Below are 230,686 nucleotides of genomic sequence, written 5' to 3' on the forward strand. Positions count from 1 at the left end.
TCTAGGGGGTAGGCTTTTGCTCCATCTATCGCATCGGAATAACAGGTGATGGTAAAGCTGTCGTGGTCTGCTATTTTATGATTGGCGGTTATAATATGAAAATGGGGATTGTAAGTTTTTCTCTGAGGATTAAAATTACATTCCAAAGACTTAATCCCTATCAGTTGAATCGCTTTTCCTCTTTGATACCTCTTCTTATACCTGTTTAAAATCAAAGAAAAAGCCCGATACATACCTTTATTTAGTTTACTTTTGGCTCTTCTCTTTAAGCTTTCCATGTCGCTTACATCAGTACCATTACCCACTAATACAATAGGAGAAACCCGTTTTTTTATACTTGATATATATATTATTCTATCCATCGATCATATGTAAATATGAATAATAGAAAAAATAATTTTTTAGGAAAAAACTCTTCCTTTTTTTTAACAAGTAATAAAAAAATTAAAACAAATGGTTTAATTTTAATGTATTTTAATTTTTTCTAATAAAATTCTAATGATTCATAAATTCAGAATTAAAAAATAATTTTAAGTAAATGGAGATAAAATATAATTTTGTTGACAAATAAATAATATTTTAATAATTTTATAGTTAATAATATAAATTGATTAAAACTTAATAATGTTTATAAAAGTTTTAATCTGTATGGGGTTTGAATCTTACACCATAGATAAATACCTATAGAATGATGTTAAAGTTAAAAAAGCCTATCGGAGAAAGTGTTAATTAAGAATGTAGCTTAAAGTAGACAGATAATTGTATATAATATTAATTATACAATTAAATTTAGTGGAAGCAAATCACATAGAGGTAAGAAGAAATGAGTACCTATTGGCGAAAGAGATTATAATTGCAGGAGTCAATAAAAAATTTAAAGAATTGAAAATGAAAATATATAATTAGGTTTTTATAAATAAAAGATAAGAAACATCAAGTAAGGTTTTTCACTCTTTAAATGTCAAAAATATTAGAAACTTGTAAGGACATGTAATTTCATAAATTAAACGCATAAATACTACTATGCCAATCGCTCTTTATTGCCTTATAAGGAGAGAGCCTTGTTTCTAAGGCTCTTTTTTTTATTTTTGCTACATGAAAGAAAAATTCTTAGAATTTTTCAAGTAAGGGGTATTATACTTAATGTATAGAGGGAAGTAATAAAAAAAGCCTGAAATGTAATCAAAAAAATTGACGGAGAATGTTAGCTTAATTATGCTTTTTGTTATCCTTAAAATCTTTTTTGATTTTTTCAAACAATACTTGGTAGAAATCTCTGCCTTCTTCTGCCATATAACGGTCGTAACTTTCTTTATCTTTTTTAAATTCTTCTAAAGAAAAAATTTGGGTTCCCGAATTATCTCTTTCATAGCGTATTTTAATAAAAAAAATTTACTTATTTCGTCGAAAGCAACTTCTGGAGATAGTTTATCGTTATTCCGGATAATATTATGAAATTTAAAGAGTAGTTTAGAAAATTCATCTTGGATAAATGCTTTGGTTTAATTTAGAAGTTTTTACACTTTTTTGTTATTGATAATTTCTGCCTTAGGAAATATCAATAATTTCTTCTAACTTTTTAGGAATTTTTCCTTTTACTACTTTAAAAATACGGGTTTCTTTGAGATTGGTAGTAAAAAAATCAGCACTAACCCAAGAAGCATAATTATATCCTTAAAAGTAATCTTCTTCTTGTATGGTGATATGCTCTTCTTTACACTCTAGAACAATAACGGAGTTTATATTTTCTAATTTATCTTTTTTTTCATTTTTCCATATAACAATATCAGCCATGACTTGTCCTTGTACTCTTTGAGAGTTATTTACCTCTACTTCTTGTTGCATTTGCGCCAAAGTAAACTTATAATTATTTATTAAACGGCATAAATACTCTTGTCTTACTTTTTTTCCGGTTTATTTACTAAACATTTATTCAATAAAGGAGCAAAAATTTTATTATTTTCAGTTTTTATCTCTAAGCTCATAGGGATTTAAATAAAATACAAATTTATTTTTTCTAAAAGTACTAAATATGTTTTTTAATATTTATCTAAACACAGAATTAAGAGTAAATGATTCATTAATTATTAAAATCCTTACGATAAGTTATCTAAACTTAACATAAGTTTTTTCAATAAAAGGAATATGGGGATTGGCTATTTCCTGTATAATAGTTTCTACTTCTTTAAAAAGATCTATAGCCATGGGGGAGGTGATTAGGGTTTGCTTGTCATAGCTTAAAACTTCTAACCCTCTAAAAGGTTTTTTAAAACTCCAGATGCCTATTTGTACTGAATTCGTTGTTTTTTCATTCAAAATCATATAAGCGTAAAAAACCAATTGTATGAAGAATTTAAAGTTTGTGTTTTCCTGTATTTTGTCTCTCTTATCTGAATTAAAAGCCAAAGAACCAACGGTAGAGGTTTTGTAATCAATAATTCGGTCTTGTCCATTAAAAACATCCCACCGGTCTACAAAACCTTTCAGTTGAATTTTTCCTAAGTTTTCTAAATTAGTTTTGGAACTTATGGATTTTTCAATGTCTTGTAGATAAATAGAATTTCCTTGCTGAATGTCGGTTAAGTCTCTTAAAATAATTTTTTCTAAGGTTTTTTCAGCCAACAACTTTTGCAAGTAGTTTTGTCCACGTTCAAATAAATCTGGGTTTAGCTCTTTTTTTATATATTCTTGCAAATGTACTTTATAGTCAGATAAGCAATTTTTTAAGGCATCTTCTGTTAAATATTGACCCTTTAGGGGAGTGTATAAAGCTTCTAACGTATGATGGATTAAGTTTCCATAATTTAGAGGAGAAATTTCCTCTTCTACTTCTGTATTTTCTTCCAGTTGTACCAATTTTTGTAGATAGAAATTGATAGGGTTATAGTGGTAGCTGGTTAAATGCGTAGGAGAAATGGGTTTTTTTAGCCATTGCTGAATGGTTTTAACTAAAGCAGGGGTTTTATCAATTTTAAACTCGGGTTGTTGTTGTACGCTTCCAGAGTAGGAAACGGTGATTTCTTGTATTTGATGTGGAGATTCAAACTCCAATTGGCTGATAAATCGGCTCTTTTCCCCGGAATAAAGCCCTTCGGTAAAATTGTTGTATAGTAAATAAATTTGTTCGGCATGTTGCAACAACCGATAAAAATGATAGGCATAAATGGCATCATTTTCTAAAAAAGTATGGATGTTATAGTTTTTCTTAACATCAAAAGGAATAAAAGAGTTATCCTTTTTTCCCTCAGGAATTATTCCTTCATTTACCCCTAGCATAATTAGGTTTTTAAACCCTAACAGACGGGTTTCTAAAACTCCCATAATTTGTAAGCCTTGTAAAGGTTCTCCTATAAAATCAATTTTTTCATTGTTTAAAATGTGCTGGTATAAGCTTTGCAATAAACTAAAGGTATCTACCAATGATTGTTCGGAAAGTTGGGTATATAAAAGAGAAAAAATATTTTTAAATTTCAAAAAATTCTCTTTTAATATGCCTTCGTCTTCGTTGTAATTCCAAAATTTTTGATAGCAATAATCGCTCATTATTTTCACCAATTGTAAAGGGTCTTTGTATTCTTTAAAAACAAATAGTAAGTTCCAAGTATTTAATTTTTTATAAAGCAAAGAATCTGAGATGAATACTAAATTATTCTCTTGAATTTCTTTACAGAAATCTGCAATTTCTTGGTTGTATTCTAGCAATGGATGTTGTAGAATAGCCAAAACATCTTTATAATAAAAACCTTGGGTTTTGTTTTTTTCTCTAAATATATGCAAGCCAAAAATCTGTTTAAAAAAAGAGGCTACCAAAGAATTTTTTAATGAATACCCCATGGTGATGTTTACTTTTTGTATCTCTTGCGGTAGGCTTTCAATTACCGAAGGCAGCAGGGTTTCGTCGCATAGTACGAGGGCTGTATGTTCCCATTCATGTTGAGGGATGTTTTCCAGTATATTGTGGGTGTATTTGGCTTGAGCAACTTCTTGGGAAGTACCAATCACTTGTATATTTTTTTTCTTAGAAAATTGATTTTCTTTCCATAAAAATTCCCGATTCGCGTAATAGTTCCAAAGAATGTTTTTACGTAAGAAAAAACCAGCTTCCTGAGTGCTTTGGTTCATATAATACTCATCTGTATCCCAGAATAATAGGGTAGTAGAATGGGATATAAAATATTTTATAAGTTTTTCTTCTTTCGGGGTTAGTGCATTAAATCCGGCAAAAACAAAAATATCTTCAGGCTTGATAGATAGCCTTTCCAGGTTATCAACAACAGTTGAAAGTAACATTCCTGAGGTTCCTAAACCTTGGTTGAATAAACTTTTCTTTAGCTCTTGGTAAAGAATTAAATTGTTTTCCCAAAATTTTAGATTCTTATGGTATAATTTTTCTTCATTTTTAGAATCTAGTTTTTCTGCCCAATTTTCCATTCTTTCAATGGAAGCCAAATGCTCCAATACTCGGATAGGATTTTCAGAAAAAAGTTCTATATCGTTAAAATCTTTTAAAAGAGTGGGAATCCATTTTAAAAAATCATCCAATTTTTCTTCTGGATTTATATAATTTTTCTGGATCTTATAGGCTTCTAACCAAAGGGGTATATTTTCTATTCGGGTTAATTTGGAATACTTTTCTATAAAATCTTCAATAGTATAAAATGTAGGTAGAAAGCCTTGGTAACCATGATCAATTAAAAATTTCTTAAAGAAAATGATCGGTCTTTTACCCGGAAGTACCAAATGGATGCTTGATAAATCTTTGTAGGAATCTAATAATTGTTGAATGATTTTTTCTATAAACGAATTTGCCATACTACTAATTGGAGATTATCCAAAGGTAAACGAATTCGCTATTATTTAAACAATAAATAGTAATAATAGGCTAAAAATTCTCTTAGATATACGTCTAAATGATATTTTTTCAAGGGATTACCGTATGAACTTACGGTTTCAATATTGTTAAAATCGTAATTGTGTTTATTAAACATCAGTTTAATCCTTGCAATGTGGTAGTATTCAGAAACTATCGCAACACTTTTAAATTTATGTTTTTTAATAATTTCTAAGGAATTTTCTACATTTTCTTGAGTGTTCAGCGCTTTATCATCCGTAATAATATCTTTGAGAGGTACCCCATGGTCTGACAAGTATTTACGCATAAGATCTGCTTCGCAAAGTCCTTTATTTGCCATACCTCCGGTAACTATAATTTTTTCAATCTGTTTTTTTCTGTAAAGGTTCAAGCCAATATTTAAACGTTCCAGTAAGGAAGCAGATAGGCTTCCATTCTCTTGATTTTTAGATCCGAAAATAACTCCTACCTCAGCAGGAGAAGTACCATTATTTATGCCTTCTTTTATTATAAAGAAGTTATGAAAAAGGAACCAGATTATAACTAGCAATGCTGGGAAAAGTATATAACGGGTTCCTACTTTAATTAATTTTTTAAAAACTTGGGGAAGAGTTTTTAAATTTGATTTTTCTAAGTGATGATTTAAATTACCAGTAAACTGCATCCTCTAATATCTGAATTGTCAATTCTTCCAAGAACTTCGAAAGAATTATTACTATATGTTTTACCTAAATCTTGTGTAGATATAAATGAACAACTATGTATGTTTGCTAAGTCAATAATATTTATAGCTCCAGTTTTTTCATGGTTTTTATAACAAAAAGGATCTTCAATATCTCGAATTAAAATTCTCATCCAAGAAGGACATTCATAAATATTTTGACCTAAGGAGTAGGCTTGTGAGAGTAATTCTGTCATGCTGTATTCAGAATAAATTTTATGGGTTTGAAAAGAATTCTTCAATTCATTTAGCAATTCCTCTTTTGTAATTTCTTCCTTTCTTCCTTTCATACCTCCCGTTTCTATTACCATAGTATGTTCAAGTTTTTGTGGAAAAGCTTCAACAAAATCTAAAAGAGCATAAGAAACACCAAATAAAATAACTTTTTTATTTTCTTGTTCCGTTTTCTTTATTATTTGGTCAAGCTCACTAAAGTTATGCAGATAGAAATTATTTTCCTTATGGTTAGAGAGTTTCATTAAATAATTTACCATGTAAATCAGTGATGAATTTTCTCTTTCTAAATAGGAGGGAAGAAGTCCTAAAAAAATATATTCAGCAGGATTTCCAAAAAAAGTAGTAAAAGATTTTAATATGCTTTGCTCATAAATTTGTTCATTGACAATGAAATGTTTGGATAAATGGGTAGAGGTAGTTCCACTACTTTGAAAGTAAAACTTATAGTTATAGTTTTTATCTAGAACAGAATGTGTTTTAAAAAATTCTATGGGAAGAAAAGGAATATCTTTGTAGTTAGAAATTTCGTTAGGATTTATAGACAATAAATCCACAAATTTTTTGTAGATAGGTACACTTAAGTATTGGTAGTTAAATACTTTAAGGGATAAATGATTAAATTCATCCTCCGATTTAATATCAAAAATATTTAAGTCTTTAATCATAGTTTTTAAATCCAATACAAAGTAATGAAGAACATTTTGTAGATTATTTTAAACACTTGTTAAATAATTAATAATCTTTTGCCAATACAACCAATAAATCTAATAATAAGGTCGATTTGGCAGTATAATTAAAGTGGCAATAAAATTGATGGTTATGAAGATAAATTTTTTAAAGTGAATTAAGTTATGACAGACCATACTAAAAATAGTTTTGATGAAGAACTAGAGGGAAATGATGCAATGACGAATGAATCTGTTGAAAATCCTGAAAATATGTCAGAAAATTGTAAAGATCAACCTAATTTAGAAGATAAATTAAAAGAGGAAAAAGACAGATATATACGTTTATTTGCCGAATTTGATAATTACAAAAAACGTGTGACCAAAGAAAGACAGGATTTGCTTCGCTATTCAAACAAAGATATTTTAGAATCCTTGTTACCAGTATTGGATGATTTTGATAGGGCTATGGAAGAGTTAGAAAAAGATCCAAATTCTTCGGCAGTTTTAGAAGGGGTTAAGCTTATTTACAATAAATTATATAATAATTTAAAAGATAATGGCTTGCAATTAATTGAGGTTAATCCTGGGGATGATTTTGATTTGGATTTTCATGAAGCAATAACGCAAGTCCCTGCTCCGGATGAAAGTTTGAAAGGAAAAATCATTGATGTAGTACAAAAAGGCTATCAGTTGCATGAAAAGGTTATAAGATATGCTAAAGTAGTAACTGGTAAATAATTATATCCTAAGAGAAGCATTTGTATTATTATAAGAAGTTATGTCTAAAAGAGATTATTACGAAGTTTTAGAAGTTACCAAAACGGTTACAGAAGTTGAGCTTAAGAAAGCATATAGAAAAAAAGCAATAAAATATCATCCAGATAAAAATCCGGGAGATAAGGAAGCAGAAGAAAAATTTAAGGAAGCAGCCGAGGCCTATGAGGTTCTTAGTGATCCGCAAAAAAGAGCCCGTTACGATCAGTTTGGCCATGCGGGAGTGGGAGGAGCTGCAGGTGGCGGTTTCGATGGTGGCGGAATGAACATGGAAGATATTTTCTCTCATTTCGGAGATATTTTTGGTGGAGCCTTCGGAGGTGGAGGTTTTGGTGGTTTTTCATCACGTCCTAAACAAGCTCAAGGTTCCAATTTAAGAATTCGATTGTCTTTAAGTTTAAGCGAGATTGTAAATGGTGTTGAAAAGACGGTTAAAGTTAAAAGACTGAAATTAGCAGAAGGAGCAACTTCTAAAAATTGTCCAACTTGTCAGGGTTCCGGTCAATCTCGTAGGGTGATGAATACGCCTTTTGGTCAAATGCAAACTCAAACAGTTTGTAGTACCTGTGGAGGTACGGGTAAAGTAGCCGATCATATTCCTCCTGGAGCTAACAACCAAGGTTTAATAAAAGTTGAAGAAGAGGTATCTATAAAAATACCGGCGGGCGTTAGAGAAGGAATTCAATTGCAAGTAAGAAATAAAGGAAATGATGCTCCATTTGGAGGAGTTCCCGGAGATTTAATTGTTGTTATTGACGAAATTGAAGACGAGGAATTAAAACGTGAAGGAGATAACCTACACTATGAATTATACGTTTCAGTACCAGAAGCGGTATTGGGTACAAAAAAAGAAATACCAACGGTTACAGGTAAAGTTAAAATATCCGTAGAGCCTGGAACTCAGTCCGGTAAAATTTTAAGATTGAAAGGTAAGGGATTACCACAAATGCAAGGTTATGGTCATGGAGATTTATTTATCCATGTCAATGTTTGGACCCCAAACCCAAGTAAGTTAAACAAAGAACAAAAAGAATTTTTTGAGTCTATGTTAAATAATGAGCAATTCCATCCTAAGCCTACAAAAAATGATAAAACTTTTTTTGAAAAAATAAAAGAAATGTTCTCTTAATAGAGAACATTTCTTTTATAATTCAGATTTATTAAGTATATAAAGAGTAGGAGGGGTTTGAAAAAGAGAATAGTTCATTTCCTCACCAGTTATATAAACATTGTTTTCATGCACTTCAATTCCTTCGGTTTGACTTAGTTCTGCCGTTAAACCCAAAAGTATTTTTTTAGCTTTTCCATTAAAAAAATAACCGTTCTTAAAATCCTTAAATTTCCACAAGTATGCCAAGCCATTCGGTGTATAACCAATAAAAAACAACTCATTTTTATATAGACTGGCTCCTGTTATAACACATTCGGTATTAAAACTTTCCATTTTTTTGGCAATTGCTGTACTACCGTTTTTCTTTGGAATGTTTAAAAGGTAATGTGTGGTTTGATTATTTCCCCATTGTTTAGTGAATAAATGAAGTTTTCCTTGGTCATAAACAAAAGCTTCACAATCAAAATTGGTCTTTTGATAACCCTGGTTCTCAAAATCTTTTTGATCTTCAAAAGTAAAATAAAATTTATTGATGAGAGGAACCTCTAAATTTTTAGAGATAGAATCATAAGGTAGTTTTATAGAATAAATAGTTAAATCCCTTCGATTTCCTAAATTATTTCCAAAGTCTCCAATATAAAGAGTATCATCTTTAAGAGTTATTTCTTCCCAATCCACATTTGTTGCCTCTCGGATTTTTATAGTTTGGAGTATTTTTCCATCATTTATGTCTAATTTATAAATTTCGGCATTTCCTCCACTGTCATTAAATGTATAAAGTGCATTCTTGTAATAAGCAACTCCAGATGTTTCATTTATTTGATTGGGCAACGTAATACGAATGGCTATCTCAGAAAGATCTAATGTATCTGTGGTTATTTGGCTATTCAGGTAAGTGGTACAAAATACTATGAATAAAATTGTTGAGTATAATTTCATGAATAAATTTTTAACTAATATACACTAAAAAAAGATGAGGTAAACTTATCATTTACCTCATACTTAACAACTTTTATTCTAAGAAAGTTAAAACAAACCTTCCACAGAAAAATATCGTTCACCCGTATCATAATTAAAGGTAAGAACGGTAGATCCCTCTGGTAGTTCTTGTATTTTTTTGGCTACAGCTGCAATTGATGCTCCCGTTGATATACCTCCCAGAATACCTTCTGTATTGGCAAGCTTTTTAGCATATTCAAATGCTTCATCTTTAGAAATTTGAATGCTTCCGTCTAATACATCTACATTTAAAGTATCTGGAATAAAACCTGCTCCAATTCCTTGTATGGCATGCGGACCGGGAGATCCTCCTGAAATCACAGGAGAGTCTGTAGGCTCAACAGCAAAAACTTTTGTAGAAGGGAATTTTTCTTTTAATACCTTACCTACTCCTGTAATATGTCCACCGGTACCAACACCTGTAATTAATGCATCAATACCCCCCGGAAAGTCTGCAACAATTTCTTGAGCAGTTTTTGTAGCGTGAATTTCAGGATTGGCTTGATTTTTAAATTGTTGCAATACTATAGAGTTAGGAGTCTCTTTTTGTAACTCATCGGCTTTTTCGATGGCTCCTTTCATTCCTTTTTCTCTAGGAGTTAGAACAAGCTCTGCTCCGTAAGCAACCATTAATCTTCTTCTTTCTACAGACATAGATTCCGGCATAACAATAATAACTTTGTAGCCTTTTACTTTACCTACATAAGACAATCCTACCCCGGTGTTACCAGAAGTGGGTTCAATAATAGTACCTCCAGATTTTAAATGACCTTTTTGTTCTGCATCCTCAATCATGGCTAAGGCTATACGATCTTTAATGCTTCCACCTGGATTTTGCTTTTCTAATTTTATATATACTTCATGGTTGGGAAATAAATTTTTTAGACGGACGTGTGGAGTATTTCCAATCACGTCTAATATGCTATTTACTTTCATATTTATTTATTTTAAGTTTAATTTTATTAGTTTAGATTATTAAATTACATAATTAATAGGCTCTTTAAACTCTTTTATAGTTTTAAGTTTCATTTGTGAAGAGTAGTAAACCAATGTATAGGGTTGAATGCTATTTGTTATCCAAACATTTCCCCCAATGGTAGAATCATGTCCAATAGTAGTTTCTCCTCCTAAGATAGTTGCTCCAGCATAAATCACTACATTGTCTTCAACGGTAGGGTGCCTTTTAGTTTTAGTAAGATTTTTGGTTACATATAATGCTCCTAAGGTAACTCCTTGATAGATTTTTACATTATTACCAATGGACGTAGTTTCTCCAATAACAGTACCAGTGCCATGGTCAAGGAAAAATCTTTCACCAATTTGTGCACCGGGATGAATATCAACACCTACTTTAGAATGTGCGTATTCAGAGAACAAGCGAGGAATAATGGGTACGTTTAATTTATAAAATTCATGGGCGATCCTGTGTATGGTTAAAGCATAAAATCCTGGATAGGTAATGACTACTTCTTCTAAAGATTCTGCCGCGGGATCGTGATCCAAAAAAGCTTGAGCGTCTTTGTATAATAAGTCTTGTATCTCAGGCAATTTTTGAAAAAATTGATCTATAATTTCATCTGCCTTACTTTTAGAATTCAATAACTTAGAAATATTGTCTGATAGTATTTTATAGATGGTAGTTATTTGAATTCTTTTAGTATCCAAATTTTCAGTTTTTTCACATATAGGATACATTTGAGAAAAAAATAAGTCAACAGCAGTTTCCAAATCCTTCTTATTTATGGATAAACAAATAGGATGAGAACTTATTAAATCAATATAATTATCAATTTTTTTATTCATAGTTTGAATTTAGATAATAAAATCTAAATTACTTTATTTTTATTTATTAATATTATTTCCTACTAAACCTATAGGTATTAACAAATATATAAAAATTAGAGTAGATGTATTTATTTAAATTGTTATATTTTTAATAAAAGATTATTTCTATAAAAAAAGGAGACAAGTATAAAATTATTTGTCTCCTTTTATATAATTTTAAAGATATTTAATTTATATATTTTAGTAAGGCTTCTTTAATCAGATCTTCTTCAACACTAACATCAAAAATGGCTTTTCCTATTTTTTCTAATAGAACAAATTTAATTTCCTTATTACTATTTTTTTTATCATTGTACATAAAGGTAAGAATTTCACCTAAATATTCTTTATGTAGTGAAATTTTTGGATAAAAAACGCTTAAAAATTCTTTTATACTTAAATAATCAGATTCTTGAAGTAAACCTTTCTTTACTGAAATATAGCTTTCTACAATCATACCCAAGGCAACTCCTTCACCGTGTAAAATTGGAGTTTCTTTTTCAAGAAAAAAACTTTCAACTGCATGACCTATGGTGTGTCCAAAATTTAGAATTTTTCTAATTCCACTTTCAGAAAAGTCTTCACTAACTACTTTCTTTTTTATTTCTATACTGGTATGAATTAATTCTTCAATTTCTTCAAAGTCGTTGAAAGGAATTACTTTATAAGAACTTACTTTATTCCAGTATTCTTGATCGGCAATTAATCCATGTTTAATAATTTCGGCAAATCCGCTTAACTTTTGTTCGTGAGAAAGTGTAGAGATAAAGGAGGGTTGAATATAGACAAGTTCTGGAAGAACAAATATTCCAACTTGGTTTTTATGGCTGCCTAAATCCACTCCTGTTTTCCCTCCAATAGAAGCATCAACCATTGCCAGTAGAGTTGTAGGTATATTTATGAATTTAATACCTCTTTTATAACAGTGTGCGACGAAGCCCCCCATATCGGTAAGGACTCCTCCTCCTAAGTTTATTATTAAACCTTTACGATCTATTTTTAGATCGGTGAGTGCTTCCCATAAATTCTTGCAGGTATTCAGATTCTTATTGATCTCTCCAGATTCAATCTCAATGATTTCAATTTCAGAATTATCTTCAATTTCAGGGATTACCTTTGGTAAGCAATATTGGTGTGTATTTTCATCCACCAAAAATACAATCTTAGAAGGATGGTATTTCTTTATAAATGAATTGATTTGATTTACTCCTTCCTTTTTATAATATATGGGATTAATTAAGCTCATGGTTAAAATAAATTAGTTGCTTCTTCTATTTCCTAATAAAATCATTACAAAATACATAAGTTGTGCTAAAGAACCTAAAGCAGCTACTAAATAAGTTCTGGCTGCCCATTTTAATGCATCTTTACATTCTTCGTATTCGTTAGATTGTACAATATGATTACCTTCTAGCCATGCAAGGGCTCTATTACTAGCGTCGTATTCTACCGGTAAAGTTACAAAGGCAAAAATAGTGGTAATAGCAAACATTACAATACCAATAGCCAAGACTGTGGTATTATTAGAGAAAGCCATAAGAGCCAATCCAGCCATTAATACCCACTGAACTAGATTTGAACTAATGCTTACAATCGGTACTAGTTTGGAACGTAACTGCAACATAGAGTAGCCTACGGCATGTTGTACCGCATGTCCGCATTCGTGTGCAGCTACAGCAGCAGCAGCGGTTGATCTCTGATTATATACGCCTTCAGATAAATTTACTGTTTTGTTGGCTGGATTGTAATGATCGGTAAGCATACCAGGAGTTGAGATTACTTGAACATCCATAATTCCATGATCGCGAAGCATTTTTTCAGCAATCTCTTTTCCACTCATTCCATTGGAAAGAGTAGTTTTTGAATATTTGGTAAATTTTGACTTTAATCGGTTTTGAACGATCATGCTAATGATAAATATAGCACCGGTAATCATCAAATAAATAGGATCGTATACCATAATATTTTAATTTTTAAATGTTTGTATTATATTTTAATATTCGCATTAACTCATTATCTTTGCTAAAATTATGCCTTATTAAGTTAAATGACAAATAAGCTTAATAATAATCTTTGATAATAATTCATGAGTCAAATTGAAATTAAAAAAGTTACTACAAAAATAGATTTAAAAAAATTCATTCTTTATCCCAATGAATTATATAAGGATAATCCTTATTATGTACCGGCTTTAATTTCTGAAGAAATGGAAGTTTTTAATGAAGATAAAAATCCTGTATTTCAATTTTCAATTTGTGAAAAATATTTGGCTTATAAAAACGATGTAATCGTAGGTAGAATAGCGATTATTATCAATCGTAAAGAGGTTGAAGATTTAGGGATTAAAAAAATAAGATTTGGTTGGTTTGATGCAATTGATGATATTTCTGTAACTAAGGCATTAATAGATAAGGCTTATGAACTAGCTCAAAAAAATAATTTTAAAAGAATTGAAGGTCCAGTAGGTTTTACAAATTTAGATAAAGCAGGATTTTTAAGCAAAGGTTATGACAAATTGGCTACTATGATAGGGATATATAACTTTCCCTATTATCATAAACATTTTGAAAAGCTAGGTTTTAGTAAGGCAAATGAATGGGTGGAATTTTATATTGAAGTGGTAGATCATTTGCCTGATAAAGTGATACGTTTTTCCAAACTTCTAAAAGAAAAATATAATTTAAAAGCTCTTCAATTTAAATCCAAAAAAGAATTGATTGCTTATGGGGATCAGATTTTTAAATTGTTGGATGATACTTATAAGGTTCTGCCTACTTACGTGCCTTTTTCAGAAAAACAAATTCAATACTATAAAAAAAAATATTTGCCTTTTATAAATAAGGATTATGTCATTTGTATTGCTGATGAAAATAATGATTTAGTAGGGTTTGCTATAACTATGCCTTCTTATTCAAAAGCTTTACAAAAAGCGAAAGGTAAACTTTTCCCGTTGGGATGGTATTACCTATTTCAAGCCAGTCGCTCTAATGAATGGGTTAATTTTTATTTAATTGGTATTCATCCAAGTTTTCAAAAAAAAGGGATAACTTCTATTGTATTAAAGGAGTTTTATGAACTGTTTACTTCTAAGGGTATTAAATATTTAGAAACCAATCCTGAATTGGAAGATAATAAAAGTATTCAGCTTCTTTGGAAGGATTTTAATCCTATTAATCATAAAAGAAGAAAAACTTATTTTAAGGAAATATAATTACTAACTGTTTTTAATTTTTAATTTAATTTTATATCCTTTATATTTATTTATAACGGTTTGTCTGTCTTTGTTTCTTTCTCTATTTTTATCTCTTTTTAGATCTCTTCTTAAATCCCTAGATCGATCTCTGCTTTTACCAATGTTATTGCTATAGTTAGTATCGTTGTTATTATCTACATTTATAGTCCGGCTAGTATCTAGGTTTATCGTTCCGTTGGGGTTGTTTACTTTTGTATTTAATTCATTCAAACTTAAACTATCTGTGGTTAAAGACATTTTATCTTTAGAATAAGAGATTTTAGTTTCCGAGTCGTGTAAGTTTCTATTTCCTATTTTATTGTTGAAATGTTCTGAATTTTTATAAATTATATGCTGTGATTTAACCATTGAAATAAAAAATATAAATATATATAAGCTAAAATTTATTTTCATTAGATGTATTAAATATTTTCGATAATTAGTTGAAAAATTTATTGTAAAGGTAAATAATGCATTTTCCAAGAATATAAAAAAAGTCAAAATAATTATTTATTTTGACTTTTTTTATTGGTTTGAATATTTAATTATTCATATTTAATATCATTAACAATGCTTGCATGTAAAAACTCTCTATTCATTCGAGCAATATTTTCTAAAGAAATTCCTTTTGGACATTCAATTTCACATGCTCCAGTATTGGTACAATTCCCAAAGCCTTCTTCATCCATTTTCTTAACCATATTTAAAACTCTTCGGGTTGACTCAATTTTTCCCTGAGGTAACAAGGCAAATTGTGAAACTTTTGCTGAAACAAATAACATGGCAGATCCATTTTTACAAGTGGCAACACAGGCACCACAACCTATACAAGCAGCAGCAGCAAATGCTTTATCTGCTTTTTCTTTTTCAATGGGTATAGCATTGGCATCAATAGTGTTTCCCGAAGTATCCACAGATATAAATCCACCAGCATGTTGAATCCTATCAAAAGCAGTTCTATCAACAATTAGATCTTTGATAACAGGAAATCCTGCAGATCTCCAAGGTTCAATTACAATTGTATCTCCATCGTTAAACATCCTCATGTGCAATTGACAAGTGGTAATACCTCTGTCTGGTCCATGTGCACGACCATTAATATATAGGGAACACATTCCGCAGATTCCTTCGCGGCAATCATGATCAAAGGCTACGGGTTCTTTATCTTGCTCTACCAATTGTTCATTAAGCATATCTAGCATCTCTAAAAATGAACTTTCTGTAGATACTCCTTCTAGTTTATATTCTTCGAAACTACCTTTTTGGTCTTTTTTTGCTTGTCTCCAAACTTTTAATTTCAGATTTAATAATTTTCCTGCCATTTTATATTTTATTTTACAGGTTATTTTTATTTATAATTTCTTGCTGCTATTTTTATGTATTTGTAATTCAAGTCCTCTTTATGAAGAATCTCTTTATTTATATCTTCTCCATTATACTCCCAAGCAGCAACATAGGAATAGTTTTCGTCGTCGCGTAAAGTTTCACCCTCTTCCGTTTGGTATTCAGTTCTAAAATGTCCTCCACAAGATTCATTTCTTTTTAAAGCATCCAGAGCCATTAATTGTCCCAATTCTAAGAAATCTGCAACTCTACCCGCCTTTTCTAATTCCATGTTTATGGTATCTTGAGACCCTGGAACTTTAACATCTTTCCAAAATTCTTTTCTTATTTCTTCAATCTCTTGAATTGCTTCTTTTAATCCTTCTGCATTTCTTGCCATTCCAACTTTATTCCACATCACTTTACCTAGTTTTTTATGAAAATAATCCACTGATTTTGTCCCTGGATTGTTTAAGAAATGGTTTAAGGTATTTTTAACTTCATTTTCAGCTTGCTCAAATTCTGGTAAATCGGTGGAAATAGAACCCGTTCTAATCTCATCTGCCAAATAATCAGCGATAGTGTAAGGAAGTACAAAGTACCCATCAGCCAAACCTTGCATTAATGCAGAGGCTCCTAATCGATTTGCTCCATGATCAGAAAAGTTAGCTTCTCCAGTAACAAAGCAACCTGGGATGCTACTCATTAAATTATAATCTACCCATATTCCTCCCATAGTATAGTGTACTGCTGGGTATATTTTCATTGGAGTTTCATAAGGGTTATCACCAGTAATTTTTTCGTACATGGTGAATAGATTACCATATTTGGCTTCAACCACTTTTTTACCTAATTTTATAATTTCCTCTTGGGAGGGATTATGCATGTCAAGCTCATTGGCTTTTTCTTTTCCATATTTAACAAAAGAAGCAGAAAAATCAAGAAAAACTCCCTCGCCTGTGGCATTATTTTCAATTCCAAATCCTGCATCACATCTTTCTTTTGCTGCTCTTGAAGCTACGTCTCTTGGAACTAAATTTCCAAATGCTGGATATCTTCTTTCAAGATAATAATCACGATCGTCTTCGGCTATTTCGGTAGCTTTTAATTTACCTGCGCGTATAGCTTCTGCATCTTCTTTCTTCTTAGGTACCCAAATACGTCCATCGTTTCTTAAAGATTCTGACATTAGGGTTAATTTAGATTGTTGTTCACCATGCACAGGAATACAGGTAGGATGTATTTGCGTAAAACAAGGATTGGCAAATGCAGCGCCTTTTTTATGTATTTTCCATACGGAGGTTGCATTAGAACCCATGGCATTTGTAGATAAGAAAAATACATTTCCATATCCTCCAGAGGCAATAACTACTGCATGGGCAGAATGCCTTTCAATTTCACCTGTAATTAAGTTTCTAGATATTATGCCTCTAGCTTTTCCATCTACAACAACTAGATCTAGCATTTCATGTCTATTGTACATTTGCAATCTACCTTTTCCGATTTGTCGATTCATGGCAGAATAAGCTCCTAACAGTAGTTGTTGACCTGTTTGTCCTGCTGCATAAAAAGTTCTTTGAACTTGGGTTCCACCAAAGGATCTATTGTCTAGTAATCCACCATATTCTCTGGCAAAAGGAACTCCTTGTGCGACACATTGATCAATAATGGCATTGGATACTTCAGCCAATCGATAAACATTGGCTTCTCTTGCTCGGTAATCTCCTCCTTTTATTGTATCATAGAATAATCTGTAGATGCTATCTCCATCATTTTTATAATTTTTAGCGGCATTAATTCCTCCTTGTGCCGCAATGGAGTGTGCGCGTCTCGGTGAATCTTGATAACAAAATGCTTTAACGTTGTATCCCATCTCTGCGAGAGAAGCAGCAGCAGAGCCACCGGCTAATCCGGTTCCTACAATAATGACATCTATTTTCCCTCTATTGTTAGGTGCGACTAAACGCATATGATCTTTATGGTTTTTCCATTTTTCGTGGATATCTCCTTCGGGTATTTTTGAATCTAGTTTGATACTCATGATTTGGTTGATTCTTAAAATTATTAAATTAATCCGTTGCCTTTAAGACAGAAATATATTGCAATAGAAGCAAATCCAACGGATATAAGTATAAAGTAAATTTTTCCTAATGCTTTTATTAACGGCGTGTAAATCCTATGATTAAATCCTACGGATTGAAATGATGATGCAAAGCCATGGCTAAGATGAGTTCCTAAGAAAATAAATGCGATTACATATATTAGCGTATATCCGTAACTTTTAAATAAGGAAGTAACTAAGAGATAATCGTCAGGCACTTCGGAAAATTTAATAGGTATAAAGTAATTCCATAAGTGTAAAAGTAAAAATACTAAAATTAAAAGTCCTGTGTAAATCATAGTTCTAGAGTTAAAAGGAGTATTAGCAGCGTAATGATTCACGGCATATCTCTCTTTCCCTCTTGCTTTTTGATTTTTATGAGTTAATACAACACCTAAAAGAATGTGATAAATAAAACCTAAGGCTAATACGTATTGCATAACTTGTATTAGCAGATTGGTAGCCATAAAATGCGAGGCTTGGTTAAATATTACTTCTTCTTTAGGTAGTAGCTCTCCGGCACAGTCTGTATTACCAGCAAATAAGGTAAGGTTAATTCCTAAATGTACAAGTAAGAATATCATCAGGAAGAATCCCGTGAGTGCCATCATAAACTTTCTTCCTATAGAGGAAGAGAAAAATCTAGTCATAATACTTTATTGTTTTAAAAGTTCCTATGACAACAAATCTAATTAATATAATAGGTAAGTTTTATGACAAATCTCAGATATATATACTTTAGAATACATCTAAATAAATATTTTGTTGAAATTTTTAATTAAAAATAGAAAATCCATCATTTTAATGATATAAAATGATGGATTTAATAAAAAATTGTTAATCTTATTCTAATTGGAATGTGATGGATTGAGTATAATAGGAGTTTACAGGTTCTCCATTAATCTCTCCGGGGCTCCAAAGGCCACTAGATTTTTTTAACACCCGCATGGCTTCTTCTTCCAAACCATTGCCCAATCTTTTACTAATTATTTTTAAATCGGAAATATTTCCCTTTTTATCAACGACAAACTGAACCATAACAGTTCCTTGGGTTTCATTAAATTCGGCTTTAGAAGGGTATACTAATATTTTTCTAAGAAAGCTACCCCAATCGCCTCCATTAAATTTTGCTTTTTTCTGAGGATTTTTAACAATTGAGTTAGGGTCTCCCTTTACATTATTGGCATTTGAAGTACCATCATTTTTTTCTCCTGATCTATTGGTATCATCAGTTCTTGTTTTTTTTCCCTCTTTATCTTCCTCTCCAATATTTTTTCCTTCCAATTCACTTTGCTTAGGAGTGGTTTGTTCTTCTTTTGAATTGTCAACTTTTGTCTCAAAATATTTTTTTTGTGCAACTTCGTCTTGTTTGGGTGTTTTTTCTACAGTTGAACGCTCCGAACCTTTGTTATTATCTTCAATCGTGTAAATTTTTTCTTCTGGTACTTTTTCAGGAATTTCTTCTGGTACTTTTTCTGGTGTAGGAGGTAAAACCGCAACAATTTCCTCCTTATATTTTACCGGGGGAGGTGTATCATCTTTTAGTTTTAAATAAATAAAAATTGAAGAAATTAAGGTTAAAAAAAATAGAAAACCAATGAAAAAAGCTATGGTTAAATATTTTTTTCCAGACTTTCTAAGCTCATAAGCCCCGTACTCTTTATTTTTATTTTCAAAGATAATATCATCTAAAGATTTCTTCTTATGATTATCGGTCATTCTAATACCTTTAAGGGTTAGTTATTTTGTTTTTGCTTATACACATCAGTTTCTTGCTTCGTTATTTTACCTACAGAAAATCTTTCGCTATTGGTAATTTGCATTTCATCTAATAAATCCACTAAATTTTTATAATTTGAATCGTTGGTAGGCTTAATTATAACTGTAAATTTATCTTGATCAGCATTTTTTTTAGCATCATAAATTACGGTTCGAATTCCATTTTTAGAATAATCTGTTTCAATTAAATTGGATGGATTTAAACTAGCTAATTCTTGTTGATGGTAATATATTTTATTGTCTTTACCAAGAATAATGGTTAGAGAATTTATATTTTTAACTGTGGGTATATTACTAGGATCAATTAATGCTTTGGATGGCATGTTTAATTGTAATATTTTAGGTTTACTAAACGTGGTAGTAAACATAAAGAACGTGATTAATAAAAAACCTAAATCGCACATGGGCGCCATATCTATACGAAAAGCACTTTTTTTGACACGTGTTTTATTTTTATTTTTATTATTGTTGGTATCTACTCCTGCAGACATAATGTATATTTTTTATTCTTAATTTTATTTGCCGGCATTATAAACTGTAATTAATTTAAATTTATTAAGGTTTCTATCTTGCAACCGATCCAATAAATTCTTAATTCTTTCGTACTTTACATTTTGATCTCCTTTAATCTTTAATTCTAAGGAATCATTATTTTGTTCGGCGAGTTTTCTTGCTTCAAAGACCCATTCTACTATTTGGGGCCTTAAACTATCTGAAGGTATTCCAGGTATTCCACCTGATTTTTCTAGTTTTTCTCTTTGTGAATCGTTAAAACTTAAATATTGTTTTAGTTGTTGAATAGGGACACCAAATTCAGAAATCTTTTTAAATTCATTTTGTTCTTTTGCGTTAAATGAAATATTATATTTTTCACCCATAGCATTCAATAAAGGAACCCGATATTTTTCTTCTTCCATAGAGAAATAATATTTACCATTTTCGGGAATTGAAATTTTCATTGTTCCAATATCTTTCATTTTTTTACTTGAGATTGAAGAGGGTGTATCAATATTTAAAATGTCTGGAGGTCTAAACTCAGTGGTTAAAATAAAGAAAGTTAATAACAGCCATGCCAAATCACTCATGGGAGTCATATCTATATGTATTCCTTGTCTTTGGGGTTTTACTCTTGCCATTCTATTTTTTTTATGCGTGAGTTAACATTAATTTTAAATTAAAAAATAGCTAAGAATTAATGTTTGGATTTGAATGACTTTTGAATAATAAATCCTATTTCTTCAATTTTAAATATTAAGTTATCAATTTTAGAGGTAAAATAATTGTATGCAATGATTGCCAATGCAGAGGCACCAATCCCTAATGCAGTATTAATTAAGGCTTCAGCTATTCCATTTGACAACTGTGCAGCGTCTGGTGCGCCTCCACTATTTCCCAACGCAAAGAATGATTTTATCATCCCCATTACTGTACCCATTAAAGCAACAAGAGTTGCTACAGAGGCTATGGTAGATAAAATGTTCATATTTTTTTCTAGTGATGGCATTTCAAGGGTAACTGCTTCTTCAATCGTTTGATTTAAAGCATTCAGTTTTTGTTCTTGACTGAGAGTTTGATCAACACCAAGATTTTTATAGCTAAGTAAACTTTCCTTTACCACGTTTCCTACGGAACCTTTTTGTTGGTCGCAAAGTTCAATGGCATAATTAATTTCATTTTTTTCTAGAGCGGTTTTTATTTCTGTCGTAAATTGAGAAATACTTTTAGTTCCTGCCGCTTTAGATAGAATAAAAAATCTTTCAATTGAAAAAACAATAACCATAAGAGCAAAGGTCATAAGAATAGGCACGATAAATCCTCCTTTATAAATGATTCCCAATACATTACTAGGGGTTCCTTCATTAGCACTTAAGTCATTAATTATATCTGACTTATTTAAGCGAACAAAATTACTGTCATCCCCGAGTATGAAGATATAGGTTAAGACTGAAATAATTAACAACAATAAAATGGTTAGTAGAGGATTTAAACCTGTATTATTTGTTTTTTTTGGTTGATTTAATTGATTATTTTCCATTTGAGTGAAACTTAAATTCTATTTTAGTTTATTTATATTAAAACGATATTTATTTTATTTATTGTATTTATTTAGAAAGATTCTAAAAAACATACAAATATCAAGATTTATGCCTTGGTATGCAACTATATTCTTACAGTATTAGGTACTAATGAGGAATAATCTCCTTTATACCTCATAATTTCTCTTACTATACTTGAGCTTATAAATGATTTTTCCGAAGAAGTAAGAAAGAAAACTGTTTCAATACTTTTTTTAGCTAAAGTTCTATTTGTATGTGTAATTGCCTTTTCAAATTCAAAATCAGCAGGATTTCTCAATCCTCTTATAATGTAAGGTGCATTTTTTTTTATGCAAAAATCTACAGTTAAACAATCAAAATGATCAACTTCTATATTTGAAAAGGTTTTAACAGTTTCAATAATCCATTCCATTCTTTTTTGCAAAGAAAACATGTAGTTTTTGTTAGAGTTGTTACCAATAGCTACTATAATTTTATCGAATAATGGAGCCGCTCTTTCAATGATATCCAAATGTCCTAAGGTTATAGGATCAAACGAACCTGGGAACACAGCAATTTTTTCCATATTTAATTATTTTTTTGAATTTTCAATTGCTTGATTAATTTCATTATCAAGTAATTCTGAAAAATTGTATCCCGCGTAGCGAACTTGTTGTGGAAATATGCTTGCAGGTGAACATCCTGGATTGGTATTTATTTCTAAAAAATAAGGAGTATTATTCATAATTATAAAATCAAGCCTTGAAAACCCATTCATATTTAAACATTTATAGATATGCTTTGCAGCATCACGTATATTTTTTTCTTCAACAGATGTAAGATTAGCAGGAGTGATTTCTTCAGAAGCACCTAGATATTTGGCTTCATAATCAAAAAAATCATTATCAGTTTTAATTTCTGTAGTTCCCACTACTACAATTTTACCTTTATATTTCATAACACCTACACTTACTTCTTTACCATCAAGAAAGCTTTCAATTAAAATAGAATGATCTTCTTTAAAAGCATCTTCAATAGCCTTGGGTAGTTCTTCTATGACTTTAACCTTAGATACACCTAGGCTTGACCCGGATTGATTGGGTTTTACAAAGCAAGGAAGCCCTATATTCGTAATTATGTCATGACTGTTTATTTCATCTCCTTTATTAAGATAAAAAGATTTAGCCATAGCAACACCATATTTACTTAAAACAGCTAAAGTATCTTTTTTATTAAATGTAAGAGCTGAATTGTAAAAGTAACAACCGGTGTATGGGATATTCAATAATTCCCAATACGCTTGAAGTATACCATTCTCACCAGGGGTACCATGTATTGTGTTGACTAAAACATCAAAGTTGATTTTTTTATCGTTTAATATAAAACTAAAATTCTCTTTATTAATAGGGTATTTTAGATCATCTATAACCACATTCCAACCATCATTTAAAATATGAATGTTGAAAACATTTTTATATTTATTTTGATCAATTTGTGAATAAATATATTCACCACTTTTTAAAGATACAACGCTTTCTCCGGAGTATCCTCCCATGACAATTCCTATGGTTAACATATTTTAATAATAATAAATTTTAATTTTTTATTAATTAATAGCGTACTTTTTCCTACAAGTACATTAACAAAAATAACATATTTAATATTACTAAAACTAAATAATCTTTATTATTTATATATTTGCTTTGTAAAAAACATATATGAAATTTTTAAAACTCGTAGCTTCTTGGCAATTTTGGGTTAGCGTAGTTTTAGCTATAGCTTTAGTATTTGGATTGATTAAAGGAACTTTTTTATGGTTAGATAAGTATACCAATCATGAAATACAAATTGAAGTTCCAGATTTAAGCTCTTTAAATTTAGATGAAGCTATTCAAAAGTTACAAAATAGTGAATTAGAGTTTGAACTTGATACCACTAAATACGATCCTAAATTTAAACCTTACCAGATTTTAGATGTTTATCCCTTAGCAGGAACTAATGTAAAAAGAGGTAGGAGAATTTTTATAAGAGCAAATGCAAAAACATGGAAACCTGTGGTTGTACCCAATATAATTGGTAAATATAAATATTTAGCTTTTAATCAGTTAGATTTAGTGGGCTTAAAAGTTATCGATACTTTGTACGAGCCAAGTTTAGCGACAAATACTGTAATAAGATTACTATATAAAGGTAAAGAGGTTCAGCCTGGGGTTAACTTACCAAGATTTTCTCCATTAACTATTGTTTTAGCCAAAGGTTTAGCCAAGAATGTTTCTGTTCCTAATTTTTTAGGTTTAGATGAAGAGACGGCGAAGAGAATGATAACGGAAAAAATGTTTTCAGTAGGTACTATAACCTACGATGATCCTGATAATAAAGAAAATACACGAGTATATTATCAAGTTCCATCACCATCAGCCAATTACGATCAAGGTCAATCAATAGATATCTATCTAAGTTCTAAACCATTGGAGGAATTAAGAACCAAAATTAGAGATTTAGATGCAACATTTAATCCAAATTCTAGTGCTGGTTATTTAGGTGAAACATATGAGGATGAAAAATTTTATAGACCTGATAGTAATGATGACGATATAATCTCATCATCGAATTCAATCAATGCAGGTTCTACAAATATACCTTCCAACACAAACATTGATAAATCATCGCAAATGCAAGGAAATTCTTCCTCTATATCTGACCAAGTAAAAGAAAATCAGAAACAATTAAAACCTACTGCAGATAAGGATCAAAAAAGAAAAGTAAACAGAATAATTGTTGAATAATATTTATGAAGGTAGTTGAGGGAAATTCTCAAATTAACGAGAGTGATGGGGATGAAATGTACGAACATTTTAAGATTGTTGTTGATAAAGGACAAAGCTCCATTCGTATTGATAAATATCTGGTTAATTTAATAGAAAATTCTACAAGAAACAAATTACAACAGGCAGCTATCGCAGGGAATATTTTAGTAAATGGTAAGCCTGTAAAATCTAATTATAAAGTAAAACCCAACGATTCGGTATCTATAGTATTAGCACATCCTCCTAGAGATACAACTATAGTTCCGCAAAACATACCTATAGATATTGTTTTTGAAGATGAGGATTTGTTGGTTGTAAATAAAGCACCAGGTATGGTAGTACATCCTGGTTTTGGCAATTTTGAAGGCACATTGGTCAATGCACTAGCGTATCATTTTCAACAGTTGCCTTTTTTTCAAACGGATTTAGATAAGCGTCCGGGTTTAGTACATAGAATTGACAAAGATACTTCGGGACTTTTGGTTATAGCTAAAAATGAATATTCAATGAATCATTTAGCTAAACAATTCTTTAATAAAACAACCAAAAGGATTTATAATGCTCTTGTTTGGGGGAATATTGAAGAGGAGGAGGGAACTATCGTGGGTCATATTGGGAGGTCACTAAAAGATCGTATGCAAATGACTGTATTTGAAGATGGAGCCTATGGCAAACATGCGGTAACACACTATAAAGTACTGGAAAGATTTAGATACATAACTTTAATAGAATGTAGATTGGAGACAGGAAGAACTCATCAAATTAGAGCTCATATGAAATACAAGGGGCATACTTTATTTAATGATGAGAGATATGGAGGAAATCAAATCCTTAAAGGCACCACCTTCACTAAATATAAGCAATTTGTAGAAAACTGCTTTTCAATTCTTCCAAGACAAGCTTTGCATGCAAAAACCTTAGGTTTTATACATCCTCAAACTAAAAAAGAAATGTTTTTTGAAATAGAATTACCAGAAGATATGCAGCAGGTAATTCAAAAGTGGCGGATTTATATCAATGCAGTTCAGGAAATTGATTAACTATAATTTAAACAAATATTTTTTTCATTAGCAGAAAGAGAATAATGATTTGTCCAATTCTTTAAAAAAACGTACATTTGCAACTTTAAAAATAAAAAATATATGAATCATTACGAAACTGTTTTCATATTAACTCCCGTTCTATCGGATTCTCAGGTAGAGGAAGCAGTTAAATCATTTGAGAAATTACTCAAAGAAAACAATGCAACCATTGTAAATCAAGAAAATTGGGGATTAAAAAAACTCGCTTATTCCATCCAATTAAAAAGAAATGGATTCTATCATTTAATTGAATTCCAAGCGCCAGGAGAAATTGTTAATGCTTTAGAGCTAGCTTTTAAAAGAGATGAAAGAGTATTAAGATTCTTAACCGTTAAACTAGATAAACACGGAGTTGAATGGGCAAGAAAAAGAGAAGAAAAAGTTAAATCTTTAAAAAAATAAGACATGGCAATAGACGATTTAGCAAAACAAGCGGCAGGCGGTAACACAAGTGAAGTAAAATTCCTTAGCCAACTAGATATAGATACAAAAGTTGAAAAAAAATATTGCCGTTTTAAAAAATACGGTATTAAATATGTTGATTATAAAGATCCAGATTTTTTATTGAAATTTGTGAATGAACAAGGGAAAATTCTTCCAAGAAGATTAACCGGAACTTCTTTAAAATTTCAAAGAAAAGTTTCTCAAGCGATTAAAAGGGCGAGACATTTAGCATTATTGCCATATGTAGGAGATCAATTAAAACCATAATCAATTTTATAAAGAAATCATGGAAGTTATTCTTAAACAAGACGTAGAAAATTTAGGATTAGAGTTTGATGTGGTTAATGTTAAGCCAGGTTATGCTCGTAATTTTTTAATACCTAGAGGTTGGGCTCTTTTAGCTACCCCTAAAAACAAAGCTACCTTAGAAGCTACTCTTAAAGAAAGAGAAGCAGAAGAAGCAGCCTTAATAAAATCAGCCAATGATATAGTTAATAAATTAAAATCAGCAACTGTTTCTATTCTAGCAAAAGTTGGGTCAGGAGACCGTTTATTTGGCTCTATAAACAATCAAGATTTAGCAGAAGCTTTAGCAAAAGCAGGTGTGCATATTGAAAAGAAATATATAAAAATTCCTGGGAATACTATTAAAAGACTGGGGAAATATACAGCAAAAATACGCTTACACAGAACTGTAGAGTATGATTATACGTTTGAAGTAGTTTCAGACGGTGTATCTGCTGAATAGGATATATTGAATTAATAATTACTTATATTTAAAATCGATAACTTTATAGTTATCGATTTTTTTTATATATATTTAAACCTGTTTAAATTGAATAAAATGAGAATTTTAGACGCAATTAATGTATTAAGGAATTTAGCCCCTGAAGAATATGCTGAAGATTTTGATAATGTAGGAGTTATTACAGGTGATGTTTCTAATAAAATATCTGGAATATTAATTACTTTAGATTGTTTAGAATCAGTAGTAGATGAGGCAATTGCAAATCAATATAATTTAATAGTTACTTTTCATCCAATTATTTTTTCAGGATTAAAATCAATTACTGGAAAAAATTATGTGGAAAGAGCTGTAATTAAAGCTATTAAAAATAATATAGTTATTTATGCCATACACACCAATTTAGATATTGCTAAAGAAGGAGTTAATTTTGAAATTTGCAACCGTTTGCAAATAAAAAATTCAAAACCTTTAATTGCAAAAAAGAATGTGATTAAAAAATTACAAACTTATGTACCTCTGGAAAGTCTTAATAAAGTTCAGAAAGCATTATTTGATGGTGGAGCTGGAGAAATTGGTAAATATAAAAAATGTAGTTTTAAGTTAGAAGGAAAAGGATCTTTTTTGCCTGGTGAAGGTGCAAATCCTTTTTTAGGAATAAAAAAGGAATTTAATGAAGTTAAGGAAATTATGTTAAGTGTAATTTTTCAAGATTATAAAGAAATAAATGTTTTAAAAGCTCTAAGACAATCGCATCCTTACGAAGAAATCTCTTACGAAATTTATACTTTAGACAATGAAAATCAAGAGATAGGAATGGGGAGAGTGGGAGAATTAGATCAAGAAGTATCCGAAAAAGATTTTTTAAAATTTTTGAAAACTTCGTTACCTACTCTATGTATCAGACATTCAGAATTTAGAAATAAACCAGTAAAAAAGATTGCTGTTCTAGGTGGTTCTGGAAGTTTTGCTATACAAAAGGCGATTCAATCGAGTGCAGATGTATTTATAACTGCTGATTTAAAATATCATGATTTCTTTAAGGCTGAAGGTAAAATAATTTTGACAGATATAGGGCATTATGAAAGTGAACAATTTACTACGAAATTGATATTTAGATATTTAAATGAAAATCTAAATGATTTAAGAATACGTATTTCAAAAGTTAAAACTAATCCTGTGAGATATTTTATGTAATGTATAAGTGAAGTTAAGGAAATATAATTTTAAAATTTTTCCTGTACAAATATTATGCCTAAATTTTGACTTAAATAATAAAAAGTGTAAATTTGAAATGTTATTGAACAAAAAATAAATCTACTAAATAACTTAATTATTAAATGTTAAAACAAGATTTAAAACTAAAGCAACTATTAAAATTATCGCCTCAGCAGATTCAATTAATGAAACTGGTTCAACTGCCTACATTGGCTTTTGAAGAAGCTGTTAAGCAAGAGTTAGAAGAAAATCCAGCACTAGAAGATATTTCTAATGAAGATTATTACGATGCTTCTGAATCTTTAGAAGCTTCCAATGATTACGATGAATCATCAGATAATGAAATTATAGATGCTCCAGATATAAATATAGATGAATATTTGAGTGATGATGAAATTCCAAGCTATAGAACACAATCCAATAACTACAGTGATGAAGAGGATGAAACAGAGATGCCTTACGCTCAATATATTTCATTTCAAGAGCATTTAATTTCACAATTGCATACTTTTCGTTTAAATGAAGAAGAAATTGAGATTACTGATTTTATAGTTGGTAATTTACATGACGATGGTTATTTAAGAAGAGATCTATCCGCGATAGTTGATGATTTAGCCTTTACTCAAGGCATATACACAGATGAAGAGACGGTTGAAAAACTATTAGTAAATTACATTCAAAAATTAGATCCTACTGGAGTTGGAGCCAGAGATTTGCAAGAATGTCTTCTTTTGCAATTAAAAGCTAAAAACCAAACAGAATTTACGGAGCTAGCTTATAAAATAATAGATGAAGCCTTTGATGCATTTACCAAAAAGCATTATAGTAAATTACAGCAAAAATTTTCTATTACGGACGATGAATTAAAAGAAGCTATTAATGAAATAGAGAAGTTAAATCCTAAACCGGGAAAATCTTTTACCAATAATTCAAAAAATACTGAACAAATTATACCTGATTTTACTATTCGAATAGTAGATGGAAAACTTGAATTATTATTAAACGGTAGAAATGCTCCTGAATTAAAAGTATCAAGAGAGTATTCAGAAATGCTTGATACTTATAAAAATACCGAAAAAAAATCTAGAGAGCAAAAAGATGCTGTGATGTTTGTTAAGCAAAAATTAGATTCGGCCAAATGGTTCATTGATGCAGTTAAGCAACGCCAACAAACCTTATATATCACCATGAAATCAATTATGGACTATCAGAAAAATTATTTTCTTTCTGGTGATGAAGAGCAAATTAAGCCTATGATTTTAAAAGATATTTCTGAAATAACTGGATTAGATATTTCAACGATATCAAGAGTTGCCAATAGTAAATATGTAAATACACCATACGGAACTTTACTTATTAAAGATTTATTTTCAGAAAGTTTAACCAATTCAGAGGGGGATGAAGTTTCAACCAGAGAAATTAAAACTATATTACAAGATGTAATTAATAACGAAGATCCAAAAAAACCTTTAACTGACGATAATTTAATGAAAATTTTAAATGAAAAAGGTTATAATATTGCAAGAAGAACCATAGCAAAATATAGAGATCAATTAAATATACCAGTTGCTAGGTTAAGAAAGAAAATTTAATTTTTTTAAATTTAATAAATGAAAGCATATTTAGATTTATTACAACATATTTTAGATAATGGTGTAGAGAAAGATGATCGAACGGGTACAGGAACCATCAGTACATTTGGTTATCAAATGCGTATAGATTTACAAAAAGGCTTCCCTTTATTAACCACAAAGAAATTACATTTGCGCTCAATTATATATGAACTTCTATGGTTTTTAAAAGGAGACACCAATATAAAATATTTATCAGATAATAAAGTTAAAATTTGGGATGAATGGGCAGATGAAAATGGAGATTTAGGTCCTGTATACGGACATCAATGGAGAAGTTGGGGAACCTTGAATGGTAAACCAATTGATCAAATCTCAGAAGTTATTGATCAAATAAAAAATAATCCAGATTCTCGGAGAATGATAGTCTCTGCTTGGAATGTTGCTGATCTTCCGTCGATGGCACTAGCTCCTTGTCATGCACTATTTCAATTTTATGTGTCTAAAGGAAAACTTTCTTTACAGCTGTATCAGCGAAGTGCGGATGTCTTTTTAGGTGTACCCTTTAATATAGCTTCATATGCATTGCTGTTACACATGATGGCACAAGTTTGCAAATTAGATGTAGGGGAATTTATTCATACCTTTGGAGATGTTCACATTTATAAAAACCATATTGAACAAGTTCAATTACAACTAAGTAGACAACCATTTATTTTACCTAAATTACTATTAAATCCTAAGATTAATAATATTTTTGATTTTAAGTTTGAGGATTTTGCAATTGAAAATTATGAGGCTCATCCACATATAAAAGGAGAAGTAGCTATATAGATTAATGTAGTTATATAATCTGATCATAAGGGATATAATCAACCTTTATTCCTGCCTGTTCTAGGAAATCAATGCCAGAAGTATCAGAATAATTGTCAATGTATACCACCCGTATTATGCCTGCTTGATAAATAAGTTTGCTACATTCTTTACAGGGGGACAAGGTAACATATAATGTAGCACCTTGACAGGATTGAGTTGAAGCTGCAACTTTTAATATAGCATTCGCTTCAGCGTGTAATACATACCACTTAGTATATCCATTTTCATCTTCACAACAATTTTCAAAGCCTGTAGGAGTACCATTATATCCGTCTGAAATAATCATGCGATCTTTAACAATAAGCGATCCAACCTGTTTTCTTTTACAATAGGATAATTTTCCCCATTCCAGTGCCATCCGTAGATAGGCTATGTCGTATTTATTTTTCATGAGTTAAATTTAAATAAATATACTTAATTAAATTTTAGATCTTCTAATTATAGAATCATAAATATTTTTGCGATGAGTATTCATAAGAGTATAATAAATAAATTAAAATAATGACTTATATGCGAAAATTTATTATGATTTTTGAGTGTTTTTATGAAAATGTATATAAAATTTTAAACATGCAAAAAATTTTAAAACAAAATAAACTACATTTGAAGAAATCTTAACCATTGATGGTTTAAGATATTCATTTAATTTTATTCAATGGTTACTATTATTGGTATTTGCTTATTTGCAATATTTGGTATTATTCTTTTTATATTTTTAAACAGTAAAAAGTAATATATAAAAAATCACCTTTTGTTTTTAAAAGGTGATTTTTTTAATTAAAATTCTGCATTGTTTGGTGTTCGAGGAAAGGGAATCACGTCCCTAATATTTCCCATACCTGTTACAAACAATACTAAACGTTCTAAACCTAATCCAAAACCTGAGTGAGGTACAGTTCCGTATTTACGGGTATCTAGATACCACCAAAGTTCTTTTTCATCAATATTAAAATCTTCAATTTTATTTTTTAATATATCTAACCTTTCTTCTCTCTGAGATCCTCCTATGATTTCTCCTATACCAGGGAACAATACATCCATTGCTCTAACCGTTTTTCCGTCTTCATTTAATCTCATATAAAAAGCCTTAATTTTTGCAGGATAATCATACAAAATCACAGGAGATTTAAAGTGCTTTTCAACTAAATATCTTTCGTGTTCAGATTGAAGATCAGCCCCCCATTTTTCAATTGGATATTTAAATTTTCCTTTTTGATTGGGTTTAGACTTTTTTAGAATTTCAATAGCCTTAGAATAACTCAGTTTAACAAAACTATTATTTAATACAAAATCTAATTTTTCAAGTAAATTGTGTTCAGTTTTTTCTTCTTTAGGCTTTTGCTTTTGTTCATCCTCAAATCTTTGATTCAAAAAAACTAGATCATCTTTACAGTGATCTATGGCATATTTAATACAATATTTTAAAAAATCCTCGGCCAACCACATAGTTTTATCTAAATCATAAAAGGCAATCTCAGGTTCCACCATCCAGAATTCAGCTAAATGTCTGGTAGTATTAGAATTTTCAGCTCTAAAAGTAGGACCGAAAGTATAGATTTTACCTAATCCCATGGCTGCAGCCTCTCCTTCTAATTGCCCTGAAACAGTTAAGCTCGTTTTTTTTGAGAAAAAATCTTTAGTAAAATCAATATCTCCGTTATCATTTTTTGGTATGTTATTAAGATTAAAATTGGTAACGGTAAACATTTCCCCAGCACCTTCTGCATCTGAGCCAGTGATTATAGGAGTATTAATATAACAAAAATTATTCTCATTGAAATACTTATGGATAGCAAAGCTTAAAGCGTTTCTAACCCTCATGATTGCAGAAAAGGTATTAGTTCTAAATCTTAAATGTGCCTGCTCTCTTAATTTTTCTAGTGAATGTTTTTTAGGTTGTAAAATGGTTTCTTGTACTTCTTCAGGATTTGCATATCCGTAAATTTCAATTTCTTCGGCAATAACCTCTATTTCTTGCCCAGCACCTTTACTCTCTGCTACTACACCGTTTACCTTAATTGAGGTAGCGTTTGTTAGTTGTTTTAACAAATCAGTATTAAAATTATTATAATCAAGAACAATCTGTAAATTTTTTTGTCCAGAACCATCATTTAGAGCTATAAACTGATTGGATCTAAAAGATCTAATCCAGCCCTGTACAGTAACTTTCTCATTTAAACATTGGGTTCCTTTTTTTAATAATTCTTTAATACTGTATAAATTCATTTATGTTTTAATTTTATAAAACAAAGATAATTAAAATTTCATTTTTCAACTGAATATTGTTTTAGGTATAATAATTCAATATAACTGTATGAAATAAAGCTAATCGATTTAGTAACGTAATGACTTTATTAGCATATAAGTGTAATTTTTATATAATTTTTCTTCAAAAACATATTATTCTTTATATTTGCTACTAGAGGAATATTAGTATAATAATAGATTTGAAAAAAATTACAACCAACCAACCTATAAATATAACTTCATATTTTTTATTTGAAGAAAATAAAGTTTCTTACTTAGTAAAATCAGATCAAAATTTTTCTGATAAGAAGATATTTTACTTGGATCATTCTAATTTTATTGATAAAAAATATTTTAATGATAAACTAAAGAAATTTAATTTTTTTCAAGCTTCTTATAATTTTATTGATGTATCAATTGTTAACGATACTTTTACTTTAATACCTCTTGAATATTTTGATGAAGAAACAGCTGAAATATTTCTAAATAACACAGTGATTTTCAATATTAATATGGGGGTTAGATTTAATTTGTTGCCAGAATATGGTTTAGCCATAGTTTTTTATTATCCAGAAGATATTGATAATCTTTTAATTGAAAGTGTTAATAAAATTAGGGTTACACATACAGGGTTTAAATTTTTGTCTAAAATTTTTAATTCTTTTAAAAATGACGAAGGAGTTTATATAAATATATACGATAAATGTTTTGAGGTGGCTGTTATTGAAAAGAAAGGTTTACTTATTTATAACGTATTTTCATATAATTCTTTTAGTGATATATTATATTATTTACAAGTAATCTCTGATACATCAAAAATTAATATTTTTAATAAGACATTATTTTGCTTTGGAGTTAAAAAAGATAGTGAAGAATATATAAATGGTTTTGAAAAGCATTTTATTGATAGTTATAAAGGTTATGAAGATGAATTTGTTAGAGATAACTTTACAATTTTAGATTTATGATAAGAATCATTTCAGGAGAGTTCAAAGGAAAAAGAATTCATGCTCCTAAAAATTTTGATGTCAGACCTACCACGGATTTCGCTAAAGAGGCTCTTTTTAGTATACTTTCAAATCGATATAGCTTTTCAAATATTAATATTTTAGATCTTTTTGCGGGGATTGGATCAATTACACTCGAATTTGCATCTAGAGGATGTCAAAATATTACATCAATTGATAACAATAACAAACATATAAAATTTATTCAGGATACAGTTAATACTCTAAATATAAACGATAGAATTCATCTTATCAAGCATGATGTTATTACATTCTTATCAAAGAAAAGTAATCAATCTTATGATTTAATATTTGCAGACCCTCCATTTAATACCGATACCGAATTATATAATAAGATAATTAATCTAATTTTTCAAAATAAATTCCTTAAATCTCAAGGAGAATTCATCTTAGAGCATGAAAGTCGAAAAGATTTATCGGAATTACCTTTTTTTAGTGATTCTAGAAAATACGGTAATGTTCGGTTTTCCTTTTTTAATAATTCCAAAGTTTTATAAATAAGTATTTAATCTTAATAATAAATATATATACTCATTTTAAAAATTTTCATACTCTCTAACTTTTTAATTGGATATTAATTTGGCTTACATCAAAAATATAAATATTTATTTGTATTTTTTATATTATAATAGCGATTGATAAAAATATTTTTTATCAAATTTATTTAAATAAATATTATAGTATTATTTAAAGTTTGAACTAGTCTAATTAATATTATTAATTAAAGATAAATATAAATTTATTATTTATATAAATATATTTTTGAATTACATAAATATATAAACATCATATATAAATATTTTTTATACTGTAATGTTATAATATAAAAAAAATATTTACATTAGCTTGTTGTTTAATAAATGAATTTATATGGAAAAAATTAATTTATTTTTATTTATCGTTTTTATAAATATTTCAGTTGATGCTCAGGTTGGTATAAATCAAGACTCTCCTACTTCAACTTTAGACATTGTAGTTAATCCTAATAATGAGTACGCCTTAAAGGTGTATAATTCAAAAAAAGATTTAGTTTTTAATATTAATCGTGATGGGAATATTGGATTTGATGTAGAAAACTCTAATGTTCTATTGGGACTAAATCCTGATGATGGAGCCATTGGTATAGGTAATTCATATCTTACAGCTTCAGAGGCAGGCTCAGGAGCAATTAAATATAGTAAAACGGATCAACTTTTATATTATTCAGATGGTTTAACTTGGAGTTCAATATCATCTAAAGTTTTACCATTGTATACAGTTGCGAATATTGAAAATTCAACTGTTGTGTTTCCTACAGATATTAAAACTCAGGTTACGGGTTTTGTAGTACAATATGAAAATAACAATGCTTTTGTCGATGGTGTCTTTACTGCGCCTAGAGATGGAAGTTATATTTTTTCTTACAATCTGGGCTTTAATTTAACATCAGTGCTTGCAGGTTCATATATAGAAATGGAATTGTCAATTTTACCATCGTCTAATGATACGGGAGTACCTAGAATGTTATCTTTAAAATCTAGAAAAACATATTATGTTACTGCTAATAATATGGAACCTTTTGCTGCAATAACCACAACAGCTACTTTAAAAGCAGGTGAAAAAGTTATTCCATATGTTTATCATAATTTAGGGTCAACTATAAGCCTTAATCCAAGTGCGTGTAGCATATCAATCGTTGAAAATTAAAACTATCCAAATGTTTAAAAAATTATTTATCACTCACATTTTTATAATTTCTTCAATTTTAAATGCGCAAATTGGGGTTGGTATAAATACAAATAGTCCTGAAGCAACCTTACATATTAAGATGAAAGAAAATATAAATTATAGTAATGCGATTTCAGTTAGATCATTAGATCAATCTCTGAAATTTAATCTAGATGGTTTAGGATTATTAAAGTTTGGCGAAGAGAATTCACCCGTGCCTGTTGATGTTAGAATAAATTCAAATTCATCTGTAATTAAAGTAGGTAATACGTCATTATCAGCAGAGGAAGCTCAAGCAGGAGCTTTAAGATATAAATTTGAATCTGAAATTTTTGAATGTTCTAATGGTGAACAATGGTTAGTACTTAACTATGATACTCCTCCTGATCATTTAATAGCAGTTAATAATTTTAAGAAAGTACTAATACCTAATAATGTATACACTAAATTAACTGGTTGGGAAGTTAAATACGAATCTAGAGTAGGGGATTTTATTAATGACACCTATACTGTTCCAGTTACAGGAATGTATATATTATCATTTTCTGTTTTTACTAATATGATACAACAACCCTCTAGCTCTTATTTTAAAGGAGAGTGGGTAAAAATAGAGGGAGGCGTTGAAACTCCTATAATTCAAGCTAAAAATAATTTCTTATCTAGTGGAGTTTATATGTTAGGGATTTCTTGCACTGGTACTGTTCGTCTAAATGAAGGAGATAAGATTCAAGCAAGAGTTATTCATAATTCTGGAGATGGTCGTTATTTAAGAGTGGATGTTAACAACAATGCTGTTGCTGAGAGAAATTTTAACTCTCTGTCAATTATAAGAGTTTCAGAATGATTAATTTTAATAAACATATTATGAAAAATAATAGAATTTTTGCAACATTATTAATTTTGCTGTTTAATTTAAACCTTTTTTCACAAATTGCTATTAATAGTAATGACCCTACAGATTTTGAGTCCATACAATCTGCTTCTTTATCTGTATATTCAAAAAATCCTGAATATCCAATTTTAAAAATCTCTGATTTTTTAAATAATAATATTTTTATAATAAATGAAAATGGATATGTAGGGTTAGGAAAAAATGTTACTCCAAAAGTTCGTTTGGATTTAAGAGGTGATTCTGAAGGTACAATTGCCGTTGGAAATAGTAACCTTGATGCTGTTACTGCAGGTGCAGGTGCGATCAGGTATAATCCTTTAACATCCCTTATTGAATATTCAAACGGTTTAACTTGGATAACAATGAAAAAAGCACCGCCTAAAACAAATGTTTTGGCTGTAGCTAGACCAGCAGGATTTACTCTTATTGTTCCTAGTGATCAACCCATCAAAGGCTGGACAATAATTAGAGATATAACAAATAGTTTCAATCCAACTACTGGAGTATTTACTGCACCTGACAATGGTATATATGCTGTTACAGCAAGACTTCTTATAAAAACAATTAATACACCTGCGGATGCTAGTTGTGAATTAAATATTTTTTATACGGATAATGGAGTAGCTCAAGGGGTTAAAAGTGTATATCCTATAATCGCTCCTACTAGCGGTATTGATATACCTGTTTTTAATAAAACATTTTTATATTTAAAAGCAGGTGATAAAGTTCATGTATCCTTTTATTCCTATTTGTTAAATTCTCCTTCAATATCAGAGAATGATCAGCTAAACTATATAAATATTGTGAAAGTGTAATTAAAATTAATAAAAAAGACTTTAGAGCAATCTAAAGTTTTTTTTTAACCATTATGATTATTTTTTTTGGATCCTTCATAAATATCGTAATTGAAAAAACGGCATTCAAGTTTTCCATTGAATAATTTTATTTTTCTTGAAGGTCTCAAGCCTATTTTTTTATAAGCCTCTAAATCTGAAGTTATAAACCAAGCCAAAGTATTTTTATAGCTAGTTTTCAAGGTATTTCCTATACTTTGGTAAAAATTGTCTTGTTCAATATTTAAACGTTCGTTGTAAGGAGGGTTAAAAATCAATAAGGTAGGAAATAATTCTTTTTGAGTAGTAAAAAAATCTTTCTGATAAATTTCAATAAAATCAGTTAAGTCTGCGGATTTTACATTCTTTAAAGCAGTTTCAACAGCCTTTTTGTCAATATCGAAACCAACGATTTTACCATTAAAATCCTTAATTCTATTGAGTCGAGTTTCTTTTATTTTATTAAATAAATTAAGATCAAAATTTTTCCAATTTTCAAAACCAAACCTTTTTCTGTGTAATTGAGGAGGAATGTTTAAAGCGATCATAGCAGCTTCAATCAATAATGTTCCTGATCCACACATTGGGTCTAAAAAATTTCCTTTTCCTTCCCATCCTGCTAAATGCAACATTCCTGCGGCTAACACTTCATTGATAGGTGCTTCAAAGAATGTAGATCTATATCCCCGTTTGAATAATGCATCTCCACTGCTATCAAGGGATATCGTAATATCGTTGTTACTAATATGGAGATGAAATTTAATATCTGGGTGTTTGGCGTCTATATTAGGTCTTTTACCAAATTTGTTTCGAAATCTATCTACTATAGCATCTTTCATTTTCAGCATTATATACTGGGAATGCTTAAATTCTTCAGAATAAACTGTAGAATCAATAGCAAAGGTTTGAGAATTAAAAAAATAATTTTCCCAATTAAATTTACTTATATATTTTTCAAAGATAGTATCATTGTTAGCTTTAAATTTATAAATGGGAACTAAAATTTTTAAAGCACACCTTAAAGAATAATTTGCTTTGTATAGAAAACCAAGATCTCCCTGAAATTCAACAGCTCTATTTTTAATATGTACGTTAGTTGCTCCGAGTTGTCTTAATTCTTGTGCAAGAACTTCTTCTAAACCATAAAATGTTTTTGCTTGCATTACAAAAGAATTAATGTTTAAATCCATGACTTGAAATTTTCTATTCCAACAAAAGTAATAAAAGAATTTATTAGTAGCATCTACATTAATTTATAAAAATTTTGAACATAATATTAAAAGATGTTTTGATATAAATAAATTTTATAAATTCGTTAAATACTTGAAATTTATTTTAGAATGATTAATTTTTTTATAACATATATAATTAAATAATATAATTTTGAGATTTATAAATAATAAAATAGAAAAAAATAATCCAAAAATTTTATCAGCTTGGATATTTTATGATTGGGCAAACTCTGTTTATTCACTAGTGATTACATCCACTATCTTTCCCATTTATTATTCAATATTAACTACTGAAAGAAATACTAAAAATTACAACGAATATAGAAATGTTTGGTATGATACTCCTATTAGATCAATAATTCAAATATTCGGTCAAAAATATGAACCAGATGCTTTATTTAGCTATTCATTTACGATTTCATTTATTATGGTTGTTATTTCTACTTTTTTATTATCATCTTTGGCAGATGTCACTGGTAATAAAAAGAATTTTTTAAAATTTTTTTGTTATTTAGGCGCCTTTTCTTGTATAGGTCTATTCTTTTTTATAGAAAAATCACAAATTTTATACGGTTTATTTTTAAATATTACTGCAAGCGTAGGCTTTTGGGGGAGCATGGTATTCTATAACTCCTATTTGCCAGATATTGCAACGGAAGATAGACAAGATCAAGTTTCAGCAAAGGGATATATGTTAGGATATTTAGGATCCATGTTATTATTGATTTTATGTTTATTTTTAATAGAAGTTGTTGCTCCAGAAGATGAAAAATTATTGTATATAAGAATTTGTTTTGCTTTGACTGGTATGTGGTGGTTAGGATTTGCCCAGTATACATTTAAATTCCTCCCCAAAAACCATAAACAAGAAGGAATAAGAAGAAAAACTGTGATAATTAATAGTTTTAAGACTTTTTATTTATTGTATAGGAGAATTATTAAAAATAAAAATCTATCATTTTTTCTTCTTAGTTTTTATTTTTATTCGGTAGGAGTTCAAACCATATTTTTAATAGCTGCCTTGTTTGGAACCAATGAGATTAATTTGGAAAGTTATAAATTAATAATTTCTATATTGCTTATCCAGCTCATAGCTATATTAGGTGCATACCTTTGTTCACAGTTTTCCAAAGTAATAGGTAATAAAGTTGTTCTAATCATTTGCATAAGTATATGGGTAGTAATATGTTTGGGAGGGTATTTACTTGACAAAACAGATCCTAATATAGAATATTACTATTATATAGCAGCAGCAATGGTTGGATTAGTAATGGGCGGGATACAATCATTATCTAGATCAACTTATAGTAAAATGTTACCGGAAGAAGATAAAGATATTACTGCAACATACTTTAGTTTTTATGATATACTTGAAAAACTTGCCATAATATTAGGGACTTTTATATCGGGCTATTTAATAAATAAAACTGGAAATATGAGTAATTCAATTTTTGCAATGTCTCTCTTCTTTTTTGTAGGATTATTTTTTATGATACTCGTTAAAATTAAAAAGTAAAAATATATTTCAATTTTAAATATATTATTAAGATTTATATTTATCATTGAAAACAGATTTATATATTTAGAAGCCTAAAATATAGTTCATAAATAATTGTAAATTTGGGTAACTTTAAAGAACTTGAAAGATGTTAAAGAAAAATCATAAATATATAAATAGAGAGATTAGTTGGTTGAAATTTAATTCAAGAGTTCTTCAAGAAGCCATGGATAAAAAAAATCCATTGTTGGAAAGACTTCGATTTCTTGGGATTTATTCTAATAATTTAGATGAGTTTTACAAAGTGCGTTATGCATATATAGCACGTATGATACAATTTCAAAGAAAATATAACAATATAATTGAAGATCAAAAAGATGTAGATCTTTTAGATGAAATAAATCAAACGGTAGCCTTTCAACAAAAAAAATACGATTTATTATATGAACAAATTATTAAAGAGTTAGCGAAAGAAAACACTTTGTTGGTAGATAATGATCATCTTCCAGAAAGCTTAATTCCTTATGTACAAGATTTTTTTCAAAATAAACTAAGTCATAATTTAACCGTCTTATATTGGATGGAAGGCGATAAAGTTTTGAATTTAAAGGATAATATTTTTTACTTAATCGTTACAATGAAAAAGAAGAATGGCAATCAACAATATGCTTTGATTGAAGTTCCCACAGACCGTTTTTCTCGCTTTTTAGTTTTACCAGACATCAACGAAAAGCATTATGTTATATTTTTAGAAGATATTATTCGATTTCATTTAAAAGATATATTTCAGTTTTTTAAGTTTGAAACCATAGAAGCCAAGTCCATTAAACTAACCAAAGATGCCGATCTATCTGTAGATAACGACGTACAAATAAGCTATATGGAAAGTGTAGCAGGGGCTTTAAAAGAAAGGCAAAAAGGTTTGCCCGTACGCTTGGTTTATGATAAAACTATTGATAGTAAAACCTTGGTTTTTTTAAAAAAAATGTTGAATTTAGATGAATATGATAGTCTTTCGCCCGGTGGTAAATATCATAATAAAAAAGATTTTATGAAATTCCCAACCTTAGGCAGAAAAGATTTAGAATATAAAAAAATTGCTCCCATCATCCCTAAAATATTAAGAGAAGAAAAAAATTATTTTAAAGCTTTTGCAAAAGAAGATACACTCATTTATACCCCATATTACGATTATTCAGTTTTTCTAAAATTTTTAAGAGGAGCAGCTATAGATCCTAAGGTTACCAAAATTAAAATCACTATATATAGAGTTGCTAACAATTCTCAAATTATAAGCGCATTAATCAATGCCGCAAAAAATGGCAAACAAGTTACTGCTGTTTTAGAATTAAGGGCTCGTTTTGATGAGGAACAAAACATAAAGTGGTCTCAACAATTACAAGATGAAGGGGTTAACGTAATATTTGGTGTTCCAGGACTTAAAGTACATTCCAAAATCGGAATTGTGGAAAGAGAATATCAAAGAGGAGCAGCAACTAGATATGCATTTATTTCAACAGGAAACTTTCATGAAGGAACGGCAAAAATTTATACTGACTTTACCCTATTTACAGTGAATGAGTCCATAGTAAACCAAGTAAATGACGTATTTAATTTTTTCAATGCCAATTATTTAGTGAAAAATTACAAAGATTTAGCAGTAAGTCCTTGGGGGATTAGGAGAAAACTTATATTAGGTATAAAAAGAGAAATTAAAAATAAGAAATCCGGGCTGGTGGCTCAAATCAATTTAAAAGTAAATAGTTTGTGCGACAAAGAAATTATTGACCATTTATATGATGCATCTAAAAATGGAGTGGAAGTAAGAATTTTAGTTCGAGGAATATGCTCTATAATTCCAGGAATTAAAGACCTAAGTGAGAATATAAAAGTGATAAGTGTAGTAGATAAATTTTTGGAACATCCAAGATTGTATTGGTTTAAAAATGCGGGTGAAGATGCCATATTTATATCGTCCGCAGATATAATGTCCAGAAATTTAGATCATAGAGTAGAAGTTGCTTGCCCTATTACTAATCCTAAGAATAAGGAAGAAATTATGAAAATATTTAATTTAGGGTTAGAAGATAACGTAAAAGGTCGTTTAATAAAAGAAGGTTTAGAAGAACCTTATCAAAGAAACAGAAGAAGAAAAAATAGATCTCAAGAAACTATATACCAATTTATAAAAGAATTTAATCAATAAAATTAATTATTACATACCTATGAATATATCTACCTATGCAGCTATTGATATAGGATCAAATGCAGTTCGCTTGCTAATCAACAATATTTATGAAACCACAGATTCAGTAACTTTCAATAAAGCAAGTCTCGTAAGAGTTCCTATACGCTTAGGACAAGATGTATTTACAGATGGTAAGATTTCCGAGCATTCAAAAGAAAGATTAGCACAAGCAATGCAAGCCTATAAACTATTAATGGATATTTACAATGTACAAAAATTTAGAGCCTTTGCAACTTCTGCTATGAGAGAAAGCCAGAATGCAACGGATGTTATTGATTATGTAAAAAATGTAAGTGGCATTGAGATTGAAGTAATTTCAGGAGAAGAAGAAGCAGAGATAATATTTAGTTCAGAATTGAAAAACTATATAGAATCCAATGAATTTTATCTTTTTATAGATGTAGGAGGAGGAAGTACAGAAATCTCATTATTAAATAAAGGCAAAGTAATAAATAGTCAATCATTTCCAATAGGTACTGTTCGTTTACTAGATGGCAAAGTAAACGAAGAGTATTTATTTGAAACAATTAAACCATGGGTTAAAAATATAACCAGAGATTTATCAGTGGAAGCTGTTGGTTCTGGTGGGAACATCAATTATATATTTAAAAATTCAGAAAAAAAAGAAGGTAAAAGTCTTACTGTTAGCTATTTAGTAAACCAATATAAAATTTTGAAGGAGTTGACTTATAACGAAAGAATTGAAAAGTATAATATGAAACCCGATCGCGCAGATGTTATAGTTCCAGCACTATTAATTTATAGTTCTGTAATGAAGTTTGCCAATGCAAAGCAAATTTTTGTACCTAAAATTGGAGCTGCAGATGGCATGATAAATTTAATGTATAAGCGTAGCAAAGAAAAAAAATAATTATTATAGATGGTGGACTATAATTATCAATTCATAGATGACGGAATCTACTTAATTAAATTCATTTATTTCAATCATAACTTACCCAATGACAACACAAAACTGCGATAAAAAATTATTTTTATTGGATGCTTATGCGTTAATTTTTAGAGCCTATTATGCATTTATAAAAAACCCTAGAATTAATTCCAAGGGAATAAACACCTCAGCAATCTTCGGTTTCACTAATACATTATTCGACTTAATGAAGAGAGAAAAGCCTACTCATTTAGCAGTAGTTTTTGATGTGGGAGAAACCTTTAGGCACAAAGAATATTCAGAATATAAAGCCAATAGAGAAGAAACCCCGGAAGCTATACGCATAGCCGTTCCATATATACAGAAAATATTGGAAGCTTTGGAAATTCCTTGCATGTGGAAAGAAGGTTTTGAAGCAGACGACGTAATAGGTACCTTAGCAAAAAAAGCAGAAAAGGAAGGTTATACAACCTATATGATGACTTCAGATAAAGATTATGCACAACTAGTATCAGAAAAAATTTTTGTTTATAAACCGGCCACCCGTGGAAATGATATTGAAATTTGGGATATTGAGAAAGTAAAAGAAAAATTTGAAGTTGAAGAGCCAGCTCAAGTGATTGATTTCTTAGGAATGATGGGGGATAGCGTAGATAATATACCCGGTATTCCTGGGGTGGGAGAAAAAACAGCCAAACAATTCATTAAAGAATACGGAAGTATGGAAAATCTTTTTTCTCATGCATCAGAGCTTAAAGGAAAAATGAAAGAAAAGATTGAGGCAAATCAAGAAATAGGTTTACTCTCTAAAAGGCTAGCTACCATAGAAACCGAAGTACCTATAGAATTTCATTATGAAAATTTTACCGTAGATAAGCCTAATGAAGAAAAAGTTGTAGAACTATTTGAAGAATTAGAGTTTAGAAATATGATTGTAAACTTTAAAAAAACCTACAATCTAATCTCCGAAAAAGAAATTACGGCAGGCACTTCCAATAAAAAAAATTCAGATTCAGCACAAAAATCTCTTTTTGATTCTGTACAAGAAGATAATGCCAATATTGAAGAATCAGATCATTGGAAAACACTTGAAAATACCGAACATTTTTATCAGTTGGTAGATACCCCAACCGCTATTAAATTACTAAAACAAAAACTATTAAAGCAAAAAGTAGTCTGTTTTGATACAGAAACTACTTCAACCAACTCTTTAGAAGCTGAATTGGTAGGAATATCTTTTTCATATGAAAAAGGTAAAGGTTATTACGTTCCACTAGATCCTGACGATAAACAAAAAACTAATGAAATCTTAGATGTTTTACTTAGCTTTTTCAATTCTGAAGAAATTGTAAAAGTTGGACAAAATTTGAAATACGATTGTAAAGTTTTAAGAAGATACAACGTTGAGGTTAAAGGCACTCTTTTTGATACCATGATTGCCCATTACTTAATAAATCCGGATGGCAGGCATGGAATGGATATAATGGCGGAAACCCTCTTACAATATAAACCACTTTCCATTGAAACATTAATAGGCAAAAAAGGAAAAAATCAGAAACTCTTTTCAACTGTACCTCTAGAACAACAAAAAGAATATGCAGTGGAGGATTCAGACATTACCCTGCAACTTAAAGAAAAATTACAACCCCAGTTAGAAAAAGATAATTTAAAAAAACTATTTGAAGAAATTGAAATGCCACTTATGAAAGTTTTGGCAGATATGGAATGGGAGGGAATAAATTTAGATTTGCATGCACTAAAAGAAATGTCTAAGGAATTAGACACCAATCTTTCACACTTAGAAAAAGAAATTTTTACACAAGCTGGGGAAGAGTTCAATATAAATTCCCCTAAACAATTGGGAGATATTATTTTTGACAAACTGAAACTAGGAAACAAACCCAAAAAAACAAAAACCGGACAATATGCAACCGGTGAGGATGTTCTACTAAAACTTGCGCATAAACATAAAATTATAGATCAATTACTGGAATATAGACAATTACAAAAACTTAAAAATACCTATGTTGATGCTTTACCCAATGAGGTAAATCCACAAACAGGAAGAGTACATACCACCTTTGCACAAACGGTAGCCGCAACCGGTCGTTTAGCCTCTAACAATCCCAATTTACAAAATATACCTATACGTACTTCTAGAGGGCAGGAAGTAAGAAAAGCCTTTGTAGCCAAAGATGCTCAACATAAAATTATCTCTGCAGACTACTCTCAAATTGAATTAAGAATCATTGCAGCTATGAGCAAAGACCCAGCAATGATTCAATCCTTCAACGAAGGAGAAGATTTTCACCGTTCTACGGCATCAAAAGTATTTCATGTTCCTATGGGGGAAGTTTCAAGAGAGCAACGTTCTCATGCAAAGACCGTAAACTTTGGTATCATATACGGAGTATCCTCCTTTGGACTAAGTGAGCAAACAGGCTTATCACGTTCCGAATCTAAACAATTGATTGATGCTTATTACGAAGCATATCCATTGCTAAAACAATATATGATGGAACAGGTTGAGATAGCCAGGAAAAATGGATACGTAGAAACCTTACTGGGTAGACGTCGGTATTTACCAGACATACAATCCGCTAATTCAATAGTTCGATCGCATGCAGAACGAAATGCAGTAAATGCTCCCATACAGGGGACTGCCGCTGATATTATTAAAATAGCCATGATACAGATTCATCAACAAATGATTGAGAAAAAAATGCATACGAAACTACTGTTACAAGTCCATGATGAGTTGGTATTTGATTCCCCTGACGAAGAAATTGAGGAAGCTTCTTCTCTAATTAAAAACACTATGGAAGCAGCCATTCAAATTGAAGTACCTTTATTGGTGGAAGTAGGAGTTGGAAAAAATTGGCTGGAAGCCCATTAGCTATTTATACCTATTATAATGGATAACCCAAAAATTTTATAACTTTAAAGTTAGAAATTTTTAAATATTCAAGATAGTGTGTGAAACGGTGAAAAAATTAGCTCATTCAAAGACTGTAAATTTAATGAGCTAGTGGTTGAATATAGTCAAAAAAATATTCCTACATTAGATATTAGGAGATAAAAAAAAGGAGCTTGTAAAAGCTCCTTTTTTATTTACTTGAGGAAAGCAAAATGCCCCGGAATAATGCCTGTGGCATTTACCCATTTCAAATCCCCGCCATTCGTCAAACAAAATACATTACCAGTTACCATATAATTTTTAGCATCTGCAAGATAAATATCTCCATTTTTTTGATTAACAGCTAAGCCGTAAGGAGATTCTATTTGAGATTTAATATTTTCATTAACGAAGCTAGAACCTTTACTTAAGCTATTAATATTTAAACGGCCATAAACATTGCTAGATTTGTTATTATTGTCATATTCCGTTCCTATGTAGTACATAGTATCTCCATAAAAATCAAAATCAGAAACTGGAAGGTTTAATTTTTGGATAACTAAATCTGTGGTAGGATCTAGGACAGAGATTGAAGAAGATATATTACCATAATTTCCCCTTGAAGTAACCCATACTTTTTGGTTTTGATCAACTTTAACCTTATTTAAATTAGGAGCAACTTCAATATTTTTTGTCACTTGAAAAGAATTTAAATCTACTACAGATACAGTGGTTTCGTAATCTCCCGTTGTAGTGTATCCCCCAGAATTAGCTACATACAATTTGTTATGAACAACGGCCAATCCATCTGGTTGTCTACCCACATTAACCTCACTAATTATTTGTAAATTAGTAGTATCAATTTTAAATACAATTCCTAAAGCCTCCCCATTGCCATAAGTAGCAGAAGCGTAAGAAGAAACATAGGCAAAGCCCTTATCAAAAGCAATGTACCGAGCATTAGGTATAGTTATTTTACCTTCAGAAACACCGGTTTTACTATTCATAACCTCCACGCTGTTAGAAGCATTCATGACTGCATACATCTTAGAACCATATATTTTCAAATCATTACCGGTATCACCCAAACCTCCTTTACTTGGATTTATTTTTTGAAAATAATCATTGATTAATTCACCCGTATCATTATTAAAATAGCTGAGCGTAGAATTATTGCTACCAAAGCTTCCCTCATTTAAAATATAAGTAACATTTGAAGATTTTAATGGGGGTGCTTGTATTTGACTGTTAAAGTTATCATCGTTGCTACACGAAGTGATTCCAAGAAGGACTAAAAAGGACAAAAGTAGATGTAGTGCTTTCATGTTTATAATTGTTTAAAATATTTTTATAACTCAGCTCGTAAAGAAATTCGGTAACTTCTTCCCGGCATGGGATAATTCAAAACTATTTCGTATTGTTTATTAAAAAGATTACTAACTTCAATTCCAGCTTTCAAATTCATATTTTTCATAGGAATTAATTTAGTAAAATTAATATCATGGGTGATCCATTCCGGTAAATAATTAGATTTAATATTTTCAGAAGAACTATAACGACTTCCGGTATACACAAGGCTATAACTTAGGTCCCAAGTTTTAAAAGTGGATCCTACTAATAAATTACCACTGTTTTTAGGGATATAAGGAATTTGATTTTTATAGGTTGATTGACCGGTTAAACCGCCTGTGACATCTTGGGCACTTTCGAAAGTATAATTAATATGTGTATACATTTGCATATGCTCCATCAGTTGCCAAGTCGATTGAGTAGAAATTTCTATGCCACGAATCTTTACTTCACCTATATTAAACATAGCCCATCTAAATTGCTGTCCCCTAGGAAAGGCAACTATTTTATCTTTAACCTCATTGTAATAACCATCAACCGTTGCAGAAATATTTGTTAAAATTCCCTCAGAAAATTTGTGTGAGATATGCAGACCAATATCGTATTGTGAAACATATTCTGGTTTAAGGTTTGAAGACCCAATTTCAGTATAACAAAGATCATTAAAAGTAGGCATTCTAAAGATTTGCTTATAAAAAGCATGGAAAGTAAAATTAATATTTTTTAATAACTTATAACTAGCAAAAAAAGAAGGAGTAAATTCATTTCTAGAATTAGCCTCGGTTGATTGATCCGCAACTTGATCTTGTATAAATGATCCTAAAACTGAAGTTTGAAATTTTAAACGATTCCAATTGAAATTTGATGATAAAGCCACCCATTCTGCATTTCTTTTTGGATTTCTGTTTTTATAAAAATTAGTAGTTAAATGGTTGAATTGGTAATCGGTAGCTAAAGCAATATTCCAAAAATCAAACAGCTTATACTGTTGAGCTAAAGAAATATAAAATTCTTGCTGTTTGTATACATTATCAAAATGTTTAGAAACATAATCGCCCAAAACAGTATGATCATAATAATGAGTATAATCGTTGGCATATTTAGCATGGATTAAAACCTTGTACCGAGGATTGATATCTTTCTCAAGAGTTCCTTGTACAAAATAATTTCTATCCCATTGCTTTTCAAATTGGTAACGCTGGTAAGAATTTTTAATTACAGCTCCGGGAATTTGTCTATCCGAATCATAATAATAATTTTTTAAACTCCAAGTACCGTTCTTTATAATACCATTTAAATTCCATTCTGCTCTAAAAGCACTAATATTTCCATTGGTTCGTATAGCTATAGTATCTAAACCATTTTTCCTATATCTAAATTTATATTTTCCGTTAGAATTTAGGTATTCTAAGTTAAGAGAAGAAGATAGGGTAGGAGAAATTTTTTGTTCCCATAATACAGAAGGATTAATCAATGCAAAAGAGCCTGTACGAAATTGAATGCCTATATTGTTTTTTTTATTTTCCAAAAAAATTGGTTTTTTAGATTTTAAATAGATACTACTCGCGGTAGCAAAATCTTTGGCAGATTGCAAAATCTCGCTTTTTTGTCCATTATACAAAGAGATGGATTCCATATTATCTAAAGAGAACTTCCCCAAATCAACAGTTCCGTTTTGTGCATTACCCAATGAAACACCATCATAAAAAACTCCCACATGTTGGCTACCCATCCCTCTAATATTTACAGTTTTTATACCACCTACACCACCGTAATCTTTAAGTTGAACGCCTGAAAATAATCGAACAGCATCTGCCACCGATAAACCATTTACTTTATCTAATTCTTCTTTTGAGATTTGTTGATGAGGAATTACTTCCAATGATTTTTTTTTGCCAAAAGTTACTACATCTTGTAGGGATTCAATTGAAATGCTATCCGAATTTTTTTGTGCTTGAATAAAATAAAAAAATAAGATAAAATATAAAATTAATAATTTTTTTATACTAAAAAATATTTTTTTCATTTTATTAAATAAATTAAGATATCAATATAGATAATTTTTTATTCAAGTTATCTATGGGCTAATAAACTTGTTAATATATAAAGTTGTAATATCTAAGAACTTTTACAAGCATAAAAAATTTATTTACAATTTTAAATTTTATAATTCAGATTTATATAAATTTAAAAAAATCTATTTTTCGCAAATATATTAAACATATTAATAAAATATCCTATAATTATTCAGTGATTAGTTTTAATTTTGCAAAATTAAATTCTAATACTATGGAAGAAAATAAAGAAATTAAAACAGAAGAATCTACGATTTCCAAAAAGGAGATCGATAAAAAAACTAGTTCTAAAGCAATCATAATAAATCGATGGCATTTAATTTTAGGATTATGCTTTCTGGTCATTTTAGGCTTATTAGGTTACATAGTTTTTTCACCTAAGGCTATAGAAGAAGTAAAAATAAACGATGATAAGCAGAACGATAAAGTTTTAGCTGTTGAGCCAGAGAAAGTTAAAGAAGATAGCGTGAAAGTGACTAAGGTTGAAAAGAAATTCGATGAATATGGAGAAGAAATTGATCCGTATACCAAAGCCTATATAATTGCAAATAGTGCTTATTTAAGAACTTCTCCCGATAAATCGAATAATGCAGTTGAAACTTTACATTTTGGTGAAGTTCTTTATGTGAAAGATTTTTATGAAAATAGAAGTGGTCCGTATGTAGAAGTATATAAAACTAAACCCAGAGAAGGAGATAGTTACCCGTCAAGGTACTATATAGCTACGTCAACCTTAGTTGAGGAATATAGTTTTGATGAATTTAAAAAAGCATTTTCTCTTTCACCATTTTCAAAACTAGATTCTAAAACAAAGAAAATTATATTAGATAACGACTATTACGATCAAACCCGATATAAACCAACACAAAACGCAGATCGAGCAACCCAATGTGTAGCATACGGCGATTTTGATAATGATGGATTGCAAGACGTAGCAGTTATACTAGACAATACACAAAGACAATCGTCATATTTATTAGTTATATGTACAAATAAAGTAACTAAAGAACCTTATGTAGCTTATAGCAAAGATTTTAATGGGTATTACAGAATAAATTCATTTAAAAAAGGTGCTAAAATATTTAAAAACTCATCCAATTTAGTACCTTCTCCTATAGATGGGCTTATATTGCAATACGGTAGTTACAACAAAAATGCTTTGTTAATGGATACAAATACTAAAGACTATGATTTGTATCCACAATATTCCTACGGAGATGAAGAAAATTAATTTGTAATAAATTAGACTTTTAAAAAAATCACATAGATTAACTATATTTATGTGATTTTTTTAAGCACAAGAATCTTATAATGATAAATATATATTTATATTAGAATTTAATATAGATAGCTCTTAAGTGTTTTTAAATAATTTGAAAAAAAATTAAAATTCAATAAAAAAATCTTAGATTTGAATTATGGATATTCAACTTCCTGAAAAACTATATTATTCAATAGGAGAAGTGGCAAAAGCTTTTAATGTGAATGCTTCTCTTATACGTTTTTGGGAAAAAGAATTTGATATTTTAACACCCAAAAAAAATAAAAAAGGTGACCGTTTCTTTACTCCGAAAGATGTAGAGAATCTTAAAGTTATTTATCATTTGGTAAAAGAGAAAGGGTATACCTTAGACGGAGCTAAAACAGCTCTTAGAGTACAACCCAATACACCAAAGAAGGTAGAAGTTATATCACGTTTACAAATGATAAGAGCAGAATTAGTAAAACTAAAAGAATTATTAGACGAATAATTAAATTAAATGAATATGAAATTACCAAAGTTTTTAATGGCTGATAACTCAAATTATCCAGAAGATTTATTTGTAGTTCACACCGAATTCCCAAGATTTATATTAAATGTTGAAGAAGAGGATGTAGAATGGTTAGATACAATCGAAGAAAGTGATGAAGACGCAACCAATGAAATAAATTCCTTGATTGAAAAAGCATTTGCTTTTTGCGACGAAGAAATTGAAAAATACGAAGAGGAGGACGAGGAATAAATTTTTTAAAATATATTACTCATGTAATTATAAAGCAATACCTAGATAAGGTGTTGCTTTTTTCATTTAATTTATGTTGAATGCGTTCAAAAATTTTTATATTTATCCAAATTCAATAATATAAATTTTTTTAAAACAAATAAAAATTATGGAATCAATAAACGGAATTAATGCATTAACTTTAGTATTTGTATCCTTATTAGTTTTTGCTATTGCCTATCGATTTTATGGAATTTTTATAGCAAATAAAGTGCTAAGATTAAATTCTAAAAACGTAACCCCCGCAGTAGAATTTGCAGATGGTCATGATTATGTAGCAACCAATAAAAATGTACTTTTTGGGCATCATTTTGCAGCAATTGCAGCTGCGGGTCCTCTGGTAGGACCTGTGCTAGCAGCACAATTCGGTTATTTGCCAGGGACCTTATGGATTTTAATAGGCTGTGTACTTGGAGGAGGAGTACACGATATGGTTGTTCTATTTGCTTCAGTTCGTCATAAAGGACAAAGTTTAGCAACGATAGCGTCTAAAGAAATTGGACCTGTTACTGGAACAATTGCAGGATTTGCCATATTATTCATTTTAATATTAACATTAGCAGGGTTGTCACTAGCCTGTATAAGTGCTATGCACGAAGCATCTTGGTCATTATTTACTGTATTAATAACCATGCCCATCGCAATTGTTATGGGTTTGCTGATGAGGTATAGAAAGAATAGTGTAACCCTAGCCAGCATTTTAGGGGTTTTCCTATTGATCATTGGAATCGTTGGGGGACATAATTTAATGCAAAATGAGACCATCAACCATATATTCCATTGGGATATAAAAACCATTTCCATCGCAATTCCTATTTACGGATTTATTGCTTCCGTGCTACCCGTTTGGTTGTTATTAGTTCCCAGAGATTACTTATCAACGTACTTAAAAATAGGAACCATATTAATGCTTGCAGTAGGAATTATTTTTGTTCATCCAACCATTCAAATGCCTTCACTGACATCTTTTATAAACGGTGGAGGACCTGTAATCGGAGGGCCTGTATTGCCATTTATATTCATTGTCATTGCTTGTGGAGCTATCTCTGGATTTCATGCCATAATAGCAACGGGAACTACACCAAAAATGATTGGTGATGAAAGAGAAATACTTTTTGTAGGCTATGGAGCTATGTTAGTGGAAGGATTTGTAGCTTTAATGGCATTAATTGCCGCATGTACTTTAATGCCCGGAGATTATTTTGCAATTAACACCCCAGTAGATACCTACAATAGCTTTTTACAGGCACATCCTTCTCTACATGCAGTTGATTTACAATATTTTATTGATCATATAGGAATTGATTTGCATGGTAGAACAGGGGGAGCAGTATCTTTAGCTGTAGGGATGGCTCATATTTTTAATAATATACCTTATATGGATCGTTTAATGGCTTATTGGTATAATTTTGCAATTATGTTTGAAGCTGTGTTTATACTTACGGCTATAGATGCAGGTACTAGAGTTGGAAGATTTTTTTTACAAGAAATGTTAGGAAATGTAATCCCTAAGTTTAACGATAAAAATTGGCTACCAGGTATTATTATTAGTAGTACCCTTTTTACCTTTGCTTGGGGCTATTTAGTTTATACAGGAAATGTTAGCAGCATATGGCCTTTATTTGGAATTAGTAATCAATTATTAGCGGCCTGTGGTCTTATAGTATGTACAACAATGTTGATTAGAATGAATAGAAAAAAATATGCTTTATGTGCAGCTATCCCAGGAGTATTTATGGCTGTAATAACTTTTTGGGCGGGTTATATTCAAGTTGTAGATATATATTATCCGAATGAACAATATTTATTAGCCACATTGGCAACCATAGCAATGTTATTGATGTTGGTTGTTTTTATAGGAACATTTAAACGATGGCTAGAATTACTGAATATGAAAACTTTGGTCACAGATAAATATGGAGATTCTGTAAAACAATTGGTTGAAAGATAAAAGTTTATGTTTCCATAAGAACACTTATAAATTTTATAATTGATATATAATAAAAATCATTTGTTTAATTATAAAAAAGATTATTTCTATATAATTAAAACTTAATTTATAATAATTTAGCTTAAAATTATATTATTTTTTAATCTTTAAGGTTTATATGTAATTAAATGATTATAAATGGGTTAATATTTTATAATCATTGAAATTAAAATAAAAAGAAGCATAACAATATTGTTTAATTATGGAAAACCGTAGTTGTAATGTTTAATAGGTTGTTACATTTGTATAACAAATCGAAGAGCTTAGTTAAACTAAAAAACAAGAACGTTAATTTATTATTATATAATTTTTACTGTAAAATAATTGTATAATATTCCTTTTTAAGAAAAATTTGGATATGAATCATATGTTATTTCATATCCAAATTCATTTAGTTAATTGCAATGAATAAATTACTACTATTAGACAGTTGTAAACTAGCTGTATAAATAAATACTTATTTTTTATAAAATTTTCATTTAATTATATCCATAAAATGGATGTAATAAAAGTTTGAATTTCTATAATTTTTAGAGTGCAAAATTGATAATTATTTATTGCAAATAGCACAAAAGGTTTTGGCTGGATATTTTAAATTTTATTATTAAATAATCATACCTTTGATTTTCAAATTATAGACAAATAATATGAAAACTAAATATAATACTATTGATAAAAATTTATTTATAAAAAATAGGCAAAAGTTTGTTCAAAGAATGAGGCCTCAATCCATTGCTATTTTTAATAGTAATGATATTTTTCCAATAGGAGCAGATAGTACATTACCTTTTCAGCAAAATAGAGATTTGTTTTATTTAACGGGAATAGATCAAGAGGAAACTATTTTAGTTTTATGTCCGTATGCACACTTAGAAGAATATAGAGAAATACTTTTTATAAGAGAAACTAATAAACATATAGCAATTTGGGAAGGAGAAAAATATTCTCAGGAACAAGCCAATGATATTTCTGGAATAAAAAGTGTTTTTTGGCTAAAAGATTTAAATAAAATTATAAGTCAATTAATTCCCCAAATGGAGAATATATATATAAATATAAATGAACATTCTCGTGCAGAACGAGTAGTAGAAACTAGAGAAGATAGATTTATAAAAAAATTACAAAAACAATATAGGGGACATAATTATCTAAGAAGTAATCCTATTCTACAACACCTGCGATCAATTAAAGAGCCGGAAGAAATTGATATATTACAACACGCTTGTAACATCACTGAAAAAGGATTTAGAAGGGTTTTACCATTCATTAAACCAGGCGTATTTGAAAATGAAATAGAAGCAGAATATATTCATGAATTTATAAGAAATAAATCCAAAGGTTTTGCCTATTCACCGATCATAGCATCAGGAAATAATAACAATATTCTTCATTACATACAAAACAATAAAGAATGTAAAGATGGGCAATTAATTTTAATGGATGTTGGAGCTGAATATGCCAATTATTCTTCAGATATGACCCGTACGGTTCCTGTAAGCGGAAAATTTTCTCAAAGGCAAAAGCAAATTTATCAAGCAGTTTTAAATATTAAAAAAGAGTCCACTAAACTATTAGTCACAGGGAACAACTGGTTGAATTATAATGAAGAAGTGGGTAAAATTGTTACTCAGGAGTTATTAAATTTGAACTTATTGTCATTAAATGATGTTAAAAACGAAGATCCTAAATGGCCGGCCTATAAAAAATATTTTATGCATGGGAATTCTCATCATTTAGGGCTTGACACCCACGATTATGGGATTTTAACAGAACCTTTTGTTCCTAATATGGTTTTAACGGTAGAGCCTGGTATTTATCTCCCTGAGGAAGGTTTTGGAATAAGATTGGAAGATAATTATGTGATTCAATCCAACGGGGAACCTTACAATCTTATGAGAAATATTCCTATTGATTATGAAGAGATAGAAGATCTTATGAATGCTTGAAATGTAGAAGTTTAGGCAAAGTCTTAAATTAAAAACTTAATAATTTATAAAATGTTTAATTATATTGAAATAGAACGCGTTGAAAAAATATCAAAAGAGGATTTTTACAACAATTTTTACAAAAAACAGAAACCCGTAGTTATTGAAAAAATAACACAAAATTGGGCAGCTTTTACTAAATGGGATTTTGAATATATAAAACAAGTAGCTGGAGATAAAATTGTGCCCTTATACAATAATGATCCTGTTAGCGCTGATAAAAAGGTAAACGAGCCAGATGCTCGGATGAAGATGGCGGATTATATTGATCTTTTACACAAAGGTCCTACAGATTTACGAATATTTCTATTTAATTTATTAAAACAAGTGCCTGAAATGCAAAAGGATTTTGAATTTCCGGATTTAGGTCTTAATCTCTTCAAAAGCATGCCTATGTTATTTTTTGGAGGAGCAGGTTCCAATGTTTTTATGCATTTTGATATTGACTTAGCAAATATTCTTCATTTCCATTTTTCAGGCAAAAAACAATGTATTCTAGTTTCTCCAGAAGATACAAAATTTATGTATAAAGTTCCCTATTCAACCATTTGTAGAGAAGATATTAATTTTGATCAACCCGATTTTGAAAAATTTCCAGCTTTGAAAAGAATTAAACCTTTTAGAGCAGACCTTTCTCATGGAGAAATGCTGTACATGCCAGAAGGTTGGTGGCATTATATGAAATATATAACTCCAGGTTTTTCAATGAGTTTGCGCTCTTTAGCCAAAAGACCATCAAACTTTACCCAAGCAATTTTAAATATATTTGTAAAAAGACATTACGATAATTATATGAGAAAAAAGAAAGGCCAAGAGTGGATAGATTATAAAAATGAATTAGCCATAAAAAATACCCATCGGGAGTTGAGTATGTTTGAATAAATATTTCATTATAAAAAAGTAAAAACCCAAGGTTAACCTTGGGTTTTTACTTTTTTATAATGAAATATAAATGGTTAATTTAGCAAAAATTAACTATAAATATGAAAATTTTTTATAAAGTAATTCTCCTTAGTATTTTATTAGTATCAACTCTATTATTTTCACAAAAAAAATATCCAAGTTTATTATGGGAAATTTCAGGAAATGGACTGAAAGAAAAATCCTACCTATACGGAACTATGCATGTAAGCGAAAAAGTAGCATTTAATTTATCTGATGATTTTTATGAAAAGCTCTTTTCCGTTAAACAGATAGCCTTAGAATCTGATCCGGAATTATGGTTAAATGAAATTTATTCTAAATTAAATACCGATAATTTTTATCAGAAGAATGATTACTCTTACCAAAGTTTATATATAAATAATACTTCCATAGATATTTATAAACAATCGTTGAGAGCCAAAGATATGTTGGCAAATGGTATATTATATAGAAGGTATCCAGAAATGCAGAATTTTCAAGAAAATACCTACATTGATATGTTTATCTATAGAGCCGCTAAGAAGTTAAATAAAAAATTTGTAGGGCTAGAGAACATTCAAGAATCAGAAGACTTAGTACAAAAATCAGAAGTTAGTAATGGATATATAAACAATTCAGACATAAAAAATATAAAAATTAAAAAACTTTTAAAAACTAAATCTTTATACGAATTAATGTTTGATGCTTATAGAAAACAAGATTTAGATTTAATTGATGAAATATCTCTGGCAACTAGCACATTCAATTCTAGAAAGTATTTATTGTATATAAGAAATGAAAACATGGTTAAAACTATGGATAGTTTAATGAAGAAAGGATCTCTTTTTTCAGCGGTTGGAGCGGCACATTTACCAGGTACCTATGGTATAATTGAGAAATTAAGAAACTTAGGATATACAGTTCAACCAATCACTGGTTTATATACGGAAAAAGGAAGATTGAAAAAGGAACAATTGGAACATTTAGTTTACAATCACAAATTAAAAAATTATAAGAGTAAAACAGGGTTAACAATACAATCACCAGAAAAATTTTTTAACTATTCTTCCAGTCAAGATATAGATTACTTGGTTTCCTTAGACATTCCAAACGGCGCGTTTCTATCAATCACAAAATTTAACAATTATAACTTTTTAAAAAATAATTTATCAAAAGTTTCATTAGAATCTATTGATAGTCTACTTTATGAAAATATTCCTGGAAAGATATTAAATAAAAAAAATATAAGCTTAGATGGATTTTCAGGAATTGAACTTATAAGTAAGATAGAACAAGATGAGTATATAAGTATGCAAATTTTTGTAACACCCTTACAAACGTATATAGTTAGTCTATTTGGATCTAAGCCCTACCAAGATAAATATAAAAGCAAAATTTTTAAAAGTTTAAAATTGGACAATTACACAAGCACTTTTTCAAATTTTGAACCTAAATATGGAGGATACACGATTAAAATGCCTGATTATAGAGTAGTTACAGATACTTTGTATGGCCATACGAATGTAATAGGGTATGATAATAACACAAAGTCTTATTATTTTATGAAGTCTCAAGTTTGGGAGAATATTTCATCAGAGAAAGAAATTTATGAACTTGAAAGAATCCCTTATGAAATAGGAAAAAATTTAAATGCAGAAATCATTACTACATCTATAAATAAGGAAAATGAAATTCCATATTCAGAATCTATAATACAATGGAAAAATAGAGAGAAATTATATTTAAAAACAATGATTAATAGCTCCTATTATCATGTTGCTGGAATACAAACAAGCAATGAAGATCAGAAAAAAGATTTTTTTAATTCCTTAATAATTACGGACTTCAAAAGATTAAAAAAAACAGAAAAATTTACAAATAAAACAGCGGGGTATTCAATTATTGTTCCTAGTGAGTCTATAAAAACTAAACCTAAAATTGATATAGAGAAGAGTGTGAATGATTCTGGAGATGAGTTAGATACATCTATTAATATTGATGATCATGAGCAAAATAATACTGAAGAGATGAACGAGGGAGATGTGCAAGAACAAACTTCTTTTATCCTAGATAATGGGCAAACCCTAAGCATATTTAATTATAACTATATACCGACCAGTGATTCTCTTTCTCTAGATCAAGTAATTAAAGAATATGTAGATGATCAATATCCCTCAGACTCTTGCAATCATAGAAAAATAAAATTTCTTGTCCATGGAATTACTGAAAATAAAAACTCTTTTTCAGATTATTTATTGAAAGAAGACACTAAAGCACAAGCCTACCGATTAAGATATTTTTATGAAAATTATAGAATTTACGAAATTAAATACATAGTTAATGCGCATAAAGAGTTTAGAAATCCTTCTATTGAAGATATAATTAATAATATTCAATTCTTACCTTTTGCAGATGATCAGGTAAATGTTGATAATATTGAGAACTTAGATGTAAATAAAGAACCTACTGAGATCACTAGCACCCAACTGGTGGATAATGATGAATTTTTTAAATTTAACGATGAATTTAGTTCCTCAGATGTGAATTCTTATAGTTTAGAACAAGATTCTCTTCTTTGGAAACCCGATATTTTTATAGATAAAAAGATATTAAATCAATTGAAGCTGTTCTCAAATAATTCTAATAAGGTTGAAGAATTTGTTTTAGAACTAAATGAACAATTTTTAAATCAAAAATTATTAGAAAAAGTTATAAAGATTTTAGATTTTCATGAAAATACAAAACCAGAATTTTATCTAAACTTATTTACAAAATTTAAAAACAATGGCAACGCACAATTTATAATATTACAAAAAATTATTGCTTTAGATAAAGATAAACAATTGAATAAGGATATTATAGAATTAATACAACGGAATCAACCCATTCCATTGTCTGAAAGTGCTATTCCTAATCTAATGAATAATTTAGAATTGTACGATCAATCAGAAGATTATATGTTACCTACCTTGTTGTCTTTACTAGGAGTAGAAGAGTATCAAAATACTTTAATTGATTATCTAACAAGATTAAATGACGATCATAAACTAAAAGCTTATCATATAAAAAAGTATAGAGATTTTTTCTATAAAGAAACGGATAAAGAAATAAAGAGGATATTAAGTTACGAATCTGGTAATAGTATGAATAACCCTTATTTAGAAAATAATTATTCTATTATAAAATTAAAAAAATATCTTGAAATACTTTCAATATTCAATGATACAGAATATAAACATCTAATAAAAAGTATTAGAGAAACCAAAAATATTGGCTTAATTGAACTTTTAATTTCTTTAAAAGAACCCATAGATTTAACCAAAGAAGAATATTTATTTGTTAAAAAACAAGCGATTCCATCTAAAAAAATGAATGAATCCTATAAAGAAAAGTTCGGGGAAGATCTTTTTAATCCTGCCAAGGATTTAACGGCAGAATTAGCTAAAAAAGAGCTAATGAAAAATATTTTACAGAATCATACTTATGATTATGAAAAAGTAGATTCATTAGCATTTAAGGAGGAACAGAATTATTCTTACGAAGGAAAGGATTATAAAATTTTCTATTTTACTGTATACAAAAACAATATTGTATCAGAGCTGGATAAAAATATTAATGCTAAGGAAGATGAACAAGATTTTCATGAATACAAGGAGAAGGATGATAACATTCAAGAAGTTAATATAGGAATAATTGCCTTTGATTTGATGACCTCAAATAAAAATAATGATACTTGTTATGAAGAGAATAATCAGGATGGGTTTACCAATGAATCTGATTACGTTTGGAATAGCGAATCAGATTTTATGGCTTTAACACTATTTAATTCTATAGATTTGTATTATAAAGATTTAAATGAATGGGAGAAATTAAAAGATAAATTTATAGATTATTTAAAATCTTTAAGTCATCCAAGATCAACATCCAAATTTTTAGATGAGGTATACACGATTGAATATCCTTATTAAATTAATATTTGTTAGTTTACAATAAAAATTATTACATTTGAAGAAATAAAATAGACATGATAACAATACTATATATAGGTTTTTGGCCTTTTGCAAAATTTGTAGGTTTCGTATTATTTCTTATCATAGCTTCAATGGCATTTTGGTGTCTTACATTTTTATTAAGTATTTTGCCTTATTGGTTAACATTCGGAATTGCTGAGAATTCTGGAAAAATAAATGCTGATGTAAAGCCAGATGATGTTCGAAGAAAAATATTAACTGAACAAGAGGGAGTAGAATTAGTTTATACAAAATAAATTCTTTTACTATAATAAATAAAAAAACCGACAATTTTATTGTCGGTTTTTTTATTAAAATGATTATTATTTTTTAGAAATAATTTCTAAAGTATTGTTAGCAATTTCTAACTCCTCGTTGGTAGGAATTAGTAATATTTTCAATTTAGAATCAGAAGATTGAACTTCTTTGATTTCGTCTGGACTATTATACTCCTTGTTTTTGGAATCATCCATTTGAATACCCAAGTAATCCATATTCTTACAAATCAAAGAACGAAGTTGAAAATCATTTTCACCAATACCTGCGGTAAATACAATGGCATCAGCTCCATTTAATGCAGCCATATAGGCTCCGATATATTTTTTTACTCTATAAGAATATAAATCTAAACACAAGGTAGCCTTCTCATCACCAGCTTTGTATAAATTCTCAATATCACGGGCATCACTATGACCAGTCATACCCAGCATACCAGATTTTTTATTTAATAAATCATCAAGCTCTTCAAATTTAACACCACATTCTCTTACCATGTATATCAATACAGAAGGGTCTATGTCTCCACATCGAGTACCCATAACTAAACCGTTTAAAGGAGTAAATCCCATGGAGGTATCAATACTTTCACCCTTTTCATTTATAGCTGTAATACTAGAGCCATTCCCTAAGTGTATGGTGATTACTTTTGCGTGTTCGTTATTTAAATACTTAGCCGCCTGTTCACGTACGTATTTATGGCTGGTCCCATGTGCTCCATAAGACCGTATTTTATTCTCCGTATAAAATTTTTCTGGAATAGCGTATCTATAAGCTCTCGGAGGCATGGTTTGATGAAAAGCAGTATCAAAAACAGCTACTTGAGGAATATTTGGGAAAAATTGTTGAGCCACCTCAATACCTAGTAAGTTAGCTGGGTTATGCAAAGGAGCCAAAGGATTCATTTCTTCAATTTTCTTTTTAACCTCATCAGTTATAAGTACAGGCGCATTAAAATCTCCCCCTCCTTGTACAATTCTATGACCTACAGCATTAATTTCAGAAAGAGATTTTATAACACCAATTTCTGTATCGGTTAATAAATCTATAATTAACTTCATTCCTCCAGTATGGTCAGGAAATTCTTGATTAATTGTTTTCTTTTCTAGGGAGTTACCGTTTAAATATCTATGTGTAAGTTGTCCTCCTGTTGTACCAATTCTTTCAACTAATCCTTTGGAAACAACAGTCGTAGTTTCCATATTAAGTAATTGATATTTGATGGATGAACTACCTGCATTTATAACTAATATTAGCATTCCTTAATTTTTGAGCCAAAAGTAATATTTTTAAGTAATATATTAAAGGAATATAGTTTAAAATTATATAGAATTAAAACCTAATTCTATAATTTAGATTATTTGAATTAAAATAATTTTTGATGTAAGTTTTGAAAAATAAACCTCTCAAATTAATTTAGAATTTAAATAAAAAAATCTAAAGCAAATAATAAAAAAGCCAGAAGATTCCGGCTTTATATTTAAATATCTTAATATCTATATTCGTCTGTTTTAAAAGGGCCTTCAACAGTTACTCCGATATAATCGGCTTGTTCTTTTGTAAGAATATCCAGTTCTACTCCAATTTTTTCTAAATGTAAACGAGCCACTTTTTCATCCAGATGTTTTGGAAGTGTATAAACCTTATTTTCATATTTTCCAGGATTTTGCCATAGTTCAATCTGTGCAAGTGTTTGGTTGCAGAAAGAATTACTCATAACAAAACTAGGATGTCCAGTAGCACAACCAAGATTAACCAATCTGCCCTCAGCTAATACAATTACATCTTTGCCATTCAAAGTATACTTATCTACTTGTGGTTTTATCACAACTTTTGTGTTTCCATAATTATTATTCAACCATGCCATGTCTATCTCATTATCAAAATGCCCAATGTTACAAACCACGGTTTTATCCTTCATCATCTCAAAGTGTTTCCCTTGGATAATATCACGATTACCAGTACAAGTGATGACAATATCAGCTCTTGAAATGGCATTATCCATTTTTCTTACTTCGTAACCGTCCATAGCTGCTTGTAAGGCGCAAATAGGGTCTATTTCAGTAACTATAACTCTAGCACCTGCACCTCGGAAAGAAGCAGCAGAACCTTTTCCTACATCGCCATATCCAGCAACGACAACAACTTTTCCTGCAATCATTAGATCCGTTGCTCTACGTACAGCATCAACGGCAGATTCTTTACATCCGTATTTGTTATCAAATTTAGATTTTGTTACAGAATCATTAATGTTAATCGCAGGTATAAGTAATGTTCCATTTTTTACCCTCTCGTGTAAACGATGTACCCCCGTTGTAGTTTCTTCAGATAAACCTTTAATACCACTTACTAATTCTGGATATTTATCTAACACCATATTAGTTAAATCACCACCATCATCTAAAATCATGTTTAAAGGCTTTTTATCATCACCAAAAAATAGAGTTTGTTCAATACACCAATTAAACTCATCTTCAGTCATACCTTTCCAAGCATATACTGGAATTCCTTTAGCAGCAATAGCCGCAGCAGCATGGTCTTGAGTGGAGAAAATATTGCAAGAGCTCCAAGTAACCTCTGCACCTAATTCTTTAAGAGTTTCAATTAAAACTGCTGTTTGTATGGTCATATGTAGACATCCAGCAATCCTAGCACCTTTTAAAGGTTGCTCATCTTTGTATTCTTTTCTTAAAGACATTAGCCCTGGCATCTCCGCCTCAGCCAACTGTATTTCTAATCTACCCCAATCTGCAAGAGATATATCTTTAACCTTATACGGTACGTATTCTGTATTCATTTATAATTTTTTTCGTAAAGTTATTAATTAAATTATTTAGCTACAAAATCTAGTATCTAAAATAAAATAGTAGGAATAAAATATAACTTATATTATTACATAGATCTTAATAATAATAGGGTAGGCAAATTTTCCGCTTGTACAAAAATTGAGTAGAGTCAAAAGTGGAAGTAATTGATATATATAATTTTTTGATGAATATTTGAGTAAAATTATTTAATATTAAAAATTTAATAATTATAGGTTCAAAGTGTGATAATAAATAATATAAATTTATACTAAGAGTCAATACTTTTCGAAAAATATTACTTAGGAGATAAAATTAAGACTTTGAAAAGTATTTAAAAATTAATTAGCATTAATTCACTTAGTAAATTGTTATAATAAAGAAATAATAGGTATCTATTCAACTATACTTATCACTTCCAAAATTTCAGGAACATGTTTTTTTATGGTAGATTCAATTCCTAGTTTTAAAGTACTTTGATTGATTGAACAGTCAGAACAAGCACCTGTAAATTTAATGGTAACCACATGGTCTTGAATGTCTATGAGTTCAACATCCCCACCATCAGCAACTAAAAAAGGTCTTACTTCTTCTAAGGCTTTATTTACTTTATCTGTAATTGAATTATTCATATGCTTATTTATTTTAAATTAATAGAATTATTTTGAAGAGCAACCAGCCATTGTTGTTATTCTAACCGCTTCGGTGGGCGGTAAATTTTTATTTCTTGAAACTAAACTCTCAATCATGTTTTTCGCGATTTCAATATAAATATTTGGAATCAACTCGTCTTCTTGTAAGGCGGCAGGTCTTCCATAGTCGGAGGCTTCACGTATAGATTGTATGATAGGAATTTCTCCCAATAATGGTAAATCAAGAGATTCAGCCAATTTTTGAGCTCCTTTTTTCCCGAAAATATAGTATTTGTTCTCAGGCAATTCTTTAGGTACAAAGTAAGCCATATTTTCAATAATACCAAGAACGGGAACATTAATTTCAGGCATTTGAAACATAGCAACCCCCTTTTTAACATCTGCCAAAGCTACATGCTGTGGAGTACTAACAATTACTGAACCTGTTACCGGTACTTCTTGAACAATGGAAAGATGTATATCTCCTGTTCCTGGAGGAAGATCTATTAATAGAAAATCTAGTTCGCCCCAATCAGCATCGTGAATCAATTGGTGAATGGCTTTAGAAGCCATTGCTCCTCTCCATACAACCGCTTGATTTGCACCTGAAAAGAATCCTAGAGATAACAATTGAATACCATAACTTTCAATAGGAACCATCTTATGATCTTTAGAGGTTGGTTTTGCATTTTCAACGTCAAACATGACAGGAATCGAAGGTCCATAGATATCTGCATCTAGCAAGCCCACTTTAAAGCCTAATTTTTTTAAAGATATTGCTAAGTTAGACGCTACAGTAGATTTACCTACACCTCCTTTTCCAGAAGCAATAGCAATAATATTTTTTATTCCTGGGATGTTTTTACCTTTAATCTCTTGCTTTTCAGGAACCTCTACGGATATATTAAGTTTAAGTTTTAAATCTTTGCCAAACTTATCTTCAAAAGCTGCATGCATAGCTACTTCCATTCTTTTCTTTTCATGCATAGCCGGGGAATGGGACAACATATCAATAATGGCAGTATCCCCCATTAATTGAACATTTTTAACTAAATCCTCAACTTCAATTTCCTTTAAAAACTCAATTATATCCTTTTTGCTTATCATGGATGCTAAATTTTAGATTATTTAATAAAAATCTTTTCACAAAAATAGGGATATTATAGCATTAATAAAATTGTTTTTTCAATTTTCCATTAACTAATGTTAGCGTAAAAAAAATTAATGTTTTTTAAATAAGATAATTTATAAACTGTTTATACAAATTAATTCGTTTATTCAAAATAAGATGTTTTTGACTACGACTGAATAAAAATTGAACCACTAATTTTTTAATGAATTTATAATCGTAATATTTCCTAAGTATTTAAAAATTAAAAATTAGTTATATTTAGCCACAGTTAATTCATTAATTATGGGTTTAAGAACAGTAAATGTTACGAGATATATATCTCCTTTGCGGGAAGGTGGATCTTTGCCAGCTTTGGCTGAAGCAGATGATGATTTTAAATATGTGGTAAAATTTAAAGGGGCAGGGCATGGTTCCAAAGCATTAATCGCTGAATTGATAGGAGGAGAGATTGCTAGACTTCTAAGCTTAAAAATACCAGAGTTAGTATTTATTAATTTAGAGGAAGCATTTGGTAGGATGGAGCCAGACGAAGAGATACAAGATTTATTAAGGGCTAGTAAGGGCTTAAATTTAGGGCTTCATTATTTATCTAGTGCAACCACTTTTGATCCTATAGCTTTTAAAGTTGATTCTGCCTTAGCTTCCAAAATTGTTTGGTTGGATGCCTTTTTAACCAACATTGACCGAACGGTTAAAAATACGAACATGTTAGTATGGCATAAGGAATTATGGTTAATCGATCAAGGTGCTTCTTTATATTTTCATCATTCTTGGGTGAATTGGGAAAAATTATCTATTACCCCATTTTCTCAAGTTAAAGACCACGTATTGTTGCCGCTAGCTACACAGTTAGAAGATGCAGATATTTTTGCTAAAAAGTATATTAATGAAGAAAGTTTGAAAAAAATTGTGAATCTAATTCCTGAAGAATGGATAAATCTAGAAGATTTTGATGAAAATATAGATCAAGTAAAAAGCATTTACTTAGAATACCTTTTAAGAAGATTAAATCATACTCAAATATTTATAAAAGAAGCACAAAATGCAAGAAAAACACTTATATGAATATGCAATTATTCGTTTAGTACCTAAAATAGAACGAGAAGAATTTATAAATATTGGTTTAATTTTATTTTCTAAACATGCACGTTATATAAATCTTAAGTATGAAATCAATGAAAGAAAAATTAAGTGTTTATTTAACAATATGGAGGAATTAGACATTGAAAATATTCATTCCATTTTAACTGCTTTTGAAAATATATGCAAAGGAAAAAATAATGGGGGGGAAATCGGTGAATTTGATATTCCAGAACGCTTTAGGTGGTTGACAGCCATGCGTAGCACTATAATTCAAACCTCAAGACCACATCCAGGAATTTCAACAGATCTAAATAAGACATTTTCAGCTTTGTGGGAAGAGTTGGTAATGTAAACTTTTCTTTTATAATAAAATTATTAAAAATTATAGATTAAAACTCTTAATTAATACAGATATAGTACTACAAGAATTTCATAAAAAAATTTAAAGTTTTCAAATATTTTGATTATGGAATGTCTTTTGCTTTGTGTGGAATAAAAATAATATAACATTCAAAAATGAAAAGAATCCTTTTTTTATTCGCATGTTTTTCCTTTATTATTGCTCAGTCACAAAAAATAACTTCTATATCAACAGATTTTAAGTTAGATTCTTTATTATTTCCAGACATGGTTACACCTGCAAAGATTTATACTCAACTAGACAATGGGAATATAAATAACTTAAGTGTTATAACGAATCCAAGTTTAATATGTTCATTATTTAAAGTAGACTGTAAAAATGTAAAGAAAATATATTTAGAGAATTATCAGGATAGAAATTCTGGATCAGAATCAGGGGTTTTAGTAGCAGAGTATAAAGATATAAAATCTCTGGATACAGCTTTAAATAAATTATTAGCAAATAAACAAAAAGGCTATTTAACCAAGGAGAATTATTTAATTCAAGTTTGGAGTAATGATCCTAAGCAAGGAGAAGAAGAAATTATAAAGATGGAGAATTTTTATCAAAACAAAATAATGGCTAAATTATATGTTGCTGAAGAAATTTATCCTACGGAAGTTTTACCTGGTGAGTGATTTGAAATTTTCTTGATCTGAAGCTTATTTTATAATAGATAAATTGGAATTTTAATGAATAAATATATTTAGATTTTTTGACGGTCTAAATAGATTCTAAAAATTCAAAATTCCTTATTTTTTCATCAAGTTCTTTAAAAATTTTGAAGTTGATATAGGTATAGGTATTCATCTCTTCATTCTAGAGCAGCACAGATATTAGTAAAGGTATTAAAAATTATGAAAATTTTTTTAATACAAAGTATGTAGATTACTTAAAATATTATGAAAGGTTATTAAGAAAAAGTCTTTTAAAATCTTTTGCATTGAATAAATATTCTTTATAAAATAAATTTAGTGCAATAAATTGTTTATTTATTGCACTAAATTTTTAGTAGATTATGTTGATTCCATTAAACCACCATATCTATTAAATACTATACTCATCTATGATAGAATTTTTTTAGACTTTAAAAATTTCTATTCTAATTATTTTATTACTTCAAAAATTACTAAAAATAAATTTTTAAAAATTCTAACAAATTTTTTTAATAAAAGTATATTTGTGATGAATATATTTAATTTAAACATTTAAAATGAAATTACTAGCAGTTGGAACAGTAGCCTACGATGCTATAGAAACTCCTTTTGGGAAAACTGATAAAATTCTAGGAGGTGCAGCAACTTACATAGGTTTAGCAGCATCTAAACTAGGGACAGAAGTTAATATAATTTCGGTAGTAGGTGGAGATTTTCAACAAAAATATTTAGATCTATTAGAAAATCATAAAATTGGTATTCAAGGCATAGAAAAAGTAGAAGACGGAAAAACTTTTTTCTGGTCTGGGATTTATCATGAAGATATGAATAGTAGAGATACACTAGTAACAGAATTAAATGTATTAGAAAGTTTTAATCCAGTGATTCCTGAGGACTTAAAAAATTCAGAAGTTTTAATGTTAGGAAATTTGCATCCTGCGGTGCAATTGTCAGTGATTGAGCAAATGAGTGAAAAACCCAAATTAATAGTTTTAGATACTATGGATTTTTGGATGAATTCAACTTTGGATTTATTGCTTAAGGTTATAGCTAAAGTTGATGTAATTACAATTAATGATTCAGAGGCACGCCAACTCTCTGGAGAATTTAGTTTGGTAAAAGCCGCTAAAAAAATTCAACAACTGGGACCTAAATTCGTGGTAATTAAGAAAGGAGAACACGGAGCGCTACTATTTCATAAAGAACAAGTCTTTTTTGCCCCAGCAATGCCATTAGAAGAAATTTTAGATCCTACAGGAGCTGGAGATTCCTTTGCTGGGGGAATGACAGGATATTTAGCTAAGTCTGAAGATTTTGCATTTGAAAATTTAAAAAAAGCAATTATAGTAGGAAGTGCGTTAGCCTCATATACCGTTGAGAAATTTGGTGTTGAAAGGTTAGTGGAATTAACTCAGCAGGAGTTTGAATCAAGACTTGAAAGTTTTAAGACTTTAACCTCTTATGATTATAACATATAGTTGCTTCGATTTAGATTTAAATATTAATACAAATACTTAAGAAGAAAATTAAAAGACTAACTTAGATAAATAAAGTTTTGAATATAATCATATGAAAGGTATACTACTAGTAAACTTAGGTTCTCCCAAATCCACCTCGGTAGAAGATGTGAGAATATATTTACGAGAGTTTTTAATGGATAAAAGGGTAATTGATGTACCTTGGATTATAAGAAAATTAATTGTGGAGCTAGCGATACTCCCGAAACGACCCAAAGAATCCGCTAAAGCATATCAATCCATATGGTGGGACGAAGGTTCACCCCTAGTGGTTATATCTGAAAGAATAACCCAAAAGATAAAAAAATCAATAAATAATCCCGTAGCATTGGCTATGAGATACCAGCAACCCTCCATTGAAAAGGGGTTAAAAGAACTAGAAGAACAAGGAGTTACCGAAACCTTAGTGATACCATTGTACCCACAGTATGCCATGAGTACAACTGAGACAGTAGTTGAAAAAGCTAAGGAAATCCAGAAGAAAAGATTCCCTAAGATGCACTTAAGCTTTCTGCCTCCTTTTTACAAAGATGAAGAATATCTTGATCTATTAACTAAAAATATAAAAACTAAACTACCAAAAAATTTTGATTTATTAATTTTTAGTTATCATGGATTACCTGAAAGGCATATTTTTAAAACAGATATCACTAAAACCTGCCGTTTAGATAATAGCTGTTGCTTTGAAAAAGAATTACCTTCTCATTCCTATTGTTATAGACATCAATGTTATTATGTAACTGAACAAATAAAGAAAAGGTTAGGGCTTGAAGATTCTAAAGTTATGCAGACCTTTCAATCACGTTTAGGGAAAGACCCATGGCTTAAGCCTTATACAGACTATACTTTAAAAAATCTTTCTTCCAAAGGAATAAAAAAAATTGCGATTGTTGCCCCCGCCTTTGTTTCAGATTGTTTAGAAACATTAGAAGAGCTAGCTGTAGAAAATAAAGAATACTTTATTGAAAATGGAGGAATAGAATATAATTATTTAGAATGTTTAAATGAAGACGACAACTGGATTCAGTGGTTAATTAATAAAATTAATAATTATACAAACAACTAAAATAGAATTAATTATAAATGTTTCATTCTATTTTTAATCTAAAATAACCCTAAAGTATATTGAGAGTTTTAGCAAATATTACCATAAAGATAATATCTTTTTTTCCTTTAAAACTTTTATATGGAATATCAAGTATTTTATATTTTATAATATACTATATTTTAAGATATAGGAAAAAAATTGTTAGACATAATATAAATATTGCTTTCCCTAACAAGAATATTAAAGAAAAGCAAATTATTGAAAAGAATTTTTATAAAAATTTTACAGATTTTATTATTGAATTTATAAAAATTTTTTCAATGACTCAGCAAGACTTTAATAAGCACATTAGTATTAAAAATCTTGAAATATTAGAAAAATCTAAGAAGGAAAACAAAGATGTAATTTTATTAGCCGGACATTTGTTTAATTGGGAGTGGTTAATTGGAGTTTCTAAACAATTGCCACAAAATGAAGCTTATGCAGTTTATAAAAAAGTTGCAAATGGATTTTTTGATTTTGAGGTTTTCCAAGCGCGTTCTAAATTTGGAACAATACCCTTATCAGTTAAAGATGCCACTCGTAAAATGATAGGATTGCCTAATGATGGTACCCATGCCTATTTATTTGTAGCTGACCAAAGTCCTTACAAAACTAGAATTCATTATGAGTTAGAATTTTTCAATCGATTAACACCAGTTTTTAACGGTTACGATAAGATTGCAAGAAAAAAGAACTATCATGTTTTTTATCTGGAAATGAATAAAATATATAGAGGTAAATACGAAGTTGTTATTAAAAGTATTCTTCCAGATCAACAAAATTTTAGAGAAAATGAAATAGTTGAAAAGTTTTACCAAAACTTAAACCATAATATTATCAAACACTCAGCCCTTTGGCTTTGGTCTCATAAAAGATGGAAATATACCAGCGGAATCGATTACAAACTTTAGCAATAGTCATATTAAACTTTAATGGAACCCAATGGTTTAAAAAATTCCTTTCAGGAATTGTAAATTTTAGTCAAGGTTACCCCATTTATGTTATAGACAATCATTCAACCGATGATTCCTTAAACTATTTGCAAGTAAACTATCCGGAAATAGGGGTCATAAAAAACCCTAAAAATCTAGGCTATGCCGGAGGCTATAATCATGGATTAAAAGAAGTTAAAGAAGAGATTTATTGTTTATTAAATTCTGATGTTCAAGTTACGCCGAACTGGATTGATCCTATTTTAAAATTATTTCAAGAGGACGGTGAAATTGTAGCTGTGCAACCTAAAATTCTCAGTTACAAAGAAAAAAATAAATTTGAATTTGCAGGAGCAGCCGGAGGTTTTCTTGATAATTTAGGATATCCCTTTTGTAGAGGGCGAGTTTTTTTTAGTACAGAAGAAGACATAAGTCAATACAACAATACTTGTGAAATATTTTGGGCGACAGGCGCATGTTTATTTATAAGAAAGAAAAGTTTTTGGGAACAGAATGGATTTGACGAAGATTTTTTTGCACACATGGAAGAGATAGATCTATGTTGGAGATTAAAAAATTCAGGAAAAAAAATTTTTTATTGTGCAGAATCACAGGTTTATCATGTAGGAGGAGGAACCTTAAATCCATACAATCCAACCAAAACCTTTTTAAATTTTAGGAATAATCATTTAATGCTATTGAAAAATTTACCATCCTATAAGATCTTTCCAATTATTTTTTTTCGATTAATTTTAGATGGGCTGGCAGGAATTAAATTTATTTTTACCGATGGTTGGAAACACTGCTGGGCAGTGATTCGGGCACACTTTGCTTTTTATTATTTAATCCCAAAATTTCTGAAAAAAAGAAATCCAGGAATAAAAAACTATGGACATAAAAAATTTATAGTCTTTCAATATTTTTTTTATAAACGAAAAACATACAAAAAATTAAGATAAAATTTAATGAATACTAAAATTTTTAAATAAACTTAAAACTAATTTTAGTTTTAATACCTTAGCAAACTATTAAAATTTATAATATGGAACTGGCAAGAATACAACAATTGGAGGAGCTTGCAAAGCAATATGGAAATCCTCTTTATATATATGATGGCGATATAATTAAAAGTCAATATAAAAAATTATCAGAAGCATTTAATAATGTAAAAGAGGTTACTTTTAACTATGCATGTAAAGCCAATACTAATTTAAATATTCTTAAACTAATGAAGAAGTTAGGAACTGGCTTAGATGCAGTTTCCTTACAAGAAATACAAATAGGTTTAAAAGCAGGCTTTACTCCCCAAGAAATAATTTTCACCCCCAGCGGTGTAAGTTTTGATGAAGTTAGAAAAGCTGTAGATTTAGGGGTAAATATCCATATTGATAATTTCCCATTTCTGAAATATTTTGCTGAAGAATTTAGGAACTATCCTATAGGGATTAGAATTAATCCGCATATTAAAGCTGGAGGTAATGAGAAGATATCCACCGGACATGTAAATTCAAAATTTGGAATTTCCATTGAACAGATCGATGATCTTTTAGAATTAAAAAATCAAATTCCTTTAAATGTACAAGGTTTACATATTCACACCGGTTCAGACATTGTTGATATAGATATCTTCTTAAAAGGAGCTGAAGTAATTTTTGATGTAGCAGAGAAATTTCCTAATTTGAAGTATTTAGATTTCGGTAGTGGATTTAAAGTACCATACAAGGAAGGAGATAAGCAGACAGATATAGAATTACTAGGAGAAAAGTTAGGCGAGATATTTAATCAATTTATAGAAAAGTATGGAAAAACTTTAAGACTAATTTTTGAACCAGGGAAATTTTTAGTTAGTCAGTCAGGGTACTTTCTTGCAGAAGTAAATGTAGTTAAAGAAACACCTTACAATACCTTTGCTTTTGTAAATAGTGGTTTTAATCACTTAATACGCCCCATGTTCTACAATGCGTATCATCATATAATCAACTTAACTAATCCAAATGCACAAAAGAAAAATTACAACGTAGTGGGATATATATGTGAAACTGATACTTTTGCGTCGGAAAGGGAAATTTCAGAAATTAGAGAGGGTGATTTATTATGTTTTCTAAACGCAGGAGCATATTCATTTTCTATGTCGTCCAATTACAATTCTAGATTAAAACCCGCAGAAATATTAATTATGAATGGTGAACCCCATTTAATTAGAAGAAGAGAGGTTTTAGAAGATATTTTAATGACTACTGAAGAAATAAATTTATAAAAAATTTGAAAAAGTTTGGAAAAATAAAAAACTATTGTATATTTGCAACCGCTTAACATAACTACTGAAATTATAAATTTCAATAGTATTGGAGAGATGGCAGAGTGGTCGATTGCGGCGGTCTTGAAAACCGTTGACTGTAACAGGTCCGGGGGTTCGAATCCCTCTCTCTCCGCATTAAAAACCTTACAATTAAATATTGTAAGGTTTTTTTATTAGATTACTTAATGTTTTTATTAAGTAAGTATAAATTTTTATTGTTTAAATTTTCAATTCATTTAAAATACATTATTTGAAAAAAGTTGTTTATAACTTAATAACTTATTTCAAATTGTAACAGTTGTAAAAATAAAATCTCAAAAAAATATATCACATAATATCCGATAATTTCAAAACGCTTATATTATTAGATATATTTAAAATTTAAAATTATTTAAACTCATATATATAGTATCTTAATGAATCTTTAAGGATGATATGCTTTCTTATATTTTAATTGTAATATTTGACGATTCTGAATTTTAGATAGAGTTAATAGCATGGTTATAGATCCAATGAAGGCACAAAACATATCGGATTGAGTATCCCATATAAATCCTTGTATACCTAAAAAATCTTCAGTTCCTCCGTAGGAAAAAATTGATATACACCATTCTAAAAATTCATAAAAAGCACTAATAGCTAAACATATACATATCACTAAAAAAGGAATCCAATTTTTATTTTGTACAATTTTTAAACGAATTAATATTTCCCTAGATATAAGTGCCGGTACAAACCCTTGAGCAAAATGTCCAAGTTTATCATAGTTATTTCTACCAGAATTAGTGAATAAATCAAAATAAGGTACACGAGCGTATGAATAATGAGCGCCTATAAATAGAATAATAAAATGAATAAGAATAAATATATATGTAATATTTGTAAATCTAAATCTTCTATATGAAAACAATAAAATAATTATTCCTAAAAAACAAAATCCTGATTCTAAGATCCATAATGATAATTCATAAGGTTTATAAATAGAACAAACTGCTGTAATTGAGAAAATCAGTAAGTAAAAAAGCACATAGTAATTTTTAGAGTATATCATATAGTTTTTTTATGTATGGAATAATGACATAAACGAAGAATATAAAATTTAAATCATAAAAAATATAAAAGGATTAAATTTGTAAATAAGGATTTTCTATGTTTGAATAATTTATTTACACATGTGTTAATATACAATTAACTAAATTAATAATAAGATTTAGTATTATAAAACCCATGGTGCATTTAGAAAAAAAATAAATGTTACTGATTATCAGTGAAATAATATTTTCAATTTTAATGATTATATTCAAAATAACCTCAAAACACTTAAAAATTTAAAATCAGAATAACAAATAATTTTGAGTAATAAATATAAGTGATTAATATTCAATATATTATATTTTAATTTCTAAATGCACCACGGGTATTATAAAGTATAGTATTATTATATTTATATAAAAACTGTATTATCCAAAATAACACTTCATAATCATATAGAAAAATTCCAATTTTTAATAGTATCTATAAAACTGTAGGCAGTTAAATCAAATTGAACAGGTACTATGCTTATATAATTTTCGCTTAAAGCCTCTTCATCAGTTCCGTTTTCATAATTCTTATTCTTCCAGCTTCCTGTTAACCAATAATAATTTTGTCCTCTAGGATCTACTCTTTTTAGAAATTCTTCTTCCCAATAAGCACGAGCCTGTTTACATATTTTAACGCCTTGTATTTCCTTTTCATCAGCCTTAGGAATATTAACGTTTAATACAATGTCTTTAGGTAAACCTTCTTTAAGAACATTTAAAGCAATTGATTTAATATAATTACTTGCAGCTTTAAAATTTGCATTATGTGAATAATCACACAAAGAAAAACCTATTGCCGGAATACCTTCAATTCCAGCTTCTATGGCTGCCGACATGGTGCCTGAATAAAGTATATTGATGGAGGAATTTGAACCATGATTTATTCCAGAAACACATAAGTCTGGTTTTTTTGGCAAAATTTTATTAACAGCCAATTTTACACAATCGGCTGGGGTACCACTACATGCCCATTCAAAAGAAGAATTGTCAGAATAAATTTCTTCAACTCTTAAAGTTGAGTTTATAGTAACAGCATGTCCCATGCCGCTTTGTGGTTTATCTGGAGCAACCACGTATACAGTCCCAATTTCTTTCATGATCAATATGAGTTCTCGAATACCCGGAGCAGCAATTCCATCATCGTTGGTAACTAAAATTATAGGTTTAGACATATATTAGATATTTGTTTACTTATTTGATGCAAAATTAGTATTTTCTATTGTAGAAATAATCTTATATTTGGTAATTACAATTAAATTATAAAAATTAATATGTTTAATTTTAGAAAAACTTGGATTTTTTTATCGTTATGTTCTATGAGTTTATTAGCGTTTTGTTTTAATGCATCCTCTAAGGACGATAACGAGAAAGAAATATTTAAAAGAGTTAGAGAAACCTTACTATATGCAAGTTACTCACCTAAAAATTTAAATGAACAATATTCCAAAGATGTATATAAAAAATACATGGAGGATTTAGATCCTTTTAAAAGATATTTTTTAAAAGCAGACATCAATGAATTTAAAAAACATGAAGGAAAGATGAGTGATATGCTTATCAACGAAGATGTTTCCTTTTATCATTTAACCATTGATCGATTATATAAGAGGATAAACGAGTCAGAAAATTATGTAAATGAAATATTTAAGGAACCTCTTTCACTTAATGAAGATGAATTTTTTTTAACGGATGATAAAAAAAGAGATTTTCCTGCAAATGAAAAAGAAGCTAAAGATTATTGGAGAAAGTATATTAAATATAGAGTACTTCAGGAGATATTTAATGCGCAAAAGCAAAAAGACAGCGTAAATGACTCTATCAAAATTTCTAAATTAGAGAATAAAGAAAAAACTAAGCCTCAAACTAAAGAGGAAATTGAAGCTGATGCAATTAAAAAAGTAAAAGAGAACCTAGGTGAGTATTTCAGACAAGTTAAGCTTAGAAAAAAATCAGATTTATTTTCAATCTTTATTAATGCTTATACAGAAGTTTTTGATGTTCATACTACCTATTTTTCACCTAAAGACAAAGATAATTTTAACTCTAGTATGAGCGGTAAAATTATTGGAATAGGCGCTACACTACAAGATATAAAAGGATATCCAACCATAAAAGAATTGGTGATAGGAGGACCTGCATGGAAGTCTAAAGAAATAGAAGCAGGTGATAAAATTATTAAAGTACAACAAGGCAAAAAAGGAGAACCTGTAAGTGTAGTAGGTATGTTGTTGGACGATGCAATTCGGCTTATTAGAGGGGAGGAAAAATCTACGGTAGTATTAACGGTTGAGAAGAAAGATGGCAGTACCAAAAACGTAACCCTAGTTAGAGAAGAAATTGAAATCCAAGAAACTTTCGTTAGAAGTGCTATTATTACTGATGAAAAAGGAAATAAATTTGGTATTTTATACTTACCGGAGTTTTATGTAAACCTTGAAGGAAATTCTAAAGGTGGTAGAGATTGTTCGGATGATATTAAACGTGAAATTAATGAATTAAAAAAACAAGGGATAACTGGATTAATCATGGATGTAAGAAATAATGGGGGAGGATCTTTATCCGAGGTTTTAGATATTACGGGCTTATTTGTTGGATCTGGACCTGTGGTACAGGTAAAGGATTCTAATGGGAAAATTAAGGTTCTTGAAACTAAAGAAAAGGAAATTGTTTGGGACGGACCATTAGTAGTTATGACTAATGAACTTTCTGCTTCGGCATCGGAAATTTTAGCAGGCGCTTTGCAAGACTACAAAAGAGCAGTTATAGTAGGACCAGAACAAACTTATGGGAAAGGGACGGTACAAACCATTTATCCTTTAGATAGATTCAGTATGGGAGATGATAAATACGGAGCTTTAAAAGTTACCATCCAGAAATTTTATAGAATTAATGGAAGTTCAACACAACTAAGAGGTGTAAATTCAGACATTGTAATTCCCGATATACTAACCTATTCAGATATTTTTGAAAAATCTCAAAAATTTGCATTGCCTTGGGATCAAATATCAACAACCCAATATACCACTTGGCAAGGAACTCCAAAAATTGATTATACCTATATTAAAGAAAAAAGTAAAGAAAGATTAAAAGGAAGTTCTTACATTTCATCCATTGAAGCGATAGGGAATTGGACGAAAGAGCTGGATAAAATTGATAAAATTTCTTTGTCCTATGATAAATTTATGGATGAAATGGAAAAAAGAAGCCAGCAAGGAAAAAAATATGAGAAAGACATTACATTTGATGCTAAAATAAAAGTTGAGGCGCCTAGCTATGAGCTGGTTAAGTTTAAACAAGATACAGTTCTAAAAGCGAAGAGAGAGGATTGGTACAAGGGTATGAAAAAAGATTTTAATTTGCGAGAATCCATCAATGTCTTAAATGATATTATAAAAAAATAAAGTTTAGATTTAAAAATTATTCATAAAATCTCTATTTAATAATAAATAGAGATTTTTTTTGTGAATAATTTTTTTATAATTGAAGTATATTTTATTAAGAATTATGTGATACTTTTACAAACTTTTTATATTATAATCATGAAAAAAAATAAATTATTAATTAGTATCCTACTTATAATTATAATAAAAGCATTATTTCTATTAACAAAACATATACAAGAAGATGCCTTTATTACTTGGAGAGTAGCTCAGAATATTTTAGATTATGGAGTTTATGGTTTTAACGGTGATGAAAGAATTTCCTCATCTACCACTCACTTATACGTGTTTATAAGTATAATATTTAAATTAATTTTTTCAGAAAATTTTATTTATCCTCTAATAATTTTTAATAGTATAATTTATACATGGGGAACTAAAATACTCTCAGACATATTAACAGGCAATGATAATGTAAAAATATTATTCATATTTTTTGCAAATTTTTTACCACCTGCAATTAAAATTTCCATTTTAGGAATGGAATTTGGATTAATATTTTTCCTCTATGTTTTATTTTTAAAATACGCAGTTTTATTACGAAGAAACTGGGCATTTTTGCTTTTACCCATTCTAATATCATGGACGCGATTAGATGCGGCAATGTTTTTATTAATTAACTTTTTTTATGATTTATTCCGATATAGAAAACCAAATTATTTCTTTATATTATCTGGAATTCTAAGTGTAATAACAATACTTGGATTCAATTATTTTTACTTTCATGAAATTATAAATAATACAATAGTTGCTAAAAGATTAGCCTATGCCAATGAAGCTGATAATTTCATGAGTAAGTTTATTGGAATGTTGAATAATACTAATTATTATTCCATGCTAAAAATTCCGTTAAATATATTGAAAATAAACATTTTCCTAATAATTACTATTTTTTTGTCCATCTTTTCATTCTATAAAATAAGTAAAAACCTAAACAGAGAACAGAAGTATATCTTATCCATTATTTACACCTATGCTTGGGTTAGAATGGTAGTTTTTGGATTTGCTAATAGTTGGTTTGATTGGTACTATTGGATACCACAGATATTTATGTTTATTCCTATAATTTTATATTTCATACAAGATTTAAATAAAACTAAGATTATAACATATATAGTAATATTCTTTATTCCCTTAGTGGCTTATCAAACAGTACATTCTATAGCTACAGGGCATGGAGAATGGTATTATAATAGAAAAGTAGGATTATATTTAGATAGTATTGAACCAGATAAATCAAAAACTGTTTTTTTAGAACCGGCAGGTTACATACCATATTTCTCAAAACTAAAAGCTATTGACTACGTAGGTTTGGTAGATAAAAGAGTATTAGAAGAATTTAAAATTAAAGGGAATAATGTTGCAGAAAGTGTCATTAAGAAATATCAACCTGATTATATTTTAGAAGATAATAAACCTATGTTTAAAGGTGATATTTCAATAGAGGAATCATCCAAATATAAGCTTATAAAAGAATTTCATATTTTGCAAAATGCAAAATCAGACAATTTTATATTAGATAAAATATATAAACTTAAGCCTTCAGGAAGAGATTATTATTTATATAAGAGGATAAACTAAATTCATGTCTCTGTTTTTATTTTATAATTTTATTATATTTATCCTTAAAAAGGATTAAAATGTAAGAATTTTATATGTTAGTAAAAACTTATGGGAGTGCTGTTTATGGAGTTAACGCACAAATAATTACAGTAGAAGTAAATATTGATAAAGGGGTAGGGTATCAATTGGTAGGAATGCCAGATTTAGCAATTAAAGAAAGTGCTCATAGAATTTCTGCTGCATTAAAGAATTGTGGATATAAGATGCCAGGTAAAAAAATTACGGTTAACATGGCACCTGCAGACTTACGAAAAGAAGGTTCTGCTTATGATTTAACTATAGCAATGGGTATTTTAGCCGCTTCTGAACAAATTAAATATAGCAGTTTAGAAAAATATTTAATAATGGGAGAGTTATCTTTAGATGGTTCCTTACAACCGGTAAAAGGAGTTTTACCCATAGCAATTCAAGCCAGAGAAGATGGTTTTAAAGGATTTTTCTTACCAATTCAAAATGCTAAAGAAGCAGCAATAGTTAATAATTTAGAAGTTTATGGCATTAGTCATATATCAGAAATAATAAATTTTTTTGATAAGAAGGTCGACCTAAAACCTGTAATACTAAACACTCGTGAAGAATTCAATAAAAATTGCAATCATTATCCATATGATTTTTCAGAAGTAAAAGGTCAGGAAAATATAAAGAGAGCTTTAGAAATAGCTGCAGCTGGAGGGCATAATGTTTTGTTGATAGGTCCACCTGGAAGTGGTAAAACTATGCTCGCCAAAAGAATTCCATCCATTTTGCCACCTCTAACCTTATCTGAAGCGTTAGAAACAACCAAAATACATTCAGTAGCGGGTAAGTTAGGACAAGAGTCCTCATTAATGACTACACGGCCTTACAGGAATCCTCATCATACCATATCATCTGTAGCTTTAGTAGGAGGGGGGAGCTATCCCCAACCCGGAGAAATATCTCTTTCTCATAACGGAGTTTTGTTTTTAGATGAATTGCCTGAATTTAATAGGCAAGTTTTAGAAGTTATGAGGCAACCTTTAGAAGATAGGGTGGTTACTATTTCCAGAGCTAAATTCACCTTAACCTATCCAGCAAGTTTTATGCTTATTGCATCCATGAATCCTTCCCCGTCCGGGTACTTTCCTAACGATCCTAAAAATACAAGTTCACTTACAGAAATGCAAAGGTACATGAATAAGATTTCTGGTCCTCTATTGGATCGCATAGATATACATATTGAAGTATCTCCAGTTCCTTTTGATAATCTTTCAGATAAAAGAAAAGGAGAGCCTAGTGAAAAAATTAGAAAAAGAGTGATTGAGGCTAGAAATATTCAGACCTTTAGATATAAGGAAAATAGTTATCTTCATTACAATGCACAAATGGGTCCCAAAGAATTGGATAAGTATTGTGCGTTAGATGAAAAATCCACTCAATTGATTAAAAATGCAATAGAAAAATTAGGACTTTCTGCAAGAGCTTATGACAGAATTCTTAGAGTTAGTAGAACCATTGCTGATTTGGATAAATCAGAAAATATAAATTCTAATCATATAGCTGAAGCTATTCAATACAGATCTTTAGATAGGGAAGGATGGGGAACCTAAGAATAAAAATTTTATTAATATACTTTTTGTAAATGTTAATAATAAAAAAACTCCGATGAAATCGGAGTTTAAAATTTTTATAAAACTACATACTGGACATTTAAAACTCCGGAATTTAAACTTGCAAGTTCAGCAAATGCAGCTTTACTCAAATCAAATTCTCTTTTAGGTACAAAAGGTCCACGATCAGTGATACGCACTATAACCTCTTTACCATTTTTAGGATTTATAATTTTAACCTTAGTACCAAAGGGTAAAGATTTATGGGCAGCGGTATAAGCATTCATATCATATCTTTCACCGCTTGAAGTAAGTCTACCATGAAACTTACCACCGTACCAAGAAACTTTCCCGGCAGATAGTTTTTTAGATTCTTCAACTATTGCTACATTATCATTTTCTAAATTATCTTCCTTATTGATAGATAAGGAATCAGTTAAAGAATCTTTTAAAATAAGTTTATTATTTTTTTGTAATGTATCTGCAACTATAGTATCTAAAGGAAGTTCAAATTTATCACTTTCATCAAAAAAAACAGTTTTAGTTTGAAAAGCCGTAAAAGACAAGGATACTAATAAAATTGCAACAAACGTTACTTTCTTCATATTCTTATTAATATTGATTAATGAGGCAAAAGTACGATCAACAAAAAATAAAAAATTCTTAAAACTAAATAATAAGTATTTTACTTAAATAAAATAACACCTAAACCTTTATATATAAAGAGTAAAATGCCATAGGTTAAATTAAAGTTAAAAAAATTTAGAGATGTTAATTTTTTTAGCTATTCTTATCTATATATTCATAAAGCCTTAATTATTAATTAATTATCAATAATATATTCTAAGAATTTTTTAAAATTCATTCACTAAAATTTTAAACGTTATCTAAATAAAAATTATTAAAGGAATTTTACGTCTGTAATTTTAAAATTGAAAACTACATGAAGTCAATATAGCACATAAAAAAACATTAGATCTATGAAGAAAAATAGAATGTAATTTTAAAATTTGTAACTTTACACGCATAAATATGAGAAAATTCTTACTACTTCTGTTTGCAGGTTTTTTATTAATGTCCTGCACTATAAAACAAGATAAAAATATAAAAATAATCCATGATTTTTATAATGTTTTTTCTGAAAGAAAAGATATTCACAAACTAATGGATTTTTATTCAGCGCATTCAATTTGGGAAGATGGATTATTAAATTCCACCCTTGAAGGCAAAGATCAAATTAAATCTATGTATGGATGGGAGGATACAAATTTTAAAAAACATCCCAATTATTCCGAATTGGTTAGCTTAAAAAGTATTTTAGCTAACGACAGTGTTGTAGCAGTTTCTGGTCAATACAATCCGTATTATTATAACGGCAATTTAATACCTGAAACACCTTTTACTTCTTGGTTTTATTTGAATGAAGAAGGAAAAATTGAAAAACAAATAGAGTGGATACAATATTCATTAAATGATTTACAGGAAATGATAAACTTTAAAACTAATGCCAAGATTCATTAGTTATATACCATTAATATGATTAATTATTATATTTAATTAATTTAAAATTTTATAAATAAGCCTATTTACAAATGACTTCAAAAGATATAAGAAAAACATTTTTAGATTTTTTCGAATCTAAACAACATACAATAGTTCCATCTGCCCCAATTGTTTTAAAAGACGATCCTACCTTAATGTTTTCCAATTCCGGAATGACTCAATTTAAAGATTTTTTCTTAGGATATAAAGAGCCTAAAAGTTTTAGAATAGCAGATACCCAAAAGTGTTTAAGAGTTTCAGGTAAACATAACGATTTGGATGATGTTGGGAAAGATACCTATCATCACACCATGTTTGAAATGCTAGGGAATTGGAGTTTTGGGGATTATTTTAAAAAAGAAGCCATTGCATGGGCTTGGGAATTATTAACCCAAGTTTATAAAATACCTAAAGAGTGGATTTATGTAACTATTTTTGAAGGGGATTCTATAGAAAATTTAAATAAAGATGTAGAAGCTTATAATTTTTGGAAAGAACATATTACAGAAGACCGAATTTTGCTAGGAAATAAAAAAGACAATTTCTGGGAAATGGGTGATACCGGACCTTGTGGACCTTGTTCTGAAATCCATGTAGATATAAGACCTCTAAACGAAAAAGAAAAGATAGATGGGAAAAAATTAGTCAACCAAGACCACCCACAAGTAATTGAAGTTTGGAATTTGGTATTTATGGAATATTTGCGTAAAGCAGATAAAACTCTTGAAAAACTTCCTAAACAAAATGTTGATACTGGGATGGGGTTTGAGCGTCTGTGTATGATTCTACAAGGAAAAACATCTAACTATGATACCGATGTTTTTATGCCTTTAATTGCAAAATTGGAGCAAATTTCTGGTTATAAATACGGAGCAAATTCAAATACAGACGTAGCATTTAGAGTACTGGCAGATCATGTAAGAGCCATTGCATTTTCTATTGCCGATGGGCAACTGCCATCCAATTCAGGTGCTGGATATGTAATACGTAGAATTCTTAGAAGGGCAGTAGGTTATGCATTTAGAATACTAAATATGAAAGAACCTCTTTTGTATCAATTAGTACCTATCCTAAATACTCAAATGGGAGAATATTTTTTAGAATTATCCAAGCAAGCGGAGCATATCGCTTTGGTAATTAAAGAAGAAGAGTCCTCATTTTTAAGAACGATTGATCAAGGTTTAGTTAGAATGAATTCTTTTATAGAAAATAATCCAACGATTAAAACTATTCCAGGAGAGATTATTTTTGAGCTTTATGATACCTATGGTTTTCCTTCGGATTTATCAAGAATAATCGCAGAAGAAAAAGGACTTTCCATAGACGAAGAAGGATTTGAGGTAGAAATGAGTAAGCAAAAAGAAAGATCTAAGTCAGCAGGAAAATTTAGAACTTATGACTGGGTTGTATTGCATGAAGATTTACAAGAAGAATTTGTAGGTTACGATTATTTAGATACTCAAGTTAAAGTAACTAGATATAGAAAAATTGAAAACAAAGAAGGAGAATTTTATCAGTTGGTATTTCAGTTAACACCTTTTTATGCACAAAGCGGTGGACAAGTGGGTGATACTGGATATATTATGAATGATAATGAAAAGATTGATATTCTTAATACTAAAAAGGAAAATAATCTGATCGTTCATATCGTCAAAGAATTGCCTAAATATATAGAGTTTCCCTTTCAAGCAGTAGTAGACCAAGCAAGGAGAGAATCAATTTCACAAAACCATTCAGCTACCCATTTGTTGCATGCAGCACTGAGAAAAGTTTTAGGAAATCATGTGGAACAAAAAGGTTCCTATGTTGGACCTGATTATCTACGTTTTGACTTTTCCCATTTTAGTAAAATGACTGAAGAGGAAATTGAACAGGTTGAGATTGAAATCAATAAAAAAGTTATGGAACGAATTTTATTGAACGAAAATAGATCAGTTCCATTTGCCAAAGCCTTAGATATGGGAGCGATGGCTTTATTTGGAGAAAAGTATGGAGATATTGTTCGTGTAATTAAATTTGGAGATTCTGTTGAACTTTGTGGAGGTACACATGTAAAGAATACTCAGGAAATAATCATTTGCAAAATTATTAGTGAATCTTCCAGCTCTGCTGGAGTTCGTAGAATAGAAGCGATTACGGGTAAAAAAGCGTTAGATTTTCTAAAACAAGAATTTAATAGTTACGAGCAGGTGAAGTCTTTATTAAAAAATGAGGAACCCATAAAATCAATTGAAAAACTGATTACGGAGAATGAGGAGTTAAAAAAGCAAATCGAACAATTAGTTAGAGAAAAAGCTAAGAATGAAAAGTTACTTTGGGAAAATTCTATAAAGGAAATAAATAGAGTTCAGTATATCGGTTTAATTACAGAATTAAACAATGCTACGGTTAAAGATTTAATTTTTCAGTTAAAAAAAGAAATAGAGAATTTATTTATTGTAGTGGGAACTAAAACAGATAATAAACCTACTTTATCTATAGGTATTTCCGATGATTTGGTTAATTCGAAAAAATTGAATGCAGGTGCTATAGTGAGAGAATTAGCGAAAGAAATACAAGGTGGAGGAGGAGGACAACCTTCATTTGCAACCGCAGGAGGAAAAAATCTATCTGGTCTAGAGCGTGCAATAGATAAATCAATTCAGTATATCGATTAAATTTTTAAAATATATGATTAATTATAAAAGGTATTCCATTTAGGAATACCTTTTTTAGTTATAAGAAATGATAACTATTTAATAATTATTATACTAGTTAAAACTAACATAAAAAATATTCAAATTTCTGAAATATCAATTAATTGAATATTAAATAATTTATAGTTAAGTATTTCCTTTACAGTTTGTACTAATGAATATAAAGCTATGTTTGATTCGCTTAATTCTATTTTTTTTATAGAGTTTTCGTTTTTATAAGCTCTATTGTTATATGCCATAACAAAATGAATTTTTAAATCATTATTGATTATTTGGTTAAATAATGCTTTTCCTTCTAATATTTTAGTAGGACTTTTCCTATTATGCTTTTTTATTGTATTTATAAAATAATTACTCCCTGAATTGCTATTTATATCATTCCATAATCTTTTAGCTGAAAGAATTACTTGGCTTGATAAATTTCTCATTTGAGTATTAAATCCATCTTTAACATGTATAAAATATATGCTATCATTTTCTAAATATAAAATGTCACAAAGCTCTATATTTTCTTTTAAAACTTTATCCAAAATATAATGGTTAGAAGACTTATGAGAAGTATTATAGGTATCCTCATCCATATCCTCATCCCAAGTATTTAATATAGTTTTATTTAATTTATATTGTTTGTAATAGTTAATGGCTTCTTGTTTTATTTGTTTTATAAATCTATCTTCCAAATAAAACCATTGATTATCTATTCTAAAATATTTTTTTTCTGAATATATAATTTCTGCTATAATGTGAGAGTAAAATGTTCCTGATGTAGATTCTTTACCATTTATAGTACCAATAATTCCTAATTCATATAATTTTTGTTTAATTGAAAGTCTATCATTTATATTATCAGTATTATTATAAATAAACTGTGTGCATTCAAAATATAATTTATTCCTATTATTTATTATTTTATCATTAGTTTTCCTTTTCCTTCTAAATCTTATACGAAATTCATCGCATTCATAAAATTTTTCAAGTTTATTAAAATTTACAATTTCAATTATATCATTATTTAATCTATTTAATTCATCAGGAGTTATGTGTAAATTAACATCATCAACAATTTTTTCCTTAAGAAATTCATCTAAACTATGAAGAAGCTGTTCTTCTGTAATCTTTTTGAAAAGAGTTAATTGGGTATATTTTGATTTATCTTCTCGAATATTATGAATATCAATTATTAATAGCCTTAATTCCTCAAAACTAATTTTTTTTCTAAGATTAAAATAAGAACCTACTTCCATGATAGACTCATCATCAAGATGATATTTTTTAAAGATTCCATTTCTTAATTCAGCTCTAACTTTAATCTTTATTTTTTTAGGTATCTCTGAATAATCTAAAGAATCATTTACTGATTGATTAAAATTGTATGTATTTGATTTTTGAGATAAATTACCGGTTATACCTCTTGTATCTATAACTAAAGAAATATCCTCATTAGGTTTAGCAAAATGTTGATATAGATCAATACCAAAATAAGGGTCAATATATTTTTTTATCACGGTAATACCACTACCTCCAATTACACAATAGATATTAGATTTATATATGATAAATAAGACAAATGAAAACTCTAATATTTCAAAATTCTGTTTTTTGGCTAATTCATAAGGTAAAAATAATTTCCAATAACCTAAATTTTTAGGATTATTATAACAATAAGTATAATATTTAAAATCTTTTTCTTCATAAAACTCTAAAGAAGGTTTTACAATTTGAATATTATTTTTATTTGCATGGAGATATTTTTTGTGATTATCTCTAATGATTTCAACTATTTCATCATTATCTTTATTTTGGAATTCATAATATAGCTTATCAATTAAAAAAAATTTAAGATTAAATTTTATATCCCCTAACCTCATATTTTATAATAATATAGTATGTATATAATTTATATTGTAAATATATAAATACTTATTATTTTATGGCATTTAGTGTGGTAAAATTTAAGAAAATAAGATGATATTTTAGCTAAAAAAGATTAATTTGCTCTCCATTAGCGTCAAGGTTATCCTCTTCCAAATGATTTTCTTCTTCTAAAATTTCCTCTTCCGGTTTAATCTCTTCTACTTTAATATTTCTTATCTTTTCTTTGGAAAGTTGGTTGCCCTGAGCTTTAATTCCTTTAATAGAAATAAATTCTTCCAAGTCAATGGTTTCAGTTTCTTTATCTTTTCCGAAATTAATTTCAGCAATTAATTTTCCGCCAGTTCCCACCCATTCTATAAAAGATTTTGGGTTTTCAGATTGGAAGAATATTTGTGGATTTAAGGTATCTTCTAATAGGAAGCGCTTAATAAAATAAATGGATTTTTCTCCATCGTAATATATACAACAAATAGGTTTTTCAGGGTCCCATTTTTCAATGACTATTATATCATCGTCGAAATGATTAAGCAGATCAAAAGTATGTAATTTGGCAAAGCCTTTAGAGCTTAAAGTTAAAACTTTATCTGTTCCTTTAAAAGCCCCTAGGTAAGTTCCCCGACCATCAACATTTAAGCGTAATATAGAATCATCGAACCAAATTTTTCTTGGAGCTAAAGTAGATATACCAGATTCTTTTAATTCAATTCTCTTAATAGGATATTTTGTTACCAAGTTTCCTTTGGAACTTCTTCCTTTAATGGATAATTCAGAAAAATCTAAATCAAATTTTAATTTTTTTAATCTTTGGCTAAGTTTTAAGTATATAGTAACTACTTCAGCTTCTCCATTAGGGTTAGCAGTAAAATATTGGATTTCGGAATATTTATCCTCAGAGATTAATTGATATTCTTTGTCTCTTGTAATAGAAGTTACTGGAAATCTTTTCATAAACCAGGGTCCCATTTTTCCTACTCTATAGATCAAATTATAAACCGTTCGTTTATCATTCTTTTTCCATATTCCTACATGGATAATATTTTTTCCAACAAATGTTTTAGCGTCTGCTTTAGTAACCAACATGGTACCATCCTTCCTAAAAACGATAATATCATCAATATCAGAACAATCAAATAAATATTCATCTTTTTTTAAAGAATAACCTATAAAGCCTTCCTCTTTATTTACATAAAACTTTATATTAGCTACAGCTACTTTAGCCGCATCAATGGTATCAAAAGTTCTAATTTCAGTTTTTCTTTCTTTCCCTTTTGAATACTTCTTCTTAATGTTGGTAAAATAGTCTATGGCGTAAGAGATAAGATTTCCTAAATGATATTTTACTTCTTCAATTTTACCCTCCAGTGCTAGAATATGCTCTTCTGCTTTGCCTAGATCAAAACGTGTTATTCTTTTTATTCGAATTTCTGTAAGCCTTGTAATATCTTCAACCGTAACTTCTCTAATTAAATGTGAAGTAAAAGGTTTTAAAGCCTTATCAATGGTATCAATTACTTCCTCCCAGGTTTCAAGTTCTTCAATTTTATGATAAATTCTATTTTCTATAAAAATACGTTCTAACGATGAAAAGTGCCATTGCTCTTGCAATTCCTCCAATTCAATTTCTAATTCTTTTTTTAACAAATCAACGGTGTGATCTGTATTGGATTTAAGAATATTTGAAACCGTGGTAAAAATTGGTTTATCAATATCAATTACGCAAGCGTTCGGTGAGATTGATACTTCACAGTCTGTAAAGGCATACAATGCATCAATCATTTTGTCAGGAGATACATCATTGGTGAGATATACTAATATTTCAACTTCTGCTGCAGTATTATCCTCAATTTTTTTTATTTTAATCTTTCCTTTATCATTAGCTTTAATAATGCTATCGATTAAAGAACTAGTATTGGTGCCATAAGGGATTTCATTAATTAACAATAGACCTTTTTCCGGATTAGAAATTCGGGCTCTGGCTCTTATTTTACCTCCTCTTTCTCCGTCATTATAGTTAGATACATCAATTAATCCTCCAGTTTGAAAATCAGGATATAAAGTAAATGGTTTATTTTTTAAATATGCTATTGAAGCATCAATCAGTTCAACAAAATTATGAGGCAATATTTTGGTGGATAAACCTACAGCAATCCCTTCAACTCCCTGAGATAATAATAAAGGAAACTTAACCGGAAGGTTTTCTGGTTCCTTATTTCTACCATCGTAGGAAGATTGCCAAACCGTGGTTTTAGGATTAAAAACCACCTCTAATGCAAAAGGCGTAAGCCGTGATTCAATATACCGAGCAGCAGCAGCACCATCTCCGGTATAAATATTCCCCCAGTTCCCTTGGGTGTCAATTAAAATATCTTTCTGTCCTATTTGTACAATAGCATCTGTAATGGCTGCATCCCCGTGTGGGTGATATTTCATGGTGTTACCAACCACATTTGCTACTTTGTTATATCTACCATCTTCTAATTCTCTCATTGAATGGAGAATTCTTCTTTGAACAGGTTTTAATCCATCAAAAATGGATGGAATAGCTCTTTCTAAAATAACATATGAAGCATAATCTAAAAACCAAGTTTTGTACATACCAGAAACCTTTTGAGTTTGTTCAACTTGTTCTGATGGCTTTAAGTTCTCCTGATTAGGCTCTTGCATAATATTATTTAAAACTATTTTAGTTTACGATTTATTAATTTGGGTATCAGATAGCTTGTTTTCTTTTACAACTTTGTCCAATGAAATTTTTAAATTTCTAATTTGTTTGGATGATAGATAGGATATATCAAACCTTAGTTTTGATAATCCACCCGATACTCTATTACTTGAAATATAGATTTCAAGTGTCTTTTTAAAAAAATAACTTTTTTTAATATTAAATTTTTTTAACTTCCTCTTAGGGAAATCCGATTGTAATTCTTTAACGAATACGGATGATGCTAATGATCTTTTGTTTTGGAAAATAAGTGTTTCTCCTTCTCCGTCGTATTTAAAGAAAGGACAGCCTAAGTAGGTAAGGTATAATAAAATAAGTAAACTAAGGATGAAAACTAAATCATCCCTATATTGAAGGGATCGTATATCCAAATAAATAAAAATAATACTACTTACACAAACGATTAAAGTTAAAATATTAACAATTTTTAATTTATTTTGCGTTTCCTTGTTTTGTATTTTCATAAATCTAATTTTTATTTAATCGCTTCAATTACCAAATTATCTATTATGAACTCTTGTCTATTAGGGGTATTTTTACCCATATAAAATTCCAATAATGTTTCAATAGAGGTATCTTTACTTAACATTACAGGTTCAAGACGAATATCTCTACCAATAAAATTTTTAAATTCATCGGGGGATATTTCTCCTAATCCCTTAAATCTAGTGATTTCAGGGTTTTTACCAAGCTCGTTTAACGCGTTTATTCTTTCTTCCTCAGAATAACAATACCGTGTTTCTTTCTTATTACGAACTCTAAATAGAGGAGTTTGTAGTATATATAAATGCCCATTTTTTACTAATTCAGGGAAGAATTGTAAGAAAAAGGTAATTAATAACAAACGAATATGCATACCATCTACATCTGCATCAGTAGCTATAACTACGTTGTTGTACCTCAGATCTTCAAGACTTATCTCAATGTTTAATGCTGCTTGTAATAAGTTAAATTCTTCATTTTCATACACAATTTTTTTAGTTAAGCCGTAACTATTTAATGGCTTACCTCTTAAACTAAAAACCGCTTGTGTTTCAACATCTCTGCTTTTAGTTATAGACCCAGAAGCTGAATCTCCCTCCGTAATAAATATGGTTGATTCTAATTTTCTTGGAGATTTTTGATCGTTATAATGCTGACGACAATCTCTTAACTTTTTATTATGAAGACTTACTTTTTTTGCTCTTTCTCTAGCTAATTTTTGTATCCCTGATAATTCTTTTCTCTCTTTTTCTGAAATAATAATTTTTCTTTGTAGAGATTCTGCTATTTCAGAATTTTTATGTAAAAAGTTATCTAAATTACTTTTTAAAAATTCAGTGGTAAATGCTCGAATAGAAGGCAAATTCGGTCCCATTTCATTGCTTCCAAGTTTCGTTTTTGTTTGTGATTCAAAAACGGGTTCAATGACCTTTATAGATACAGCAGCTATAATAGATTTTCTAATATCGCTTGCCTCATAGTTTTTATTGTAGAATTCTCTAATGGTTTTAACATAAGCTTCTTTAAATGCATTCAGGTGGGTTCCTCCTTGGGTAGTATGTTGTCCATTTACAAAGCTAAAATAGGATTCCGATTGAGATCGTTCTCCGTGAGTTATAGCTACCTCAATATCTTCGCCTTTTAAATGAATAATAGGATAAACGGTATCACCTTCTATATTTTCTTCTAGTAAATCTTGCAGTCCATTTTCAGAATAAAACTCTTCACCATTAAGATAAATTTTTAAACCAGGATTTAAATAAACATAGTTTTTTAGCATTTTGTCTATATATTCCTTTCGGAACTTAAAATTTCCAAAAATGCTAGGATCTGGTTCAAAAATTATTTCTGTTCCATTTGTTTCTTTAGATTCAATTTCATCACTCTCAAAGGTTAGAATACCTTTGGAAAATTCTGCATAGCGCGTAAGATGTTCTCTTGTTGCTTGTACTTTAAAATAAGAGGAAAGGGCATTTACAGCCTTTGTACCTACACCATTTAGTCCTACAGATTTTTTGAAAGCACGGGAATCGTACTTACCCCCAGTATTCATCTTAGAAACGGCGTCCACCATTTTCCCTAGAGGAATCCCTCTTCCATAGTCACGAATTTTAATATTATTCTCGTTTAAGAAAATTTTAATTTTTTTTCCTTCCCCCATAACAAACTCATCTATAGAGTTGTCTATGATTTCTTTTAACAGAATGTATATACCATCGTCAGGGGAAGAACCATCTCCCAGTTTTCCGATATACATACCTGGACGAATACGTATATGTTCCTGCCAATCAAGAGTTTTTATATTATCTTCTGTATATTTAGATGGAGTCATATGCTATTTGCAAAAGTATATTAAATTCTTTTGATAACAAAAAATCGTTAAATTTTATAATTTTAATAGTTTATTTATAGATTTACTTATTCAATGTCTAATTTTTTTATTTCTTCCAAGTTTTTTTTAAGTTTTTTTAATAGAATTCCATAAATTAACCCATAGTAAACCATTAGTATAGCAATAAAAATTATGCATATAATAATGTATATAATAATGTATTTAGGAGATGAAAAAGGAATATATAAGCTTTTAAATATACCCTGCTCGTAATATGAATGTCTTGATTTTATGATATGCATAAAATCGTAAAAACTTGTATAGTATAAAATTATAAATCCAAGAATTATGTTTATTGCAAGTAAAGTATTTATACGCTTTCTAAATCCCAATATTTTATTTATAAGCTCCTTAGTTGAACTGAGAATATTTATATCCTTGTAAGATTTATACAAGTTGTAGATAAAGAAAATGGATATTATAATATTAAGATAAGTTAACGCATCACTAATTTGCATTTCTTTAATAAATGTTTTTTGTCCATTTACATCTAAGCTATTAAAAACAATAGTTCTATCTGTAGTTAATGAAATAATTAGAGAAAGGATCATCACTGCAAATTCAATTATACTTATAGCGACTATATATTTAACTGTATTTCTTGAGGTTTTATTAAGCATTGAAATTAACTCATCTTGAGAATAATTCTTGTTATTATCTTGAGTAATCCAATACTTTTTTATATGATCAATGTCCATTTGTTTATTCATTTTTACTCATAATATCTTTAAGCTTAACTTTTATTCTATTAATCTTTACGCGTGCATTTACTTCAGTTATTCCTAAGGTCTCTGAAATTTCTTTGTAGGGCAAATCCTCTAGATAAAGAAGAATTATAGCACGTTCAATTTCTGAGAGTTTTTTTATTGATTCATATAGAAAATTTATTTGTTCCTGTTTAATTGAAAAATCATTATCATCAGAAATTTTATATAAAGAATGATCGATTTCCTGTGTCTCTATTTTTCTAGACGATTTTCTAAAAAGTGTGATTGCAGTATTTAGAGCAACTCTATACATCCATGTGGTAAATTTTGAATTGCCTTTAAATGTTTTATAGGATTTCCAAAGTTGTAAAACAATTTCCTGAAATAAGTCTTGAGAATCTTCATCGTTATTGGTATAAAGTCGGCAGACTTTATGAATAATGCCTTGATTGCCTTCAATAAGTGCTGAGAATTCTAATTCATTATTTTTTTTCAAAATATTTCTTATTTGTATAGGTATTTAGCTTTCAGTATTTGTTACATATTTAGCCATCTTAATGACTATAGGAATTAATATATTTAGTAAAACCAAGCCATATTTTAATTTAAAATAAACTCAAAAATTTATATTTTATTAATTATTCATAGGAAAATAATTAATAATCATGGATTATGAACTTTATCTTTTAACAAAAATAATAAATTAATATAGAAAAATTTTGTATAAAATTATTAAAAATAAAACCTTTAAGATTATTTATATTTGTTCAGTGTTTTCAAATAAATTTATAATATTATTAGTGGTGCTAGTCTTATTTTGTACTAGCTTAATATTCATTAATTTATTAACCGGATATGAAAACATTTCATTATGTGATCTATTTCTATCTGAAGATGAAACTAAGAGATTAATTATTTCATACAGATTTAATAAAATTTTTGCAGTAGTTTTAGCAGGAATTTCATTACCCGTAAGTGGTTTTTTATTACAAGAATTATTTAAAAATCCTTTAGCGGAATCCTCCATATTAGGAATATCTTCTGCTTCTGCATTATCAGTTTCATTAATAATTTTTTTTGGAGGTAGTTATTGGCTTTTAGAATATCCACTACTCAGTAATTGGATGTTAGCAATTGGCGCTTTTTTAGGAGCATTGATTGTCTCGATATTTTTACTGTTAACGATAAAAAAGATTAAAAATATTTCCATGTTTATTATTATTGGATTTTTAATTTCTTCTTTCTGTGGATCTATAATAAGCATGCTACAATTTTATTCACAATCAGAAAAATTAAAACAATACGTATTCTGGTCATTCGGATCCTTTGAAGGTTTAACATCTATGCAATTAATTATTTATGCATTATTCATTGTCCTTGGTTTATTTTTAGCTTTAATGTCTGTAAAAAATTTAACCGGATTTCTCCTTGGAGAAGAATATGCTAAGGTTTTAGGAGTGAGTGTAATTTCAATGAAAGCCTGCATAATCCTTTCCGTATGTTTTTTATCCGGAAGTACCACTGCCATGTTAGGACCTATCGTATTTATAGGAATAATAATTCCACATTTTTGCCGGCAAATTTGGAATCCTGCTTCCCTATGGAATCAATTAATTTTAAATATGGGAGTGGGAGTGGCTTTTATGCTAACGGTAAGTTTAATTATGAGTTATACTCAATTACCGGTAAATATTTTATCATCCCTAATCGGAGTTCCTACGATTTTCTTTATGATTTTTAAAACTCAATTAAAAAATAATTTATATTGAAAGAGCTTAAACTACTTAATAAATTACAAATTAATAATCTTTCCATAGGTTATAAGAGTCCACTTCTTTCCAATATAAATATGGAAGCAAAATCAGGCGAAGTAATTTTGTTGATAGGTAGAAATGGTACAGGGAAAACAACTTTTCTTAAAACTTTACTTAAAGAATTGGCTCCTTTAAAGGGGAAAATAGAAATAAATGGAAAAGATTTAAAGTTTCTTTCCGCAACTGAAATTAGTATGCTTATTTCCGTTGTTCTCTCCAAAATCAATGTAAGTCCTTTTTTAAAAGTTTACGATTTAGTTGCTTTGGGTAGATTTCCATATAAAAAGTGGTATCAAAATTTATCCTTACAGGAGAAAAAAACTATTGAAGAAATATTAAATCTACTAAATCTAACTCAGTATCAGCATTATTACATCCATCAACTTTCGGATGGTAATTTACAAAAAGCCATGATCGCAAGGGCATTAATTCAAGATACTCCCTTTTTAATTATGGATGAGCCCACTTCTCATTTAGATATTGCTAATAAATTAGAAGTTATGAAAATTATTCATTCTTTAGCCAAAGAAAAAGGGAAAATAGTTTTATTTACTTCTCATGATTTAAGTTTGGGACTTTCTATTGCAGATCAGGTTGCATTAATTCGGAAAGATAAATTTAAAATCGGGTTTACGGAAGATTTAGCAAAAAATGAAAATATTTTAGATCATTTTGCAGGAAAGGATATTACCTTCAATTATATTTCAAACGAATATGAATTTATTTCAGTAAAAAATAAAAGAGAAATAAGTTTAGTAGGAGACTCTCAATCTCTTTATTGGCTAAAAAAAGCTTTAATAAGAAAGGGTTTTTATATAGTTCCCCAAGGAGAACTATTGATTAGAGAAGAAAACTCAAAATTCATCGTTCAGAAACACGAACAAGACTATTCTTTCTCTACTGTAGAAGAGGTTATTCGGTTTTTATCCTAATTACGAATTATTCCATTCCTAAATCGTAAGTAAAGGCATGAAAGAGCTCAATTTCATGAATTTCAACTCCACTTTTTTCGGAGGTAATCATGCATATAGTTCTTTCAATTTCATATTTACTATGAACTTTATTTAAATCAATTAAACTTTCATAGTTTAAAGAAACTATATAATCAACCAATTGACTTAGCGTGTGATTTCTTAATCTTTTAGTCTTAGTGTAAATTTTTAAACCTAAAAATTTTACATCTTCTTTTTCGATTTTTTCCGTGTATTTAATGATCTTAGAATTAGGTAGTTTTAATCCAGTTTTTAATGTTAGCTGATTCCAAAAAAGTTCTAGTTCTGATTGTGGAATTAAACTTGTAATTTCCGTATTAACAGTAATTAATTTTTCTGGTACATTTAAACGTAAAAAAATATTTTTTAATTTATAATAAATATTTTTAAAAATATCTTTGTCTTTTTTAGTAATTTTTGTTTTTAGATAGATTACATTTACAAAATCACTAATTGTCAGAACTCTTTCAGCCTCATGGTCTGCGATTTCAATATTAAATTTTTTTTCAACTTCAACTAATAGTTCAACAATATCTAAGCCCATATTTTAAAGAATAGATTTTAATTGATTAAGAGCCTTTTCTAATGTAATTCTTGGGCATCCTACATTCATTCTCATAAATCCGGTTCCTTCTTTTCCAAACATAGAACCATCATTCAATGCTAAATGAGACTTATTTATAAACAAAGAAGTAAGTTCTTTCTGCGAAAGATTCAACTCCCGACAATCTAGCCATAATAAAAAAGAAGCTTCCGGCTTCATTGCTTTAATTTGAGGAATATTTTTTTTCAAAAAATCATCTACAAACTCAATATTTGCTTCTATATATTCCTTTAATTCAATCATCCAATCTTCACATTTTTCATATACGGTCTGCAAGGCTAAATAAGCATAAATAGTACCTTCGTTCAATTCACTACTAACCAAATAATGGTGGTATTTTTTACGGATCTCTTCATTCTTAATAATAGAGTAGGAGGTAACAATTCCGGCTATGTTAAAAGTTTTAGAAGGAGCATTAAAAGTAATGCTGTTTTGTTCTGCTTTTTCCGATACGGAAGCAAAAGGGATATGTTTATTTCCCGTTAAAACTAAATCGGAATGAATTTCATCGGAAATAACCAATACCTTATGTTTGTAACAAATTTCTGCCAGTTGTGTAAGTTCTTCTTTAGTCCAAACCCTTCCTCCAGGGTTATGAGGATTGGAAAGCATAAGAATTTTAGATTTTTCGGTTATCAACTTTTCTAATCCTTCCAAATCCATTTGGTATTGAGTTCTCTCCAAAACTAAGGGATTCGTTACTATTTCTCGGTTGTGTAATTTACTTATAATTCGAAAAGGATGATAAACCGGTGGTTGAATAATAATTTGATCTCCTTCTTTAGAAAAAACATCCAAAGCAAAAGCAATTCCTTTTACTATACCCGGTATGTAGCTGATTTCTTCCTTTTTTACCTCCCACCCATGGTGCTTTTGTTGCCAGTTTATAATGGATTGATAGTATTCTTTAGGGGGGTATGGATAGCCAAAAACTCCTTGTTGGGTACGCTCTACTAAAGCTTCTATAAGTTCCGGAGGAGACTGAAAATCCATATCAGCCACCCAAAGGGGAATTAAATCAACACTTCCAAACCTTTCTTTTAAAGCATCGTATTTTAAGCAATCCGTATTTTTTCTATCAATAACCTCATCAAAATTATATCTTCTCATTTTTTACATATTTATACAAAAATAAAGGTTTTCTAAACCTAATCATTTATGGTATTATATTTTAAAGTTAATAAAAGTTTTAATAATAAATAATTGTAACTATCATTTAGTAAATTCTTGAATACGTATTACTCATAATCATAATATCTAAGAATAGATTGAAATAGTTAATTTAAAATATTCATGGGAATGAATTTATTGAAAATATATAGAATCAATTCTTAATAAAACAGGTATAGTTTACACATTTTAAACTTTAGAGAGGTTTTAAAATTAAATGATTGATTTAAAAACTAATATTTTAAATGACAAAGACGTTTAAACATTAATCCAATTTGAAAGGCTCATTATTTAAATTTAAGATTGATGCAAATGATAAAATTCATACATTTATATTATATTATAATGGAATAAAAAACTTATATTAGTTGAAAATTTATTTATGAAAAAACTTTTATTTTCTTTTATGGTACTATTTCTGACTTTAGGTATAGCACAAAGTCAGAAACAGGAGGAACCACTAGAATTAGAATTTCGCAGTGGTAATACTACTTCTAACTACAAAGGAGTAAAAATTGGGGAGTATTATTGGATGGATGCTAGTTTATATGAACCTGTGTTACATTATACAACTCAAAATTTTATCAACAAGCATATGGACGGTTGGGCAGTTCCTTATGATATGCCAGCAGAAAGTTTTAACCGATATTATGGGCAATTTTATGGACCTATGGAAGTGCCTTCCGGAGATATGTATGAGAATGGGGTTGTGGATAAAAATTGGAAGCTTCCCAATAGAGCAGCTTTTTATCAGTTAATGGCCATGTGTGGAACAGGTTCCTACCAAGATATTAAAGAATACTTGGGCGCAAAAACCAATGATAATCCTATGGCTGTTAATCTTACCGCCAGTGGAGATATTAGCAGTGGACATTGGTTTGCACCAAATAAAAATGTTTATGGATTTAGCTTAATGCCTGGTGGGGGACGTATGAATGGGCCTTGGCAAGAATTAGCACAAGGAGATTTTTACGCAATGTATAAGCATGCCAAGCTTAGAGTGGATGATTGGAGTGTTTTTACGGTGGATAATTTAGAGAAAACAGCATCTTTCAGCGGTGTTTTATATCATTGGATTAATATAAGATGGGCCAAAAGAATACCAGATGAACAATTGGGGTATAAATTATACATTAAAGAATCTGATTATAAAAAATATGAATACTCAGAATTGATTCCAAATTTCGATATTAATTCAGTAGATATCAAAAAATTAAGTCTTGATCATGTAGTTCCCAATGGGTATATTGAATTGCCCAATGGATGGATTCGTGGATTTTATATTCAGAAAAATGGTACTCAGCCAATTAAAAAAATGCCTGAGCTAACTACGCATCTTAGAATACTTACCGATGATAATAAATATGTATTTAGAGAAAATGATCAAGTGAAATTCTACTTACGTACAGATGCCAAATCTCAAACAGAACTTGAAAACCTTAATTTTGGACTTTACAATCCTAAAAATGGTGATTTTAGAGGGCCAATAAAAATTTTGTCTGTGGATGGATATGTTTATACTTGTGAATTGCCTGATAATTATATTGGTAACTTCATGTTAATTCCTTATTTTTCTGATAAAGAAGAAAAAATAGCTTTAAAAAGGGAAGTATCTACGCCTTGGATAGATCGATTACCCATCTCCATAGAATATAAACTATCTAGGGGTTATATTGTTTCAAAAGATTTTCAAGCTACCAGCTTTATGCAAGTAAATATTCCTGAAGGTGGGGTAAATCGATTATTTCAGATAGAGCTGGAAAAACCTTTTAAAGTTTCAATGCCTACCAGTGATCCAGCATCCGTTCGAATAGGATTATTTTATACCAACGGAGATTTTTACACAGATATAACAAATAGTGTTAAAGGATCTATTTATACCTGTAGCTTACCGAATAGTGTTCAGGCAGGTGATTATATTCTAATGCCTTATACTAAAGAGGATGGTAAAATAAAAGTTGTTGAAAGAAATGATGAAACTTTTTACATGGATAGACTTCCAATTGTCGCATTAGAAGAAGATATATGGGGAGATAGTTTTTCAGCCTTTAGTGTGGAAGAACTACTTACTCCTTATACACAGAATAATAATACCTTATATATTAAAGGATTATCATCAACAGCTAATTTATCAATCATAGATATAAATGGAACGGTTAAAAAACAAATGAATAATATTACACAAAATACAGCCATACCAATTTCTGATTTAAAATCTGGTGTTTACTTTATAAAGGTAAATACTTCTGAAGGAAAAGTTGAAAATTTAAAATTTATTAAGCAGTAATTATTGATAAATTGTATAAAGAAAAAGGACTGTATTTTTACAGTCCTTTTTCTTATTCATTATCAACCATAATTGATTAACTTAAAAAATTTAATTTTTAATTGATTCTTTTTTAAGGAAGAAATAAATCAAAAAATTATTTAATCATAAATGTTTAAAATACAATTATAAATCACTATAAATTAGAAAAAGGCACATTAAATGTATTGCCTTGAGTGATATCTCCAGTTTGTAAACCTTTGTTTAACCAGCGTTTACGTTGTGCTGAGGTTCCGTGGTTAAAAGCATCCGGAACAGTATAACCTTGTGCTTGCATTTGCAGACGATCGTCTCCTATTTGGGTCGCTGCATTTAAACCTTCCTCAATATCACCCGGTTCAATGGAATTAAAATTTTTATTGTCATGATAGGCCCATACACCGGCATAGAAATCGGCTTGCAATTCCGTGCGAACACTCATTCGATTGCTCTCTTTCTTACTCAATCTTTGTTGTTCTTGGTTAACTTTACCCAAGGTTCCTAATAAATTTTGCACATGATGCCCGACTTCGTGGGCAATTACATAAGCATAAGCAAAATCACCTCCGGCGTTCAGTTCATTTTTCATTTGTTTAAAGAAAGATAAATCTATATAGATGGTTTGATCTGCTGGACAATAAAACGGACCAGTAGAGGACGATGCACCACCACAACCCGAAGTGGTAGCACCACTAAACATGATCAATTTAGGTGGAACATAAGTCATTCCGTTCTCCTTAAAAATTTCAGTCCAAATATCTTCCGTACCGGCTAATATTTTTTTAACAAACTCCGCAGACTTTTCGTCTTCGGCATTGGGTTTATAAGTTTGTTGTGTAGAGCTGGTATTACTAAGCTGCTGAGTGATTACATCCATAGGATTACCACCCATCAACCAAACAATTAAACCTACTACAATGGTTCCTCCTATGCCTAAAGTAGCCTTGCCTACCGATTTTCCACGGCGGTCTTCAACATTTTTACTACTTCTTCTTCCGTCAAGTTTCATAAATTATGAATTAAATATTTATATATATTTATAGTAAAAATATTAAAAATTATAATAAAATTGAATATAAATTATATTTTTGTTGAAATAATAGTTTAAATGGAATCGGTAAGATTACATGGGCTATTACAAACTAAAAATAAGCGATTTACTATAGTATAATACTTAAAAAATATATAATAACAATAATATACAACAGCATAATTTATATCTTTGTAGGTACGGTATGAAATCTAAAATTTCATATAATATAGTATAATTAACATTAAAACTTTAAAGATTAAAATTACAGCTTATGAACATTCTAAAATTTAAATATTCATATTTAGCATTTGTTACAATTACTTATTTAGTTGCATGTAACAATACTAACGAGCATTTAGAAAAAGATTCTAATACTAATGTTATTACGCATAATCAGCACCCTTCGGAGTTAAAAGTTGATGTTCTTAAAAAAGGAGATCATGTTCCGAGCAATAAAGTTTGTATGGTTAATGATGAATATATGGGCAAAGAACAGCTAGAAGTGCCACTTGATGGTAAGATGTACTACGGTTGTTGTGAAATGTGTAAGAATAGAATACCACAAGATGAGAAAGTAAGATATTCAATAGATCCCCTCACTAATAAAAAGGTGGATAAGGCTTTAGCATATATTGTCTTAGCTAGTGATAATGGACAAGTGTATTATTTTGAAAATGAAAGCAATTATTTAAAATTTAATAATAAAAATTAAATTTTAGATTTAATTAATATGAATGGATAATAAGTTCTAATTATACTATTTATACAATTATATTAAGACTTAATCTCATTTATACTACGAATAAATATTAATATATTCTTTTTTAATTGGGGACCAATAAAGTCCATAATTTAAAAAATTTTAATGGAAATTTTTAATTCATACTTAATATCAATTATTGAACAATTTTATGGTATAACATGGCTTGAATTTATAGGTGTATTTTTTGCTGTGTTGCAAGTTTTGTTTGCAAAAGCGAATAAGGTATGGTTATATCCATGTGGAATAATCAGTATATGTATTACAAGTTACTTATATTTTGAAATCCAATTATATGCAGAAATTCTTTTGCAATTGTATTATTTAATTATGAGCATTTATGGATGGATGTTATGGAAGAATAAAAAAGGAGAAGGATCAGAAATAAGTTTGTCCTCGAATTCTGAAAAAAGAAAATCAATATTAATTGTAATAGGAACATTTTTTTTCTTATATTTTATATTGATAAAACACACAAACTCAGATGTCCCTCTATGGGATGCAATGGTTAGCGCTTTTGCTTGGGCAGGGATGTGGTTGCTGGCTAAAAGAAAAATTGAAAATTGGATTTATTTAAATATAAGTAATTTAATATCTATTCCATTATTATTGCATAAGGGATTAATCCTATATACATTACTAACCCTATTTTTATTTATAATAGCTATATTTGGATATCTAGATTGGAAAAAAATATTAAAAAATAAAGAATTATTAACCTAAAAATTTAAAGTATGACTTGGACAATAATTATTGGTATTCTTGCAGGTTTTTTAGCTGGTATATTGATGAGGGGTAAAGGTTTTGGTTGTTTAGTTAACTTAATAATAGGTGTTGTTGGTAGTGTTTTAGGGACCAAGATATTTAAAATTTTGAATATTTCCGTAAATGAAAATAGTAGAATAGGAGATTTATCTATGTCTTTAGTTGGGGCTATAGTTCTTTTGGCTATTGTATCAATATTTAGAAAAATTAAATAAAAAACTATCTCAGTATTGAGATAGTTTTTTATTTAAAAATATTTTAATTATTTGTGTTTTTTATAAAGTTCTGACACTTTGTCCCAATTAACAACATTAAAAAATGCATTAATGTAGTCAGGTCTTCGGTTTTGGTAGTTCAAATAGTAAGCATGTTCCCAAACATCTAAACCTAAAATAGGATAACCAGAGACACCAACTTCTGGCATTAAAGGATTATCTTGATTAGCAGTTGAACCTATGGAAAGTTTTCCATCTTTTACAACCAACCAAGCCCATCCCGAACCAAATCTACTGGCAGCAGCTTTTGAAAATTCATCTTTAAAAGAATCGAAAGATCCAAAAGTAGCATCAATGGCTTCTGCTAATTCTCTACTAGGTTTTCCTTGTCCTTCAGGGGTTAACCATTCCCAGAATAAACAATGATTTAAATATCCACCTCCATTGTTTCTAATAGGGGTTTGGTTAAAACCTTTAACTATGATCTCTTCAATGGGTAAAGATTCAAGCTCAGTTCCCTTAATTGCGTTATTTAAATTTGTAGTATAAGTCGCATGATGCTTATTGTAATGCACATCCATCGTTTTAGCATCAATATGAGGTTCTAAAGCTTCGTATGCATACGGTAGTTTTGGTAATTCAAAAGCCATAATTTAAAAATTTATTTGATTAAACAATCTATATTTGGGTGACAAATATCATACCATTAAAAGAAATCATATAAAAAACAAAATTTAAGATAAAAAATAAATTTTGATGATAAATAATTTCATTTATTCATAAGTTCTTTGCCAAATATAGTGGAAAAAAATCTTTATATTAATAAAGGTATTCCAGCATTGTAACAAGATTCTTTCATTTTGTTAGGCCAAATGCTTGATTGTACTTCTCCAACGTGAGCTTTTCTTAATAAGAACATACAAAGTCTTGATTGTCCAATTCCTCCACCGATAGATAGAGGTAGTTCATCATTTAAAAGCCTTTGATGAAAATAAAGTTCTTTTCTTTCTTCCTTATCAGTCAGTTGCAATTGTTTAATTAGTGACTCTTTATTTACACGTATACCCATAGAAGAAAGTTCAAGCGATTGGTTTAGAACCTGGTTCCATACAATGATATCGCCATTGAGACCAGAATAAGGACTTTCAGATAGTGAAGTCCAATCGTCATAGTCCGGAGATCGTACATCGTGAGCTTCTCCATTGCTTAACTTATCCCCAATTCCCATAATAAAAACAGCCCCATGTTCTTTGGCTATTTTATGTTCTCTCTCTTTGGGTGTAAGATCAGGATACTTTTGCAATAATTCTTCGGAATGTATAAAATAAATATTTTTAGGCAATTGAGGAATTAGTTTGGGATATATTTCGTACGCCATATATTCAGTTCTACGTATAGAATCGTATATATTAGTAACAATTTCCTTTAGAAAAGAAATCTTCCGATCTTCAGCAGATATTACTCGTTCCCAATCCCATTGATCTACATATATAGAATGTATGTTATCCATATCTTCGTCTGCGCGAATTGCATTCATATCTGTATAAATACCGTAACCATTTTCAATTTGAAGATCAGCTAGCGTTAACCTTTTCCATTTGGCTAGAGAATGCACAATTTCTGCTTTTTGCTCTTGCATATCTTTAATAGGAAAGTTTACTGCTCTTTCGTTGCCTGCTAAATCATCATTAATACCAGTACCCTTTAAAACAAAAAGTGGAGCAGTAACCCTTCTTAGATGCAATTCTGAAGATAAATTTAGTTGAAAAAAATCTTTTATTTGTTTTATTGCTAATTCAGTTTCCCTTAAATTAAGAATAGGTTTGTATCCTTCAGGAATAATTAAATTACTCATAAATATTTCTTATTTTAAGTAAAAATACTAATTATTAAATTCTTATCTACAAAATAATAGGATCTTTTTTCAATTAATATCACTTGTAAAATTGTATAAAAAATTATATAAATACTATTAAGATTTTTATACATTTGTTGCTTGCCTCTACTTATGAGTAATGATTATAATAACAATACAGGTTTAATTATTTTAAACAATATACCCGATCCTATTAAACCTGGTTGGGGATGTTTTCTTTTGTTTTATTTTAATTCGTATATAGATCATGTGCCTTACTGTATTAAAAGGCTACAAAAGATAGCAGTTAATCCTACAGATTGGTCTAAAGCTAAAGACATTGGTGAAAACATTTTAAAATTTTCTAAGGAAAATCCTTTTTTTGTGCCATCTTCTTATCTCACTCTAGCTCATAATATAGCAAAAATGATTGATCGAATTGCAAATCCTTCTTCTTCTTCTTCTGATAGAAGAGAGGAATGGAAAATTCCTTTTCTAGCAATGGAAACTGCAATTTATTTTAAAGATTCAGTTTTAGAGAATGATATTGAATCAACATTGTCTTTATTTACTCGAGTACCAGAATTAAAAAATACCATTAAAAATAGTAAGGATTTTGTTTTATTTAAAAGAATTAACGATATACTATGGATCAATTGGTATTCCGACTTGGAACATGATTTAAATCCTACTTATAAATATCAAAATTACTTGCCTGATATTTTTATTTTAAAAAAATCAAATGCCAGTATTGAGTCTATAGCTAACCGAATACTGCAAATTGAGAAAGATATTATAAAGCTACCTGGAGATCAGGAAAATTGTAAAATTGTAGCTTCTGCTATTTATAATTTAAAATATTAACAATTAAAATCAATTATATTTTATTTTTTTGATGTATAATTGTCTAAATATTCAAAATGGATTTTATTTTATCTTTACTTTACAAAATAAGATATGTAGAAATTATTGAATTTTTAGGAACTTTTGCTTTTGCTATAAGCGGAATTAGAGGGGCAGCAACTAAAAATTGTGATTGGTTTGGTGCCTATGTTCTAGGTTTTGTTACAGCTGTAGGTGGAGGAACATTGAGAGACTTATTACTAAATCAAACTCCATTTTGGTTGCATAATGGTTTCTATGCATTATGCTCATTTTTTGCATTAATCTTTTACATTTTTTTAAGAGAACATTTAAATCATTTAAATCGTTTTTTCTTTTGGAGTGATAGTATAGGATTGGGGTTATTCGTTTTTGTAGGAGCCCAAAAAGCTATGGTAGCAGGTTATTCCTTTTGGGTTGTAATAACAATGGGAACAATCACCGGCATTATGGGGGGAATTATGAGAGACACTCTTTTAAACCGTATTCCAGTAATTTTTAAAAGAGAGCTTTATGCATTTTCATGTATTGTTGGAGGTAGTACCTTTGTAATTCTTAATTGGTTAAGATTTGAGTTACCTTTAATCAGTCTACTTACAGTGGGCATTGTTGTTTTTATAAGGTTTGTGGCTGATAGATGGAACCTGCAATTTCCGCGATTGAAGAGTGAAACAATTAGACAAAGAGAAAATTAAATAAGTTAAAAAATAATGCACCTATTTATAAAGTAGGTGCATATCTATTTATTTTTTATTTTCAATCCAATTTTTAACTTTATCTGAAAGTATAGATTCTTTAGGAGGAACAACATCCACAAGTTTACCATTCTCATCAATTAAATATTTTTGGAAATTCCATTCAACCTCTGAGTCCATTACTCCATTTTCTGATTTCTTGGTTAACCATTTATAAATGGGTGCTATTTCATCGCCTTTCACTGATATTTTAGACATCATGGGGAAAGATACATTAAAATTCGCCGTGCAAAATTTCTTGATCTCTTCATTACTTCCTGGCTCCTGTCCTAAGAAGTCGTTAGCAGGAAATCCTAAAATCACAAAATTTTTGTCTTTATATGTGTTGTATAATTTTTCTAAATCAGCATATTGAGGTGTATTTCCACATTTAGAAGCAGTATTTACAATCATTATTTTTTTTCCTTTTAAACTGTCCATTTTAAAAGGTTTTCCATCAATATCGGTAACTTCAAAACTATAAATAGTAGAAATAGAATCTTTTTTTGATAAATTATTTTCTGATGAATTAGATTCTTGCTTTACTTCTGTCTTAGCATTGCAATTAATTAAAGTTAATTGTAATAATCCTAAAATACCACAGGTGATTATTATTTTTTTCATAAATAAAAAATATTTTTAATATTTCAAATGTAGTCTTTTTATAAGAAGATCACATATAAATTCAATATTTTATTAATAAGAATAATAGATATAATTTTAGCTATATTTAAAATAATAATAAATGAATTAATAAATTAATAAAAAGTTATGATTGTAGATTTTAAATAAATCGAATAATTAATAATTAGGCATTAATCCGTATTGGTTTGAAATAAAAGTTTGATTATTAAACGCTTCATCTTTCAAAAAAATTTCAATACAGCTAGGATCTTTTTCCCAATATTTTTTTACAGTATAACCGAACATATCTCCTGAATTAATATTATTTTCAATGTGTGAATCGTTGGGATTAACAATAATTTTTAAACCTGTTGAAGCATTCATCATTTCCATATCTCCTCTACTATTTCCACCTACGATTAATGGAGGAACCTTTATGAAAGTATTTATTGCTTCAGCCTTGCCTTGATTCATAGGATAAGGATTAACTAATAGGTTGGTAGCTAAATTATTTTCACTAATGACGGCTTTCATTCCAATAATTCTTTCCTTGGGTATTCCTAGTTCTCTGTGAATAATTTCTTGATATAACAACTCCGGTGAAGCTGAAATTATCCATATTTCAAAATTAAATTTTTTAAGATTTGTCAATAGTTCTTTCATTTCACCATAAAATTTATTTTTATACTTACTGTCGAAAGTACTAGTACCAAGATGCTCAATTTCTTTAACCGTCATACCTGAAAGAAAGTTTAAAGTATTTTGTACATAATCATTTTCATCTATGGGTTTTAAAATATGAAATAAATAATTCATCTTTTCAATTGATATAGAATCATTTTTACCGTCATACTTCATTTTTGCGTAGGTAAAAATTGCTTCTTCCGATAAGTAGTAGGGAACTTGTCCCAATAAGGTTCCGTCACAATCAAAAACGGCAACCTTCCTATCTTTAATAGTTAGAGACGAAACCAAAAACTGCTTCAGTTTTTCATTGATCTCATCAGAAAAACCATTTATTTTTTTATAAGTTTGTGAATTCAAGTATATGGAGCTTACCATAAAAATAACTAGGATTAAAATTTTTTTCATTTAAAAAAGTTTTAAACGCAATATTTATACATTTATAGTTACTAAAATTAAAATAAATAAATGAAAAATATATATTATAGGTTTGCATTATTCTTATTCATTGTTCAATGCAGTCCTTATAAAAAAGCTGAATCACAATTAAATAAAGGTGATTACGCCCAAGCTTTTGAGACTTCAATAAACGTGTATACAAAAAATTATTCCCAAGATAAAAAAGAAAAACAATTAATACTATTGCAAAATGCTTATTTAAATGCAAATAAAAAAGAAGAAGAAGAATTGAAGATTCTTAAATCTAATCTCATTCCAGACTATAAAAGAATCTATTTAGTAACTAAAAGTCTATCTAATAGATATGCAAAGATTAGCCCCTTACTTCCCTTATATAACAATGGAAAAGAATTAAAATTCCCAACCAAAGATTTACAACAAGCCTTGGCATTGGCTAAAGAAAATTATTTAAATTCCTACTACAATAAAGGCGTGAGTTTACTTGAAAGGAATAACAAGGCTAGTGCTAGGGACGCATACGAATATTTTCAAGAAATAAAAGAAGTAGATGCTAATTACAGAGATATTTCATTTAAATTAAAGGAAGCCTATAATCAGGGATTAAATATAATTTTAGTTGGTGTAAAAAACAATTCAGGAACCTATTTACCAAGCGACTTACCTCAAACACTTTTATTTAATATAAATAATTATAATAAGAATTTTTGGACTCTTTTCACTTTAGATTTTAATGAACCGCATGACGAAGAAGTGGTTGTAAATATTAATGGAGCATTCGTAAATTATGGGAATGAAAGAATTTTTACACATAATTATGAAAAAGATATTATAGATGGTTGGGAGTATTTGAAAGATTCAAGAGGATTTAATATAAAAGATGCAGACGGAAATTATATTAAGGTTGATAGATATGTTAAATTACAAGCACAGGTAACAGAAGTTATTAAACAAAGAGATGCCGTTATTAATGCAACATTTCAACTTTACAATTCTTTTACTGGAAATTTAATAAATACCTATCCTGTAACTTCAAGATCTGAGTTTAAATCTGCTTATGGTATTTTAAACGGGAATAGAGAAGCTTTGGATATATATGCATTAGAACTGATTAATGCTCCTAGAGTACCTTATCCGAATGATAGGCAAATGTTAACTGATTGCGGTATAGATTTAAGAAATCAGTTAATAAATTTCTTAAATAGTCTTTAAGATTAATTAGATAAGTAAATTTTGTAACTTGCAATAAAATATATTTAGTAATGTCAGAGAATAACATATTAGATACGCTTATAATTGGTTCAGGTCCATCCGGTTTTACCGCTGCAATTTATGCAGCAAGAGCTGAAATGAACCCAATATTAATTTCAGGAATGGAATTGGGAGGGCAATTGACGACAACTACCGAAGTTGAAAATTTCCCCGGATATCCTGAGGGTATAACTGGCCCTGAAATGATGGTACAGCTGCAAAAACAAGCGGAGCGTTTTGGAACAAAAGTAATTATTGATACTGTTGTACAGGTAGATTTTGGAAATCAGTTGGGAGATACACATACTGTTAAAACTTCATCGGGCAATGACTATAAGGCAAAAACCTTAATAATTTCTACCGGCGCAAGTGCTAAATATTTAGGAAAAGAATTTGAAGAAAAATATAGAGGTGGAGGAGTATCTGCCTGTGCAACTTGTGACGGATTTTTCTATAGAGGTAGAAATGTGGTAGTTGTGGGTGGAGGAGACACAGCGGCAGAAGAAGCTACCTATTTAGCTAAAATTTGTAAGACGGTTTATATGGTAGTTAGAAAAGACTATTTGAAAGCTTCTAAAATTATGCAAGAAAGAGTAGAAAGCACGTCTAACATTGTCTTAATGTATAACCATGAAGTAGTTGATTTAAAAGGTGAAAATAATTTAGTGGCTCAGGCTGTAGTTAAAAATAATATCACTAATAAAGAGTCTATTTTAGAGGTTGATGGCTATTTTGTGGCTATTGGCCACTCGCCCAATACTAAAATCTTTGAAGGAAAGCTTGATCTGGATGAGACAGGATATGTAAACGTTCAACCATTTTCTACACAAACAAATATTCCCGGTGTATTTGCTGCTGGAGATGTTGTGGATAAAAAATATAGACAAGCCATTACTGCCGCAGGATCAGGATGTATGGCAGCCTTGGATGCTGAGAGATATTTATCTCAAATTACTCATTAGATTTGCTTAGGCATTTATATATTGAATAATGAATTTTCCAAGTAAAATTTTAGAAAAATCAGTAGAAGAAATATCTCAATTGCCAGGAATAGGTAAAAGAACTGCTTTGCGTTTAGCCTTGCATTTACTAGAGGTACCTAAGAATCAGGCGGATAATTTAGCCAATTCTATAAGCCAATTGGTTCATAACATTAAACATTGCAAAGAGTGTAATAATCTTTCTGATACTGAAGTATGCATCATTTGTGGAAATTCTTTTCGTGATGATAAAACCATCTGTGTGGTGGAGGATGTTAGAGACGTAATGGCAATAGAAAATACGCATCAGTACCAAGGAAAATATCATGTTCTAGGAGGTAGAATTTCGCCCATGGAAGGAATTAGTGCCTCTGATCTATGTATCTTTCCATTATTGGAAAGAATAAAAGAAAAACAAGTGGTAGAAATTATATTTGCTTTAAGTGCTACTATTGAAGGGGATACCACAATGTTTTATTTATATAAATTAATGAAAGATTTAAAAATAAAATTTACTACCATCGCGCGTGGAATAGGAGTAGGGGACGAACTAGAATATACCGATGAACTTACTTTGATAAGATCATTGCAAAATAGAGTACCCTATAGCCAAGATTTAATCTAAATAAAAAAACCTTATATATACATATAAGGTTTTTTTATATTAATCCTTTTGTTTAAAAACTTTTAAATAGGTAGAAAGTAAGAAAATACATATTCCAAAAATTCCTATTAAGGCAAATGAATATCTTAGATTAAAAGCATGAGAAATATATCCAATTATTGGTGGGCCTAATAAGAAACCAACGAAACCTATGCTTGAAACAATAGTTAAAGCCATTCCCGTATTAATTTTTGTTTTTTGTCCGGCTAAACTATAGATCGTAGGAATAATGCTAGAGACTCCCAAACCAATAAGCATAAAGGATAGGGTAGTAATTATTATATGTGGAAATAAAACAGCTATAAACAAACCAATAGATATGGATAAACCACAAACTTGTATAATACGTTGTTTCCCCCATTTTTGAGCGGCATAATCAGCAATAAAACGTCCTGTTGCCATCATAATCATAAAAGCAGCAAATCCTAAAGGAGCCCAATTTTTAGAAACATGAACAACTTCTTCAAAATAAATTCCACTCCAGTCAAACATAGCACCCTCTGAAGCCATACCACAGAATGCTGTTATTCCTAATAAATATAGAAACATTTCTGGGTAGGTCTTTTTTTTGTATGATTTGTTATTAGTTTCTTGAATTGATTGTACAGTTTTTTCATTGGATTCTAATGATACGGATTTTTTATCTGGCTGTAAATATTTACAATTAAAAATTATTAATATCCCTACAATAAAAAGTATAAATATATAATGTTGTAAAGGGGTTAAACCTAGGTTAATCATTAACAAACCAATTAAAGATCCAAAAAATCCTGCCAAGCTCCATCCGCCGTGAAACGATGACATGATGGGTTTTTTGTAAATATTTTCAATAATAATTCCTTGAGTATTGACAGAAATATTTACAAAATTTCCAAAAAAACCAAAGGCAACTAGGCTTAACATTAAGGTAAGTAAACTTGAGGATAATCCAACAGCAATAAGCCCTAAAACATGTAAAGGCAAAGCGAGTAATAATACTTTTTTGCTTCCTAAACGAGATATTAAAAAGCCAGATAGAACCATTCCTAAAATCTGTCCAATAGGGATCATTAAAAGAACATTCCCCCATTCTCCATCACCAACATGAAAATAATTCTTAATATCTGGAATTCTGCTTGCCCAACTGGAAAAACATATACCTTGACATATATAAAAGGCAAAAATTCCCAGACGTATTTGTTTATTTGAAAATTTAGATGAACAACTACTTATATTTTCATTCATGAAAACAAAATTTAAAAATTACGGCAAATGTAATAAGCAAGAATTGATTAATTCTATTTTTAGAAGTAAAATATTTAATATAATATAGAATAAAATTTATTGAATAAAAATTATTCATAATGAAATATTATCAATTAAAATATTTAAATTATAATTGGTAATAAGTTTTATATGTCAACAAAATTAAAGTTTGAACACCTTATGTATTCGATTAAGTTAAAATAATTATCATTTAAGTATTAAGCAAACATCATTTTTATGAGTTTTTTATACTTTCAATAAGGTTTTCAATATCCTTGGGATATATATTACCGATATTACCCATACGGAAAGTATCAGCCATTGAAATTTTTCCTGGATATATGACATATCCTTTGGATTTTAGTTGATTGTAAAAATCAATAAATGAAAAATTACTGAAGGGATACAGAAATGATGTTATGATAGGACTTTGTACGTTCATGGGTAGTAAAGGTTTGAATCCTAAAGACTTCATACCCTCAATAAGAAGTTTATTATTTTCTTTGTATCGCAAATATCGTGATTCAATTCCTCCTTCTTCTTCAAGTTCCTTCAATGCTTGAAAAAAAGCTATAACTACATGGGTAGGAGAGGTGAATCTCCATTTACCATTGCCTTCTTCCATGGTTATCCATTGATCATATAAATCCAAGGATAATGACCGGGCTATACCCTTACATTCTTTTAATTTATCCTTCAATGCAATTACAAAACCAAATCTGAGAACTCCCTGTATACATTTATTGGAACTGCTTATAAGAAAGTCAATGCCTAAATCTTTTATATCTATCGGTATTCCTCCAAAGCTGCTCATAGCATCTACAATAAAAGTTACTGGATAATTTTTCACTACATCACTTATTTCTTTTAACGGATTAAGTATTCCAGTAGTAGTTTCGCAATGTACCATGGAGAAGTGTGTGATATCTTTATTTTCATTTAGTAGATTCTTAACCTGTATTGGGTCAATGATTTCTGTTTCATTTAGGGATACCAAGAGATGGTTAATTTTATAATAAGTGGCTATTTCAGCCATTCTTTTTCCATAGGCGCCATTTGCAACTATTAGCAGTTTATCTTGGGGGCGTAACACAGATCCAATAGGTGGATTCAACGCAAAATGTACCACTTCCTTGCATTAAAACACTGGTATATTCATTGGGAGTAGCTTTGGCTAAATGAACTAGCTGATTGCGTATAGACATTACAATATTTTCATTGTAATCTTTATCCCATGTACACCAGTCTTTTAGCATTGAATTTTTAACAGAATCAGTAGTTGTTAGAGGACCTGGAGTTAAAAGTAAATATTCTTTCATAGTTTTATAGTTGATTTATAGAATCAATGTAAGAAGGTAATTCGGTAATATTGTCCAAAACTGCATCTGCCCCTGCATTCAACATTCTCTCACGAACTTTATTTTTTAAAATTTCTTTTTCTGAGTCTGGTAATTGATTATATTCAAGTTCAGTAAGTCCCATTTCATTACTTCCAACAATAATGCCTACACTTTTAACTTTTGCATTAATACCTTCTTGTATATCTGCAATTGTATCTCCAACTTTAACTACTTGTTCTACCGAGGGAATGGCTAAATCAATCATGTTTTTATAAATCATATAGGGAGCCGGTCGACCGGCGGGTACATCATTTGGAGTTACCAAATGATCAACATAATAACCCTTTTTTTCTGCCTCCGGTCTAACTATATCCATCAAAGCTTGAGTATAACCTGTGGTTGATCCAATTAAGATGCCTTCGTTACGCAAAGAATTTAAAGTTTCAATTACCTTAGGAATAGGGGTTGTAAAATCAGAAAGAGAGGTAAATAAATGTTTTTCAAAACTTTGATACATTTTGTGAACGTCCTCCATAGACCAATTTCGATTATAAACCTCATGAAATTTATCATTAACTTCAGGCATGGAAAGAATTGATTTAATATGATCTATCTTAAGCAAACCCATTCGCTCTCTATCTTGTCGGTAAGTGATATTTATTTTTTTTTCATCAGAAAATACTTTTAGAAAGGCATGAAGTGGGGCAAAGCAACCATAGTCAATAGCTATTCCCGCCAATCCATAATTATACAAGTAATTTTTTTCATTGAATATATTTAATTTTTAAAATTGTGTAAACTTAAATGGTATAGCTAGAATTTGTATTTATATTACCCTCTTCATTATATTTTTGTAGCTCTAGCTTATTTTTTTCTTTTTTTGCTCGAAATTGTAGGTAAAACAAAGCATATATAAATGCGAGACAACAAAATATGCCTGTATATCCGGATAATTGATTGTAAAAGGTAAGCCAATGAATATTACTGCCAAAAAATTCTTTAATGAATAAAACTAATACAGTACCTATATAACCTAAAAAATCATTTAATACAATGAAAAAGCCAACATTACCTTTAATTTTAAAACAAGCAATAAACATTTCAAAAAATATGGTTTGAAAAGCAAGAAATGCAAAATATAAACATAAACTTTGAATAAATAACCATAGAACAGTATCTAATTTCAATTGATTGTAGTTTAAAGATGTTATTGCCATTAAACACATTCCAACAATAAGAACGAACAATAAAATTTTTAAAGCACTTAAGTTATTTTTTATTAAATAAACTAAACAAAAAGTAACTAAAACTATAATAGTAACAACAGTATCAATCTGAGCAAATAACCAGTTGGAGTGCTCAGATGTGTTAACAATTTTTACCAAGAAATCCTTTTTTATATCACGTGTGATCGTTAAAACTACATTTGCTATAAATAATACTATTAACAATAGAGCAAAATTTTTCACTAATTTTATTCTATCAATATTATTTAAAGGTTCTCTTTTCGATTTTGATTCAATATCTTCCCCATTAGGTTCAGGCAAACGATTGAGTATATAGATTAATAAGATAAGTATTGGCAAAGCTATTCCACCAATAAGAGCAGGCATCCAAAATTCGTTTATCTTTAAAACATTCATCATATACAAACCGACAGATTTTGCAGTTCCAGAACTGATTACCATGCTTACCCCCATAAAGCTTGCTAAAATATCAGTAAGTTTTCTACCTTCTAAATAACTAAAAAATAAATCCCCACATGCAACCAAAAGATAGGCCGTTGATAAACATTGGAATTAAATTATAAGGAGAATTTAATAATTCAAATAAAATTAGAGCCATCTCAGCAATCACCATGGAGCCAATGATAAACTTAAATCTGTTTTTTCTTTTTAAATCAGATATTAATTTAATACCAATAAATTTAGATATTGCATAGCCCAGAATCTGTATAATTGTTACAACCACTTTATAATCAACGCCAAAAACTTGTATACCTTCAAAAGTTGCAGAAGTATAAGGTTTACGCAATGCATAGACCAAAGAATAAGACAATAAAGCAGCTCCTCCCGCCCATAGAATAAATAATAAACGAGAAGAATAATTTTTAAAATTATTAATTTTTAACATAATGTTTAGCAAGTATAATTTAGAACCAAAGAAAAAAAAATTATGTTACAATAATTTTGTAATTATGTTATAAGATAGTTATAAATATTGTTTATAATAATCTAAAAAACTATATTTAAATTTAAATTTTAATATATTTTGTAAAGGATAATAAATTAATATAAATACAATAAAATTTTTTGTAATTTCGCTATTAGACTATATTTAGTTTAAAATCGTTATATTAAAGATTAAATTTTAAGAAATTTATTTATGAAAAAATTCAGTACAGGAATTATAATTTTAGTTATTGCCATTTTTTTAATTGGTTTTTATATTGTTACAAGCAATAAAATGGTGGTTCTAAATAATGATGTTAAATTGAAGTGGGGAGCTGTAGAAACTGCCTATCAAAGAAGAGCAGATTTAATAACCCAATTAGCGGCAACGGTTAAAAAAGCAACAAATTACGAAAGAGAAACTTTAACAGCTGTCGTTGAAGCTAGAGCAAGGGCTACCTCTGTACAAATTGATCCTTCCAATTTAACACCTGAAAAATTGGCTGAATTTCAGAAGGCTCAAGCAGGTTTAAACAGTGCTTTAAGTAGACTTTTAGTCTCAGTAGAAAAATATCCCGATCTAAAAGCTAATCAAAGCATTTTAGCTTTTCAGAGTCAGCTTGAAGGTACAGAGAATCGGATAAAAATTGATAGAGATAATTACAATATATCGGTTACCGAATATAATAATTATATAACAAAATTACCCTACAGCATAATATCAAGTATAAAAGGTTTAAAAGAAAAGACTCTGTTTAAATCCTTTGAAGGATCAGATAAATCTCCAGATGTTGATTTATTGTTAAACGGAGAAAAATAATTAATTTAATGCTATTTACAAATAATCAAGAAAAGCATATTATCAATGCCATTCAACAAGTTGAAAAATTTACAACCGGTGAAATAAGGGTATATGTTGATATGCTTTTACAAGGAGATCCATTGGCTGAGGCTCAAAGATTATTTTATAAATTGGAGATGCAAAAAACAAAAAATAAAAATGGAGTTTTAATATACGTTTCTGAAAACAAAAAAAAAGTGGCAGTAGTTGGAGATGAAAATATCCATAGTTTTGTAAACCAATCCTTTTGGAATAATCTAATTGAAGAAATTCTACACTCATTTAAAAATAAACAATTTGACATTGGAATCCTCACAGCCATTAAAAAAATAGGGGAACAATTAATAAAATATTTTCCATCAACCACTGAAAATTTTGGTATAAATCAAATACCCAATGAGATTATATACAATAAATAGTTTATGGAGAATTTTGCTTGTGTTGCTATTAAATACAAGCATTTTTTCAGCCCAAAAGGAATTTCAAATTCCTGATAAGCCAGCAAAAATATATCCAGTAAATGACTATGCAGGAGTTTTAACTCAAGCTCAAAAAAATCTTTTAGAAAAAAAACTTATTGCATATAATGATTCAACCTCTACGGAAATATTGCTATGTATAGTTAAAACCCTGACGGGAGATGATATAAATTATGTAGCTGCACGTTGGGGGGAAAGATGGAAGATAGGTAAACAAAGCAAAAATAATGGAATTTTAATATTAATAGCAACAGAAGATAGACAATTGTCCATACAGAACGGTAGAGGTACAGAAGATGCTATGACAGATTTCATCTCTCACCAAATTATAAATGATTATATGATACCGTATCTAAAAAACGGGGATTATTACGGGGCATCTAATTCAGGGATTGATCAAATTTTTAATGTTTTACAAGGAAAATTTAAATCATCTTCCAAAGATCAGCCACTAGATTTAGTCTCCTCGTTGGTATTTATTATTGTTTTAATTATACTTTTTATATACATATCACAAATACTAAAAGGAAAAAGAAAAGGTACCTACTATAATAAAAATGGTAAAAATAAAGATGATGATTTTTGGGGTCCAGGTGGTGGATTTTTTGGAGGTGGATTCGGAGGCTTTGGAGGTGGATTTTCAGGAAGATCCGGTGGTGGTTTCGGCGGTTTCGGCGGTGGGGGAAGTTTCGGCGGCGGCGGTGCTAGTGGAAGATGGTAATTTAAAATTAAAAGTTATTTAAAATTAATTTTTAAAATTTTCTCTAAATAATATTTAGATTATATCTAAAAGGCTGAATATTTGATTATACATCATTTGTATAATAATATAAAAGACAATGATTAGTCTAAAATTTTTTAACTCATAAATTGGGTAGTAAATGAAATTCAATGTTAATTTAATAATGCTTGTCATTAATGAAAAGTATAATCTTTATAGCAATAATTTTTAGTCTTACACTTAATTCCTGTGAACGTAAGGACAAGACAGACAATAAACAAATAGAAAAAAAAGTATCAATGAAAACAATACCATTAAATATAGAAGATTTTAAAGTTAAAATTATGGATTACCAAAATAATCCGGATCAATGGAAATTTTTGGGAAATAAACCAGCGATCATAGATTTTTATGCTGATTGGTGTGGTCCATGTAAGATGGTAGCACCCATTTTAGAAGAGTTGGCAGCAGAGTATGAGGGCAAAATTGATGTTTATAAAGTAGATACAGAAAAAGAACAGGAACTTGCTGCAATGTTTGGTATTAGAAGCATACCTTCTTTATTATTTATTCCGATGGATGGAGAACCTCAAATGGTACAAGGAGCTATCTCCAAAAAAGATTTTGAAAACATTATCAAAGAAATAATTTTTAAATAAATTAATTACTGATAAAATATGTCAAGTTGTCTTAACCACATATAATTCTATATTATTTTTTGATTTCTTATAAAAAGAAGTGTAGTAGTTAGTTAGAATTAAATTTTATCTTAAAAAAAATAATAATAAGCTTTGGCTTGAAGTTTGAGGACTTCGACCTATAAAAAAATATTCTTAATAAATAAATTTTGAATTTATGTACTGGACTTTAGAATTAGCATCCTATTTAAGTGATGCACCTTGGCCCGCAACAAAAGATGAATTAATCGATTATGCTATTAGAACAGGAGCACCTTTGGAAGTAGTAGAAAATCTTCAAGCCATAGAAGACGAAGGAGAAATATACGATAGTATTGAAGAAATATGGACCGATTATCCAACAGATGATGACTTTCTCTGGAACGAAGACGAATATTAAATAAATAAAGCCCTTATATAGGGCTTTATTTATTCACTTAAATTATTTGTAACAGAGCCAAATTTACTAAATTTGCTTGTTTAAAAATTAACAATACACCTCATACAGCATGAATATATTAAATTCTATCCTTAAACTATTTGTTGGAGATAAACATAAAAAAGATCTTGAACTCTTAAATAAATATTTAGAGAAAATAAAAAATGAAGAAGAGCAAATAGCAACCTTATCGATTGATCAACTTAGATATAAAACCATTGAGTTTAAGGAGAAAATAAATGAAGCAACCCAAGAAATCAGAACTAAAATTAATGATTTAAAGCAAAAAACTCAAACGACTGAAGATGTTGAAGAAAAAGAAAAGTATTACGCAGAAATAGAAAAATTAGAAAAAGAATCGTACGAAATAGAAGAAAAAGTACTAGAGGAAATCTTACCGCAAGCCTATGCAGTGATAAAAGAAACGGCTAAAAGATTTACAGAAAATTCTACTATTGAAGCTTCAGTTACAGACTTTGATAAAGAACTAGCAAATGCTAAGGAATATGTAACCATTAATGGAGAGAAATCCATCTGGAAAAATAATTGGAATGCAGCAGGAAAGGATGTTCAATGGGATATGATTCATTATGATGTGCAGTATATAGGTGGAACTGTTCTACACAAGGGTAAAATTGCAGAAATGGCAACCGGAGAAGGGAAAACTTTGGTAGGAACCTTACCCATGTATTTAAATGCACTGACAGGTAGAGGAGTTCATGTAGTGACAGTTAATGACTATTTAGCCAAAAGGGACTCTGCTTGGATGGCTCCTATATTTGAATTTCATGGTTTAAAAGTAGATTGTATAGATAATCATCAACCCAACTCAGAATCAAGAAGACAAGCCTATTTGTCTGATATCGTATACGGAACCAATAATGAATTTGGATTTGATTACTTGCGTGACAATATGGCAAATTCTCCTTCAGATCTAGTACAAAGAGAATTAAATTATGCCATAGTTGATGAGGTGGATTCTGTATTGATAGACGATGCCCGTACACCTTTAATTATTGCAGGTCCGGTTCCACAAGGAGATAAGCAAGAGTATCAAATATTAAAACCAGTAGTTGAAAGTATTTTTACAGTTCAGAAAAACGAATTAACTAAAATATTTCAAGAAGCTAAACAATTATTAGCCAATGGAGATAAAAAGCTGGGAGGACAAAAACTTTATCAAGTTTTTAGAGGATTACCTAAATTTAAACCTTTAATCAAATTTTTATCTGAAGAAGGAAACAAAGCTATTCTATTAAAGGCTGAAGCTTATTTTATTTCAGACAATAATAGAATGATGCCAGAAGCAGATAAAGATTTATATTTTGCTATTGACGAAAAAAATAATCAAGTAGAATTAACCGATAAAGGAATTGAATTTTTATCCAAAGGCAATGAAGATCCACATTTCTTTATGCTTGAAGATTTAGGTTCTGCTATTGCAGATATAGAAAGCAAAAATTTACCTAAAGAAGAAGAGCATAAAGAAAAAGAAGAGTTTTTAAGAGAATTTGCAATTAAATCTGAAAGAATTCATTCACTAAATCAACTACTTAAAGCCTATACATTATTCGAAAAAGATATAGAGTATGTAGTTATGGATGGTCAAGTAAAAATCGTTGATGAGCAAACCGGACGGATCATGGAAGGACGTCGTTACTCAGATGGTTTACACCAAGCCCTAGAAGCAAAAGAAAATGTTAAAATTGAAGCTGCTACCCAAACTTTTGCAACCATAACCCTACAAAATTATTTTAGAATGTATAATAAGCTTGCAGGAATGACAGGAACGGCAGAAACAGAGGCGGGTGAATTTTGGGAAATCTATAAATTAGACGTGGTTGCTATACCTACCAACAAGCCAGTGGTAAGAAAAGATCATCAAGACTTAGTATATAAAACCAATAGAGAAAAATTTAATGCAGTATTAAACGAAGTGATTCGTTTATCTCAAGAAGAAAAGAGACCTGTATTGGTAGGAACAACGTCCGTGGAAGTTTCTGAATTATTAAGCAAAGCATTAAAAATGAGAAAAATACCTCACAATGTTTTAAATGCTAAATTACATAAAAAAGAAGCGGAAGTAGTTGCAGAAGCTGGAAAACCGGGAGTAGTGACTATTGCCACCAATATGGCTGGTAGAGGAACAGATATTAAATTGATTGATGAAGTGAAAGATGCAGGAGGTTTAGCGATAATTGGTACAGAAAGGCATGATTCTAGAAGGGTGGACCGTCAGTTGAGAGGTAGAGCGGGTAGACAAGGAGATCCAGGATCCTCACAGTTTTATGTTTCGTTGGAAGATAATTTAATGCGCTTGTTTGGTTCAGATAGAATTGCTAAAATGATGGATCGTTTAGGGCATAAAGAAGGAGATGTTATCCAGCATTCTATGATTAGTAATTCCATTGAGAGAGCGCAAAAAAAAGTGGAAGAAAACAATTTCGGCATAAGAAAAAGACTTTTGGAATACGACGATGTTATGAATAAACAAAGAGAAGTTATTTATAGCAGACGTAAAAATGCTCTTTTTGGAGAGAAGTTAAGTATTGATATTGCTAATATGATATTTGATACAGCTGCGCTTATTGTTAAAGAGAACAAATCCAATCGAGACTTCAAGAATTTTGAATTTGAGTTGGCTACTACTTTCGCAATGGATACCCCAATGGATAGTTCAGAATTTAATAGTTTAAATGAAGCTGATATAACACAAAAAGTATTTGAACAAGCCGAGGCTTTATACAAAGAAAAACTAGAGAATACAGCTGAGCAACTATACCCAACCGTTTCCAACGTATTTTTATCTCCTAACCGATCGTACAAAAACATTTCTGTGCCATTTACAGATGGTAGTAAAGTAATAAATGTTACCACGAATTTAGAAGAAGCTTACAACTCAGGAGGTAAAGCTTTATTGAAAGATTTTGAAAAGAGCATTACTTTGGCGATCATTGATGAAAACTGGAAAGACCATTTAAGAGAAATGGATGAACTAAGAAAATCAGCCCAGTCAGCCGTATGGGAACAAAAAGATCCATTGGTAATCTATAAGCAAGAGTCTTTCAAATTATTTAGAGATATGTTAGACAAAACCAATAAAGAAATAATTTCTTTCCTATTTAAAGGCGGTTTACCTATTGAAGCTAATAATACTACCATACATGAAGCTAAAGAAGTGAAACAGAAAATGGTAGAAAGTAGAAACTTTGAAGAAAGCCAAGAAGGTGAAGTTAAAGATAAAGAGATACAGGAACCTTTACGAGTGAATAAAATTGGAAGAAATGAATTGGTAACTATTCGTAATTTAAGAACGGGAGAAGTCAAAAACCTAAAATTTAAACAGGCACAACCATATATAGATGAAGGTTGGATGGTTGAAGACTAAACATGATATTCAAAAAAACTAATCCTAAACAAGGATTAGTTTTTTTTTTGAAATAAAGTCATAATTGTAAAAATAAATTTATAAAAAGATTTGAAACTTATTTATCAAATTTTATTTTAAAATTTAATCTGTACTTTATTTTAAATAAATCTCTTTTTTATAATAATTTTTAGGTATTTTAAGTATAATATGTAAATTCTTTTCTGTTTTTATTTTTTTTATTTGTCCTGTATTGCCATTTACCCATATTCCAGATAAATTATAATTTCCTGTTTTTGCATTATATAAAAATGGAGAAAATATATAATAATCTTTGTAGATTATATCTAAATTACAGTTAATAGTATCCTTTTTATTCTTCTGTAAATGATATATATATTCTGCATATATTTGCGTAGCTTCTTCTAAAGATATTTTCATTCCTTTTTCTTTTTCTACAAATTCAGAAGTACCATAAACATAAAATTCTTCTTTTTTTATATTTTTATTATCACAAGAAATAATTAATAAAATAAATAATAAATATGCATAAATATTAATCCTCATTTTTTAATTAAATATGTATCAATTTAAAAAAATTAAATAAAGAAACCTAATTATTAATTGAATTATACCCCAATTTCCCTTTCATTTAGCCATAACTCATCCTTATTATAAGTTATTTTCCCAGTGTTAGCATTGATCCATATTCCAAAAACAGCTATTTTCATTTGTTTCATATTGTAAAATGAAAATACATAGTTACTATCTATAATGATTTTTGGATGTATAGACAAATTTAAATTACTTTTAGATGAATCTAGTTCTTTTTTATTTACTAAAAATTCTTTGTAGATATTACCAGCTTCCTCTATTCCTAGAATACTATTATTAGAAAAATCTTTAGCTTCCTTTGTAAGTTTTTTTTTATTTAGTTCATAGCATAATATAACTTTATGATCTTTTAAATATTGATTTTCCCGGTTACAGCCCATTATGCTTAGAAGTAAAGATAAAATAGACATAAATAAAATTTGTTTCATAGATTATTGTTTTCAATAATAAATCCTTTATTTTTATATTGTCTATATTAATTAATTCAGTTTTTATCAGTCATAATTTCTCCTGTTTCTGAATTAATTTCAGCTAAAAAATATAAAGGAGCTGTTTTTAAATTTCGTTTATATAGATTACTATTATAGCCTATATAATAATTCTTTTTTTTAGTATAAATAACCATCGTATAACAATTTTCAAAATTTTCATCTTTTATAATATAAAAATTATTTTGAAAAATTTTTATTATATATATATATCTATTGCATTCTGTTTTTTTATTGTAAATTTTGACTCTTTTCTAGAAAAATAGGGTCGTTTTAATAAATTATTTTTTAATAAATTGATTGGTCTTCATTCTTATTCTTTCATAAATAAATCTAAGTTTTAGAAAATAGAATTAATTTTCATCTTTAATTTTTTTCTCCGGAAAAAATTTAGGTCTAAGCATTATTCCTTCTTTTATGTATTTTACTTCCCCTGTATTAGCATTGATCCAGATCCCTTTAGTAGAAGCAGCTGGCATTTTAGGGATATAATGGTTAGTAAAAGCATAATAATTATCTATGACAAAAAATAGATTATTTCCCATAACTAAATCGTTTTTTTTTGCATAGGCTAATCCTAATTTGTAAGCTTCTTTTTTATTTATTTGAACATTGTTTTCGAATATATTAAATTCCGAAGTACCATAATAAATAACTTTATGATTCTTTAAATATTGTTTTTCTCGATTACAGCCCATTATGCTTAGAAGTAAAGTTAAAATAGACATAAATAAAATTTTTTTCATATGGATATTTTTTAGCATGAAGGGTTCCAATCTAAGGTTTCTTCTTTTATTATAGATATTTTAGTCCTTTAACCTTATGTTATCTGGATGTACTAGTTACAAAATGCTTTAATTTAGTAAGTAAACCTCATGGCTTTTGAGGTAAAGTATAAATCAAATTTCTTCTTCTTATCTACTTTTCTTAATAATTTCTTTTTGAAAAGGAATTATAGCATTGATATTTTTTAATTCATTAGGAATTTTAACATATTTAGAGCTATGCTTTTCTTTTATCTCTCCGGTATGTCCATTAACCCATATTCCAGATATATTATACCCTGTTTTTGAATTAAAATTTAATGGAGAATCTGTAAATATATAATTATCATTATAAATAACATCTAGTATACATTTTATTCTTGTTTTTTGAGTATCTTGTTTAAAGATATAATTAGCATATATTTGCGTAGCTTCTTCTAAAGATAATTTTAATTCTTTTTCTTTTTCTTTAAATTCATAGGTACCAAAAATATAAATTTTTTTATCTTTTGTATAAGAACAAGAAACCAGAATAAATAGGGAATAAAAAATTAGACTATAGCATTTAAACTTTTTCATTGAGGATAGCTATATAAGGCAAGGATCTTTAGGTTTAGGACAAGGAATTATATTTTCCTGTTTTAGTTCATAAAAACCATCTTTTTTTAGCTTCTCTTGGTCAGGAATTGTCCATAAAATATTAGTTTGCCACTGGGTAGTATCTGCCGGACAACGTTTACTAAATATAAAACCTAAAAAATCTTGTTCCTGACTCCCTAAGTATTTGGTTTGTCCCTCCCAGGTATCGTAACTCTCATGAGTAAGAAAATAAGAGGTATCATCCGTATAACGATAGAATCCCATAGAATATAAATCAGTATCCAGCTTATCCAGCGGAACTCCTTTTTTATTCCGGTAATCGATCATTATTTTTTTTAGCTCTTCCAAATCGGTAGGTGGATTTTTTATTAAAAAATCTTCAGTATAGATATAGATGTATCTTTTTAAATCTCCATCAAAGCTGGAAATGCTTTTTTTATCTTTTCGGTTTACAGGTACAAATTCTATTTTATTTTTAGTACCGGAACAGGAAATAAGAATAAACAGGGAATAAAAAATCAGACTAAGGGTTTTAAATTTTGCCATTTTAGTAAGATTGTACTTATAATTACTGATAAGGGTCTTTGGGCTTAGGACAGGGAATTATATTTTCCTGTTCTGAATTATAAAACCCATCTTATTCTAGTTTTTCTTTATTGGGAATGTACCAAAGAAGATCAGTCCTCCAGTGGGTGCTATCCGAAGGACAACGCTCACTAAAGACAAAACCCAAAAAATCTTGCCTTTGGCTTCCCAGGTATTTGGTTTGTCCATCCCAAGTGTCATAGCTTATATGATTCAGAAAATAAGAGGTATCATCTGTATAACGGTAAAAATTCATGCTGTATTCATCCGTATCCAATTTATCCAATGGAACTCCTTTTTTATTCCGGTAATCGATCATTACTTTTTTTAGTTCTTCCAAATCGGTAGGAGGGTTTTTTATTAATATTCTTTCTCTGTAGACGTAGATATCCCTATGCAAATCACCATCAAAGCTGGAAATGCTTTTTTTATCTTTTCGGTTTACAGGTACAAATTCTATTTTATTTTGGGTACCGGAACAGGAAATAAGAATAAACAGGGAATAAAAAATCAGACTAAGGGTTTTTAATTTTACCATTTGGGAAGGTTGTTTAGGTTAACTTTTTGTTGGGCATCTTGGGCTTCATTTTGTTTTGCTGCTTGTTCTGCCTGTTGTGCCTTTATATTTTCCTGACGGGTGTAGTAAATATTCCCGCTAAATTCTCTTTCTATTACAGCTTGGGTCACGAAGGGGCGGTAGCCGTACAAATGTTGCAAAATAAACCAATGGGCAAAAATTTCAGAGGCTTGGGGAAGTATATTAAACAGTTTTTCCATATCCGGCAAATCCAGCCCAAAATGTTCCCACAAAATAATTCGGTATTTTAGTTGGTATTCTTATGCATTTAATTTTTTAAGTCCGGACATTCTACCCAATTTAGTTATTTATTTGTTCTTTGATTAAAAAAAGGATGGGCAATACAAAAACGGTTTCCTCTGCCTAAATGTTCATCTTCCCTTCTAAATAAGCTGGCTTGCATATACATATAACCCTCTCCGTAATAACTTTTAGGCCAATTAGAATAAATCATTACATAATCCAGTTTTTCCTTATTCCATGTTTTTCCACGGTCGGTACTCCATACATAGGTAGAAAAAGGCTGATCGAACACCAATCCGTAATAAAGATCCCCATAAGTAGCCAAAAAATAATTATCGGGAAGGGCAACATATTCCGCTCTTTCTACATAATATAGAGCGGATTTATCTTCAGTAACTTTTTTTGAAGAATATTCCACTATAATTTCCTTGGTTTTGGGATCTCTGATTATATCCATTAATTTCATATCTTCAGGAATATTCCAGGTTTTTAGTGTTTTTTTTTGTTCAGTTTTTAAGTTAAATTCTATTAGTTGAGTGTTCTTATCTACATAAAGAACAGTAGAATCGGAATTAAAAATACAATAGTCTCGATTGCCTACAGAATTAAATTGTCCATTAAAATTTATTTTTTTCCAGTTTTTTCCACCATCTTCGGTATACTGATATTCATATACCCAACTATCATTGTAAGGTGTATAATGCAGAATAGCTAACAACCTGACTTTGTCGGAATAAAACACCATATCCGTAATCTGCTTTCCTTGTTCGCTTTTTAACTCTTCCTTCCATGTTTTCCCTAAATCTTCGGAGGAATAAATGGCACTTTTCCATTCAGATCGGGTGAATTCAACTTCCTGCACAAGAACAAACATTTTCTCACCGGAGAAACAACCGAATTCAACTGTTCCCTTTCCTAAACTGGTTTTATGCCAAGTATCTCCAAAATCGTAGGTAGCATATATTACTGAGTTAGTACTATCATTAAACGTTCTTCTATTATCATTACCAAGCAAGAAAAAAATATTCTTGTTATAATTAAGAATATGTTTAAAGTCATATTTATTTAAATAAACGAAATAGCTGTAGTATTCATCGTTTGAGTTTTTTTCTTCGGGTATCTGATCAAAATCTATATATTTCCATTCCATTTGCGACTGTTTTTTCTGACAAGAAATAAAGTTATAGCTCAGAATAATAATTCCCCCGATTAAAAATACAGTCAGCTTTTTAAATCCGGACATTCTACCCAATTTAGTTATTTAGTTGTTTTCTGATTAAGAATAGGATGGGCAATACAAAAACGGTTTCCTCTGCCTAAATGTTCATCTTCCCTTCTAAATAAGCTGGCTTGCATATACATATAACCCTCTCCGTAATAACTTTTAGGCCAATTAGAATAAATCATTACATAATCTAGTTTTTCCTTATTCCATGTTTTTCCACGGTCAGTACTCCATACATAGGTAGATAAAGGCTGATCGAACACCAATCCGTAATAAAGATCCCCATAAGTAGCCAAAAAATAATTATCGGGAAGTACAACATATTCCTCTCTTTCTACATAATATAGAGCGGATTTATCTTCAGTAACTTTTTTTGAAGCATATTTCAAAATAATTTCGTTGGTTTTGGGATCTCTGATTATATTTGAAAATTTCATATCTTCAGGAATATTCCAGGTTTTTAGTGTCTTTTTTTGTTCGGTTTTTAAGTTAAATTCTATTAGTTGAGTGTTCTTATCTACATAAAGAATAGTAGAATCGGAATTAAAAATGCAATACCCTCTCTGATACCCTTCAGGATTAAAATCACTATTAAAATTTATTTTTTTCCAGTTTTTTCCACCATCTTCGGTATACTGATATTCATATACCCAACTATCATTGTAAGGTGTATAATGTAGAATAGCTAACAACCTAACCTTATCGGAATAAAACATCATGGTCATAATTTGATTTCCTTGTTCGCTTTTTAATTCTTCCTTCCATGTTTTCCCTAAATCTTCGGAGGAATAAATGGCACTTTTCCATTCAGATCGGGGGAATTCAACTTCCTGCACAAGAACAAACATTTTCTCACCGGAGAAACAACCGAATTCAACCGTTCCCTTTCCTAAAGTGGTTTTATGCCAAGTATCTCCAAAATCGTAGGTAGCATATATTACCGAGTTAGTGCTATCATTCAACTTCCTTTGATCATCATTACCGAGTAAGAAAAAAATATCCTTGTTATAATTGAGGATATAATTAAATCTATATTTGGTTAGCTGATTAAAAAGACTATAATATTCATGGTTTGAGTTTTTTTCTTCGGGTATTTGATCAAAATCTATGTATTTCCATTCCATTTGCGACTGTTTTTTCTGACAAGAAATAAAGTTATAGTTTAGGGTAATGATTCCTATAAATAAAAAAGCAATTATTTTTTTAGTATGCATAATTATATTCTATAATTTAAAAATTTCATCCCAATATTTTTTTAATTTTCCTGCACCTTCTTTGGTGTCTTTTTTTACCTTTTCCCAAGTATTCTTACCTATTTCTGTATAGCTAATATTTTTAGCAACAATCCAGGCTTGTTCCCAGGTTTTAGGTCCCATCCATTCTTTCAATTCCGGGGTAAGGCATATACGTACAAGATCGTGAGCTGGTAAATCTTGCATTTCTAAAGGATTATAAGCATCCGGATGGGTAGCAAAGGCAAAATCTTGAAAATGCCCTCCATTTAGTTCTATATTGGTATAAAAATTTTTAATATTTTCAGATAAAAGCATTCCATATTGATCATAAAAACCATTATTTTTATTATAATCTTCATTATATTTCGCAATATAGTTTTTATTAACCACTCCGCTTTCCATAAGCTCTTGTAATAAATTCATAGTTTTATCCAACCATTTTTTTCCCCCTTCGGTAAGGTTGGGTCTAAGTTTGGTAAAGGCATCGCAATATTTATAGCCATAACTATTTTCTGGCGTTCCAGAATAGATCATAAATGAATTCTTTTTTAACTTAGTAAACTTAGGATTTAAAGCATCTTTTCGTGCACGATTAGCTCTTATTTTTTCAACCTTTTCCCTACTCACATTAGGATATCTGCTTTCAGAGATTCGAGCTCTTCTTACTTCTGTTTCTTCACTGCTGGTTAAGGTTCCAAAAATTCTAAAATCACCATAATAATAAACAGGAGGAAAATGCATACAACTTTTGTGTCTATCAAAAAAGTCCATAACCCTACGGATATAATAATCTTTTCCTCCTAAAGATACAGATTTTGGAGTATAATTACAACTAGCCTTATGTCCGTATTGTTTAGGAACACCATAAACTATTTCTTGATCAGAAGTAAGTTTTATAGGTCCGTTGGAATTTAAGGTAAGCCTATCCGTATATATTGAATATTTTTCCGAAGTTTTGGTTATTTTTTTTCCTGCCCGTATTGTTATTTTACCTCCTGCCATTTTTAGAATAAATTAGATTTTTCACCACTATTATTATGGAAAGTTTCCTGAGCATGAAAATTCGTAGTTGTTTCTGTAGAACTTTGGTATTCCTCCGAAAGTTCTTGCAATTCTTTAGATTTCATATTTACACTACCTACGGAGTCCATATCAATATCCCCAGCAAACAAAGAGTACTGCATACCCACTTGGGTAGTAGCATTCATTCCTACCGAAGTAGTTTGGTTTTGCCCTGCACTAAAGTTCATGTTTTTTCCTGCACTCAGGTTTATATTTTCTCCTGCTGTTACCGAAAAATCCTTAGGTGCATCCACAGAAATAGATCCTTTTCCATCCATAAACCAGCGATTTCCACTCGGGTCTTCTACCAAAATACTTCCTTTACCTTCGGCATCATTAAACACAATCTTGGTACCACTTCTTGTCTCAATTACTTTTAAATCATTTCCTTCCGTATAATACCTTGCAATCTCCCCTCCGTTATAAGCCGTGCCCAGCACCACCGGAGCATCCGGGTTTCCTCCTTGGAAAGCCACCAAAACCGTTTCCCCAACTTCGGGGGTAAAATACGTTCCTTTGCCCGAACCTGCATGCGGTTGAATGATCTGCACCCAAGGGGTCTGGCTGTTTTTGGCTTTTTGCCAAGTAAACTGCACCCGCACCCTTCCCATTTTTTGCGGATCTTGGTTTTGGGTTACCACAGCATGCTGTACATCTGCTCTTGGGAAAGACCGCGAATTATAACAAGCAGGAACTACAGAATCTTTAGGCACACCCACAAAACGGTGTTCGTAGCCCAAACCATCTTCAAAACTATGTACAATTTCTAAAACCTTGTAACTCTCCGCAGGTACCTTACCATTTTTAAAAATCTGGTGCCCCGGCATCCAAACTTTCAACTTAGCAATATCGCCCACCCGAAGCGAAGGATTATTTCCACGAGCTTCCAAGCGAACCAATTCTCTTTTTTTTCTTATGCCTCTCTCCAAATCCATATCAAGCGCCATTCTTCCCTCTCTTAAATTGCTATGTCCGTAATGTGCCGTAGGAATATGGCTGGCGTACAAATCCTCAGAAACATTGTTTGCATATTGCTGAAAAGGATTCTCGCTATACTGCACCCTTTTAGAAGAAGATTCTACAACCAAAGATTCTCCTTGCTGAGGGTCGTACCCCGTAAGCCCAAAAGCTTGCGCCCCCATTTGCATAGATAAATCATAATCGTAAATATCTTCCCCTTCCATCAGCTCCACAATTTTGCTTCCCCAAGCAGAAAAAACAAACTGCTCACCATCATAATAAAAATATTCTCCAAACTGTGCCGCCAAACGTCTGATAAAAGAATAATCACTCTCGTTGTACTGCGATACATAAGAGATTTTATCTTTAAAATTAGCATTTATCCGAAACTGAACTAAGTTTTGCGGATAATGAGAGGCAATTCCATTCATAATTTCTTCCAAAGTGCGGTTTTCAAAACTTTCACAATGCGCCCCATTTTCCATTAAAACAGAAGGGCAGGCACCCGTTAAAACTATTTTTTTAACCCCCTCGTTCATCCCTGAGGAAACCCTGCTTACAATTCCGGTAAATATTTGTTGAGCTTTGCCAAATTGGTAGAAAATAAAGCTGATGCGTTTTCCTAAAATTTTTCTGGAATTTTCCAGCAAATAAGCCTTGTTTTCTTCAAATTCATCTGGGTCGCACCACAGCTTAAATTCATGGTTTTTAAAAACAGATTGTTTAATTTCTAGTTTTACATGGGTTTGATTAAAGCTTTCTTTGCCATTAATTAATATTTTAACAGAAACTAAAGAAGAGTTTTCAAATAGGTTGGATTTGCTACCCCCATAGGTAGGGATTTTGTGACTGATGTGACGAAGTCAATCTGCCTCTTCCTCGGTAAGCATTCGATTGCCGTCTCCAAATACGGGTTTCTTTGCCATAGTATTAGTTTTAAAAATTAATATTTAAACGAATTAGAATAAAATATATGTTTATTTATTACAAAGGTAGATAAAATACAAGAAGTTGAGCAAATTTTTATCTGTATTTTTTATAAAATTTTAGTGATGAATGTATTATTTTATACTAAAGACAGCATGGATAAGTGGTTACACGTACGATTAGCCTTGATACATAACTATTGATAAATTGTTTTTTTATAATTAACTTTGTACGTATGTTTAATGAATTTGGAAAAATTATAAAACTTACTACTTTTGGAGAAAGTCATGGCACAGCCATTGGCGGAATAGTAGACGGTTTTCCGGCAGGTTTACCGGTAGATTTAGAGGCCGTGCAAAAAGAACTGGATAGAAGAAAACCGGGGCAATCTAAAATTGTAACCCAAAGAAAGGAAGACGATAAGGTAGAATTTTTCTCCGGATTACTGGAAGGAAAAACTACCGGTCAATCCATTGGTTTTCTAATCCCCAATACCAACCAAAAATCTAAAGATTACGAACACAATGTGCAGGTTTTTCGACCTTCCCATGCAGATTTTACCTATACGCAAAAATACGGGATTCGTGACCATAGAGGAGGAGGGAGAACCTCTGCCAGAGAAACTGCCAACTGGGTGGTGGGCGGTGCCTTATGCAAACAACTGATTCCGGAAATTAAAATTCAGGCGTACGTTTCATCCATCGGTGAAATTCAATTGAATAAGCACTATACAGAACTGGATCTTTCTCAAGTAGAAAGCAATATTGTACGATGTCCGGAGGCACCCACGGCAGAAAAAATGATTGATTTGGTTTCCCGAATTAAAAAAGAAGGAGATACCATTGGTGGTACGGTTACTTGCGTAGTGCAGAACATGCCTATAGGTTTAGGCGAACCTATTTTTGATAAGTTATCTGCACGTTTGGCACAGGCAATGATGGGGATAAATGCCGCCAAAGGTTTTGAGATAGGAAGTGGGTTTGAAGGTACCCGATGCAGAGGATCCGAACATAACGATATATTTATAGAAGGAGGAAAAACCTTAACCAATCATTCCGGCGGCATCCAAGGCGGGATTTCCAATGGAATGGATGTAGTGTTTAAGGTAGCTTTTAAGCCTGTAGCTACAATTATGAAAGAACAATCCACCATTAATGAAAGGGGGGAAGTTTCTACGATACACGGCAGAGGAAGACACGACCCTTGTGTAGTTCCTAGGGCGGTTCCTATTGTGGAAGCCTTAACAGCCATGGTTCTGGCAGATTTTACTTTATTAAATAAACTTAGAAAAATATAAACACCAAGAATTGGCAAAACCAATTCCAAAAAATTACAATTCAATCAAAGTTATGGCACAAACAATAGATCTAAAATATTATTGGGAACAAGCAGTAAGCTATGATTCTTATAAAGAAATTATTGAAAAACAAGCTCAGGAAGGTATAAATAACGAGGAAGATAAAAACATCCAGAAACTGGCGGAATATACACGGTTAAATCTTAGTAGGATTCACAGGAACGACAAAACTTTAGTTTTGGAAGAATCTGTACTTACTATACTAAACAAACTGAATAAAAAGGTTAATATTCTGGCTATTTCTGAAGGTTGGTGTGGAGATGCTTCCCAAATTGTTCCGGTGGTTCAGAAGTTGGCAGAAAGTTCACCCAATATAGATTTTAAACTTTTCTTTAGAGATGCAGACGAAAAACTTATTCAGCAATATTTAACCAATGGGGGCAAAGCCATTCCTATTATCTTATTTATAGATGCTGAAACTTTTGAAGAAATGGCTCATTGGGGACCTCGTCCGCAATCTTGTGCACCCTTCTTAAAAAAATACAAGGAAAATCCTGAAACCTATACTCATGATGATTTTGCTAAAGACATTCAAGGATTTTACAACAAAGATAAAGGGCATGAAATTGCCAATGAATTAACGCAAATAATCTCTAAGATATAGTATGAAAATAAAACCTATTTACGTAGTAAATATAGTTTTTATAGCATTGATTATCGCTTTATTATTTACCCCTTTAAGGGGGTATTTACAAAAAATACAATCCTCAACCGCAGAAAGTAAGTACGCGAAAATAAGTCAATTAACTCCAGAACAATATAATATTGAACTAAAAGGTGTAAATACCCCGGATGTTAATTTTAAAGATTTTAAAGGCAAAAAAATTTTCTTGAATTTTTGGGCAACTTGGTGTCCTATATGTAAAAGCGAAATGCCAGACATTCAAACCTTGTACAATACTAGCAAGCAAGACTATCAATTCGTGCTTATATACATGAAAGATGACAGAAAAAAAGTAGAAGATTTTTTAAAAGAAAACTCATATACTTTCCCAGTTTATGAGGCAGTGAGTCCCATAGAAACCTCCTTATTGCCTACGGAATATCCAACCACTTTTTTAATAAAAGAGAATGGAGAAATTCAGGAAAAAGTCATTGGAGCCCGAGATTGGAAAAATTTGAAATTTTAATCGGTATCCAGATCAAATAGTAAAAAAAACGGTTATAAAAATAGTGTTGTTGAAAAAAATAGTATTTTTATGGCTTAAAAGATAAATTGTTACTCTTATGAAATTATTGCAAGGTTTAGGTGTAGCTTTAATAACGCCTTTCAATGAAGATGAAACGGTGGATTTTTCATCCCTTGAAAAATTAGTGAATTACAATATAGAAGGTGGAGTAGATTACCTAGTTGTTTTAGGCACTACCGCAGAAAGCGCTACTCTAAAAGCAGAGGAAAAGAGGGAAATCATTGAATGTATAAAACAAACAAATAACCATAGACTTCCACTTATTTTAGGGATTGGTGGAAATCATACCGCTGAGATCATACGCCAACTTCAAACCACAGATTTAGAAGCATTTTCTGCTATTTTATCGGTTTCACCTTATTACAATAAACCTTCCCAAGAAGGAATCTTTCAACATTATAAAGCCCTTGCTAAAAATTCCCCTAAACCTATTATAATATATAATGTACCTGGTAGAACATCTTCAAACATAGAAGCTACAACTACCTTACGAATGGCGAATGAAATTGAAAATCTATTAGGAATTAAAGAAGCAAGCGGTAACTTTTTACAATCCACAGATATACTCAAAAATAAACCTCAGGATTTTATATTAACTTCCGGGGATGATGAATATGCCTTACCCGTAACTTTAGCTGGAGGGGATGGAGTAATTTCAGTCCTTGGGCAAGCATTGCCCGAAAAAGTTTCTCAAATGATACGCTTAGGTTTGGAAAACAAGGTTCAGGATGCCTATCAAATACACTACCAAATACAAAGCTTAATTAGGCTTATTTTCGCAGAAGGAAATCCAACGGGAATCAAAGCTCTTTTAGCTTTGCAAGGAATTATTAAAACCTCAAATACACGTTTACCCTTAGTAAAAGCAACCCAACAACTCATGGATAAATTAAGTTCTGAATTAAAAAAACTTTAGATATAAATTCATTGAAAAAATGAATATACATCTCAATAGCAATATTTAACCCTAGTGGTTTAATCGTTTAATCTTTGCACTCAATAAACTAAAACCAATCATAAATCATGAACAAAGATTCTATTAATTCGTCCAACAGCCAAAAGTTAATGCTAATCCCATTAGTATTAATAATTTCCCTGTTTTTTTTATGGGGGATGGCTAATAATTTAAACGATATACTTATCAGCCAATTTAAAAAAGCCTTTCAATTAACCGATTTTCAATCCGGTTTAGTACAATCAGCTTTTTATTTAGGTTATTTCTTTTTTGCTTTGCCCGCTTCCATGGTACTAAGAAAATACAATTATAAAACCGGAATTATTATAGGGCTACTTTTATTTTCATTAGGGGCTTTTCTTTTTTATCCTGCGGCACAAAATGCTACTTATGGTTTCTTCTTATTTGCTTTATTTGTTATAGCCAGTGGGTTGGCATTTTTAGAAACAGCAGCAAATCCTTATGTAACCATATTAGGCTCACCACAAACGGCTGCTTTTAGGCTAAATTTAGCACAGGCCTTTAACCCTATCGGGTGTATCACGGGAATCTTAGTGGGGCAATATTTCATCTTCTCAGGAGTAGAGCACGACGAAGCTACTTTAAGCCAAATGTCTCCCTCTGCGATTGAAGCCTATTATAAATCTGAAATACATGCGGTTGAAACTCCCTATCTAGTAATTTCAACAGTGGCTTTACTATTTTCCATCCTGTTTGCTTTGGTGAAATTTCCTAAGATACAAGAACAAAAATCTGGAAAGAAAGATTCATTAATTTCATCTTTGTCTCATTTATGCAAAATCAAACATTTTAAATTAGCTGTTATCACCCAATTCTTTTATATGGGTGCACAAGTTTGTATATGGAGTTTTATGATAAGATATGCCAAGTTTTCCATTAATGGTATCAGCGATTTTGATGCGGCACATTACTTAACGTTTTCATTAATTGCTCTTACGGTTGGAAGATTTGCCGGAACCTTTTTCATGAAATACATAAAACCCAATAAATTATTGGCTATTTATGCTATCATCAATATTGTTCTGGTTTTCATTGGAATTAGCTCTCCGAACCTTACAGGAGTTTGGGCTTTAGTCGTATCCAGCTTTTTCATGTCAATAATGTATCCTACAATATTTTCATTAGGTTTAAACCAACTGGGGAATGAAACCAAAACTGCTTCTTCAATTTTGGTAATGGCCATTGTAGGAGGTGCAATATTAACAGCAGTAATGGGTTTTGTATCAGACATTACAAGCATTTCAATGGCTATGATAGTACCTTTGGTCTGCTTTGTGTTAATTGCCCTATATGGTCTTTACGGATATAAAGTAAAAAATAGTATAAAATTATAAACGAACTAGTATGATAAAAGCACGCATTGGAGCATCAATCCTTTCTTGGATACCGCCATCTTGGAAGGCAGATGCGGGATTGTATGCCATTCAGCAAGCCTCAAAATCAGGTTTTGATGTAATAGAAATCTTATTACCCAATTCAATGGATTTCGATGCGCATACAGTTAAAAAACAATTAAAAGACAATCATATTGAAGCTGTTTGTGGGTTAAATTTATCTAAACCTTATCATATTCCTACCCACCCTAAAGAGGCTATAAAATTAATACAACAAGCCATAGATAAAGCTGCTATTTTGGAAGTGGATTATTTAGGAGGGGTTTTACATTCTGCTATTGGAGTTTTTAGTGGAAAGCCTAGAACTTCAGAAGAAGAAACTATACTTTTAGAGGTCTGGGGTGAATCTGCAAAGTATGCGGAAAAGTTTAATATTAATATAGGCATAGAGCCGATCAATCGATACGAAAGCTACATTTGTAACCAAGCGGAGGATACGTTGCAACTGATAAAAAGAGTAAAAGCAACCAATCTTTTTCTTCACTTAGATACTTTTCATATGAATATCGAAGAAACCAGTTTTTATGATCCAGTGAAAAATTCAGGAAAATGGTTAAAACATATTCATATGACAGAAAACGATCGCGGTATGTTGGGAGAAGGTTTGGTTAGATGGGATGATTTATTTAAGGGATTGAATGAAATCAATTTTGAAGGAAACTTAGTCCTTGAAAATTTTTCTTCTTCGGTTGCTGGTATGGCTGAAGCGGTATCTCTATGGAGACCATCTAAATACAAGGCAAACGAATTAGCCAATAAAAGCCTTTCTTTTATAAGAGAAAAGATGGAAGAATTTAATAGGGAATAAAAATCAATTTTAAAAAATTCAATTATTGAATAATATTTAAATTAATTATAAGTTTAAATTCTTGAGCCTTTGTTTATTTGTAAATAAGATGGAAAAGGTATAACTTTGCAAGCGAATGAAAAAAATTATTTTTATTTTAACAGCTTCTACTTTACTATTAAATGTTAGCTGTGAAAAAAAATTAAATCGAGCATTAAAAAGTTCTGATAAAGGGTATGTGTTAAAAATTGCGGAAGAGTATGAACAAAAAAAGAAGTACCCACAGGCGATAAGTTTGTATGAGTATGCAAATAAATTAGTGGTTGGTACGGACGATGCACCGGAAATTGCCTATAGAAATGCACAATTAAATTATTTAGACGGAAATTATAGATTGGCTGCCCATCAATTTAAAACCTTTTTATCTACATATCCACAAGATAAAAGGGCAGAAGAAGCAGCTTATATGTCTGCCTTTTGTTATTATAAAGATTCTCCAGACTACAATTTAGATCAAGCCAACACAAAAAATGCATTAAAAGAGTTACAATCTTATATCAACAGATATCCAAATTCTGATAAAATTGTGGAATGTAACCGAATGATGGATGAACTCACCCATAAACTAGAGAAAAAAGCCTTTGAGAATGCCGTAACTTTGTATAAAATTACTGAATATAAAGGGTCAATAGTGGCTTTCAATAACGTTTTGGATGAATTTCCAGATACAAATCTTAGAGAAGAAATACAAATCTATTTGCTAAGAGCAAAAACGGAACTAGCGGTAAACTCTGTTCACCGTTTGAAGAATGATCGTTTGAATGATGCCGTTTTATCCTATACTAATTTTGTGAAAAATTTTCCACAATCGGAATATGTTAATGAAGCACAAAGATTAAAAAATCGTTTAGAAAATGCTAGAGAAGATTTTGATAGCAAAGAAAAAAACATAGAAGAGTCTAAAAATAAAAAAGACTCTGATAAAGAAAGAAAAAAAATAATTTAATATCCATACCTACTAAAAAATGAATTTGAAAGAATTAAAAGCGCCATCCAATACGATTACCTTCAATAAAGAAAATATTGAAAATAAAGTTGGAAACATTTATGAGGCTATAGTAATTATTGGGAAAAGAGCAGAACAGATCAATACTATTATAAAAAACGATTTAAATCAAAAGTTAGATGAATTTGCTTCAAACAGTGATTCAATGGATGAAATTTTTGAGAATAGAGAGCAAATTGAAGTATCTAAATATTACGAAAAATTACCTAAACCAACTTTGATAGCTATTCAAGAATGGTTAGATAATGAAGTTTATTTTAGAAAAACAGACGAGTAAATTTATTTTATGTCGGTTTTAATAGGAAAAAAAGCATTGCTTATAGTAACTGCTGGTATTGCTGCTTATAAAACCGCTTTTCTTGTAAGGCTTTTTATAAAAAAAGGGGTTGATGTACAAGTGATCATGACCCCAGAAGCCCATAGTTTTATAACACCGCTTACCTTAGGTACGCTTTCAAAAAACGAAGTTTATACAGAATTTTTTAGTACGTCCACGGGTAAGTGGAACAACCATGTTGATTTAGCTTTAAAGTCTGACTTTATTATTGTTGCTCCAGCAACTACAAACACACTTTCCAAAATGGCAAATGCTCTTGCGGACAACTTAGCATTAGCCACTTATCTATCTGCCAAATGCCCTATATTTTTTGCTCCTGCCATGGATTTAGATATGTATTTAAATCCTAGTAATCAAAAAAATATTAAGACTCTTCAAGAAAAAGGAGATATATTAATCCCTCCCAATTGTGGAGAGCTAGCCAGCGGTCTAGAGGGAGAAGGTAGAATGGCAGAGCCAGAGGAGATTGTTACTTTTATTGAAGAATCTTTTAAAAAAAATTCCATTTTCAACCATAAGCGAATCTTAATAACCGCAGGACCTACCTATGAGGCTATAGATCCGGTGCGTTTTATTGGTAACCATTCCTCAGGGAAAATGGGTTTTGATTTAGCCAAAGAGGCTGAAAAATTAGGCGCTGAAGTAATTTTAATCTCAGGTCCAAGCCATGAAACAATACCTTTATCAAGTTCAATAAAGCTAATAAATGTTACATCTGCTCAAGAGATGTTTGAATCAGTATTTCAATACTATGATGAAGTGGATATAGCTATAATGTCTGCTGCCGTGTCAGATTACAGAGTTGAAAAAGTATCTACTACTAAAATTAAAAAAGTAGAGGAAACTCTTCAGTTGAATTTAGTCAAAAATAAGGATATTCTTTTCACTATGGGAGAAAAGAAAAAAAATCAAATACTAGTAGGTTTTGCTTTAGAAACCAATGACGAGGAAGTGAATGCATTACATAAACTAAAGAAAAAAAATTTAGATATAATAATTTTAAATTCCTTGCAAGACCCCGGTGCAGGTTTTAAATCTAGTACGAATAAAATAACTATTTTTGATAAGAATAAAAATAAAACTTCTTTTAATTTAAAATCTAAAGAAGAAGTAGCTAAAGATATTCTTAATTATATATTCAGCAAAATATAAAATATAATTTACAATGAAAAAAATTCTGAGCTTTTTTATAGTTTTTATTGCATCTTTATCTACCTATTCGCAAGAATTGTATGCAGATGTAATTGTAAACTATGATAAAATTGCCGGATCCAATACTCAAGTATTTAATACCTTAAAAAAAGATTTAAAGGATTTTATCAATAATACTAAATGGACCGACGGAGGTACACTTTCTCTACAAGAAAGAATAAAATGTACCATTGGTATTACCATTCAAGAAAAAGTTTCCAATGAATTTAAAGCAACTATTTTCATTCAATCTGGAAGACCGGTATACAATTCCAACTATATCACTCCTTTATTAAATTTTCAAGACACTCAATTTAAGTTTACTTATAATGAATCTGAGAATCTAATATTTAATGAAAATAAATTTAGTGGCAAAAATTTAACGGACGTGATAAGCTTTTATGTTTATATGATTTTGGGCTACGATGCAGATTCCTTTTCAAGAAGAGGCGGAACCAAATATTTTGAGAAGGCAAAAAAAATAGCAGATAATTCTATCAATCAAGGCTATGATGGATGGAACACTTTTGAGGGACCAAAAACTAGGGGTAGTATAATTACAGATCTAATAAACAATAAATCCAATACACTTAGAGATGTATTTTACCAATATCATCGTTTAGGTTTAGACTTAATGGCGAATAATGAACAATTAGCAAAAAATAATATTGCAGAAAATTTGTTATCTTTAAAAGCCTATACCAATAACTATCAATTTTATCCCTTAGATAATTTTTTTATTGCTAAAAGAGAAGAAATAAAAAATATTTTTTCTGCGGGGCTACCAACAACTAAAGTTAATTTAGCAGAATTAAAGACCTTGTTGGAAACAATTAATCCCATAAATAGTAAAGATTACTGGAATCAAATTAAAAACTAAAGATTATGTTAAAACATTTATCAATTCGCAATTATGCGTTGATAGATCATCTTAATTTAGATTTACCTAATGGTATGATTACAATAACTGGTGAAACCGGTGCAGGTAAATCTATTATGTTAGGAGCGTTAAAATTAGTTTTAGGAGAAAGAGCAGATCTAAAATCACTTAAAAATTCGGATGAAAAATGTATCATTGAAGCTGATTTTTTAATTAAAAAAAATAATTTTTTATCTTTTTTTATAGAACATGATCTTGAATTTGATGATAATACAATAATTAGAAGAGAAATTTTACCTTCAGGCAAATCCAGAGCATTTATTAATGATAGTCCAGTTACTTTGGATATTCTTCAAAAATTGACCTCTCGTCTGTTGGATATTCATTCGCAGTTTGAGACTGCTCAATTATTAAATGAGAAATTCCAGCTAGATTTATTAGATCATTTTTCATCTCTACAAGAGGATAAAAATGAATATGAGAAAATATTCACACAATACCATTTAGAAAATAGAAAGCTACAAGAGCTAAAAGATAAATTGTTAACCGGTTCTAAAGACCAAGAATATTCAAAATATCTATTAGAGGAATTAGAAAAAGCAGAATTGGATGAATTGCAGTTTGATGAATTGCAATCTAATTTTAATTTAATGAAAAATTCTGAGTTTTTGGCTCAAATTTTATCCGAAAGTAAACAAATTATAGATAATGAAGATGTTGGGCTTTTACAACAAATTCAAGTTATTATATCTCGCATGGATAAAGCTTCCCAGGTTTCCATAGATGTAGAAAAGCTTTTAGAAAGAATAAACGGTGTAAAAGCTGAATTGCAAGATATTTCATTTGAAAGTGAAAACCTGCTTGAAAAATTAGAGTTTGACCCAATAAAATTTGAAGAATATAATCAAAAAATTAATCTTATTCATTCCTTACTTTATAAGCATAAAGTTTCAGATATTAAAGAATTAATAACGGTTCGTGATGATTTAGCCCAAAATCATTTAGATTTAGAACAATTAGAATCTTTAATATACGAATCAGAAAAAAAGATTGAAGAATATACTGAAATATTAAGTAAACAAGCCAAAATATTAAGTTCTAAAAGAATAAAAAATGCACCTATATTAGAAAAAAATATTTTAAAAATTCTTTCTAATTTAGGTATGGATAAATCACAAATTGAAATTAAAGTTGATCCCTTAAAAGATTTTACACCTTCTGGAATAGATAAAATTTCAATCTTATTTTCCGCCAATGTTGGTATGCCCATTCAGCCAATAGTCAAGGCTATATCAGGGGGGGAGCGTTCCCGAGTTATGTTAGCCATAAAAAAAATTATGGCAGAAAATGTGGAATTACCTACCTTAATTTTAGACGAAATTGATACCGGAGTTTCAGGAAGAATTGCTAATGAAATGGGTAAATTAATGCGTGATATGTCTAAATCCATGCAAATAATTACAATTACGCATCTACCTCAAGTAGCCGCTAAAGGAAAAGTACAGCTAAAAGTTGAAAAACAAGAACTTCATGGAAAAACAACTACTGGGGTTAGAAAGCTATCAGAAGAAGAAAGAATTGAAGAAATAGCCCAGTTAATTAGTGGATCCGATGTAACTGAGAGTGCTAGACAGCAGGCAATAGAGCTGTTTAAATAAATTATATTTTTATAATTTATATTCCTATTAAATTATGGCATAGAATTTTAATTAAATATTGAAATTTAAAATTCTCTTTTGCATGAAAAGATTCTTTATTCCTGTGATATTTCTATTCTCAATTGTAAGCTTCTCTCAAGAAATATACTCAGGAGAATATAATACTAAATTTTATTTGTTTTTAGGCAGTTACCAAGGAGTGGATATGAAGATGTTAGATACTATGCACAAAACTGTACAATGGATAAATATAGATAGTGCAAATTTAAATCAGGTAGGAATACTTTCTCCTGTTGATTTTATTAAAACAATATTGTCTAATCAATTGTATTTTCAAGTAAACAGTATAGAACAATCCCCATGGACTGCGCAAATTAAAGACAATTCCTTTTATATAAATGACTTACAGAATAATTTTACTAAAGAAATACCCATACATATAAATTTTAATGATCCTACTATATATTTATCCTTTGAAGATGATAATAAAAATCTTAAAGGTTCAATAAAAAGAATATCACAAGAAGAAAGCAACTCTTTATGTTCTTCTGAGGAAATTCCTTTATGGAAAACTACATTTACCTTCAATAATAGAACTTATGAAGGATGTACCTACATAAAGAATAATTAATTCATATAAATTTCTCCAAATGGATGAGAATAAGCAGTTAAAAATAATCTTTATTTTATATTAATTTATAACAATTTTTCCATAGTTATTTATAAATTATTAAATGTTAAATTATTGTTTTTTATGAATTTTAAGTATTTATAAGTTTAAAATTTTTAAATAATTATTAATTTATGATATAAAAAAAGGGCGAATTATATGAAAACAGGTATCTATTTATTTAGATATTAATTAATTGATATTCAGTCAATTAAAATAACTAGATCAAATACTTTGCAGGTATAGTTAAAATTATTAGATTTGAGCTAAACATAAAACTAAATTTGACTAGTTACTTAAAATAAAATAAATGGATCAATTCTCATTCTTAAATGCAATACATTCTGAATATATTGAGGAACTTTATCAAAAATATTTGTCTTATCCTGACAGTTTAGAACCTAGTTGGAAAGCTTTTTTCCAAGGTTTTGACTTTGCAAATACAAGTTATGAAGGGAAACAAATAATAGATGAAGAAAAAAAACAGTTCATTGTTGATAATCATACGGGCATTTCTGAAGACGTTGTAAGAGAATTTAAAGTCATAAATCTTATTAACGAATACAGAATGAGAGGGCATTTTTTTACTAAAACTAACCCTGTCCGACAAAGAAGAACTTATACCCCAACTTTAGATATTGAAAATTTTGGATTAACTACAGAAGATTTATCTGTAAAATTCAATGGTAAAATTATAGGCCTAGATCAATACTATACACTTGCAGAAATTATTCAACTACTAAATAAGGTTTATTGCAATTCCATAGGTATAGAATACATGTATATACAAAGCCCAATTGAAATACGTTGGATTCAAGAATGGCTTAAAAAAGGATTTAATCAACCACAATTAAATGTAGAAGAAAAGAAAAGAATATTAAAAAAACTATCGCATGCCGTTGCATTCGAAAATTTTCTTCATACCAAATTTGTAGGTCAAAAAAGATTCTCTCTAGAAGGTGGAGAAACTTTAATACCTGCACTTGATGAAATTATTAATAATTCCTCTGAATTGGGAGTTGAAGAAATTGTAATTGGTATGGCACATAGAGGTAGACTAAATGTGCTAGCCAATATATTTAATAAATCTTATTCGCAAATATTTACAGAATTTGAAGGAAAAGATTATGTAGAAAATATTTTTTCCGGAGATGTTAAATATCATTTAGGTTCCTGTAATAAATACAATACGAAAAAAGGTAAAGTAGTTAATATTAGTCTAGCACCTAATCCCTCACATTTAGAAACCGTAGATGCCGTGGTTGAAGGAATTGCAAGAGCAAAAGCAGATCATAATTTTAACGAAGATTACAGCAAAGTTTTACCTATACTTATACATGGGGATGCAGCTATTGCTGCTCAGGGAATTGTATACGAAGTACTTCAAATGATGAAGTTAGACGGTTACAAAACTGGAGGAACCATTCATATAGTAATTAATAATCAAATTGGTTTTACTACTAACTATTTAGATGCACGTTCAAGTAGCTATTGTACAGATATAGCAAAAACTGTTCGTTGTCCGGTATTGCATGTAAATGCAGATGATGCGGAAGCGGTAATACATGCGGTTCGATTTGCCTCAGAATACAGAAGTATATTCCATAAAGATGTTTTTATAGATCTTTTAGGATATAGAAAATATGGACACAACGAAGGTGATGAGCCTAGATTTACGCAACCTAAGCTATATAAACTAATTGCTAAGCACCCAAACCCGAGAGAAATTTATAAAGCAAAACTTGAACAAGAAGATGTTATAACTCCAGAGCTAATCGCTGAGAGTGAAGAGCAATACAAACAACTTTTAGACAAAAATTTAGAAGATTCAAGAAGTATGGACACAACAAAAGTTGAATTGTTTATGCAACAAGAATGGAAAAATTTTGATAGAGTAGGAGAAAAAGAACTTTTAAACCCGACGGATACCTCATTCCCCATCGATGAGTTAAGGCAGATAGCAAAAGTGATAACTCAAGTTCCAGAGAATAAAAATTTATTTAATAAAATTCAGCGATTACTCAACCAAAGAAAAGAAATGGTAGAAGTAAGTAATTCCATAGACTGGGGAATGGCTGAATTACTTGCCTATGGAACCTTATTGATGGAAGGACATACGGTTCGTTTATCAGGGGAAGATGTAGAAAGAGGAACTTTCTCTCATAGACATGCGGTTATTAAGACAGAAGATACAGAGGAAGAAATAATTACCCTCAATCAACTAAATACACAAGCAAAATTTTATATTTATAATTCACTACTTTCTGAATATGGTGTTTTAGGATTTGAATATGGTTATGCCATGACTACACCCTATTCTTTAACTATATGGGAAGCCCAATTTGGCGATTTTGCTAATGGAGCTCAGATAGTGATCGATCAATATCTATCAGCAGCGGAAGATAAATGGAAAATGCAAAATGGATTAGTTATGCTACTCCCTCATGGATTTGAGGGTCAAGGTGCAGAACATTCATCGGCGAGAATAGAGAGATTTTTATCTCTATGTGCCAACGGAAACATGTACGTTATCAATTCAACTACTCCAGCCAACTTTTACCATGCAATTAGAAGACAATTAAAACCTAATTTTAGAAAACCTTTAATAGTATTTTCTCCTAAAAGCTTATTAAGGCATCCCAAAGTTACTTCCACTCTAGAAGAATTGACAGAGGGCAGTTTCCATGAAGTTATTGACGATCCAAGTTCAAATGTAGCAAAAGTTACAAGACTAGTCTTTTGCTCAGGAAAAATTTATTATGATCTGTTAAATAAAAAAGAAGAGCTTATGGATGAGAAGGTAGCTCTAGTTAGAATTGAACAATTGTATCCTTTACATTGGGAAAAAATTTATCATATATTAGATAAATATGAGAATAAAAAAGAATTTTACTGGGTACAGGAAGAACCTGAAAATATGGGAGCATGGTGGTATATTTTGAAAGAGTTTAGGAAATTTGATATTGATGTTATATCTCCTAAGGCTAGTAGTTCACCTTCCCCCGGTTCTCATGATCGATATATAAAAATACAGAAATCTTTAATTAATAGCGTATTTAACAATATAAAATAAAAATTAATAATGATACTTGAAATGAAAGTTCCCTCACCGGGAGAATCAATAACTGAAGTAGAGATAGCGACTTGGCTGGTTAAAAGCGGAGATTACGTAGAAAAAGATCAAGCCATAGCTGAAGTAGATTCAGACAAAGCAACCTTAGACCTACCGGCAGAAGCATCGGGCATTATAACCTTAAAGGCTGAGGAGGGAGATACAGTACAAGTGGGACAAGTGATCTGTTTAATAGATACAGATGCAGAAAAAACCAATGAAACTCCAGAAAAATCAATAGAAGTATCTCAAGAGAAATTGAATGAAAATACTAAATCTGTTTCCCATTCAGTTCCAAATCCTGAACCTATATATAATTCCTATGCAACTGGAGAAGCTTCTCCTGCGGCAAAAAAAATACTGGAAGAAAAAAATATAGCTCCGTCAACCATACAAGGAACTGGGAAGGATGGAAGAATTACTAAGGAAGATGCAATGAAGGCTGTCGTTCCATCCATGGGAACCTCTACAGGAAATGGTGCTAGAACTGCCCAATCGGTAAAATTATCTGCTTTAAGAAGAAAAGTAGCTGAGCGTTTAGTTAGCGTAAAAAACGAAACGGCAATGCTAACTACTTTTAACGAAGTAGATATGAGTGAAATTTATAGATTGAGAAATGAATTTAAAGAAGAATTTAAAAATAAGCATGGAGTAGGGTTAGGGTTTATGTCATTTTTCACTTTAGCAGTGGTTAGAGCATTAAAATTATATCCAGACGTAAATTCAATGATTGATGGTAATTATAAAACATCTTATGATTATCAAGATATAAGCATAGCAGTTTCAGGTCCTAAAGGACTTATGGTTCCTGTACTAAGAAATGCAGAAACTATGACATTTAGAGGAGTGGAACAAAATATAAAAGAACTAGCTTTAAAAGTTCGGGATGGAAAAATAACTGTTGATGAAATGACTGGAGGAACTTTCACAATTACGAATGGGGGAGTTTTTGGATCTATGCTTTCAACACCAATTATAAATCCACCCCAAAGTGCTATTCTAGGAATGCACAATATTGTAGATAGGCCCATAGTTAAAAATAAACAGATTACTATTGCACCCATGATGTATGTGGCATTGTCTTATGACCATAGAATCATTGATGGAAGAGAGTCTGTTGGATTTTTGGTTGCTGTAAAAGAAGCTGTGGAAAACCCTTTGGAATTCTTAATGGATAACAATCCACAAAAAGCCTTAGAGTTATAAGAATAAAAAAACCGATAATTCAATTATCGGTTTTTTCTATAAATATTTATTAATATTCTGTGCTAAATTGTTTTAACATTCGAATATCATTTTCTGTGAACATTCTAATATCACCAATTTGATACATGAGCATTACGATTCTTTCTATTCCCATTCCAAAGGCAAAACCACTATATTTTTCAGGGTTAATATTGACATTTTTTAAAACATTTGGATCAATCATTCCACAACCTAAAATTTCCAACCATCCCGTACCCTTAGTTATTCGATAATCGGTTTCAGTCTCTAATCCCCAATAAACATCAACTTCTGCACTAGGTTCCGTAAAAGGAAAATACGACGGTCTCATTCTTATTTCAGATTTCCCAAATAGTTCCGAAGTAAAAAATTGTAAAGTCTGTTTTAAATCAGCAAAAGATACATTGGTATCTACATATAAACCTTCAATTTGATGAAACATACAGTGAGAACGAGAAGATATATCTTCATTTCTGTAAACTCTCCCCGGAGATAAAATTCTAATAGGAGGTTCATTCTTTTCCATATAGCGGATTTGAACAGAAGAGGTATGTGTTCTTAAAACTAAATCTGGATTCTTATCTATAAAAAATGTATCCTGCATATCTCTAGCTGGATGATGTTCCGACATATTTAATGCCGTAAAATTATGCCAGTCGTCTTCAATTTCAGGACCATCAGCTACAGAGAATCCAATTTTCTTAAATATGCTTATAATCTTATTTTTTACAACACTTATGGGGTGTCTAGTACCCAAGTTAAATGGATAGCCTGGACGTGTTAAATCCAATCTATCACTAGTAGGTTGTTTACTAAAATTATAATGATCTTTTAATGAGTTAATTTTATCATTTACTAATTGTTTTAAATGATTGATTTGCTGTCCGAACTCCTTTTTAGTATCATTAGGGACTTCCTTAAACTTTTGAAATAAATCATTCAATATACCCTTTTTACCTAAAAATTTAATTCTAAAATTTTCTAATTCTTCAGGATTTTTCGGATTAAATTCTTGTACTTCTTTTAAATAATTTTTGATATTATCTATCATTGTTATAATTTCTTTAAATAAAATTTTTAAATATATGTGGGCTATGCAAAAATACTAAAACTAATAGATTATTTTAGATAAATATTTGAAATTAATAAAACATAATTTTTTTGATTTATCACGTATTAGCTAAAAAAACACTTGAAATAAATAAAAATTTTTAAATTTTTTATGTAAATTTTAAATAAATATTTATTTTTATGCTAAAATAAATTGTATAAACGTATGAAAAAATTATTCTACATTCTATTTCTACTTGTTTTAGTGCCTAAATCAGGTTTTGCACAGGGTTCTAAGATTGATCAGTTACTATTTTCAACCTTAATTGAAAGTAAAGCCTACATAGATAAAGGTAAAGTTGCTGATTATATTCCTGAATTGAGTAAAGCTAACAAAAATTTAGTGGGAGTTGCATTGGTAGATTCCTTAGGAAATTTACATACCAAAGGAGACACAAAAAGTAAATTTACTATGCAAAGCATCTCAAAAGTAATAGCCTTAATGCTAGCAGTGGAGGAAAGAGGTGAGAAATATGTTTTTGAAAGAATGGGTTATTATGGAACAGACAAACCATTCAATTCATTTGAAGCTTTGGAATATAGACATAAACCTTTAAATCCGATGATGAATGCAGGTGCAATAGTTACAACAGCTTTGATTAAAGGGAAAGATGATGAAGCTTATAAAAAAATCCTGGAAAGAGTAAGATATATTACTAAAAATGAGGACATAAATATCAATGAAGCGGTTTATCAATCCGAAAAGGAAACAGGCAATAGAAACAGAGGAATGTTTTACTTACTAAAGAATTTTGGATTGTTTGATGCTGAAAATGAAGAAAGCTTAAACAACTATTTTAGACAATGTTCCATTGAAGTAAACGCAGAGGATTTAGCCAAAATTGGATATTTTTTCGCCCATAATGGAACTAGATTTGACGGTGATAAAACATTTTATAATCCAGAAATCAGTAAACTAATTAAATCCATCATGCTAACTGCTGGAATGTATGATTATAGCGGGGAATATTCAAGTAAAATTGGAATTCCTTCTAAATCCGGTGTTGGTGGAGGAATTATGGCATCTGTGCCAGGGAAAATAGGCATTGGTACTTTTAATCCTTCTTTAGATGAGCAGGGGAACTCCGTACCTGGATTATATATTATGGAAAAGCTAAGTAAAGAACTTAATTTAAGTATTTTTTAACATTTACATAAAAAGCAATAAAATTTTTAAAATTTTATTGCTTTTTTCCAATTATTTTTACTGGATATTTTTCTTAAGATCTTTTAATTCGTCCTCTGCTTTGTTTAATGCGCAATTGGCTTGTTCTTTAGTTTTATCTTTTAAATCTTCAGCTTTATCTTCTGCTGAGTCTAATAAGTCTTTGCCTTTATCTTTTAAATCTTCAACCTTATCTTTAGCTGAATCAATAAGATCTTTACCTTTATCCTTTAAATCATCAGCTTTATCTTCAGCAGAATCTGTAAATTCTGAAACTTTATCGCTGATTTTACTAGTTATTTCACTAGCTTTATCCGATATTTTATCAAAAAAAGAAGAGATAGAATTTTTGAAATCGTTTGATTTACCCTCAACTGAATTTTTAACGTTTTCTGTCAGTTGTCCAGCCTTAAATGCTTCTTTAATAATGGTTAAAGCTTTTTCTGCCTGATCTTTCGTTAATCCAGTTTCCTTTTCTAACTTTTCAATAATTTTGTCCATAACTTTAATATATTGAGATTTGATTTTATCTTATTAAGAGCAAAAACTAAACCATATATTATAAATTGTTTAAAATCTTATCTATTAGAAAGGTTTCTAATTCTTAATTTCATCCATAAATTCATTTAAAAATAATATCATGAACTCATGTCTTCGATGGGCTATGAATTTAGCCGTATCAGTATTCATCAAATTTTTAAGTTTTAATAGTTTTTCATAAAAATGCATAATAGAACTAGAATTATTATTTTTATACTCTTCCTTGGAATTATAAATATTCAAATTATCATCCGGATTATAAATTTCTCTACCTTTGTTTCCTCCATATGCAAAAGCTCTGGCAATACCAATGGCTCCCATAGCATCTAATCGGTCTGCATCTTGAACAATTTTAGCTTCAATAGAAGATGGTGGTTGATTAAATCCGCCATTGTATGAAACTTCAGAAATAATTTTTAGTATGTCATCGATAAACTTGTTATTAAACTCCATTGACTTTAGTAAAGGAAAAACTATTTCTTTAGTTTTATCAATGCCGTTATGCAGTTTATAATCACCAATATCATGCAACCAAGATGCAATAATTACTTTTAAATTATCGGCAGATTCATTAAGCATAATTTTTTGAGCATTATTTACCACTCTTACAATATGCCAGTAGTCATGTCCAGAATATTCATTATACAATCGGTTTTTAACAAAAGTCTTTATATAATTTATTTTATCTAGCTCATTCATATATAAAATTGAATTTTAAATATTATAAATATATTGGGGTATGATTTTTATTTTATACGATACATCATAAATGTAATGGTGTAAAACCAAAGATTAAACAATAGGGTATATGTTAGACCATAAATCATGCTTAACCCTAAATTTTTTTTACATTTTAAAGAATTTTTTAAAACTATACTCAAAGATTTAAAGAAAATCCAATAAAGCATTATAATGAATAAAAATATTGCGATATGAAAGTGGTTATCTATGGTAGAATAAATTGCCACTAGTATAATACTGCTTAAAATCCAATATAAGATTTTATCTAAACAATTATTAGGAATCACTGTAAGCCCATAATTTTTATTTGATGGAGTAGGTGTATTTTTACAAAATAATCCTTTAAATAATCCAATAGTAATAAATAAAAATATTACTGGCGAAATTATACTTCCAGTAAATATAGCATTTTCAATTAAAGAATGCTCCTTTTTTATGGGGTAAATATTTAGACATAGAATTGTTATAATTAATACTATTAAAGAGATAAATATGGTAGATTTATAGTTAAATAAATAATGTAATATTTTCATAGTTGTTTAATTGAAGAATAGTAAAGTTAATTGTTTAAATGTTTAAACGAAAGAATTGAGCAAAAAAATATTCTATTATTTAAATATTTTTTAATTGGTTGATCTTTTAATACATACGAAGGGCAAAATATTAAATGAATTTAAAACGTATATTTGAATCTATAATATTTTAAAAGGGTGGAGTTTGTTAATGTAATTTTGCCACTCCCTATTAAAGGGGTATTTACATATCATGTACCTAAAGTACTTGAAAATAGTCTACAAATTGGGCAAAGAGTTGTCGTGCCTTTTGGTGGAAAAAAGTTATACACTGGAATCATTTTAGAAATTCATAAGATAAAACCCGAGCTCTACAAGACGAAAGAGATTTTTACAATATTAGAAAATGAAGCATTTGTTACTATAAACCAGTTAAATTTCTGGAAATGGATATCAGAGTATTATCTATGTACCTTAGGAGATGTTTATAGAAATGCTTTTCCAAGTGCTTTAAAATTAGAAAGTGAAACGTATATAAGAAAAACGGGTCACGAGATAATATGGGAAGAATTGGATGAAAGAGAAATATTTGTAATGCAGAATTTAGAAGTTAAAACTTCCATCGATTTAAAGGAAATTGAATCATTTATTTCTAAAAAACATATTGTTCCTACCATAAAATCATTGTTTGAAAAAAATTTGGTTGAGTTGGATGAGCAAATCATTGAAAAATATAAACCTAAGCAAATGGTTTATTTGGATTTGAATCCAGATTTTAAAAATTCTGAAATTTTTAAGCGAGCGCTTTTAGAAATTGATAGAGCACCCAAACAAAGAGAAGCCTTCTTAGTATTTATTCAATGGCAACAACAGAGAACTAGTCATATAGGAAAAAGAGAGCTTGTGGATAGATTCTCTCCGGCTGTTGTAAAAGGATTGATAGATAGAAATTTTTTAATCGAATTTCAATTGCAGATTGATAGAATTGAAGATTACGACGATAATATAGAGGATTTTAATGAGCTTTCAGAGGCTCAGAACCAAGCCTTTCATGAAATCCGTAATCAGTTTTCTAAATATAACACAGTTTTGTTACAAGGAGTTACATCCTCTGGTAAAACAGAAATTTATTTTCACCTGATTGATGAACAATTAAAATTGGGTAAGAATTGTTTGTTACTATTACCGGAAATTTCAATTACTACGCAATTAGTTACTAAAATTCAAAAAAGATTTGGCAATGAAGTAGGGGTTTATCACTCAAAACTAAACCAGAATGAGCGGGTTGAAGTTTGGAAAAATACATTGAACAATAAATACAAAATTTTAATCGGAGCTAGGTCAATAATTTTTCTTCCTATTCAAAACATAGGATTAATTATTGTAGATGAAGAGCACGACAGTTCTTATAAGCAAAGTGATACTTTGCCCTTATACAATGCTAGAGATTGTGTGCAAATTTTAGCCCACCAATTCAAGGCTAAGGTGTTACTTGGTTCGGCAACACCGTCCATGGAAAGCTATTACAATTGTGACCAAGGTAAATTTGGTTTTGTGGAACTAAATCAAAGATTTGGAGAAATAAAATTACCTGAAGTTGATTTGGTTTCATTACGTACACCAACCATTACCCCCAATATTTCTTATGAATTGTACGAACAAATTAAAATTTGTTTAGAAAATAAAAAACAAGTTATACTTTTTCATAATCGTAGAGGGTTTTCACCCATACTAGAATGCAATCAATGTGGCCATTCGCCCACCTGTCCCAATTGTGATGTTTCATTGACCTATCATAAAGTCTCTTCAACCTTGCGTTGTCATTATTGTGGAAATACTCGGGCTTTGCCTCAAACATGTCCTAGTTGTCATTCCCATTCATTGGAGACTAAAGGAATCGGAACACAGCAGATCGAAGAAGAAATTATACATTTATTTCCAGAGGCAAGGGTAGCAAGAATGGATGTAGATACCATGAAAAGAAAACATGCGTATGAAATACTATTTGAAAAAATGCACCTCCATGAAATAGATATATTAATAGGGACGCAAATGGTTACCAAAGGTTTAGATTTTGATTCTATACAATTGGTTGGAGTTATACGTGCGGATTCATTATTGAATTTCCCAAATTTTAGAGCGGAAGAACGAACCTTGCAATTGTTAACCCAAGTAAGTGGAAGAGCAGGAAGAAGAGAAGCGGGTAAAGTTTTAATACAAACTTTTGATCCTGAAAATCCTTTATATTTATTCATTCAAGAAAACAATTACCATTTAGCCAAGGATACTATCTTGCAAGAGCGGAAGGAATTTTTATATCCCCCGTATTATCGTTTAATTGAGATTACCTTTAAACATAAAAAACAAGACAAAGCAAAGAAAACGGCTACATTTGTAGTAGAATATTTAAGGAATTTTATACAAGAACCTTTTATATTAGGACCTGAGGAGGGGCTAATTCCTAGGATCAACAATTATTATATATATAAAGTACTGTTGAAGCATCCTGCAAATAAATCAACCAAAAATTTAAAATTTTTTATTGAACAAAGTTTAACAAAAGTTGAATCCGTCCAAGCCTATCGATCAGTGAAGATTACCATTGATGTAGATCCCTTATAAATATTAAGGAGCTAAACGTTCTATTTTCCATTCAAAATTATCTAACAATGTATATAATATACGATCGTGCAATCGATTGGGTCTTCCCTGCCAAAATTCAATTTGTTTAGGTCTTACTAAATATCCACCCCAGTTATTGGGTCTCTCAAGTTCATTTAAACTCTTAGTTTCTTCTTCTAAAACTCTTAATTTTTCTTCCAGAAATTCACGGTTGGGAATCACTTTACTTTGCTGAGAGACTATTGCTCCTAATTGGCTTCCTCTAGGGCGAGAGTGAAAATAACCATCAGATAAATTCGCTGATAATCTCTCTGCGCAACCATTTATAATTATTTGTTTCTCTAACCGATCCCAATAAAAATTTAAACAAACATTATTGTTTTCTTCAATGGCAGTACCTTTACGGCTTTCGAAATTAGTAAAAAAAATAAATCCTTCCCAAGTAAATTTTTTAAGTAAAACCATACGGGTGCGTGGATTTTTTGAATCTTCAATAGTTGAAACAGACATAGCATTGGGTTCTAAGATCAAATCGTGACTTTTTGCAAGTAAGTACCAGTCTCTAAATAATTCCATAGGATTATCTTTTAGATCTAATTCCAAAAGTTTTCCGGAATTGTAAATTTTTCTTAGGTTGGATAAATCTTCCATTATTTAAAATATGTATTTTTACTTCATGTAAAGATATTTAAAAATGAGTTATAAGGGTAATTTATTAATTGCTAAGCCTGGTTTGAATGATGAATATTTTTCAAAATCTGTTATATATTTAACCGGAGATGATCCATTTAAAGGTTCTGTGGGGGTTGTTTTAAATAAGTTGTACGAAAAAAAGTTAAATGAGATAATCCCAGAAATTGATTTAGACATGGATGTATATATGGGAGGTCCCGTGAATCAAGATCACTTGTTTGTCATACATTCAAGACCAGATCTAATTTCAAAAGGTACATATATAGGTAAAGATTATTATTGGTCGGGCAATTATAAAGAAATTACTTTAGCACTTAAAAATAAGTGGATTGAAAATGATGAAATTCGTTTTTTTATAGGCTATACCGGGTGGAAATATAAACAGTTGAGAAGTGAATTAAACAATAAGGATTGGATGGTTTTACCCGATAAAGATCTAAATATTTTAAAATGGGAAGATAATCTTTGGAAAAATAAATTAATAAAAGCTGATAAAAGGAATATTATATGGGTAAATTATCCTACGAATCCGTTATATAATTAATAAAATTGAATATTCTAATCAACTATTTTTCAAAAGAATTTAAAATTTTCGTTTAACTAAATACATTATAATGTTATTAAAATCCATCACTAAAATATTAATTATTGTAAATCTATTTATTATTTCTTCATGTCATTCTACTAATATTATGAATATGAATAAAGTAGAAAAACATACATTAAAAGAAAAAATTGATCATTACCAATTTACGGGTATAGTAATAAATAATGAAAAGAGTATTTCTAAGGGAAATAAACAATTGGATATTTTAAAAATTCAAATCACTAGTTCAGTGAATGAAAATTTACAACCTAATACAATTATCTACGCTGTTGTCGATAGGAATAATTTATTAAAACTAGAAATTAATAGAGAGTATGTTTTTAATGGAAATGGAAGCTATACATCTAAACTTGGCAAACACTATATAAAAATTATAAAAATTCAGGATTTAATCTAAAAATCTAGACATAATTGAGAAAATTTTTAAAGTAATCCTTTTAATTTATCTTTAAATAATAATCATTATGTAGTTAAAATTTATTTTCAAACCTTATCCTTAATGAAACTCCTGTTAAATTTAGCTTTTCTTATTGCAATGTTCAATTCATAACCAATTAATATAAAAGTTACAGATAGGTTTACCCATATCATAAGCATAAGCATCGAGCCAATGGAACCGTATAGAACATTAAAGCGAGTAAAATGGGTTATGTAATAACCAAATATATAAGTACATATAGGAAATAGAAGGGTGGTTAGTAAAGCACCAGGAATGACTTCTTTAAATTTTAATCGAGCAGTTCTACCCCAATAATAAAGAAAACAAGTTCCAAAGAAAAATATTATTGAAGATATAATATAATTAAAAATGTTAATTATTGTTCTAAATTCTATGATATTGAATGATATAGAATATTGAAAGAGCCTTAAAACTATTTCACTTACATAGAATAATAGTAAAGAAACAATTAAAAAGATTGAAAAAAATAGTATAATAAATATGCTTAAAAAGAATGACCGAAAACCTTTAAATTCTATGGGATCATGATTATTAACCGATTTGAATCCTGTGATTAGCGATCTTATTCCGTTGGAAGATAATATAATAAACAAAAGAACGGATAACAATAATAAATAAATATTTGGTCTATTTAAATGATTATTTACAAGTAGTATACGATCATTCATATAACCATTTACAATATCAAAAATATTGGGAGGTAAAAGTTTTTTTAATAAAAAATCATAAATCAAATGCTGGATTTCGTCGTAATAAGGTAAGTAACTGATAAGAAGTAAAAAAAATATTAAAAAAGGAAAAAAACTCATAAATACATTCCAAGAAGCAGCTGCAGCTCTATATCCAATCGCACCTTTAGTTATTCCTTGAAAATAGATTTGAAGAATTTCATACAATGAAATTCCATTAATCGATGAAATTTTAATTCTTTTTAAATATTGCTTAACACTCTCCAATATATTCATAGCATACTATTTAGACTATTTAGTACTTATAAAACAACTAATAAGTACTAAAATTATCTATTCCTTAACTAAAACCTCATCTTCAGCAATATTTAAAGAATTATCAAATAGGAAATAAAGTTTATTCTTTTGCTTTAAAAACTTAAAATGATTTTGATCTAAAGAAATAATTGAATCTTTAGAATTCCAAATATACCTACCATTTAAAAGGGTTGTATTTTTCCGACTATCTTCTTCATCAGCCAAATGAATTAATAAAGAATATTCGCCATTATTTTTTAAAGTTAGTTGTACATTCTCACAATCATCACAGGAAATAACTCCATTATATGTTCCAGTTATAACATCTAAATTTGAGATATTTTTATCCTTTTTTTGTATTGAATTGAGTGAATCTAAAGCAATGGTTGATTCATGAACTGAATTTTTTTTACAACTTAGGATGCTTGTAAATATTATTATAAAAAAAAGTAGTTTATATCTAGCCATATTTTATATCTCAGTATTAAGATCAAAATCCTCTAAATAATCAGAAATTCTTTTTATAAACATCCCCCCCAAAGCACCATCAACCACACGGTGATCAAAAGTATGAGATAAAATCATTTTATGTCTAATTCCAATTAAATCACCTTGAGGAGTTTCAATAACCGCTGGTTTTTTCACTATACTTCCTATGGCAAGTATTGCTACTTGAGGTTGATTAATAATTGGGGTTCCAGCAATATTTCCAAATCCTCCAATATTACTTACGGTATAAGTTCCTCCTTGAGTATCTTCAGGATTTAATTTATTAGTTCTTGCTCTGTTAGCCAAATCATTAATCTTCCTAGCCAAACCAGAAAGACTTAGTTGATCAGCATTTTTTATAACAGGTACAATTAAGTTTCCGTTAGGTAAAGCAGTGGCCATACCAATATTTATATTTTTTTTCTTAATAATGGTAGAGCCTTTAACAGAAATATTAATCATTGGAAAGTCTTTAATCGCTTTAACTACCGCTTGTATAAAAATGGGTGTATAAGTTAATTTTTCCCCTTCCTTTTTATAAAATAAATCTTTAAATTTATTTCTCCATAATACAATATTGGTAACGTCCGTTTCTACAAAAGAGGTAACATGCGGGGCTATTTGTTTGCTTCTGAGCATATTTTCAGCAATCAGCTTTCGCATTCGGTCCATTTCAAAAATTTCATCCGATTCAGAAGATGAAACTATAGTCTTAGTAGATAAATCATTGATTAATGAATCGGAAGGAGTTTCACAATCCCTAGAAATAATTTTAGACTCTATAATAGATACCTTTTCAGTAGAAGAAATCTCACTTCTATTTTTAAGATAAGTAAGTATATCTTCTTTAGTAATACGCCCGTTTAAACCAGTTCCAACTATACTCTGTCTCTCAGATTCAGAAATATTTTCTTGCTCACAAATTGCTCGGACTAATGGGGAATAATAATTATCTTTTTTCTTTTCAGTGTTTTCAATGGAAGAAGTTTTGTGTACTAATGGAGATTCTAATTGTGCAATTATTTCTTCTTCACTACTTTCAATCAATGTATTGGAGCTTATATTATTGCTATTACTGGAAGAATCATCTTCAACTTCTAAAATAGCAAAAGCTTCCCCAATGTCACAGACCTCATTAACATCTTTTAACTTTTTTATAAGTTTACCTGCTCTAGGAGTTGGTACATCGGAATCAACTTTATCTGTTGCTATTTCAACAATAATTTCGTCTTCATTAATAAAATCTCCTTCATTTTTTACCCATCGGGTTATTGTTGCTTCTATAATTCCTTCCCCCATTGGAGGTAAGGTAATTTTATATTCACTCATAATATACAATTAGCCGTGCAAAATTAATGAAAAATTATGATTTGAATAAAACATAAATACTTTGCGTATATTTAATTGTTAATCAGCATTTTATGATAATTATAAAAATATTATTTTACCAATTCAAAATATAATATTTATTTTTAGTATAATTTTTGTAAATAAAATACAATGAGAATAGATAAATTTTTATGGTGTATAAGAGTATATAAGACTAGAGCAATTGCTACAGAGGAATGTAAAAAAAATAGAATTTCATTAAATGAAAATGTAGTTAAGCCTTCAAAAGAGGTTAACAGCGGTGAGATATATACCATAAGAAAAAATCAAATTGATTATAAAATTCAAGTAATCCAAATCCCAACCAACAGAGTAGGTGCAAAGCTAGTTTCCTTGTATTGTAAAGATCTTACGGAACCCGAACAGTTAGAGTTGCTCCAAACAAGATTATCAACACAAAATTATTATAGACAAAAGGGAATAGGAAGACCTACCAAGAAAGATAGAAGAGATCTAGAAAGTTATACTTCTGATGATCTTTCAGAGGAAAATTAACTAGGTTTAGTTATATCTATAATTTCATTTACAATTGTAGGAACATCTTGATTTCCATTAATTTTATATTTTGCCCTTTCGTAATAAGGAAAGCGTTCAAAAATATGTTTGGCTATAAATTCTTCAAGATTTTGATCTTCAATACGAGAGATTAAAGGACGATGTTCTTTTTCTTTCATTAATCTATGTGCTAGTTCCTTAGGTGATAATTTTAAATAAAAAGAACAGCTTTTGTTATTTATTGTTTCAATGTTGTCGTAATAAACAGGGGTACCTCCTCCTAAACTAAGTACAATAGATTCTAAATTTAAAATTTCATGTAAATATTTTTTTTCAATTTTTCTAAAGTATACTTCCCCTTTCTTAGAAAAAATCTCATTAATAGACATTTGTTCTTTACTACTAATATAAGAATCTAAGTCTATGAATTTTAGTCCGGTAATATCAGAAATTTCTTTTCCGATGGTTGATTTCCCACATCCCATATATCCAATCAATGAAATATTCATAAATCAAAAATTTTCACAAATATCTAATTTTTATTTATAAATATTTGTATAAAAGAAAAAAGTATTTATATTTGCACTCGCTAAACGCAATTAGAATATAATTGACCTGGTAGCTCAGTTGGTAGAGCACAACACTTTTAATGTTGGGGTCCTGGGTTCGAGCCCCAGCCAGGTCACAATTTAATTCTAATTCAGTTTAAGTCAATCAAATTTGACCTGGTAGCTCAGTTGGTAGAGCACAACACTTTTAATGTTGGGGTCCTGGGTTCGAGCCCCAGCCAGGTCACTTAGCTTGAGTTTATCTCAAGCTTTTTTTATTTTAATAAACTCACGTGGTGGAATTGGTAGACACGCCATCTTGAGGGGGTGGTGTCCGTAAGGATGTGCCGGTTCAAATCCGGTCGTGAGTACTTATGTTTTTTCTCCAAGATGAGATAAAATTATTTAAATGTTTGTTCTATAATTTACTTTAATGCATCCGTAAATTTATTGATATATTACCTTTATTGTAATCAAAAATTTTTATCTCTGAAAATCTGATTTTTAAATTACATTAATGTTTATTTAAATTGAATATAGAATACATAAAATATAAGAAATTAAAGAATATTATTCATAAAAAACTTCAATATATTTTAAACATGTAATATATTTTAAATAAAGGTTTACATTTAAATTAATTATAAAATATTATATTAGCCTAAATTACAATTTATTTTATAATGGAAAACATTTTAAATTTACTTACAAGTGGCTTAGGAAGTCAAATCATCAATGGAATTAGTGAGAAAACAAATACTTCAGTTGAGCAAACATCATCGGTAGTTTCATCAGCAATCCCAGCTTTATTAGGGGCTTTACAGAATAATGCATCTACTGAAGAAGGAGCCCAAGGAATTTTAAATGCCGTAACTTCTAAACACGATGGTAGTATACTTGATAATATTTCAGGCTTTTTAGGGAATGGAGGAAATGAGCAAGAAGGTAAGGGGATTCTAGGAAATATATTTGGAAATCAATTAGGAGATATTCAAAATGGAATTAGTCAGAAGACAGGAGTTTCTGCAAGCAGTGTAGGTAGTATATTAAGCTTATTAGCTCCTATAATTATGGGATATTTAGGAAAACAAGCACAATCCTCAAATATATCTGATGGAGGGGGGATTTCCAATCTGTTATCCAGTCTTTTAGGGGGGAATTCAGGAAGTAGCATTTTGTCAAGTATACTAGATCAAAATGGAGATGGAAAATTAGGTTTAGATGATTTAGCAGGTTTAGTTTCTGGGAATAAAAGTTCAAAGGGAAATGGACTTTTGGGTAATTTATTAGGCAAATTTTTAGGCAAATAAATCTTTTCAATAAAGAACTATAAAAATAAGATAAAAACTGAATTTTTATAGTTCTTTATTTTCGAGCATAGGAACAAATTGGTAATCACCAAATTCCATAGTTTCGAAGGTATTGATATCTAATTTTAAAATTGTATACATTTTTTGAGCTTCATCTCCAATAGGAATAACCATTATTCCTCCTATGGCTAACTGTTGTAATAGCATTTTAGGGACATTTGGAGCACCAGCAGTTACAATAATTTTATCAAAAGGAGCAAAAGAAGAAATTCCTTGGTATCCATCTCCAAAAGTTTGATATTTTGGAGGGAAATGAATTTTTTTTAAGATTTTTTTTGAAAATTCAAACAATTCCTTTTGCCTTTCAATAGTAAATACTTGCGCTCCTAATGCAACTAGAACAGCTGTTTGATAGCCGGAACCAGTTCCAATTTCAAGTATTTTTTCACCGCGTTGAACATGTAAAAGCTGTGTTTGAAAAGCTACTGTATATGGATGCGAAATTGTTTGACCGGAAAGAATGGGAAAAGCCTTATCTTCATAAGCTAAATCCTCAAATATTGAATCTATAAATAAATGCCGAGGAACCTGATTCATGGCCTCTAAAACCATTTCATCACCAATTCCTTTTGATCTAAGTAGTTGAATGAGCTTATTTCTTTTTCCTTTGTGCTTGAGTGTATCTAAAGCCATATTTAATAATGCAGGATTATAATTTAGTGTTTTTGGGTAATAAAAAACTTAGATTTAACAAAACGATTGAAATTAATATGAGTACAATACCTATCCATTGTAGAAAATACACATTTTCATTCAAAATAAATTTTGCCATTAAGACAGATATGGGTAACTCTAATGAGGCTAGAATACTTCCTATACCAATACCTACTACAGGCATCCCTTTAGTAAATAATATAGTGGGTAAAATTGCTCCAAATAAAGCACAGATAATTCCCCATTGGTAAAATATTGTAAAATTGAAAGTTCCTTGTAGAATACTTTTTCCCCAAATTAAAGATACTAGTATAGTTGAACCCATAAATAAATAAACAGAACGTAGCGTAGGTGACATTTGCGTTCCAATTTTATTGGAGGAATACATGGAACAAGTGTAAGATATTGCTGCTAATATACCAAATGATAAACCTATAGGATTAAGTTTTACTTGATTATCATTAATTAAATTAGTGGCTAAAACCGTACCTATTAGAATAAGAAAAATTGAAATAATTTCAATCAAAGAAGGTTTTTTTTTATTAACAATAAAATCTATGAAAGCCCCCATCCAAACAGCTTGCATTAGCAAAACGATACATATAGATACAGGAATTTTATAATGGACAGCTAGATAATAAAAGGTGCTCGTTAAACCAAAAGAAGTCCCACAAATGATAAGTTTATATTTATCCTTTGTTGAATGTTTAATTTGTTCTTTTCTATAAATTATTTTATGAATAAAAATCAAACTAATTAATCCTATAAGCATTTGTGAAATTACAACTTCTCCAGTAGTATATCCATGATTATAGGCTAAACGAACAAAGGTAGCTACCAATCCGTAAGAGGATGCCGCCAAACAAACATACAAAAGTGATTTAATGTAACTAAGATTCATGGATTTTAAATTCGGTTGCAAAAGTAAAAAAGTATTCTAATAAATGTAGAATACTTTTTGCTTCGATTTTAAATTCCTTGAAAAACTACTCTAAAATTGTAATTGGCAGTATCATTTCTTCCAATGAGATACCTCCATGCTGATAAGTGTTTTTGTAATAATTAACAAAATGATTATAATTTTTAGGATATGCGAAAAACTTATTTTCTTTTGCAAATATATATTTAGAATTAACATTGACTTTGGGTAAAAAATAATCTTCAGGATTTGATATTGCAAATACATCCTTAGAATCGTACTGCAAATTTTTACCCAATTTATATCTTAAATTGGTAGAGGATTCACGATCTCCAATTACTTTGCTAGGTTTTTTAACATAAATAGTTCCATGATCAGTTGTAATTATAACTTTAAATCCTTCCTCAGAGGCTAGCTGAATTGTTTTTAAAATACTTGAGTTTTCAAACCATGTATAGGTCAAAGATCTAAATGTTTTATCGTCTCTAATTAATTCATTTACAATATTATTATTAGTTTTTGCATGAGATAAAATATCAATAAAATTGTAAACGATGCTAATAAAATCAAATTTTAAATTAGACTTAAACTCATCGTAAACTTTTTTTTCAAATTCTGCATTTAAGATTTTATAGTATTTTAATTTAATATTAGAAAGACCCAGTCTTTGAAGCTGTATTTTTAATAATTCTTCTTCAAACTGATTTTTATGTCCATCTTCTGTTTCTTGAGTCCAATATTGTGGGTAATTTTTTTCAATTTCTGATGGCATTAAACCAGCAAAAAAAGAATTTCTAGCGTATTGTGTGGCTGAAGGTAGAATGCTAAGATAGGTTTGTTCTTTAGAACTTGAAAAATATTTCTTAAATAAGGGCTCAATCATCTTCCACTGGTCGTATCTAAGATTATCTATCATTAGTAGCAAGGTTTTACTACTATTTTTAACTACCGGATAAATTACATCTTTAAAAGCAGTATGAGATAATGTAGGATTTGAGTTTTCGTGTAGCCAGTTGTAATAATTATTTTCAATAAACTTTGCAAATAAGCTATTTGCTTCATCTTTTTGATTTTGCAAAATTTTATTCATTTCCACATCTGAAAGCTTGTCAAAACGCAATTCCCACAAAATTAATTTATGATAGAGCTGTATCCAGTCTTCACAACTACGAGCATACATTAGATCCATTGAAATTTTACCAAATTCCTGTTGATAGTTTTTAACAGTTTGCTTCTCAATGATTTCATCACTTTTCAATATTTTTTTTAAACTCAATAAAACTTGGTTAGGATTAACGGGTTTTAATATGTAATCGGTTATCTGTTCTCCAATAGCTTCTTCCATTATATCTTCAGCTTCATTTTTGGTAACCATAATTACAGGTAAGCGAGGCTTTAATTCTTTAATTCTTTGCAATGCTTCCAAACCTCCAATACCAGGCATATTTTCATCCAATAAAACGGCTTGTATAGGTTCATTTATAATAATGTCATACCCATCGGTTGCATTGTTAACCTCTAAAACTTCATATCCTTTATTCTTTAAAAATATAATATGCGGTTCTAGCATTTCAATTTCATCATCGATCCACAAAATTTTAACACTCATTAATATATTTTTTATATTTTAATCTATATTTTTGCATTGTAATTACAAAAAATATGCCCTTTGAATCAAGGCAAAAATATAAAAAAGAAAATATTTAATGATCCAGTTTTAGGATTCATTACCATTTCAGATTCTTTAATCTTAAAATTAATTGAACATCCGTACTTTCAAAGATTAAAGCGAATTTCACAGACCGGTCTCACTTATTATGTCTATCCAGGCTCCACCCACACAAGGTTTTTACATGCTTTAGGCGCGACACATCTAATGCAATTGACATTGCAGGTTTTAAAACAAAAAGGTGTTAAAATTTCTAAGGACGAGGAAAGAGCGGCATCTGTAGCTATTTTGCTTCACGATATAGGACATGGTCCTTTTTCACATGCTTTAGAGTCAACCCTAATGGATAATATACATCATGAAAGTTTATCAATTACTTTTATGAATTTATTGAATAATGAATATAATGGTGAACTTTCTCTAGCTTTAGAAATCTTTCGTGATAAATATCCGAGAAAATTTTTTCATCAACTTATATCTAGCCAAATTGATCTAGATCGATTAGACTACCTCAAAAGGGATAGTTTTTTTACAGGAGTCTCAGAAGGTAATATAAATTCTGAGCGCATAATTACAATGATGAATGTTGTACATGATGAATTAGTAATTGATGAAAAAGGAATCTACTCTATTGAACAATATTTAACTTCGAGGTTATTTATGTATTGGCAAGTTTATTTTCATAAAACTTCTGTTACTGCTGAGGTATATTTAATTCAAGCCCTAAAAAGAGCAAAAGATTTAATTAAAGATTGTAAGAAAATACCTTCCACTTCCACACTGAGTTATTTTTTAAATAAATCAGACTTTTCTCAGTTAAATGCTGAAGATATAATGTATTTTTCTCGATTGGATGATACCGATATTATCACAGCATTGAAAGATTGGCAATTTGTAGATGATGAAATTCTAAAAATTTTAAGTCAATCAATTATTCAAAGGAAATTACCTTTCTCTCGTATTAGTTCTCATCCTAAATCAGACGAAGAGATACGTAAGTTAAAATCTAAAGTTGAAGAAAAATATAATTTAAAAGATGGAAAGTATTTTGTACATCAAAACAAGCTGAATATATTTCTCTATGAAGGAAAAACGCAAGCAATCAAACTACTTTTAAAAACTGGAGAAATAGTAAAACTTCAAGATTTAGGGAATCCGGTTTTTAATAATGAATCTAATAAATATATTTGTAGGTATCATCTATGTTTTCCTAGAGATATATTATTAAAATTATAAAGAATTTTTATTATTTTAATAAAATGTTTACATTTGCCAAGTTATGGAATTTTCGGCTGAACAGATAGCAGATTTAGTGAATGGAATTGTAATAGGAGATCCTACAGTTATAGTTTCATACATATCTAAAATTGAGGATGGTACACCTGGTACACTTACTTTTTTAGGGGGAGAAAAATATCAAAATTATTTAAAAGATACAAAGGCATCCATTGTACTTATATCGGAAAATTTTATTCCTAAAGATACTTCTGAACTACCAACAATGATAGTAGTTAAAGATGCGTATGCTTCATTCAATCAATTGCTTAGGTATTACAATGATTTGAGAACTCATAAAACAGGAATTGAAGATCCTGTATTTATTTCGAAATCAGCAATTTTAGGTCAAGATTTATATGTAGGAGCATTTAGTTATATTGGGAATAATGTAAAAATTAATGATCATACTAAAATTTTTCCTCAAGCATACATAGGAGATAATGTTACCATAGGAGAAAATTGCTATATAGGACCTGGAGCTAAAATTTATAATGATTGTACTATAGGTAATCGTTGTGTCATTCATGCAGGGACTGTTGTAGGTGGAGATGGTTTTGGTTTTGAGCCTTTGGCGGAAGGTTATCAAAAGGTTCCACAGTTAGGAAATGTTATTATTGAAGATGATGTTGAAGTTGGATCTAATTGCACCATTGATAGAGCAACCATTGGTTCAACAATAATAAGAAAAGGGGTTAAATTGGATAACCTTATTCAAGTAGCACACAATGTTGAGATTGGAGAGCATACAGTAGTTGCAGCACAAACAGGAATTGCAGGCTCAACAAAAATTGGTAATTGGGTTATGATAGGAGGTCAAGCAGGAATTGCTGGACATTTAAAAATAGGAGATCGCGTAATTATTCAAGGTCAAAGTGGAGTAATGGCAGATGTTGAAAATCACAAAAGATTATTCGGATATCCAGCGATTGACTATCTAAAATATCAAAAAAGTTTTATTTACTTTAAGGACCTTCCGAAATTGGTTTCAAGGTTAAAGAAAATCGAAGAAAAATTAGATAAATAATAATTAACTTATTAAAGAATGTCTGAAAAGCAAAAAACACTAAAACAAGAGTTTGTACTTAAAGGCAAAGGACTTCATACTGGTAAAGAGGTCATAATGACTATAAAACCAGCGCCTGTTAACACAGGCTTTGTTTTTGTAAGAGTTGATTTAGAAGGTCAGCCTACCATTGAAGCTGATGCGGCTTATGTTACCTCAACAGAAAGAGGTACTGTTTTAGAAAAAAAAGGAGTTAAAATACATACATGTGAACATATTTTAGCAGCCTTAACAGGCATGGATCTAGATAATGTTTATATTGAACTTAATAACTCAGAACCACCAATAATGGATGGTTCTTCAAAATTTTTTGTTGAAGCTATTGAAAAAGCGGGTGTAGTAGAACAAGAGGCGGTCAGAGAATATTTTACCATTAAAGAAATTATTTCTTATACGGATCCAGAAACTGGTTCTGAGATAACTGCCATTCCATCAGATCATTTTGAAGTTATGACAATGGTTGATTTTGGTACCAAAGTACTGGGTACTCAAAATGCTACAATGAAGAATATTAGTGAATTTAAAGATGAGTTTTCAAATTCACGAACTTTTAGTTTTTTACATGAACTAGAAACTTTATTAGATGCTGGGCTTATTAAGGGTGGAGATATAAACAATGCTATTGTTTATGTAGATAAAGAACTTTCAGAAGAAACTTTAGAGAAGTTAAAAGCAGTTTTTAATCAGCCAGAGGTAAGTGTTAGACCCAATGGAATTTTAGATAATGTAAATCTTTATTATCCTAATGAAGCTGCGAGACATAAATTGCTGGATGTTGTTGGAGATCTTACTTTGGTTGGGGTTAAATTAAAAGCTAAAATTATAGCTAATAAGCCAGGACATCATTCCAATACTCAATTCGCTAAAAAATTAAATAAGCTTTACAAATTATTTAAAAGGAAAAATATTCCTGAGTTTAATATTGATCAACCACCTGTATATAATATTAATGATATAATGAGAATGCTTCCTCATCGTCCTCCCTTCTTGTTAGTGGATAAAATAATGGAGATTGATGATAAACATATCATTGGAGTTAAGAATGTTACTATTAATGAACCTTTTTTTGTAGGTCATTTTCCAAGTGAGCCAGTTATGCCAGGGGTATTGCAAATTGAAGCAATGGCTCAAACGGGAGGAATATTTGTTCTAGAGAATGTTGAAGATCCACAAAATTATTCTACATACTTGATAAAATTAGATAAAGTTAAACATAAAAAGAAGGTGGTACCTGGAGATACATTAATACTTAAAATAGATTTATTAGAGCCTATTAGAAGAGGGATTGTCCATATGCAAGGATATGGCTATTGTAACGGACAAATGGTTGTGGAGGCTGAAATGATGGCACAAGTTGTAAAAACTAAAGATTAAAATGAATCAAAAGTTATTAATATCACTTGATCCGAAAGCTAAGATTGCTGAAAATGTAACTATTGAGCCATTTACCACAATTTCCGGTGATGTACATATCGGAGAAGGTACATGGATAGGATCAAATGTTACGATCATGGATGGTGCTAGAATAGGAGAAAATTGTAAAATATTTCCAGGAACAGTGATTTCAGCACCCCCTCAAGACCTTAAATATAAAGGAGAACAAACGATTACAGAAATTGGAAACAATACTACTATAAGAGAATGTGTAACTATAAATAGGGGTACTTTAGATAAAATGAAGACTTCAATAGGAAATAATTGCTTAGTTATGGCTTATTCTCATATAGCTCATGATTGTACTGTAGGTGATCATTGTATATTTTCAAACAATACAACTTTAGCAGGGCATATCACGGTTGGAGATTTTGTAGTCATGGCTGGGATGACAGCAGTGCATCAATTTTGTTCAATAGGTAGTCATGCCTTTGTTACAGGTGGTTCTCTTGTTAGAAAAGATATTCCACCGTATGTAAAGGCTGCCAGAGATCCTTTATCTTATGTAGGTATAAATTCAGTAGGTTTAAGAAGAAGAGGATTTACTTCAGAAAAAATTGCGGAAATACAGAGTATTTACAGAGTAATTTTTCAAAAAAAATTAAATATATCACAAGCATTATCAGTAGTTGAAGCAGAGTTTGAAGCTACTCCAGAAAGGGATGAAATTATTCAATTTATACAGTCAAGTATGAGAGGAGTGATGAAAGGTTTTAATGCTATAAAAAATATGGATTAATAAAAAAAGTTTAGAATATTATGGCTTCAATGGGCGACATAAAAAAAGGTCTTTGTATAAATTTTAATGATGATATATTTAAAATTATTGAATTTTTACATGTTAAACCAGGTAAAGGACCTGCATTTGTTAGAACAAAAATGAAATCTTTAACCTCAGGAAAGGTAATTGAAAATACATTTTCTGCAGGTAGTAAAATTGAAGAAGTTAAAGTTATAACTAGAAAATTTCAATATTTATACGACGATGATCATGGATTTCATTTTATGAATAATGATGACTTTTCACAAATTTATATAGATAAAAATCTTATAGAAAATTCTCAGTTTATGAAAGCAGGGGAAGAAGTTATGATTATTTTAAAAGAGGAGGATGAGACTCCATTATCTGCAGAATTACCTGCAAGTGTAATAATGGAAGTTATTGAAGCGGAACCTGGGGTTAAAGGTAATACAGCTACTAACGCACAAAAAAATGCTGTTATTGAAACAGGTGCAAGAATTTTAGTTCCTTTATTTATTGAAGCTGGAGAAAGAATAAAGATTAATACGGAAGATGGTTCTTATATTGAAAGAGTAAAATAATTACTAATTTTTATTCAGCTTAATTTATGAAATTTCCTAAAATTTTTACTCTGAAAGAGATTGCCTCTATAATTAAGGCTGAATTTATAGGTGATGAAAATTTCCCTATTTACGGTACTAATGAAATACATCGAGTAAAAAAAGGAGAGATAGTTTTTGTAGATCACCCAAAATATTATGAAAAAGCATTAAATAGTAATGCAACTACAATTTTAATAAATAAAAAAGTAGATTGTCCCGAAGGAAAATCTTTACTTATTTCAGATGATCCATTTAGAGATTTCAACGCTATTAATGGTTATTTTAGAGATTTCAGTTTAAAAAATCAAATGATAGCTACTGATCTTGATATTGGTGATAACACAATTATTCAGCCAGGTGTTTTCATAGGAAATCAAGTAAAAATTGGAAAAAATTGCATAATATTCCCCAATGTTGTCATTCACGATTTTACAACTATTGGTGATAATGTAATCATTCAATCAGGGTCTGTGATAGGAGGAGATGCATTCTATTATAAAAATAGAGGATACTCCTTCGATCGTTTAAAATCAGTAGGTAACGTAATTATAAATGATAACGTTGAAATAGGCTCAAACTGCACTATTGATAGAGGAGTTACTGATTCAACAATTATAGGGGAAGGTTCAAAATTGGACAATTTAATACAAATAGGACATGATACAGTTATTGGGAAAAAATGTCTGATAGCCTCTCAAGTAGGTATAGCAGGTTGTTGTATTATAGAAGATGAGGTTACTATTTGGGGACAGGTAGGTGTAGCTTCTTCAATAACTATTAGATCTAAAGCTGTTATCTTAGCTCAATCCGGTGTTTCAAAAAATTTAGAAGGAAACAAAACTTATTTTGGATATCCGGCAGATGAAGCTAAAAGTAAATTAAAAGAATTAGCTACATTAAAAAAATTAGTCAAATAACTATATATTATTTATATATTTATTACACAAAAAAAATGAGAAAAATATGTCTGTTTTAATTAATAAAAATTCTAAAGTAATAGTTCAGGGATTTACAGGAAAAGAAGGTACTTTCCATGCTGAACAAATGATTGAATATGGAACTAACATTGTTGGTGGAGTAACCCCAGGCAAAGGTGGGTCCGTTCATTTAGATAAGCCTGTATTTAATACTGTTAAAGAGGCTGTGGATAAAGTCCAAGCTAATACTTCAATCATATTTGTTCCTCCAGCTTTCGCATCAGATTCCATTATGGAAGCTGCAGAAGCTGGAATAAAAGTTATAGTTTGCATTACGGAAGGTATTCCCATTGAAGATATGGTGAAGGTTAAAAATTATTTAAAATCATACGATTGTACTTTAATAGGTCCCAATTGTCCGGGAGTTATTTCCGCAGAAGAGTCAAAAGTTGGAATTATGCCTGGATTTGTATTTAAAAAAGGTAGAGTAGGAATTGTATCTAAATCTGGTACACTTACTTATGAAGCAGCAGATCAAGTCGTAAAATCAGGTTACGGGGTTTCTACAGCTATAGGTATAGGTGGAGATCCAATTATTGGAACAACAACTAAAGAAGCTATAGAATTATTAATTAATGATGAGGATACGGATTGCATTGTTATGATCGGCGAGATTGGTGGTCAGCTTGAGGCTGATGCCGCCCACTGGTATAAATCTATAGGTTCTCCTAAACCTATTATTGGTTTTATTGCAGGTCAAACAGCTCCTAAAGGTAGAACTATGGGACATGCAGGCGCAATTGTTGGAGGAGAAAATGATACTGCCCAGGCTAAAATGAAAATCATGTCTGAATGTGGTATTGTTGTAGTTAATTCTCCAGCAGATATTGGTAAAACTGTGGCTAATCTCTTAAAATAAATTAGAAGAATGTTAAATTTATTATATGAAAAATTATTTTAGTAAAGTTGTTTTTTTGTTGCTTCTATTATTTATTACCCGTTTACACTCTCAAGAACAAATTAGTATAGGTATTAGAGGAACTGTTCACACAAGTAATGTTAGTGAAATACATGTTGATTCTAAAGCTCTCATCGGAGGATCATTAGGAGGTTCAGTAAAATTCCCATTGGGGTATGACAATCAATTTTATATTAATGCAGAGTTAGCCTATTCTATGCAAGGAGAAAAAGATGGTAGTATTAAATATGCTCAAAATTACGTTAATATACCCATCTATTTTAGAGCCTATTTTTCTGAAGCTGATAGTGAATTTTTCGGAGAGATAGGACCGCAAATAGGAATACTAGTTTCTCAAAAAAATAAAGAATTAGACGAAGCTTACTATGGTGATAAGCCACAAACTTTAGATTTATCCATTGGTGCTGGAATGGGATATAGTTTCTCTCGTAAGTTTGAAATATTTGCCAGATATAATTATGGACTAACAGATGTTTATAAAAAATATCAAGGACAACAAAGAACTTCAATTTTAGGATTTGGAGTAACCTATTACTTCAATTCTTATTAATCAAATATTTAAATGTATATTAGATAGAGAATTTTTTCTCTATCTTTTTTTATATATTCCTCAAAATTAAAATTATTTCAATATGAAAGATTTATATTCCATATTAAATCTTACTCCTTCGGCTTCAAGTATTGAAATTAGAAAGTCTTATAGAACTTTAGCATTAAAATATCATCCGGATAGAAATAGGGATAATGTAGATTATAGAAAATTTTTTATTGAAATTAATGAAGCCTATCATATATTATCTAATTCTGAATTAAAAAAAAAATACGATTTAAAGTATTTTACTCAAAAAAATAAAGTAGTTACTCCAGAAATTTTTTTAAATAAGTTTATTGAAATACGTAAATTTTTAAATTCTAGAAATAGAAATAAAATAAGTAAGAAAGCATTGTATAGTGCACTTCAAAAATTATTAGATAATAGAAATTTACATTATTTGCATACAAATTGTTCACAAAATATTAAAGAGCAAATCATTAAAGAAGTGTTGGATTGTTTAAAATATCTCTCATCCAACGATAAATTAAATATTATTAAGCAGTTAATTATTCTTGCCGATTCAAAATCCAATTTAATTGACATCATTCATAGTTATATTAAATCAATGAATAGAAATATCAATTTAATGAATGTTTTAATAAATATAAAAAGACAAATAGATCAATTTTTAAATAAATCTTAACATTTTGCATATTATAATTGGTATGATCTTCGTTTGATTTTAAAAAATATTATTATGAAACATTTATTAATAGTTTTAATTACAGTCATTTATTCAATAAGTATAAATTCAATAAATGCGCAAAAAATAGCGAATCAATCGCCAACAGTCAAACGACCAGCATTGATATATGGTCCGATTTCTAAAGGGAAAATTAAAGATTTATTTTTCACCAAAGATGGCTTTAAGCTACCCAAGAAAATTTCTGAGATTAATACTATTGCTAGATATACTAGTTTTGAATCTATAAATGGTGCAGGAAATATATACACTTGGGATTTTACAAACGGATTTCAAATTAGTTCTATTTCTGAACCTGAAGGTAAGGATGTGAATGAAGATAAAATACTTTTAGTAAGTTTTAATTATGGAGGAATAAATGCTTTTGAATTATTTGATGGAATAACTTTACATAAATCGACATTGTCAGAGATTCAAAAAAATTATTCCAATCGTTTAATTAAATTTAAAACCTCTGAATTGCCTACCTATAAATTAAAAACGAATTCAGTTTATGCAACTTTTTATTTTAATAAGGATAATGTATTAACCAGTTTATCATTATCAAACTACGACCTTGAAATTTAATTTTATAAAATTTTTCTATTCAAAATTTAATATTACAAGAATGATGAATTTATATACTTTGAAGTATAAAAATTTATTCTCCATACATGGTTTCAATGATTGAATGATACTTTTCTAAAATTACCCGTCTTTTAACTTTTAGCGTGGGAGTAATTTCGCCCGTATCAATGGAAAAATCTTTAGGTAAAATTTTGAATTTTTTTATCTGTTCAAAACTAGCTAAGTTCGTTTGAATGGATTTAATTTTATTAGAGTAGAAATCAATAATTTCTTTTTTGTTTATTAAATCCTGCTTAGATTCGTAAATAATATTACTAGATTTAGCGTATTTTTCTAAATTTTCAAAATCAGGTACTAGTAGTGCAGTAACGTAAGAGCGATTGTCTCCTATAAGTACCGCTTGCTGAATAAAGTTATCGTTGGTAAGTAAGTTTTCCAATGGTTGAGGAGAAATATATTTTCCGTTGGATGTTTTCATCAAATCTTTAATCCTATCAATGATAATAAGATTGCCATCAATATCAAATTTACCGGCATCCCCAGTCTTAAACCATCCATCCTCAGTGAAAACTTTTTTAGTTTCTTCGTCATTTTTATAATAACCTTTAAATACACTATTGCCTTTAACAAGAATTTCATCGTTTTCTCCAATTTTAACATCTACGCCGTTTATAGGTTTCCCAACGGTGCCATATACATAATTTTGAAAAGGAAATAAAGTAACCGTGGCAGAAGTTTCTGTTAATCCATACCCAACCGTTAGGTGAAGTCCTATCGCATCAAAAAATTCAGTAATATTCGAAGTAATTGAAGCCCCACCTACAGGTATAAACCAAAGATTGCCACCTAATTGATTCTTTACTTTCTTAAAAGCTAATTGGTGGGCTAAAAAGTATTTAAATCTTAAGTCGATTGGAATTGATTTTTTTAATCTTTTTAATTCAGAAACTTGCTTTCCAATACCAATCGACCATTTAAAAAAGTTTTGTGCTAAGTTAGAGCTACTTTGAATTTTTTCGTTTATAGTATTATAAACTTTCTGAAAAAGCCTAGGAACTGAGCACATAGCCGTAGGTTTAACTTCCTTTAAATAACTAATTATTTCTTTAGGATTTTCGCAAAAACTTAATTGTCCTCCCGAATACAAAACAAATGAACTCCAACCTTTTTCAAAAATATGACTGAGTGGAAGAAAAACTAATGAATTTTCATTGGAAAAATCGTATTCAAAAAAATTCTGATGAGATTTACATATAGTATGAAAATTACCATGAGTAAGCATTACTCCTTTGGAAATTCCAGTAGTACCGGAAGTATAAATGATGGATGCAGTATCGTCCTTATTTTTGTTATAAACTTTAAAGTTAGCCGATTCATTTTTAATAATGGAATTAAAATGATAGGAATCATTGGTTTTAAGTTCTATAGAATCTTTGGCTAAAATAATATGCTTTATTAATTCATTTTTATCTTGAATCTTTAAGATGGTATCATATTGTTTTTGATTTCCTACTAGTATAAATTTTACATTAGCATCATTAACAATATGCTTCACTTGATCTTCCGGCAATGTGGCAAAAATTGGAACTGTTGTTGCTCCTAAAGACAATATAGCAAAATTCATAATTACCCACTGGGGCATATTATCCGCATAAATAGCTATATTATCTTGAGGGTTGGCTCCCAGCTTAGATAATGCATTTGCGGTTTGTAATACCAAATCATGAAATTCTTTCCATGAATAACTCTTCCAAACACCATCTTCTTTATAATTTAAGGCTTTTTTTGAATTAAGTTTTTGATTCTCTAAAATCGAATGTACAAAGTTCATTGTTTAAATATTTAAAACCTGTATCAAAGTTTTTATAAATTACTATTTAGATGGATTTATGTTGAAACACAAAAGTTTACAAAAATAAATATCTAAAGACCCATTTATGAATCCCTAATAAATACAGTACAACGCTTACAAAAATAAGAATAATAATTTAGGATAAGCTTAATATAGTTCAAGAAAGAAAATTTTTGTTGATTCAGTTTTATGCTTACTTTTATAAATCAATAACAAAAGTTAAAATATGAAGGAGATAACTAATTCTTTAATTCAATGGTATGTTCGTAAAAGAGTTAAGCAAATGCAGTTTTTTTTTGAAAATCCCATTGATGTTCAAAAGAATGTATTATCTAAATTATTAAAAGCTGCTAAAGATACCGAATACGGAAAAAAATACAAGTTTAATGATATTATCTCCTATAGAGAATTCAAAGATCAAGTTCCTTTAGTTTATTACGAAGATTTTGAACCGTATATAACTCGTTCAAGAAAAGGTGAAAAGAATTTAATTTGGCCGGGAAGTATTGAGTGGTATGCTAAATCATCAGGAACAACAAACGCAAAGAGTAAGTTTATACCTATCACTAAAAGCAGTTTAAACGATTGCCACTACAAAGCAGGAAAAGATTTATTTTCCATTTACGCCTACAATAATCCCGAAACTAAAATTTTTAATTGTAAAAATTTACGTTTAGGAGGGACTCGGGAAGACTATGAAGACTTTAATTCAAAATATGGAGATTTATCTGCTGTTCTTATAGACAACTTACCCTTTTGGGCAGAATGGAAAAGTACACCTAATAAACAAGTTTCCTTATTAAAAGATTGGGAGATAAAAATGCCAGCAATTATTAATCAAGTTGTAAATCAAAATGTAGGAAGTCTTACAGGAGTACCTTCCTGGATGATGGTTTTACTTAGGAATATTTTGGAAAACAATCATATTAAATATATAGATGAAATATGGCCTAATCTAGAATGTTTTTTCCATGGAGGTATAAGTTTTACTCCCTATGTGGAGCAGTATAAAAATATTTTCAAAAAATCTATCAATTACTACGAAATTTATAATGCCTCAGAAGGATATTTTGCAATGCAAGATACCAATTCATCGAAGGATATGATATTAATGTTGGATTATGGAATTTTTTATGAATTTATCCCTATGGATGAATTTTATTCTGAAAATCCTACAATCGTATGCTTAGAAGATATTCAATTAAATATAAATTATGCATTGGTTATTTCAACTAATGGAGGTCTTTGGCGTTATATTATAGGGGACACGGTTCGCTTTGTTTCTAAAAAACCTTATAGAATAAAAGTAACAGGAAGAACTAAATTTTATATTAATGCATTTGGAGAAGAATTAATGGTTGAAAACGCAGAACAAGCGCTAAAAGTAGCTCAAGATAAAACTAAAGCTATTATTTCTGAATATACAGCAGGGCCTGTTTTTATGGATGGTAAAGAAAAAGGAGCACACGAATGGGTAATAGAGTTTGAGTGTCAACCAGATTCAATGGAAGAATTTACTAGAATTTTAGATTTAGAGTTACAAAAATTAAACTCTGACTATGAAGCTAAACGATATAATAATATGACATTAAATCCACCTAAAGTACATTCCGCTAAAAAGAATCTTTTTTATGAATGGATGAAATTAAGAGGGAAGTTAGGAGGACAAAATAAAATTCCACGTTTAGCTAATGATCGAGAATATTTAAATGCTTTGTTAGAAATGAATAATGAGCTATAACAATTTGTAATAATACTTTTATAATAAATAAATTATAAACATGAAAATACAATACTATTAATTGTTTAATTTAAAGCATAAAAATTGATTAAGCTTGTCGGCACTATTTTTGTTTAAATTTCTTGATTCAAAATTTAATTAATTATATGTTAAAAAAGATTTTCATACTATCATTGTTTTCGTTAACACTATTAAACTGTACTAAAAGAAACTCAGAAACTTTAGTTTCTAAAGAAAATAGCAATTCTATAGATTCAATTAAAGTAAATAATAATGAATCACCAATAATTGATAACAGTACTCCACAAAATTCCCTAGATTATTTAGGGATTTATGAAGGGATTATACCTTGTGCTGATTGTGAGGGAATAAAAGTAACAGTTGAATTAAAAGAGGGAAATCAGTTTATTTTCACTTCGGATTATTTAGGAGAGAAAGATAAGAGTAAACCTACCGTTATCGAAGGTAATTATACATGGAATAACAATGGAACAATCATTACAATAGTTCAGAATAGTACAAAACAATCATTTAAAGTTCAAGAAGATAGATTGGTATGGCTGGATCAAGAAGGCAATGAAATAACAGGGGATATTTCTGCTCATTATATCCTAAAAAAACAATAATTTAAAAAAAGTTTATAAAAAAAGCTATCACGATCTAAGTGATAGTTTTTTTATTTATATGGTAATTATACTAAAAAAAGTATATTTGTTTTCTATATTAAATTTTGTAAATGAATTCCGTTGCTAAGGAAAATTATTCTTTTCAAAAATCTATTGTAATTATAGGTGTAATTTTATTTGTTATAAAATTAGCAGCATGGTTTTTTACAAGATCTGTGGCAATATTGACTGATGCTTTAGAAAGCACAATCAATGTAATTGCAGGTTTATTTTCACTTTACAGTTTATACATATCTGGAAAACCTAAAGATCGAGATCATCCTTATGGACATGGAAAGATTGAGTTTATTTCAGCAGGTATAGAAGGAGGGCTAATTACAATTGCAGGAATTATAATCATCTATGAATCAGTAAAAAATATTTTATATCCAAATACTATTTCCAAATTAGATTATGGAATTGTTCTAATTGCAGTCACAGGGATAGGCAATTATGTTTTAGGAGAATTAGCGATTCGAAAAGGAAAAAAAAATAATTCATTAGCACTTGTTTCTGGTGGAGAACACTTGAAATCTGATACTTACTCAACGATAGGTTTAGTACTAGGATTAATAATTATCTACTTTACTCATATATATTGGTTGGATAGTATAATAGCTTTAATTTTTTCGGGTATAATTATTTTCACAGGAGTAAAGATTATTAGAAAATCTCTTGCCGGAATTATGGATGAAGCAGATCAAGAGCTTATTAAAAAATTGGTTTGTACTTTAGAAGAAAATAGAAATCCAAATTGGATAGATATTCATAACGTACGATTTATAAAATATGGTAGTAGCTTACATCTAGATTGCCACCTTACTATGCCATGGTTTTTTAATATAAAAGAAACCAAAAGAGAATCTGATAAACTTGAAAAAATTATTCAAGATAATTTTGGGAATAGTTTTGAAATGTTTGTTTATGTAGAAGGTTGTGAAGATTTTTCATGTAAAATATGCAAAAAAAATGAATGCCCATATAGAAAACACTTTTTTGAAAAAGAAATAACATGGACGGTAGATAATATTGAAATAGATAAACATCATACCTTAAAATCTTCAACCCATGAATAACACTATGAAATATTTAAAAATTGAAAAAAAAATATTCAGTTCTCTAGGAAGATTAGGTTATATAATAATTTTTCTTTCTATACTACTCTTTATTATGTTAGTTATTGACTTTTTGCTACATTCATTTGTTGACAATTATTTTACCTCTAAGTTTTTATTTACAGGAGAAATATCTTTGAAAGATTGGTTTCATTTAATGAGAATTAGTTATTCTCTACCAATATTTAAATTTGTGCTTTTTGGAATAATTTTTCTTTTATTAGGAATATTCAGGACAAATAAATTAAAAAATTTACTTGCCTGAAATTTAATCTTTGATGTAGCTTATTACCTAATTTATTTAACATGGAAGCCTTTAAAATTTTTGATTTTAATCCTATAAAAAGCGTCATTAATTATATAAATTTACTAATAGGTTTTTAAATCTATCATCTCATTACAATTGAATAATATTCCTAGTATTTTAAATTTCCAATAGCTGAATTTTAATTAAAAATTTAAAAACTTCATATTTTTTGAAAGTTTAAAGTTTTAATTTCGCTAGAGCATATCAAGAATGATTATTTAAAAATTTTTAATAATCAAAAGTCGGAATTTTTACGAGTTAATGTATTGAATCTTAATAATAAAAGTATGGAGGCAAATATTAGCCCCAAACATAATCCTATCCACATACCAAAAGCACCCATTTCTTTTTCTATACATAAGTAATAGCCAATAGGAATAGCAATAATAATGTAAGCAATAAAACAAATGATAGTTGGTATTTTAACATCTCTCATTCCTCTTAATGCACCAAGCATTACAACCTGAATGCCATCAAAAATTTGAAATATGGCAGCTATAATTATTAAATGAGAGGCTAATTTTATTACTTCTACCTGTTCTTTTTTGAAGTAGATTAGAGGTATATAGTTCCTGAAAGTTACAAATATAATACCTGCAAATGTCATAAAGGCGATTACCAAATACAAATTGGTAAGACCTGCTTTTCTTAAATCAATTCTATTCTTAAGACCATAAAAACCAGCCACACGTACAGTAGCAGCAATTCCAAAGCCCATACAAATTTGGAATGTCATAGAAGCTAAATTAGTAGTTACCGAATGGGCAGAGGTATCTAAATATTTATTAATGCCAGCCCCTGCAATAAATGCTGATATAGCAAAAGAACAAATTTCAAATAAAGATTGTAAAGAGGAGGGAAGACCAATGGAAATTAATTTTCTATAATAAACAGCCTTTAAAGATTTCCATTGAATCATATTTAAATAAAAAGCTGATTTTTTATTTATATGCAATACGGTTATTATTATTAGCATCATTAATATTCTAGCAATTAAAGTAGCCATTGCAGAACCCTCTACTCCCATATTAGGAAGACCCCATTTGCCATAAATCAATCCAAAATTTAAAATTATATTAGTTATGTTTGAAATAATTGTAGCAATGGTAACAAGAATAGTCATGGATATACCTTCTGAGAATTGTCTATATGACTGGAAGATCATTAATGGTAATAAACTATATGCACTTATATTTAAAAAACGAATGGCGTCAGGAATAACTGATGGGTCTTGTTTGGTGTAATACAATAAAGGAGAACCTATTTCTAATATTGCGATACTAATTAATGCAAGTAACACATTCATTGTAAAACCATGAGTAAAAATTCTACCTACTCTTTCATTATTGCCTCTAGCCACGGAAGAAGATATTAAAGGAGACATCGAGAATGAAAATCCTAATAAAAATACTAAAAAAACAATAAAAACACTAGTAGCTAGAGAAGCTGAAGCTACCGCTTTTTCACCAAGTCCGGCAATGATAATAATATCAATAAAATTTACAGATACTTGTCCTAGTTGAGTAATTAATACAGGAATGGCTAATTTAGAATTAGCTTTAAAATGTTCTTTAATTGTCATATATAAAAATTGCAATCGGCAAAGATACTAATTCTAAAATTGGAACAATATTTTTTTGTATTTCAATTTACGAACTATTAATAAATTTTAATTTTTTATAGGATATTTTAAAACATCCAGCTTAAAAAAATAAAACGATTTATGTATCTTTACATACTTAGATATTATAATAATGCATATTGCAATTACTGGAAATATAGGAGCTGGAAAAACAACTTTAACCAAATTAATGGCGAATCATTATAAATGGTTGGCTCACTTTGAAGACACAGAAGATAATCCTTATTTGGATGATTTTTACTACAATATGGCCCAATGGTCATTTAATCTTCAAATCTATTTTTTAAGTTCAAGATTTAAACAAATCCAAGAGATAAGAAAAAGTAAAAATAACTTTGTTCAAGACCGAACAATATATGAAGATGCTTACATTTTTGCTTCTAATTTGTATGAAATGAATTTAATGCAAACGCGTGATTACAATAATTATTTAACGTTATTCAATCTAATGAAAGAGTATGTGCAAGCTCCTGATTTACTTATATATCTAAGAGCCTCTGTTCCAACACTAGTAAATCAAATAAAAAAAAGAGGGAGAGAATGTGAATCTTCGATTAGTTTAGACTATTTAAATCGATTAAATGACAAGTACGAAAAATGGATTGGTGGATATAAGGAAGGAGAGTTATTAATTGTTGATGTAGATTCAATAGATTTTGTAGATCAATCCAAAGATTTTGAACATATAATTCATCTAGTGGATACAAAAATTCGTATTTAGACTTAATTATTATAAAAAAATGAATTAAAAAAGTAAATAATTAAGTAGTAAAAATATAGTAAATTTTAGTATTTTTGTAGCCTTGAATGAAATTAGCAATTTTAATATTCTTAAAAATACTAAAATAATTACACATTGATATCCTATGGCTACAAATAAAAAAGCAGATACGACTACAGTAGAAGATAAATTAAGAGCTTTGTATGATTTACAAATTATTGATTCTAGATTGGATGAATTAAAAAATTTAAGAGGAGAGTTACCTATTGAAGTTGAAGATTTAGAAAATGAAATTGTTGGTCTTGAAAAAAGGATTGAAAAAATTGAAGATGAGGTTGTTAACTTATCAAATGACATCAAGGTTAAAAATGAATTGAACAAGAATTCAGAATCTCAAATTAAAAAATACAAAACTCAACAAGAAAACGTTAGAAATAATAGAGAGTTTGAAGCATTAGCTAAAGAAATAGAGTATCAAGAGTTAGAAATTCAGTTGCAGAACAAAAAAATTAAAGAAATTAATGCTAAGATAGATTTCAAAAAAAATCAAATTGAAGAACAACAATCTAAATTAGCAAGCCTAAATAATCATTTGAATCATAAAAAATCTGAGTTATCCAATTTGATAAAAGAAACGGAGAATGAAGAAAATTTCTTACTTGAAAAATCTAAGGAATTATCAACAAAAATTGATGAAAGATTATTAAATAGCTATCATAAAATTAGAAAAAGTTCTAAAAATGGGCTGGCTATTACAAGTATAGATAGAGGAGCAGTAGTTGGTTCTTTCTTTACAGTTCCACCTCAAAAACAAGTGGAAATAGCATCCAGAAAGAAAATTATATTGGATGAGCATAGCGGTAAAATTTTAGTGGATGAGTATTTAGCTAAAGAGGAGCTAGAAAAAATGAAAGAATTTTTAGGGAAATAAAAATTCTATTTAAAGATAAAAAAAGGAGATAATTATTTATCTCCTTTTTTTATCTTTAAATAATCTAAAGTTTAAGCAAGTACATTTTATTTTAATTACCATTCAAAACAGAATTGATGATTTTAGATGATATGTTGGATTGGCTAACTTCGTAGTCTTTAGCAATATCAAACATACCATTAACAATCTGTTCAGATGCATATTTACTGATAGAATTTTTCAAACTTTGAGCTGAAGAAGTGTTCTTATTTCCAATAATTAAATTTAAAGTATTCTGAATTTTTGAATTGTTCCCGGTAGCATTTTCAATTAGAGAGGTAACACCGTTAGCATTTAATTGTTGCTCAACTTTCGGTTGGATAGCTGCTATTAATTTATCTTGAGTTTTGTTTTTTAAATATTCAACTCCAGCCCCTTTTCCACCTTTAACTATAGAAATAGCATCTGTTAAGGTTATATCTTGAATTGCTGATGCAATAATAGGTTTGGCCACTGTAACTGAAGTTGAAGCAGCATCGGCAATATATTTTTTTTCTTTTTCAACAAGTGAGTTTAATCCTAAATTTTCCAATGTAGAGTTAATTTGTTTTAGTTGGCTTGGCATTGCAGCATCAATCAAAGAATTTGTTAAAAAAGATTCAGAATTTTCAAGAATCGAAAAACTTTTATTGGTTGTAGAAGTTAGCAATTGTTTAATTGCGTTTACACCTACACCTTTATTGTTTACAGATATAGTTTGTGTATCACAGGATTGCAAACTTAAGACTAAAGTGGAAGCTAAAACGACTTTAGATAGAGTAACTAATTTCATAATTTATAAACTTTTCTATACTGCATCAAAGATTACACCATAATCATTAATTTTTTTAAGGATATATAAGAGCTGATATTTTATGTAGTATTAGGATAATTTTATAGACTAACTTTCTTTTTTAAAATAATCCATAATTATTAATGCTCTTTTATTCCCAATAATAGATTCAATTTCCTCTAGGGGAGCTTCCTTTATTTTTTGCACAGATTTAAATGTATTAAGCAATAATTGTATAGATTTTTCACCGATACCATTTATATTTTCTAACTCAGATGTAAAGGTTTTTTTGCTTCTTTTGTTTCTATGTCGGGTAATTCCATATCGGTGAGCTTCGTCTCTTACTTGTTGCAAGACTTTCAATGTTTCTGAAGTTTTGTCTAAATACAACGGTACAGAATCATGGGGGAAATAGATTTCCTCTAAACGTTTAGCTATACCTATTATAGGAATTTTACCGGCTAAGCCTAATAATTCTAAAGATTTATAGGCAGAACTTAGCTGACCTTTTCCCCCATCTATTAAAATTAGTTGTGGAAGCTCATTATCCTCTTCTAACTGTCTTTTATATCTACGATAGATTACTTCTTCCATAGTAGCAAAATCGTTAGGACCTTCAACGGTTTTAACATTAAATATTCTATATTCACCTTTGCTTGGTTTGCCATTTCTAAAAACAACACAGGCAGATACTGGATTTGTACCTTGAATATTTGAATTATCAAAACCTTCAATTAATCTTGGTTCCTTAGGAAGATGAAGCAATTGTTTCATTTCAGACATTATGCGATTTGAATGTCTTTCAGGATCCATAATTTTTATTTGTTTCATCTTTTCTAAGCGATATTCTTTAGCATTTTTTTCAGATAAATCTAAAATCTTTTTCTTATCGCCAATTTTAGGTATATAGAAGTTCACTGAAGGTATCTCAATATCAATTTTAAATGGGACAAAAATCTCTTTAGAAATAGATTGAAATTTTTTGCGAATATCTATAATTGCTTTTTCTAATAATTCTTCTTGAGTTTCGTCTAATAATTTTCTTATCTCAGTTGTATAAGATTGTATGATTCTTCCTTTGATAATTTTAAAATAGTTAATATATGCGGCAGATTCATCACTGGTAAAACCAAAAACGTCCACATCTGAAATGGAAGGTGAAATAATGGTAGATTTTGCTTGATATTTTTCTAATAAGTCTAATTTATCCTTAATTTTCTGGGCTTGTTCAAATTCCATTTTTTTTGAATACGTAAACATTTTTTTCTTTAATAATGCTAAAGGCTCTGAAATGTTTCCTTTAATAATATTTTTCACCCCTTGAATATTCTCTAAATAATCTTCGCTAGATTGTTTATCTTCACAAGGTCCCAAACAATTATGAATGTGAAACTCTAAACATACAGAAAACTTATTAAGCAATATCTTTTCTTTCTTTAAATCTAAACTACAACTTCGTAAAGGGTAAATACTTTTCACTAATTCCAATAAAGCTCTGGCAATAATTACTGAGGTGTAAGGTCCATAGTATTCAGAACCGTCGTGAATAAGTTTTCTGGTTAAAAAAACTCTAGGAAATGGTTCATTTTTTATGCAAATCCAAGGATATGTTTTGTCATCTTTTAAACGAATGTTATACCTAGGCTGGAACTCTTTTATTAAATTATTTTCTAATAACAAAGCATCGTATTCAGTATCAACAATTGTTGTTTTTATATTTCGAATTTTTGAAACTAAAACTTTAGTTTTTCCCGTGTGTTCTTTAAAAAAATAAGATGTAACTCTTTTTTTTAGGTTTTTTGCTTTACCCACATATATAACTACTTTTTTGTCATCAAAAAATTGATAAACGCCCGGCTGATTAGGTAAAGTTTTTAATTGTAATTCAATAGACATTTTATTCTATATAAGATAAATTCAAATTTACCAATTTAAATTTATAACGCTTTAAGTTTAAATTCTAAAAAATTTTTTAATAAATCAAAAGCAGAATACATTCATAAAAATTCTAAATATTTAAATGAATTGAAAAAATAGCTTTAATTTTGACGTTTACAAAAATACATCACTTACAATTTTAAGAGAAATTTATGGAAGAGGAGATCAAAGTATCAAAATGGTTGCCTTGGGTAGCTGCTATTGCATTTTTTATGCAATCGTTGGATGGAACTATACTGAATACTGCTTTACCATCCATAGCGCATGATTTAAATAAATCGCCGCTAAAAATGCAACCCATTATCATTGCTTATGTATTAACCCTAGCTTTATTAATCCCCGTAAGCGGTTGGCTATCAGATAAATTTGGTTCTAGAAATATTTTTACATTTGCCGTAGGAATTTTCACCCTAGGGTCATTGGCTTGTGTATTTTGTACCAGTTTGGAAGCCTTGGTTTATATGAGAATACTTCAAGCCATTGGAGGTTCAATGATGGTACCCGTATCAAGACTTGCTTTGTTGTACACCTATCCCAAAGATAAGCTTTTAAAAGTTATAAATTTTATAACAATTCCAGGATTAATAGGACCAGTTATAGGACCTACCTTAGGAGGTTGGTTGGTGCATGTTGCCAGTTGGCATTGGATTTTTTTAATAAATATACCAATTGGAGTGGCAGGGATGATTCTTGCTTGGAAATTCATACCTAATTATAAAAGAACGGAAGGAAAATTTGATTTTATAGGTTTCTTACTACTAAGTTTAGGATTGGTGTTAATATCATTAAGCTTAGAGTTTGCCGGGAATAGAATAATATCATTAAATACTGTATTTCTTGTTTTATTTGTTGGTATCATACTTATTGTTTTATATATAGTATATTCACAAAAAGTGTCTAAACCCTTAATCAATTTAAAATTATTTAAAATTAGAACCTTACGTATAGGAATTATAGGTAATATAATTACAAGATTAGGGGTAGGAGGGATTCCTTTAATGCTTCCCTTATTGCTACAAGTAGGATTTGGAAAAAACTCTGTAATTTCAGGAGCAATGCTTATATTTTCAGCTATTGCTACTATATTGGCCAAATCATCTGCTATTCCATTAATCAAACATTTTGGTTATAAAAAACTATTGATTTATAACACGATTATTTTAGGAGTGGCTATAACCTTATTTATGTTTCCCAATGAAAATACTCCATTAGTTTGGTTAATCCCAATTTTAATTGCATATGGAGCGTTTAACTCTATACAAATGTCTGCAATGAATAGTATATCACTTGCTGATTTAACCCCTAAGGATGCTAGTGGAGGGAATACCATGTTTTCTGTGACGCAGCAACTGTCTATGAGCTTTGGTATTTCTTTAAGTGCGATGCTTTTTAACAGCTACGAAATTTTTGAAAACAATCATGTAATCACAGCTTTTAAATTAACATTTTTAACGTTAGGAATTATAACTATTTTATCGGCATTCACCTTTGCATTTTTAAAAAATGATGACGGCACATCTATGTCCGGAAACTAGTAATTTGTATAAAAACATTCTTAATTATATTGTTTTAGTATTAGTATCTTTGCTAAAAAATTGCAATTATGAAAAGCATACTATGCTATACATTTATTTTAATTTCTTTGATTGGGAATTCTCAAGGAACTAAAAATTATTTTAAAAGTGGGGCTAAAGTAGATCCTTCCTTAGTTAATGAAGAGGTGGGGGATAGAGCAAAAAAAGTCAATCATATTTTTCATTTTAGAAACGATAATAAAAGCCATTTTATTAAAATTATGAATTTAGAGGGTAAAACTTATGCCCAAAGTATTAGTGAATTTGTAATTCTAGATTTTAATAGTAAAAAAGGCGGAGATTTACATAGAAAAGTTGAAAAACTCGCCAATATTACAATAGATGGGAATAATTTTATTTCAGATCAGTTAAAAGCATCTTACATATTACTAAAAGAAAAAGGAACTAATTATGAAAATATAAATGAAATTCCTATCAAACTTATGGTGTGCTCTAAAGATAAGTTTGGAAATACCAATTGTAGAATTAACGATGATGAGGTAGAAATTACCCCGGAAGAATTTCCAGGAAAATATCCACAAACAGGCTTTACTAGATTGGGTGACGAAGATTTAAGGAATAAAAAACCCAAGGAATTGGAAATTATGAGAAACGAAATTTATGCTAGATATGGGTATAGATTTTCAGAACCATCAGTGGCTGATTACTTTTTTAGTCAAAACTGGTACGAACCTCTTGTTGATAATAAACTAGTAGAATTGAATGATTTAGAATTGGATAATGTGGCTATGATTGATCTCTATAGAGGAAAAGTAGCCTATCATGATTTGAATTTAAAATCTTACAGCCAAGTATTGCCATTAGAAACTTCAAGTAATTCAACATATGGGGAAAATATCCTAAAAAGTATGAAATATATGAAACAAGATACTTTAGGCGGTAGTAAATGTGTGTATACTGAATACAATAAAAAGGGGATTGCAACCTTTCAACAAGATTGTATGATTAATAAAGATAAATTTGTAAACTATTTTAATAAAGATCTATTGGTTGAGCATGTTGATGGGGCAAACGACACCTATTTTTATTATGATTTTAACGGACTTCCTTTAAAAACCGTTAAGTTAGATTATACGGCTGGGACAACGGAAGAAACTTTTTTTACTTATGATAGCAATCAAAATATAACACAGAAAGATATTTATCAGAATAATAATTTTAATGAGTCTATTTACTATGATTATGACTATGATGGAAATTTAGTTAAAGAATATTATAAAGATAAAGAAGGCAATGAGGAAATGGTTACTGAATATTTTTTTGAGAATAGAGATAATTTAAATACAGGATACTTAAAAAATAAAGAGACAGGTTGCAATTATGAATACAATGATACACAAGACTTACTACTAAGTAAAAACTGTTTTAAAATAGTAAAGGATAAAGAATATCCATTTTATAGATTAAACAGAGATGTTAAGGAAGTCGTACGAGGGAAAAATTCTAGACTGTCATCAGTCAAACTTGTAGAGGAAGAGAACTATAAATATTATATATCCATTCTTGAGTATCAATATTATTAGAATAAAAAGGGGGAAATTCATAGAATTCCCCCCTTTTTTATAAGATATAAAAATTAAATTGCAGGTTCCTGTTGACTTAAGCAATGAAAACTACCTAATCCCCAGACTATGTCAGTAGAATCAATACCAATCACTTTTCTATCTTTAAAACATTTTTGAATAATATTTAGTGCAATTTCATCATTAACACAATTAAATATAGGTACAATTACAACCTCATTGGCTATATAAAAGTTGGCATAAGAAGCAGGCAAACGAATTCCATCGTATATCACTGGTTTAGGCATAGGCAGCTCAATTACATTTAAATGTTTACCACCTATTAACTTCATATTTTTTAATTGTTCCAAATTGGTTTGTAAAATCTCATAATTTTCATCATTCGGATCTGTTTCAGTTACTGTAATTACAGTATCCTCATTCACAAATCGTACAGTATCGTCGATGTGTCCATCCGTATCATCACCAACAATTCCATCATTTACCCATAGAACTTGTTGTACTCCATAGAAATTCATTAAGTAATTTTCTATTTGTTCTTGAGATAAATTCGGATTTCTGTTTTTATTTAACAAGCAAGATTTTGAAGTTATAACCGTTCCTTTACCATTAAAATCAACAGATCCACCCTCCATAATTATTTTTGGATTAAACACAGGTAATTTTAGCTCATTAGCAATTAATAAAGGTATGCGATTATCCAAATCGAATGGGGGATATTTACCACCCCAAGCATTAAACTCCCAATTTACAATTACCTTTTTATAATCTTTAGCTAAAGGATTAATTAAAAAAGCTGGACCATGATCTCTACACCATGCATCATTCGTAGGGTGAATATAAAAATTAATATGTTCAAAATTTGCATCAGTTTGCTTTAAATATTTTAAAGCAAAGTCTTTCATCTCAAGATTTACAACATTTATATTCACTAATTCACCTTTAGAAACTTCTGCTATAAATTTTGAATAGGGCTGATAGATTTTATCAATTTTTCCGGGCCAAGAAGATTCTCTATGAGGCCAAGACAACCAAGTAGCTTTATGAGGGTAAAATTCAGCAGGGAAAAAATACTCCAATTCTTTTGGCGTATAATTGTTAATATCAGAAGTTTTATTTTTAATATATTTTGTTTTGTCCATATTATTATTTAATATAAAATTTAGTTTCAAAAATAAAGATTATAAAAAAAATAGCCTATTTTTGTTGCTATATTTTTAAGATTTAATATAAATGATAACTGCTATAAAAAAACATAAGAAACAAATAATTTTGTTCTTTATTGCTGGTTTCATAAGTGCGATAATAGAAATAAGCTTAATGAAAATTTTAAGTTTACCACAAATGCTACCAAGTTTATTTTCATTTGAAAATAAGGCTCATGCTTATCCATTATCAAATATAATTTCAACGGCTGGTGGTATTATGAGCAATTATTTTTTTAGTATTCGTTATGTTTTTGAAAGAGGAAAACATTCCAAAAGAAAAGAATTTGCCCTATTTTTATTATTATCCATTATAACTATGCTTATGAGTTGGGGAGTATTTGCATTCTTTCATTCATTTATACATGAACCCATTAGTATTTTTCATATAATTACAGTGGGAGATATTGTAGTCTGCAAAGCCGCTGCAATTTTACTAGTATCTGTAATAAATTATGTTGCCAAGAAAAAAATAGTGTTTTCTAACTAATTAACTGGGTTAGGAAATACTATTGCTAAATAAAATTTTGTTGTTTTCAATTTTAATTGAAATTTTACCATTCATGATTATTGCTCTACAGTCATGAATATGACCTGCTGGAAACTCATATATTTTTGGTACGTCAAAACTTTTAAGCCGTTCATCAATCACAAGATATGCTTCATTATCAAAAGGATTATTATAATTTATATTGTCCTCTTTGCTATCCATTCTTGTAAATCCACCAATTAAGAATCCTTTAACTTTGTTTAAGACACCCGCTCTTTTTAAACCTATTAACATCCTATCTATATGGTAAAAATTCTCATACCAATCTTCAATAAATAAAATTTTATCATCGAAAAAATCTAAAGAATTACTACCAATTAAACTATACAATATGGATAAATTACCGCCTGTAACTGTTCCTTCCAATGAATTGCCTTTATTTAATGGATGAACATTAAAAGAATAGTTTAATTTATTTTTTTGTAAAGCATTGATTAAAGAAGTAAAAGTCTCATCAGAATGACCATCAGCTAAAGGTTTGCATACAGTTGCGTGCAGAGTTGGAAATCCACGTCTATTGAAATGTTGATGAAATACAGTATTGTCAGAATAACCTATCAGCCATTTAGAATGTTTTATAAATTTATTTAAATTAAGTAGATCTACAATTTGTACGGCTCCATACCCCCCTCTGGCAAACCAAATGGCTTTCGCTTCGGGATGATCCAAAGCCCATTGTAAATCATTTAATCTTTCTTTAGGGGTTCCTGAATAATTATAACCGAAAGAGTAACTGTTAAAAGTATTTTTTCCAATTTCATAATTCCAACCATGATCTTCAATTATTTTAATTGCCGGTTGTATATGTTCCTTAGTTACTGCTCCGGCAGGAGCTACAATTAAAATTTTATCATTTTTTTTAAGTGAATGCATTCAGTCTATTTTATAGAATTTTTTTTATTTAAAATAATACTAAACCAGTTTAGTAATTCTTGCCTTTGCTCATTTGATAAGTTGTCTTCTTGATGTAAAAGCAAATAGCTAGACAATGGCATACGCCCGTTTTTAATCACTTCATACAACCCTTTATTGATATGATCTTTTTGATATACATTATATAAACCATATTCTGAAAAATTAATAAATTTTTTTCCTTCATTTATATGGCTTTTTACCAACCATGAGATAGGAGCTACATTTGCATACCATGGATAAATCGTTTGGTTTGAATGACAATTATAACAAGATTTTTCTAAAATTTTCTCAATATTTTTTGGTGCATGAGTAAGTGAAACATAATCTAGCTTTTTATTTATGGGTTTATTAGTTTTATCAATCCGAAACAATTGTATAGCCAATAGAATCGCTAGTGCAATTAGTAATTTTTTTTTCATAATACCCATGTTTCATTTAGATCCCAATAAGGTCTAACTTCAATAGCTTTAGGATAAAGGTAAGTTTTTTCAGCAGGAATAAGATTTTCAAGATCTAGTAAATCCCAAAAACCATTGTTGTTTTCATCCACTAAAATTCTAATTGAATAAGTTCCAGGAATCAAATTTTTAAAGTTAAAAGAATCATTATTGCCATAAATGTTTTCAATAATTTTTCCTTTATCATCTAGCAATTGGAAGAAAAAATTAGAAGTAGGTTTATTTTGTATTTCTATATTTAAATTACCCAATTCATTTTGCTTTTTTGTTTTCAATGAATAAACTATAGAATCTTCGTTTTTATGACCTAAAAAATCTTCAATTGCATTCTTGTTAATTTCAATTTTGTAATTAGAATCATAAGAAACAGGGAAATTTAGATTAATTTTTTTTGTATCTGTAGAATCGATGACAGCAAGGAAATCTAAAGTATCAGAATCTTTAAAGACTTTTATTAAATTAGTGTCAATAGTTTTAATATAATTATTGGATTCTAAAGTTAAAGATTGTGTAGGGGTAACCTCTTTATGGCTTTGAGCTAATTTTAAAGGACTTTCTTTACTGTTATCGTAAACAAGGGATAATGTATCTTTATTATTACTTGATTCAACTAAAAATTCCAGTTTAAATTTTTTTTCTTTATCGATGAATTTTTTATTGTTAAAGTATAGGTATAAACTATCTGAAAAAGGCTTGTGATCTATATCATAGGAAGGAAAATTTGAATCTAAGGGTTGTATAGTTACTTCTTTAGGATTACCTTTAAAATTAACTTTTAAAATACCCTGAGCCTCTTGACTAATTTTTTCAGCCTTGTATAGTTGTTTAATTGGAGATAGGGTGATAGAATATGCAGATGATAGTTGAGGATTTATAATATCTGGATAAAATCCAGCGGCTTCATTTTTAGTATCTAAAATTAAATTTGAACTCAGATCCGTAAAAGCAAATAAACGATAATTACCTTCATGCAAATTTTTTAAGCTAAAATTCCCAGCAGAATCTATTTTTGTAATATAGTAAGGTTTATTTTTAAGATTTATGGAATCATTCCCTAAACTATCTTTTACAACTTTGTAAAGCCCAATCACTGTTGAAGGATCCCAATCTTTATTTAGACTTTTTTGTACTTTACCTGACAATTCAAGACTATCAATATAATCGCCGGTTGAAAAAATATAAGAAAAATTTTTTAGTTGATTCCCCTCATTATTATCCTGTATACTTGAACCAAAATTAATGGTATAAGTGGTGTTTTTCTCCAAAGGTTCTGAAAAACGAACCGTTAATTTTTTTTGAGCACTAGAGGTAGGAGTTATCACAAGAGATGTTTGTGGAGGTGGCGATACTACCACTTGTTTATCAACATCTTTCACAAGCATATATTCATCAAAATCTAAAGTTAAATCTTTAGTGTTTACATCAACATTGGTAGCAAACATCTTTGGATTAGATCCTAAAAACTTGGGTGGGTTTATATCTTTAGGTCCTCCCTCTGGCATACTCATTCTAGCACAAGAGGTAAATAAATAAGTTAAACAGAAAATGTAAACGAATCTTTGCATATTTAGATTGAATATCTAGAACAAATATACTTATTAAATCAATTTAAAACCCTTGGTAGTTCATAGAAAACAAAACGCATATTCATCCATAGAAATAAAAAATAATTATTTAGTTATTCTTCTTACTTCTAATAGGTATAAAAAATTGAACAGGATTTTTAAGAAATAATTTTAAAGCTGAATATAAGATTTTACCTATTTCTCTGGTAGGCACATTTACAGATTTCATAGCTAACCAAAGGGAAAGAGAGAAACTTACCAAAAAATTTAATGCACCAATACCAAAAATGCCAATGCAACCGAGTATAAAATATTGCCATGTGATTTCAAAATTAAAATGAGCAAGAGCAATGGCGTAATTTCCTGCAGAAAAAGTAATGTGTCTAATATCAAAAGGAATTCCTAAGAAATTACCAATTAAGAATGAACTTCCCAAACAGAAACCAAAAATTACATTTCCAGAAATTCCGCCAATATTATTTTTGTACCAATTGGACCATTTTCTTCTCTTAGTTTCTTTAACAAATCTTTTTAATAATGGATGATTGTAAAGTCTCTCAGGTATATTATTATAACGAGTATAATTATCTGTTATTCCGGTTACTAATCCTGATAAAAATAAAAATAATCCTGCAATTGCTGCAAACCAAAATATTTTAGGATCCAAGTTTACCAATTCGTTGATGGCATCATTCGCTTTATGATTGTTAATTAATTCTAAATTAGTAAAGAAAGACAAAGCATAAAAAAGAATTATTGCCACGACAAATACAGCTAGTACATTACCAATAAATGCTATAAATTGACTTCTAAATAAACGAGAAAATATAATTCCAAACTCTTTATAGTCAGAATCCGATTTTTCGTCTTGACTAAGGGCATGTGCCAGTGCAGCCGCCGTCATAGCGGGTTGTTTTGTAGCTAAAGACCAATGCATTAGATAAATAGCGGTAAAACCCCAAGCATAATTTAAGCTATACAACAAAGCTTGAAAAAATGGGGTATGTATTCCCATACCCATTTGTGTCTTAATAAAACATAATATAGCTACTAATAAACCACCACCCATTGCAGAATATAGCATTTTCATATATTCTTTAGTAGTACTGGTTATGTATTTTTCTCCCGTTTGTTTATTGTGCCAAGTAATTAATGAAGCAACTACATAAAGTGTGCTTTGGAATGTATTACTCACTTTGCTTTTGGTAGAATAAAACCCTAGCCAATTTTTGGTAATATTAGCCATAGCACAAGAAATTGTAGAATCATCTAGTAAATGTAAGGCATTTACTAAAATTTTGATTCTTTCCAGTTGTTGCTTAAGTAGAGTTATTTTAATGGTTATTTTTAGAGAAATACCTTTAACTTCTTTTTGATCGATAATAGAATCTAAATAAACAGAGCAGACTTGTATTTGTCTTATAATTCCTTCTACTTTTTCAATGTCAATAATATCATGATCTTGCAGAATTTTAATAAGATTCCGATCTAATTTTTGAAATGGATTTTCTTCAATACTTTTAATCGTACCCATTTTAAAAATTTCAGTATCAGCAGCCCCTCCGACAATTCTATCAATAAGAATTAAAGCCCCTTCACGAATTTGTTTTTTTACATATTCCCGGTTGCAAATTAAATTATCATTGTTGAATAAAGCTTCGTAAAAATTTGCCCACCGATCAACAGGGATTAATTTAACAAAGTTATGATTTTCACGAGAGTATAGAACCTCATTGGTTAATGATAAAAGTGTTTGGTCGTCAGAAATTTGAGGTAAAATTTTATTTCCTAGCTCTCTAAAAAGAAGAGGAATTATTTTATCATCAGAAAAAATACCAAAATCAGTGATAAACCTTTGCATCCTTATACCTCTAAAGATAGGTTTTAACCGTTCATTAAATTTTTCTTTAATGATAGGGTTATTTTTAATAGTTTCGGTAAGAAAATCTATAAACTCAATTGAATTTTCAAAGTCTTTACGACCCACTCGTAGTAAACTCAATAAAAAATTTCGTTCTTCGTTAGAACTTAAGATTTTTTCAATTTTTTCTTCCATAATTCATTAACAAAGGTAGATGAAATTCAAGCTTATAAATTTAAAATATATATATTTAACAATGTAAATAAGGCATCAATTTTCATTAAAAGATTTAAAATTTCCGTTCGAAGATAAATAAAAATATTTTTTTTTCCTATTTTTCTATATTTTATAAGTGCTTTTTAAACAGTATAATGTAAAGATTTTAAAATATTTTTGATATAAAACAGATCCTCATTTAATATAAATATATCATTTAGTTATAAAATATATGAAAAAAAAACTGTTGAGTTTAAATATAATTAATATGTATAGGAGTAATTTTATTTAGAATAGAATAATAATTACTTTTGCTTGCTAATTTATTATTGAACTTAAAGTTTATGCAAGACATTAAATCCAATTCAGTTAGAAAATTATCTACACAAGATTATAAAATTTTGGGGTTATCAGCCTTAGGTGGTGCTTTAGAATTCTATGATTTTATTATATATGTATTTTTTTCAAAAGCTATTGAAACCCTATTTTTCCCATCAGATATTCCACAATGGCTATCACAAGTACAAACATTTGGAATTTTTGCTGCTGGTTATTTAGCAAGACCTTTTGGTGGTATAATTATGGCACATTTTGGAGATCGATTGGGTAGAAAAAAAATGTTTGCCTTTAGTATTCTACTCATGTCTTTACCAACTTTATTCATTGGGTTATTGCCTACCTACCAAAACATTGGAATTTTTGCACCACTACTTTTGTTATTCATGAGAATTTGCCAAGGTGCAGCGGTTGGCGGTGAAATTCCAGGTGCATGGGTCTTTGTCTCTGAACATGTTCCAGAAAAGAGAATAGGATTGGCTTGCGGAATTTTAACGGGAGGATTAGTTACAGGCATTTTATTGGGTTCAATCATTGCTACCTTAATAAATAGAAATTATTCAGAAACTCAAATTTTAACCATAGGTTGGAGATTAGCGTTCATTATTGGAGGTGTTTTTGGTTTAATTTCCATGTTCTTAAGAAGATGGCTAAAAGAAACACCCATTTTTTCTGAAATGGAAAAAAGGAAAAAACTGGATAAGGATATACCCGTTAAAATTGTAGTTTCTAAGCATAAACATTCAGTGATTATCTGTATGTTACTTACTTGGGTTTTATCTGCTGGAATTATGGTTGTAATTTTGTTAGCACCTAGTTATTTACATAATATTTATAATTATTCAATTTTAAAATCTCAAGAAGCCAATAGTGTAGCAATATTAATGAATGGTATTGGTTGTTTATTCTTTGGAATGCTATCTGATAAAATAGGTTTTTCCAAAACTTTAATTATTGGATGTATACTTTGTATTTTAACCACCATATTTTTCTATACCTCTTTGGAAACACATCCAGAAATCCTTTTTATTACCTATGGATTGGCCGGTTTTGGAGTAGGAATTGTAGGATCATTTGCTCATTATATGGTTAAAAGTTTTCCAGCAAATATTAGATATTCCGGTGTATCTTTTTCTTTTAATATGGCATACGCAATAGCTGGAGGATTAACTCCCTTGTTGCTGTCTTTATTGACCAATCTGGTAAGTCATAAGGCTCCTGCCTATTATGTAATACTTTTGTTTACGATGGGGTTATTACTTGGATTCTATCTTCTTCGTACTAAAACAAGAGATGAATCATTTGCAAAAAACTAAGAATAAGTAACTTAATAACCCTCAGAACTGTTTTTTTATAAGCTAGAATAGTTTTTTATAAGCTTTAATAATTGATAATATTTTAATAAATTTGTATGATTTGAATAAATTACTGTAAATATGATACTACTAGCTCCATCCATACTTTCCGCAGATTTTGGAAATTTGAATAAAGATATTGAAATGATTAATCAAAGTGAAGCTGATTGGTTTCATGTCGATATTATGGATGGCGTATTTGTTCCTAATATATCTTTTGGATTTCCTATTTTAGAAGCCTTAAATAAAAAAGCCACAAAGTTTAAAGATGTTCATTTAATGATTGCTCATGCCGATGAATATATACAAACTTTTAAAAAACTAGGAGCAGACTCTTTAACTGTGCATTATGAAGCTTGTTTACATCTTAATCGAACTATACAAGCTATAAAATCAGAAGGATTAAAAGCTGGAGTTGCCCTAAACCCACATTCTAATATTCATTTATTGGATGATATAATTGAAGAGCTGGATTTGGTTCTAATAATGAGTGTGAATCCAGGATTTGGAGGTCAAAAATTTATTGAAAATACGTATAAAAAGATCGCGAATACTAAAGATTTAATTATTCAAAAAAATTCATCTGCACGGATTCAAGTGGATGGTGGAGTGAATACTAATAATATAAAAAAATTGGCTGATACAGGGGCGGATGTTTTAGTCGCAGGGAGTGCTATTTTTAATTCCGAGAACCCTTTAGAAACGATTAAAAGTTTTAAATCTTTAGCTGTTTAGTATTCTTATAATTTAAACTGATCGTATAGTTTGATAAATCAAAATAAGATAATTTATTTTATTGTAAATCCAATTTCTGGAGGAGGAAAAGGCAAACTTATTGTTGAACTTATAAAAAGTAAATTTTCTGACTATTATCCCCACATACATGTTACTAAACAAAAGGGGGATGCTCATGCATTTACCAAGCTAGCAATAGAAAATAATGCTAGTTGTGTGGTTAGTTGTGGTGGAGATGGAACTTTAAATGAGGTTGCTTCTGCTTTAGTTGGAAGCTATATTCCCTTAGCCATTGTACCTATAGGTTCAGGAAATGGATTAGCTAGACATTTAAAGATTCCATTGTCTTATACCAAGGCTTTGGATTTAATTTTGAATTCAAAAAAAATCATTGAAACGATAGATGTAGGTAAAGTAAATGAGAATTATTTCTTTAGTAATGCAGGGATTGGTTTTGATGCTGAAACCATTCGAAGCTATTCTAATCAAAAAACAAGGAAACTTATGGGGTACTTAAAATCAATGGTACTTAATATAAGAACTTTTAAGCCTGTAAATGCTACTATTAAACCACCCTACCAACAACATTCTGGAGAAATAATGTTGCTCAATATATCCAATAGTAATTGTATGGGTTATAATTTTTCTATTTGTCCTAAAGCTTCATTAAAAGATGGTTGGCTCGATGTTAATATAGTAAAAAAATCCAATTGGCTTGCATTTTTATGGATTGGTATTGGTTATCTTCTTCATTTAGATTTAGGTAAAAATCGGATTCAATTGAAAGTAAAAGAATTAGAATTGAATACTTCTTCCAATGTTATGCAGATAGATGGTGAATATTTATCTTTAAATTCTTCTTTATTAAAAATTAATATTATTCCTAAAGCGTTAAAAATCCTTGTAGGATAACCCTTACTTAATTAAGCAAATTTTTACTTTAACACAAAAAATAAAATAATTTTAAAGTGTAATTTTATTTTAAAAAGGAATAAAATTTGCTAATAATAATGTAGAATATTTAAAACTTTAAAAAAAATCTTTCACTTTTAATTGTTTAAAAATTAAATTCTTATTAGTTATGAAAACATCTAGTATTAAAACAGTCAATCCAGCCACAGGTAAAATTGAAAAGGAATTTCAAGAAATGTCTGAAGAACAAATTAACCAAATTTTAGATATGGCAGTTTATGCATTTCAACAATGGAAAATTACAAGTTTTGAAGATAGAACTGAAATTATTCATACTACAGCTTCTTTAATGAGAGAAAAAAAAGAGGAACTTGCAAAGTTATGCGCCAAAGAAATGGGAAAAATTCTAGAAGAAGGAATTGCAGAGGTTAAATTATGTGCCAACATATTAGATTATTATGCAGATAAGTCCAAGGAATTTTTAGCAGATAAACCCATTGACACACCTCAAGGAAAAGCATTCATTAGCTATGAGCCTATAGGAGTAATACTAAGTGTACAGCCTTGGAATTTCCCCTTTTATCAACTTGTGCGTTCCTCTGCACCAAATATAATGGCAGGTAATACAATGGTTATGAAACATGCTTCCAACGTACCCCAATGTGCAGAAATGATGGAAAAACTATTTCTTGATGCTGGATTGCCAAAAGGAGTATATACAAATCTATTTATACCCGGTAGTAAAGTTTCCAATCTTGCCGCTGATAATAGAATTAAAGGTGTGGCATTAACCGGTAGCGAACCCGCAGGAGCTAGCTTAGCAAGCGTTGCAGGAAAAAATATTAAGAAATCTACTTTAGAGTTAGGGGGAAGTGATCCTTTTATTGTTTTAGAAGATGCAGATATTGATTCTGCTGTTGAAGTTGCCGCCTACGGTAGATTGTGGAATGCTGGGCAAGTTTGCGTATCCCCTAAAAGAATTATTGTTATGGAATCTTTTGCTGATCAGTTTATTCAAAAATCCAAGGAGATTTATGAAAGGGTTACAGTTGGAGATCCCTTAGATCCAAATACAAATTTAGCACCATTAAGTAGCCAAAAAGCTTTAGAAGAAGTAATTAGTCAAGTGGAAAAGACAGTTTCGCAAGGGGCTAAATTGGTATTTGGTGGAAAAAAAATAAAGGGAGAGGGGACATATATGGAACCAACCATACTTACAGGTATTAAGAAAGGTATGCTAGCCTATTCTGATGAAATTTTTGGTCCTGTATTATGTATATATGCTGTAAAGAATGAAGCTGAGGCAATTGAACTAGCCAATGACACTGAATTTGGATTAGGTGCAACCATATTTTCTAAAGACATCAATCAAGCTGTAGAAGTTGCCCGAAAAATTGATACCGGTATGGTTTTTATCAATGAATTAACAGGGACATCCCCTGAACTTCCTTTTGGAGGTACCAAACAATCAGGCTATGGAAAAGAATTGTCTGTATTAGGTATTTATGAATTTGTGAATGAAAAATTGATTCGTATAGCAAAATGATTCTAATAGAACAGAACAATTAAAAAAAACGAAAATTTTAAAATTTTTGTTTTTTTAATTTTAATATAACGTTTCTCTCATTTTTATCAAAGTATCTTCTGCTAAACTATAATTAGGCAACTTAGGCAAAGATGATTTATTTTAACAAATATAATTAAGGTAAAAATTTTATTCACAATTAAAAATCTATAAATATTTCATTTTTATTAGATAAAATTAAGATGTTTTTATATTATTTTACACTAAATAGATTTTTATTTGCGTTATAAACTACTTATATTTATACTATAATAAATGTGTCACAATGATAAACAAAGATTTTAATTCAATAATCGACTTAATAAATGCTTTTCCAAATGAGCAGACTTGCATAGACCATTTAGAGCAATTGCGTTGGAATGTCAATGTAGTGAGTTCTTTTGATTCTACTTCTAAAGTTTACAAATGTAAAGATAATAAATATCGCTGTAAGAACACAGATAAATACTTCAATGTCAAGACTAATACTCTATTTGATAACACAAAAATAGAGCTTTGTAAATGGTTTTTAGCAATATATATTGCAACCTCTCACAAAAAAGGCATTTCATCAATATAATTAGCTAAGGATATTGATGTAACACAAAAAAACTGCTTGGCTTATGTTACAACGTATTCGTAATTGTTTTTGTATTTCTAATAATGAAAAGTTTGATAATGAGGTCGAAATTGATGAAACTTTTGTAGGTGGTAAAAATAAGAATCGACATACAAGTAAAAAAGTTGAAAACTCACAGGGTAGAAGCTATAAAGATAAAACACCTGTCTTGGGTGTGTTAGAACGAAAAGGTAATTTAATAGCAAAAGTTGTAGAAGATACTAAAGCCGAAACGCTAACGCCCGAAGTAATTAAAGCAGTAAAAGACACTGTTTCTGTTATTATCGATGAATTATTAGGCTATAAATCACTAAAACGGTTTTATGATCATGCTTTTGTAGAGCATAAAGAGGGAGAGTATGTGAATGGCAGAATTTATACAAATACTATTGAGGGCTTTTGGTCTTTACTTAAACGTGGAATAATTGATATTTATCATTTTACAACTCGTAAGCATTTACAAAAATATGTAGATGAGTTTGTATTCATATATAATAGTCATGATGATTCAACACGAAACCGCTTCAATACATTATTACACAATTTAGAAAATAGAATAACATATAAAGAATTGATTTATGGATAATGAAATAAAGAAAGTAATACATGAAGGGAAAATTGTTTTAGGGAGTTTTGCTATACCTTGTTACGTACTTGAAGATGGCACACGAGTTTTATCAAGCAATGCGATGCAAAATGCATTAAAGTTACAAGATGAATCTGAAAATTCATCAGGAACAAGATTGGCCAGATACATGAACCAGACTAGCCTTAAGCCTTTCATTTACAAAAACAAATTACCAGGTCATTATAATCCTATAATTTGTTATCAGGGGAATAAAAAAATAAATGGATATGAAGCTACAGTTTTAGCTGATATCTGTGATGCATTTTTAGAAGCAAGAAAGACAATAAATTTATCATCAAGGCAGAGGATAATAGCCGATCAGTGTGAAATATTAATAAGAGGCTTTGCTCGTGTAGGAATTATTGCATTAATAGATGAAGCCACAGGTTATCAGTATGATAGAGAACGATTAGAATTACAGAAAATACTTAATGCTTATATATCTGATGAAATACTGAAATGGCAATTAACATTCACTGATGAATTTTATAAAGAAATCTATCGCCTTTGGGGATTACCTTTTATTCCGAAGTATATTAAGAATAAACCTTCATTTATTGGCAAATTAACGACTAAATATATTTACGACCAATTACCTAGAGGTGTTGTCGATAAAATAAAAGAAAAGTCAGAGAAAACCGAAAAAGGAAATTGGAAATATAAATGGCATCAATCACTTACCCCGGATATAGGTCGAGAACATCTTAAGAAGCAGATTATTGAGGTTTCAACACTTATGTCTATATCTCAAACGAAAGAACAGTTTGATGCTCTATTTCAGCAGAAGTATAATACAAGTCCTGTACAACTTCAATTAGAGTTTAATGAGGATATTGAAGCTAATAAGAAACTATCAAAGCATAACAAAAGTTAAAACAAGCTTTAAACTACAATCAAAAAGACGAAAAGCCTAACTATACAACAAAGCCCTAACAAATAGGGCTTACATTTTATCTTGGTTTATGTAAACTTGTATATAGTTACCTTATTTTAATTTAACAATAAAAATATCAGTATTGATATAATATCTCTTCCAAATTAATAGAGAGTAGTCCATGGAAACAATATTATTTTTTTTTATTTTAAAAAAGTATACCTTCGTTAACTTTTTTAATGCAATAATATTTTAATCTTATATACAAGCTATTCAAAACTAATTAACATTTATGGAAATTAAAAATCAGCCAAAATTAACCAATTCAATACTATGGCTAATGACTATTAGTACTGGGTTAGTAGTTGCTAACAATTATTACAATCAACCCCTGTTGGGTTTAATGGCTAAAGACTTTAATGTAAAAGAATCACAAATTAGTACCATAACTATGTGTACACAAATAGGTTATGCTTTTGGTTTGTTTTTCTTCATACCATTGGGAGATAGATTTAAAAGAAAAAAACTAATTCTTATAGATTTTATTTTTGTTATCATGTCCCTTTTAGCTATGGCAGTGAGTAAATCTGTAGTTTTATTATTTCCTATTAGTTTTGTTATTGGTTTTACTTCAGTAATTCCTCAATTATTTGTGCCCATGGCTGCATCATTAGCCAAACCAGAGGAGAGACCTAAGGTAGTTGGAATTGTAATGGGGGGATTACTAGTAGGGATTTTAGGTTCGCGTGTGCTAAGCGGATATGTGGGCGATGTTTGGGGGTGGAGAACCATGTACTACATAGCGGCTATAATAATGATTATTCTTTTTGTTTTAATTTATTTTAAATTGCCCGAAGTGTATCCAAAATTTAAAGGCACTTATAAACAACTGATGAAGTCTTTGTTTGAATTATTTAAAAAAGATCCTGATTTAAGAATGGCTTCATTACGAGGAGCCTTAGCATTTGGATCATTAAGTGCTTTTTGGACACCTTTAGTCTTTCACTTAGAAAAAAATTTTCAATTAAGCAATGGTGCAGCTAGTAACATATCGGGAAAATTTGGATTGGTAGGGGCGTGCGGTGCGATTGTAGCCGTGTTTATAGGAAAGGTAATTCCTAAATACAATAAAAATACACTCCTTACCCTTTTTTCTGCATTAACATTATTATCATGGTTTATCTTTTATTGGGGAGGCTTCTCCTATTTAGGATTAATTGTTGGAGTAATTTTAGTAGATATAGGGGTGCAAGCCACACATATCACCAATCAATCCATTATTTTTTCAAGTAACCCAGAGGCATCCAATCGTGTAAATACCATATATATGACTAGCTATTTTATAGGTGGTTCTATAGGCACCGCTTTGGCGGCGAATGCATTTCAATACTACAATTGGTTCGGAGTAGTTTTTACTGGAGGATTTATTGCATTATTACTAATGATTTTTCATTTTTACAATATAAAATCACAAAAATAAGTTTCAAAAAATAGAACATCCAATTTTTTTAATCCACGTTAGATGAAAATTTTTTAAATTAGCTTAGTAATTCATAAATAAATATTCAATTTATTTTAATATAAGGGTATGGAAAATAATTTTGACAAAGAATTTAGAGATTTTATTTATAATTTAGACGATATAGTTGATAGTTTTGTTAAAAAATTGAATCAATTAAGTTTTTCTATTGATTTCACAAAGACATCCATAAACACTTTAGAAAACTATCTATTAGATAAACATGTAACTATAAAAGATGATGACTTCTACGATGCTTCTTGCTATTTAGGAGAATTGTTTAAAAAAAATTATGGTGGCGATTGGGAAATAGATAAAAATGAAAATTCAAAATATTATAAAAAACCGGTTATAAAAAATTTTGACCCTGTGGGAATGATTTTCTCACCCTTTAGTATTTTGAAAGAAACGCTAGCTACTAGAGAAAAAGGTGCTTTAATGAAGATATTAAAATCTAGTTTAGATGATGAAAATGAGACCGAAAAGCTAAATGCAGATACTAAGACTGACAAAGATAATTACAGGAATAGATCATTTATTGATGATCTGGATACCAATAATTCTATAGAAGAAGAAAAACAGTCGGTAAAGAAAAAAGAAGAATATCAAGCTGAAGTTAACCCCAATCAACCATATAAAATTTTTAAAGGTAAAGCATTTACGAAAGAAGAATGGTTGAAATTTGAGGAAGAAGAATACCAAAGATTTTCCATGAAAAACCATCAACATAAGACCAACGAAAAACCACCACAATCAGGAGGAGGATTTTTTCTAGATGAAAGAGAAAGTGATTGGTAAGCAATACTACTAATCTATAATTTTGAATAAAGAACAGCTTACTCAATTCATAAAACAAAAATCTCAAGAACTTTCTTTTTTAGATTGTGGCATTTCTAAATCAGGCTTTTTAGAAGAAGAAGCCCCACGTTTAGAGAAATGGTTGAAAGAGGGCAATCAAGGGAAAATGTCTTATTTAGAAAATCATTTTGATAAAAGATTAAATCCCTCACTATTGGTAGATGGAGCCAAATCTGTGATTAGTTTTTCCTACAACTACTACCCATCAGAAACTCAAAAATCCGATACCTATAAAATAGCTAAATACGCTTATGGAGAAGATTACCATATAGTTATCAGAGAAAAACTTGAGTTTTTAATTCATCTGATTAAAGAAAAAGTGGGAGATTTCTCTTATCGAGTATTTACAGATTCTGCTCCAGTTATGGAAAGAGCTTGGGCTAAAAAATCAGGTTTGGGCTGGATAGGTAAAAACTCGTTATTATTATCTAAACAAAAAGGTTCATTCTTTTTCTTAGCAGAAATTATTTGCGATTTAGAATTAGAGTATGATTCTCCTTTTAAAACCAACCATTGTGGAAGTTGCACACGTTGTATAGATGCTTGTCCTACCCAAGCAATCATTTCTGAAAAAGTTATAGATTCTAGAAAATGTATTTCATATTTAACCATTGAACTTAAAGATGAAATAGGGGAAGAGTTTAAGGGAAAAATGAAGGATTGGATCTTTGGTTGTGACATTTGCCAAGATGTTTGTCCTTGGAATCGATTTTCAAAACCCAATACTGAATCAAGATTTCAACCTTCTTCAGATTTATTAGACTTTACTTATAAAGATTGGGAAGATTTGGAAGAGGAAACTTTTAGAAAAATTTTTAAACATTCAGCAATAAAGAGAGCTAAGTATTCGGGTTTAAAAGGAAATATAAATTTTATAAAAAAGAAATAATTTTTCTAATAAAAATTTTTTAGAATATTTTTTACTTCGTCTATATAGAAACCTCCGAATTCATAAGCATGAAACATTAAAGGATACAATTGTGTGTAGGGCAAACGAGCTTTCCATCCGTTCTCTAAAGGAAATACTTCATTATAAGATTCATAAAATAAGGGAGAAAAACCTCCAAATAATTTCGACATTCCTAGATCCATTTCTCTATGTCCATAGTAGACAGCTGGATCAATAAAATAAATTTCTTGTGTATTAGAGATAATAAAATTACCACTCCACAAATCACCATGTAAAAGAGAAGGATTTTCAGTTGGAAAAATTTCATTTATGGAATTACAAAATTTCTCAGTAGATAGTAAATCCTTAGAATTAAATTTTTTATCATTAAATAATTTCTCTGCTAAAGGCAAGATTCTAAAATTGCTATAAAGATCTTTCCAAGATATACATTGAGGTTTTTTTTGAACTAGAGTTCCCAAATAATTATCCTCAGTAAATCCATAATACGGTTGGGGAATGGAATGCATTTTAGCTAAATTTGAACCAAAAATTTCCCATGTTTTTTCCTGGGGAGTACCTTTTTCGATCCATTTTAAAATTAAAAATTGCAAGTGATCTTCTTCGCTACATTCAATGATCGTAGGAATTTTAAATGTTTGTGATTCTTCAATCACTTTTAAACCATTGTATTCACATTGAAATAAATTAGGGTAATGGGATTTTAAATTGTACTTTAAAAACATTTTGCCTTGATCGGTATCTAAATAATAGGTTTGATTAATATCTCCGCCAGAAATAAATTTATAATTTTTTATTTTAAAAGAAAGAATATTTAAAATTTTTAAGAGTTCCATCTTAATTTATAATTAAAGATTTTCAAGTTCTAAAGTTGTAATTATAAAAATATGAATTTTATAATTTTTTGAAAATAGGCTAATAAAGAAATGATCTCAAAACTATATATAAATTTAAATTCTACTATTTTAAGGCATAGGAATTGCTACATTCAAAGTTTTGTTAAGATAAATTTAAAATTTAATTCTTGTAAATGCAAGTAGAATTATTTGTAAGCATAGTTGATGCTTGATATATATACTAAATTATTTATAACAAAAAATTTATAGCATAAATAATATTTAAATATTTAAAACATTATTTTAAAATTCTCATGATAATAAGTAAATATACAGGATTCATTCTTTTAATCTTTATAGTTTTTTGTAATACCCTAATATCCTGTAATAAATCTGAAAAAATAAATAAAAATTCTAATCATAGTTTACAAAATCCACCCATTCCATCTTATTCAGGGATTAATTTTCAATCTATTTTCACAGAAAGTGATAATTATTCTGCCGACGATAATAGAATAAAAGTTATATTAAATAAATATTATAAAGATGTATGGGAAACAGCTAAATTAAGTGGAGGAATTTTAGTAGCAAGAGGTAATAATATTTTACTAGAAAAATATTCTGGATATTCAAATTATGATCTTAAAACTTCTATAACAGCTACAACGCCTATGCATGTAGCCTCTATTAGTAAAATACTAACCTCTTTAGTAATATTAAAATTGGTTGAAGTAGGTGAAATAAACTTAAATCAAAAAGTAAACACCATTCTGAAAAACTTTCCATATTCAGAATTAACCATACAAGATTTATTGACACATAGAAGCGGTTTACCCAACTATGCCTATTTAACGGATAAAAATACAGATAGAACGACCTTACTATCTAATCAAGACATTTTAAACTTATTTTCAAACACACAACCGGAGCTTTTATTTAAAAGAGACACACAATTTTTATACTCAAATACAAATTTTGTTCTACTAGCCTTAATCGCTGAAAAAATTACGAATACTTCTTTTCCAAGTCTTGTAAACTATATGATTTTTAAACCTTTGGGCATGGATCATTCCTATATACTTCAAGAGAAATATGTGCCATATTCAACATTATCCTACTATGCCAATGGAAAACCTTATAATTTTGAATATTTAGACCTGATATACGGAGATAAGAATTTATATACTACTCCTGATGATTTATTTAGATTGAGTAAAGCTATGTTTGCTCCAAATTTTTTACCTAAAAATTTGCTAGAAAAAATGTTCACCCCTTATAGTAATGAAAAAAAAGGGATTAAGAATTATGGTCTAGGAATGCGATTAATGGTTTTTGAAAACGGGAAGAAGATAGTTTATCATACCGGTTGGTGGCACGGAAGTAATGCAATATTTATTCATCTTCTTGATGAAAAAGTTACCATTATTGCTATAGGTAATAAATATTCAAGAGCCATATATTCTGCTATAAATTTAACCGCTCTTTTTGGTGATTATCCTTTGAATATGGAGGATCTTCATTAATTTAAAATCTTTAACTTATATTTCATTCAAATTTTTTAAACTTCTATTAAAAGTTAAATTAAAATAAATTTTTCTTGTTTGCTAAAAAAAAAATAAATAAGTTTGCATGAGATAAACCTAAGATCATTAACAAAATACTTATCAAGAAAGGTGGAGGGATTTGGCCCTATGATACCTTAGCAACCCTCTGTAATGAGTAGGTGCTGCATCCAACCCTTATATAAGGAAAGATAAGTTGTAAGTAGCTTTAAATTTAAAACAATAATATTTAAGAATAGCTTCTTCCAATTTTATCGGAAGAAGCTATTTTTTTTAAAAGCCTCTTGAGTAAGTTATTTTTTGATGATTGATTAATAAATTTTACTAATTAATTAATAAAAAATTCATGAAATTACAAACCAAACTCGTACACATTTCTAAGCCTGATGAATTAACTGGCGCCATTTCAACCCCTATTTATCAAACGTCTTCCTATATCCAAGAATCTCCAGATGTACACAAAGGATTTGCCTATTCTAGAACTGCCAATCCGACTAGGAAAGTGGTTGAACAAGCCATAGCAGAGTTAGAAGGCGGAGTTTCAGGATTTGCCTTTTCGTCTGGTTTAGCAGCTACTGATTGTGTATTAAAGCTGTTAAATCAAGGAGATGAAGTGGTTGCAGGTAATGATATTTATGGAGGTACTTACCGAATATTAAGTACGGTATATAATCGATTTGGAATTACTTCCAAATTTATAGATACCACCGACGTAAAAAACGTTGCAAATGCAATTTCTGATAAAACAAAAGTAATTTGGATTGAAACTCCCACCAATCCAACATTAAAAGTATCAGATATTAAAGAAATAGCTAAAATAGCTAAGAGTATAGGAGCATGGCTGATTGTAGACAATACTTTTTTATCACCTGCCTTGCAGCGTCCAATAGAATTAGGTGCAGATATAGTTGTTCATAGCGGTACCAAATATTTGTCCGGACATGGAGATGTATTGTCCGGATTCGTAGTAGTTAAATCAGAGGAAGTTGCCGAGCAACTTAAATATATTCAAAATACCTCAGGGGCTGTTTTATCACCTTTTGATTCATGGCTAACTTTAAGAGGAATTCAAACCTTAGCTTTACGTTTACAAAAACATTCTTCCAATGCTCAAAAAATAGCTGAATATCTTTTAACTAACCCAAAAATCGATAAAGTGTACTATCCAGGGTTAAAAAACCATAAAAATCATGAGATTGCTTTAAAACAACAAGATGCTTTTGGAGGAATGGTTTCTTTTAGTTTAAAAGAAGATACATTAGAAGCAGCAACACGCTTTCTTACAAAAACAAAAATATTTATATTAGCTGAGAATTTGGGAGATGTGAGAAGTTTAGCTAGTCATCCAGCAACAATGACACATAAATCAACCCCATCTCAAATAAGAAGAGAAACAGGTATTCAAGATTCTTTAATACGTTTATCGGTAGGTATTGAAGATCCTGAAGACTTAATTAAAGATATAGAACAAGCATTGTGTTAATACGATAAATTATTATGAAAAGAAATAGGTTGAAATTAGGTATTTTTGGATTTGGGTGCGTAGGTACAGGGCTTTACAAAGTGCTAGAGGAAACGGGTAGTGTAGAAGCAAATATAAAAAAAATATGTATAAAGCATGCCAATAAGTCTCGCCCTATTGATGCAAAATACTTTACAACCCAAAAAGATGATCTTTTAAACGATCCGGAAATCAATGTAATTGTTGAATTAATTGATGATGCAGAAGCTGCTTTTGAAATTGTATCAGAAGCAATGCGAAAGGGTAAAGACGTTGTTTCAGCCAATAAAAAAATGATTGCGGAGCACTTGCCAGAACTCTTGGAACTTGAGAAAAAATATCAAGTTTCATTTTTATACGAGGCATCTGTATGTGCAAGTATTCCCATCATTAGAAATTTAGAGGAATATTATGATAATGATTTATTAACATCAGTTTCAGGAATATTTAACGGTTCTACCAATTATATTCTTACTCAAATGATTGATGACAATATTCCCTATCCAGAAGCTTTAAAAGAGGCACAAAATAAAGGATTTGCAGAAACTGATCCTACTTTAGATGTGGAAGGTATTGATCCGAAATATAAGTTATGTATAATTTTATTCCATGCCTTTGGTTTAAGTACTAAGCCTGAAAATATTTTTAATTTTGGAATATCTAGGATTAATGATTTTGATTTAAATTTTGCTACCCAACGCAATTATGCAATTAAATTAATTGCTAGTTGTAAGAAAAACGGAAATGAGATTAGTGGCTTAGTTGCACCAAGTTTTATTGAAAATAAAGATCCTTTGGCATACGTAAAATATGAATACAATGGAGTAGTTTTAGAAAGTGCTTTTTCCGAAAACCAATTGATGATCGGTAAGGGAGCTGGAGATAAACCTACAGGATCTGCTGTTCTTTCAGATATTTCTGCCTTAACTTATGGGTATAGGTATGAAAATAAAAAATATTTACATGTAGATCCATCATTAAAACTGGAAAGTACAGGTAAATATAGAGTTTATGTTAGATATTATGATGATTTTGATAGCTTTGATGATTTTTTATCCATTGAAGAAAAATTTATTAGCCCGCAAGGAAATTATTTCATTGGAATCATAACATTGGATAAAATCATAAATTCAAAATGGATAAAAGATAATAAAATCAATGTTATATTTTGTAATCAAAATATTGAATAATTTACAATAAATTAATCACGAAAAAACCAGAAATTAACTTTCTGGATTTTTTTTAAATATATACACATTATAATAATTCGACTTTAAAAAAGATTCTAAAAATATTACATTTGTATTCATATTACAAATCATAAATAAAATTTCATGTCAGAAATAGAATCCAAATATTCGCCCAATCAAATAGAATCTAAATGGTATCAGTTTTGGATGGATCATAAATTCTTTCATTCAGAACCCAACGATAAAAAACCTTATACCATTGTAATACCTCCACCCAACGTTACAGGAGTATTACATATGGGTCATATGTTAAACAATACCATTCAGGATGTATTAATTAGACGTGCGCGAATGTTAGGATTTAATGCATGTTGGGTTCCTGGTACCGATCATGCCTCTATTGCTACTGAAGCTAAAGTAGTAGACAAGCTTAAAGAAGAGGGTATAAATAAACATGAAATAGGTAGAGAAAAATTTTTGGAACATGCTTGGGAATGGACCCATAAACATGGGGGTATTATTTTAGAACAATTAAAGAAATTAGGATGTTCTTGCGATTGGGACAGAACAAAATTCACTCTGGATGAAGACTTAAATACTTCCGTTATTAAAAGCTTTGTAGATTTATATAGAAGAGGATATATCTACAAAGGAAATAAAATGATTAATTGGGATCCTGAAGCACAAACCAATATTTCTGATGAAGAAGTTATATATAAAGAACAAAACGGGAAATTATTTTATTTAAAATATAAAGTTGTCGGTGAAGATAGATTTATAACGGTTGCAACCACTCGCCCGGAAACAATTTTTGGCGATTCGGCCTTATGTATTAATCCCAACGATGAAAGATATACTTTTCTAAAAGGGAAAAAGGTAGTTGTACCAATCGTTAATAGAGAAGTTCCAGTGATTGAAGATGCTTATGTAGATATAGAATTTGGTACGGGTGCTTTAAAAGTTACTCCGGCCCATGATGTGAATGATTACCAATTGGGTCTAAAACATAATTTAGAAGTTATAGATATTTTTGAAAAAAATGCTACTTTAAACGATAAAGGACTTCACTACCAAGGCAAAGACCGTTTTATAGTTAGAAAGGAAGTTGTTAAAGAGTTAAAAGAAAAAAACTTATTAGAAAAAGAAGAGGATCATTTAAACAAGGTTGGAACTTCTGAGAGAACGGGAGCAGTAATAGAACCTAGATTATCTATTCAATGGTTTATGAAAATGGGTGATTTTTCTAAATCTGCTTTAGATGTAGTATTAAAAGATGAGTTAAAATTATATCCGGAAAAATTCAAAACTACTTATAAAAATTGGTTAGAGCATGTTCACGACTGGAATATTTCTCGACAATTGTGGTGGGGACATCGTATACCCGCTTTCTATTACGGAACCGATGAAGACGATTTTGTAGTGGCGGAAACATTGGAAGAAGCTTTGATCTTAGCCCAACAAAAAAATCCTAATATTAAAGCTGAAAACTTAACTCAAGAAGATGATGTTTTAGACACTTGGTTTTCTTCTTGGTTATGGCCAATATCTGTTTTTAATGGGATTAATGAACCCCAAAACAAAGAAATCAATTATTATTATCCTACCCAAGATTTAGTAACAGGTCCCGATATCATTTTCTTTTGGGTAGCCCGAATGGTAATGGCAGGTTATGCTTTTAGAAATGAAAAACCATTTTCCAATGTTTATTTTACGGGAATAGTAAGAGATAAACAAAGAAGAAAAATGTCTAAACAATTGGGGAATTCTCCAGACCCCATAGATTTGATTAAACAATACGGTGCAGATGGCGTAAGGGTAGGAGTCTTGCTAAGTTCATCAGCGGGAAATGATCTTATGTTTGATGAAGATCTTTGTTTACAAGGTCGTAATTTTGCCAATAAAATTTGGAATTCTTATCGATTAGTGAAGTCTTGGGAAATTGCTTCAGATAAAGTTTTACCAATTGAAAATAAAGAAGCTATTGTTTGGTTAAAAAATAAAATTTCTAAAACAATTGATCAGACCAATTTAGATTATAAAAAATATAAGATTTCTGAGGCATTAATGTCCTTGTATAAATTGGTTTGGGATGATTATTGTTCGTGGTATTTAGAAATAATAAAGCCTCCATTTGGTGAAAAAATAGATAAAGAATCTTACAATGAGACACTTTCCATTTTAGAAGACTTACTAAAATTGTTGCATCCCTATATGCCATTTATTACAGAAGAAATATGGCAAAATATGAAAAATAGAGATATCAACGAAAGTTTAATTATATCCACTTATCCCGAAAATATTCCTTACGATGATAATTTAATAGCTAAATTTGAAAAATCGAAAGAAATCGTTACCGCAGTTCGAAATTTTAGATCTGGAAAAGGAATTTCTCCTAAGGAAGCTTTTGAATTATATATTGGTTCAGAAGAAAGTATAGATAATTTGGAAAGTGTAAAAAAACTAGCCAATTTAAGTACTATTTACTGTAATAAAAATACAGATTTACCTGCTTATAAATTTTTAATTGATAAAACAGAGTTTTCAATACCTTTTGCAGAAACTATCAATATAGAAGACGAAAAGAAAAAACTACAAGAAGAAATTAATTATTACCAAGGGTTTTTAAAGGGGGTAATGGCAAAATTGTCCAATGAAAAATTTATGAATGGAGCGCCAGAAAAGGTTATTGAAATAGAAAGAAAGAAGCAAGCCGATGCTTTACAAAAAATTGAAATTTTGAATAAACAATTGCTGAGCTTGTAATTATGGTTTAGATAAAAATTAAAGCAGATTAATCATAAGTTTTGTTTTGCTTTAATTTTTTCAATTATAAAATAATTGGATAGGCTCATTTGAGTTATAATCAATTTAATTCTAAATTTTTAGATATGAATCTTATGAAAATATATATACCAAATTGAAATTACTTGTAATTATACCTGTTTATAACGAAGCAGAGTTTCTTCTATCTTGTTTAGAGTCATTTGAAAATCAAACTTATGACAAAATTACTTGGGTAATAGTTAATGATGCTTCCACAGATAAATCTCCAGAGATCATTCAAAATTTTATAAAAGATAAACCTAATTTTCAATACCTTAGCCTCAATCATCGATCAGAACATAGTCCTGGGGCTAAGGTGGTACGAACCTTTTATTCCGGCTTAAATACTGTTGACTATTCACAATATGATGCAATAGCTAAGTTAGATGCAGATATTATTCTACCTCCGGACTATTACAAAATAATGATTAATACATTGAAAGCTAATTCCAGAGTTGGAATGGTTGGAGGTTTGGTATATACAAAACAAAATGGAGTTTGGGCTCATGAAGGAGTTGCAAATAAAAATCATATACGAGGAGCAATAAAAACCTATAGAAGACAATGTTTTGAAGATATAGGAGGATTAAGGGAAACTTTGGGTTGGGATAATCTAGATGTTCTATTGTCCCATATGAAAGGTTGGGAAGTAAGGGTAATTAAAGATATTTGGGTTAAATTGCTAAAACCTACCGCCCATGTCTATAAGGATACCAAAGCAGAAAAATTAGGAAAGTACTATTATAATATAGGATTAGACTACGGTCTTGCATTTATTTCTAGTGCTAAAGCTGCATGGATAGATAAATCTGTAAAGAATTTTTTTATTTCCTACAGAACTTATGTAAAAATGAGTGTAAAAAAAACGAAAAGAGAAATTACTCCTGAAGAAATAAAGTTTATAAGAAAGTTTCGATGGTATGAGACTTTACAGAAGATAGGTTTATGAAGAATGTAGCTATTTTAGAATTTGAAACTCACTCTCATTTGCTCTATTTGTGGGATAGGATACTTCAAGATCAAAATAGTTACCAATACCATTTTTTTGTATCCAAAAATATTAATAAACAGCTAAGGGATATAACTTCTACTAAAATAACAGTAATTGAACATTTTATTGATTTAAATAATAAATTGTTTAGCTATGATTTAGTAATTATTAATACACTACATAGAAATTTTGAAAAGTATGCTCTTATATTTGAAAATTATAAGACACTTTTATTAGTTCACAATTCTAATTTTTATTTTAAGTCTGCCAATTATAAATTTATATATCTCTTTAAAAATTTCAATGTTCAATTGAATTATTATTATCTTAAATTAATTTATAAAGAAAAAATTTATAAAAATAGGAGTATTATAAATAGGGCAGGGGGATTTGGGGTTTTATCTGAAGAAATTCTTAATTACAATTCCAATCAATATAAAAATAAGTATTACGTTCCTTTATTTTATAATAAGTCTGTTGAAATCTCTCCAAACCAATCACAAATAAAGATTGTTATTCCTGGTAATATTTCCCAAAGAAGAAGAGACTACGATTTGATATTTAAAATCTTGCCAGAATTAGCTCCGAAAGCCAATTTATGTTTTGTTTTTTTAGGAAAGCCTGAAAATATTAAAATGCAAAAAAAATTAGAAAATTTTTCTAAATCTAAATTTTCGAACAGAATTCAAATTAAATATTATTCTCAATGGATTTCACAAAAGGAATTTGATGCTGAAATGTTTTCATCCCATTATCTACTATGTCCTTTGCATAAAGAAACCTCCTTTTATTTACAAAAAGAAATTTATGGAAAAACTAAGATTTCAGGAAATGAAACCGATTGCATCTATTATGGAAAAATAGGAATTTTCCCAGAATTTTATAAAATGAAAAATTGGGATAATCTTTATTATAAAAATCAACAAGACTTAATTAATATTTTAGAAAATATTACCTTTGAGAAATATATTGAAGACACCAAAGGATTATTAAAGAATGCCAAATTATTCTCCCAATCAAATGCAAGTAAGCATATGATCAATGTCTTTGATAAATTAATAAATGTATGACGAAATTTAGAGAAAAATTAATAGAATTCACCTATAAATACTTGCCTTACTTATATAAAAAAAGATTTTTTAAAAAGTTAAATCATTTAACAAAAATAAATATCGAAGAAAGAAATGTAGAATATGAATTTCTTTATTTATCAGAATATTTGAAACCGAACAATGTTTTTTTTGATGTTGGTTCGAATGTAGGATCATACCTTTATTATGTAGAAAAAATTATTGGTTCTAATCATATTTATGGCTTTGAACCCAATCCTTATTTATTTAAAAGAACTAAACATTTATTTCCTTCTGTACATTTAGAACATTTGGCACTGTGTAATACTCAGGGAACATTAACCTTTAAAGTTCCCAGTATAAATAATGAAGAAATATCCACGAGAGGTACTCTGAAAACTGAATATGTTGAGGATAATGAAACCTCTTTTAAATTATTAGGGGTACCTGCGGATACCTTAGATAATTACGTAAATAATAACCATATTAAAAAAATAGATTTTTTGAAGATTGACGTTGAAGGAGCGGAGATGGATGTAATTGCTGGAGGCATAAATGCTATACAAAAATTTAAACCGATTTTAATCGTTGAAGTAGAAGAGAGGCATCATAATCAGGAATCTGTATGGAAGGTAATACAGCCTATTTTAAAATTGGGTTACGATCCCTATTTTTGGGACAAGAATTCTTTTCAATTAAAGAATTTCACCTCAATGGTAGATACGAATCAAAAGAATTCAGATATTCAAAATAAAAAACAATATTTAAATAATTTTATTTTCTTACCAAAAAATTAAATTGATCTAAGGAATGGGAATTGTTGCCCGGCAGGGAATAAAATACAGTATTGTTAGTTATTTAAGTTTTTTATTGGGAACTTTCTCTACCATAGTAATTTATCCGGCAGATACAGAGTTTTTAGGAAAAATACGTTTCATACAACCATCGGCAGAAATTATTTTTCCATTTATGGTATTTGGTCTTAGTTATGCCAATATAAAATATCATCAAAAATTTAAGGCTAAAAATCAACAAATAGATTTTTTACTATTTTCTATAAAGTTTATATTCCTAAGTTTTATAATACTTTCACTCATCTTTTGGCTTTTAGCTACTTATTATTCAGGTATAAGCAGTTCCGATTTTTGGAAAATGAAACAATACATTTTACCCGCAGCCTTATTTTTAGCAATTACTCAACTATTTTCAAAATATGTTTCCAATTTTAAAAGAGTTGCCATTACAGGAATATTCGAAAATTTTTTCCCCAAACTAGGTTCTCTAGTAGGTTTTGTATTTTGTGTGTATATTGGATTTTCATCCTCTGCGTCCTTATCCATATTTGTTTTTTTCTTTGCTATAGCTATGCTGGGAATGGTGCTATATTTTTTTAAGCTAAACAAGGATAAGAGAAGTAATCGCTTAGATATTCTTAAAGACAAACCCTTTAGAACTGAAGTTTTTTATTTTTGTTTTTTCTCAGTACTCGGTAGTTTAGGAAACCAACTAGCATTGCGCATAGATAATCTTATGATTTCGGAACTTATAGATTATAAACAGAATGGAATTTACTCCATCTTAATGTCTATTATAGGATTTCTAACCATACCTTTGGCCGGAATATTTGCAATTTCAGGACCTATAATTGTTGAAAAAATAGAAAACCATAAATTCGAGGAACTAGGAATCTTCTATAAAAATATTTCTAAATATTTATTTTTATTTGGAACTGTATTATTAACATGTATTCTCTCTGGGATGGAATACCTTTTTTTATTAATGAAAAATGGTAAAGATCTCTTAGATGCTAAAGCGATCATTTACATACTAGGAGTATCAACCTTGTTTGATTTAGCTACAGGTTTTAACAGCCATATAATTACCTACTCAAAATACTATAGATTTAATATCTATACAATGCTTTTTTTAGCAGGGTTAACCATATGCACGAATTGGATTTTTATAAAACATCTAAATCTTGGTATTGAAGGAGTAGCTATTGCTACAGCTATTTCATTAACTATATATAATATTGTTAAACTGTGGTTTAACTATGCTAAATTTAAAATTCATCCCTTTACTATTCAATACTTATATATATTAATAGTTGGAATCATCGCCTATGGAATTGCTTTAATAATTCCAGAATCTACCATTAATTTTATAAATCTAATAACTAAGCCTTTAACTGTACTAATAACTTTTTCCCTAAGCAATTTACTATTCAAATTTGTACCTTTAGATAAAATATGCAATAAAAATTGGAAAACATTTTTAACAGGAGTAAATAAAAAATAAATTTTATGAGTTAAAAATGGAAATAAATAAGAATTTCTTAACGTTTATATTGTATAATACCTAAAAAATTAATGAATATATATAAAAAATACCTATCCATAAGTTTCATACTTATATATTCTTGTTTCACTTATTCCCAAGAAAGATTATTGAAAGGCAAAGTATATTTTTTTGATACTTCTTCGGAGGAATCAGTTGCTGATATTTACGTAAAAAATATAAATACCGGCTATACCACTATAACCGATTTAACAGGAAATTTTGTTATACCTGCACAAGCAGAAGATAAAATACAATTTACTTCTTATCATACAGAAGAACGAATCGTAACTGTTACACCAACAATGTATGAAGAAAAAAAAATGAGAATTCAATTGGATATTTCTACCGGAACGGTTTTAGAAAGTGTTACAGTGGTAGTACTTAAATCTTATGGAAGTTTAGAATTGGATGTTAAACGAATTCCTATGAAGAATAAAACCAACGAACTGATGAATAAACTAGGAGAATTAATGCCTACGCAAAAAATGGACGGTTCTACAGATTTAGATTCGCAGTTGGCACGTTTAGCACCTATGAAATTTAGTATAGACAATATGCTAGGAGCCTTGTCTGGAGAAACTAAAAAGAAAGAAAAATTATACATTTATGAAGATCGCATGAATGTTTTGCAAGATATTAGAGACTATTTAGGAGATCAATATTTTATCGATCAAGGGTTAAATAAAGATCAAATCAATGAATTTTTATTATTTACGTATTTAAATTACAACTTAAGATATTTCTACGATCATCAGAATTATTATGTAATTCTAAGCATTTTCAATAAATCAATTGAAAATTATAAATCTAAAAAAAATGAATCTAAGTAATAAGTCCTTTAAAATCCAAGTGCTTATCTTTGATAAGCACTTGGATTTTAAATAAGTAAGGTAAATTTTATAATAACATTTTTTTTGCTTCTTGAATACCGTTTACAAGTAAATCTATATCCTCCAGCGTATTATAAACAGCAAAAGAAGCACGAATGGTTCCCGGTATTTCAAATCTTTTCATTATAGGTTGGGCGCAATGGTGTCCCGTACGTACCGCTATTCCATGTTTGTCTAAAATAAATCCAACGTCAGAAGAATTTGTATTGGCTATATCCAGATTAAAAGAGATCAATCCAGCCCTCTGTTTAGCATTTTTAGAATATATCGTTAAGTTTTCAATTTCTTCTAGTTTTTGGGTTGCATACTTTAGTAATTCATCTTCATGATGTTGAATATTTTTTAAACCTAAACTTTGTATAAATTCAATGGATTTTCTCAAAACAATATTTCCTGCAATATTAGGAGTGCCTGCTTCAAATTTAAATGGCAATTCGGCAAAAGTGGTTTTTTCAAAAGTAACTTCTTTAATCATTTCACCACCGCCTTGGTAGGGATCCATAACCTCCAAAAGATGTTCCTTTCCGTAAAGAATACCCACACCTGTAGGTCCATACATTTTATGAGCCGAGAAAACATAGAAATCCGCGTCTAGTTCTTGCACATCCACCTTTAAGTGTGGAATGGATTGTGCCCCATCAATCAACACATAGGCACCGGCTTGATGCGCGAGTTGTATAATGGATTCTATAGGATTTACAACACCTAAAGCATTGGATACATGGTTTACCGCTACCAATTTTGTTTTTTCCGTCAAAAGATTTTTATAATCCTCCAGAATTAAATCTCCATGCTCATCTACTGGGATAATTTTTAATATCAAATCTTTTCGATTGGCTAACAGTTGCCAAGGAACAATATTGGAATGATGTTCTAACTGAGAAATTATAATTTCATCACCAGCCTTTAACAATCTTTCTAAACCAGAAGCTACTAAGTTTATACCTTCGGTCGTCCCTTTGGTAAATATAATTTCATAGTCTTTCTTAGCATTTATAAATGATTGTACCACCTTTCTGGATTCTTCCATTTCCATAGTAGCCAATTGGCTTAAGGTATGGATCCCTCTGTGTACATTGGAATTGATGGTTCGGTAATAGTTAATTTCTGCATCCAAAACTATATTAGGCTTCTGCGTGGTTGCAGCATTGTCTAAATATACAATTGTATGATTGTTTACTTTTTCACCTAAGATAGGAAATTGGGTTTGTATATGTTTTGTATCAATACTCATTTTAAAATTTAATAGAAACCCAAAGTTAGTGAAAATTAAGATGGCAATAAATAGAATAGGAATTGAAAAACCCTATTTAACATAATATAAATTATAGGCAAATTTTTAGATTTTAGATTTTTAGTGATTTTCAGCAAGTTTTAAAATGATTCCAATCAATCAATGATTGTCAAATTTCACATTTCAAGTGCATATACTTTAAAAATTAACAACCTTTAGAAAAAATTTATGTAATAAATTTTTTTGCACTAAATAACTATACGTTAAATCTGAAAAGTTATTCAGATTTTATTAGTGAATACTTGCAAAATTTTATTTATAGGTATCATCCTTTATATATGTAAAAAATTTCATCTAGGACCGTTTTATTTGCGCATAAATATTTTATACTTCTTTATTAAATTCTAAAGATATTTAGGTATTTAAAGTATATAAAAATTAGATCCTAGTATTAATTATATAAGATTAAAGAATCAACCCTTTTTACTCTCATATCTTCTTTTTCATCCTTTCTATTTAACATAATATTTTAAAATTTAATATTTAGTACAAAAATTCCTTGTTTTAATTATTATATGCCCACTTCAGACAAGTGATAGACTTGTATTTTAGATCATTTTTGTATCTTAGCCCAAAGATAAATTTATAGATTTGTAACTATGACTATTGAAAACCCTACCCCAAAGAATATTCACCAAGGCCGTAATATAAAACGTTTCCGAGAAATGTTAGGAATAAAACAGGAAGCATTGGCTTGGGAACTGGGTGAAGACTGGAACCAGAAGAAAATTTCATTACTGGAACAAAAAGAACAGGTGGAAGATAAAGTGTTGGAAAAAATTGCTGAAATTTTAAAAGTTCCTTCGGAAGCTATTAAAAATTTTGATGATGAGCTTGCTATAAATGTTATTTCTAATACAATAAACAATAATGACAATGCTACTATGACAAATCCGGCGGTTTTAAATTATCAACCAAGCTTTAATCCTGTGGATAAAATGGTGGAGCTTTATGAACGTATGCTCCAACAACAAAAGGAAATGATCGAAAAGTTAGAGAAGTTGATTGAGAGGAAGTAATAACTTTTACTTGAAAGTTAAAAAGATAAAACAAAGTATTTGAAGGATATTTAGAATAGAATGAATATAAGCAATAATTATTATATAATATAAACATCTATTAAAAGTTAGTTTCAATATAATATCTTCTCCCTTATCTCATTTTTTTTAGGTTAAATAATCTAATGATAAATAACACCACTCATAAAAATAATATTTATATTTCTTTATTTATCATAATTATATTTACCATGCTGAATGATTCATGTTTAATTTGATGATAAATTTCACTTCTATATATTTGTATAAATATTTTTTTATCTTAGCATAAAATAAAAAATAGTTGCTTTATGAATTTATTAAATAATAATTTTTGTTTTTATTCAATTCTAATTATACAGCGATATTGTTTATACCATTAATTATAAATCCATTCAGTTTTAATTATATAATTTAAAGTTGGATTATAGTTATCATAGAATATGAATATATTCTTAAAAATGATTAGAGTGTTTAAAGATTCTAAATTTAAAATTTCGGAAAATTTTTCCCTACATTTCATAAATATTGAAACATATTCTTCTGATCTTATAAATCTTATAAAATCAGAGATAGTGAAAGTTTGGGATGGAGATTTATCAGAATACGAATTATCCCTCGTTAAAAATCAAATCAAACGTTTTTTTAAGGAAAAAACTGAAAATCAAAATTATGGATTCGTTGCAGAATTTATTTGTCATTTATATTTACGCTATATAGGTTTTCAACAATATTCTGTTTTAAAAAATCTAGAAGAAATTAAAGCTCCCAAAAAAGGTTTTGATGGTTTATACGAGAAAGATGGAATTGTATGGCTAATTGAAAGTAAATCTGCAAGTCCTAATAGAAAAACATTTGTAACCCATAAAAATAAAGTTGCTGAAGCGTATAGAGATTTAAAAGATAAACTTGAAAAGAACACATCGGATGAAAATAAAAATAATCCTTGGGAGAATGCTAAAAGTCATTTTTTGTATACTCAAAAAAAAGATGATTCTATCTTTAAACATATAAATCGTTTAAGCATTAGTTATGAAAAACAAGATATAATGAAAATCGATGATTTTAATGTGATTCCTTGTTCTACAATTTATTTGGACAAAGACTACTGTGAAATAAATAATGTTGAATTAGAAAAAAGTCTTAAATCTTTATTAAATAGATATAAAGCAAAAAATATGTCTGTACTATGTATTAATAAAAAAGATATTAAATGTTTTATAAATTTTATTTATGAGTAAAGACCTAAATGCTATATCGAATTTGTATAATGATTTAAATTTTAGAAATATCTTTAAAAAATTATGTCTCGAAGAAATTTTAACTTCTGATGAAAAAGAGTTTATTTTAGCAAGCTCCTTACTATTATTTGATTTTTATAACAGAGATAATCGTTCTAAAGCTTATTTTAGATTAGGTTATTACATATTACTTAAATATGGAAATATATATAAGGATTATAAACCTCTTTATGAAATAAGTTTACAACTTGGATTATATCCTTTGGTAGATTATGTCATAAAAAAAAAAGATACCCAATTATATGAAATTGATACATCAAACAGAATTTTAGATGTTTTTTCTTATACTTCATATAAGAAAAACTTTCGATCACCAGAAAAATATATTGAAACTTTTGAGCAAAAACAATCTAGAGAAAAATTGATTGAAAGCACATCAAATCAACTTGCTTTTATAGCGCCAACTTCATATGGAAAAAGCTCAATTATTAAACAATTTATTATAAAAAAAAATTTCCAAAGAATTGTAATAATTGTACCTACAAAATCCCTTTTAGCCCAAACATACAAGGACATTAGTAGTTCAATTAAAGGCTATAAATTAATTCTGCATGAAGAAATGTTTAATCAAGAGCAAAATTTTATAGGTGTATTAACTCAAGAAAGAGCAATAAGACTTCTTGTTAAGAATCCTGAATTATTTTTTGAAATTCTTTTCATTGACGAAGCTCATAAGTTATTAGATAGAAATTCTAGAAGCTTTCTATTATCAAGAGTTATGCAATTAAATTATAAGAGAAATAATAACCAGAAGATAGTATATCTTTCCCCTTTAATAGAAGATGTTTCAAGTTTAAAAACTAAAAAATCAAATATTGGAAATGTTTTTTCTCAAAAAATTGAACTTGATTTAAAATCATTCGAAGTTTTTTTGTTTGATAATAATAAATCATTTTTTTTTGATAAATATTTAAATAAAGAATATAATATAGATACTAATATTGAATATTTTGAATACATTAATAAATACTCGTTATCCAAAAATTTCATTTTTAATTCTCGACCTAAAAAAGTTGAAGAATTTGCACTAGAATTAATAAATAATATTAAAAAAATTAAAGAGGATTGCAATATTCAAAGAATTATTAATACACTTTCAAAAGAAGTTCATAAATCCTTTTACATGATTAATTGTATACAGAAAGGAGTTATTTATATACACGCGAAAATTCCTAACATTATTAAAGAATACTTAGAATATTGTTATAAAAAATATCCTTCTATTAACTATGTAGTTGCTAATACGGTAATTTTAGAAGGAATTAATCTTCCAATTGAAACTATTTTTATTACATCAAACGGTTCAGGAAATAAAAATGAAAAATTAAAAATTAAAGATTTAGTAAATTTAGTTGGTAGGGCTAATAGACTAAATTATGTTTTCAGTTCAGAAAAAAAGGATTTAGAAAGTTTAATATCAAAAATTCACTTTTTAAATCATTCATATTATCAAGGAAATAACGATATACGAACTTCTATAAAAAATTTAAGAGAATATTCTTTTAAAGATTTAATTTTTAATCCATTATTAGAAAATTATAATATTGAAGATATAAAATTCAATGGAAAAAAGGATACATTAATAGAAATTAAAGAAAAACATAAAATCGAAGATTCTAAAATAAATGATTATACAGATTTTATGTTAGCAGTTCCTAATACAGCATTAGATAAAATTAAAAAATATTTTATAGAAAACTCTTTATATAAATTTTTTTCAGATTTAGATTCTTTAATTAATCAAATTGAAATCAATATAAAGAATTATTCTTTTAAAGAAGATGATATTTTATTAGATATTCTATATAAAATATTTTTTTACAATACTGAGGATTATATTTGTGATTTTGAATTAGAAAGATTAAAAAACAAATCTGCAAGAAAATTTTATAATTATTTTTTACTTGTGACTCAAAAACAGCATCTAAATGAAAGAATTAACTCAACTGTTAAATATTTAGAGAGAAAATCTATAACTGATGATCCTTATTTGTATATAGGTTCAAGTTATGGAGAAATTCCTCGACTAACTGAAAAGTATAATAATAATCATTTTAACTATAATGTATATATAGATTTAAGAAAAAAACCTAAAGAAGAATTAGTAAATCTTGCAATCGTAAAATTAAAGATTGAAGAAGATTTTGTAAACTATAAACTGATTTCCTTAATTGTATTTCTTCGTGATTTTAAAATTATACCTGAAAAATACTATTTCAATTATATATATGGAACAACTGATGAAAAAGTAATTAGCTTAGTTCGTTTTGGTATTAATATAAGTATAATTAATAAACTAAAAAATGACGATAAACTATTTTATTTAGATTTTGATATCTATGGAAATTTAAAGATTAAAGATAAAGATAAATTCAATCAATATCTTAAAAAACAACCAGAATTATTCAAATTTGAAATTAATAAATATATTAATTAATTTAAACTAAAATTGATGTAAAGTTTCAATAAAAATCTTTATAAAAAAAAATTAAATTTTATAAAATTTAAATTCTTAATATTATAATGATTAATATAATTTATAATAACTATATACTTTATAATTATAAAAATGAGTACTAAATATTTAATTTTAAACCATCGATCATAAAAATTATGCTTATTTATTTTTATATTTAATCAATTATATATTAATAGTTTAATTGTAATCAATCATAAATATTAAATAAAAAAATAAACATTTTATATATTTTAAAAATTTGGTACGATTTTTTCTATGGGTTAAGAGCTTTCTTAAAGCAAATTAACACTAAAAAACTTTACATGAGACGATTAATTATTTCTCTAGGTGTAACTTTTTTGCTGTTTTCATGCAAAAATAATCTAGAAGATCCTTTAACCATTGTTACCAATGATGAAATTATTAGTAACAAAATCATAACCAAAGAAGATCAAGAAAAATTAACTCCCGATCAAGTAATTCAAGATTTAAAAGAAGGTAATAAAGATTTTGTTGATGATAAACTAACCATCCGCAACAATTCAGAAAGAGTTCGTGAGGCTTCGTTAGGACAATATCCGGAAGCTGTAGTTTTGTCTTGTTTAGATTCCAGAGTACCCGTAGAAGATGTTTTTCACAAAGGCATTGGAGATATATTTGTAACAAGGGTAGCTGGAAATATTGTTAATGATGATATTTTAGGTAGTCTAGAATATGCCTGTAAAGTATCCGGGTCTAAAGTAGTCTTGGTTTTGGGGCATGAACATTGCGGGGCTATAAAATCTAGTATTAAAGGGGTTGAACTTGGACATATCACCCATTTGCTGGACAAAATAAAACCTGCGGTGCTGGAAGCTAAAGAAACTTTTAAAGGAGAACAATCAGCAAAAAATCCTGAATTTGTAGATGCTGTTTGTAAATATAATGTAGAACTATCCATAAAAGAAATTAGGGAAAGAAGCCCAATACTAAGAGATATGGAAGAAAAAGGAGAAATAAAAATTATTGGAGGTATCTACGATATGAAGGAGGGGAAAGTAGAATTTCTATAATTCTAAGATTTTTAGTAAAAAATCTTAAAAAGTATACATTACTTTTCTATTACACTTAAATTTTTGTCCCATAATATACTATATAACTATGCTTGATGAACGGAAAGCATAGTTTTTTTTTATAAATAAAGTTTAGTAAGTAATTAATTTTCTTAAATTTTCTGATTATACTTTGCAGCCATTTTCCCCCATTCAGATATGGCCTCTAGCAAAGGTATTAATGTTTTACCAAAATCGGTCAATTCATAATCTACCTTTAAAGGAGGTTTTTGGGTATGCACCGTGCGTAGCACTAAACCATCCGCTTCCAATTCTTTCAATTGCAGGCTTAGGGTTCTTTCCGTAATCACGGGGATATTTTTCCTCAACTCGTTATATCTTTTTTTTTCCTTTAAATGAATTAATATCACAGATTTCCATTTTCCACCAATATAGCTCATGGTTAGGCTTGTACTGCAAGGATATTTTTTATTCTCTATATAATACATGGTACTATCCATTTTAATAGTTCTTGCAAAAATAATAAACTATACTTAATTTTGCTACTATAAAAAATATAGTATAACAAAAACTTTAAATATGAATTTTTTAGAATTAGCAAGAAATAGATACACAACCAAACAATACGATACCACAAAAAAAGTATCTGACGAAGATATTGAAAAGTTAAAAGAAATTTTACAATTAGGACCCTCCTCTATCAACTCTCAACCCTGGAAATTTACCATTGTATCTAATGAAGAACTTAAAAAGAAATTTGCTAAATCTTCATTTATCAATGAAAGTAGAGTAAACCAAGCTAGCCATTTAGTAATATTTAGTTGTATAGATAATCTTTCCGTGTTTGAAGAATCAATGAAAGATTATTTAGACGAAGGGAGTATCAATTATTACAATCAAATGATCAAAACAAAACCTGAAACCACCATTAAAGAATGGCTACACAACCAAGTATATATATCGTTGGGGTATTTTCTTAGCGCTTGTGCTGCTATGGGTATAGACAGTACCCCTATGGAAGGGATTGTAAAAGAAGAATACGATGAATTATTGAAAATTAAAGACTATACAACCATGTTTGCCGTAGCCATAGGTTACAGAGATCCGGAAGATAAAAACCAACCCAATATTACTCCTAAATCTAGAAAAGATCAGGAACAGATAATTGAATTTAGATAAGAATCTCCTTTAAAAATAAATTCTGTATTATTTAAGAACAAAAAGCTATTTACCGTAGGTAAATAGCTTTCAGCAAAATTAGATAACCTGCAATACGTAATTAAAATAATAATAGCATTGCAGATGGAAGTAACTTAAATAATTAAGAATTAAATAAAAATGAACTTATTTTATATATGGGATTACAATTATAATCTATATTTATTAAAATAATTTTAGTGAGGAATATATCTCACCCAAACTATACTTTTTTTATAACAATTTGGTTTTTGTTGCACTCTAAGGTAAGAATATCCCCGGCTTTAAACCCAAAATCTTGCAACCATTTACCCGCCAACCTTATTTCTGGATAATAAACACAGCTATGGCGCATTCGTTCGAAACCTATATCATAAACTTTTTTAACCTTTATATTTCTTAAATTTTTTTCTTTGCTTTTCATTTATCATGTTTGTTACAAAACAATTCCATATTTTAAGCATATAAAAATCTTTGTATGGATATTTTACCGAATCATTTATCCTAAAATTTAGTAATTTAGCAACCATTAAAAAAATTATTTTTGTTCCATGAATGTAGAAGCAACACAGCCCAAAAATGTACACCAAGGAAGAAATATAAAGCGTTTTAGAGAAATGTTAGGGATCAAACAAGAAGCTTTAGCTTTTGAATTGGGGGAAGATTGGAACCAAAAAAAGATTTCACTTTTGGAACAAAAAGAAGAAATTGAACCTACCCTACTCCAACAAATTTCCGGAGTTTTAAAAATTCCGGTGGAAGCTTTTCAAAGTTTTGATGAAGAAAAAGCTATAAATATTATTGCTAATACATTTCATGATAGCGCTGTTGCAAATACTTTTAGTGATAGTGCACAAGTAAATTTTAAATGTACGTTTAATCCCTTTGATAAAGTTATGGAACTCTTTGAACGACTATTAGAAAGCGAGAAAGAGAAAACTAAACTAATGAAGGATATTTTAGACAAAATGGGTTAATTGTCTCAGATTAGCATTACAGCTAAGAATTTATTTAAACATCTACGACTTTTTTATTAAAAGAGAAAATAGTTAATCGTTATTCGGTTAAACTAATTAATTATAAGTTTCTGAAATATTTATAGTAAATATTTTTATCTTATCTTGTTTTTTATATTGGTGAATTATCCTGAATATAGATAATAATTTTCCACTTATAAAAAACTAAAAGATATATTTAACAAACCTATTTCTAACGAAATAAATTACCTCGTATCTTTATTAGAATTATGTGGTAAAGCAGAAATGTTAGATATGGATAATGATTTAAAATTTGAACTTTGGTATTTATTTCAGATATTTTGTTGTATGGAAAATCTAGATAAATTTATTCATAGATTTCATTCCGCTCTTTTAAATCTCATTACTTCAATAAAAATACATATGTAAAATTCCCTTCAAAAAATTTTGCAATATAATCCAGTGTTCGTATATTTGCGAAATACTAATAAGTATGAGTACAGAAAAAAAATATACACAAGAGCAGGAACAACTGGCTAGATTTGCCAAGGCAATGGGGCATCCGGTACGTATTGCTATATTGCAATTACTAGCCAGCCAAAGCTGTTGCTACCATGGAGATTTATCCGAAGTATTGCCCATAGCAAAAAGCACCCTCTCCCAACATTTAAAAGAATTAAAAGAAGCCGGACTTATTCAGGGAGAAATTAATCCTCCCTCCATTCGCTATTGTGTAGATAGAAAAAATATAGAACGATTAAAAACTTTATTTGATCAACTGTTTACCGAAATAGGTAAACAGAATGAAAGCTGTTAAAAAAATTTAGATCTAATGTTCGTATTTTTACGATATACAAACAATTGAATAATTATAAATAAAATCATAGAAAAATGAAAACCATTGAAATTTTTGATCCTTCCTTATGTTGTTCTACCGGAGTATGTGGCCCAAGTGTAGATACTGATTTAATGCGTATTGCGAGCTCTTTAGATAAACTAAAAAAACAAGGAGCAACTATCTTACGTCATAATTTAAATACCGACCCCCAAGCCTATATAGATCATCCGTTGGTGAATGAGCAACTAACTAAGTTCGGAGTAGATATACTACCAATCACAGTGGTAGATGGGGATATTGTTTTAACCAAAAAATATCCAACGGATGCCCAACTGGAAAATTGGACAGGATTAACTATATAACTTTTTATATGCTTGAAATGCAAAATTATGATTTAACAAAAATAAACTTTACTACTTACCTTTTTTTTACAGGTAAAGGTGGAGTTGGTAAAACCTCCCTAGCTTGTGCTACGGCTGTGGGGTTAGCCGATCAGGGTAAAAAAGTGTTACTAATTAGTACGGATCCAGCTTCCAACTTGCAGGATGTCTTTAATCAGGAATTAAATATTCACGGAAAAAATATAGAAGAAGTTCCGGGTTTAACCGTTGCTAATTTAGATCCGGAGTTAGCCGCTGCCGAATATAAAGAATCTGTAGTTGCAGCCTACCGAGGAAAACTTCCAGCAACAGTTATTCAAAACATGGAAGAACAGCTCTCTGGTTCATGCACAGTAGAAATTGCGGCATTTAATGAATTTTGTACATTTCTTACGGACGATGCAAAACAGGATGAATTCGATCATATTATTTTTGATACAGCCCCCACCGGACATACCTTACGGATGTTACAACTTCCTTCAGCCTGGAATACATTTATAAATGATAGCACCCATGGAGCTTCTTGTTTAGGTCAATTGTCGGGTTTACAAGAGAAAAAGAATATATACAAACAAGCCGTAGAAATTCTTTCGGATATTCGTTTAACCCAATTAATTTTAGTGACTCGTCCAGAGGAATCTCCCTTAAAAGAAGCCTCTCGTTCCTCTCAGGAACTTAAATTACTAGGTTTAAAAAATCAAGTTTTAGTTGTTAATGGTTTGTTGGATAAAGCTAATATCACTGATGAAATTTCCCAATTCATGTTTCATAGACAACAATTGGCATTAGAAAACTTACCGAATAATTTAAAAAATATTGAATCTTACAAAGTTTCATTACGCTCGTATCACTTATCTAATATTAATAGTATTAGAAAAATGTTACACGAAGAAATTAGCACTAAATTAGAAGCTTTTGAAAATATTTCATTTTCTAAAAATAAATTAGAGGATTTAATTAATGATTTATACTTAACCCATAAACGGGTCATTTTTACCATGGGAAAAGGCGGGGTAGGAAAAACTACTTTAGCTACACAAATAGCACAAGGATTGGCTAAAAAAGGGTTAAAAGTCCATTTAACTACCACAGATCCTGCCAATCATCTAAATTCGGATTTGATAAATAGTTCTTTCCTTACTTTGAGCCATATTGATGAAAAAAAAGCTTTAAATGAATATAAGAAAGAAGTTTTAGATAAAGCAAGGGAAACTTTAAGTGATGAAGATATTGCCTATATTGAAGAAGATTTAAGATCCCCTTGCACTCAGGAGATTGCGGTTTTTAAAGCTTTTGCACAAATTGTGGAAAAGGCAGATGATGAAATTGTGGTGATTGATACGGCACCTACCGGACATACTCTTTTGCTTTTAGATGCTTCTGAAAGTTATCATAAAGAAGTGGAAAGAAGCCGAGGGGACATTCCGAACTCAGTGAAAAATTTATTACCCAGATTAAGAGACTCCAATGTAACTGAAGTTGTCATTGTAACCCTACCAGAAGCTACTCCCGTTTTAGAAGCCGAGCGCTTACAAAAAGATTTGAAACGGGCCAATATCTTTAATAAATGGTGGATCGTGAATTCTTGTTTATCTTTAACGAATACCAATAATCCTTTTTTGATGTCTAAAGCACACAGTGAAATCGATTGGATAGCTAAAGTAGATAAGCTTTCCCATGGAAATGTGGCTTTGGTGCCATGGATGGATCATTGATTTAAGTTTTACATAAGTATAAAATTTAAAAATATTGCACATATAATTTAAATTATGATTATTAAATTTTATAGAATATAAGCCTCCAGTTATTTATCTTAAAATTTTGTAAATTAGCAACTATTAAAAATAACTATTTTTGTTCCATGAATGTAGAAGTAACACAACCCAAAAAAGTGCACCAAGGGAGAAATATAAAGCGTTTTAGAGAAATGTTAGGGATCAAACAAGAAGCTTTAGCCTTGGAGTTGGGAGAAGAATGGAACCAAAAAAAGATTTCACTTTTGGAACAAAAAGAAGAAATTGAACCTACCCTACTTCAACAAATTTCCGGAGTTTTAAAAATTCCGGTGGAAGCTTTTCAGAATTTTGATGATGAAAAAGCTGTAAACGTAATTGCAAATACATATTCTTTTCAAGATTTTAAAGATAATGCTGTAGCCTCTGGATTCAGTTACCAACCTACCTTCAATCCTGTAGATAAAGTAATGGAGCTCTTTGAGCGACTATTGGAAAGCGAAAAAGAGAAAACTAAACTTATGAAGGATATTTTAGATAAAATGGGCTAATTTCTAAGATTAGTATTATAAAATTTAAGAATAGAAATATTCCTCAAAAATTCTATAGCATATTAATA

The 230,686-nt window shown here is 29.4% G+C and carries 209 protein-coding genes, 4 tRNA genes, 1 pseudogene and 1 riboswitch; of the genes and pseudogenes, 128 read left to right on the forward strand and 86 right to left on the reverse strand.

Features of this window, described 5'->3' with window-relative positions:
- The 5 genes from ETU08_RS09155 to ETU08_RS09175 form a co-directional block, all read right to left on the reverse strand.
- A partial coding sequence (locus ETU08_RS09155; RefSeq protein WP_146262727.1) for a hypothetical protein occupies positions 1 to 362 on the reverse strand: 362 nt, incomplete at its 3' end.
- Positions 363 to 1,674: 1,312 nt separating this feature from the next.
- A complete protein-coding gene (locus ETU08_RS12055; RefSeq protein WP_260391083.1) occupies positions 1,675 to 1,845 on the reverse strand; it encodes a hypothetical protein in 171 nt (56 codons plus the stop codon).
- Positions 1,846 to 2,106: 261 nt separating this feature from the next.
- Positions 2,107 to 4,812 (reverse strand): PD-(D/E)XK nuclease family protein, encoded by a 2,706-nt coding sequence (locus ETU08_RS09165; RefSeq protein ID WP_146262728.1) that lies wholly within the window; start codon positions 4,810 to 4,812, stop codon positions 2,107 to 2,109.
- 41 nt (positions 4,813 to 4,853) lie between these two features.
- Positions 4,854 to 5,516: a YdcF family protein gene (locus tag ETU08_RS09170; protein ID WP_146262729.1), complete on the reverse strand. Its 663-nt coding sequence runs from the start codon at positions 5,514 to 5,516 to the stop codon at positions 4,854 to 4,856.
- Complete coding sequence (locus tag ETU08_RS09175) at positions 5,495 to 6,475, reverse strand: long-chain-fatty-acid--protein ligase (protein WP_146262730.1); 981 nt, start codon at positions 6,473 to 6,475, stop codon at positions 5,495 to 5,497. Before ETU08_RS09175 ends, ETU08_RS09170 begins: the two co-directional genes overlap by 22 nt.
- 186 nt (positions 6,476 to 6,661) lie before the next feature.
- Between ETU08_RS09175 and ETU08_RS09180 the strand changes: the two genes are divergently transcribed.
- The gene (locus ETU08_RS09180; RefSeq protein ID WP_146262731.1) at positions 6,662 to 7,216 is read left to right on the forward strand and encodes a nucleotide exchange factor GrpE; all 555 of its coding nucleotides are present in this window, start codon (positions 6,662 to 6,664) and stop codon (positions 7,214 to 7,216) included.
- A 40-nt stretch (positions 7,217 to 7,256) separates the two neighbouring features.
- Positions 7,257 to 8,381 carry a molecular chaperone DnaJ gene (gene dnaJ, locus ETU08_RS09185; RefSeq protein ID WP_146262732.1) on the forward strand — a complete coding sequence of 375 codons (1,125 nt, stop codon included), beginning with the start codon at positions 7,257 to 7,259 and terminating at the stop codon, positions 8,379 to 8,381.
- 15 nt (positions 8,382 to 8,396) lie between these two features.
- On the opposite strand, the gene ETU08_RS09190 is transcribed toward dnaJ, so the two are convergent.
- From ETU08_RS09190 to ETU08_RS09210, 5 genes are all read right to left on the reverse strand, one after another.
- Positions 8,397 to 9,302: a hypothetical protein gene (locus ETU08_RS09190; protein ID WP_146262733.1), complete on the reverse strand. Its 906-nt coding sequence runs from the start codon at positions 9,300 to 9,302 to the stop codon at positions 8,397 to 8,399.
- Positions 9,303 to 9,389: 87 nt separating this feature from the next.
- Complete coding sequence (gene cysK / locus ETU08_RS09195; RefSeq protein ID WP_146262734.1) at positions 9,390 to 10,298, reverse strand: cysteine synthase A; 909 nt, start codon at positions 10,296 to 10,298, stop codon at positions 9,390 to 9,392.
- Between the two features lie 39 nt (positions 10,299 to 10,337).
- The gene (gene epsC / locus ETU08_RS09200; RefSeq protein WP_146262735.1) at positions 10,338 to 11,165 is read right to left on the reverse strand and encodes a serine O-acetyltransferase EpsC; all 828 of its coding nucleotides are present in this window, start codon (positions 11,163 to 11,165) and stop codon (positions 10,338 to 10,340) included.
- Between the two features lie 208 nt (positions 11,166 to 11,373).
- Positions 11,374 to 12,432, reverse strand: a complete 1,059-nt coding sequence (gene aroB, locus ETU08_RS09205) for a 3-dehydroquinate synthase (protein WP_146262736.1) — start codon at positions 12,430 to 12,432, stop codon at positions 11,374 to 11,376.
- Positions 12,433 to 12,444: 12 nt separating this feature from the next.
- Positions 12,445 to 13,146 (reverse strand): zinc metallopeptidase, encoded by a 702-nt coding sequence (locus tag ETU08_RS09210; RefSeq protein WP_146262737.1) that lies wholly within the window; start codon positions 13,144 to 13,146, stop codon positions 12,445 to 12,447.
- A 126-nt stretch (positions 13,147 to 13,272) separates the two neighbouring features.
- Here ETU08_RS09210 and ETU08_RS09215 point away from each other — a divergent pair, with 126 nt between their 5' ends.
- Entirely contained in the window at positions 13,273 to 14,397 is a 1,125-nt protein-coding gene (locus ETU08_RS09215) for a GNAT family N-acetyltransferase (protein ID WP_146262738.1), read from the forward strand.
- A gap of 3 nt (positions 14,398 to 14,400) precedes the next feature.
- Here the strand turns inward: ETU08_RS09215 and ETU08_RS09220 are convergent, their stop codons facing one another.
- From ETU08_RS09220 to ETU08_RS09265, 10 genes are all read right to left on the reverse strand, one after another.
- Positions 14,401 to 14,787 (reverse strand): hypothetical protein, encoded by a 387-nt coding sequence (locus ETU08_RS09220; protein ID WP_146262739.1) that lies wholly within the window; start codon positions 14,785 to 14,787, stop codon positions 14,401 to 14,403.
- Positions 14,788 to 14,963: 176 nt separating this feature from the next.
- Positions 14,964 to 15,740 (reverse strand): succinate dehydrogenase/fumarate reductase iron-sulfur subunit, encoded by a 777-nt coding sequence (locus tag ETU08_RS09225; RefSeq protein WP_146262740.1) that lies wholly within the window; start codon positions 15,738 to 15,740, stop codon positions 14,964 to 14,966.
- A gap of 26 nt (positions 15,741 to 15,766) precedes the next feature.
- Positions 15,767 to 17,782, reverse strand: a complete 2,016-nt coding sequence (locus ETU08_RS09230) for a fumarate reductase/succinate dehydrogenase flavoprotein subunit (RefSeq protein WP_185145309.1) — start codon at positions 17,780 to 17,782, stop codon at positions 15,767 to 15,769.
- 23 nt (positions 17,783 to 17,805) lie between these two features.
- Positions 17,806 to 18,492, reverse strand: coding sequence for a succinate dehydrogenase cytochrome b subunit (locus tag ETU08_RS09235; protein ID WP_146262741.1), 687 nt, complete (start codon positions 18,490 to 18,492; stop codon positions 17,806 to 17,808).
- 193 nt (positions 18,493 to 18,685) lie between these two features.
- Positions 18,686 to 19,561: an energy transducer TonB gene (locus ETU08_RS09240; RefSeq protein WP_146262742.1), complete on the reverse strand. Its 876-nt coding sequence runs from the start codon at positions 19,559 to 19,561 to the stop codon at positions 18,686 to 18,688.
- A gap of 17 nt (positions 19,562 to 19,578) precedes the next feature.
- Positions 19,579 to 20,112 (reverse strand): biopolymer transporter ExbD, encoded by a 534-nt coding sequence (locus ETU08_RS09245; protein ID WP_146262743.1) that lies wholly within the window; start codon positions 20,110 to 20,112, stop codon positions 19,579 to 19,581.
- Positions 20,113 to 20,136: 24 nt separating this feature from the next.
- Complete coding sequence (locus ETU08_RS09250) at positions 20,137 to 20,757, reverse strand: ExbD/TolR family protein (RefSeq protein ID WP_146262744.1); 621 nt, start codon at positions 20,755 to 20,757, stop codon at positions 20,137 to 20,139.
- A gap of 56 nt (positions 20,758 to 20,813) precedes the next feature.
- Positions 20,814 to 21,656 carry a MotA/TolQ/ExbB proton channel family protein gene (locus ETU08_RS09255; RefSeq protein ID WP_146262745.1) on the reverse strand — a complete coding sequence of 281 codons (843 nt, stop codon included), beginning with the start codon at positions 21,654 to 21,656 and terminating at the stop codon, positions 20,814 to 20,816.
- 125 nt (positions 21,657 to 21,781) lie between these two features.
- A complete protein-coding gene (coaD, locus tag ETU08_RS09260; RefSeq protein WP_146262746.1) occupies positions 21,782 to 22,243 on the reverse strand; it encodes a pantetheine-phosphate adenylyltransferase in 462 nt (153 codons plus the stop codon).
- 6 nt (positions 22,244 to 22,249) lie between these two features.
- Positions 22,250 to 23,233 (reverse strand): D-alanine--D-alanine ligase, encoded by a 984-nt coding sequence (locus tag ETU08_RS09265; RefSeq protein WP_146262747.1) that lies wholly within the window; start codon positions 23,231 to 23,233, stop codon positions 22,250 to 22,252.
- A 142-nt stretch (positions 23,234 to 23,375) separates the two neighbouring features.
- On the opposite strand from ETU08_RS09265, the gene ETU08_RS09270 reads away from it, so the two are divergent.
- From ETU08_RS09270 to ETU08_RS09305, 8 genes are all read left to right on the forward strand, one after another.
- A complete protein-coding gene (locus ETU08_RS09270; RefSeq protein WP_146262748.1) occupies positions 23,376 to 24,443 on the forward strand; it encodes a PASTA domain-containing protein in 1,068 nt (355 codons plus the stop codon).
- Positions 24,444 to 24,448: 5 nt separating this feature from the next.
- Positions 24,449 to 25,504: an RluA family pseudouridine synthase gene (locus tag ETU08_RS09275; RefSeq protein WP_146262749.1), complete on the forward strand. Its 1,056-nt coding sequence runs from the start codon at positions 24,449 to 24,451 to the stop codon at positions 25,502 to 25,504.
- 102 nt (positions 25,505 to 25,606) lie between these two features.
- Entirely contained in the window at positions 25,607 to 25,948 is a 342-nt protein-coding gene (gene rpsF, locus ETU08_RS09280; protein ID WP_146262750.1) for a 30S ribosomal protein S6, read from the forward strand.
- Positions 25,949 to 25,951: 3 nt separating this feature from the next.
- Positions 25,952 to 26,257: a 30S ribosomal protein S18 gene (gene rpsR / locus ETU08_RS09285; RefSeq protein WP_146262751.1), complete on the forward strand. Its 306-nt coding sequence runs from the start codon at positions 25,952 to 25,954 to the stop codon at positions 26,255 to 26,257.
- Positions 26,258 to 26,276: 19 nt separating this feature from the next.
- On the forward strand, positions 26,277 to 26,738 hold the full coding sequence (rplI, locus tag ETU08_RS09290; protein WP_146262752.1) for a 50S ribosomal protein L9: 462 nt from the start codon (positions 26,277 to 26,279) through the stop codon (positions 26,736 to 26,738).
- A 96-nt stretch (positions 26,739 to 26,834) separates the two neighbouring features.
- Entirely contained in the window at positions 26,835 to 27,932 is a 1,098-nt protein-coding gene (locus tag ETU08_RS09295) for a Nif3-like dinuclear metal center hexameric protein (RefSeq protein ID WP_146262753.1), read from the forward strand.
- 143 nt (positions 27,933 to 28,075) lie between these two features.
- A complete protein-coding gene (gene rpoN / locus ETU08_RS09300; protein ID WP_146262754.1) occupies positions 28,076 to 29,545 on the forward strand; it encodes an RNA polymerase factor sigma-54 in 1,470 nt (489 codons plus the stop codon).
- Between the two features lie 18 nt (positions 29,546 to 29,563).
- Complete coding sequence (locus ETU08_RS09305; protein WP_146262755.1) at positions 29,564 to 30,358, forward strand: thymidylate synthase; 795 nt, start codon at positions 29,564 to 29,566, stop codon at positions 30,356 to 30,358.
- A 10-nt stretch (positions 30,359 to 30,368) separates the two neighbouring features.
- Here the strand turns inward: ETU08_RS09305 and ETU08_RS09310 are convergent, their stop codons facing one another.
- Both ETU08_RS09310 and asnS read right to left on the reverse strand, forming a co-directional pair.
- A complete protein-coding gene (locus ETU08_RS09310; RefSeq protein WP_146262756.1) occupies positions 30,369 to 30,791 on the reverse strand; it encodes a deoxycytidylate deaminase in 423 nt (140 codons plus the stop codon).
- 386 nt (positions 30,792 to 31,177) lie between these two features.
- Positions 31,178 to 32,626, reverse strand: a complete 1,449-nt coding sequence (gene asnS, locus ETU08_RS09315; protein ID WP_146262757.1) for an asparagine--tRNA ligase — start codon at positions 32,624 to 32,626, stop codon at positions 31,178 to 31,180.
- A gap of 221 nt (positions 32,627 to 32,847) precedes the next feature.
- Here asnS and ETU08_RS09320 point away from each other — a divergent pair, with 221 nt between their 5' ends.
- From ETU08_RS09320 to ETU08_RS09340, 5 genes are all read left to right on the forward strand, one after another.
- Positions 32,848 to 33,615: a DUF3822 family protein gene (locus ETU08_RS09320; RefSeq protein ID WP_185145310.1), complete on the forward strand. Its 768-nt coding sequence runs from the start codon at positions 32,848 to 32,850 to the stop codon at positions 33,613 to 33,615.
- Positions 33,612 to 34,172 carry a 16S rRNA (guanine(966)-N(2))-methyltransferase RsmD gene (gene rsmD, locus ETU08_RS09325; RefSeq protein ID WP_146262759.1) on the forward strand — a complete coding sequence of 187 codons (561 nt, stop codon included), beginning with the start codon at positions 33,612 to 33,614 and terminating at the stop codon, positions 34,170 to 34,172. Before ETU08_RS09320 ends, rsmD begins: the two co-directional genes overlap by 4 nt.
- Before the next feature lie 373 nt (positions 34,173 to 34,545).
- Positions 34,546 to 35,361, forward strand: a complete 816-nt coding sequence (locus ETU08_RS09330) for a hypothetical protein (protein ID WP_146262760.1) — start codon at positions 34,546 to 34,548, stop codon at positions 35,359 to 35,361.
- A 10-nt stretch (positions 35,362 to 35,371) separates the two neighbouring features.
- Complete coding sequence (locus ETU08_RS09335) at positions 35,372 to 36,226, forward strand: hypothetical protein (protein WP_146262761.1); 855 nt, start codon at positions 35,372 to 35,374, stop codon at positions 36,224 to 36,226.
- 20 nt (positions 36,227 to 36,246) lie between these two features.
- On the forward strand, positions 36,247 to 37,089 hold the full coding sequence (locus tag ETU08_RS09340; protein WP_146262762.1) for a hypothetical protein: 843 nt from the start codon (positions 36,247 to 36,249) through the stop codon (positions 37,087 to 37,089).
- A gap of 44 nt (positions 37,090 to 37,133) precedes the next feature.
- Here ETU08_RS09340 and ETU08_RS09345 read toward each other — a convergent pair whose 3' ends face one another.
- On the reverse strand, positions 37,134 to 38,297 hold the full coding sequence (locus ETU08_RS09345; protein ID WP_146262763.1) for a THUMP domain-containing class I SAM-dependent RNA methyltransferase: 1,164 nt from the start codon (positions 38,295 to 38,297) through the stop codon (positions 37,134 to 37,136).
- A 193-nt stretch (positions 38,298 to 38,490) separates the two neighbouring features.
- On the opposite strand from ETU08_RS09345, the gene ETU08_RS09350 reads away from it, so the two are divergent.
- The 4 genes from ETU08_RS09350 to polA all read left to right on the forward strand — a co-directional run bounded on the left by ETU08_RS09350 (position 38,491) and on the right by polA (position 45,870).
- Positions 38,491 to 39,855, forward strand: a complete 1,365-nt coding sequence (locus tag ETU08_RS09350) for an MFS transporter (protein ID WP_260391084.1) — start codon at positions 38,491 to 38,493, stop codon at positions 39,853 to 39,855.
- 130 nt (positions 39,856 to 39,985) lie between these two features.
- Complete coding sequence (gene ppk1, locus ETU08_RS09355) at positions 39,986 to 42,043, forward strand: polyphosphate kinase 1 (RefSeq protein ID WP_146262765.1); 2,058 nt, start codon at positions 39,986 to 39,988, stop codon at positions 42,041 to 42,043.
- 19 nt (positions 42,044 to 42,062) lie between these two features.
- Entirely contained in the window at positions 42,063 to 42,956 is an 894-nt protein-coding gene (locus ETU08_RS09360) for a Ppx/GppA phosphatase family protein (RefSeq protein ID WP_146262766.1), read from the forward strand.
- Positions 42,957 to 43,044: 88 nt separating this feature from the next.
- Entirely contained in the window at positions 43,045 to 45,870 is a 2,826-nt protein-coding gene (gene polA, locus ETU08_RS09365) for a DNA polymerase I (RefSeq protein ID WP_146262767.1), read from the forward strand.
- Positions 45,871 to 46,085: 215 nt separating this feature from the next.
- Here polA and ETU08_RS09370 read toward each other — a convergent pair whose 3' ends face one another.
- Positions 46,086 to 47,195: a YncE family protein gene (locus tag ETU08_RS09370; RefSeq protein ID WP_146262768.1), complete on the reverse strand. Its 1,110-nt coding sequence runs from the start codon at positions 47,193 to 47,195 to the stop codon at positions 46,086 to 46,088.
- Positions 47,196 to 47,218: 23 nt separating this feature from the next.
- Positions 47,219 to 49,246: a TonB-dependent receptor gene (locus ETU08_RS09375; protein ID WP_146262769.1), complete on the reverse strand. Its 2,028-nt coding sequence runs from the start codon at positions 49,244 to 49,246 to the stop codon at positions 47,219 to 47,221.
- Between the two features lie 263 nt (positions 49,247 to 49,509).
- Here ETU08_RS09375 and ETU08_RS09380 point away from each other — a divergent pair, with 263 nt between their 5' ends.
- The 8 genes from ETU08_RS09380 to ETU08_RS09415 all read left to right on the forward strand — a co-directional run bounded on the left by ETU08_RS09380 (position 49,510) and on the right by ETU08_RS09415 (position 60,482).
- On the forward strand, positions 49,510 to 50,526 hold the full coding sequence (locus tag ETU08_RS09380; RefSeq protein ID WP_146262770.1) for a hypothetical protein: 1,017 nt from the start codon (positions 49,510 to 49,512) through the stop codon (positions 50,524 to 50,526).
- Between the two features lie 187 nt (positions 50,527 to 50,713).
- Complete coding sequence (locus ETU08_RS09385) at positions 50,714 to 51,046, forward strand: MerR family transcriptional regulator (protein ID WP_146262771.1); 333 nt, start codon at positions 50,714 to 50,716, stop codon at positions 51,044 to 51,046.
- Positions 51,047 to 51,061: 15 nt separating this feature from the next.
- Complete coding sequence (locus tag ETU08_RS09390) at positions 51,062 to 51,298, forward strand: DUF8828 family protein (RefSeq protein ID WP_146262772.1); 237 nt, start codon at positions 51,062 to 51,064, stop codon at positions 51,296 to 51,298.
- Between the two features lie 148 nt (positions 51,299 to 51,446).
- Positions 51,447 to 53,288, forward strand: a complete 1,842-nt coding sequence (locus tag ETU08_RS09395; RefSeq protein ID WP_185145311.1) for a carbon starvation CstA family protein — start codon at positions 51,447 to 51,449, stop codon at positions 53,286 to 53,288.
- 686 nt (positions 53,289 to 53,974) lie between these two features.
- A complete protein-coding gene (locus tag ETU08_RS09400) occupies positions 53,975 to 55,273 on the forward strand; it encodes an aminopeptidase P N-terminal domain-containing protein (protein ID WP_146262773.1) in 1,299 nt (432 codons plus the stop codon).
- Positions 55,274 to 55,324: 51 nt separating this feature from the next.
- A complete protein-coding gene (locus ETU08_RS09405) occupies positions 55,325 to 56,194 on the forward strand; it encodes a cupin-like domain-containing protein (RefSeq protein ID WP_146262774.1) in 870 nt (289 codons plus the stop codon).
- Between the two features lie 101 nt (positions 56,195 to 56,295).
- Entirely contained in the window at positions 56,296 to 60,183 is a 3,888-nt protein-coding gene (locus tag ETU08_RS09410) for a TraB/GumN family protein (RefSeq protein WP_146262775.1), read from the forward strand.
- A gap of 56 nt (positions 60,184 to 60,239) precedes the next feature.
- Positions 60,240 to 60,482, forward strand: a complete 243-nt coding sequence (locus ETU08_RS09415; RefSeq protein ID WP_146262776.1) for a hypothetical protein — start codon at positions 60,240 to 60,242, stop codon at positions 60,480 to 60,482.
- Between the two features lie 66 nt (positions 60,483 to 60,548).
- Here ETU08_RS09415 and ETU08_RS09420 read toward each other — a convergent pair whose 3' ends face one another.
- From ETU08_RS09420 to ETU08_RS09435, 4 genes are all read right to left on the reverse strand, one after another.
- A complete protein-coding gene (locus ETU08_RS09420) occupies positions 60,549 to 61,760 on the reverse strand; it encodes an acetate/propionate family kinase (protein WP_146262777.1) in 1,212 nt (403 codons plus the stop codon).
- Between the two features lie 230 nt (positions 61,761 to 61,990).
- Entirely contained in the window at positions 61,991 to 63,298 is a 1,308-nt protein-coding gene (gene ahcY / locus ETU08_RS09425) for an adenosylhomocysteinase (protein ID WP_146262778.1), read from the reverse strand.
- Positions 63,299 to 63,700: 402 nt separating this feature from the next.
- Entirely contained in the window at positions 63,701 to 63,937 is a 237-nt protein-coding gene (locus tag ETU08_RS09430; RefSeq protein ID WP_146262779.1) for a NifU family protein, read from the reverse strand.
- 27 nt (positions 63,938 to 63,964) lie between these two features.
- Positions 63,965 to 65,044 carry an Mrp/NBP35 family ATP-binding protein gene (locus ETU08_RS09435; protein ID WP_146262780.1) on the reverse strand — a complete coding sequence of 360 codons (1,080 nt, stop codon included), beginning with the start codon at positions 65,042 to 65,044 and terminating at the stop codon, positions 63,965 to 63,967.
- A 307-nt stretch (positions 65,045 to 65,351) separates the two neighbouring features.
- Between ETU08_RS09435 and ETU08_RS09440 the strand changes: the two genes are divergently transcribed.
- From ETU08_RS09440 to ETU08_RS09480, 9 genes are all read left to right on the forward strand, one after another.
- The gene (locus ETU08_RS09440) at positions 65,352 to 66,134 is read left to right on the forward strand and encodes a HipA family kinase (protein WP_146262781.1); all 783 of its coding nucleotides are present in this window, start codon (positions 65,352 to 65,354) and stop codon (positions 66,132 to 66,134) included.
- Positions 66,112 to 66,504: a DUF3037 domain-containing protein gene (locus ETU08_RS09445; RefSeq protein WP_146262782.1), complete on the forward strand. Its 393-nt coding sequence runs from the start codon at positions 66,112 to 66,114 to the stop codon at positions 66,502 to 66,504. The genes ETU08_RS09440 and ETU08_RS09445 overlap by 23 nt, the downstream gene beginning before the upstream one ends.
- A gap of 164 nt (positions 66,505 to 66,668) precedes the next feature.
- On the forward strand, positions 66,669 to 67,190 hold the full coding sequence (locus tag ETU08_RS09450; protein WP_146262783.1) for a hypothetical protein: 522 nt from the start codon (positions 66,669 to 66,671) through the stop codon (positions 67,188 to 67,190).
- A 575-nt stretch (positions 67,191 to 67,765) separates the two neighbouring features.
- Positions 67,766 to 68,686 carry a PfkB family carbohydrate kinase gene (locus tag ETU08_RS09455; RefSeq protein WP_146262784.1) on the forward strand — a complete coding sequence of 307 codons (921 nt, stop codon included), beginning with the start codon at positions 67,766 to 67,768 and terminating at the stop codon, positions 68,684 to 68,686.
- A 91-nt stretch (positions 68,687 to 68,777) separates the two neighbouring features.
- Positions 68,778 to 69,791, forward strand: coding sequence for a ferrochelatase (gene hemH, locus ETU08_RS09460; RefSeq protein WP_146262785.1), 1,014 nt, complete (start codon positions 68,778 to 68,780; stop codon positions 69,789 to 69,791).
- A gap of 59 nt (positions 69,792 to 69,850) precedes the next feature.
- Positions 69,851 to 70,726 (forward strand): lysophospholipid acyltransferase family protein, encoded by an 876-nt coding sequence (locus ETU08_RS09465; RefSeq protein ID WP_185145312.1) that lies wholly within the window; start codon positions 69,851 to 69,853, stop codon positions 70,724 to 70,726.
- Positions 70,690 to 71,706: a glycosyltransferase family 2 protein gene (locus tag ETU08_RS09470; RefSeq protein WP_146262787.1), complete on the forward strand. Its 1,017-nt coding sequence runs from the start codon at positions 70,690 to 70,692 to the stop codon at positions 71,704 to 71,706. Before ETU08_RS09465 ends, ETU08_RS09470 begins: the two co-directional genes overlap by 37 nt.
- An 83-nt stretch (positions 71,707 to 71,789) precedes the next feature.
- On the forward strand, positions 71,790 to 73,004 hold the full coding sequence (gene lysA, locus ETU08_RS09475; protein WP_146262788.1) for a diaminopimelate decarboxylase: 1,215 nt from the start codon (positions 71,790 to 71,792) through the stop codon (positions 73,002 to 73,004).
- Positions 73,005 to 73,094: 90 nt separating this feature from the next.
- A tRNA-Ser gene (locus ETU08_RS09480) sits at positions 73,095 to 73,179 on the forward strand.
- 291 nt (positions 73,180 to 73,470) lie between these two features.
- On the opposite strand, the gene ETU08_RS09485 is transcribed toward ETU08_RS09480, so the two are convergent.
- Complete coding sequence (locus tag ETU08_RS09485) at positions 73,471 to 74,097, reverse strand: DUF2238 domain-containing protein (protein ID WP_146262789.1); 627 nt, start codon at positions 74,095 to 74,097, stop codon at positions 73,471 to 73,473.
- Between the two features lie 432 nt (positions 74,098 to 74,529).
- Complete coding sequence (surE, locus tag ETU08_RS09490) at positions 74,530 to 75,300, reverse strand: 5'/3'-nucleotidase SurE (RefSeq protein WP_146262790.1); 771 nt, start codon at positions 75,298 to 75,300, stop codon at positions 74,530 to 74,532.
- A 144-nt stretch (positions 75,301 to 75,444) separates the two neighbouring features.
- Here surE and ETU08_RS09495 point away from each other — a divergent pair, with 144 nt between their 5' ends.
- The 3 genes from ETU08_RS09495 to ETU08_RS09505 all read left to right on the forward strand — a co-directional run bounded on the left by ETU08_RS09495 (position 75,445) and on the right by ETU08_RS09505 (position 80,759).
- Positions 75,445 to 77,529: a carboxy terminal-processing peptidase gene (locus tag ETU08_RS09495; protein WP_260391085.1), complete on the forward strand. Its 2,085-nt coding sequence runs from the start codon at positions 75,445 to 75,447 to the stop codon at positions 77,527 to 77,529.
- 138 nt (positions 77,530 to 77,667) lie between these two features.
- Positions 77,668 to 79,149, forward strand: a complete 1,482-nt coding sequence (locus ETU08_RS09500; protein ID WP_146262792.1) for a DUF8728 domain-containing protein — start codon at positions 77,668 to 77,670, stop codon at positions 79,147 to 79,149.
- Between the two features lie 74 nt (positions 79,150 to 79,223).
- A complete protein-coding gene (locus ETU08_RS09505) occupies positions 79,224 to 80,759 on the forward strand; it encodes a YifB family Mg chelatase-like AAA ATPase (protein WP_146262793.1) in 1,536 nt (511 codons plus the stop codon).
- Positions 80,760 to 80,836: 77 nt separating this feature from the next.
- Here the strand turns inward: ETU08_RS09505 and ETU08_RS09510 are convergent, their stop codons facing one another.
- A complete protein-coding gene (locus ETU08_RS09510; RefSeq protein ID WP_146262794.1) occupies positions 80,837 to 81,364 on the reverse strand; it encodes a septal ring lytic transglycosylase RlpA family protein in 528 nt (175 codons plus the stop codon).
- Between the two features lie 427 nt (positions 81,365 to 81,791).
- On the opposite strand from ETU08_RS09510, the gene ETU08_RS09515 reads away from it, so the two are divergent.
- Entirely contained in the window at positions 81,792 to 82,280 is a 489-nt protein-coding gene (locus ETU08_RS09515) for a nuclear transport factor 2 family protein (RefSeq protein WP_146262795.1), read from the forward strand.
- A gap of 71 nt (positions 82,281 to 82,351) precedes the next feature.
- Positions 82,352 to 84,958 (forward strand): alanine--tRNA ligase, encoded by a 2,607-nt coding sequence (gene alaS, locus ETU08_RS09520; protein ID WP_146262796.1) that lies wholly within the window; start codon positions 82,352 to 82,354, stop codon positions 84,956 to 84,958.
- A gap of 119 nt (positions 84,959 to 85,077) precedes the next feature.
- Here the strand turns inward: alaS and ETU08_RS09525 are convergent, their stop codons facing one another.
- The 6 genes from ETU08_RS09525 to ETU08_RS09550 form a co-directional block, all read right to left on the reverse strand.
- Complete coding sequence (locus ETU08_RS09525) at positions 85,078 to 86,865, reverse strand: DUF6119 family protein (protein ID WP_146262797.1); 1,788 nt, start codon at positions 86,863 to 86,865, stop codon at positions 85,078 to 85,080.
- A gap of 109 nt (positions 86,866 to 86,974) precedes the next feature.
- On the reverse strand, positions 86,975 to 89,536 hold the full coding sequence (locus ETU08_RS09530) for a DNA gyrase/topoisomerase IV subunit A (RefSeq protein ID WP_146262798.1): 2,562 nt from the start codon (positions 89,534 to 89,536) through the stop codon (positions 86,975 to 86,977).
- Positions 89,537 to 89,560: 24 nt separating this feature from the next.
- Entirely contained in the window at positions 89,561 to 90,058 is a 498-nt protein-coding gene (locus tag ETU08_RS09535; protein WP_146262799.1) for a hypothetical protein, read from the reverse strand.
- Positions 90,059 to 90,069: 11 nt separating this feature from the next.
- Positions 90,070 to 91,908 (reverse strand): DNA topoisomerase IV subunit B, encoded by a 1,839-nt coding sequence (locus tag ETU08_RS09540; protein ID WP_146262800.1) that lies wholly within the window; start codon positions 91,906 to 91,908, stop codon positions 90,070 to 90,072.
- An 86-nt stretch (positions 91,909 to 91,994) separates the two neighbouring features.
- Complete coding sequence (locus ETU08_RS09545; protein WP_146262801.1) at positions 91,995 to 92,678, reverse strand: DUF8845 family protein; 684 nt, start codon at positions 92,676 to 92,678, stop codon at positions 91,995 to 91,997.
- On the reverse strand, positions 92,671 to 93,171 hold the full coding sequence (locus ETU08_RS09550; RefSeq protein ID WP_146262802.1) for an RNA polymerase sigma factor: 501 nt from the start codon (positions 93,169 to 93,171) through the stop codon (positions 92,671 to 92,673). Before ETU08_RS09550 ends, ETU08_RS09545 begins: the two co-directional genes overlap by 8 nt.
- Positions 93,172 to 93,445: 274 nt before the next feature.
- Between ETU08_RS09550 and ETU08_RS09555 the strand changes: the two genes are divergently transcribed.
- Positions 93,446 to 94,444, forward strand: coding sequence for a FecCD family ABC transporter permease (locus ETU08_RS09555; RefSeq protein WP_185145313.1), 999 nt, complete (start codon positions 93,446 to 93,448; stop codon positions 94,442 to 94,444).
- Positions 94,441 to 95,421 carry an ABC transporter ATP-binding protein gene (locus tag ETU08_RS09560; RefSeq protein ID WP_146262804.1) on the forward strand — a complete coding sequence of 327 codons (981 nt, stop codon included), beginning with the start codon at positions 94,441 to 94,443 and terminating at the stop codon, positions 95,419 to 95,421. Before ETU08_RS09555 ends, ETU08_RS09560 begins: the two co-directional genes overlap by 4 nt.
- Positions 95,422 to 95,428: 7 nt before the next feature.
- Here the strand turns inward: ETU08_RS09560 and ETU08_RS09565 are convergent, their stop codons facing one another.
- Together ETU08_RS09565 and ETU08_RS09570 are read right to left on the reverse strand one after the other, a co-directional pair.
- A complete protein-coding gene (locus ETU08_RS09565; RefSeq protein ID WP_146262805.1) occupies positions 95,429 to 96,025 on the reverse strand; it encodes an acyl carrier protein in 597 nt (198 codons plus the stop codon).
- A 3-nt stretch (positions 96,026 to 96,028) separates the two neighbouring features.
- Positions 96,029 to 97,195, reverse strand: coding sequence for a MalY/PatB family protein (locus ETU08_RS09570; RefSeq protein ID WP_146262806.1), 1,167 nt, complete (start codon positions 97,193 to 97,195; stop codon positions 96,029 to 96,031).
- 442 nt (positions 97,196 to 97,637) lie between these two features.
- Between ETU08_RS09570 and ETU08_RS09575 the strand changes: the two genes are divergently transcribed.
- Complete coding sequence (locus tag ETU08_RS09575; protein WP_146262807.1) at positions 97,638 to 99,542, forward strand: T9SS type A sorting domain-containing protein; 1,905 nt, start codon at positions 97,638 to 97,640, stop codon at positions 99,540 to 99,542.
- Positions 99,543 to 99,717: 175 nt separating this feature from the next.
- On the opposite strand, the gene ypfJ is transcribed toward ETU08_RS09575, so the two are convergent.
- The gene (gene ypfJ, locus ETU08_RS09580) at positions 99,718 to 100,569 is read right to left on the reverse strand and encodes a KPN_02809 family neutral zinc metallopeptidase (RefSeq protein WP_146262808.1); all 852 of its coding nucleotides are present in this window, start codon (positions 100,567 to 100,569) and stop codon (positions 99,718 to 99,720) included.
- Positions 100,570 to 100,864: 295 nt separating this feature from the next.
- Here ypfJ and ETU08_RS09585 point away from each other — a divergent pair, with 295 nt between their 5' ends.
- The 3 genes from ETU08_RS09585 (at position 100,865) to ETU08_RS09595 (ending at position 102,333) form a co-directional block, all read left to right on the forward strand.
- Entirely contained in the window at positions 100,865 to 101,305 is a 441-nt protein-coding gene (locus ETU08_RS09585; RefSeq protein ID WP_146262809.1) for a hypothetical protein, read from the forward strand.
- Positions 101,306 to 101,458: 153 nt separating this feature from the next.
- The gene (gene pnuC / locus ETU08_RS09590; RefSeq protein ID WP_146262810.1) at positions 101,459 to 102,076 is read left to right on the forward strand and encodes a nicotinamide riboside transporter PnuC; all 618 of its coding nucleotides are present in this window, start codon (positions 101,459 to 101,461) and stop codon (positions 102,074 to 102,076) included.
- Positions 102,077 to 102,087: 11 nt separating this feature from the next.
- On the forward strand, positions 102,088 to 102,333 hold the full coding sequence (locus tag ETU08_RS09595) for a GlsB/YeaQ/YmgE family stress response membrane protein (protein ID WP_146262811.1): 246 nt from the start codon (positions 102,088 to 102,090) through the stop codon (positions 102,331 to 102,333).
- 47 nt (positions 102,334 to 102,380) lie between these two features.
- Here ETU08_RS09595 and ETU08_RS09600 read toward each other — a convergent pair whose 3' ends face one another.
- A complete protein-coding gene (locus tag ETU08_RS09600) occupies positions 102,381 to 102,983 on the reverse strand; it encodes a superoxide dismutase (protein ID WP_146262812.1) in 603 nt (200 codons plus the stop codon).
- Between the two features lie 164 nt (positions 102,984 to 103,147).
- A complete protein-coding gene (gene asnA, locus ETU08_RS09605; RefSeq protein WP_146262813.1) occupies positions 103,148 to 104,188 on the reverse strand; it encodes an aspartate--ammonia ligase in 1,041 nt (346 codons plus the stop codon).
- A 153-nt stretch (positions 104,189 to 104,341) separates the two neighbouring features.
- On the opposite strand from asnA, the gene ETU08_RS09610 reads away from it, so the two are divergent.
- Positions 104,342 to 105,052: a hypothetical protein gene (locus tag ETU08_RS09610; protein ID WP_146262814.1), complete on the forward strand. Its 711-nt coding sequence runs from the start codon at positions 104,342 to 104,344 to the stop codon at positions 105,050 to 105,052.
- Positions 105,053 to 105,108: 56 nt separating this feature from the next.
- Positions 105,109 to 105,765 (forward strand): trimeric intracellular cation channel family protein, encoded by a 657-nt coding sequence (locus ETU08_RS09615; RefSeq protein WP_146262815.1) that lies wholly within the window; start codon positions 105,109 to 105,111, stop codon positions 105,763 to 105,765.
- A 48-nt stretch (positions 105,766 to 105,813) separates the two neighbouring features.
- Here ETU08_RS09615 and ETU08_RS09620 read toward each other — a convergent pair whose 3' ends face one another.
- Together ETU08_RS09620 and ETU08_RS09625 are read right to left on the reverse strand one after the other, a co-directional pair.
- Complete coding sequence (locus ETU08_RS09620) at positions 105,814 to 106,428, reverse strand: glutathione peroxidase (protein WP_146262816.1); 615 nt, start codon at positions 106,426 to 106,428, stop codon at positions 105,814 to 105,816.
- Positions 106,429 to 106,605: 177 nt separating this feature from the next.
- Positions 106,606 to 107,520 carry an HAD family hydrolase gene (locus ETU08_RS09625; protein WP_146262817.1) on the reverse strand — a complete coding sequence of 305 codons (915 nt, stop codon included), beginning with the start codon at positions 107,518 to 107,520 and terminating at the stop codon, positions 106,606 to 106,608.
- 60 nt (positions 107,521 to 107,580) lie between these two features.
- Here ETU08_RS09625 and ETU08_RS09630 point away from each other — a divergent pair, with 60 nt between their 5' ends.
- The 3 genes from ETU08_RS09630 to recR are packed head-to-tail and all read left to right on the forward strand — an operon-like array spanning position 107,581 to position 110,385.
- On the forward strand, positions 107,581 to 108,741 hold the full coding sequence (locus ETU08_RS09630; protein ID WP_146262818.1) for a hypothetical protein: 1,161 nt from the start codon (positions 107,581 to 107,583) through the stop codon (positions 108,739 to 108,741).
- A 50-nt stretch (positions 108,742 to 108,791) separates the two neighbouring features.
- Positions 108,792 to 109,742 carry a thioredoxin-disulfide reductase gene (trxB, locus tag ETU08_RS09635; RefSeq protein WP_146262819.1) on the forward strand — a complete coding sequence of 317 codons (951 nt, stop codon included), beginning with the start codon at positions 108,792 to 108,794 and terminating at the stop codon, positions 109,740 to 109,742.
- A gap of 28 nt (positions 109,743 to 109,770) precedes the next feature.
- Positions 109,771 to 110,385 carry a recombination mediator RecR gene (gene recR / locus ETU08_RS09640; RefSeq protein ID WP_146262820.1) on the forward strand — a complete coding sequence of 205 codons (615 nt, stop codon included), beginning with the start codon at positions 109,771 to 109,773 and terminating at the stop codon, positions 110,383 to 110,385.
- 39 nt (positions 110,386 to 110,424) lie between these two features.
- Here the strand turns inward: recR and ETU08_RS09645 are convergent, their stop codons facing one another.
- The 6 genes from ETU08_RS09645 to ETU08_RS11980 form a co-directional block, all read right to left on the reverse strand.
- Positions 110,425 to 111,648, reverse strand: coding sequence for an MFS transporter (locus tag ETU08_RS09645; protein ID WP_185145314.1), 1,224 nt, complete (start codon positions 111,646 to 111,648; stop codon positions 110,425 to 110,427).
- A gap of 256 nt (positions 111,649 to 111,904) precedes the next feature.
- Positions 111,905 to 112,783 carry a 2-aminoethylphosphonate--pyruvate transaminase gene (gene phnW / locus ETU08_RS09650; RefSeq protein ID WP_221410552.1) on the reverse strand — a complete coding sequence of 293 codons (879 nt, stop codon included), beginning with the start codon at positions 112,781 to 112,783 and terminating at the stop codon, positions 111,905 to 111,907.
- Positions 112,743 to 112,988, reverse strand: coding sequence for a hypothetical protein (locus ETU08_RS11975; RefSeq protein ID WP_221410438.1), 246 nt, complete (start codon positions 112,986 to 112,988; stop codon positions 112,743 to 112,745). The genes phnW and ETU08_RS11975 overlap by 41 nt, the downstream gene beginning before the upstream one ends.
- A gap of 4 nt (positions 112,989 to 112,992) precedes the next feature.
- Entirely contained in the window at positions 112,993 to 113,763 is a 771-nt protein-coding gene (gene phnX / locus ETU08_RS09655) for a phosphonoacetaldehyde hydrolase (protein ID WP_221410439.1), read from the reverse strand.
- Positions 113,764 to 113,809: 46 nt separating this feature from the next.
- Complete coding sequence (locus tag ETU08_RS09660; RefSeq protein WP_221410440.1) at positions 113,810 to 114,781, reverse strand: DUF5690 family protein; 972 nt, start codon at positions 114,779 to 114,781, stop codon at positions 113,810 to 113,812.
- Complete coding sequence (locus ETU08_RS11980; RefSeq protein ID WP_221410441.1) at positions 114,753 to 115,142, reverse strand: DUF5690 family protein; 390 nt, start codon at positions 115,140 to 115,142, stop codon at positions 114,753 to 114,755. Before ETU08_RS11980 ends, ETU08_RS09660 begins: the two co-directional genes overlap by 29 nt.
- Positions 115,143 to 115,394: 252 nt before the next feature.
- On the opposite strand from ETU08_RS11980, the gene ETU08_RS09665 reads away from it, so the two are divergent.
- From ETU08_RS09665 to secA, 6 genes are all read left to right on the forward strand, one after another.
- The gene (locus tag ETU08_RS09665) at positions 115,395 to 116,000 is read left to right on the forward strand and encodes a LemA family protein (protein WP_146262821.1); all 606 of its coding nucleotides are present in this window, start codon (positions 115,395 to 115,397) and stop codon (positions 115,998 to 116,000) included.
- 8 nt (positions 116,001 to 116,008) lie between these two features.
- Entirely contained in the window at positions 116,009 to 116,440 is a 432-nt protein-coding gene (locus tag ETU08_RS09670; RefSeq protein WP_146262822.1) for a TPM domain-containing protein, read from the forward strand.
- Positions 116,418 to 117,221 carry a TPM domain-containing protein gene (locus tag ETU08_RS09675; RefSeq protein ID WP_146262823.1) on the forward strand — a complete coding sequence of 268 codons (804 nt, stop codon included), beginning with the start codon at positions 116,418 to 116,420 and terminating at the stop codon, positions 117,219 to 117,221. The genes ETU08_RS09670 and ETU08_RS09675 overlap by 23 nt, the downstream gene beginning before the upstream one ends.
- A 197-nt stretch (positions 117,222 to 117,418) precedes the next feature.
- A complete protein-coding gene (gene trxA / locus ETU08_RS09680) occupies positions 117,419 to 117,880 on the forward strand; it encodes a thioredoxin (protein WP_146262824.1) in 462 nt (153 codons plus the stop codon).
- 196 nt (positions 117,881 to 118,076) lie between these two features.
- The gene (locus ETU08_RS09685; RefSeq protein WP_146262825.1) at positions 118,077 to 118,298 is read left to right on the forward strand and encodes a DUF2795 domain-containing protein; all 222 of its coding nucleotides are present in this window, start codon (positions 118,077 to 118,079) and stop codon (positions 118,296 to 118,298) included.
- Between the two features lie 109 nt (positions 118,299 to 118,407).
- Entirely contained in the window at positions 118,408 to 121,725 is a 3,318-nt protein-coding gene (gene secA, locus ETU08_RS09690) for a preprotein translocase subunit SecA (protein ID WP_146262826.1), read from the forward strand.
- Between the two features lie 135 nt (positions 121,726 to 121,860).
- On the opposite strand, the gene ETU08_RS09695 is transcribed toward secA, so the two are convergent.
- The 11 genes from ETU08_RS09695 to ETU08_RS09745 form a co-directional block, all read right to left on the reverse strand.
- Entirely contained in the window at positions 121,861 to 122,271 is a 411-nt protein-coding gene (locus ETU08_RS09695; RefSeq protein ID WP_146262827.1) for a hypothetical protein, read from the reverse strand.
- A gap of 62 nt (positions 122,272 to 122,333) precedes the next feature.
- The gene (locus ETU08_RS09700; RefSeq protein ID WP_146262828.1) at positions 122,334 to 122,747 is read right to left on the reverse strand and encodes a hypothetical protein; all 414 of its coding nucleotides are present in this window, start codon (positions 122,745 to 122,747) and stop codon (positions 122,334 to 122,336) included.
- Between the two features lie 413 nt (positions 122,748 to 123,160).
- Positions 123,161 to 123,553, reverse strand: coding sequence for a hypothetical protein (locus tag ETU08_RS09705; RefSeq protein WP_146262829.1), 393 nt, complete (start codon positions 123,551 to 123,553; stop codon positions 123,161 to 123,163).
- Between the two features lie 168 nt (positions 123,554 to 123,721).
- The gene (locus tag ETU08_RS09710) at positions 123,722 to 124,150 is read right to left on the reverse strand and encodes a hypothetical protein (protein WP_146262830.1); all 429 of its coding nucleotides are present in this window, start codon (positions 124,148 to 124,150) and stop codon (positions 123,722 to 123,724) included.
- A gap of 9 nt (positions 124,151 to 124,159) precedes the next feature.
- Positions 124,160 to 124,717 carry a hypothetical protein gene (locus tag ETU08_RS09715; RefSeq protein ID WP_146262831.1) on the reverse strand — a complete coding sequence of 186 codons (558 nt, stop codon included), beginning with the start codon at positions 124,715 to 124,717 and terminating at the stop codon, positions 124,160 to 124,162.
- A gap of 91 nt (positions 124,718 to 124,808) precedes the next feature.
- Positions 124,809 to 125,294 (reverse strand): hypothetical protein, encoded by a 486-nt coding sequence (locus tag ETU08_RS09720; protein ID WP_146262832.1) that lies wholly within the window; start codon positions 125,292 to 125,294, stop codon positions 124,809 to 124,811.
- Positions 125,288 to 125,572: a DUF3289 family protein gene (locus ETU08_RS09725; protein ID WP_375764693.1), complete on the reverse strand. Its 285-nt coding sequence runs from the start codon at positions 125,570 to 125,572 to the stop codon at positions 125,288 to 125,290. Before ETU08_RS09725 ends, ETU08_RS09720 begins: the two co-directional genes overlap by 7 nt.
- A 65-nt stretch (positions 125,573 to 125,637) precedes the next feature.
- Positions 125,638 to 126,819 carry a WD40/YVTN/BNR-like repeat-containing protein gene (locus ETU08_RS09730; protein ID WP_146262834.1) on the reverse strand — a complete coding sequence of 394 codons (1,182 nt, stop codon included), beginning with the start codon at positions 126,817 to 126,819 and terminating at the stop codon, positions 125,638 to 125,640.
- Positions 126,820 to 126,833: 14 nt separating this feature from the next.
- Positions 126,834 to 128,015, reverse strand: coding sequence for a WD40/YVTN/BNR-like repeat-containing protein (locus ETU08_RS09735; RefSeq protein WP_146262835.1), 1,182 nt, complete (start codon positions 128,013 to 128,015; stop codon positions 126,834 to 126,836).
- 9 nt (positions 128,016 to 128,024) lie between these two features.
- The gene (locus ETU08_RS09740; protein ID WP_146262836.1) at positions 128,025 to 129,038 is read right to left on the reverse strand and encodes a hypothetical protein; all 1,014 of its coding nucleotides are present in this window, start codon (positions 129,036 to 129,038) and stop codon (positions 128,025 to 128,027) included.
- Between the two features lie 2 nt (positions 129,039 to 129,040).
- On the reverse strand, positions 129,041 to 130,708 hold the full coding sequence (locus tag ETU08_RS09745; RefSeq protein ID WP_185145315.1) for a type VI secretion system Vgr family protein: 1,668 nt from the start codon (positions 130,706 to 130,708) through the stop codon (positions 129,041 to 129,043).
- A 512-nt stretch (positions 130,709 to 131,220) separates the two neighbouring features.
- Between ETU08_RS09745 and aroC the strand changes: the two genes are divergently transcribed.
- The 14 genes from aroC to odhB all read left to right on the forward strand — a co-directional run bounded on the left by aroC (position 131,221) and on the right by odhB (position 146,809).
- Positions 131,221 to 132,282, forward strand: coding sequence for a chorismate synthase (gene aroC, locus ETU08_RS09750; RefSeq protein ID WP_146262838.1), 1,062 nt, complete (start codon positions 131,221 to 131,223; stop codon positions 132,280 to 132,282).
- 10 nt (positions 132,283 to 132,292) lie between these two features.
- A complete protein-coding gene (locus ETU08_RS09755) occupies positions 132,293 to 132,946 on the forward strand; it encodes a thioredoxin family protein (protein WP_146262839.1) in 654 nt (217 codons plus the stop codon).
- A 1-nt stretch (position 132,947) separates the two neighbouring features.
- Positions 132,948 to 133,472: a TlpA family protein disulfide reductase gene (locus ETU08_RS09760; protein ID WP_146262840.1), complete on the forward strand. Its 525-nt coding sequence runs from the start codon at positions 132,948 to 132,950 to the stop codon at positions 133,470 to 133,472.
- 97 nt (positions 133,473 to 133,569) lie between these two features.
- Positions 133,570 to 134,448: a 4-hydroxy-tetrahydrodipicolinate synthase gene (gene dapA, locus ETU08_RS09765; protein ID WP_146262841.1), complete on the forward strand. Its 879-nt coding sequence runs from the start codon at positions 133,570 to 133,572 to the stop codon at positions 134,446 to 134,448.
- A 107-nt stretch (positions 134,449 to 134,555) separates the two neighbouring features.
- Complete coding sequence (gene fucP, locus ETU08_RS09770) at positions 134,556 to 135,842, forward strand: L-fucose:H+ symporter permease (protein WP_146262842.1); 1,287 nt, start codon at positions 134,556 to 134,558, stop codon at positions 135,840 to 135,842.
- Between the two features lie 10 nt (positions 135,843 to 135,852).
- A complete protein-coding gene (locus tag ETU08_RS09775; RefSeq protein ID WP_146262843.1) occupies positions 135,853 to 136,710 on the forward strand; it encodes a sugar phosphate isomerase/epimerase family protein in 858 nt (285 codons plus the stop codon).
- 115 nt (positions 136,711 to 136,825) lie between these two features.
- Positions 136,826 to 137,695 carry an outer membrane protein assembly factor BamD gene (locus tag ETU08_RS09780; protein WP_146262844.1) on the forward strand — a complete coding sequence of 290 codons (870 nt, stop codon included), beginning with the start codon at positions 136,826 to 136,828 and terminating at the stop codon, positions 137,693 to 137,695.
- A 19-nt stretch (positions 137,696 to 137,714) separates the two neighbouring features.
- On the forward strand, positions 137,715 to 138,032 hold the full coding sequence (locus ETU08_RS09785) for a DNA-directed RNA polymerase subunit omega (protein ID WP_146262845.1): 318 nt from the start codon (positions 137,715 to 137,717) through the stop codon (positions 138,030 to 138,032).
- A 9-nt stretch (positions 138,033 to 138,041) separates the two neighbouring features.
- The gene (gene coaBC, locus ETU08_RS09790; RefSeq protein ID WP_146262846.1) at positions 138,042 to 139,244 is read left to right on the forward strand and encodes a bifunctional phosphopantothenoylcysteine decarboxylase/phosphopantothenate--cysteine ligase CoaBC; all 1,203 of its coding nucleotides are present in this window, start codon (positions 138,042 to 138,044) and stop codon (positions 139,242 to 139,244) included.
- Between the two features lie 13 nt (positions 139,245 to 139,257).
- A complete protein-coding gene (gene porD / locus ETU08_RS09795; RefSeq protein ID WP_146262847.1) occupies positions 139,258 to 140,163 on the forward strand; it encodes a type IX secretion system protein PorD in 906 nt (301 codons plus the stop codon).
- Positions 140,164 to 140,168: 5 nt separating this feature from the next.
- Positions 140,169 to 141,821: a DNA repair protein RecN gene (gene recN, locus ETU08_RS09800; protein WP_146262848.1), complete on the forward strand. Its 1,653-nt coding sequence runs from the start codon at positions 140,169 to 140,171 to the stop codon at positions 141,819 to 141,821.
- Between the two features lie 82 nt (positions 141,822 to 141,903).
- Complete coding sequence (locus tag ETU08_RS09805) at positions 141,904 to 142,452, forward strand: hypothetical protein (protein WP_146262849.1); 549 nt, start codon at positions 141,904 to 141,906, stop codon at positions 142,450 to 142,452.
- Positions 142,453 to 142,801: 349 nt separating this feature from the next.
- On the forward strand, positions 142,802 to 145,564 hold the full coding sequence (locus ETU08_RS09810; protein WP_146262850.1) for a 2-oxoglutarate dehydrogenase E1 component: 2,763 nt from the start codon (positions 142,802 to 142,804) through the stop codon (positions 145,562 to 145,564).
- Positions 145,565 to 145,573: 9 nt separating this feature from the next.
- Complete coding sequence (odhB, locus tag ETU08_RS09815) at positions 145,574 to 146,809, forward strand: 2-oxoglutarate dehydrogenase complex dihydrolipoyllysine-residue succinyltransferase (protein WP_185145316.1); 1,236 nt, start codon at positions 145,574 to 145,576, stop codon at positions 146,807 to 146,809.
- 49 nt (positions 146,810 to 146,858) lie between these two features.
- On the opposite strand, the gene pheS is transcribed toward odhB, so the two are convergent.
- Complete coding sequence (gene pheS / locus ETU08_RS09820; RefSeq protein ID WP_146262852.1) at positions 146,859 to 147,878, reverse strand: phenylalanine--tRNA ligase subunit alpha; 1,020 nt, start codon at positions 147,876 to 147,878, stop codon at positions 146,859 to 146,861.
- 225 nt (positions 147,879 to 148,103) lie between these two features.
- Here pheS and glsA point away from each other — a divergent pair, with 225 nt between their 5' ends.
- Positions 148,104 to 149,084: a glutaminase A gene (gene glsA / locus ETU08_RS09825; RefSeq protein ID WP_146262853.1), complete on the forward strand. Its 981-nt coding sequence runs from the start codon at positions 148,104 to 148,106 to the stop codon at positions 149,082 to 149,084.
- A gap of 57 nt (positions 149,085 to 149,141) precedes the next feature.
- On the opposite strand, the gene ETU08_RS09830 is transcribed toward glsA, so the two are convergent.
- Positions 149,142 to 149,603: a YtxH domain-containing protein gene (locus ETU08_RS09830; RefSeq protein ID WP_146262854.1), complete on the reverse strand. Its 462-nt coding sequence runs from the start codon at positions 149,601 to 149,603 to the stop codon at positions 149,142 to 149,144.
- Between the two features lie 96 nt (positions 149,604 to 149,699).
- Positions 149,700 to 150,341, reverse strand: coding sequence for an HD domain-containing protein (locus tag ETU08_RS09835; protein WP_146262855.1), 642 nt, complete (start codon positions 150,339 to 150,341; stop codon positions 149,700 to 149,702).
- A gap of 752 nt (positions 150,342 to 151,093) precedes the next feature.
- Between ETU08_RS09835 and priA the strand changes: the two genes are divergently transcribed.
- Positions 151,094 to 153,517: a replication restart helicase PriA gene (gene priA / locus ETU08_RS09840; protein ID WP_146262856.1), complete on the forward strand. Its 2,424-nt coding sequence runs from the start codon at positions 151,094 to 151,096 to the stop codon at positions 153,515 to 153,517.
- A 3-nt stretch (positions 153,518 to 153,520) separates the two neighbouring features.
- Here the strand turns inward: priA and pdxH are convergent, their stop codons facing one another.
- Positions 153,521 to 154,168 carry a pyridoxamine 5'-phosphate oxidase gene (pdxH, locus tag ETU08_RS09845; RefSeq protein ID WP_146262857.1) on the reverse strand — a complete coding sequence of 216 codons (648 nt, stop codon included), beginning with the start codon at positions 154,166 to 154,168 and terminating at the stop codon, positions 153,521 to 153,523.
- Positions 154,169 to 154,211: 43 nt separating this feature from the next.
- On the opposite strand from pdxH, the gene ETU08_RS09850 reads away from it, so the two are divergent.
- Both ETU08_RS09850 and ETU08_RS09855 read left to right on the forward strand, forming a co-directional pair.
- Positions 154,212 to 154,754: a YqgE/AlgH family protein gene (locus ETU08_RS09850; RefSeq protein ID WP_146262858.1), complete on the forward strand. Its 543-nt coding sequence runs from the start codon at positions 154,212 to 154,214 to the stop codon at positions 154,752 to 154,754.
- A 154-nt stretch (positions 154,755 to 154,908) separates the two neighbouring features.
- Positions 154,909 to 155,214, forward strand: a complete 306-nt coding sequence (locus tag ETU08_RS09855; protein ID WP_146262859.1) for a hypothetical protein — start codon at positions 154,909 to 154,911, stop codon at positions 155,212 to 155,214.
- Positions 155,215 to 155,300: 86 nt separating this feature from the next.
- On the opposite strand, the gene ETU08_RS09860 is transcribed toward ETU08_RS09855, so the two are convergent.
- From ETU08_RS09860 to ETU08_RS09870, 3 genes are read right to left on the reverse strand one after another with little or no spacing between them, the layout of a single operon-like run.
- Positions 155,301 to 156,242: a YihY/virulence factor BrkB family protein gene (locus tag ETU08_RS09860; RefSeq protein WP_146262860.1), complete on the reverse strand. Its 942-nt coding sequence runs from the start codon at positions 156,240 to 156,242 to the stop codon at positions 155,301 to 155,303.
- Positions 156,243 to 156,299: 57 nt separating this feature from the next.
- Positions 156,300 to 156,731, reverse strand: coding sequence for a copper resistance protein NlpE N-terminal domain-containing protein (locus ETU08_RS09865; protein ID WP_146262861.1), 432 nt, complete (start codon positions 156,729 to 156,731; stop codon positions 156,300 to 156,302).
- Positions 156,732 to 156,734: 3 nt separating this feature from the next.
- Positions 156,735 to 158,081, reverse strand: a complete 1,347-nt coding sequence (locus ETU08_RS09870) for a dihydrolipoamide acetyltransferase family protein (protein ID WP_146262862.1) — start codon at positions 158,079 to 158,081, stop codon at positions 156,735 to 156,737.
- Between the two features lie 171 nt (positions 158,082 to 158,252).
- Here ETU08_RS09870 and ETU08_RS09875 point away from each other — a divergent pair, with 171 nt between their 5' ends.
- Complete coding sequence (locus tag ETU08_RS09875; RefSeq protein WP_146262863.1) at positions 158,253 to 158,636, forward strand: RNA-binding S4 domain-containing protein; 384 nt, start codon at positions 158,253 to 158,255, stop codon at positions 158,634 to 158,636.
- Here the strand turns inward: ETU08_RS09875 and ETU08_RS09880 are convergent.
- Positions 158,633 to 159,145 (reverse strand): shikimate kinase, encoded by a 513-nt coding sequence (locus ETU08_RS09880; RefSeq protein ID WP_146262864.1) that lies wholly within the window; start codon positions 159,143 to 159,145, stop codon positions 158,633 to 158,635. The genes ETU08_RS09875 and ETU08_RS09880 overlap by 4 nt on opposite strands.
- 103 nt (positions 159,146 to 159,248) lie before the next feature.
- On the opposite strand from ETU08_RS09880, the gene ETU08_RS09885 reads away from it, so the two are divergent.
- From ETU08_RS09885 to ETU08_RS09900, 4 genes are all read left to right on the forward strand, one after another.
- Positions 159,249 to 159,321, forward strand: a tRNA-Lys gene (locus ETU08_RS09885).
- Between the two features lie 37 nt (positions 159,322 to 159,358).
- A tRNA-Lys gene (locus ETU08_RS09890) sits at positions 159,359 to 159,431 on the forward strand.
- Between the two features lie 40 nt (positions 159,432 to 159,471).
- Positions 159,472 to 159,555, forward strand: a tRNA-Leu gene (locus ETU08_RS09895).
- Between the two features lie 312 nt (positions 159,556 to 159,867).
- Positions 159,868 to 160,494 carry a DUF937 domain-containing protein gene (locus ETU08_RS09900; RefSeq protein ID WP_146262865.1) on the forward strand — a complete coding sequence of 209 codons (627 nt, stop codon included), beginning with the start codon at positions 159,868 to 159,870 and terminating at the stop codon, positions 160,492 to 160,494.
- A gap of 45 nt (positions 160,495 to 160,539) precedes the next feature.
- On the opposite strand, the gene ETU08_RS09905 is transcribed toward ETU08_RS09900, so the two are convergent.
- The 3 genes from ETU08_RS09905 to porX form a co-directional block, all read right to left on the reverse strand.
- Positions 160,540 to 161,187, reverse strand: coding sequence for a protein-L-isoaspartate(D-aspartate) O-methyltransferase (locus ETU08_RS09905; protein WP_146262866.1), 648 nt, complete (start codon positions 161,185 to 161,187; stop codon positions 160,540 to 160,542).
- Positions 161,188 to 161,203: 16 nt separating this feature from the next.
- Positions 161,204 to 162,109: an EamA family transporter gene (locus tag ETU08_RS09910; protein WP_146262867.1), complete on the reverse strand. Its 906-nt coding sequence runs from the start codon at positions 162,107 to 162,109 to the stop codon at positions 161,204 to 161,206.
- Between the two features lie 85 nt (positions 162,110 to 162,194).
- Positions 162,195 to 163,736, reverse strand: a complete 1,542-nt coding sequence (gene porX / locus ETU08_RS09915; protein ID WP_146262868.1) for a T9SS response regulator signal transducer PorX — start codon at positions 163,734 to 163,736, stop codon at positions 162,195 to 162,197.
- Between the two features lie 60 nt (positions 163,737 to 163,796).
- Here porX and ETU08_RS09920 point away from each other — a divergent pair, with 60 nt between their 5' ends.
- The 10 genes from ETU08_RS09920 (at position 163,797) to ETU08_RS09965 (ending at position 172,676) form a co-directional block, all read left to right on the forward strand.
- On the forward strand, positions 163,797 to 165,032 hold the full coding sequence (locus tag ETU08_RS09920) for an HD domain-containing protein (RefSeq protein WP_260391086.1): 1,236 nt from the start codon (positions 163,797 to 163,799) through the stop codon (positions 165,030 to 165,032).
- A 43-nt stretch (positions 165,033 to 165,075) separates the two neighbouring features.
- Positions 165,076 to 166,098, forward strand: coding sequence for a UDP-3-O-(3-hydroxymyristoyl)glucosamine N-acyltransferase (lpxD, locus tag ETU08_RS09925; RefSeq protein ID WP_146262869.1), 1,023 nt, complete (start codon positions 165,076 to 165,078; stop codon positions 166,096 to 166,098).
- An 18-nt stretch (positions 166,099 to 166,116) separates the two neighbouring features.
- Positions 166,117 to 167,511 (forward strand): bifunctional UDP-3-O-[3-hydroxymyristoyl] N-acetylglucosamine deacetylase/3-hydroxyacyl-ACP dehydratase, encoded by a 1,395-nt coding sequence (locus ETU08_RS09930; protein ID WP_146262870.1) that lies wholly within the window; start codon positions 166,117 to 166,119, stop codon positions 167,509 to 167,511.
- A 1-nt stretch (position 167,512) separates the two neighbouring features.
- Positions 167,513 to 168,310, forward strand: coding sequence for an acyl-ACP--UDP-N-acetylglucosamine O-acyltransferase (lpxA, locus tag ETU08_RS09935; protein WP_146262871.1), 798 nt, complete (start codon positions 167,513 to 167,515; stop codon positions 168,308 to 168,310).
- Between the two features lie 20 nt (positions 168,311 to 168,330).
- Entirely contained in the window at positions 168,331 to 168,894 is a 564-nt protein-coding gene (efp, locus tag ETU08_RS09940) for an elongation factor P (RefSeq protein WP_146262872.1), read from the forward strand.
- A 26-nt stretch (positions 168,895 to 168,920) separates the two neighbouring features.
- Positions 168,921 to 169,832: a UDP-3-O-(3-hydroxymyristoyl)glucosamine N-acyltransferase gene (locus tag ETU08_RS09945; protein WP_146262873.1), complete on the forward strand. Its 912-nt coding sequence runs from the start codon at positions 168,921 to 168,923 to the stop codon at positions 169,830 to 169,832.
- Positions 169,833 to 169,878: 46 nt separating this feature from the next.
- Positions 169,879 to 170,751: a succinate--CoA ligase subunit alpha gene (sucD, locus tag ETU08_RS09950; protein WP_146262874.1), complete on the forward strand. Its 873-nt coding sequence runs from the start codon at positions 169,879 to 169,881 to the stop codon at positions 170,749 to 170,751.
- A gap of 25 nt (positions 170,752 to 170,776) precedes the next feature.
- The gene (locus ETU08_RS09955) at positions 170,777 to 171,361 is read left to right on the forward strand and encodes a porin family protein (protein WP_146262875.1); all 585 of its coding nucleotides are present in this window, start codon (positions 170,777 to 170,779) and stop codon (positions 171,359 to 171,361) included.
- An 82-nt stretch (positions 171,362 to 171,443) separates the two neighbouring features.
- Positions 171,444 to 172,049: a J domain-containing protein gene (locus tag ETU08_RS09960; RefSeq protein ID WP_146262876.1), complete on the forward strand. Its 606-nt coding sequence runs from the start codon at positions 171,444 to 171,446 to the stop codon at positions 172,047 to 172,049.
- A 54-nt stretch (positions 172,050 to 172,103) separates the two neighbouring features.
- Entirely contained in the window at positions 172,104 to 172,676 is a 573-nt protein-coding gene (locus ETU08_RS09965; RefSeq protein WP_146262877.1) for a hypothetical protein, read from the forward strand.
- Positions 172,677 to 172,749: 73 nt separating this feature from the next.
- Here the strand turns inward: ETU08_RS09965 and ETU08_RS09970 are convergent, their stop codons facing one another.
- The gene (locus tag ETU08_RS09970) at positions 172,750 to 174,507 is read right to left on the reverse strand and encodes an AMP-dependent synthetase/ligase (RefSeq protein WP_146262878.1); all 1,758 of its coding nucleotides are present in this window, start codon (positions 174,505 to 174,507) and stop codon (positions 172,750 to 172,752) included.
- A 247-nt stretch (positions 174,508 to 174,754) separates the two neighbouring features.
- On the opposite strand from ETU08_RS09970, the gene ETU08_RS09975 reads away from it, so the two are divergent.
- The 3 genes from ETU08_RS09975 (at position 174,755) to ETU08_RS09985 (ending at position 178,010) form a co-directional block, all read left to right on the forward strand.
- A complete protein-coding gene (locus tag ETU08_RS09975) occupies positions 174,755 to 176,269 on the forward strand; it encodes a GH3 auxin-responsive promoter family protein (RefSeq protein WP_146262879.1) in 1,515 nt (504 codons plus the stop codon).
- Positions 176,270 to 176,415: 146 nt separating this feature from the next.
- A complete protein-coding gene (locus ETU08_RS09980) occupies positions 176,416 to 176,895 on the forward strand; it encodes a copper resistance protein NlpE (RefSeq protein ID WP_146262880.1) in 480 nt (159 codons plus the stop codon).
- A gap of 110 nt (positions 176,896 to 177,005) precedes the next feature.
- Entirely contained in the window at positions 177,006 to 178,010 is a 1,005-nt protein-coding gene (locus ETU08_RS09985; protein WP_146262881.1) for a cation diffusion facilitator family transporter, read from the forward strand.
- A 581-nt stretch (positions 178,011 to 178,591) separates the two neighbouring features.
- Here the strand turns inward: ETU08_RS09985 and ETU08_RS09990 are convergent.
- The gene (locus ETU08_RS09990; RefSeq protein ID WP_146262882.1) at positions 178,592 to 179,938 is read right to left on the reverse strand and encodes an MATE family efflux transporter; all 1,347 of its coding nucleotides are present in this window, start codon (positions 179,936 to 179,938) and stop codon (positions 178,592 to 178,594) included.
- Between the two features lie 172 nt (positions 179,939 to 180,110).
- Between ETU08_RS09990 and ETU08_RS09995 the strand changes: the two genes are divergently transcribed.
- Entirely contained in the window at positions 180,111 to 180,719 is a 609-nt protein-coding gene (locus ETU08_RS09995) for a deoxynucleoside kinase (RefSeq protein WP_146262883.1), read from the forward strand.
- Positions 180,720 to 180,864: 145 nt separating this feature from the next.
- A complete protein-coding gene (locus tag ETU08_RS10000) occupies positions 180,865 to 181,650 on the forward strand; it encodes a zinc ribbon domain-containing protein (protein WP_146262884.1) in 786 nt (261 codons plus the stop codon).
- Positions 181,651 to 181,741: 91 nt separating this feature from the next.
- Here ETU08_RS10000 and ETU08_RS10005 read toward each other — a convergent pair whose 3' ends face one another.
- Both ETU08_RS10005 and uvrC read right to left on the reverse strand, forming a co-directional pair.
- Entirely contained in the window at positions 181,742 to 182,461 is a 720-nt protein-coding gene (locus tag ETU08_RS10005) for a DUF4197 family protein (protein WP_146262885.1), read from the reverse strand.
- Between the two features lie 108 nt (positions 182,462 to 182,569).
- Positions 182,570 to 184,357 (reverse strand): excinuclease ABC subunit UvrC, encoded by a 1,788-nt coding sequence (gene uvrC, locus ETU08_RS10010; protein ID WP_146262886.1) that lies wholly within the window; start codon positions 184,355 to 184,357, stop codon positions 182,570 to 182,572.
- 194 nt (positions 184,358 to 184,551) lie between these two features.
- On the opposite strand from uvrC, the gene ETU08_RS10015 reads away from it, so the two are divergent.
- Together ETU08_RS10015 and ETU08_RS10020 are read left to right on the forward strand one after the other, a co-directional pair.
- The gene (locus tag ETU08_RS10015; protein ID WP_146262887.1) at positions 184,552 to 185,934 is read left to right on the forward strand and encodes a DHA2 family efflux MFS transporter permease subunit; all 1,383 of its coding nucleotides are present in this window, start codon (positions 184,552 to 184,554) and stop codon (positions 185,932 to 185,934) included.
- 68 nt (positions 185,935 to 186,002) lie between these two features.
- The gene (locus ETU08_RS10020; RefSeq protein WP_146262888.1) at positions 186,003 to 187,517 is read left to right on the forward strand and encodes a YARHG domain-containing protein; all 1,515 of its coding nucleotides are present in this window, start codon (positions 186,003 to 186,005) and stop codon (positions 187,515 to 187,517) included.
- 53 nt (positions 187,518 to 187,570) lie between these two features.
- Here the strand turns inward: ETU08_RS10020 and ETU08_RS10025 are convergent, their stop codons facing one another.
- The gene (locus ETU08_RS10025) at positions 187,571 to 188,659 is read right to left on the reverse strand and encodes an agmatine deiminase family protein (RefSeq protein ID WP_146262889.1); all 1,089 of its coding nucleotides are present in this window, start codon (positions 188,657 to 188,659) and stop codon (positions 187,571 to 187,573) included.
- Between the two features lie 178 nt (positions 188,660 to 188,837).
- Between ETU08_RS10025 and ETU08_RS10030 the strand changes: the two genes are divergently transcribed.
- A complete protein-coding gene (locus tag ETU08_RS10030) occupies positions 188,838 to 189,212 on the forward strand; it encodes a GtrA family protein (protein WP_375764692.1) in 375 nt (124 codons plus the stop codon).
- 9 nt (positions 189,213 to 189,221) lie between these two features.
- Here the strand turns inward: ETU08_RS10030 and ETU08_RS10035 are convergent, their stop codons facing one another.
- The 4 genes from ETU08_RS10035 to ETU08_RS10050 all read right to left on the reverse strand — a co-directional run bounded on the left by ETU08_RS10035 (position 189,222) and on the right by ETU08_RS10050 (position 194,266).
- On the reverse strand, positions 189,222 to 190,145 hold the full coding sequence (locus tag ETU08_RS10035; RefSeq protein ID WP_146262891.1) for a S66 peptidase family protein: 924 nt from the start codon (positions 190,143 to 190,145) through the stop codon (positions 189,222 to 189,224).
- Between the two features lie 5 nt (positions 190,146 to 190,150).
- Positions 190,151 to 190,606 carry a heme-binding domain-containing protein gene (locus ETU08_RS10040; RefSeq protein WP_146262892.1) on the reverse strand — a complete coding sequence of 152 codons (456 nt, stop codon included), beginning with the start codon at positions 190,604 to 190,606 and terminating at the stop codon, positions 190,151 to 190,153.
- Positions 190,603 to 192,210: an Ig-like domain-containing protein gene (locus ETU08_RS10045; protein WP_146262893.1), complete on the reverse strand. Its 1,608-nt coding sequence runs from the start codon at positions 192,208 to 192,210 to the stop codon at positions 190,603 to 190,605. Before ETU08_RS10045 ends, ETU08_RS10040 begins: the two co-directional genes overlap by 4 nt.
- Positions 192,211 to 192,319: 109 nt before the next feature.
- On the reverse strand, positions 192,320 to 194,266 hold the full coding sequence (locus ETU08_RS10050; protein ID WP_146262894.1) for a site-specific recombinase Gcr: 1,947 nt from the start codon (positions 194,264 to 194,266) through the stop codon (positions 192,320 to 192,322).
- A gap of 365 nt (positions 194,267 to 194,631) precedes the next feature.
- Between ETU08_RS10050 and ETU08_RS10055 the strand changes: the two genes are divergently transcribed.
- The 9 genes and pseudogenes from ETU08_RS10055 to queG all read left to right on the forward strand — a co-directional run bounded on the left by ETU08_RS10055 (position 194,632) and on the right by queG (position 204,576).
- On the forward strand, positions 194,632 to 195,939 hold the full coding sequence (locus ETU08_RS10055; RefSeq protein WP_146262895.1) for an MFS transporter: 1,308 nt from the start codon (positions 194,632 to 194,634) through the stop codon (positions 195,937 to 195,939).
- A gap of 120 nt (positions 195,940 to 196,059) precedes the next feature.
- The gene (gene rpe / locus ETU08_RS10060; protein WP_146262896.1) at positions 196,060 to 196,713 is read left to right on the forward strand and encodes a ribulose-phosphate 3-epimerase; all 654 of its coding nucleotides are present in this window, start codon (positions 196,060 to 196,062) and stop codon (positions 196,711 to 196,713) included.
- A gap of 30 nt (positions 196,714 to 196,743) precedes the next feature.
- A complete protein-coding gene (locus ETU08_RS10065) occupies positions 196,744 to 197,625 on the forward strand; it encodes a diacylglycerol/lipid kinase family protein (protein WP_146262897.1) in 882 nt (293 codons plus the stop codon).
- Positions 197,626 to 197,794: 169 nt separating this feature from the next.
- A complete protein-coding gene (locus ETU08_RS10070) occupies positions 197,795 to 199,171 on the forward strand; it encodes an NAD-dependent succinate-semialdehyde dehydrogenase (protein ID WP_146262898.1) in 1,377 nt (458 codons plus the stop codon).
- Positions 199,172 to 199,475: 304 nt separating this feature from the next.
- Positions 199,476 to 200,394 (forward strand): annotated as a pseudogene (locus tag ETU08_RS10075) (IS1595 family transposase).
- Positions 200,387 to 201,310, forward strand: a complete 924-nt coding sequence (locus ETU08_RS10080; RefSeq protein WP_146262899.1) for a P63C domain-containing protein — start codon at positions 200,387 to 200,389, stop codon at positions 201,308 to 201,310. Before ETU08_RS10075 ends, ETU08_RS10080 begins: the two are co-directional and overlap by 8 nt.
- Before the next feature lie 292 nt (positions 201,311 to 201,602).
- Positions 201,603 to 202,790 (forward strand): MFS transporter, encoded by a 1,188-nt coding sequence (locus tag ETU08_RS10085; RefSeq protein ID WP_146262900.1) that lies wholly within the window; start codon positions 201,603 to 201,605, stop codon positions 202,788 to 202,790.
- A gap of 108 nt (positions 202,791 to 202,898) precedes the next feature.
- Entirely contained in the window at positions 202,899 to 203,627 is a 729-nt protein-coding gene (locus ETU08_RS10090; RefSeq protein ID WP_146262901.1) for a hypothetical protein, read from the forward strand.
- Positions 203,628 to 203,643: 16 nt separating this feature from the next.
- The gene (gene queG, locus ETU08_RS10095) at positions 203,644 to 204,576 is read left to right on the forward strand and encodes a tRNA epoxyqueuosine(34) reductase QueG (RefSeq protein ID WP_146262902.1); all 933 of its coding nucleotides are present in this window, start codon (positions 203,644 to 203,646) and stop codon (positions 204,574 to 204,576) included.
- A 5-nt stretch (positions 204,577 to 204,581) separates the two neighbouring features.
- Here the strand turns inward: queG and ETU08_RS10100 are convergent, their stop codons facing one another.
- Entirely contained in the window at positions 204,582 to 205,433 is an 852-nt protein-coding gene (locus tag ETU08_RS10100) for a fructosamine kinase family protein (protein ID WP_146262903.1), read from the reverse strand.
- Between the two features lie 314 nt (positions 205,434 to 205,747).
- Here ETU08_RS10100 and ETU08_RS10105 point away from each other — a divergent pair, with 314 nt between their 5' ends.
- The 9 genes from ETU08_RS10105 to ETU08_RS10145 all read left to right on the forward strand — a co-directional run bounded on the left by ETU08_RS10105 (position 205,748) and on the right by ETU08_RS10145 (position 217,740).
- Positions 205,748 to 206,956 carry a serine hydrolase domain-containing protein gene (locus ETU08_RS10105; protein WP_146262904.1) on the forward strand — a complete coding sequence of 403 codons (1,209 nt, stop codon included), beginning with the start codon at positions 205,748 to 205,750 and terminating at the stop codon, positions 206,954 to 206,956.
- Positions 206,957 to 207,091: 135 nt separating this feature from the next.
- Positions 207,092 to 207,193: riboswitch (SAM riboswitch) on the forward strand.
- A 148-nt stretch (positions 207,194 to 207,341) separates the two neighbouring features.
- Positions 207,342 to 208,478, forward strand: coding sequence for a trans-sulfuration enzyme family protein (locus ETU08_RS10110; RefSeq protein WP_146262905.1), 1,137 nt, complete (start codon positions 207,342 to 207,344; stop codon positions 208,476 to 208,478).
- Between the two features lie 14 nt (positions 208,479 to 208,492).
- Positions 208,493 to 209,686 (forward strand): homoserine dehydrogenase, encoded by a 1,194-nt coding sequence (locus ETU08_RS10115; protein WP_146262906.1) that lies wholly within the window; start codon positions 208,493 to 208,495, stop codon positions 209,684 to 209,686.
- Between the two features lie 144 nt (positions 209,687 to 209,830).
- The gene (locus ETU08_RS10120) at positions 209,831 to 212,449 is read left to right on the forward strand and encodes a valine--tRNA ligase (protein ID WP_146262907.1); all 2,619 of its coding nucleotides are present in this window, start codon (positions 209,831 to 209,833) and stop codon (positions 212,447 to 212,449) included.
- 154 nt (positions 212,450 to 212,603) lie between these two features.
- On the forward strand, positions 212,604 to 213,458 hold the full coding sequence (locus ETU08_RS10125) for a glycosyltransferase family 2 protein (protein WP_146262908.1): 855 nt from the start codon (positions 212,604 to 212,606) through the stop codon (positions 213,456 to 213,458).
- A complete protein-coding gene (locus tag ETU08_RS10130) occupies positions 213,455 to 214,570 on the forward strand; it encodes a glycosyltransferase family protein (RefSeq protein ID WP_146262909.1) in 1,116 nt (371 codons plus the stop codon). Before ETU08_RS10125 ends, ETU08_RS10130 begins: the two co-directional genes overlap by 4 nt.
- The gene (locus ETU08_RS10135; protein ID WP_146262910.1) at positions 214,567 to 215,367 is read left to right on the forward strand and encodes an FkbM family methyltransferase; all 801 of its coding nucleotides are present in this window, start codon (positions 214,567 to 214,569) and stop codon (positions 215,365 to 215,367) included. Before ETU08_RS10130 ends, ETU08_RS10135 begins: the two co-directional genes overlap by 4 nt.
- A 13-nt stretch (positions 215,368 to 215,380) precedes the next feature.
- Positions 215,381 to 216,868 (forward strand): lipopolysaccharide biosynthesis protein, encoded by a 1,488-nt coding sequence (locus tag ETU08_RS10140; RefSeq protein WP_146262911.1) that lies wholly within the window; start codon positions 215,381 to 215,383, stop codon positions 216,866 to 216,868.
- Between the two features lie 71 nt (positions 216,869 to 216,939).
- Entirely contained in the window at positions 216,940 to 217,740 is an 801-nt protein-coding gene (locus ETU08_RS10145; protein WP_146262912.1) for a peptidase associated/transthyretin-like domain-containing protein, read from the forward strand.
- Between the two features lie 67 nt (positions 217,741 to 217,807).
- On the opposite strand, the gene ETU08_RS10150 is transcribed toward ETU08_RS10145, so the two are convergent.
- Positions 217,808 to 219,034 carry an aminotransferase class V-fold PLP-dependent enzyme gene (locus tag ETU08_RS10150; protein WP_146262913.1) on the reverse strand — a complete coding sequence of 409 codons (1,227 nt, stop codon included), beginning with the start codon at positions 219,032 to 219,034 and terminating at the stop codon, positions 217,808 to 217,810.
- 659 nt (positions 219,035 to 219,693) lie between these two features.
- Between ETU08_RS10150 and ETU08_RS10155 the strand changes: the two genes are divergently transcribed.
- The 4 genes from ETU08_RS10155 to ETU08_RS10170 all read left to right on the forward strand — a co-directional run bounded on the left by ETU08_RS10155 (position 219,694) and on the right by ETU08_RS10170 (position 224,942).
- A complete protein-coding gene (locus ETU08_RS10155; protein WP_146262914.1) occupies positions 219,694 to 220,113 on the forward strand; it encodes a helix-turn-helix transcriptional regulator in 420 nt (139 codons plus the stop codon).
- A gap of 461 nt (positions 220,114 to 220,574) precedes the next feature.
- Complete coding sequence (locus tag ETU08_RS10160) at positions 220,575 to 221,372, forward strand: hypothetical protein (protein WP_146262915.1); 798 nt, start codon at positions 220,575 to 220,577, stop codon at positions 221,370 to 221,372.
- On the forward strand, positions 221,365 to 223,869 hold the full coding sequence (locus tag ETU08_RS10165) for a DEAD/DEAH box helicase (protein WP_146262916.1): 2,505 nt from the start codon (positions 221,365 to 221,367) through the stop codon (positions 223,867 to 223,869). Before ETU08_RS10160 ends, ETU08_RS10165 begins: the two co-directional genes overlap by 8 nt.
- Positions 223,870 to 224,213: 344 nt before the next feature.
- Positions 224,214 to 224,942 (forward strand): carbonic anhydrase family protein, encoded by a 729-nt coding sequence (locus ETU08_RS10170; RefSeq protein ID WP_146262917.1) that lies wholly within the window; start codon positions 224,214 to 224,216, stop codon positions 224,940 to 224,942.
- Positions 224,943 to 225,094: 152 nt separating this feature from the next.
- Here the strand turns inward: ETU08_RS10170 and ETU08_RS10175 are convergent, their stop codons facing one another.
- Positions 225,095 to 225,430, reverse strand: coding sequence for a winged helix-turn-helix transcriptional regulator (locus ETU08_RS10175; protein WP_146263128.1), 336 nt, complete (start codon positions 225,428 to 225,430; stop codon positions 225,095 to 225,097).
- A gap of 91 nt (positions 225,431 to 225,521) precedes the next feature.
- Between ETU08_RS10175 and ETU08_RS10180 the strand changes: the two genes are divergently transcribed.
- The gene (locus ETU08_RS10180; RefSeq protein WP_146262918.1) at positions 225,522 to 226,121 is read left to right on the forward strand and encodes a nitroreductase family protein; all 600 of its coding nucleotides are present in this window, start codon (positions 225,522 to 225,524) and stop codon (positions 226,119 to 226,121) included.
- Positions 226,122 to 226,362: 241 nt separating this feature from the next.
- Here ETU08_RS10180 and ETU08_RS10185 read toward each other — a convergent pair whose 3' ends face one another.
- Positions 226,363 to 226,563 carry a SymE family type I addiction module toxin gene (locus tag ETU08_RS10185; RefSeq protein ID WP_221410380.1) on the reverse strand — a complete coding sequence of 67 codons (201 nt, stop codon included), beginning with the start codon at positions 226,561 to 226,563 and terminating at the stop codon, positions 226,363 to 226,365.
- A gap of 127 nt (positions 226,564 to 226,690) precedes the next feature.
- Between ETU08_RS10185 and ETU08_RS10190 the strand changes: the two genes are divergently transcribed.
- The 5 genes from ETU08_RS10190 to ETU08_RS10210 all read left to right on the forward strand — a co-directional run bounded on the left by ETU08_RS10190 (position 226,691) and on the right by ETU08_RS10210 (position 230,618).
- Entirely contained in the window at positions 226,691 to 227,116 is a 426-nt protein-coding gene (locus tag ETU08_RS10190) for a helix-turn-helix transcriptional regulator (protein WP_146262919.1), read from the forward strand.
- A 493-nt stretch (positions 227,117 to 227,609) separates the two neighbouring features.
- Positions 227,610 to 227,933 carry an ArsR/SmtB family transcription factor gene (locus ETU08_RS10195; RefSeq protein ID WP_146262920.1) on the forward strand — a complete coding sequence of 108 codons (324 nt, stop codon included), beginning with the start codon at positions 227,610 to 227,612 and terminating at the stop codon, positions 227,931 to 227,933.
- A gap of 74 nt (positions 227,934 to 228,007) precedes the next feature.
- A complete protein-coding gene (arsD, locus tag ETU08_RS10200) occupies positions 228,008 to 228,316 on the forward strand; it encodes an arsenite efflux transporter metallochaperone ArsD (RefSeq protein WP_146262921.1) in 309 nt (102 codons plus the stop codon).
- A gap of 8 nt (positions 228,317 to 228,324) precedes the next feature.
- Positions 228,325 to 230,049 (forward strand): arsenical pump-driving ATPase, encoded by a 1,725-nt coding sequence (gene arsA / locus ETU08_RS10205; RefSeq protein WP_311388703.1) that lies wholly within the window; start codon positions 228,325 to 228,327, stop codon positions 230,047 to 230,049.
- 146 nt (positions 230,050 to 230,195) lie between these two features.
- On the forward strand, positions 230,196 to 230,618 hold the full coding sequence (locus ETU08_RS10210) for a helix-turn-helix transcriptional regulator (RefSeq protein WP_146262923.1): 423 nt from the start codon (positions 230,196 to 230,198) through the stop codon (positions 230,616 to 230,618).
- The last annotated feature ends 68 nt before the right edge of the window (positions 230,619 to 230,686 follow it).

Origin of the sequence: Apibacter muscae, from assembly GCF_007845635.1 — a bacterium.
GTDB classification, from domain to species: domain Bacteria; phylum Bacteroidota; class Bacteroidia; order Flavobacteriales; family Weeksellaceae; genus Apibacter; species Apibacter muscae.

Bases quoted from the DNA above. Each gene is read 5' to 3' on its own strand.
- ETU08_RS12055 (WP_260391083.1), bottom strand. From the start codon at position 1,845: ATGCAACAAGAAGTAGAGGTAAATAACTCTCAAAGAGTACAAGGACAA.
- ETU08_RS09165 (WP_146262728.1), bottom strand. From the start codon at position 4,812: ATGGCAAATTCGTTTATAGAAAAAATCATTCAACAATTATTAGATTCC.
- ETU08_RS09170 (WP_146262729.1), bottom strand. From the start codon at position 5,516: ATGCAGTTTACTGGTAATTTAAATCATCACTTAGAAAAATCAAATTTA.
- ETU08_RS09175 (WP_146262730.1), bottom strand. From the start codon at position 6,475: ATGATTAAAGACTTAAATATTTTTGATATTAAATCGGAGGATGAATTT.
- ETU08_RS09180 (WP_146262731.1), top strand. From the start codon at position 6,662: ATGACAGACCATACTAAAAATAGTTTTGATGAAGAACTAGAGGGAAAT.
- dnaJ (WP_146262732.1), top strand. From the start codon at position 7,257: ATGTCTAAAAGAGATTATTACGAAGTTTTAGAAGTTACCAAAACGGTT.
- ETU08_RS09190 (WP_146262733.1), bottom strand. From the start codon at position 9,302: ATGAAATTATACTCAACAATTTTATTCATAGTATTTTGTACCACTTAC.
- cysK (WP_146262734.1), bottom strand. From the start codon at position 10,298: ATGAAAGTAAATAGCATATTAGACGTGATTGGAAATACTCCACACGTC.
- epsC (WP_146262735.1), bottom strand. From the start codon at position 11,165: ATGAATAAAAAAATTGATAATTATATTGATTTAATAAGTTCTCATCCT.
- aroB (WP_146262736.1), bottom strand. From the start codon at position 12,432: ATGAGCTTAATTAATCCCATATATTATAAAAAGGAAGGAGTAAATCAA.
- ETU08_RS09210 (WP_146262737.1), bottom strand. From the start codon at position 13,146: ATGGTATACGATCCTATTTATTTGATGATTACCGGTGCTATATTTATC.
- ETU08_RS09215 (WP_146262738.1), top strand. From the start codon at position 13,273: ATGAGTCAAATTGAAATTAAAAAAGTTACTACAAAAATAGATTTAAAA.
- ETU08_RS09220 (WP_146262739.1), bottom strand. From the start codon at position 14,787: ATGGTTAAATCACAGCATATAATTTATAAAAATTCAGAACATTTCAAC.
- ETU08_RS09225 (WP_146262740.1), bottom strand. From the start codon at position 15,740: ATGGCAGGAAAATTATTAAATCTGAAATTAAAAGTTTGGAGACAAGCA.
- ETU08_RS09230 (WP_185145309.1), bottom strand. From the start codon at position 17,782: ATGAGTATCAAACTAGATTCAAAAATACCCGAAGGAGATATCCACGAA.
- ETU08_RS09235 (WP_146262741.1), bottom strand. From the start codon at position 18,492: ATGACTAGATTTTTCTCTTCCTCTATAGGAAGAAAGTTTATGATGGCA.
- ETU08_RS09240 (WP_146262742.1), bottom strand. From the start codon at position 19,561: ATGACCGATAATCATAAGAAGAAATCTTTAGATGATATTATCTTTGAA.
- ETU08_RS09245 (WP_146262743.1), bottom strand. From the start codon at position 20,112: ATGTCTGCAGGAGTAGATACCAACAATAATAAAAATAAAAATAAAACA.
- ETU08_RS09250 (WP_146262744.1), bottom strand. From the start codon at position 20,757: ATGGCAAGAGTAAAACCCCAAAGACAAGGAATACATATAGATATGACT.
- ETU08_RS09255 (WP_146262745.1), bottom strand. From the start codon at position 21,656: ATGGAAAATAATCAATTAAATCAACCAAAAAAAACAAATAATACAGGT.
- coaD (WP_146262746.1), bottom strand. From the start codon at position 22,243: ATGGAAAAAATTGCTGTGTTCCCAGGTTCGTTTGATCCTATAACCTTA.
- ETU08_RS09265 (WP_146262747.1), bottom strand. From the start codon at position 23,233: ATGTTAACCATAGGAATTGTCATGGGAGGATACTCCGGAGAAAGCGTT.
- ETU08_RS09270 (WP_146262748.1), top strand. From the start codon at position 23,376: ATGAAATTTTTAAAACTCGTAGCTTCTTGGCAATTTTGGGTTAGCGTA.
- ETU08_RS09275 (WP_146262749.1), top strand. From the start codon at position 24,449: ATGAAGGTAGTTGAGGGAAATTCTCAAATTAACGAGAGTGATGGGGAT.
- rpsF (WP_146262750.1), top strand. From the start codon at position 25,607: ATGAATCATTACGAAACTGTTTTCATATTAACTCCCGTTCTATCGGAT.
- rpsR (WP_146262751.1), top strand. From the start codon at position 25,952: ATGGCAATAGACGATTTAGCAAAACAAGCGGCAGGCGGTAACACAAGT.
- rplI (WP_146262752.1), top strand. From the start codon at position 26,277: ATGGAAGTTATTCTTAAACAAGACGTAGAAAATTTAGGATTAGAGTTT.
- ETU08_RS09295 (WP_146262753.1), top strand. From the start codon at position 26,835: ATGAGAATTTTAGACGCAATTAATGTATTAAGGAATTTAGCCCCTGAA.
- rpoN (WP_146262754.1), top strand. From the start codon at position 28,076: ATGTTAAAACAAGATTTAAAACTAAAGCAACTATTAAAATTATCGCCT.
- ETU08_RS09305 (WP_146262755.1), top strand. From the start codon at position 29,564: ATGAAAGCATATTTAGATTTATTACAACATATTTTAGATAATGGTGTA.
- ETU08_RS09310 (WP_146262756.1), bottom strand. From the start codon at position 30,791: ATGAAAAATAAATACGACATAGCCTATCTACGGATGGCACTGGAATGG.
- asnS (WP_146262757.1), bottom strand. From the start codon at position 32,626: ATGAATTTATACAGTATTAAAGAATTATTAAAAAAAGGAACCCAATGT.
- rsmD (WP_146262759.1), top strand. From the start codon at position 33,612: ATGATAAGAATCATTTCAGGAGAGTTCAAAGGAAAAAGAATTCATGCT.
- ETU08_RS09330 (WP_146262760.1), top strand. From the start codon at position 34,546: ATGGAAAAAATTAATTTATTTTTATTTATCGTTTTTATAAATATTTCA.
- ETU08_RS09335 (WP_146262761.1), top strand. From the start codon at position 35,372: ATGTTTAAAAAATTATTTATCACTCACATTTTTATAATTTCTTCAATT.
- ETU08_RS09340 (WP_146262762.1), top strand. From the start codon at position 36,247: ATGAAAAATAATAGAATTTTTGCAACATTATTAATTTTGCTGTTTAAT.
- ETU08_RS09345 (WP_146262763.1), bottom strand. From the start codon at position 38,297: ATGGATTTAAACATTAATTCTTTTGTAATGCAAGCAAAAACATTTTAT.
- ppk1 (WP_146262765.1), top strand. From the start codon at position 39,986: ATGTTAAAGAAAAATCATAAATATATAAATAGAGAGATTAGTTGGTTG.
- ETU08_RS09360 (WP_146262766.1), top strand. From the start codon at position 42,063: ATGAATATATCTACCTATGCAGCTATTGATATAGGATCAAATGCAGTT.
- polA (WP_146262767.1), top strand. From the start codon at position 43,045: ATGACAACACAAAACTGCGATAAAAAATTATTTTTATTGGATGCTTAT.
- ETU08_RS09370 (WP_146262768.1), bottom strand. From the start codon at position 47,195: ATGAAAGCACTACATCTACTTTTGTCCTTTTTAGTCCTTCTTGGAATC.
- ETU08_RS09375 (WP_146262769.1), bottom strand. From the start codon at position 49,246: ATGAAAAAAATATTTTTTAGTATAAAAAAATTATTAATTTTATATTTT.
- ETU08_RS09380 (WP_146262770.1), top strand. From the start codon at position 49,510: ATGGAAGAAAATAAAGAAATTAAAACAGAAGAATCTACGATTTCCAAA.
- ETU08_RS09385 (WP_146262771.1), top strand. From the start codon at position 50,714: ATGGATATTCAACTTCCTGAAAAACTATATTATTCAATAGGAGAAGTG.
- ETU08_RS09390 (WP_146262772.1), top strand. From the start codon at position 51,062: ATGAAATTACCAAAGTTTTTAATGGCTGATAACTCAAATTATCCAGAA.
- ETU08_RS09395 (WP_185145311.1), top strand. From the start codon at position 51,447: ATGGAATCAATAAACGGAATTAATGCATTAACTTTAGTATTTGTATCC.
- ETU08_RS09400 (WP_146262773.1), top strand. From the start codon at position 53,975: ATGAAAACTAAATATAATACTATTGATAAAAATTTATTTATAAAAAAT.
- ETU08_RS09405 (WP_146262774.1), top strand. From the start codon at position 55,325: ATGTTTAATTATATTGAAATAGAACGCGTTGAAAAAATATCAAAAGAG.
- ETU08_RS09410 (WP_146262775.1), top strand. From the start codon at position 56,296: ATGAAAATTTTTTATAAAGTAATTCTCCTTAGTATTTTATTAGTATCA.
- ETU08_RS09415 (WP_146262776.1), top strand. From the start codon at position 60,240: ATGATAACAATACTATATATAGGTTTTTGGCCTTTTGCAAAATTTGTA.
- ETU08_RS09420 (WP_146262777.1), bottom strand. From the start codon at position 61,760: ATGCTAATATTAGTTATAAATGCAGGTAGTTCATCCATCAAATATCAA.
- ahcY (WP_146262778.1), bottom strand. From the start codon at position 63,298: ATGAATACAGAATACGTACCGTATAAGGTTAAAGATATATCTCTTGCA.
- ETU08_RS09430 (WP_146262779.1), bottom strand. From the start codon at position 63,937: ATGAATAATTCAATTACAGATAAAGTAAATAAAGCCTTAGAAGAAGTA.
- ETU08_RS09435 (WP_146262780.1), bottom strand. From the start codon at position 65,044: ATGATAAGCAAAAAGGATATAATTGAGTTTTTAAAGGAAATTGAAGTT.
- ETU08_RS09440 (WP_146262781.1), top strand. From the start codon at position 65,352: ATGGGTTTAAGAACAGTAAATGTTACGAGATATATATCTCCTTTGCGG.
- ETU08_RS09445 (WP_146262782.1), top strand. From the start codon at position 66,112: ATGCAAGAAAAACACTTATATGAATATGCAATTATTCGTTTAGTACCT.
- ETU08_RS09450 (WP_146262783.1), top strand. From the start codon at position 66,669: ATGAAAAGAATCCTTTTTTTATTCGCATGTTTTTCCTTTATTATTGCT.
- ETU08_RS09455 (WP_146262784.1), top strand. From the start codon at position 67,766: ATGAAATTACTAGCAGTTGGAACAGTAGCCTACGATGCTATAGAAACT.
- hemH (WP_146262785.1), top strand. From the start codon at position 68,778: ATGAAAGGTATACTACTAGTAAACTTAGGTTCTCCCAAATCCACCTCG.
- ETU08_RS09470 (WP_146262787.1), top strand. From the start codon at position 70,690: ATGGAAATATACCAGCGGAATCGATTACAAACTTTAGCAATAGTCATA.
- lysA (WP_146262788.1), top strand. From the start codon at position 71,790: ATGGAACTGGCAAGAATACAACAATTGGAGGAGCTTGCAAAGCAATAT.
- ETU08_RS09485 (WP_146262789.1), bottom strand. From the start codon at position 74,097: ATGATATACTCTAAAAATTACTATGTGCTTTTTTACTTACTGATTTTC.
- surE (WP_146262790.1), bottom strand. From the start codon at position 75,300: ATGTCTAAACCTATAATTTTAGTTACCAACGATGATGGAATTGCTGCT.
- ETU08_RS09495 (WP_260391085.1), top strand. From the start codon at position 75,445: ATGAGTTTATTAGCGTTTTGTTTTAATGCATCCTCTAAGGACGATAAC.
- ETU08_RS09500 (WP_146262792.1), top strand. From the start codon at position 77,668: ATGAAAAAAAATAAATTATTAATTAGTATCCTACTTATAATTATAATA.
- ETU08_RS09505 (WP_146262793.1), top strand. From the start codon at position 79,224: ATGTTAGTAAAAACTTATGGGAGTGCTGTTTATGGAGTTAACGCACAA.
- ETU08_RS09510 (WP_146262794.1), bottom strand. From the start codon at position 81,364: ATGAAGAAAGTAACGTTTGTTGCAATTTTATTAGTATCCTTGTCTTTT.
- ETU08_RS09515 (WP_146262795.1), top strand. From the start codon at position 81,792: ATGAGAAAATTCTTACTACTTCTGTTTGCAGGTTTTTTATTAATGTCC.
- alaS (WP_146262796.1), top strand. From the start codon at position 82,352: ATGACTTCAAAAGATATAAGAAAAACATTTTTAGATTTTTTCGAATCT.
- ETU08_RS09525 (WP_146262797.1), bottom strand. From the start codon at position 86,865: ATGAGGTTAGGGGATATAAAATTTAATCTTAAATTTTTTTTAATTGAT.
- ETU08_RS09530 (WP_146262798.1), bottom strand. From the start codon at position 89,536: ATGCAAGAGCCTAATCAGGAGAACTTAAAGCCATCAGAACAAGTTGAA.
- ETU08_RS09535 (WP_146262799.1), bottom strand. From the start codon at position 90,058: ATGAAAATACAAAACAAGGAAACGCAAAATAAATTAAAAATTGTTAAT.
- ETU08_RS09540 (WP_146262800.1), bottom strand. From the start codon at position 91,908: ATGACTCCATCTAAATATACAGAAGATAATATAAAAACTCTTGATTGG.
- ETU08_RS09545 (WP_146262801.1), bottom strand. From the start codon at position 92,678: ATGAATAAACAAATGGACATTGATCATATAAAAAAGTATTGGATTACT.
- ETU08_RS09565 (WP_146262805.1), bottom strand. From the start codon at position 96,025: ATGGGCTTAGATATTGTTGAACTATTAGTTGAAGTTGAAAAAAAATTT.
- ETU08_RS09570 (WP_146262806.1), bottom strand. From the start codon at position 97,195: ATGAGAAGATATAATTTTGATGAGGTTATTGATAGAAAAAATACGGAT.
- ETU08_RS09575 (WP_146262807.1), top strand. From the start codon at position 97,638: ATGAAAAAACTTTTATTTTCTTTTATGGTACTATTTCTGACTTTAGGT.
- ypfJ (WP_146262808.1), bottom strand. From the start codon at position 100,569: ATGAAACTTGACGGAAGAAGAAGTAGTAAAAATGTTGAAGACCGCCGT.
- ETU08_RS09585 (WP_146262809.1), top strand. From the start codon at position 100,865: ATGAACATTCTAAAATTTAAATATTCATATTTAGCATTTGTTACAATT.
- pnuC (WP_146262810.1), top strand. From the start codon at position 101,459: ATGGAAATTTTTAATTCATACTTAATATCAATTATTGAACAATTTTAT.
- ETU08_RS09595 (WP_146262811.1), top strand. From the start codon at position 102,088: ATGACTTGGACAATAATTATTGGTATTCTTGCAGGTTTTTTAGCTGGT.
- ETU08_RS09600 (WP_146262812.1), bottom strand. From the start codon at position 102,983: ATGGCTTTTGAATTACCAAAACTACCGTATGCATACGAAGCTTTAGAA.
- asnA (WP_146262813.1), bottom strand. From the start codon at position 104,188: ATGAGTAATTTAATTATTCCTGAAGGATACAAACCTATTCTTAATTTA.
- ETU08_RS09610 (WP_146262814.1), top strand. From the start codon at position 104,342: ATGAGTAATGATTATAATAACAATACAGGTTTAATTATTTTAAACAAT.
- ETU08_RS09615 (WP_146262815.1), top strand. From the start codon at position 105,109: ATGGATTTTATTTTATCTTTACTTTACAAAATAAGATATGTAGAAATT.
- ETU08_RS09620 (WP_146262816.1), bottom strand. From the start codon at position 106,428: ATGAAAAAAATAATAATCACCTGTGGTATTTTAGGATTATTACAATTA.
- ETU08_RS09625 (WP_146262817.1), bottom strand. From the start codon at position 107,520: ATGAAAAAAATTTTAATCCTAGTTATTTTTATGGTAAGCTCCATATAC.
- ETU08_RS09630 (WP_146262818.1), top strand. From the start codon at position 107,581: ATGAAAAATATATATTATAGGTTTGCATTATTCTTATTCATTGTTCAA.
- trxB (WP_146262819.1), top strand. From the start codon at position 108,792: ATGTCAGAGAATAACATATTAGATACGCTTATAATTGGTTCAGGTCCA.
- recR (WP_146262820.1), top strand. From the start codon at position 109,771: ATGAATTTTCCAAGTAAAATTTTAGAAAAATCAGTAGAAGAAATATCT.
- ETU08_RS09645 (WP_185145314.1), bottom strand. From the start codon at position 111,648: ATGAATGAAAATATAAGTAGTTGTTCATCTAAATTTTCAAATAAACAA.
- ETU08_RS11975 (WP_221410438.1), bottom strand. From the start codon at position 112,988: ATGAAAGAATATTTACTTTTAACTCCAGGTCCTCTAACAACTACTGAT.
- ETU08_RS11980 (WP_221410441.1), bottom strand. From the start codon at position 115,142: ATGTTAAAAATTAATAATTTTAAAAATTATTCTTCTCGTTTATTATTT.
- ETU08_RS09665 (WP_146262821.1), top strand. From the start codon at position 115,395: ATGAAAAAATTCAGTACAGGAATTATAATTTTAGTTATTGCCATTTTT.
- ETU08_RS09670 (WP_146262822.1), top strand. From the start codon at position 116,009: ATGCTATTTACAAATAATCAAGAAAAGCATATTATCAATGCCATTCAA.
- ETU08_RS09675 (WP_146262823.1), top strand. From the start codon at position 116,418: ATGAGATTATATACAATAAATAGTTTATGGAGAATTTTGCTTGTGTTG.
- trxA (WP_146262824.1), top strand. From the start codon at position 117,419: ATGAAAAGTATAATCTTTATAGCAATAATTTTTAGTCTTACACTTAAT.
- ETU08_RS09685 (WP_146262825.1), top strand. From the start codon at position 118,077: ATGTACTGGACTTTAGAATTAGCATCCTATTTAAGTGATGCACCTTGG.
- secA (WP_146262826.1), top strand. From the start codon at position 118,408: ATGAATATATTAAATTCTATCCTTAAACTATTTGTTGGAGATAAACAT.
- ETU08_RS09695 (WP_146262827.1), bottom strand. From the start codon at position 122,271: ATGAGGATTAATATTTATGCATATTTATTATTTATTTTATTAATTATT.
- ETU08_RS09700 (WP_146262828.1), bottom strand. From the start codon at position 122,747: ATGAAACAAATTTTATTTATGTCTATTTTATCTTTACTTCTAAGCATA.
- ETU08_RS09705 (WP_146262829.1), bottom strand. From the start codon at position 123,553: ATGAAAAAAATTTTATTTATGTCTATTTTAACTTTACTTCTAAGCATA.
- ETU08_RS09710 (WP_146262830.1), bottom strand. From the start codon at position 124,150: ATGAAAAAGTTTAAATGCTATAGTCTAATTTTTTATTCCCTATTTATT.
- ETU08_RS09715 (WP_146262831.1), bottom strand. From the start codon at position 124,717: ATGGCAAAATTTAAAACCCTTAGTCTGATTTTTTATTCCCTGTTTATT.
- ETU08_RS09720 (WP_146262832.1), bottom strand. From the start codon at position 125,294: ATGGTAAAATTAAAAACCCTTAGTCTGATTTTTTATTCCCTGTTTATT.
- ETU08_RS09730 (WP_146262834.1), bottom strand. From the start codon at position 126,819: ATGTCCGGATTTAAAAAGCTGACTGTATTTTTAATCGGGGGAATTATT.
- ETU08_RS09735 (WP_146262835.1), bottom strand. From the start codon at position 128,015: ATGCATACTAAAAAAATAATTGCTTTTTTATTTATAGGAATCATTACC.
- ETU08_RS09740 (WP_146262836.1), bottom strand. From the start codon at position 129,038: ATGGCAGGAGGTAAAATAACAATACGGGCAGGAAAAAAAATAACCAAA.
- aroC (WP_146262838.1), top strand. From the start codon at position 131,221: ATGTTTAATGAATTTGGAAAAATTATAAAACTTACTACTTTTGGAGAA.
- ETU08_RS09760 (WP_146262840.1), top strand. From the start codon at position 132,948: ATGAAAATAAAACCTATTTACGTAGTAAATATAGTTTTTATAGCATTG.
- dapA (WP_146262841.1), top strand. From the start codon at position 133,570: ATGAAATTATTGCAAGGTTTAGGTGTAGCTTTAATAACGCCTTTCAAT.
- fucP (WP_146262842.1), top strand. From the start codon at position 134,556: ATGAACAAAGATTCTATTAATTCGTCCAACAGCCAAAAGTTAATGCTA.
- ETU08_RS09775 (WP_146262843.1), top strand. From the start codon at position 135,853: ATGATAAAAGCACGCATTGGAGCATCAATCCTTTCTTGGATACCGCCA.
- ETU08_RS09780 (WP_146262844.1), top strand. From the start codon at position 136,826: ATGAAAAAAATTATTTTTATTTTAACAGCTTCTACTTTACTATTAAAT.
- ETU08_RS09785 (WP_146262845.1), top strand. From the start codon at position 137,715: ATGAATTTGAAAGAATTAAAAGCGCCATCCAATACGATTACCTTCAAT.
- coaBC (WP_146262846.1), top strand. From the start codon at position 138,042: ATGTCGGTTTTAATAGGAAAAAAAGCATTGCTTATAGTAACTGCTGGT.
- porD (WP_146262847.1), top strand. From the start codon at position 139,258: ATGAAAAAAATTCTGAGCTTTTTTATAGTTTTTATTGCATCTTTATCT.
- recN (WP_146262848.1), top strand. From the start codon at position 140,169: ATGTTAAAACATTTATCAATTCGCAATTATGCGTTGATAGATCATCTT.
- ETU08_RS09805 (WP_146262849.1), top strand. From the start codon at position 141,904: ATGAAAAGATTCTTTATTCCTGTGATATTTCTATTCTCAATTGTAAGC.
- ETU08_RS09810 (WP_146262850.1), top strand. From the start codon at position 142,802: ATGGATCAATTCTCATTCTTAAATGCAATACATTCTGAATATATTGAG.
- odhB (WP_185145316.1), top strand. From the start codon at position 145,574: ATGATACTTGAAATGAAAGTTCCCTCACCGGGAGAATCAATAACTGAA.
- pheS (WP_146262852.1), bottom strand. From the start codon at position 147,878: ATGATAGATAATATCAAAAATTATTTAAAAGAAGTACAAGAATTTAAT.
- glsA (WP_146262853.1), top strand. From the start codon at position 148,104: ATGAAAAAATTATTCTACATTCTATTTCTACTTGTTTTAGTGCCTAAA.
- ETU08_RS09830 (WP_146262854.1), bottom strand. From the start codon at position 149,603: ATGGACAAAATTATTGAAAAGTTAGAAAAGGAAACTGGATTAACGAAA.
- ETU08_RS09835 (WP_146262855.1), bottom strand. From the start codon at position 150,341: ATGAATGAGCTAGATAAAATAAATTATATAAAGACTTTTGTTAAAAAC.
- pdxH (WP_146262857.1), bottom strand. From the start codon at position 154,168: ATGGAAGATTTATCCAACCTAAGAAAAATTTACAATTCCGGAAAACTT.
- ETU08_RS09850 (WP_146262858.1), top strand. From the start codon at position 154,212: ATGAGTTATAAGGGTAATTTATTAATTGCTAAGCCTGGTTTGAATGAT.
- ETU08_RS09855 (WP_146262859.1), top strand. From the start codon at position 154,909: ATGAATAAAGTAGAAAAACATACATTAAAAGAAAAAATTGATCATTAC.
- ETU08_RS09860 (WP_146262860.1), bottom strand. From the start codon at position 156,242: ATGAATATATTGGAGAGTGTTAAGCAATATTTAAAAAGAATTAAAATT.
- ETU08_RS09865 (WP_146262861.1), bottom strand. From the start codon at position 156,731: ATGGCTAGATATAAACTACTTTTTTTTATAATAATATTTACAAGCATC.
- ETU08_RS09870 (WP_146262862.1), bottom strand. From the start codon at position 158,081: ATGAGTGAATATAAAATTACCTTACCTCCAATGGGGGAAGGAATTATA.
- ETU08_RS09875 (WP_146262863.1), top strand. From the start codon at position 158,253: ATGAGAATAGATAAATTTTTATGGTGTATAAGAGTATATAAGACTAGA.
- ETU08_RS09880 (WP_146262864.1), bottom strand. From the start codon at position 159,145: ATGAATATTTCATTGATTGGATATATGGGATGTGGGAAATCAACCATC.
- ETU08_RS09900 (WP_146262865.1), top strand. From the start codon at position 159,868: ATGGAAAACATTTTAAATTTACTTACAAGTGGCTTAGGAAGTCAAATC.
- ETU08_RS09905 (WP_146262866.1), bottom strand. From the start codon at position 161,187: ATGGCTTTAGATACACTCAAGCACAAAGGAAAAAGAAATAAGCTCATT.
- ETU08_RS09910 (WP_146262867.1), bottom strand. From the start codon at position 162,109: ATGAATCTTAGTTACATTAAATCACTTTTGTATGTTTGTTTGGCGGCA.
- porX (WP_146262868.1), bottom strand. From the start codon at position 163,736: ATGAGTGTTAAAATTTTGTGGATCGATGATGAAATTGAAATGCTAGAA.
- lpxD (WP_146262869.1), top strand. From the start codon at position 165,076: ATGGAATTTTCGGCTGAACAGATAGCAGATTTAGTGAATGGAATTGTA.
- ETU08_RS09930 (WP_146262870.1), top strand. From the start codon at position 166,117: ATGTCTGAAAAGCAAAAAACACTAAAACAAGAGTTTGTACTTAAAGGC.
- lpxA (WP_146262871.1), top strand. From the start codon at position 167,513: ATGAATCAAAAGTTATTAATATCACTTGATCCGAAAGCTAAGATTGCT.
- efp (WP_146262872.1), top strand. From the start codon at position 168,331: ATGGCTTCAATGGGCGACATAAAAAAAGGTCTTTGTATAAATTTTAAT.
- ETU08_RS09945 (WP_146262873.1), top strand. From the start codon at position 168,921: ATGAAATTTCCTAAAATTTTTACTCTGAAAGAGATTGCCTCTATAATT.
- sucD (WP_146262874.1), top strand. From the start codon at position 169,879: ATGTCTGTTTTAATTAATAAAAATTCTAAAGTAATAGTTCAGGGATTT.
- ETU08_RS09955 (WP_146262875.1), top strand. From the start codon at position 170,777: ATGAAAAATTATTTTAGTAAAGTTGTTTTTTTGTTGCTTCTATTATTT.
- ETU08_RS09960 (WP_146262876.1), top strand. From the start codon at position 171,444: ATGAAAGATTTATATTCCATATTAAATCTTACTCCTTCGGCTTCAAGT.
- ETU08_RS09965 (WP_146262877.1), top strand. From the start codon at position 172,104: ATGAAACATTTATTAATAGTTTTAATTACAGTCATTTATTCAATAAGT.
- ETU08_RS09970 (WP_146262878.1), bottom strand. From the start codon at position 174,507: ATGAACTTTGTACATTCGATTTTAGAGAATCAAAAACTTAATTCAAAA.
- ETU08_RS09975 (WP_146262879.1), top strand. From the start codon at position 174,755: ATGAAGGAGATAACTAATTCTTTAATTCAATGGTATGTTCGTAAAAGA.
- ETU08_RS09980 (WP_146262880.1), top strand. From the start codon at position 176,416: ATGTTAAAAAAGATTTTCATACTATCATTGTTTTCGTTAACACTATTA.
- ETU08_RS09985 (WP_146262881.1), top strand. From the start codon at position 177,006: ATGAATTCCGTTGCTAAGGAAAATTATTCTTTTCAAAAATCTATTGTA.
- ETU08_RS09990 (WP_146262882.1), bottom strand. From the start codon at position 179,938: ATGACAATTAAAGAACATTTTAAAGCTAATTCTAAATTAGCCATTCCT.
- ETU08_RS09995 (WP_146262883.1), top strand. From the start codon at position 180,111: ATGCATATTGCAATTACTGGAAATATAGGAGCTGGAAAAACAACTTTA.
- ETU08_RS10000 (WP_146262884.1), top strand. From the start codon at position 180,865: ATGGCTACAAATAAAAAAGCAGATACGACTACAGTAGAAGATAAATTA.
- ETU08_RS10005 (WP_146262885.1), bottom strand. From the start codon at position 182,461: ATGAAATTAGTTACTCTATCTAAAGTCGTTTTAGCTTCCACTTTAGTC.
- uvrC (WP_146262886.1), bottom strand. From the start codon at position 184,357: ATGTCTATTGAATTACAATTAAAAACTTTACCTAATCAGCCGGGCGTT.
- ETU08_RS10015 (WP_146262887.1), top strand. From the start codon at position 184,552: ATGGAAGAGGAGATCAAAGTATCAAAATGGTTGCCTTGGGTAGCTGCT.
- ETU08_RS10020 (WP_146262888.1), top strand. From the start codon at position 186,003: ATGAAAAGCATACTATGCTATACATTTATTTTAATTTCTTTGATTGGG.
- ETU08_RS10025 (WP_146262889.1), bottom strand. From the start codon at position 188,659: ATGGACAAAACAAAATATATTAAAAATAAAACTTCTGATATTAACAAT.
- ETU08_RS10030 (WP_375764692.1), top strand. From the start codon at position 188,838: ATGAAAATTTTAAGTTTACCACAAATGCTACCAAGTTTATTTTCATTT.
- ETU08_RS10035 (WP_146262891.1), bottom strand. From the start codon at position 190,145: ATGCATTCACTTAAAAAAAATGATAAAATTTTAATTGTAGCTCCTGCC.
- ETU08_RS10040 (WP_146262892.1), bottom strand. From the start codon at position 190,606: ATGAAAAAAAAATTACTAATTGCACTAGCGATTCTATTGGCTATACAA.
- ETU08_RS10045 (WP_146262893.1), bottom strand. From the start codon at position 192,210: ATGCAAAGATTCGTTTACATTTTCTGTTTAACTTATTTATTTACCTCT.
- ETU08_RS10050 (WP_146262894.1), bottom strand. From the start codon at position 194,266: ATGGAAGAAAAAATTGAAAAAATCTTAAGTTCTAACGAAGAACGAAAT.
- ETU08_RS10055 (WP_146262895.1), top strand. From the start codon at position 194,632: ATGCAAGACATTAAATCCAATTCAGTTAGAAAATTATCTACACAAGAT.
- rpe (WP_146262896.1), top strand. From the start codon at position 196,060: ATGATACTACTAGCTCCATCCATACTTTCCGCAGATTTTGGAAATTTG.
- ETU08_RS10070 (WP_146262898.1), top strand. From the start codon at position 197,795: ATGAAAACATCTAGTATTAAAACAGTCAATCCAGCCACAGGTAAAATT.
- ETU08_RS10080 (WP_146262899.1), top strand. From the start codon at position 200,387: ATGGATAATGAAATAAAGAAAGTAATACATGAAGGGAAAATTGTTTTA.
- ETU08_RS10085 (WP_146262900.1), top strand. From the start codon at position 201,603: ATGGAAATTAAAAATCAGCCAAAATTAACCAATTCAATACTATGGCTA.
- ETU08_RS10090 (WP_146262901.1), top strand. From the start codon at position 202,899: ATGGAAAATAATTTTGACAAAGAATTTAGAGATTTTATTTATAATTTA.
- ETU08_RS10100 (WP_146262903.1), bottom strand. From the start codon at position 205,433: ATGGAACTCTTAAAAATTTTAAATATTCTTTCTTTTAAAATAAAAAAT.
- ETU08_RS10105 (WP_146262904.1), top strand. From the start codon at position 205,748: ATGATAATAAGTAAATATACAGGATTCATTCTTTTAATCTTTATAGTT.
- ETU08_RS10110 (WP_146262905.1), top strand. From the start codon at position 207,342: ATGAAATTACAAACCAAACTCGTACACATTTCTAAGCCTGATGAATTA.
- ETU08_RS10115 (WP_146262906.1), top strand. From the start codon at position 208,493: ATGAAAAGAAATAGGTTGAAATTAGGTATTTTTGGATTTGGGTGCGTA.
- ETU08_RS10120 (WP_146262907.1), top strand. From the start codon at position 209,831: ATGTCAGAAATAGAATCCAAATATTCGCCCAATCAAATAGAATCTAAA.
- ETU08_RS10130 (WP_146262909.1), top strand. From the start codon at position 213,455: ATGAAGAATGTAGCTATTTTAGAATTTGAAACTCACTCTCATTTGCTC.
- ETU08_RS10135 (WP_146262910.1), top strand. From the start codon at position 214,567: ATGACGAAATTTAGAGAAAAATTAATAGAATTCACCTATAAATACTTG.
- ETU08_RS10140 (WP_146262911.1), top strand. From the start codon at position 215,381: ATGGGAATTGTTGCCCGGCAGGGAATAAAATACAGTATTGTTAGTTAT.
- ETU08_RS10145 (WP_146262912.1), top strand. From the start codon at position 216,940: ATGAATATATATAAAAAATACCTATCCATAAGTTTCATACTTATATAT.
- ETU08_RS10150 (WP_146262913.1), bottom strand. From the start codon at position 219,034: ATGAGTATTGATACAAAACATATACAAACCCAATTTCCTATCTTAGGT.
- ETU08_RS10155 (WP_146262914.1), top strand. From the start codon at position 219,694: ATGACTATTGAAAACCCTACCCCAAAGAATATTCACCAAGGCCGTAAT.
- ETU08_RS10160 (WP_146262915.1), top strand. From the start codon at position 220,575: ATGAATATATTCTTAAAAATGATTAGAGTGTTTAAAGATTCTAAATTT.
- ETU08_RS10165 (WP_146262916.1), top strand. From the start codon at position 221,365: ATGAGTAAAGACCTAAATGCTATATCGAATTTGTATAATGATTTAAAT.
- ETU08_RS10170 (WP_146262917.1), top strand. From the start codon at position 224,214: ATGAGACGATTAATTATTTCTCTAGGTGTAACTTTTTTGCTGTTTTCA.
- ETU08_RS10175 (WP_146263128.1), bottom strand. From the start codon at position 225,430: ATGTATTATATAGAGAATAAAAAATATCCTTGCAGTACAAGCCTAACC.
- ETU08_RS10180 (WP_146262918.1), top strand. From the start codon at position 225,522: ATGAATTTTTTAGAATTAGCAAGAAATAGATACACAACCAAACAATAC.
- ETU08_RS10185 (WP_221410380.1), bottom strand. From the start codon at position 226,563: ATGAAAAGCAAAGAAAAAAATTTAAGAAATATAAAGGTTAAAAAAGTT.
- ETU08_RS10190 (WP_146262919.1), top strand. From the start codon at position 226,691: ATGAATGTAGAAGCAACACAGCCCAAAAATGTACACCAAGGAAGAAAT.
- ETU08_RS10195 (WP_146262920.1), top strand. From the start codon at position 227,610: ATGAGTACAGAAAAAAAATATACACAAGAGCAGGAACAACTGGCTAGA.
- arsD (WP_146262921.1), top strand. From the start codon at position 228,008: ATGAAAACCATTGAAATTTTTGATCCTTCCTTATGTTGTTCTACCGGA.
- arsA (WP_311388703.1), top strand. From the start codon at position 228,325: ATGCTTGAAATGCAAAATTATGATTTAACAAAAATAAACTTTACTACT.
- ETU08_RS10210 (WP_146262923.1), top strand. From the start codon at position 230,196: ATGAATGTAGAAGTAACACAACCCAAAAAAGTGCACCAAGGGAGAAAT.